At 67.8% G+C, this 230,686-nt stretch carries 143 protein-coding genes, 2 pseudogenes and 1 CRISPR repeat array (1 of these 146 only partly in view); of the genes and pseudogenes, 71 read left to right on the top strand and 74 right to left on the bottom strand.

Features of this window, described 5'->3' with window-relative positions; all coding sequences use genetic code 11:
* The 6 genes from CMC5_RS27970 to CMC5_RS27995 all read left to right on the top strand — a co-directional run.
* Window positions 1-518: the 3' portion of a hypothetical protein gene (locus tag CMC5_RS27970; protein WP_156338903.1), read on the top strand. The gene continues 199 nt to the left of window position 1, outside the view; only the last 518 of its 717 coding nucleotides appear in the window; its start codon lies off the left edge, out of view; the stop codon is at window positions 516-518.
* Window positions 519-784: 266 nt separating this feature from the next.
* Window positions 785-1,675 (top strand): hypothetical protein, encoded by an 891-nt coding sequence (locus tag CMC5_RS27975; protein WP_050436169.1) that lies wholly within the window; start codon window positions 785-787, stop codon window positions 1,673-1,675.
* Window positions 1,676-2,050: 375 nt separating this feature from the next.
* On the top strand, window positions 2,051-2,941 hold the full coding sequence (locus CMC5_RS27980; protein ID WP_050433266.1) for a hypothetical protein: 891 nt from the start codon (window positions 2,051-2,053) through the stop codon (window positions 2,939-2,941).
* Between the two features lie 13 nt (window positions 2,942-2,954).
* Window positions 2,955-4,208 (top strand): hypothetical protein, encoded by a 1,254-nt coding sequence (locus CMC5_RS27985; RefSeq protein WP_050433267.1) that lies wholly within the window; start codon window positions 2,955-2,957, stop codon window positions 4,206-4,208.
* A gap of 178 nt (window positions 4,209-4,386) precedes the next feature.
* Entirely contained in the window at window positions 4,387-5,160 is a 774-nt protein-coding gene (locus CMC5_RS27990; protein ID WP_050433268.1) for a chlorite dismutase family protein, read from the top strand.
* A gap of 123 nt (window positions 5,161-5,283) precedes the next feature.
* On the top strand, window positions 5,284-5,697 hold the full coding sequence (locus CMC5_RS27995) for a PilZ domain-containing protein (RefSeq protein WP_050433269.1): 414 nt from the start codon (window positions 5,284-5,286) through the stop codon (window positions 5,695-5,697).
* Between the two features lie 42 nt (window positions 5,698-5,739).
* Here CMC5_RS27995 and CMC5_RS28000 read toward each other — a convergent pair whose 3' ends face one another.
* The 3 genes from CMC5_RS28000 to CMC5_RS28010 form a co-directional block, all read right to left on the bottom strand.
* Window positions 5,740-6,876 (bottom strand): hypothetical protein, encoded by a 1,137-nt coding sequence (locus CMC5_RS28000; protein ID WP_156338904.1) that lies wholly within the window; start codon window positions 6,874-6,876, stop codon window positions 5,740-5,742.
* On the bottom strand, window positions 6,873-7,793 hold the full coding sequence (locus CMC5_RS28005) for a GGDEF domain-containing protein (protein ID WP_050433271.1): 921 nt from the start codon (window positions 7,791-7,793) through the stop codon (window positions 6,873-6,875). The genes CMC5_RS28000 and CMC5_RS28005 overlap by 4 nt, the downstream gene beginning before the upstream one ends.
* Before the next feature lie 83 nt (window positions 7,794-7,876).
* Window positions 7,877-8,785 carry a dienelactone hydrolase family protein gene (locus CMC5_RS28010; RefSeq protein WP_050433272.1) on the bottom strand — a complete coding sequence of 303 codons (909 nt, stop codon included), beginning with the start codon at window positions 8,783-8,785 and terminating at the stop codon, window positions 7,877-7,879.
* A gap of 96 nt (window positions 8,786-8,881) precedes the next feature.
* On the opposite strand from CMC5_RS28010, the gene CMC5_RS28015 reads away from it, so the two are divergent.
* Window positions 8,882-9,973, top strand: a complete 1,092-nt coding sequence (locus CMC5_RS28015; protein ID WP_050433273.1) for an aminopeptidase — start codon at window positions 8,882-8,884, stop codon at window positions 9,971-9,973.
* A gap of 69 nt (window positions 9,974-10,042) precedes the next feature.
* Here the strand turns inward: CMC5_RS28015 and CMC5_RS28020 are convergent, their stop codons facing one another.
* A complete protein-coding gene (locus tag CMC5_RS28020) occupies window positions 10,043-11,386 on the bottom strand; it encodes a serine/threonine-protein kinase (RefSeq protein ID WP_050433274.1) in 1,344 nt (447 codons plus the stop codon).
* A 191-nt stretch (window positions 11,387-11,577) separates the two neighbouring features.
* Between CMC5_RS28020 and CMC5_RS28025 the strand changes: the two genes are divergently transcribed.
* The 3 genes from CMC5_RS28025 (at window position 11,578) to CMC5_RS28035 (ending at window position 13,497) form a co-directional block, all read left to right on the top strand.
* Window positions 11,578-11,982, top strand: a complete 405-nt coding sequence (locus CMC5_RS28025; protein ID WP_169796681.1) for a PDZ domain-containing protein — start codon at window positions 11,578-11,580, stop codon at window positions 11,980-11,982.
* An 88-nt stretch (window positions 11,983-12,070) separates the two neighbouring features.
* Window positions 12,071-12,715, top strand: coding sequence for a LemA family protein (locus CMC5_RS28030; protein ID WP_082362857.1), 645 nt, complete (start codon window positions 12,071-12,073; stop codon window positions 12,713-12,715).
* Window positions 12,715-13,497, top strand: coding sequence for a TPM domain-containing protein (locus CMC5_RS28035; protein ID WP_050433276.1), 783 nt, complete (start codon window positions 12,715-12,717; stop codon window positions 13,495-13,497). The genes CMC5_RS28030 and CMC5_RS28035 overlap by 1 nt, the downstream gene beginning before the upstream one ends.
* 6 nt (window positions 13,498-13,503) lie before the next feature.
* Here the strand turns inward: CMC5_RS28035 and CMC5_RS28040 are convergent, their stop codons facing one another.
* A complete protein-coding gene (locus tag CMC5_RS28040) occupies window positions 13,504-15,006 on the bottom strand; it encodes a condensation domain-containing protein (protein ID WP_082362858.1) in 1,503 nt (500 codons plus the stop codon).
* 269 nt (window positions 15,007-15,275) lie between these two features.
* Window positions 15,276-16,160 carry a LysR family transcriptional regulator gene (locus CMC5_RS28045; protein ID WP_063796359.1) on the bottom strand — a complete coding sequence of 295 codons (885 nt, stop codon included), beginning with the start codon at window positions 16,158-16,160 and terminating at the stop codon, window positions 15,276-15,278.
* 130 nt (window positions 16,161-16,290) lie between these two features.
* Here CMC5_RS28045 and CMC5_RS28050 point away from each other — a divergent pair, with 130 nt between their 5' ends.
* Window positions 16,291-17,208 carry an NAD-dependent epimerase/dehydratase family protein gene (locus CMC5_RS28050; RefSeq protein WP_050436171.1) on the top strand — a complete coding sequence of 306 codons (918 nt, stop codon included), beginning with the start codon at window positions 16,291-16,293 and terminating at the stop codon, window positions 17,206-17,208.
* Between the two features lie 103 nt (window positions 17,209-17,311).
* Here CMC5_RS28050 and CMC5_RS28055 read toward each other — a convergent pair whose 3' ends face one another.
* From CMC5_RS28055 to CMC5_RS28070, 4 genes are all read right to left on the bottom strand, one after another.
* Complete coding sequence (locus CMC5_RS28055; RefSeq protein ID WP_050433278.1) at window positions 17,312-18,331, bottom strand: NAD-dependent epimerase/dehydratase family protein; 1,020 nt, start codon at window positions 18,329-18,331, stop codon at window positions 17,312-17,314.
* A 200-nt stretch (window positions 18,332-18,531) separates the two neighbouring features.
* Entirely contained in the window at window positions 18,532-19,536 is a 1,005-nt protein-coding gene (locus CMC5_RS28060) for a phosphotransferase (protein ID WP_082362860.1), read from the bottom strand.
* A 565-nt stretch (window positions 19,537-20,101) separates the two neighbouring features.
* A complete protein-coding gene (locus CMC5_RS43190) occupies window positions 20,102-21,571 on the bottom strand; it encodes a metallophosphoesterase (protein WP_050433279.1) in 1,470 nt (489 codons plus the stop codon).
* Between the two features lie 217 nt (window positions 21,572-21,788).
* Window positions 21,789-22,937: a glycoside hydrolase family 5 protein gene (locus tag CMC5_RS28070; RefSeq protein ID WP_245677785.1), complete on the bottom strand. Its 1,149-nt coding sequence runs from the start codon at window positions 22,935-22,937 to the stop codon at window positions 21,789-21,791.
* A 249-nt stretch (window positions 22,938-23,186) separates the two neighbouring features.
* Here CMC5_RS28070 and CMC5_RS28075 point away from each other — a divergent pair, with 249 nt between their 5' ends.
* The 7 genes from CMC5_RS28075 to CMC5_RS49000 all read left to right on the top strand — a co-directional run bounded on the left by CMC5_RS28075 (window position 23,187) and on the right by CMC5_RS49000 (window position 36,440).
* On the top strand, window positions 23,187-25,553 hold the full coding sequence (locus tag CMC5_RS28075) for a PEP/pyruvate-binding domain-containing protein (RefSeq protein WP_050433281.1): 2,367 nt from the start codon (window positions 23,187-23,189) through the stop codon (window positions 25,551-25,553).
* 133 nt (window positions 25,554-25,686) lie between these two features.
* The gene (locus tag CMC5_RS28080; protein WP_050433282.1) at window positions 25,687-26,457 is read left to right on the top strand and encodes a DUF6209 family protein; all 771 of its coding nucleotides are present in this window, start codon (window positions 25,687-25,689) and stop codon (window positions 26,455-26,457) included.
* A 408-nt stretch (window positions 26,458-26,865) separates the two neighbouring features.
* The gene (gene ycaC, locus CMC5_RS28090; RefSeq protein WP_050433284.1) at window positions 26,866-27,483 is read left to right on the top strand and encodes an isochorismate family cysteine hydrolase YcaC; all 618 of its coding nucleotides are present in this window, start codon (window positions 26,866-26,868) and stop codon (window positions 27,481-27,483) included.
* A gap of 299 nt (window positions 27,484-27,782) precedes the next feature.
* Window positions 27,783-34,466, top strand: a complete 6,684-nt coding sequence (locus CMC5_RS28095; protein ID WP_082362861.1) for an FG-GAP-like repeat-containing protein — start codon at window positions 27,783-27,785, stop codon at window positions 34,464-34,466.
* Entirely contained in the window at window positions 34,429-34,863 is a 435-nt protein-coding gene (locus CMC5_RS49230) for an Imm1 family immunity protein (protein WP_425394814.1), read from the top strand. The genes CMC5_RS28095 and CMC5_RS49230 overlap by 38 nt, the downstream gene beginning before the upstream one ends.
* Window positions 34,864-35,254: 391 nt before the next feature.
* The gene (locus CMC5_RS28105; RefSeq protein ID WP_082363531.1) at window positions 35,255-35,932 is read left to right on the top strand and encodes an HNH endonuclease; all 678 of its coding nucleotides are present in this window, start codon (window positions 35,255-35,257) and stop codon (window positions 35,930-35,932) included.
* A 49-nt stretch (window positions 35,933-35,981) separates the two neighbouring features.
* Window positions 35,982-36,440, top strand: coding sequence for an SMI1/KNR4 family protein (locus CMC5_RS49000; protein ID WP_050436173.1), 459 nt, complete (start codon window positions 35,982-35,984; stop codon window positions 36,438-36,440).
* A 187-nt stretch (window positions 36,441-36,627) separates the two neighbouring features.
* Here CMC5_RS49000 and CMC5_RS45055 read toward each other — a convergent pair whose 3' ends face one another.
* On the bottom strand, window positions 36,628-37,455 hold the full coding sequence (locus CMC5_RS45055; protein WP_156338905.1) for a hypothetical protein: 828 nt from the start codon (window positions 37,453-37,455) through the stop codon (window positions 36,628-36,630).
* Between the two features lie 1,364 nt (window positions 37,456-38,819).
* Window positions 38,820-39,427: direct repeats of the CRISPR family, unit length 37 nt; unit sequence GTCGCCCTCCTCGCCTGAGGGGGGCGTGGGTTGAAAC.
* A 420-nt stretch (window positions 39,428-39,847) separates the two neighbouring features.
* On the opposite strand from CMC5_RS45055, the gene CMC5_RS45060 reads away from it, so the two are divergent.
* From CMC5_RS45060 to cas5c (CMC5_RS28160), 6 genes are all read left to right on the top strand, one after another.
* On the top strand, window positions 39,848-40,048 hold the full coding sequence (locus CMC5_RS45060; RefSeq protein ID WP_156338906.1) for a hypothetical protein: 201 nt from the start codon (window positions 39,848-39,850) through the stop codon (window positions 40,046-40,048).
* An 8,012-nt stretch (window positions 40,049-48,060) separates the two neighbouring features.
* Window positions 48,061-50,316, top strand: a complete 2,256-nt coding sequence (locus CMC5_RS48680; protein ID WP_050433293.1) for a CRISPR-associated endonuclease Cas3'' — start codon at window positions 48,061-48,063, stop codon at window positions 50,314-50,316.
* A gap of 131 nt (window positions 50,317-50,447) precedes the next feature.
* A complete protein-coding gene (gene cas5c / locus CMC5_RS28145; RefSeq protein WP_082362865.1) occupies window positions 50,448-51,107 on the top strand; it encodes a type I-C CRISPR-associated protein Cas5c in 660 nt (219 codons plus the stop codon).
* On the top strand, window positions 51,107-53,095 hold the full coding sequence (cas8c, locus tag CMC5_RS28150) for a type I-C CRISPR-associated protein Cas8c/Csd1 (RefSeq protein WP_063796360.1): 1,989 nt from the start codon (window positions 51,107-51,109) through the stop codon (window positions 53,093-53,095). The genes cas5c (CMC5_RS28145) and cas8c overlap by 1 nt, the downstream gene beginning before the upstream one ends.
* Before the next feature lie 43 nt (window positions 53,096-53,138).
* Window positions 53,139-54,095: a type I-C CRISPR-associated protein Cas7/Csd2 gene (gene cas7c / locus CMC5_RS28155; RefSeq protein WP_050433294.1), complete on the top strand. Its 957-nt coding sequence runs from the start codon at window positions 53,139-53,141 to the stop codon at window positions 54,093-54,095.
* A 676-nt stretch (window positions 54,096-54,771) separates the two neighbouring features.
* Window positions 54,772-55,428 carry a type I-C CRISPR-associated protein Cas5c gene (cas5c, locus tag CMC5_RS28160; protein WP_050433295.1) on the top strand — a complete coding sequence of 219 codons (657 nt, stop codon included), beginning with the start codon at window positions 54,772-54,774 and terminating at the stop codon, window positions 55,426-55,428.
* 147 nt (window positions 55,429-55,575) lie between these two features.
* On the opposite strand, the gene CMC5_RS28165 is transcribed toward cas5c (CMC5_RS28160), so the two are convergent.
* Window positions 55,576-55,998, bottom strand: a complete 423-nt coding sequence (locus CMC5_RS28165) for a GFA family protein (RefSeq protein WP_082363532.1) — start codon at window positions 55,996-55,998, stop codon at window positions 55,576-55,578.
* Window positions 55,999-56,288: 290 nt separating this feature from the next.
* On the opposite strand from CMC5_RS28165, the gene CMC5_RS28170 reads away from it, so the two are divergent.
* Both CMC5_RS28170 and CMC5_RS28175 read left to right on the top strand, forming a co-directional pair.
* Window positions 56,289-56,522, top strand: a complete 234-nt coding sequence (locus CMC5_RS28170; RefSeq protein ID WP_050433296.1) for a hypothetical protein — start codon at window positions 56,289-56,291, stop codon at window positions 56,520-56,522.
* 707 nt (window positions 56,523-57,229) lie between these two features.
* Window positions 57,230-58,858 (top strand): DUF6119 family protein, encoded by a 1,629-nt coding sequence (locus tag CMC5_RS28175; RefSeq protein WP_156338907.1) that lies wholly within the window; start codon window positions 57,230-57,232, stop codon window positions 58,856-58,858.
* 54 nt (window positions 58,859-58,912) lie between these two features.
* Here the strand turns inward: CMC5_RS28175 and CMC5_RS28180 are convergent, their stop codons facing one another.
* From CMC5_RS28180 to CMC5_RS28190, 3 genes are all read right to left on the bottom strand, one after another.
* On the bottom strand, window positions 58,913-59,704 hold the full coding sequence (locus tag CMC5_RS28180) for a hypothetical protein (protein WP_156338908.1): 792 nt from the start codon (window positions 59,702-59,704) through the stop codon (window positions 58,913-58,915).
* Window positions 59,705-59,867: 163 nt separating this feature from the next.
* Window positions 59,868-60,473 carry a Uma2 family endonuclease gene (locus CMC5_RS28185; RefSeq protein WP_050433299.1) on the bottom strand — a complete coding sequence of 202 codons (606 nt, stop codon included), beginning with the start codon at window positions 60,471-60,473 and terminating at the stop codon, window positions 59,868-59,870.
* Window positions 60,474-60,679: 206 nt separating this feature from the next.
* Window positions 60,680-62,038, bottom strand: a complete 1,359-nt coding sequence (locus tag CMC5_RS28190) for a putative sensor domain DACNV-containing protein (RefSeq protein WP_050433300.1) — start codon at window positions 62,036-62,038, stop codon at window positions 60,680-60,682.
* 288 nt (window positions 62,039-62,326) lie between these two features.
* On the opposite strand from CMC5_RS28190, the gene CMC5_RS28195 reads away from it, so the two are divergent.
* On the top strand, window positions 62,327-63,250 hold the full coding sequence (locus tag CMC5_RS28195) for a pirin family protein (RefSeq protein WP_050433301.1): 924 nt from the start codon (window positions 62,327-62,329) through the stop codon (window positions 63,248-63,250).
* A gap of 33 nt (window positions 63,251-63,283) precedes the next feature.
* Here CMC5_RS28195 and CMC5_RS28200 read toward each other — a convergent pair whose 3' ends face one another.
* Window positions 63,284-63,823 (bottom strand): carboxymuconolactone decarboxylase family protein, encoded by a 540-nt coding sequence (locus CMC5_RS28200; protein WP_050433302.1) that lies wholly within the window; start codon window positions 63,821-63,823, stop codon window positions 63,284-63,286.
* Window positions 63,824-64,070: 247 nt separating this feature from the next.
* Entirely contained in the window at window positions 64,071-67,880 is a 3,810-nt protein-coding gene (locus tag CMC5_RS28205; RefSeq protein WP_156338909.1) for a non-ribosomal peptide synthetase, read from the bottom strand.
* Between the two features lie 798 nt (window positions 67,881-68,678).
* On the opposite strand from CMC5_RS28205, the gene CMC5_RS28210 reads away from it, so the two are divergent.
* Both CMC5_RS28210 and CMC5_RS28215 read left to right on the top strand, forming a co-directional pair.
* Window positions 68,679-70,388: a carboxylesterase/lipase family protein gene (locus CMC5_RS28210; protein ID WP_169796685.1), complete on the top strand. Its 1,710-nt coding sequence runs from the start codon at window positions 68,679-68,681 to the stop codon at window positions 70,386-70,388.
* Window positions 70,389-70,836: 448 nt separating this feature from the next.
* Window positions 70,837-72,300, top strand: coding sequence for a hypothetical protein (locus CMC5_RS28215; protein ID WP_156338910.1), 1,464 nt, complete (start codon window positions 70,837-70,839; stop codon window positions 72,298-72,300).
* A gap of 52 nt (window positions 72,301-72,352) precedes the next feature.
* Here the strand turns inward: CMC5_RS28215 and CMC5_RS28220 are convergent, their stop codons facing one another.
* The 6 genes and pseudogenes from CMC5_RS28220 to CMC5_RS28240 all read right to left on the bottom strand — a co-directional run bounded on the left by CMC5_RS28220 (window position 72,353) and on the right by CMC5_RS28240 (window position 76,908).
* Window positions 72,353-72,682: a hypothetical protein gene (locus CMC5_RS28220; RefSeq protein WP_050433305.1), complete on the bottom strand. Its 330-nt coding sequence runs from the start codon at window positions 72,680-72,682 to the stop codon at window positions 72,353-72,355.
* Window positions 72,683-72,803: 121 nt separating this feature from the next.
* Window positions 72,804-73,385, bottom strand: a complete 582-nt coding sequence (locus tag CMC5_RS28225) for a DNA-3-methyladenine glycosylase I (RefSeq protein WP_050433306.1) — start codon at window positions 73,383-73,385, stop codon at window positions 72,804-72,806.
* A gap of 62 nt (window positions 73,386-73,447) precedes the next feature.
* Window positions 73,448-74,506, bottom strand: coding sequence for an aldo/keto reductase (locus CMC5_RS47910; protein WP_050433307.1), 1,059 nt, complete (start codon window positions 74,504-74,506; stop codon window positions 73,448-73,450).
* Window positions 74,507-74,697: 191 nt separating this feature from the next.
* Window positions 74,698-75,300, bottom strand: a pseudogene (locus CMC5_RS47915) (helix-turn-helix transcriptional regulator); the annotation flags it as partial.
* A gap of 99 nt (window positions 75,301-75,399) precedes the next feature.
* Complete coding sequence (locus CMC5_RS28235; protein ID WP_050433308.1) at window positions 75,400-76,095, bottom strand: alpha/beta fold hydrolase; 696 nt, start codon at window positions 76,093-76,095, stop codon at window positions 75,400-75,402.
* 396 nt (window positions 76,096-76,491) lie between these two features.
* A complete protein-coding gene (locus CMC5_RS28240) occupies window positions 76,492-76,908 on the bottom strand; it encodes a DUF4259 domain-containing protein (RefSeq protein ID WP_169796687.1) in 417 nt (138 codons plus the stop codon).
* 131 nt (window positions 76,909-77,039) lie between these two features.
* Here CMC5_RS28240 and CMC5_RS28245 point away from each other — a divergent pair, with 131 nt between their 5' ends.
* From CMC5_RS28245 to CMC5_RS28255, 3 genes are all read left to right on the top strand, one after another.
* Window positions 77,040-77,726, top strand: coding sequence for a histidine phosphatase family protein (locus CMC5_RS28245; RefSeq protein ID WP_050433310.1), 687 nt, complete (start codon window positions 77,040-77,042; stop codon window positions 77,724-77,726).
* Window positions 77,727-77,776: 50 nt separating this feature from the next.
* A complete protein-coding gene (locus CMC5_RS28250; protein ID WP_050433311.1) occupies window positions 77,777-78,736 on the top strand; it encodes a hypothetical protein in 960 nt (319 codons plus the stop codon).
* A gap of 148 nt (window positions 78,737-78,884) precedes the next feature.
* Window positions 78,885-79,502, top strand: coding sequence for an RraA family protein (locus tag CMC5_RS28255; protein WP_050436177.1), 618 nt, complete (start codon window positions 78,885-78,887; stop codon window positions 79,500-79,502).
* Here the strand turns inward: CMC5_RS28255 and CMC5_RS28260 are convergent.
* Window positions 79,499-80,605 carry an isopenicillin N synthase family dioxygenase gene (locus CMC5_RS28260; protein WP_050433312.1) on the bottom strand — a complete coding sequence of 369 codons (1,107 nt, stop codon included), beginning with the start codon at window positions 80,603-80,605 and terminating at the stop codon, window positions 79,499-79,501. The two genes, CMC5_RS28255 and CMC5_RS28260, sit on opposite strands and share 4 nt — an antisense overlap.
* Before the next feature lie 446 nt (window positions 80,606-81,051).
* Between CMC5_RS28260 and CMC5_RS28265 the strand changes: the two genes are divergently transcribed.
* The 3 genes from CMC5_RS28265 (at window position 81,052) to CMC5_RS28275 (ending at window position 84,559) form a co-directional block, all read left to right on the top strand.
* On the top strand, window positions 81,052-82,719 hold the full coding sequence (locus tag CMC5_RS28265) for an amidase (protein WP_050433313.1): 1,668 nt from the start codon (window positions 81,052-81,054) through the stop codon (window positions 82,717-82,719).
* A 128-nt stretch (window positions 82,720-82,847) separates the two neighbouring features.
* The gene (locus CMC5_RS28270) at window positions 82,848-83,645 is read left to right on the top strand and encodes a hypothetical protein (protein ID WP_050433314.1); all 798 of its coding nucleotides are present in this window, start codon (window positions 82,848-82,850) and stop codon (window positions 83,643-83,645) included.
* A 2-nt stretch (window positions 83,646-83,647) separates the two neighbouring features.
* Complete coding sequence (locus CMC5_RS28275) at window positions 83,648-84,559, top strand: hypothetical protein (protein ID WP_050433315.1); 912 nt, start codon at window positions 83,648-83,650, stop codon at window positions 84,557-84,559.
* Window positions 84,560-85,108: 549 nt separating this feature from the next.
* Here CMC5_RS28275 and ftsH read toward each other — a convergent pair.
* Window positions 85,109-86,929, bottom strand: a complete 1,821-nt coding sequence (gene ftsH, locus CMC5_RS28280) for an ATP-dependent zinc metalloprotease FtsH (RefSeq protein ID WP_050433316.1) — start codon at window positions 86,927-86,929, stop codon at window positions 85,109-85,111.
* A 527-nt stretch (window positions 86,930-87,456) separates the two neighbouring features.
* On the opposite strand from ftsH, the gene CMC5_RS28285 reads away from it, so the two are divergent.
* Genes CMC5_RS28285 through CMC5_RS28305 form a run of 5 tightly spaced genes read left to right on the top strand, consistent with a single transcriptional unit; the run spans window position 87,457 to window position 97,576 of the window.
* A complete protein-coding gene (locus CMC5_RS28285) occupies window positions 87,457-92,004 on the top strand; it encodes a serine/threonine-protein kinase (protein WP_050433317.1) in 4,548 nt (1,515 codons plus the stop codon).
* The gene (locus CMC5_RS28290) at window positions 92,001-93,281 is read left to right on the top strand and encodes a patatin-like phospholipase family protein (RefSeq protein WP_050436178.1); all 1,281 of its coding nucleotides are present in this window, start codon (window positions 92,001-92,003) and stop codon (window positions 93,279-93,281) included. Before CMC5_RS28285 ends, CMC5_RS28290 begins: the two co-directional genes overlap by 4 nt.
* 20 nt (window positions 93,282-93,301) lie before the next feature.
* Complete coding sequence (locus tag CMC5_RS28295) at window positions 93,302-94,891, top strand: serine/threonine-protein kinase (RefSeq protein WP_169796688.1); 1,590 nt, start codon at window positions 93,302-93,304, stop codon at window positions 94,889-94,891.
* A 7-nt stretch (window positions 94,892-94,898) separates the two neighbouring features.
* Complete coding sequence (locus tag CMC5_RS45070; RefSeq protein WP_050433319.1) at window positions 94,899-95,966, top strand: hypothetical protein; 1,068 nt, start codon at window positions 94,899-94,901, stop codon at window positions 95,964-95,966.
* Entirely contained in the window at window positions 95,966-97,576 is a 1,611-nt protein-coding gene (locus tag CMC5_RS28305; protein ID WP_050433320.1) for a hypothetical protein, read from the top strand. Before CMC5_RS45070 ends, CMC5_RS28305 begins: the two co-directional genes overlap by 1 nt.
* A gap of 52 nt (window positions 97,577-97,628) precedes the next feature.
* On the opposite strand, the gene CMC5_RS28310 is transcribed toward CMC5_RS28305, so the two are convergent.
* The 3 genes from CMC5_RS28310 to CMC5_RS28320 form a co-directional block, all read right to left on the bottom strand.
* Window positions 97,629-98,222, bottom strand: coding sequence for an alpha-ketoglutarate-dependent dioxygenase AlkB family protein (locus tag CMC5_RS28310; protein WP_050433321.1), 594 nt, complete (start codon window positions 98,220-98,222; stop codon window positions 97,629-97,631).
* Window positions 98,223-98,260: 38 nt separating this feature from the next.
* Window positions 98,261-99,310 (bottom strand): glycosyltransferase family 2 protein, encoded by a 1,050-nt coding sequence (locus CMC5_RS28315; protein WP_050433322.1) that lies wholly within the window; start codon window positions 99,308-99,310, stop codon window positions 98,261-98,263.
* 243 nt (window positions 99,311-99,553) lie between these two features.
* On the bottom strand, window positions 99,554-101,740 hold the full coding sequence (locus tag CMC5_RS28320) for a PilZ domain-containing protein (protein ID WP_169796689.1): 2,187 nt from the start codon (window positions 101,738-101,740) through the stop codon (window positions 99,554-99,556).
* Window positions 101,741-101,920: 180 nt separating this feature from the next.
* Here CMC5_RS28320 and CMC5_RS45075 point away from each other — a divergent pair, with 180 nt between their 5' ends.
* The 7 genes from CMC5_RS45075 to speE all read left to right on the top strand — a co-directional run bounded on the left by CMC5_RS45075 (window position 101,921) and on the right by speE (window position 108,144).
* Window positions 101,921-102,409, top strand: a complete 489-nt coding sequence (locus CMC5_RS45075) for a hypothetical protein (RefSeq protein ID WP_156338913.1) — start codon at window positions 101,921-101,923, stop codon at window positions 102,407-102,409.
* Window positions 102,410-102,619: 210 nt separating this feature from the next.
* Window positions 102,620-103,405 carry a hypothetical protein gene (locus CMC5_RS28330; RefSeq protein WP_156338914.1) on the top strand — a complete coding sequence of 262 codons (786 nt, stop codon included), beginning with the start codon at window positions 102,620-102,622 and terminating at the stop codon, window positions 103,403-103,405.
* Window positions 103,402-104,196 (top strand): hypothetical protein, encoded by a 795-nt coding sequence (locus tag CMC5_RS28335; protein ID WP_050433325.1) that lies wholly within the window; start codon window positions 103,402-103,404, stop codon window positions 104,194-104,196. Before CMC5_RS28330 ends, CMC5_RS28335 begins: the two co-directional genes overlap by 4 nt.
* Window positions 104,193-105,026, top strand: coding sequence for a hypothetical protein (locus CMC5_RS28340; protein WP_050433326.1), 834 nt, complete (start codon window positions 104,193-104,195; stop codon window positions 105,024-105,026). The genes CMC5_RS28335 and CMC5_RS28340 overlap by 4 nt, the downstream gene beginning before the upstream one ends.
* A 293-nt stretch (window positions 105,027-105,319) precedes the next feature.
* A complete protein-coding gene (locus tag CMC5_RS28345; protein WP_156338915.1) occupies window positions 105,320-105,850 on the top strand; it encodes a chitin-binding domain-containing protein in 531 nt (176 codons plus the stop codon).
* A gap of 208 nt (window positions 105,851-106,058) precedes the next feature.
* Window positions 106,059-106,748 carry a response regulator transcription factor gene (locus tag CMC5_RS28350; RefSeq protein WP_050436180.1) on the top strand — a complete coding sequence of 230 codons (690 nt, stop codon included), beginning with the start codon at window positions 106,059-106,061 and terminating at the stop codon, window positions 106,746-106,748.
* A gap of 22 nt (window positions 106,749-106,770) precedes the next feature.
* Complete coding sequence (gene speE / locus CMC5_RS28355; protein WP_063796361.1) at window positions 106,771-108,144, top strand: polyamine aminopropyltransferase; 1,374 nt, start codon at window positions 106,771-106,773, stop codon at window positions 108,142-108,144.
* A gap of 31 nt (window positions 108,145-108,175) precedes the next feature.
* On the opposite strand, the gene ypfJ is transcribed toward speE, so the two are convergent.
* On the bottom strand, window positions 108,176-109,060 hold the full coding sequence (gene ypfJ, locus CMC5_RS28360) for a KPN_02809 family neutral zinc metallopeptidase (protein WP_050433328.1): 885 nt from the start codon (window positions 109,058-109,060) through the stop codon (window positions 108,176-108,178).
* 97 nt (window positions 109,061-109,157) lie between these two features.
* On the opposite strand from ypfJ, the gene CMC5_RS28365 reads away from it, so the two are divergent.
* Window positions 109,158-110,771 (top strand): right-handed parallel beta-helix repeat-containing protein, encoded by a 1,614-nt coding sequence (locus CMC5_RS28365; protein WP_169796690.1) that lies wholly within the window; start codon window positions 109,158-109,160, stop codon window positions 110,769-110,771.
* Between the two features lie 24 nt (window positions 110,772-110,795).
* Here the strand turns inward: CMC5_RS28365 and CMC5_RS28370 are convergent, their stop codons facing one another.
* Both CMC5_RS28370 and CMC5_RS28375 read right to left on the bottom strand, forming a co-directional pair.
* Window positions 110,796-115,478 carry an AAA family ATPase gene (locus CMC5_RS28370; RefSeq protein ID WP_169796691.1) on the bottom strand — a complete coding sequence of 1,561 codons (4,683 nt, stop codon included), beginning with the start codon at window positions 115,476-115,478 and terminating at the stop codon, window positions 110,796-110,798.
* 428 nt (window positions 115,479-115,906) lie between these two features.
* Entirely contained in the window at window positions 115,907-118,615 is a 2,709-nt protein-coding gene (locus CMC5_RS28375) for a YncE family protein (RefSeq protein WP_245677786.1), read from the bottom strand.
* Between the two features lie 517 nt (window positions 118,616-119,132).
* Between CMC5_RS28375 and CMC5_RS28380 the strand changes: the two genes are divergently transcribed.
* Window positions 119,133-119,783, top strand: coding sequence for a hypothetical protein (locus CMC5_RS28380; protein WP_050433332.1), 651 nt, complete (start codon window positions 119,133-119,135; stop codon window positions 119,781-119,783).
* 461 nt (window positions 119,784-120,244) lie between these two features.
* Entirely contained in the window at window positions 120,245-121,534 is a 1,290-nt protein-coding gene (locus tag CMC5_RS28385) for a serine hydrolase domain-containing protein (protein ID WP_050433333.1), read from the top strand.
* A 52-nt stretch (window positions 121,535-121,586) separates the two neighbouring features.
* On the opposite strand, the gene CMC5_RS28390 is transcribed toward CMC5_RS28385, so the two are convergent.
* From CMC5_RS28390 to CMC5_RS28400, 3 genes are all read right to left on the bottom strand, one after another.
* On the bottom strand, window positions 121,587-123,095 hold the full coding sequence (locus tag CMC5_RS28390; RefSeq protein WP_050433334.1) for a S28 family serine protease: 1,509 nt from the start codon (window positions 123,093-123,095) through the stop codon (window positions 121,587-121,589).
* A gap of 92 nt (window positions 123,096-123,187) precedes the next feature.
* A complete protein-coding gene (locus CMC5_RS28395; RefSeq protein ID WP_050436181.1) occupies window positions 123,188-124,747 on the bottom strand; it encodes an SDR family NAD(P)-dependent oxidoreductase in 1,560 nt (519 codons plus the stop codon).
* A gap of 196 nt (window positions 124,748-124,943) precedes the next feature.
* Window positions 124,944-125,801, bottom strand: a complete 858-nt coding sequence (locus CMC5_RS28400; protein WP_050433335.1) for a hypothetical protein — start codon at window positions 125,799-125,801, stop codon at window positions 124,944-124,946.
* 209 nt (window positions 125,802-126,010) lie between these two features.
* Between CMC5_RS28400 and CMC5_RS28405 the strand changes: the two genes are divergently transcribed.
* Window positions 126,011-127,528 carry an ATP-binding protein gene (locus CMC5_RS28405; protein WP_245678595.1) on the top strand — a complete coding sequence of 506 codons (1,518 nt, stop codon included), beginning with the start codon at window positions 126,011-126,013 and terminating at the stop codon, window positions 127,526-127,528.
* A gap of 536 nt (window positions 127,529-128,064) precedes the next feature.
* Window positions 128,065-128,499: a DUF1036 domain-containing protein gene (locus CMC5_RS28410; protein WP_156338917.1), complete on the top strand. Its 435-nt coding sequence runs from the start codon at window positions 128,065-128,067 to the stop codon at window positions 128,497-128,499.
* Window positions 128,500-128,541: 42 nt separating this feature from the next.
* Here CMC5_RS28410 and CMC5_RS28415 read toward each other — a convergent pair whose 3' ends face one another.
* The 3 genes from CMC5_RS28415 to CMC5_RS28430 form a co-directional block, all read right to left on the bottom strand.
* Window positions 128,542-129,768: an AgmX/PglI C-terminal domain-containing protein gene (locus CMC5_RS28415; protein ID WP_050433338.1), complete on the bottom strand. Its 1,227-nt coding sequence runs from the start codon at window positions 129,766-129,768 to the stop codon at window positions 128,542-128,544.
* Between the two features lie 475 nt (window positions 129,769-130,243).
* Window positions 130,244-130,807 (bottom strand): hypothetical protein, encoded by a 564-nt coding sequence (locus CMC5_RS28425; RefSeq protein ID WP_050433340.1) that lies wholly within the window; start codon window positions 130,805-130,807, stop codon window positions 130,244-130,246.
* 1,105 nt (window positions 130,808-131,912) lie between these two features.
* A complete protein-coding gene (locus CMC5_RS28430) occupies window positions 131,913-133,094 on the bottom strand; it encodes a CapA family protein (protein ID WP_050433341.1) in 1,182 nt (393 codons plus the stop codon).
* A 673-nt stretch (window positions 133,095-133,767) separates the two neighbouring features.
* Between CMC5_RS28430 and CMC5_RS28435 the strand changes: the two genes are divergently transcribed.
* Window positions 133,768-135,915, top strand: a complete 2,148-nt coding sequence (locus CMC5_RS28435) for an NHL repeat-containing protein (RefSeq protein WP_156338919.1) — start codon at window positions 133,768-133,770, stop codon at window positions 135,913-135,915.
* Window positions 135,916-136,030: 115 nt separating this feature from the next.
* On the opposite strand, the gene CMC5_RS28440 is transcribed toward CMC5_RS28435, so the two are convergent.
* The 5 genes from CMC5_RS28440 to CMC5_RS28460 form a co-directional block, all read right to left on the bottom strand.
* Window positions 136,031-136,660: an ImmA/IrrE family metallo-endopeptidase gene (locus tag CMC5_RS28440; RefSeq protein WP_050433343.1), complete on the bottom strand. Its 630-nt coding sequence runs from the start codon at window positions 136,658-136,660 to the stop codon at window positions 136,031-136,033.
* 42 nt (window positions 136,661-136,702) lie between these two features.
* Window positions 136,703-138,178 carry a vWA domain-containing protein gene (locus CMC5_RS28445; protein ID WP_050433344.1) on the bottom strand — a complete coding sequence of 492 codons (1,476 nt, stop codon included), beginning with the start codon at window positions 138,176-138,178 and terminating at the stop codon, window positions 136,703-136,705.
* A gap of 352 nt (window positions 138,179-138,530) precedes the next feature.
* Window positions 138,531-139,670: an STAS-like domain-containing protein gene (locus CMC5_RS28450; protein WP_218920082.1), complete on the bottom strand. Its 1,140-nt coding sequence runs from the start codon at window positions 139,668-139,670 to the stop codon at window positions 138,531-138,533.
* 108 nt (window positions 139,671-139,778) lie between these two features.
* Window positions 139,779-141,179 carry an FHA and sigma-54 interaction domain-containing protein gene (locus tag CMC5_RS28455; protein ID WP_050433346.1) on the bottom strand — a complete coding sequence of 467 codons (1,401 nt, stop codon included), beginning with the start codon at window positions 141,177-141,179 and terminating at the stop codon, window positions 139,779-139,781.
* A complete protein-coding gene (locus CMC5_RS28460) occupies window positions 141,176-145,906 on the bottom strand; it encodes an nSTAND1 domain-containing NTPase (RefSeq protein ID WP_169796692.1) in 4,731 nt (1,576 codons plus the stop codon). Before CMC5_RS28460 ends, CMC5_RS28455 begins: the two co-directional genes overlap by 4 nt.
* A 715-nt stretch (window positions 145,907-146,621) precedes the next feature.
* Between CMC5_RS28460 and CMC5_RS28465 the strand changes: the two genes are divergently transcribed.
* Window positions 146,622-147,329, top strand: coding sequence for a hypothetical protein (locus tag CMC5_RS28465; RefSeq protein WP_156338920.1), 708 nt, complete (start codon window positions 146,622-146,624; stop codon window positions 147,327-147,329).
* Window positions 147,326-148,090, top strand: a complete 765-nt coding sequence (locus CMC5_RS28470; RefSeq protein ID WP_050433348.1) for an N-acetylmuramoyl-L-alanine amidase family protein — start codon at window positions 147,326-147,328, stop codon at window positions 148,088-148,090. The genes CMC5_RS28465 and CMC5_RS28470 overlap by 4 nt, the downstream gene beginning before the upstream one ends.
* 29 nt (window positions 148,091-148,119) lie before the next feature.
* Here CMC5_RS28470 and CMC5_RS28475 read toward each other — a convergent pair whose 3' ends face one another.
* The 7 genes from CMC5_RS28475 to CMC5_RS46110 all read right to left on the bottom strand — a co-directional run bounded on the left by CMC5_RS28475 (window position 148,120) and on the right by CMC5_RS46110 (window position 158,182).
* A complete protein-coding gene (locus CMC5_RS28475; RefSeq protein ID WP_063796363.1) occupies window positions 148,120-152,142 on the bottom strand; it encodes a serine/threonine-protein kinase in 4,023 nt (1,340 codons plus the stop codon).
* A 93-nt stretch (window positions 152,143-152,235) separates the two neighbouring features.
* Complete coding sequence (locus CMC5_RS28480) at window positions 152,236-153,027, bottom strand: class I SAM-dependent methyltransferase (RefSeq protein ID WP_050433349.1); 792 nt, start codon at window positions 153,025-153,027, stop codon at window positions 152,236-152,238.
* 41 nt (window positions 153,028-153,068) lie between these two features.
* Window positions 153,069-153,887 (bottom strand): hypothetical protein, encoded by an 819-nt coding sequence (locus CMC5_RS28485; protein WP_050433350.1) that lies wholly within the window; start codon window positions 153,885-153,887, stop codon window positions 153,069-153,071.
* A 78-nt stretch (window positions 153,888-153,965) separates the two neighbouring features.
* The gene (locus CMC5_RS28490) at window positions 153,966-154,661 is read right to left on the bottom strand and encodes a protein-L-isoaspartate(D-aspartate) O-methyltransferase (protein WP_050436184.1); all 696 of its coding nucleotides are present in this window, start codon (window positions 154,659-154,661) and stop codon (window positions 153,966-153,968) included.
* Window positions 154,662-154,707: 46 nt separating this feature from the next.
* Window positions 154,708-156,489, bottom strand: coding sequence for a L,D-transpeptidase (locus tag CMC5_RS28495; RefSeq protein WP_425394815.1), 1,782 nt, complete (start codon window positions 156,487-156,489; stop codon window positions 154,708-154,710).
* Between the two features lie 369 nt (window positions 156,490-156,858).
* Complete coding sequence (locus CMC5_RS28500; protein ID WP_050433351.1) at window positions 156,859-157,599, bottom strand: hypothetical protein; 741 nt, start codon at window positions 157,597-157,599, stop codon at window positions 156,859-156,861.
* Window positions 157,600-157,606: 7 nt separating this feature from the next.
* Complete coding sequence (locus CMC5_RS46110) at window positions 157,607-158,182, bottom strand: globin family protein (protein ID WP_050433352.1); 576 nt, start codon at window positions 158,180-158,182, stop codon at window positions 157,607-157,609.
* A 626-nt stretch (window positions 158,183-158,808) separates the two neighbouring features.
* Here CMC5_RS46110 and CMC5_RS28510 point away from each other — a divergent pair.
* Complete coding sequence (locus CMC5_RS28510; protein ID WP_050433353.1) at window positions 158,809-160,230, top strand: multiheme c-type cytochrome; 1,422 nt, start codon at window positions 158,809-158,811, stop codon at window positions 160,228-160,230.
* Window positions 160,231-160,317: 87 nt separating this feature from the next.
* On the opposite strand, the gene CMC5_RS28515 is transcribed toward CMC5_RS28510, so the two are convergent.
* Genes CMC5_RS28515 through CMC5_RS28525 form a run of 3 tightly spaced genes read right to left on the bottom strand, consistent with a single transcriptional unit; the run spans window position 160,318 to window position 163,813 of the window.
* Window positions 160,318-160,821, bottom strand: coding sequence for a FixH family protein (locus CMC5_RS28515; protein ID WP_050433354.1), 504 nt, complete (start codon window positions 160,819-160,821; stop codon window positions 160,318-160,320).
* Window positions 160,822-160,871: 50 nt separating this feature from the next.
* A complete protein-coding gene (locus CMC5_RS28520) occupies window positions 160,872-162,218 on the bottom strand; it encodes a DUF1552 domain-containing protein (protein WP_050433355.1) in 1,347 nt (448 codons plus the stop codon).
* Complete coding sequence (locus tag CMC5_RS28525; protein WP_245677788.1) at window positions 162,215-163,813, bottom strand: DUF1592 domain-containing protein; 1,599 nt, start codon at window positions 163,811-163,813, stop codon at window positions 162,215-162,217. Before CMC5_RS28525 ends, CMC5_RS28520 begins: the two co-directional genes overlap by 4 nt.
* 341 nt (window positions 163,814-164,154) lie before the next feature.
* Here CMC5_RS28525 and CMC5_RS28530 point away from each other — a divergent pair, with 341 nt between their 5' ends.
* Both CMC5_RS28530 and CMC5_RS28535 read left to right on the top strand, forming a co-directional pair.
* A complete protein-coding gene (locus CMC5_RS28530; protein ID WP_156338925.1) occupies window positions 164,155-165,594 on the top strand; it encodes a hypothetical protein in 1,440 nt (479 codons plus the stop codon).
* 121 nt (window positions 165,595-165,715) lie between these two features.
* Window positions 165,716-165,940 carry a hypothetical protein gene (locus CMC5_RS28535; protein WP_050433358.1) on the top strand — a complete coding sequence of 75 codons (225 nt, stop codon included), beginning with the start codon at window positions 165,716-165,718 and terminating at the stop codon, window positions 165,938-165,940.
* A gap of 69 nt (window positions 165,941-166,009) precedes the next feature.
* Here the strand turns inward: CMC5_RS28535 and CMC5_RS28540 are convergent, their stop codons facing one another.
* A complete protein-coding gene (locus tag CMC5_RS28540; protein WP_050433359.1) occupies window positions 166,010-166,351 on the bottom strand; it encodes an SPW repeat domain-containing protein in 342 nt (113 codons plus the stop codon).
* Between the two features lie 198 nt (window positions 166,352-166,549).
* Here CMC5_RS28540 and CMC5_RS28545 point away from each other — a divergent pair, with 198 nt between their 5' ends.
* The gene (locus tag CMC5_RS28545; protein ID WP_050433360.1) at window positions 166,550-168,991 is read left to right on the top strand and encodes an AAA-type ATPase lid domain-containing protein; all 2,442 of its coding nucleotides are present in this window, start codon (window positions 166,550-166,552) and stop codon (window positions 168,989-168,991) included.
* Window positions 168,992-169,033: 42 nt separating this feature from the next.
* Here CMC5_RS28545 and CMC5_RS28550 read toward each other — a convergent pair whose 3' ends face one another.
* The 5 genes from CMC5_RS28550 to CMC5_RS28570 all read right to left on the bottom strand — a co-directional run bounded on the left by CMC5_RS28550 (window position 169,034) and on the right by CMC5_RS28570 (window position 175,980).
* Window positions 169,034-169,390: a four-helix bundle copper-binding protein gene (locus CMC5_RS28550; RefSeq protein WP_050433361.1), complete on the bottom strand. Its 357-nt coding sequence runs from the start codon at window positions 169,388-169,390 to the stop codon at window positions 169,034-169,036.
* A gap of 130 nt (window positions 169,391-169,520) precedes the next feature.
* Window positions 169,521-170,177 carry a DUF6304 family protein gene (locus CMC5_RS28555; protein ID WP_050433362.1) on the bottom strand — a complete coding sequence of 219 codons (657 nt, stop codon included), beginning with the start codon at window positions 170,175-170,177 and terminating at the stop codon, window positions 169,521-169,523.
* 43 nt (window positions 170,178-170,220) lie between these two features.
* Window positions 170,221-173,475: an efflux RND transporter permease subunit gene (locus CMC5_RS28560; protein ID WP_050433363.1), complete on the bottom strand. Its 3,255-nt coding sequence runs from the start codon at window positions 173,473-173,475 to the stop codon at window positions 170,221-170,223.
* 10 nt (window positions 173,476-173,485) lie between these two features.
* A complete protein-coding gene (locus tag CMC5_RS28565; RefSeq protein ID WP_050433364.1) occupies window positions 173,486-174,769 on the bottom strand; it encodes an efflux RND transporter periplasmic adaptor subunit in 1,284 nt (427 codons plus the stop codon).
* Window positions 174,766-175,980 (bottom strand): TolC family protein, encoded by a 1,215-nt coding sequence (locus CMC5_RS28570; protein WP_050433365.1) that lies wholly within the window; start codon window positions 175,978-175,980, stop codon window positions 174,766-174,768. Before CMC5_RS28570 ends, CMC5_RS28565 begins: the two co-directional genes overlap by 4 nt.
* Window positions 175,981-176,229: 249 nt before the next feature.
* Between CMC5_RS28570 and CMC5_RS28575 the strand changes: the two genes are divergently transcribed.
* The 3 genes from CMC5_RS28575 to CMC5_RS28585 all read left to right on the top strand — a co-directional run bounded on the left by CMC5_RS28575 (window position 176,230) and on the right by CMC5_RS28585 (window position 179,492).
* Window positions 176,230-176,928, top strand: a complete 699-nt coding sequence (locus tag CMC5_RS28575; RefSeq protein ID WP_245677790.1) for a methyltransferase family protein — start codon at window positions 176,230-176,232, stop codon at window positions 176,926-176,928.
* 138 nt (window positions 176,929-177,066) lie between these two features.
* Complete coding sequence (locus CMC5_RS28580) at window positions 177,067-177,930, top strand: phosphate/phosphite/phosphonate ABC transporter substrate-binding protein (protein ID WP_050433366.1); 864 nt, start codon at window positions 177,067-177,069, stop codon at window positions 177,928-177,930.
* Between the two features lie 143 nt (window positions 177,931-178,073).
* Complete coding sequence (locus CMC5_RS28585; RefSeq protein ID WP_050433367.1) at window positions 178,074-179,492, top strand: flavin monoamine oxidase family protein; 1,419 nt, start codon at window positions 178,074-178,076, stop codon at window positions 179,490-179,492.
* Window positions 179,493-179,509: 17 nt separating this feature from the next.
* Here the strand turns inward: CMC5_RS28585 and CMC5_RS28590 are convergent, their stop codons facing one another.
* Both CMC5_RS28590 and CMC5_RS28595 read right to left on the bottom strand, forming a co-directional pair.
* Window positions 179,510-180,631 carry a hypothetical protein gene (locus CMC5_RS28590; RefSeq protein ID WP_063796364.1) on the bottom strand — a complete coding sequence of 374 codons (1,122 nt, stop codon included), beginning with the start codon at window positions 180,629-180,631 and terminating at the stop codon, window positions 179,510-179,512.
* 24 nt (window positions 180,632-180,655) lie between these two features.
* On the bottom strand, window positions 180,656-181,894 hold the full coding sequence (locus tag CMC5_RS28595; RefSeq protein ID WP_050433368.1) for an acetyltransferase domain-containing protein: 1,239 nt from the start codon (window positions 181,892-181,894) through the stop codon (window positions 180,656-180,658).
* Between the two features lie 238 nt (window positions 181,895-182,132).
* Between CMC5_RS28595 and CMC5_RS28600 the strand changes: the two genes are divergently transcribed.
* Window positions 182,133-182,555, top strand: a complete 423-nt coding sequence (locus tag CMC5_RS28600; RefSeq protein ID WP_050433369.1) for a hypothetical protein — start codon at window positions 182,133-182,135, stop codon at window positions 182,553-182,555.
* A gap of 45 nt (window positions 182,556-182,600) precedes the next feature.
* Here the strand turns inward: CMC5_RS28600 and CMC5_RS28605 are convergent, their stop codons facing one another.
* The gene (locus tag CMC5_RS28605; protein ID WP_050433370.1) at window positions 182,601-183,365 is read right to left on the bottom strand and encodes a TetR/AcrR family transcriptional regulator; all 765 of its coding nucleotides are present in this window, start codon (window positions 183,363-183,365) and stop codon (window positions 182,601-182,603) included.
* An 83-nt stretch (window positions 183,366-183,448) separates the two neighbouring features.
* On the opposite strand from CMC5_RS28605, the gene CMC5_RS28610 reads away from it, so the two are divergent.
* The 3 genes from CMC5_RS28610 (at window position 183,449) to CMC5_RS28625 (ending at window position 188,056) form a co-directional block, all read left to right on the top strand.
* Entirely contained in the window at window positions 183,449-184,324 is an 876-nt protein-coding gene (locus CMC5_RS28610) for an NAD(P)H-binding protein (protein ID WP_050433371.1), read from the top strand.
* A gap of 1,539 nt (window positions 184,325-185,863) precedes the next feature.
* The gene (locus CMC5_RS28620) at window positions 185,864-187,012 is read left to right on the top strand and encodes a hypothetical protein (RefSeq protein WP_050433374.1); all 1,149 of its coding nucleotides are present in this window, start codon (window positions 185,864-185,866) and stop codon (window positions 187,010-187,012) included.
* Between the two features lie 24 nt (window positions 187,013-187,036).
* The gene (locus CMC5_RS28625; RefSeq protein WP_050433375.1) at window positions 187,037-188,056 is read left to right on the top strand and encodes a hypothetical protein; all 1,020 of its coding nucleotides are present in this window, start codon (window positions 187,037-187,039) and stop codon (window positions 188,054-188,056) included.
* 144 nt (window positions 188,057-188,200) lie between these two features.
* Here CMC5_RS28625 and CMC5_RS28630 read toward each other — a convergent pair whose 3' ends face one another.
* Complete coding sequence (locus CMC5_RS28630; RefSeq protein ID WP_063796365.1) at window positions 188,201-190,246, bottom strand: alkyl/aryl-sulfatase; 2,046 nt, start codon at window positions 190,244-190,246, stop codon at window positions 188,201-188,203.
* 542 nt (window positions 190,247-190,788) lie between these two features.
* Here CMC5_RS28630 and CMC5_RS28635 point away from each other — a divergent pair.
* Window positions 190,789-193,383: a TIM-barrel domain-containing protein gene (locus CMC5_RS28635; protein WP_082362886.1), complete on the top strand. Its 2,595-nt coding sequence runs from the start codon at window positions 190,789-190,791 to the stop codon at window positions 193,381-193,383.
* Between the two features lie 36 nt (window positions 193,384-193,419).
* On the opposite strand, the gene CMC5_RS28640 is transcribed toward CMC5_RS28635, so the two are convergent.
* Together CMC5_RS28640 and CMC5_RS28645 are read right to left on the bottom strand one after the other, a co-directional pair.
* Window positions 193,420-195,159 (bottom strand): proline--tRNA ligase, encoded by a 1,740-nt coding sequence (locus CMC5_RS28640; protein ID WP_050433377.1) that lies wholly within the window; start codon window positions 195,157-195,159, stop codon window positions 193,420-193,422.
* A 177-nt stretch (window positions 195,160-195,336) separates the two neighbouring features.
* A complete protein-coding gene (locus tag CMC5_RS28645) occupies window positions 195,337-196,869 on the bottom strand; it encodes a hypothetical protein (protein ID WP_050433378.1) in 1,533 nt (510 codons plus the stop codon).
* Window positions 196,870-197,069: 200 nt separating this feature from the next.
* On the opposite strand from CMC5_RS28645, the gene CMC5_RS28650 reads away from it, so the two are divergent.
* Complete coding sequence (locus tag CMC5_RS28650; RefSeq protein ID WP_245677791.1) at window positions 197,070-201,017, top strand: serine/threonine-protein kinase; 3,948 nt, start codon at window positions 197,070-197,072, stop codon at window positions 201,015-201,017.
* A 17-nt stretch (window positions 201,018-201,034) separates the two neighbouring features.
* Here CMC5_RS28650 and CMC5_RS28655 read toward each other — a convergent pair whose 3' ends face one another.
* The 5 genes from CMC5_RS28655 to CMC5_RS28685 all read right to left on the bottom strand — a co-directional run bounded on the left by CMC5_RS28655 (window position 201,035) and on the right by CMC5_RS28685 (window position 217,894).
* Window positions 201,035-202,405 (bottom strand): BMP family ABC transporter substrate-binding protein, encoded by a 1,371-nt coding sequence (locus CMC5_RS28655; protein ID WP_050433380.1) that lies wholly within the window; start codon window positions 202,403-202,405, stop codon window positions 201,035-201,037.
* Between the two features lie 10 nt (window positions 202,406-202,415).
* On the bottom strand, window positions 202,416-203,414 hold the full coding sequence (locus CMC5_RS28660; protein WP_050433381.1) for a PEGA domain-containing protein: 999 nt from the start codon (window positions 203,412-203,414) through the stop codon (window positions 202,416-202,418).
* On the bottom strand, window positions 203,414-205,243 hold the full coding sequence (locus CMC5_RS28665; protein ID WP_245677792.1) for a serine/threonine-protein kinase: 1,830 nt from the start codon (window positions 205,241-205,243) through the stop codon (window positions 203,414-203,416). Before CMC5_RS28665 ends, CMC5_RS28660 begins: the two co-directional genes overlap by 1 nt.
* 203 nt (window positions 205,244-205,446) lie before the next feature.
* The gene (locus CMC5_RS28670; protein ID WP_082362887.1) at window positions 205,447-216,909 is read right to left on the bottom strand and encodes a tetratricopeptide repeat protein; all 11,463 of its coding nucleotides are present in this window, start codon (window positions 216,907-216,909) and stop codon (window positions 205,447-205,449) included.
* Window positions 216,910-216,976: 67 nt separating this feature from the next.
* On the bottom strand, window positions 216,977-217,894 hold the full coding sequence (locus CMC5_RS28685; RefSeq protein WP_245677793.1) for a tetratricopeptide repeat protein: 918 nt from the start codon (window positions 217,892-217,894) through the stop codon (window positions 216,977-216,979).
* A gap of 930 nt (window positions 217,895-218,824) precedes the next feature.
* Here CMC5_RS28685 and CMC5_RS28690 point away from each other — a divergent pair.
* Window positions 218,825-219,271: a helix-turn-helix domain-containing protein gene (locus tag CMC5_RS28690; RefSeq protein WP_050433385.1), complete on the top strand. Its 447-nt coding sequence runs from the start codon at window positions 218,825-218,827 to the stop codon at window positions 219,269-219,271.
* Between the two features lie 20 nt (window positions 219,272-219,291).
* Window positions 219,292-219,807: a transposase gene (locus CMC5_RS28695; RefSeq protein WP_169796694.1), complete on the top strand. Its 516-nt coding sequence runs from the start codon at window positions 219,292-219,294 to the stop codon at window positions 219,805-219,807.
* A 235-nt stretch (window positions 219,808-220,042) separates the two neighbouring features.
* Here CMC5_RS28695 and CMC5_RS43230 read toward each other — a convergent pair.
* Window positions 220,043-221,336: pseudogene (locus CMC5_RS43230) on the bottom strand (IS701 family transposase).
* A gap of 198 nt (window positions 221,337-221,534) precedes the next feature.
* Here CMC5_RS43230 and CMC5_RS28705 point away from each other — a divergent pair.
* Window positions 221,535-222,647, top strand: a complete 1,113-nt coding sequence (locus CMC5_RS28705; RefSeq protein ID WP_156338926.1) for an IS701 family transposase — start codon at window positions 221,535-221,537, stop codon at window positions 222,645-222,647.
* Here the strand turns inward: CMC5_RS28705 and CMC5_RS49235 are convergent.
* From CMC5_RS49235 to CMC5_RS28720, 4 genes are all read right to left on the bottom strand, one after another.
* Window positions 222,549-222,773 (bottom strand): helix-turn-helix domain-containing protein, encoded by a 225-nt coding sequence (locus CMC5_RS49235; RefSeq protein ID WP_082362889.1) that lies wholly within the window; start codon window positions 222,771-222,773, stop codon window positions 222,549-222,551. The two genes, CMC5_RS28705 and CMC5_RS49235, sit on opposite strands and share 99 nt — an antisense overlap.
* A 465-nt stretch (window positions 222,774-223,238) precedes the next feature.
* The gene (locus tag CMC5_RS28710; protein WP_050433389.1) at window positions 223,239-224,678 is read right to left on the bottom strand and encodes a tetratricopeptide repeat protein; all 1,440 of its coding nucleotides are present in this window, start codon (window positions 224,676-224,678) and stop codon (window positions 223,239-223,241) included.
* Between the two features lie 10 nt (window positions 224,679-224,688).
* Window positions 224,689-228,477: a tetratricopeptide repeat protein gene (locus CMC5_RS28715; protein WP_245677794.1), complete on the bottom strand. Its 3,789-nt coding sequence runs from the start codon at window positions 228,475-228,477 to the stop codon at window positions 224,689-224,691.
* A gap of 92 nt (window positions 228,478-228,569) precedes the next feature.
* A complete protein-coding gene (locus CMC5_RS28720; RefSeq protein ID WP_050433390.1) occupies window positions 228,570-230,285 on the bottom strand; it encodes a tetratricopeptide repeat protein in 1,716 nt (571 codons plus the stop codon).
* Window positions 230,286-230,686 lie beyond the last annotated feature (401 nt).

Consider the following 230,686-nt stretch of genomic DNA (forward strand, 5'->3'; position numbering starts at 1 on the left):
CGGAGCCCACCGGCGAGGAAGAGATCCCGCCGACGCCGGGCTACTTCACGACCGTGCTGCCCCGCGGCCCCAAGGGCATCCACATCTTCGCCGAGGGCTACCAGGTGGCGTCGAGCGAGTTCATGCTCGCGCCGAAGGAGACCGAGGTCGAAGAGGTGGAGGTCCGGGCGACGCCGATGCCCGAAGGCGCAGCGAGGCCCGCCACGGAGAACGCCGTCTTCTCTCCGTCGAGCGTGACCCCCGGCAACACGACGACGCTGACCGTCGATGTGACCGCCGCCGAGGAGGATCCCATCTCGGCGCAGGTGCTGGCGATCCAGCCAGGCGAGGGACTCGCCGCAGCGTTCGGCCCGCCCGTGCCCGAGGAAGAGGGCGCCGAGGCGGTCCCCGCGAACGGTACCTGGTCCGCGACGCTGTCAGCGCCGGTCGAGCGGGGCTCGTACGTGTACTACGTGGTCGCAGCGAGCGAGAATCGGATGCTCGCGCCCATCATCACCGCCACGCTCATCGTCGAGTGAGCGATCGCCGCGAGCGAGGATCCTCTGCTCGCGCCCCTTCTCATCGCCACGCGCTCCCTCATCGCCACGCGCTCCCTCATCGCTGCACGCATCACCGCGTGATTCGCTGATGATCACGTGCAGCGTCAGGCCCCCCACCGTGAGGTAGTGCCGAGGCGCACGTTTTCCTGCTGGTTTTCACGGAAAATTGATCGCTGCGCGGAAACGACGCAGCCGCGGCACGGTTCGTTTGACTCCGAACGATGTTGCAGGATCCATCTGCGATCATGCGACACCACATCCTCGCCGCAACGGCGATGGTCGGCGCCCTCCTCGCGCCCGCCATCGCTTCCGCCGCCAACTACACCCTGTGGATCCACGGGCGCAGCACAGGCGGTAACACGCAGCCTGGCAGCCACTCGTACTTCGGGCACTTCGGCTCCGCGAACACCGCCGCCGGCGTCAACAAGAGGGCCGTGAACTGGGACGGTCGGAGCCGCATTGCGGACCAGAACGTCCACATCCGCAACGCGCTCGACTGCTACTGCACGGGGCCAAACTTCTGCTACATCGCCGCGCACAGCGCCGGTGACGCGCAGATCGGCTACGCGCTCGCGCAGTTCGGCACGTCGAGCCGCAGCAACAAGAACGCGACGCCGAACGCGAGCGGCGTGTGCGGGAACAGCGGCGGGACCCAGACCGGCTGGAACATCAAGTGGATCGACATCGCCTCCGGTGCAGGCGGCGGCAGCGAGCTGGCGAACCTCGGGCACTGGGCCGTGTCCGATCCGCTCACGGGCGACCTGCGGACGGCGACGATGCGCTCGCTGTACAACCACAACGCGACGCAAGGAAAGTGGTTCTACATGTTCGCCGGCGCCAAGGGGACACTCTACTCGGGCGTTCTCCCGGGCCAGGACGACGAGGCCGTGGCCTACCACTCGACCGGCGGCGTGTCGCAGACCGGTAGCTTCTGCAACCCGGGCGACTGGTTCTGTGACGGGACGCTGCAGACCGGCACCGGCGGCGCGAACAAGGGCTCGACGCGCATCTCGCTGTGGAGCAACCACACGGTGGAGCTGCGCGACGACTCCGAGCAGTACGGCCACGGCGCGGGTGGCAGCTGGGGTGGCATCGTGGGACCGGTGCGCCAGGACATGGTGAGGTACGCGCTGTGATGTGACAGGAGGGGCACCGCGTGCGTCCCCTCCCCTCCCCTCTTTTCATTCCTCACACCTTGGCTCCGTTGCCGTCGAGGCGACGTCGAGGCGATGTCGAGGCGATGTCGAGCGTCGAGGCGACCGCTCATGAGACGTCGTCGCGGCAGCGCGCGCGAGCGCGACAGGTTCACACAGCGATCTCATGGCGCTCTTCAGCGCACTGCGGCAATGACGCGCTTCTACGCGCAATTGCAGGGAAAATTGCCATAGCGGTGTCTCGCGTGCGAGTCAGCGCACCGTCGCATCACGAGAAAAGTCGTCGAGGCTTGGAATCGACGTGCGCAAATCAGGCCGCATTGACTCCGCACGCGCGCATTGGATCCATCCGCTTTCATGCGCCATCATCTGCTCGCTGCCACCGTGGTGTCCGCTGCGCTCCTCGCGCCGGGCATCGCATCTGCCGCCAACTACAGCCTGTGGGTCCACGGGCGGAACCCCGGGGGAGGCACCCAGCCGGGAAATCACAGCTACTTCGGGTACTGGGGCTCGGCGAGCACCGCCGCCGGGGTGAACAAGAAGGCCGTGAACTGGGACGGTGTGGGCCGCATCGCGGACCAGAACTACCGCATCCGCGACGCCTTCGACTGCTACTGCACCGGGGACAACTGGTGCTACATCGCCGGGCACAGCGCCGGGAACGCGCAGATCGGATACGCGCTCGCGCAGTTCGGGACGTCGAGCCGCAGCAAGAAGGACGCGAAGCCGAACGCGAGCGGCGTATGCGGGAACGCCGGTGGCACGCAGAACGGCTGGAACATCAAGTGGGTGGACATCGCCTCGGGCGCGGCCGGCGGCAGCGAGCTGGCGAACCTCGGGCACTGGGCCGTGTCGGACGCGCTCACGGGCGATCTGCGGACGGCGACGATGCGCGCGCTGTACAACCACAACTTGACTCGGTCGATCTGGTTCTACATGTTCGCGGGTGCCAAGGGGACGGCGTACTCGGGCGTGCTGCCGGGCCAGGACGACGAGGCCGTGGCCTACCACTCGACGGGTGGCGTGTCGGCAACGGGCAGCTTCTGCAATCCGGGCGACTGGTTCTGCGACGGTGATCTGCTGACCGGCACCGGCGGCGCGTACAAGGGCTCGACGCTGGTCAAGCTCTACACGAACCACTCGGTGTCGCTGCGCGACAGCAACGAGCAGTACAACCACTACGCCAACGGGGCGTGGGGTGGCATCGTGGGCCCGGTCCGTCAGGACATGGTAAACTACGCTCGGTGAGCCAGGAAGGTCGATGACACGAAAGCAGCGGCACAAGGGGGAGCTGTCGAACGAGAGGTCCCCCGGCCGCTCCTGGTGGAAGGTCCCCGCGCTCGGTGCGGGGGCCTTTCTTCTTCTCTTCCTGGTGATCAAGGCGGTCCATCGCCCGGCCGCCGCCGAGCCGGAGCCCGCGGCCACGCCCGCGCAGCGCCAGCCCCGTGAGACAGGCGATCGGCCTTCTCCACGCGCACCGCGGGAGCTGCCGGCGGAGGCGCCGCCGCCCCGCAAGGAGTCGGCGGGCGACGTGGTGAACGATCCGCGGATCCTGTGGGAGCTGCGGCTCGAGCGCGCGCGGCACACGCTCGACTCGTACCTGGAGTCGACGCGCTATCCGCCGCAGTCGCGGCCCGCGAGCGAGAACAGCGATCAGATGGCGCCGCACCACGTGGACACGGTGAAGCTGCCGCTGTCGCGTGACGACAAGAAGGTGACGAAGGCGAAGGTCACCCTGCGGCAGGATCGCTTCTTCGTGGTCGGCGACGAGCAGGTGCGGATGACCCTCGCCTGCGAGAACGACAACCGGCCGGCAGCATGCTCGGTGGCGTCGTCGGTCGCGGGCGTGCCGCCCGAAGACCGGGATCGCGCGCCCGGTGGGCCGCAGGACGTGCCCGTGCCGTTCTCGAACGCGGGGCAGGAGGGCTTGCTGACGGCCGTCTTCCAGCCGTCGGCGCAGGGGTTTGGTGGCTACCACGGCAGCATCCGCATCACGGTGCAGGTGCAGGTGGGGTCGGAGAGCGGAGCGACGTCGTTCGACGTGCAGTACACGCCAGCCGCGCCGGCCATGTTCACGGGGGCGATCCGCGAGGTGCTGCAGAATGGATCGCTGGATCTGTTCGTGGGGATGAAGGTCGACAAGCCGGGGCGCTACGTGCTCACGGCGCGCGCCGACGACGCCAAGGGGCGCTCGTTTGCGTACCTGAGCTACAACGATCTGCTCGGGCAGGGGCCGCAGGAGGCGCGGCTCCAGCTCTTCGGGAAGCTCGTGCGCGACGAAGGGGCCGAGCCGCCCTTCGTGATCCGTGACGTGGAAGGCTACCTGCTCAAGGAGTCGTATCCCGACCGCGAGCTGATGCCGCTGATGGCAGGGCCGGTCCACACGACGCGGCGCTATGCACCGAGCGATTTCTCCGAGTCGGCGTGGGAGAGCGAGGAAAAGACGCGGCACGTCGAGGAGTTCACCCGAGACGTGGAGAACGCGGAGCGCGAGGTCGAGGCCCATACGCCGTGAGCGAGGGTCGCGCCGCGAAACGGCGGCCCACGAGCGTCGATGGCCGGGCGGCTCCCGGCGTCGCGCGGCGGGCTCGACAGACGGTGTGACCTCCGAGCCCGCCCGGCCAGGTGATCCTGGCACCTCGGCGCTGGTGGTAGAGGTTGCCGCCGATGGTCGGGGCCAGTAGCCCTATGCCATGAGCGAGCCCACACCTCCCCGCCCCCCTGGCCACGGCGAGCACGAGCTGCCTCGCGTCGACGTCAACGAGCGCGGCGCTCCCCGGGATGGACAGCCGCAGGAGATGAACCGGCGGCTGTTCATGCAGCTCCTCGTCTTCCGCTGCCCGGCGCAGACGGCGCCCGCCGGAGTCGCGCTCAGCGTGGGCCGCGCCGTCCAGGAAGCGGGCGTGAGCGTGGTGGTGTACGAGGACGTCAACGATCCGCGCGGGATCGGGCTGCTCACCTGGTCGGAGGATCCGGCGGTATTCGTGGATCGTGTGCGACCGGCGGTGAACAGCCTGGAGGCGGGCGTGCTCGATCTCCGGAGCGACCTCACGATGTTCGGGCGGAGCTACTCGACCGGGTACGAGAACGATCTGGCGTTCTGGCTCCTCGATCGTCCGGCGCAGACGGTGCTGAACCCCGCCTGGCCCTGGGCGGTGTGGTACCCGCTGCGGCGCAGTGGCGCGTTTGCGCGGCTCGAAGGCCGCGAGCAGGGAGCCATCCTGCGCGAGCACGGGACGATCGGTCGCGCTTACGGTGCGCAGGATCTGGCGCACGACATCCGGCTCGCTTGCCATGGCCTGGACACGAACGACAACGAGTTCGTGATCGGCCTCGTGGGCAAGGAGCTCCACCCGCTGTCGCACGTGGTGCAGACGATGCGCAAGACGCGGCAGACGTCGGAGTACATCAGCCAGATGGGCCCGTTCTTCGTGGGGCGTGCGGCGTTCAGGGCCGCTGCGCGCTGAGGGAGGTGGGCGCTCATTTCACGCGCCTCGCGTCCCCAGCGCATGGCGTCTCGCCCGGATCGCGCTTTTTGGCCCCCCCTGGGGACCGTCGGTACGCTTCGCGGCGAGGAGGCCTCCCCATTCATGGATATGTTGCTAGCTAGCGAGCGCGGCGCCACCCGTCGCGCCGTCCGCGTGGATTGCCAGGTCGTGCGCGCGCACGACTTCACCTTGCTCGGTGAGACGGGGCTGGATCTGTCGAGCGATGGCATGTTCCTGCTCTCGACGGTGCCAGTGTTCACCGGGGAAGAGGTGCTCGTTTCGTTCCGCGTCCCCGGGACGGACCGCATCATCGATACGTCGGCGACCGTCGCCCGGGTGGTGCACGGTCGCAGGCAGTGGGATCGAGCCCGCGGGATGGGCCTGCGCTTTGCGCCGCTCGATCCCGAGGATGAGCGGTACTTGCGCTGGGTGCTCCGGCGCATGCCTCCCCCCTTGCCGACCCGCGCGATCCGGGTCGATTACGCAGCGACCGCCAGCATGATCGCGCTGAGCTGACGAGCACGCGAGGCGAAGGTCGCTGGCCCCGAGGAGCGCGGGTCAGCGTCCAGCGCGGCGACAGCGGATCAGGTCGGACGTGCGCGCGAGGAGTCGGGCGCCCTCGCTGAGCCACACGCCGCCCTCCACGAGAAGGACGTCGGCATACCCTCCGCTTCGAGCGAGCAGTTCCAGCCTGAAGCCGGCGCGGGCGGTCCCCACGGTCGCTCGCTCCCCCATCACCTCCGCAATCAACGGGACGTCACGGGGACAGGTCATGACCTCACCACGCTCTCTGGTGGCCGAGAGGACGGAACCGTAAGCCGAGAGCGTGCCGAGTGCACCGGAGGCGGGAGGGGCTTGCCGCAGCTTCGCCGCCGGAATCCACCCCATGATCAAGGCCTCGTCGCGCCACCAGAGCACCCGCTCGTGGGCTCCCGCGCTGCCCACCACCGTGACCTTGGCGTCATCATCGTCCTCTGCGCGCAGCTCGGCCACGGCCGGGCCTCCTGGATCGAGGGAGAGCGGGACGGCTTTCCCCACGGACAGCAAGGCTTCGCGCTCCGAGTCGGGCGGGCCGGCCGCCGATGAGGCGTCGAATTCCCTGATGCCGAGCGTGACATCGCTGCAGGTGACCTGCTCCACCAGAGGCGCACCGAGGACCTTCACCCCGCTCACGTCAGACCAGCCGAGCGTGATCTTGCCAGGAGCCACCGCCTCCAGATGGAACAGCGTGAAGGCGAGCGGCACAGCGAACCCCCTGAAAGGGAGCGCGCGGGCGGGCCGCAAGGGGATGGCCTCGCCATTCACACGCCCCCGGAGCAACAGACCGTCGGCGTCGACCTCCATCACGGCCTGCAGCGGCCGACCCGCCGCCAGGTGGACGCGCGCGTCCACGCTGCTGCGCACCTCGGCGAACGGAGGTCCACCTTCCTGCAAGCGAAGCAGCACGGCGTCGCCGTCGGGAAAGACCGGGCCATCCAGAACACACGCGACGCTGCTCGGGAGCTCGATCCGCGGGGGTGAGGTCTCGTCGCTCTCGACGGCGGCTGCCCCTTCGCTGCCGGACGTGGCGCCTTCGGCCGAGGGGAGCTGCAGCACCACCGGCGCGACCGGAGACGACACCGGCCCGCCGCAAGCGCCGAGCCCGAGTGCCAGAAACGTCAGCGACCACGCTGCTCCTGGCCCGATCCGGCTCACCACATCACCCGGTTGCGTCCCGCCCGCTTCGCCGCGTAGAGCCGCTCGTCGGCCCGCCGGATCAGCTCCTGCGTATCGACGGGTGGCGACGCCCAGGGCTCCAGCGCCGTCACCCCCAGGCTGATCGTCACGGGGATGCCGACCCCCTCGTACTCGACGGGGGTCGCCTGCATGAGGTGCCGCAGAGATTCTGCGATCGCGATGGCGCCTTGCTGATCGGTGGAGGGCAGCACCACCGCGAACTCCTCCCCGCCGTAGCGCCCGAGGAGATCCGTCTGGCGGATGCGCTGAGCGAGCCTCCGGACCAGCTCCTTGAGCACGGCGTCCCCGGCGAGGTGGCCGTAGTTGTCGTTCACTCGCTTGAAGTGATCGACATCGAACATCACGAGGCCGAGCGGCAAGGTGTACCGGATCGAGCGCGCCAGCTCTCGCTCCATCAGATCGAGCAGGTAGCGCTTGTTGAAGGCGCCGGTGAGCCCATCCTGGATGGAGACCCGGTAGATCTCCTCGTGGTAGGCGGCCTCGATGTCCGAGCCGAAGAGGAACTTGACGATGACCTCGCCGAAGCGGATCAGGTCGTTGCTCTGCAGCGCGCTCGACTGCACCCGCTTCTCGTTCACGAAGGTGCCGTTCGTCGATCCCAGATCCTCGAGCACCCAGTTGCCGAGCACGTTGATGATGCGCGCCTGACGTCGTGAGACCGAGGCGTACTCCAGGCGCACGTCGACCTCGCCCTCGCGGCCGACCAGAATCTCCTGCTTTTCGAGAGGGTACCGGCGCCCCAGGTTCACCCCGGAGGGGTGGAGATGCACCAGCGCCGCCACATTGGTCGTGCCAGGCCCGGACGACGGCCCGGGTGCCTGATTCAGGACGACAGTACGCTCCTTGTCGGCCATTCGCCGGATCTCCTCGCTCATGCTACCCGCATCCCGCCGCGCGGATAGCGGGATTCTGCCCGCAAATCGTCCATCGCATCCCGGGAAGCGCGCAGCCTGCTGGTTCAGCCGTCCTTCAGGTGCATCGCGAGGAAGGCGCGCACGTGCTTCCAGGCGTCCTCGGCGGCCTTCTCGTCGTACCGCTTGCCCGAGGGATTCGCGAAGGCGTGATCGGCGTCGTAGCGCAGGATGGAGTGCATCACCCCGGCCTCGTGCAGCGCCTTGTCGAACTCGTCGACCGCCTTCGGGGGAATCCCGCCGTCCTTGTTCCCGAAGACGCCGAGCACGGGGGCGCGGATCGCCTGAAGCGCGGCCACGTCCGTGACCAGGCGCCCGTAGTAGATCACGGCCGCGTCGAGCGCGGGCTCGTGCATGGCGAGCTGCAGGGACCAGGCGCCTCCGAAGCACCAGCCGATGGATCCGGTGCGCGGTGAGCGGGTCCTCGGATCCGTCTCGAGGAAGCGGTTGGCACCGCGCAGGATCTTCAGCGCGCCCTCGTCGTTCACCGCCTTCATCGCTGCCATGGCGTCGTCGGCATTGGCCGCCACCTTGCCCCCGTACAGGTCCACGGCGAGCGCCGCGTAGCCATCCTCCGCGAGGCGATCGGTCCAGTGACGGATGTGCTCGTTGAGCCCCCACCACTCGTGGATCACCACCACCCCGGGCAGCGGGGCCTTCGCGTCGAGTGGGAGGCTCAGGTAGGCGGTGGACCCCTCGACCTGCACCTCCTGGCCACGCGGCGCCGGCGCGCGATCGGCCTTCAGCTCGTGGATCGCCTTGAAGGCCTCCTCGGAGAGCAGACCCGTGTACGACGTGCCCGTCGTGGGCGAAGCCGAGCCGACCGCGGCGGGCGTGGTGTCCGCGGAGGCAGCCGGTTCGCGCGGTTCGCCCGTGCCGGCGCCGCATGCGACGACGGCTGCAGCGATCGTGATGGCAGACCACCGGACGAAGCGGGATGGGGACGCACGGCGCATGGTGACGGACCCTAGCATCACGCCGTGCCACCGCGCGAGATCACGGTGGTCTGCTGGAGCGACGCGCAGAAGGTGCGCTAACGTGGCGCTCGCCGCATGGCTTCTCGCTCCACACCTCTCCCGCCATGCCGCCCCTGGCGGTCCCTTTCAGGCATCTGCGCGCTCGCCCTCACCCTCGCGCTCTGCGCGGCGTCGACCGGGTGCACGTCGGTGGGATACCTCGCCCAGGCCGGCATGGGGCAACTCTCGCTCGGCCTCGGCGCGCAGCCCATCCGCGAGGTGGTCAAGGATCCCAGCACTCCCCCGCGTCTCCGCCACCTCCTGTGGCGCGTGAGCGACATCAAGCGCTTCGGTGAGCAGCACGGGCTACAGGCCACGGACAGCTACGAGACCTACACCGCCCTCGATCGTCCCGTCGCGGTGTACGTGGTGAGCGCTTGCGCACCGCTCGAGTTCAAGGCGAAGACGTGGAGCTTTCCCATCGTGGGGAGCGTTCCCTACCTGGGGTGGTTCGATCGCGACCGGGCACGCAGCTTCGGCGCCGAACTCGTGAGGGAGGGGTGGGACGTCGACGTGCGCGGCGCGAGCGCCTACTCCACGCTGGGCTGGTTCAGCGATCCGGTGCTGTCGTCGATGATTCATGAAGGCGACGAGGCGCTCGGCGAGTTCGCCAACACGCTGCTGCACGAGTCCGCGCACGCCACGTTTTACGTCGCCGGGCAGAGCATCCTGAACGAGAGCGTGGCGACCTTCATCGGAGACAAGCTGGCTGACCGCTGGCTCGCGGAAGAGTCCGGCGCCTCGGCGGAGGAGCGGCGCGCGTACCTGGAAGAGCAGCGCGCGTCGACAGCGCGCAGGCGCGTGCTGCACGAGACCTACGTCGCCCTCGATCAGCTCTACCGCTCGGCCCGACCGGACGCGGAGAAGCGCCTGGAGAAGCGGAAGCTGCTCGCCGCCGTGGAGCGCCAGCTCGAGGCCAAGCGGCCCCTCACGAACGCCACGCTCATCCAGTACCGCACCTACAACGCAGGCATCCGCGAGCTGGAGAATCTGCTCACGGCCTGTGGAGGGAGCTTCCCCAGGCTCATCTCCGCACTCAAGCGCCTCGACCGCGCCAGCTTCTCGAAGCCTCAGCAGGAGGATCTGGGCCCTGCGCTGTCCCCGCTGGTGCGCGCGGGCTGTCCCTAGCGCCGCGTCGCTGCATTGCGGCATCCGCCCATCGACGACACATCGACGACGCTCGACGAGCGCTCCAGCTCAGAGAACCGACTTCAGCAGCTCGATGGCGTTCCGGACCTGCTCCCGGGCGAGCGCGAAGACGAGCAGCACGGCGATCATCGCGATGAGGAGCACCGTCACCGAGGACTGCCGGTTCGATGCTGGCGTGGAGATCACGTAGATCGGCCCGCTCGGAACATCGCGCAGGGGGAGATTGCCGGAGGGGATGCCGGACAGGCCTTGCAAGCTCGATGATCCCGGCACGCTGCTGCTCGGTGGTGGCCGGTCGTGGACGTCTCCACCGGCCGCCGGGTAGCGCGAGTTCGAGGGCACGCTCTGGTATCCGGCGAATCCCTGGTGGCTCGATGCGCCCGGTGGCAACGCGACGCCTGCGTACGCCTCGGCCCTGGGAGCCACAGCGGGACCAGCGTGGCTCGCGACGCCGTGGAGCACCGCCAGGAACATGTTCGCCAGCTCGGCGGCGGACTGGAACCGCTCGCTGGGATCACGCGCACAGGCGCGCGCAAAGAAGAGATCCACGGTCGGAGAGAGCTCGGGCACGAGCCGCGAAGGCAGCTCGGGAGGCGCGGAGCAGATCCGCAGGATGACCTCCCCGAGCGACGCCCCCTGGAACGGCTTCCGACCCGTCAGCGCGTAGTAAAGGATCACCCCCAGCGACCAGAGGTCCGAGCGGTGATCGACCGTCTTGCTGGCGCGCACCTGCTCCGGGCTCATGTAGTCCGGCGTCCCCAGGAGCATGCCGGTGGCGGTGGCCTCCGTCGTCGCGTGCGCGACGGGCGACGCGAGCTTCGCCACGCCGAAATCGAGCAGCTTGATCACCTCTCTCCCACGGACGCGCGCGACGAAGATGTTGCTCGGCTTGAGATCGCGGTGGACGACGCCGACCGCGTGCGCCGCCTCGAGGGCCCTCCCCGCTTCCACGGCCACCATGGCCACTTGCTCCGGCGGAAGACGCCCGCTTCGCTTGATGCGGACGCCGAGATCCTCCCCTTCGAGCCGCTCCATCACGATGTACGGCACCCCGTCGTCGACACCGTGATCGAGCACCTGCACGACGTGCGGCGATCGAATGCGCGCTGCCGCCTCGGCCTCGCGACCGAAGCGTGCCTGCGCGATGGTGTCGTGTGTGAGCGCCTTGCTCATGAACTTCAAGGCGACGGGGGTGCGGAGCCCGAGGTGCAGCGCTCCCCAGACGGAGCCCATGGCGCCACGCCCGATGCACTGCTCCAGCCGGAACTTCCCCGCGATGACCTGTCCCGCTGTGAAATCCACCCTGCGGTGGAGGCTAGCAGGCAACCACCGCCAGATGCGACGCCCCAGCTCGACCGTCGAGAAGAGGCGCTCCGTTCGACGGGAAGACATGCGGCATCCACATTGCTTCTCCGCCCGTCTGCGCCCATGCACCCAGGCCGGCGCACACTGCGATGCCGCAATTCCCTGCCAGTCTGCTGTGGCTCCTCGCCGTCCTCCTCCTGGGAGGATGTCGCGAAGATGCGGGCCAGGCGCGGGCGCAAACCCTCGAGGGAGACCGGCGCCCTCCCACGGCTCGGCTGGTGCCGGAACCTTCGGACCTGCCCCCACCGGACGACCAGGACCACAGCCCCCCCGAAGAGCCGAGCGCGCAGGCCGCGCCCACCCCCGCGGTGGACGCCCCGGCCCTCGCCCCTCCCGATGCACTGCATCTCTGGGACATCGGAGAGCCCTGGAGCTTCAGCGTGGCCGACAGCGACCACCAGGGCGCGTTGATCCGGCAGATCGAGATCCAGAGCTTTGCGCTCGCCGTCCTGGAGATCGGTGATGTGGTGACGCACGTGAACGATCAACCCGTCGATGGTTCGGATCGTCTCGCGCGCTGCCTTCGTCGCATCGAGCCAGGATCGCAGGCGGTCTTCACCGTGCGGCGGGGCGAAATGACCCAGCATCTCCTGCTCGACGTTCCACGAGCGCGAATTCGTTGAGGTTCGCTCGGCTCGCGGGGCCCGATGGTGGGACATCGTGGGCCAGGACCTTGCACGACGTCGTGGGCGCGTTATTGGAAGAAGCATCATGAGCCTGATTGCCCGACCTCTGTTCTCCAGGTTCGCCCTCGTGAGCCGCCCTCTGCGGCCGCTCTGGGCAGCGCTCTGTCTGCTCGCCCTCGCCTTCGCCGTGACGGGGTGCTCTCGCTACAACGAGCTGGTCGAGAAGGATCAGATCGCCGCCCAGAAGTGGTCCGATCTCGAGGCTGCACTCCAGCGTCGCTACGATCTCATCCCCAACCTCGTCGAGGTGGTGAAGGGTTCTGCGAAGCACGAGCAGGCGACGCTCTCGCAGGTGGCCGAGGCCCGCGCCGCAGCTGGCAAGATCCAGCTCACCGCGGACGACCTCACCGATCCCGAGAAGATGGCCGCCTTCCAGAAGGCCCAGGCCGACCTCAAGGGCTCGCTGTCCCGCCTGATGGTGATCCAGGAGCAATACCCGGATCTCAAGGCCAACAAGGGCTTCCACGACCTGCAAGTGCAGCTCGAGGGGACCGAGAACCGCATCCAGCGCTCGCGCGAGGAGTACAACCTGGCCGTGCGTGAGTACAACGCCGAGCTGCTCAAGGTCGGTGGTCAGGTCGTCAACAAGGTCACCGGCGCGCCGTTCAAGCCTCGCGTGTTCTTCACCGCGACGACCGAGGCGCAGACGGCTCCGAAGGTAACGTTCTGATGGTCGCCTGGGCCCGTGGCTCTCGGACGGCGGGCGCGGGGCGCCTCCGCGCTCTGGTCGCCGCGGCGCTCGCGCTCGTCGTCATCGCGTTCAGCTCGGCCTTCCCGAGAACGGCGCTCGCCGCCTTCACCCCGCCGCCCCTCCGCGGGCACGTGGTGGACACGGCGGGCAAGCTCTCGCAGGCCGAGATGCTGCGCCTCGACCGGAAGCTCGACGCCATCCGGCAGAAGACAGGCTTCGAGATCGTGGCGTTCGTCGCCGGGAACCTCGAAGGCGAGCCCATCGAAGACATCGCCTACAAAGCCTTCAACACCTGGAAGATCGGGCAGGAGCGCGCCGACAATGGCGTGCTCCTCGTGATCGCGCCCGCCGAGCGGCGCGTCCGGATCGAGACAGGCAAGGGCGTGGGCGCAGAGCTCACCGACCTCCAGTCCAACGACATCATCCGGGAGGTCATCGCGCCGCTGCTCCAGCAGGATCGCTTCTACGAGGCGGTCGATCGGGGCACCATCGCCATCGCCGACACCCTGCTCAAGGGCGCCGATGGCAAGGCGCCAGCGCAGAAGGTCGCCAAGCCGCCGGACATGGTCCGGACGGCGTTGACGGCGGGCGGCATCCTTCTGGTCATCATCCTGTCGATCGTGTCGCCCACGTTCCGCTCGCTCCTGTGGTTCATCATCCAGCTCTTCCTGCTGTCTGGTGGACGGGGTGGCGGCGGTGGCTCGGGCTACGGTGGCGGCGGAGGTCGCTCCGGCGGCGGCGGGTCGAGCGACAGCTACTGAACCGAGCTACACCTCGAGCGGCCGCGCGTGCGCGATCTGCTCGTCGACCGCCGGGCCGCGCTCGGCATCCCGCCCAGCTTCCCCCACACAGAGCCCGAGCTGACGACGCTCCGCCATCGTCAGGAGCTGCAGATCGCGCAGTGCCCGATCGGGTGAGCGCATCACCTCGAGCAGCAAGCTCTCCAGCCGCCCCGGCAGCTTCTCGATCTCCGTCTTCGTGAGGTTCTCGGAGCACCCGTCGAACCGCAGCCTCGCTCCACCTTGCTCGTGCAGCTTCTCCACGTGGATCCGCAGGCCCTTCTGCTCGCAGCCCGCCGTCATGAAGCGGAACGACGCGGGGGCGTCCCCGAAGCGCACGTCGCACCCACCTCCCGAGCAGGACAGCGTGACGTCGAACGGCCGATCGCCACGCACGCCCGCCAGCCGGTTCACCTCGCTCAGCGGGAACCGCCGGTGGGGTGCCCCGCGCCGCGCTTCCTGACCGAGCGCCAGGAGCAGCTCCCGAAAGCTCAGCCCCGTGCCGAGCTGATACCAGGCCGGAACCGTGCTGGTGAACTTGCCGACCGTCTGTCGGAAGTCCTCGGTGCTCCGGTTCAGCGCAACCAACCCGAAGGCCACATCGTCTCGCTGGGTCACCCGCGCGAAGTAGCTGTACAGCGCGCCCAGGATCACCTGGAACGGCGTCGTCCCCTGCTCCGCTGCGAACACCTGCATCTCCACGAAGCGCGCGCGGTCCAGGATCAGATCCGATCGCCACCGGCGGGATGGCTGCCCCGCCGACCTGCCGAAGGACCGTGAAGGCAAGAGCGGCTCGGGGATCGTCGCAAGCTTCTCGCGCCAGTACGCCTCGTCGCGCTGGAACTGCTCCGACGCCATGTAGGCCTGATCGTGAGCGATGAAGTCAGCGTAGGAGTGTCGGATCGCCTCGTCGATCGGCTGCCCCGAGAGCAAGGCGTTGTAGGTCGCTGCCGCGCGCTGCGTGACCAGCGACATCGCGTAGCCATCGGCCACCAGCGGGTGCACCCGCGTGAGCCAGTAGTGGCGATCCTCTGCGACCCGCACCAGCTCGAACTGAAACAGGGGCCCCTCGCCACCCGGGGCGGGCCTCTCCAGCTCGTGCTGGAGCCACTCGTGCGCCCGCTCCTCGGCGTCCTCCCCTCCGGACAGGTCACGCCGCTCCAGCGTCACCGGGACCCGGTCGACGATGCGCTGCACGGGGGCCGCGTCCTGCTGCACGAGCGCTAGCCGGAGGGCGTCGTTCTGCTCCACGACGTGCTCCAGCGCGCGCTCCAGGGTGGCGACGTCGATGGGACCGTCGATACGGGCATACCCACCCTGACTGGAGGGCGGAGCGTCCGCGCACATCGACTGCTCAATCCAACCCTCTCTCTGGGGTGAAGAGAGGGGATATGCCGTTGTCGTCAGGGTTATCGGCGTCGTCATGTTAGTCATATTGATTATCCGCGCGCAAGACAGGAGCGCACGAAGATTCACGACCTCACCAGACATTCGACAAAGGACGCATACCCGGGATCACATGGGCAATGGTCTACGTCCCTGGCGACGTGATCGCATTGCAATCAGCACATTCTCGCTACACCGAATGGCGCGCGCACCCGTCGACCTCGCCACGCAGATACGATGCCCCAGACATCGGATTGCGTCGCCGCAGCGCCCCCCACCCGCGCAAGGCAGACATTCGCGAAATGGGCGCGCCGCGGCGTGACGTTGCGAACACGACGGACCGTGCCCCAGGCATCTCGAAACTGCTCCAGGCGTCAGACCAGCAGCGTGGACCTGGCCGCCTCCGAGAAGAAGTCGACGAACGCGCGCACCCGAGGCGGCAGCAAGCGCCCTTGCGGGAAGGCGATGTGGATGGGCAGCCCCTCCTCGCGGAACTCCGAGAGCAAGCAGACCAAGCGCCCTCGCCTCACGTCCTCCTCCGCCACGATCTCCGGCAGGTGGGCGATGCCGAGCCCGTCGAGCGCCGCGGCCCGCAGGGTCTCGTTGCTGTCGGCCGCGATCGGCCCGCGCGGAAGCAGACGTCCGCCCGAGGGCAGCTCCCAGGGCACCCGCAGCCCGTTGCGCACGTAGGCGAGCCCCGTGTGTCCTGCCAGGGCCTCGGGCGTCTGCGGCGTCCCGCGCGCCTCCAGGTAGGAGGGCGCCGCGTAGAACTGCCGCCTCAGTCGACCGATGCGCCGGAGCACCAGCCGCCCATCGTCCACGTGGCCCACCCGCACCACCACGTCGACCTGCTCCGACAGCGGGTCCACGTACCGGTCCGTGAGCCCCACCTCCAGCTCCAGCTCCGGGTATGCCCCCGCGAACGCCGAGAGCCGAGGCAGCACCCACGCCCGACCGAGATCCAGCGGCACGCTCGCCCGGAGCAGCCCCCGCGGCGTCGTCGCCTGCGTCACCCGCACCATCGCCTCGTCCAGGTCGTCGAACGCCCGCCGCACCCGCTCGTAGAGCTCCTGGCCCTCGCTGGTCAGCGCAAGCCCCTGCCCTCCCCGCACCACCAGCCGCACCCCGAGCTGCGCCTCCAGCTTACTGACCAGCTTACTGAAGGCCGACGGGGTCATCCCCGCCTCGCGGGCCGCAGCGCTGAAGCTGCCAGCGCGCACGCTGCGCACGAAAGCACGAAGGTTCGGCCAGGGATCCATGGGCTTTGCCTCCCAGGCACATCGCCTTTGCCCGCGATACGCCTCCCACGCCGCTCAGGCAAGCGCCATGGTGGTGGCACCCACGGCGCGCCCCCGAAGCCACGGCGGCCTGGCCGAAAGAGAGAGCACCATGACACGCGCACTGATCACGGGAGCAACGGGATACATCGGCGGCTCCGTCGCCCAGCGGCTGGTCCAGGATGGCTTCGAGGTCGTGGCCCTCGTCCGGCGCAGCGAAGACGTCGCCCGGCTCGAAGCCCGCGGCCTGAAACCCCAGGTGGGCAGCCTCGACGACGGCGCCCTCCTCGCGCGCCTGGCCAGCGAGGCCGATCTGGTGGTGAACACCGCCGACTCCGATCACCGCAGCACCCTCGAAGCCCTCCTCGGCGCCCTCCGCGGCACCGGCAAGCGGCTCGTCCACACCAGCGGCTCGTCCATCGTCGCCGATCACGCCGACGGCGAGGCCTCCGACCGCATCTACGACGAGGACACGCCCTTCACCCCCATCCCCGAGAAGGCTGCTCGCGTCGCCATCGACACCCTGGTGCGTGACGCCGCGCGCGACGGTGTGCACAGCATCGTCATCTGCCCGACCATGATCTATGGCCGCGGCACCGGCGTGAAGCGCGACTCCATCCAGGTCCCCCTTCTCGCGCGCGTCGCTCGCGAGCGCGGTGCCGGCGTCCACATCGGCGCCGGCCTCAACGCCTGGTCGAACGTCCACATCGAGGACCTCGTCGACCTCTACGCCCTCGCCATCGAGCGCGCCGCCCCCGGCTCGTTTTTCTTCGCGGAGAACGGCGAGAACTCCCTCCGCGACATCGCCACCGCCCTCAGCCACGCCCTCGGCTTCGGCGGCAAGACGGTGAGCTGGCCCATCGCCGAGGCCATCGAGCAATACGGCGCGGAAGCCGCCCGCTTCGGCCTCGCCTCGAACAGCCGCGTCCGTGGCGTGCGCTCCCGCGCCGACCTCGGCTGGAAGCCGCACCGCACGGCCCTCCTCGACGAGATCGAGCGCGGCTCCTACCGCGACGACTTCGGGCGCTGAGCCAGGGCAGCCCGCTCGCGGGCCCCGACGATCCGTGCGCGAGCGACGACGGTCCGCGCACGAGTGCCGACGACCCGCGCGCGAGCGCCGACGACCCGCCGCGCTAGATCCACTTCTCCTGGCGGTACCAGTCGAACGCCGCCCGGATCCCGCGCTCCAGCCCGAACTCGTGGTTCCACCCCAGCACCGAGCGCAGCGCGTCGCTCCGGCACGTCCACGCCTCCTGGGCCCCCATCTTCGCCTTCTGCCGGTTGAACAGCCGCGGCTTCCCGTCGAACCGCGTCGCCAGCTCACCGCCCACCGCGGCCAGGCTCACCAGCGCCTCCGGCAGGTTCAGCGTGCGCACCCGTCGCCCGCTCGCGTCCACGATCGCCTGCTGGAAACGCTCCCAGGTCAGCGGCTCGTTGTCGCACACGAAGAACCCCTGCTGCACCGCGCCCGGGTGCGACGCGGCCGCCAGCATCGCCGACACCATGTCGTCCACGTACACCGCCGAGAACCACCGGTTCCGGTTCCCGAAGAACACGTTCCGCCCCTGCGACGCCTCGCGGAACAGGTTGAAGTAGTCCACGTCCCCCGGACCGTAGACCCCACCGGGCCGCAGGATGGTCCACGGCAGCTCCTTCGCCGCCTCGACCACGTACTCCGCCTCCAGCTTGGTGTCCCCGTAGTGCTCCAGCGGACGCCGCGGGCTCGACTCCACGTGGGGTTTCGCCGCGCTCGAGGGCCCGTAAGCGGCCAGTGTCGACACGTGCACGAACCGCTTCACCTCCGGGTGCGCCCGCTTCAGCGCCTCCAGCAGGTTGCGGGTGGGCATCACGTTCGCCCGCGAGAAGTCGTCGCGCGTCACGCCCTTCGTCGCCCCGGCCAGGTGGAACACCACATCGGGCTTCTCTTCGGCCATGAGCCGCTCCAGCCCGGCCACGTCCTCGTACTCCACCTCGGCCGAGCGCCCCTTCTTCGCCACGGGGGAGCCCCGGCGGCGCACCGCCACCACGTCGAGCCCGCGGGCGAGCAGCGCATCGCGCAGGCGGCCCCCGATGAAGCCGCTGGCTCCGGTCAGCAGGGCCTTGCCCTGGAGTGCTTGGGGTTCTGCGGAGGGAGTCGTCGTCTCGGTTGTCACGGCGAGCGGATCTGCCGCGTGTCGCGGGGCGCTGCAAGCCGAGCGGGGCGCGAAAACGCCTTCGCGCAGCCCTGCGGCGGCGGCCGGGTCCCCCCGACCGCGCCGCCGCAGACCGGATCACGTGTCAGGCGACACGCCGCTCAGCACCGCGGAGCACCGCTCAGCGCCGCTCCGTGCAGCGTCATGCAGCGCAGCGCCGCTCACTCGAGCGCCCGGAGCTGACCGAGCAGCATCGGCACGTACTCGAACCACGCCGGCAGCTCCCGGCCGCACGAGGCCGCCCAGAGGGTGCCTTGCAACAGCCGCAGGTTCCGGAACAGGGTCACCCGTGACGGCGCTGGCGCCCCCGGATAGGCCGCGTGCGCCACCATCTCGTCACCGGCCTCGAGGCCGCACAGATCCCAGCCCACGGGGCCCAGGCACGTGTCCTCGAAGTCGTTCCAGAGCCAGCCGCCCGTGACCGGGATCAGGTTCCCCACGTGCGCATCCCCGTGGATCGGCTGCACCGGCCCCAGCCCCACCGCGCGCAGCTCTCCGAGGATCCTGTCGGCCATGCGCTGCATGAACGCCAGGTCCTCCACCGACACCAGCGTCGTCTCTCCAGCGAGGCGGTCGAGCCCGCGCTGGATGTCACCGAGCGGCACCAGCTCGGGCAGCTCCCCCGGGTAGTCCCGCAGCGCCGCGTGCAGCTCGCCCAGCATCTGCGCAGCGACGACCGTCTCCGGCGGCTTGTCCCCCGCGGGCTGGACGTACCGCCAGAACGACATGTGCAGCCCATCGTGCTCGAACGGCGTCGCGGGCAGCTCGTCGCTCGGTGGCACCACGGGCGCCCCCTGCGCCGCAAGGAATGCGGACACGTCGAGCTCCCGCTGCAGCCAGGGCTCGATCGGCGCGCGCAGGACAGCGGTCACCGTGCTCACCCGGGCCACCACGGGCGCGGGCGAGAGGAGCACCCGCACCGCGCACGCCTCCGCCAGCACCTTGGGCTCCTTCACGGTCAGCCCGTGGGCCTTGGCAACGGCCACCGCCGACGCGACGGCGCGTGCGTTCCGCGCGAGGTGGCGTGCCGTCGCCTCGTCGAGGATGCGGCGCACCTCGTCCTTCGACGCGGCCCCACCAGCCTTCGAGGAATCCCCGCCGACGCCTCCTGGCGGCGCTTCGGGCGATGACGGCGGGGAAACCGGGGAAGCCGAGGCGCCCCGCATGGGGTCCTCGGACAGCGCCTCGGGCGAGGACGTGGAAGCAGCGGGATGGGAAGAAGAAGCATTTCCTGATCGGGTCGACATCTGAACGTCTCCAGTGCTCGTGTGGCCATGTGGCCGTAGGGACGAGCCACGGAGAGCCCGCGCGCGCTTCGCTCACGCCTCGGCGTCCCGCGGCGCTGCGCCGAGGAGGGGCCGGACGCGACGCATCGCACGTCGCCCGACCCATGCCTCGAAGACAGCATCCGGCCCGAACACCAGGGTGCAAACGACGCCGTTCAAGCTCTCCGCAGCGCGAAAAGCGGACACGGCGCGCAGCAGCGAGCGACCGGCGCGCCGTGAACGGCACGCCTCACGACCTCAGCGACACGGCGCGACCCGACGGGTCACGCCCATGGCGAGGTTCAGCTCGCTGCTGCCGTGCCGCGCTCTCGGATGAAAGCGAACGGCCCGAAACAAATACAGGCACCCATGCGCCCAACCGTAGTGCGCTCACGACGCTGCCGTCAAGCGACCGAGGACGCCCCGCTTGCCAGGCTTCCGGGGTCGGTCCGGGCCGGCGCTGGCTTCACAGCCAGTTCATGTTGCTCAGCGTGTGCTTCCCGTCGCTGCGCTCCGTGTTCGTCGCTGGCGCGTAGACCCGCGTGGAGAGCGTGTTCGCCGCCGTGTCGATCTCGACGAGCCGCGTGGGGTTCGTCGACCCGTCGTGGAAGCAGTTCAGGAACTGGTGGATCTGGTTCCCGTGCACCCCCGTGTCCAACCGGTACGCCGCGTTGCCCACGTGCCCGGAGAACACCAGCCGCACGTTCGCGTACTGCTTGATCAGGTTGTCGAACACGTACTGCGGGCTGTTGTTTCCGTAGCCGCCATTCGTCTGCATGATCGTGCCATTGCTGTTCAGGTGAGAATGGGTGATGACGATGACGTTATCGTTCGGGTGCTGCGCGAGCACCGTTTTCGCCCAGTCCACCGCGCCCGTCCTCGCCCACAGCTCCAGGCTGAGCACCATCCAGCTCGACCCGCCGGCCGTGAACCGATGGTAGGAGTTGTCGATCTTCCCCGCCTCGTAGACCCCGCTCAGCGCCGAGAACCGTGACGTCGGGAAGTAGGTGTTGAACGTCGTCGTGTTCCGCAGGTTCGCGTTCACGTTCCCGGGGCACGCGCTCCCTCCCTGGCACACCGCCGCGGTGTCGTGGTTCCCGATGGCGATGGCGTACGGGATCTGCGCCGTGTCCAGCTTCACCAGCGCATCACTCGCCCGCACATAATGGATGTGGTCGGGCGTGTCCCAGTCGACCATGTCACCGCTATGGGCCACGAAGCGGACATCGAGGCTCGCCCGGTTCGCCACGATCCAGTCCAGCCGGTGCGTGAACCGGGTCGGCGCATAGACGATCTCCTGCTGCGTGTCGGGAATCACCACGAACGTGAACTTCGTGTCGTCGTCGGGTGGCGTGACCGTGGCCTCTGGCGCCGCGTAGAACTTCACCCCCTCATCGAGCCAGCCCGAGGCCGACAGGCTCGCCCGGTCTGCCGCGCTCGTGGCGAAGCGGTGCTTGTTCAGCGTCGGACTCCGGTAGCGGTAGACCGGGATCAGGCATGGCCTGCTGGTCTTCGACGCATAGAACCGGATCCCCTCGTCCGACGTGTACCCGTACTGCGTCTTCGCCTTGTCCCGCTCGTTCTCGTCGATGGTCCAGAGGAAGTTCCCCAGCGTCGGATTGTAGAGCCGGTACACCGGCGACAACCCCGTCCCGGTGCTGGCCGCGCCGTAGAATGCGATCCCTCGATCATCGGTGAAACCATGGTTGGTCGCCGCATTGGCCGCCTCGTTCGCGTTCAGCGTGTACAGGCTCGCCCCGCCGTTCGGCTTCACCCGGTGATGGACCGGCGCAGGCATCTCCGCGCACGCCGAGACGGCCTCCGAAGCCACCTCCACGGCCTCTTCGATGACCCCCTCCTGCTCGACCTCACCCCCCACACAAGCGGCGAGCGCGAACGACCCGGCCAGCAACGCCACGAATTTGAAGATCTTCACTCTGCCAAACCTCGGTTTCTCTGGAACTGCAAAAGTCCCCTGGGCGCACCACGACCGCTCCCGGGCTGCACAGCGCCCGTGGTCGTAGCACTTCTGAAACCATTCGAGGTCGAGCTGGCGGGCCGTCACTCACCGGGGTTCATGCGTGCAAAGACGACCCGGCATTGCAATCATCCAACCGGAGCAGGCCCCTCGGACCGCCCCGCAGGCAGCCACCTCAGGGCGCGTTGCTCGCCCCGGCGCGGATCTTCTCCCGCACCCACTTCCCCGCGTCCGTCAGCGCCGACTCTTCCCAGCCCCCCGTGGGGCTCGCTCCCGGGCGCAGCGCCGACGCCGCCTCTTCCTTGTCGAACAGCGACCAGTTCGCCCAGCTCAGCTTGTGGGTGTCCATGAAGTCGAGCCAGCGCTGCGACTCCTCCAGATCGATCCCACCATTGCCGGACGCCTCGCATGTCCCCCACTCGGTCACGAACAGCGCGAGGCCCTTGTTCATCGCCGTCGTCGCCTTGTCCCGCAGGAACTGCCGGTGCGTCCCCGCATAGAAGTGGAGCGTGTAGGCCACGTTGTCGAAACCGACGACGGGATTGTCCGCCGCCACGTCCACGTCCTGCGACCACGTCGGCGTCCCGACCACCACCACGTTCCGCGCGCCCGTCTGACGGATGGCGCCGAGCACATCCTCCGCGTACGCCTTCACCTCGCTCCAGGGCTCACCGTCGGGCTCGTTGAAGATCTCGAAGATCACGTTTGGCGTCTGCCCGTACGTCTCCGCCATCTCGGTGAAGAAGCTCCGCGCCTGCGCCGTGTGCTGCGACGCGCTGTGATCGTGCCAGTCGATGATCACGTACACCCCGCGCGCGATCGCCGCGTCCACCACCACCTTCACCCGCGCCTTCTCCGCGTCGGGGTTCACCAGATACCCGTCCGGCTCCACCCCCAGCGCCGCGCGCACCACCGTCGCCTTCCAGTCGTCCACCAGCGTGTCCACGATCGACGCATTGTAGAAATTCTGCGCCCACTGGCTCCAGAACAGGCTCATCCCCCGGAGCTGCACCGCTTCCCCGTGCTCGTCTTCCAGCCGGTTTCCAGCGACCGACAGCCACCCGTGCCGGCCCACCACCGAGCCCTCCGGCTGCACCGGCGGATCGACCGGCGTCTCCGGATCGGGATCCGTGCTGCTCGTCGACGTGCCCGACGTGCTCGTCGTCCCCGTCGTCATGTTCCCGTGCGGCGCGGTCCCATCGTCCTCGGCCCCACCGCACCCCGTGACCAGCGCCGCCAGCGCCCCGAGCAGCGCCATCGACCGCTTCCATCCCGCCCCGTGCGACCTCGACGACCCCAGCGACTTCCCTGCAACGTGGACCATACCCGACCCTAACCCAGCGCACGCACCCACCGCTCACCGAAATCACCAAGCCGCATCGATTTCGAGCCGTGTTTGCCAGGCCGCGGGAAAAATCGCGCTGCATTCGCGGCGCGCCCATGACCATTTCGATCGCATCCACCGCGATCGAATCGATCACCCCCTCTCCGTGCTGGATCGAACCGATCATCCTCCCGCGGAAACACCACCTCCACGGCCGCTCGACCTTCCCTCGGGTGATAACGTCGCTCCATGGCGCCCCCGATCTGCTTCTTCCGCGATCTCACCACCGCGCTTTCCCCCCTCGCTGGCGGCAAGGGCAGCACCCTCGCCCGCCTCTCCCGGGCCGGATACCCCATCCCTGACGGCTTCATCGTCCTCACCCGCGCCTTCGACGGCGACGCCCTCACCCCCACTGCCCGCAGCCGCCTACGCCCTGCCCTCGCCTTCCTCCGCGCCAACCAGCGCGACTGCGCCTTCGCCGTCCGCTCCTCCGCCGTGAACGAGGACTCCGCGCAGGCCTCCTTCGCCGGCGCCCTCGACACCGTGCTCGACGTCCGCGACGACGACGCTGTCGCCGACGCCATCGAGACCGTCCGCCGCTCACGCCACCACGAACGCGTCGCCGCCTACAGCCAGGCCCAGGGCCTCCCCGCCCAGCAAGACGTCGCCGTCGTCGTCCAGCGCCTCGTCCGCCCCCAGATCGCGGGCGTCCTCTTCACCGCCGACCCCGTCACCGGCAGCCGCGACACCCTCGTCGGCAACTACGTCCACGGCTTCGGCGAGCCGCTCGTCGCCGGCGAAGCCACCGCCCTCGCGTTCACCCTCACCCGCCCTCACGGCGACTACACCGGCCCCGAAGCCCTTCGCCCCCACGCGCGCGAACTCCACCGCCTCGGCACCCGCCTCGAAGACGAACTCGCCGCTCCCCAGGACATCGAGTGGGCCCTCGTCGACGACCAGCTCACCCTCCTGCAAGCCCGCCCCATCACCACCTTGCGCGCCCACGACCCCATCACCGGCGTCTGGAACGACAGCCTCACCGGCGACTACCTCTGGACCAGCACCAACCTCGGCGAAGCCGTGCCCGACGTCATGACCCCGTGCACCTGGTCCCTCCTCCAGATCTTCCTCGCCGACACCTTGCCCATCCTGCACTTCCGCGGCCTCACCCCTGCCGGCAACATCGGCGGTCGCCCCTACCTGAACCTCTCCGTCGCCGCGACCCTCAGCCACGCCTTCGGCATCAGCCCCCGGCGCTTCAGCGCCCTCGCCTCCCTCGTCTTCGGCCGCCTCCCCCCGGGCGTCGAGATCCCCCTGCTCCCCATCCCCCGCTGGCCCATCCTCCGCGCCTTGCTCCCCGAGGTCGTGCGCCTCCAGCGCCGCGTCCGCGAGCACCACCGCCTCCTCCCCGCCTTCGTCGCCGAAGGCCCCGCCCGCTGCGACGACCTGCGCGCCCGCATCCAGGACACCACCCGCCCCGCCGACCTCCTCACCCTCTGGAGCGACGACCTCCTCCCCTATTTCCGCCTGTGCTCCCGCATGCTGGAGGCCGGCGCCCGCCACGAAAGCAAGCAGAGCATGGCCTTGCGCCTCGCCCTCCGCGCCCTCGTCGGCGAAGCCGACACCAACGCCCTCCTCTCCAACCTCGGCGCCCACGACAGCCCCCTGGAGAGCCTCGGCCCCCTCGTCAGCCTCACCCAGCTCACCCGCGGCACCATCGACCGCGCCCGGTACGCCCGCCGCCACGGCCACCGCGGCCCCCACGAGTTCGAGGTCTCCCTCCCTCGCCCTGCCGAGGACCCCCGGTTCATCGACCGCCAGCTCGACGCCCTCCGCGACGCCCCCCTCGACGTCGACGTCCTTCTCGCCCGCCAGGCCCAGGCCCACGCCGACGCCTGGACACGCCTCGAGCAGCGCCACCCCCACCTCGCCGCCCCCCTTCGCCACCGCCTCGATCGCGCGGCCCGAGGCGCCCGCGATCGCGAACTCGCCCGCTCCGAAGCCGTCCGCGTCTTCTGGCCCCTGCGCACCTTCGTCCTCCGCGCTGGCGAACTCACCGCCCACGGCGACGACCTCTTCTTCCTCAGCATCGACGAGATCCTCGCCCTCCTCCGCGGCGACCTCACCCCCCTCGCCCGCATCCCCCCCCGCCGCGACGCCCACGCCCGCCAGAGCGCCCTCCCCCCCTATCCCCCCCTCGTCCGCGGCCGCTTCGACCCCTTCCAGTGGGCCGCCGACCCCCGCCGCCGCAACGACCTCTTCGACGCCCGCGGCGACCTCACCCCGCCCCCGCACGCCATCACCGGCTTCCCTGGCGCCGCAGGCATCGTCGAAGGCCACGCCCGCGTCCTCACCACCCACGACGACGCCCACCTCCTCCAGCGCGGCGAGATCCTCGTCACCCCCGTCACCAACATCGGCTGGACCCCCCTCTTCCCCCGCGCCGCCGCCATCGTCACCGACGTCGGCGCCCCCCTCTCCCACGCCGCCATCGTCGCCCGCGAGCTGGGCATCCCCGCCGTCGTCGGCTGCGGCAACGCCACCACGCGCCTCCGCACCGGCGACCGCATCCGCGTCAACGGCGCCCAGGGCACCGTCGAACGCCTCGACCCCTGATCCCACACCCGTCTGCCACCAATCCCTTCCCCATCTGCTGCTGACCTCTCACCCGTCTGCCTCCCGCTCGCTGGCCCTCTGCGTTAGGGTCCCGCCACATCCCCGAGCCTTCCTCGACCTTCAAGGAGCCCCCATGAAACGCCTGCTCTCCACCACCTTCGCCCTGCTCTGCCTCGGCACCGCCGCCACCGCCGCCGCGCAGACCAGCACCCAGCCCACGCTCACCTTCCACGACGACTGGACCGTCGAGCAGGAAGGACAGCCCAGCACCGACACCCCGCTGCGCATCCGCTACGACCTCGACCGCCTCGCTCAGTGCCGCGGCCCCTCGTGGACGATCACCGGCTACATGATGAGCAACCGAGGCCCCGTCAGCAGCTTCACCGTCGCCAGCCCCTGGACCACCGGCCCCACCGCCGAACTCAACCTCGCCGTGAGCCGAGGCGGCAACCTCGAACTCTGGTTCCAGGTCACCGACGCCAACGGCTGCAGCGCCTGGGACTCGGACCACAACTGGAACTTCCACACCTGGGTCACCCACGACCCGACCGTCACCTTCAGCGCCGACTGGAGCGAGACGCTCACCGGCACCCTCCAGGCCGGCAGCACCCTCATGGTCGATTACGACATCGGCCGCCTCCCCCTGTGCCGCGCCTATTACCTGAACTACGTCGCCTGGAGCGTCAGCTTGAACTACCGCTTCGACGGCGGCGAGATCTTCACCGCACCGCTGACCACCACCTGGGGCGAGTGGAACCTCCAGTACTGGCGGCAGATCCCGGCCTTCATCAACATCCCCCCGGGCGTCAGCCAGGTCGAGATGTGGTTCTCGAACACCGACCGCAAAGCCTGCCAGGAATACGACTCCGACTACGGCCAGAACTACATCTACCAGGTGCAATGACCTCGGCACCGGGGTCCTCTCCGAGCACGATGTTGCGCGGCCAGATGCGTGCAAACCCTTCCTTCAGACCCTGAATGCAGGCGCAATCATCCTGACCCAGCAAACGAAGCCTCATAGGTAGGAACGAAGCCTCCTCACGCGACGCCACCCCGGCCTTCCCGCCGAGCGCCTCGGACGCTCGACGCTCACACCATTTCGTCGAGCCCGAACGCGCGCTCATCGACGTCCTCGCGCGAACCGCACACCCACGCGAGAACCCGCCCTTCATCACACCGCTCCGTGATGCGTCGTCGCACAAGGGGATGGCGTCGGCCCCCATCGCTCCAGTACAAGACCGCGGCGCCCTGACGCGTGCGGAGCGCACGCTGCGCCGCCTTGCGCCAGGTGCCTTTCGGAAAGGAATTTCCCATGGCTGATCTCTACGCTCGCCTCCGCAAAGAAGACGCCGCCGTACTGCTCGTGGATCACCAGGCCGGCCTCATGTCGCTGGTCCGCGACTTCCACCCCGACGAGTTCAAGAACAACGTCCTCGCCCTCGCCGATCTCTCGAAGTACTTCGGCCTGCCCACGATCCTCACCACCAGCTTCGAGACGGGCCCCAACGGCCCCCTCTTCCCCGAGCTCATCGAGATGTTCCCCGACGCGCCCTACATCGCGCGCCCCGGCCAGATCAACGCCTGGGACAACGAAGACTTCGTCAAGGCCGTGAAGGCGACCGGCAAGAAGCAGCTCATCATCGCCGGCATCGTGACCGACGTCTGCGTCGCCTTCCCCGCCCTGTCCGCCATCAAGGAGGGCTTCGAAGTCTTCGCCGTCGTCGACGCCTCCGGCACCTTCAACCCCACCGTGCGCGAAGCCGCCCACCAGCGCATGGCCGCCGCCGGCGTGCAGCTCATGAACTGGTTCTCCGTCGCCTGCGAGCTGCATCGCGACTGGCGTAACGACATCGAGGGCCTCGCCGGCGTGTTCTCGCGGCACATCCCCGACTACCGGAACCTCATCACGAGCTACTCCGCCAAGAAGTAGCCGACCTCGGCTCGCCCCCCGCGCTCCAGGTCGCCCTCCTCGCTCGAGGGGGTGCGGCATGCAACAGCTTCGACTTCCAGAACAGGTACAACGAAGCGCCGTCGCCCTCCTCGCTCGAGGAGCGAATGAGCCGACCAGCAACGCGGAGCAATCGCCGCTGCGACCACGACCCCCGCTACGCGCACAGCGCAGCCTGATGCGCGAAACTCTCGGTGACGTGACGGCGCAGCTGGTTGTAAGCGAACTGGGATGCAGGGCACGTCTCCTTCTGCAACCTGTCCTTTGGAGATCGCTCGCCCATGTCCATGTCGGCCTCACGGAGTCAGCCCGCATTCCCCTTCGTGTCGGCCTCCTCTCCGCGTCCGCGCCGGCGCCCTCCCTTTCCCCGAGCGCTGCTCCTCCTCATCGCCGTGCTCCTCGTCGGCGCATGCGGCGACGCTGGCGGCCCGCTTCTCTGGTCGAGCAGCTCCCAGGCCCTCTGGGAACCCTCCCCGATCCCGCCGCTCCCCCCGCTCCTGTGCCTCGGCCCCGGCGACGGTCCCTCCCCCTTTCCGCCTGACCTTACGCAGGGGACCACCACCGCGGCGGGGACCCTGCCAGGGAGCTTTTCGGTCACGAGCACGGGCGAGGCGACGTACACGATCCCGGTCCCCACGCTGCCTGGCCGTGCCGGCATCGAGCCCTCGCTGGCGATCACCTACGACAGTGCGCAGGGTGAAGGGCTGCTCGGGATCGGCTTCCACTTGCAGGGCCTCTCGTCGGTCGATCGCTGCCCCCGGAACGTCGCGCAGGATGGTCACATCGCGCCGGTCCGGGATGCCGAGGACGACGCCTTGTGCCTCGATGGGCAGCGGCTCGTCCCCGTGGACCCGCAGCCAGGGCGTGCGCCGCGGGAATACCGCACGTTCCCGGACAGCTTCACGCGCGTCGAGGCCGACTTCGCGGAGAGCGAGGGGTGGCCGGCGGAGCGTGGGCCGAAGCGGCTGCGGGCGCATGGCAAAGCGGGGCTGATCTACGAATACGGTGGAGAATCATCGGGCCGGGTGCTCGCGCAAGGGGAGGCGGTGCGGTCCTGGTTGCTGACGCGGCTCAGCGACCGGGATGGCAACACGATGGCGGTGGTCTACCGGAATGACCTCCACGCGAAGGGCTACACCGTCGAGCACGCGCCGCAGCGGATCACCTACACCAGGCACCCGACTGTGCCGGCCTCGCGCATGGTGGAGTTCACGTACGGGCCGCTGGAGGCGGCGGACGTGCGCGTACACTATGCCCGCGGGATGGAGCTGCGCCGCTCGCTGAGCTTGCGCTCGATCCAGATGTTCGGGCCGGGACACGTGCTCGCGAGGGAGCTGCGCTTCGGTTACGGGCATGGGCCGGCGACGGGTCGCTTGCGACTGGAGGCGGTTCGGGAGTGCGCAGGTGACGGGACGTGCAAGCCGCCGACACGCTTCACCTGGCACACGGCCGGAGCGGCTGGATACACGCAGCAGCAGACACTGGTGGAGGTGCCGCTGTCGGAGCGCGGCACGTTGATGACGATGGACGTCAGCGGCGATGGCCTCGACGACCTGGTGACGTCCGACATGGTGGTGGAGGCCGGCACGGAAGAGCCGATCACCCGCTGGTCGGTCGCGCTCAACCGGAGCCAGGAGCTGACGCCGGGGTTCTTCGAGGCGGCCGTCACTGGGCAGGAGCAGCCGCATTTCATCGACGCAGAGCCGCCGTACCAGCCGGAGCTGGGGACGCCGCTCGACTACGACCACGATGGCCGGATGGACCTGTTTCTGCACGATGTGCACGGGCAGTCGATGACGTGGGAGGTGCTGCTGTCGAATGGAGATGGGCGGTTCACGCGGCGGGATACGGGGGTGCCGCGGCCGTTCACGATGGGCATGACGCCGGCGGGATTGCGCAGCCCGGATGCGTCGACCCATCTGGTGGATGTTGACGGTGACGGGATGGTGGACCTGCTGCAGTGCTACCTGAGCGCGCACGAGCAGCTCTGGTACTTGCACCGCTGGACGGCAGCGGCGGGGGGCTTCGCGCCGCACGGCGATCGGGTGCATGCGCTGAGCTCCTACCCGTGCCACGCCGAGCTGCACGCGGTCGATGTCGACGCGGATGGGCGGGTGGACCTGGTGATGCAGGAGCTGATCCTCGTCGGGAGCCAGGTGCGGGCGGGGTGGCAGTACGTGGCGTTCTCGTACGAGCTGTCCGATGGATCGTGGACGCGCGCGCTGACGGGGCTGCGGCTCACGCCGCCTGGGGACCGGGTGTTCTTCCTCGACGTCAACGGCGATGGGCTGCCCGATGCGGTGCAGAGCAGCCGGGACGATGAGCAGCTGTACACGTCGATGAATATCGGCGCGGGATTCGCGGCGCCGGTACCGAGCCTGGCGACGCCGACGCTCGGGGCTGCGAGGTTCGTTCGGTTTGCGTCGGTGCTCGATCACAACGCGGATGGGCGACAAGACCTGCTGCTGGCCATGAGCGATGGGGGATCGGAGTCGCTGCCCGCGTGGAAGGTGCTCCAGGCGACGGGGGAGGTCGGTCCGGGGACGTTCGAGATCGTCCATCCCGGGCTGCCGATGGGCATCGTGCTCCAGCAGGACGAGCTGCCCACGCCCGACCATCCGCTCACGCCGCGGGTCACTGACGTGAATGGGGATGGGGCGCAGGATCTGCTCTATGCGTTCAACAACCAGGTCCATGTGTTCGAGAACGTGCTCGGCCAGGAGGACCTGCTCGCGGCCGTGACCGACGGCATGAATGCGCACGCTCCGGAGGACGCCGAGTACCTGCCCAACGTGCAGATCCGGTACGACCACCTGATCGATCGTGCGCGGACGACGGAGGGCTTCGAGGATGCTCCAGGGATCCCGTCACCCGAGCAGCGCACCTACCGGCCTCTGGAGCAAAGCGATGAGGAGCCCTGCCGCTATCCGGTGCGGTGCGTGGTCGGGCATCGGCGGGTGGTGAGCGGCTATGTGCTCAACAATGGCGCGGATCGGCCGCGCACCTTCCAGGTGGCCTACCGCAATGGCCGTCACCATCGCCTGGGCCGAGGGTTTCTGGGGTTCGGGACGCGGATCGTGCGTGACCTCGATACCGGCGCGGGGACGGCCGAGTTCTACGACAACGTCACGTTTGATGGCGCCTTCCAGGCCTTCCCTTTCCGAGGGCAGGTACAGCGCTCGTGGCGCTGGAGTCCGAGCTTGCCGCTGGACGCGCATAGCGCGGAGCCGGCGTCCCTCGAGCTGCTGACGACGCGGAGCTACGCGGTGGTGATCCCCACGCAAGCGGGGACGTACTTCACCCTCTCGCTGCTGGAGGGCAAGAGCCGTCATCAGGGCACGTTCTCACCGGGGAGTGGGAAAACGCTCGAAGAAGCCGTGCGCGCTCTGGAAGGAGATCTCGCCTCGCGAATGAGCGACACGCTCCGCACCGTCAGCGACTTCGACCTCTACGGGAACATCCTCGCCGAGCAAACGCAGACGGAGGGCGTCGACCTCGACCTCTCGGTGACGCGCAGCTTCGACAACGACCCGCTCTCCTGGCGCCTTGGCGAGCTGACGCGAGAGACGACGTGCAGCAAAGCGGGCGGTGAGACGCAGTGCCGGGTGATGCACCGGAGCTATGACGGGCGCGGCCACGTTCGCCTGGAGCGCGTCGGGGGAGAGCCCTTCGACCCGGAGATGCAGCTCGATGTCTGGTTCTCGCGGGACGCGCTGGGCAACATCCACAGCACCCGGTCACGTGATGGGACGGGGCAGGTGCGCGCGAGCTGCACCAGCTACGACGCGCTGGGCTTGATGCCTTATGCCCACCGCAACCTGGAGGGCCACCAGAGCTATACGCGCTACGACCCGGCCGTGGGCGTGCTGCGGGCGTCGGTGGATCCCAACGGCCTGGTGAGCCGCTGGGCCTACGATGGCTTCGGGCGGGTGACGCTGGAGAGCCTCCCCGGGCGCATGCCCACCGTCATCCGGCGGACCTGGACGAAGGACGGCGGAGCGGCTGGCAACGCCTGGAACCTGAAGATCCGCACCGCCTCGGTGGGGGGCCAGGACGAGACCGTGCAGCTCGATGGTCTCGGGCGGGAGGTGCGCTGGTGGTGGCAAGCGCTCGACGTGGGGGAAGAGCAAGCGCCGCGGATGATGCAGGAGGTCGCCTTCGATGCGCGGGGCGAGCACCTCGCGTGGCGCTCGCTGCCGATCGTGGATCCCGCGCCACCAGGCTCGGTGCAGGTGCGAGAGACGTGGCAATACGACGGGATGGGGCGGGTGCTCCGGCACGTCACGCCGTGGGGGGCGGCGACGACGCACGAGTACATCGGGCGGGACGAGGTCATCACCGCGCCTGGGCAGGCCGTCACCCGAATCGCCAGCGATCCGCTCGGGAGGCCCACGGCAGTGGGTGATCCCGAAGGTGGCGTCAGCCGGTACACCTACGGTCCCTTCGGGGGGCTGCGCGAGGTGACCACGCCCGCTGGTGCCGTGACGCTGACCGAGCGGGATGCGTTTGGCCGCGTGCGACGGCAGGTGAGCCCGGACCGGGGAGTCTCTACTGCGCACTACGACGGTTACGGGCAGAAGATCTCATCGCTCGACGCGGCAGGACGCGCGGTCACGACCCGCTACGACACGCTGGGTCGGATTTTCAGGCAGGTCGACGAAGACGGCGTCACCGAGTTCCGTTGGGATGACGCGCAGCATGGAGTGGGTCAGCTCGCGCTGGTGGTCAGCCCCGATGGGCATCGGCTGCGCTACGGCTTCGACCACCTCGGGCGACCAGCGACGACGACGCTGGAGATCGGAGGGGAAAGCTTCACCAGCCGGCTGTCTTATGATCTGAGCGGCCGGCTCGAGCGGATCGAGTACCCGAGCGCGCCGGGGATTGGCAGCTTCGCCATCGAGCGGGAGTACGATCCTCACGGGCGGCTGCGGGCGCTGAAGGATGCGGGGTCGGGGGCGGAGTTCTGGCGAGCCACCGCGATCGATGCGGGGAATCGCATCACGGGGGAGCGCTTCGGTGGGGGGACCGCCACCACGCTCCGCACGTTCGACGCGGCACGGGAGCGGGTGAGTCGGATCGAGACGCAGACGGCAGGTGGGCCCGTCCAGCAGCTCTCCTACCTCTGGAACGATCGCCGCAAGCTCGTCGAGCGCTCCGATGGCCTCCACGCCAACGTCGAGCGCTTTCGTTACGACCTGCTGGACCGGCTGACGTGCGCGCAGTTCGGGCTGATCAATGCTGCCCTCTGCGAGCGACCGTTCACCTACGGACCCGACGGCAACCTGCTCCAGAAGCCCGGCGTCGGTGCCTACGAGTACGACCCCGCGCAGCCCCACGCCGTCGTCCGAGCTGGTAGCGCGTTCTACGGCTACGACGCCGTCGGCAACCAGACCTCACGACCCGGCGCGACCATCGCCTACACCGCGTTCGACCTACCGAAGCGAATCGCGCTCACCAGCGGCGACACCGTCGACTTCGCGTACGACGGCCTCCAGCAGCGGGTGCGCAAGACCACGGCGACGCAGGAGATCGCCTCCTTCGGCGAGGTGTACGAGCGCGTGACCGATGTCGTCACGGGAGCCGTCGAGCATCGCTACCACGTGCGCAACGACGAGCGCGTCGTCACGCTGGTGCGGCGCTCGGTCGCGCAAGGCACGCGCACGCTGCATGTCCATGTCGACCACCTCGGGTCGATCGATGTGCTCACCGACGGTGTGACCGGCAGCGTCGCCGAGCGCCGCAGCTACGATGCCTTCGGCGCACCGCGCCATCCCGACTGGGGTTCGGGTCAGCCTCCGTCACCCCACGAGCTGTCGTCGCTTGGCTTCACCGGGCACGAGGCCGACCTCGACCTCGGCCTCGTGAACATGAAGGGGCGCATCTACGACCCCAAGCTCGGACGGTTCCTCACGCCCGATCCGCTCGTGCCGCGGCCTCTCTTCGGGCAGAGCTGGAATAGCTATTCGTACGTGCTAAACAGCCCGCTGTCGCTGGTCGATCCCAGTGGGTTTCAAGAGCAGCCACCTGCGACAGAGGACGGATGCTCGCAGGGCTGCACCATCTGGGTGTTCGGTCCTCCCCGCGAGCCGAAGCCACCTGCGCCGCCCAAGGTCGTCGAGGGCAACCTGGAGGACGCCGCTGGCACTGGTTCGACCCAGGCGCCGGTCGATGTCGGGACCTCCGGGGTCCGTAGCGGATGGAGTCCGCAGCTCCCGGCCACGTTGCAGACCTTGGGCCGTGGTGACGCCATCGCCAGGCGCATCATGGACGGCGTCCGCATCGGGATGGCCAGGATGCTGCTGGAGTCCGCAAAGCTCGGCATCCTGGGCGGCACCAGCCGCGTCTACGTCGCCTACACCAACCTCACCGCCGCCTGGAATGGCTACAAAGAGAGCGGGCTCCCCGGCGCTCTCGACGCCGTCAATCCCGCCAGCCAGATGGTCCAAGCCGGCGTGGAGGCCTACGAGGCTGCCGCCGCAGAGGACTGGGAGGCCGCCGGCGCCAGCTTGTTCAAGGCCGGGTCGATCGGGATGTCGATCCTGGCGACGGCTGTTGGCGTCGGGGGAGCGATCACTGCGACAGTGGGCTCGACGGCAGGAGCGGCGGGGAGGGCAGCCGCAAGAGCCCCCTCACTCCCTGCATATGCTGGCGGAAAAACGTCGGGAGTACTACGGACCACCGCAGGCGATACAGCACTGCTGAGCGGCTACAAGGGGCCGTCCGCATCGATGCCTCGAGGAACGCCAGGCATGAACGGACGCATCAAGTCGCATGTAGAAGCTCATGCGGCTGCCGTGATGCGAGAGCAAGGGATGAAGGAAGGAACCCTGTACATCAATCGAGTCCCCTGCTCTGGCGCCACCGGATGCGACGCGATGCTCCCAAGAATGCTCCCACCAGATGCACACCTTCGCGTGGTCGGTCCGAATGGTTACGATCAAGTTTTTGTCGGGCTGCCCGACTGAAAGGTTCAACGTGTTTACGATTGAGATCAATCAACATCGACAACATGCCGCGTCGCTTGATGATGTTGACCGGATCCTGGACGAACTCCATGCCGCGAGCGCTAGCCTGGGACCTCAGCTCGTATCGGTCGAGATATGTGAGTCAGGTGATTCTCTAGCGATCGGTTTGGGTTTGGCTCGAAGTGTTCTTAATTATATGAGCGGTAGCAAGGAGCCACCGTACTTCACCAGCACGGGCGAGCTTGACGTGGATGAGCCCATCGCCTTCCGATTCGGCGGAGAATGGTCGGAGTTTCCGCTCCGGAATAGTATCCCGACATCGATTGCCCGACAGGTGATGAGAGACTTCTGCGTAACGGGCAAGCTCAGTCGGAACATTCAGTGGGAGCAGGATTAGTTTCAGACCTCCTGAGGCGCCATCACGCAATGCGTGGGTTGCAGTCGAAGACAGGGCCGCGGCCCTCTTCGGGCAAAGCTGGAACGGCTATTCCTACGTAACCAACAGCCCGCTGTCGCTGGTCGATTCCAGTGGGTTTCAAGAGCAGCCACCTGCGACAGAGGACGGATGCTCGCAGGGCTGCACCATCTGGGTGTTCGGTCCTCCCCGCGAGCCGAAGCCACCTGCGCCGCCCAAGGTCGTCGAGGGCAACCTGGAGGACGCCGCTGGCACTGGTTCGACCCAGGCGCCGGTCGACGTCGGGACCTCCGGGGTCCGCGGAGGGTGGAGCCCCCAGCTCCCAGCCACGTTGCAGACCTTGGGCCGTGGTGACGCCATCGCCAGGCGCATCATGGACGGCGTCCGCATCGGGATGGCCAGGATGCTGCTGGAGTCCGCAAAGCTCGGGATCCTGGGCGGCACCAGCCGCGTCTACGTCGCCTACACCACGATCACCGCCGCCTGGAATGGCTACAAGGAGAGCGGGCTGCCCGGCGCCCTTGACGCCGTCAATCCCGCCAGCCACATGGTGGAAGCCGGCGTGGAGGCCTCTGAGGCTGCCGCCGCAGAGGACTGGGAGGCCGCGGGCGCCAGCTTGTTCAAGGCCGGCAGCATCGGGATGTCCATCCTCGCCACCGCTGTCGGGGTGGGGGGAGCGATCACCGCCACCGTCGGGTCGACAGCGGGGTCAGCAGGGAGAGCTGCAGCTGCGGCAGGGAGGCGAAGTGGTGCGACTCCAGTCCGAAATGCCCATCTTGCGAATCAAGCGCATCCGAAGACAGGTGTTCCATTTGACAGAAATGGCTACCCCGATTTTTCTGCATTCCGCCATCCGACAATCGGTGACGTGCGAATAGAACTCTCAGGTTCGCGTTCCACAGACTTCGCCCGTGCGAACACAGCTGCTGGTGTGACAGAGACGCCCGCAGGCTACACATGGCACCACCATCAAGACAGGGGGTTGATGCAGCTTGTCGAGACGAACGTTCACAAGTACACCGGGCATAGCGGTGGATTCAGCACTCGATGATTGCCGCCTGGGAGAACCTGTGGATTTCTTCAGTAAAGAAACGACAACGATGTCCGGGCCAGTCGTCACCACCGAACTGCTTCGACAGGCGGAAGCTCGTCTTGGACTTCGACTCCCGAGAGCATACGTCGAGATACTACGCCAGAAAAACGGAGGAGTGCCCGCGCGCCGCTGCTTCCATACGGACACTCCGACGTCCTGGGCGAGCAACCACATAGCGATTTCATCGCTACTTGGCATTGGATTCGAGCAGGGAGTGGACGGGGAATTTGGCAGTGCCTACTTGGTGCAAGAATGGGGCTATCCAGACATCGGTCTGGTCATATGCGATACCCCCTCTGGTGGACATGACACCGTCATGCTCGACTATCGCAAGTGTGGCGCGGAGGGAGAGCCTCAAGTTGCATACATCGACGAAGATCGGAGCATCTTGACCATTGCCGCCGACTTCGCGTCGTTCGTCCAGTGCTTGGTGGACTGTTCAACGCTGCTGCCGCCTTCCTCATAATTCGACATGCGAGGATTCACTTCATCACGTACCAGCTGCGGAAGCCGCGGCCCATCTTGGGACCGCGCGGGCACGAGCTCGACCTCGGCCGCCAACCGGCACCGGCGACAAACAGCGCGCCCGTCCTCCCGAAACACGCGAGGACGGGCGCCTTCCTTCCCACGAGTGGCCTACGGGCCCTCGCGCATCACCCCGCGGCCGGCGTCGCTCCCCCCGTCATCGACGGCGGCTCCTCGTCCAGCGCCTCGTCCACCTCGAGCCCCCTCTCCAGCCCCTTGGCTGGAGAGCTTCCCAGCGGCGGCGTCGACGACCCTTGCGCTGCCGCCCGCGCCCTCCGCGCTGCCCTGGCCGCTGCGCGCTGCTGGAGCCGCTGCCCCTCGTAAGGCCCCAGCAGCTCCCGCTGCATCGCCGTGTTCCCCTCGTAGTCGATGACCACCTGCGCCGCGAAGCGCACGAACGCCTCGTGCCACGCCAGGCTCGCCAGCTCCGTCGCGCGACCGGCGCCGCCCGCGTCCTGACCCAGCGAACGCCCGTAGCGCTCCACGTGAGCCAGCACGTGCAGCACCTCGGCCGCGAGCCCCAGCGCGGTGACCGCGGCATCGACCTCCGGCTCCCCGAGCCGCTGTCGCAGATCGGTCAGGTGCTTCAGCTCCATCTCCATCGGCAGCCGGATGAAGCTCGTCCCCTTGGGAAAGAGGCGCGTCCGCAGCAACCGCACCTGACCGAGCGCCTCGCGCTGCGCCGGACCGAGCGGAACGAGCGTATCGAGCAGCATCTCCTCGCGCGCTTCGAGCATCCGGTGAAACGCTGCCACCACCGTGTCGGTCGCCTGATCGGCGGCCCTCGGCGGGACATCCCGCACATTCAAGAGCGCCAGCGTCGAAGCAATGACGGCATCTCCACGGGTCCGGGTCGCGCCTTGGAGCGGAGTGGCTCGGGTCGCTGCCAGGATGGGGCCCAGCGCATTCCCGACGTTGATCTGACGGTCCACTTCCAGACGGGTCGTATTCAGCATGTTGAACAGCCTCATGGTTCTCATTCGGTGAAATTCCGCAAATAAGGAAAGCTCCGGAGGCCCCTAACCTGGATCCTGGAAAGCCTCCGCGCAAGGCGGACAACCACGGCCAGATGAAAAATAGGTGGCACAAGGTGGGTGAACGTCCGCTGGAGCTGCCAGGGCCAAGGCATGGCCCGCGTACCCATCGCATCGCCTGGGCCCCCGGATGCAGCGCGCTCGAAGAAGCGCGACTCCATGGGTCTTTCTTGCTTCCGCCGCGCGGTGGGGGCTCGCGGACGACGGAAGCTCGCAGAGGTTCCCCGCCACGCGTCCGAACCTCCCGGAGCTTCCCTGGCACGCGTCTGAACCTCCCGGAGGTTCCCCGGCACGCGTCTGAACCTCCCGGAGGTTCCCCGACACGCGTCCGAACCTCCCGGAGGTTCCCCGACACGCGTCCGAACCTCCCGGAGGTTCCCCGACACGCGTCCGAACCTCCCGGAGGTTCCCCGGCACGCGTCTGAACCTCCCAGAGGTTCCCCGACACGCGTCCGAACCTCCCAGAGGTTCCCCCGACACGCGTCTGGTGGGTCCAGAGGTTCCCCCGACACGCGTCTGGTGGGTCCAGAGGTTCCCCCGACACGCGTCCGGTGGGTCCAGAGGTTCCCAGCCTCTGCCCGCTTCCAGCTCCACCGTCAGAGAGACGGCCGCCCCAGCGACGTTTCCCCTCGCCCTCGCTCCACGGCCCCAGCCAGAGCCCTCCGGACCGTTCCCACTGCCATCACAGCATCAGCCACGCCCCTCCCGACCATCCTGAGGCGCTCTCTTTATCGTCACAGCCAGACCACCCATCGCCAGCCGAGCAAGGCCCGAGCGAGTCTCGACAGGTCCCCTCCACGGCGGCCGTCGAGAAGGCCGACGCGCGAGGCGGGGACGTTGGCGCCCGACGAAGACGTGGCCCACCGTCCCGCCAGGGCGCTACCATGGCCTCGGTGGGGCATCCGGCAGGCAGTCCATCGGGCGGCGTCCCCGACGCCCCACGGCAAGCGACCTCCCCCCTCACCCCCGGAAAACCCGCCGCAGGTCCCCGCGACCGGGCCGCACGCCCAGCCTCATCCCCAGCCCGAACTCGCCCTCCCCATGCCCAGCGCGCCACCTCCTCGAACCCAGCCCCCGAGGAGCCCCCACCCCTCCCCTCGACACCGCGCGCGAACCTCGCCCGACGCGAAAACCCTGGGAGGTTCGCGCTACCCCCGCTCTTTGACATTCCGCAGGGTTACGGGCGCGCACTGGGCCAGGCACGGCGAAGTCGGGTATGCTGGGACGAGGTTCGCGAAAACAGCGCGAATTTCCCTGGATATTCCGCCACTTGGGGATGCCAGGGGGTCGCCCTCCTCGCCTGAGGGGGGCGTGGGTTGAAACCAAGTGACGCCGTAGTCGTCGTCGTGTCGCGTCAGTCGCCCTCCTCGCCTGAGGGGGGCGTGGGTTGAAACGGCGCCGGCGCTCTGGCGTCCGCGAGAGGTAGGTGTCGCCCTCCTCGCCTGAGGGGGGCGTGGGTTGAAACAACACCGTCTGGTCGACGATGGCGTCGTACAAGGGGTCGCCCTCCTCGCCTGAGGGGGGCGTGGGTTGAAACCACTCACCCGTGTGGATCGTGGTCACGATGGCGGGTCGCCCTCCTCGCCTGAGGGGGGCGTGGGTTGAAACATCAATTGTCAGCGCACGGGACGAGAGGTGACCGTGTCGCCCTCCTCGCCTGAGGGGGGCGTGGGTTGAAACATATCCTCGTACAGCGGCGCATTGGTGAGCGGGACGTCGCCCTCCTCGCCTGAGGGGGGCGTGGGTTGAAACGATGACAAGCCCAGCGACCCCTGGTTTATCCGTGTCGCCCTCCTCGCCTGAGGGGGGCGTGGGTTGAAACGTTTACGACGAGCTAGACCCAGGGGGACACGATGGGTCGCCCTCCTCGCCTGAGGGGGGCGTGGGTTGAAACGTCGACATGTTGGTGTGCAACTGCGACGCCACCCGTCGCCCTCCTCGCCTGAGGGGGGAGTGCAGCGCCTTGCCTGGCTGGAAACCATGCAGATCGTTCTTTCGTGAGAGAACGCAGCTCGGACGTCACTCACCGTGCGCGCAACAGAACGTGGTGGTCTGGGTCGGCTCGAAGCCGCCCAGGAATTCGCCGCCCTGAGGCGTGCATGTCCCCGGGTCGAGGCGCCTGAACTCTGCGTTCATGCTTGCGAACTGGAGTGGGATTGAGGTGAGGAGACAGCCTCCGTGATTGTAGCCCACGGTCGTCGCGAGGCTGCGTAGGTTGCATTCGCTTTGCTCATTCAGCCGGAAAAAGACGTGGCAACCGCTCGTCTCTGGGGGCGAACAGCGACATGGACTGCACGACGAACGATCCTCGGCCATGCCGTGGAAGCGATGCATTTCTGGATGGTCGGGTGGGCAACTCGTGACCTCCGCGGCGCTGAACATGCAGCGCTCGAATCCGGGCGGCGGAAGTGGGTTGCAGTCTTCTGCGTGGTCGCTGCATTCCTCGCGCTTCTCGAAGGTCGAACAGGCCATGGCAAACCTGTCCCAGGAGAAGGTGGCTTGCTTTTTCACCTGAGGAACGAGCGGCTGGCACTCGGTGCGAGACGAGCCCCAGAAGATGGCGCCTTCAGGATCTTTGATGGGTGGGAAAGACCAGCAGGAACCATCCCACCCAGGAGGAGCGAGCACGTCGAGCAAGGGTCCCCCGCAAGTGCCTGTGGTGATGGTGACCCCGGCAGGCAGCAAGCATTCCACATCGCTACACGCACAAGCTTCGCATGTTCCGTGGGTCTGGAGTCCTGTGTGCCCCTCGTACACCAGCGCGGGGGCGGCGTCCGGACAGGCAGGCGCAAGGGTCTGCTCCCCAGTCCATAGCCACACTGGACCTTCCCAGCCGAGAAGCGGTTGAGCATCACATTCCGCTTCCTGGCAATGCGGGGTCACCGTGCCAGTAACTTGCTGGACGGTTGAGTCCATGCCGCAGCCAACCACTCCGGTCAGGCCTAGCTGAACAAGGAACAGACCTATCCTTCGGGTAGTTTGCACGGCAAACACCATTCACATCATGTGAGAATGAGCTGAAGACTACCGGCAGCAAAAAGTGGCTGGTTCGAGAGGGTTTGCCACATTCCGGCGACTCGCAGCGCCTTGCACTCTCTCGTCTTCGTCAATCCTCGCTGGGCCGGGACCCATGCAGATGGTTCTCTTGTAGAAGACCGTCGCTCGGACGTCACCCTCCGTGCTCGCAACAGAAGGTGGCGGTCTGGGTCGGTTCGAAGCCGCCCAGGAATTCGCCTCCCTGAGGCGTGCATGTCCCCGGGTCGAGGCGCCGGACCTCCGCGTACATGCTTGCGAACTGGCGTGGTGCCGCTGTGGGGAGACAGCTTCCCTGATTGTAGCCGACGGTGGTCCCGATGATGCGGCGGCTGCATTCGTTTCCTTCACTCAGATCGACAAAGAAATGGCAACCAGTCGTTTCTGGGGGCAAGCAATCACACGGACTGCACGATGAACGGTCTTCGACCATGCTGTGGAAGCGACGCATCTCCGGATAGTCCACTGGGCAGCTCATCGCCTCCGAGGCGCTGAAAACACAGCGCTCAAATCCTGGCGGCATGAGCGGGGAGCAGTCTCCTGCAAGATCGCTGCATTCATCGCCTTTCTCGGCGGTTGAACAGGCCATGGCAAACGTGTCCCAGGTGAAAGAGGCTTGCTTCTTCACCTTCGCAACGGCCGGCTGACACTCGGTTCTCGAGGAGCCCCAGAAAATGGCACCTTTCGAGTCGTTGATGGGCGGGAAAGACCAGCAAGAACCATCCCATCCAGGAGGAGTGAGCACATCGATCAAGGGTCCGCCACAATCGCCTTTGCTGACGCTGACCCCGGCAGGCAACAAGCATTCGAGATCATTGCAAGCACAGGTGTCGCACGTTCCGTGGGTCTGGAGTCCTGCGTGCCCCTCGTACACCAGCGAGGGGGCGGCGTCTGGACAGGGAGGCGCAAGAGTCTGCTCTCCAGTCCAGAGCCACACCGGGCCTTCCCAGCCGACAGGCGGCTGATCGTCACACTCACCCGGTTGGCAAGATGGGCTCACCGTGTCAGTGAATTGCTGGACATTCGAGTCCTTGCCGCACCCAACCACTCCAGTCAGGCCTAGCTGAACAAGGAACAGGCTTGTCCTTCGGGAGGTTTGCACCGCAAACACCATTCGCAACGTGTGAGAATGACCCGAAACTACCGGCAGCATAAAATCGCGAATTCGAGGAGAATTCTACTATTGAACAGTGAGTGTCGAGGCTGGTGGGAGTGCCTCTGGATTCAACGGCAGCAAAATGTCGTGGGTTCGGCGGGGACGACATCCCCGATGATCTCTCCCCCCAGCGGCTCCGAACGCCGCGCCCCCCTTTCTCCTTCGTTAGACCTTGCTTGACTGGAACCCATGCGGATGGTTCTCTCGTGAATGAACGCAGATCGGACGTCACCCACCATGCTCACAACAGAAGGTGGTGGTCTGGGTCGGCTCGAAACCGCCCAGGAATTCGCCTCCCTGAGGCGTGCATATCCCCGGGTCGAGTTGCCTCACTTCTGCCGTCATGCTGGCGAACTGGCTCGGAACGGAGTTGAGGATACAGCCCCTCTGCTGGTAGCCCACCATCGTTCCGAGCATGCGAATGGTGCATTCGCTATCCACGCTCAGACCGAAAAATACGCGGCAGGTGCTCGTCTCCGGGGGCGAACAGCGACATGGACTGCAGGAGGAACGATCCTCGGCCATGCCATGGAAGCGATGCATCTCCGGATAGTTCGGTGGACAGGCGTTCGCTTCCGAGGTGCTGAAGACACAGCGCACAAACCCTGGAGCGGGTGACGGGGAGCAGTCGTCCGTTCCGTCGCGGCATTCGTCGCGATCGCTGGAGCGCGAACAGGCTCTGGCGAATGTCGCCCAGGTGGATGTCGCGGACTTCTCTGGTTGTGGAACGAGGGGCTGGCACTCGGTGCGCGAAGTTCCCCAGAAGACGGCGCCTTCAGGATCCTTGATGGGTGGGAAAGGCCAGCAGGAGCCATCCCATCCAGGAGGAGCGAGAACATCGAGCAAGGGTCCACCACAGGTTCCTTTGGTGATGGTCACCCCCGTGGGCAGCAAGCATTCCAGATCGCTGCAAGCACAGGTGCCGCACGTTCCGTGGGTCTGAAGCCCTGCGTGGCCTTCGTACACCAGCGTCGGAGCAGCATCCGGACAGGAAGGTGCGAGTGTCTCCTCGCCAGACCATAGCAACACTGGCCCCTCCCAACCGAATGGGAGTTCGACATCACATTCTCCTGCATGGCACGATGAAGAGACGGTGCCGGAGGACTCGGTGACGTCCGAATCCATGCCGCAGCAAATCAGGCTGGTCAGCATCAGTAGAACGAAGAGTGAACCTAACCGTCGGGCAGTTCGCACAGCGAGCACCGTTCACTTCGTTTGATGAGCTGGCTGCTCTGACAGCCTGACCCCTCGTGCGACATCATCCATTTCCATCGAAACGATGGTCTCTGCACGTGTCGTCACCTGGCCCTTGCTCAGTTGGAACGCATGTCGATGCTTCCCTCATGAAAGAAAGCCGATCTGACATCACTCTGCGTGCGCGCAACAGAACGTGGTGGTCTGGGTTGGCTCGAAGCCGCCCAGGAATTCGCCGCCCTGAGGCGTGCATGTTCCCGGGTCGAGGCGCCTGAACTCTGCGTTCATGCTTGCGAACTGGAGTGGGATTGAGGTGAGGAGACAGCCTCCCTGGTTGTAGCCCACGGTCGTCGCGAGGCTGCGTAGGTTGCATTCGCTCTCCTCATTCAGCTCGAAAAAGACATGGCAACTGCTCGTCGCTGGGGGCACACAGTGACACGGACTGCACGATGAACGGTCCTCGACCATGCCGTGGAAGCGACGCATCTCCGGGTAGTCGAATGGGCAACTCGTGACCTCCGAGGCGCTGAAGATGCAGCGCTCGAATCCTGTCGGCGCGAGCAGGTCGCAGTCTTCTGCGTGGTTGATGCATTCCTCGCGCTTCTCGAAGGTCGAACAGGCCATGGCAAACCTGTCCCAGGCGAAGGTGGCTTGCTTGTTCACCTGAGGAGCGAGCGGCTGGCACTCGGTGCGAGATGACCCCCAGAAGATGGCGCCTTCAGGATCTTTGATGGCTGGGAAAGACCAGCAGGAACCATCCCAGCCAGGAGGAGCGAGCACGTCGAGCAAGGGTCCACCACAAGTGCCTTTGGTGATGGTGACCCCGGCGGGCAGCAAGCACTCCACATCGCTACACGCACAAGCGTCGCACGTTCCGTGGGTCTGGAGGCCTGCGTGCCCCTCGTACACCAGCGAGGGGGCGGCGTCTGGACAGGGAGGCGCAAGAGTCTGCTCTCCAGTCCATAGCCACACCGGGCCTTCCCAGCCGACAGGCGGCTGATCGTCACACTCACCCGGTTGGCAAGATGGCCTCACCGTTTCAGTGAATTGCTGGACATTCGAGTCCGTGCCGCACCCAACCACTCCAGTCAGGCCTAGCTGAACAAGGAACAGGCTTGTCCTTCGGGAGGTTTGCCCCGCAAACACCATTCGCAACGTGTGAGAATGACAAAAAACTACCGGCAGCATAAAATCGCGAATTCGAGGGAAATTCTACTATTGAACAGTGAGTGTCGAGGCTGGTGGGAGTGCCTCTGGATTCAACGGCAGCAAAATGTCGTGGGTTCGGCGGGGACGACATCCCCGATGAGCTCTCCCCCCAGCGGAGTGCATTGGCCCGGCTCGGAGCTCCGGACTTCTGCCACGATACCCCGAAAGTCTCTCGGAGAAGGAATCATCTGGCAGGCGCCATCGTCGTGGCCGACGGTCGTACCCAGTATCCGCTCGTGGCACGCAGAATCCGAGCTGAGAGCGACGAACACGCCGCAATCAGATCTCTCCGGAGCTGCGCAGTGACATGGACTGCAGGAAGTCCCATCCACGATCCCTCGGTAGAATCGGTGCATCTCGGGGTATGCCGACGGACAATGGGTTGCCTCGACCTCACTGAAAACGCACAGCTGAAAGCCGCCTTCGGGACTGCATCTCTCGATTTCGGTGGAACAGGAGATCGACGCTGGTGCCGCAGGTCTCGCACAAGCTCTGGCAAAGATATCCCACGAGATGCTCGATGACTTCTCCGGGGTCGGGAGGACTGGCAGGCACTCACTCCGCGATGATCCCCAGAAATCTACCCCTGTCGCCTTCTTGACTGACGGAATCGGCAAACACGAGCCATCCCAGTCCAGTGGTGGAAGCACCTCGATGAACGTTCCAGAACAGTCGGTCTGGGTGATTCCCACACCCGAGGGGAGCTTGCACTCGGGTTGTGTGCAAGCACATGTGCCGCAATCACCGCGCGCTTGCAGGCCCGCGTGCCCTTCGAAGACCAAGTCGGGGACATCGGTCGGGCACGGGGGCGCTTCTGCCTCTGGGCCCGACCACAGCCATACAGGGCCTTCCCATCCAAGAGGAGACATCTGAAGCAGGTCTCGCTGCGACAGGGCGCCCTCGATCCATCCGTGAAAGGCTGGGCATTGCATGAACTCAGTTGAATGATTCCCCCCCAAACGAGGAGTGCCCCTGCCCGCCAAGCGTTTTGCATGCGGATTTCTTTTGCGATATCCATTCGTGCGCAAGCCATCGCTACCACGCACAGCTCGAAGCCGTCCCGCGCCGCCTTCTGACGCGGCGCGCACCGCTCATACCGCTGTTCGCAGATGCCAGCGGCTCTGAACGACTTACCCCCTTCTACTTCGTTAGACCTTGCTTGGCTGGAACCAATGCGGATGGTTCTTTCGTGAAAGGACGTGGCTCGAACGTCACCCACCGTGCTCACAACAGAAGGTGGTCGTCTGCGCCGGCTCGAAGCCGCCCAGGAATTCGCCTCCCTGAGGCGTGCATGTCCCTGGGTCGAGGCGCCGGACCTCCGCGTACATGCTTGCGAACTGGCGTGGGGCCGCAGTGAGGAGACAGCCTCCCAGGTTGTAGCCAACGGTTGTCCCGATGGTGCGGCGGCTACAATCGTTACCTTCACTCATATCAACAAAAAAGTGGCAACCGGTCGTCTCCGGGGGCAGGCAATCACACGGACTGCACAATGAACGATCCTCGACCATGCTGTGAAAGCGACGCATCTCCGGATAGTCGGCTGGGCAGCTCATCGCCTCCGAGGCGCTGAAAACACAGCGCTCAAACCCAGGCGGCACGAGCGGGAAGCAGTCTCCTGCGAGAGCGCTGCATTCATCGTGTTCCCCTGCCGTCGAACAGGCCATGGCAAACGTGTCCCAGGAGAAAGAGGCTTGCTTCTTCACCTGCGCAACGGCCGGCTGACACTCGGTTCTCGAGGATCCCCAGAAAATGGCACCTTTCGAGTCGTTGATGGGCGGGAAAGACCAGCAAGAACCATCCCATCCAGGAGGAGTGAGCACATCGATCAGGGGTCCGCCACAATCGCCTTTGCTGACGCTGACCCCGGCAGGCAACAAGCATTCGAGATCATTGCAAGTACAGGTGCCGCACGTTCCGTGGGTCTGGAGTCCTGCGTGCCCCTCGTACACCAGCGAGGGGGCGGCGTCTGGACAGGGAGGCGCGAGAGTCTGCTCTCCAGTCCAGAGCCACACCGGGCCTTCCCAGCCGACAGGTGGCTGATCCGCACACTCACCCGGTTGGCAAGATGGGCTCACCGTGCCGATGACCTGCAGGATGTTCGAGTCCACGCCGCAGGCAACCAGAACGCTCAACCCCAGCCACACGAAGGACAGACCCGTCCATTGGGTAGTTTGTACCGAGCGCATCATTCACGTCATGTGAGAATGAGTTGGAACTACCGGCAACAGAAGCTGGCTGGTTCGAGGAGAGTTCCGCCATTCACCAGCTCTCCACCCGCCGGTTTGCAACTGCCTGGCTGGTCCCGCAACAGCTCCAATTCCACGCTGCTTATGGTCTGGATGGTGTTCGGGGGGGCACCACAAGAATTGCCATCGAGCGCGGTTTCCAATCCTAGGTTACCGCCCTGACAATCCGAACCTTCATGGAAGGTCATTCGGCCCTCGCACGTCCCCCCCTCCGGAGCGCCGCAGCTGCAGGGCATGCACGACGAGTCATCCGCCACCCCGCCGTAGAACACCCGCACCTGCGGGTAGCCCAGCGGACATGACGGCCCCCAGCCCGGCTTCGGGCTCTCGGGTCTCCCGTCACCGCCCTGGAAGATGCACAGCTCGAAGCCGTCCCGCGCCGTCTCCTGACGGGGTGCGCACTCCTCGTGCCGCTCTTCGCAGCTGCCGATGGGTCGCATCGCCTTGCACGCTTTCGCCTTCGTCTCCCATCCGAACGAGGCCTTCTGCACGGAGATCGTCACCGGCTCACACGCGCTCTGGCCCGTGGCCCCCACCCGCAGCGACAGTGGGTCCACGAACGGGGTGATGGCGAGACACGACCCGTCCCAGTCTTCGGGCAAGTCCCGCGTCATCAGCGGGACCCCGCACATGCCGTCCGCGGCGCTGGCGCTCACTCGCTGGGGGAGCTCACAGTGCGGCGGGGCGCACTCGCATCGGGCGCACTCGGGGATGGTCTTCAGGCCTCGGTAGCCTTCGTACACGGGCGCTGGAGCGCGCTCGGGACAGTTCGGTTCGTCGGCAGGTTGGCCATGCCAGAGCAGCACCGGTCCCTCCCAGCCGAGCGGTGCCGGGGGGACGCACGTGCCTTCGGGGCAGGAGCAAGGGTCTGCGCATTCGCGGCAGGGGTCGGGACACGTGTAGATGTCGACCCGGCCAGTCGTGCAGGCCACCAGCGCAGCCACCAGGAGGAGCGGGGGCAGGAGCAGCGCCGAGAGGACACGGAGCCGTGGTCGCCCTGCGCGAAGGGAGGGCGAGAGGCTCGGCGTGTGGAGTGGCTTGGCGGCGGTCACATGGGCCTCGGTCGACGCTGGCGTACGCTTGGGCGCAAGGGTCTGGTGAGGGAGCCGTCACCACGAGCGTATGCGACCTCCACGAGCATCCCGTGAGGGGCTCGTGTACCGCCGCTCTAACACGAATCACGCGCTCGCCCATGCCGTCGATGCATGCGCTGGCCGCTCTGCAGACGAAAGATGAGCCTTACGCCAAGCGGTCGGGAATTGCCTCTTTGAGTCAGATTCGCGAGCGGAGCGTACAGGGGCAGGCGGGAGAGGCACAGGCGTTCGCTGTCCCACGTCACTCCTCGCTGCCCACGCCACGTCGGGCTCCGGCGCGGCGTCCTCACCCGCGCCTGCCGGGTCCCCGCCCCGTCGTCCGCGCGGGGGCCTGGCCGTGCAGCGCCTTGGACGAAGATGGCCAGCCTCGCCCAGGCGGGTCACGCCAGACCTGACCCAATGTGGCCACCTCGCGACGACGCACGACACGAAACGCATCGCCACGGTGGGTACGCAGGAAGAAGCGACGATGCGCCGCGATGGTGGCCGCTTTCTTGCTCCTCGTTCCTTCGCCTCGATGGCGTCGGCAACGGGCGTCTCCAGAACGCTGCACTGGCGCCGCGCGGCTCCTTGTTCCCATGCTCCGAGCGTATCCATGATCCCTCATCCCGAGACCGATCCCCCTGCACCGCCCGCGGCCCTCACCCGAGCGCCGCTCGCGCACCTGGACGAAACGGGGCGTCCTCATCTCCTCGTGGAGCATCTGGAGGCCGTGGGCGCGCTGGCGGCCGAGTTCGCGGCGCGCTTCGGGACGGCAGACATCGCGCGGTGCGCTGGGCAGTGGCACGATCTCGGGAAGTACGCGGCCGACTTCCAGGGGATGATTCGCGCGGCGAATGGCTTCGAGGCGCACCTGGAGGGGACCCCGGGCGGGCGGATCGATCATTCGTCGGCGGGCGCGGTTCACGCGGTGAAGGTGCTGGGGTCCGTGGGGCAAGCGATCGCGTTTGCCATTGCGGGGCATCACGCGGGATTACCGAATGCCGCGGCGCTGAAGGAGCGGTTGCAGACGAAGATGCCGCGGTACGAGGCCGCGAAGTCAGGGGGGATCGACGAGCGCTTGCTGAGCGCCGCACTGCTGGATTTCCCGGCCTGGCTGAAGGAGGGGCGACCGTCGGACCGGATGCGGCGGCTGGAGCTCTGGATCCGGATGGTCTTCTCCACGCTGTGCGACGCGGACTTCCTGGACACGGAGGCGTTCTTCCGCGCGGACCGGGCGGCGCTGCGGGGGGATGCGCCGGCGATCGAGGTGCTCAATGGGCGGCTGCGGGACCACCTGGGGGGCTTGCAGGCGGGGGCGCGCAGCTCGGAGGTGAACCGGGTCCGGGCGGAGGTGCTCGCGGCGTGTGTGGCGGCGGCGGGGCGGAAGCCGGGGGCGTTCAGCCTCACGGTGCCCACGGGGGGTGGCAAGACGCTGGCGTCGATGGCGTTCGCGCTGGAGCATGCGGCGCGGCACGGGCTCGATCGGGTGGTGGTGGCGATCCCGTTCACCTCGATCATCGAGCAGACGGCGAAGGTGCTGCGGGATGCGCTCGGGGACGAGGCGGTGATCGAGCACCACAGCGCGCTGGATCCGGAGGAGGAGACGCCGAAGGGGCGGGTGGCCTGCGAGAACTGGGATGCGCCGGTGGTGGTGACGACGACGGTGCAGCTCTTCGAGAGCCTGTTCGCGGCGCGGCCGTCGGCATGCCGCAAGCTGCATCGGCTGGCCCGGAGCGTGATCGTGCTCGACGAGGCGCAGACGATGCCGGTGGGGATGCTGGCGCCGATCCTGGATGGGCTGCGGTCGCTGGTCGGGGAGTACGGGGCGTCGGTGGTGGTCAGCACGGCGACGCAGCCGGCGCTGGGGCGCGCGCAGGGGCTGTCGGTGGGGTTCGAGGCGGTCGAGGAGATCGTGCCGGCTTCGGTGAGGGCGTTCGAGCGGCTGCGGCGGGTGGAGGTGCGCTGGCCGGAGGAGGAGGCGCCGACGTCGTACGCGGCGCTGGCGCAGGCGGTGGCCAGCGAGCGGGATGTGATGGCGATCGTGCATCTGCGCCGGGATGCGCGGGTGCTGTGCGAGGCGCTGGATGCGGTGCTGGGGCACGAGGAGACGCTGCACCTGTCGGCGTTGATGTGCCCGGCGCACCGGAGCGAGGTGCTGGCGGAGATCAAGACGCGGAAGGGGCGCGGGGAGCCGGTGCGGCTCGTGGCGACGCAGCTCGTGGAGGCGGGGGTGGACCTGGATTTCGCGGTGGTCTACCGGGCGCTCGGGGGGGTCGACGCGCTGGCGCAGGCGGCAGGGCGGTGCAACCGGGAGGGGCTGCTGGAAGGGCGGGGAGAGCTGCGGGTGTTCCACGCGCCCACGGCGCCGCCGAAGGGCGTGCCGCAGGCGGCGCTGGCGATCACGCGGGGGCTGCTGCGCGAGGACCCGGGGCTGGATCTGTTCGCGCCGGCCACGCAGCAGGCGTACTTCCAGCAGCTTTACGGGTCGCGGAACCTGGACGCGAAGGAGATCCAGGCGGCGCGTGAGGGGCTTCGGTTCAAGGACGTGGCGGAAGGGTTCCAGATCATCGAGGACGAGTGGTCGGCCCCGGTGGTGGTTCCGTACGACGGGCGCGCGCAGGCTTGTCTGCGGGAGCTGGAGGCGCTGGGTCCGAGCCGGAAGCGGCTGCGGGTGCTGCAGCGGTACACGGTGACGGTGCCGCGGAAGGCCCGCGAGCGATGGGAACGGCTCGGGCTGGCGCGCGAGGTGGCCGGGGCGGTGGTGGTGCTCGAAGGGGCGTTCGCCGCAGCCTATGACCCGCGTCGCTTCGGGCTGGTGCCGGAGCGGGTGGGGGCGGCGGATGCTGGGGCGCTGGTGATCGAGGGGTGAGGGCTGGCGGCGCTGAGCGTCGAACCGGAGGGGAAGCGCTGACGGCGTGAGCCCCAGCGGGATGGTGAGTGCAGGGCGCAGGACGCAGGACGCAGGACGCAGGGCGCAGCGACGGCGGACGAAGGAGAGGTATGCAGAGCAAGCGGTTCAAGATCCGGGCGTTCGGGCCGATGGCTTGCTTCACCCGGCCCGAGATGAAGGTGGAGCGGGTGAGCTACGAGGTGATGACGCCCTCGGCCGCGCGGGGGCTCGTGGAGGCGATCCTGTGGAAGCCGGCGATCCGGTGGCACATCCACGAGATCGCGGTGCTCAATCCGGTGAAGTGGGTGAGCTTCCGGCGCAATGAGGTGACGGATCGGGCGTCGCCGCGGGTGCTCGACTACTGCGCGGACGAGCCGTCGCGCCGGGCGCAGCGGAACACGGTGGCGCTGCGTGACGTGGACTATGTGATCACGGCGTCGTTCGCGATGACGGAGCGGGCCGGGCCGGACGACAATGTCGTCAAGTTCGAGCAGATGTTCGCGCGGCGGCTGGAGAAGGGGCAGTGCTTCCACGCGCCGAGCCTGGGGTGCCGGGAGCTTGCGGCGTCGGTGGAGCCGGCGCCCGAGGCGGTGACGCCGATCGATGCGGCGGTGGACCGGCCGCTGGGGATGATGTTCTACGATTTCGATTACCGGGGCGGTCGGGCAGCGAGGCCGCTGTTCTTCGAGGCGCGGTTGTCGGGCGGGGTGCTGCATGTGCCCGGCTGGGAGCAGGTGCTCCGGGAGAATGCGGCGGGAGGTGCAGCGTGATGCTGCGCTCGCTGTACGCGCTGGCCCAGCGGGTGGAGGGGTTGATCGAGGATCCGCATTACGAGAAGAAGCGGATCGATTTTTTCCTCCACGTGAATGACCAGGGGGACTTCGTGAGCTTGATCCCGACCGAGGAGGGAGGGCGGGCGCTGGAGCGGATGGTCCCGCGGATGCCCAAGCGCACGGTGAACGTGGCGCCGGGCTTCCTGTTCGACAACGCGAAGTACGTGCTCGGGCTCGGCGGGAACGAGAAAGACCCCCTCAAGGCGAAGCGTAACGCGGAGCGCAACGAGGAGTGCGCGGAGGCGTTCCAGCAGGTGGTGGACGAGGTGGCGTCGGCGCTGCGCGAGCCTGGCTTGCTGGCGGTGTCGCACTTCCTTGCGCGGCGTCGGGAGCAGCTCCCGAAGGTGCTGAAGGAGCGGCCGGCGTCGACGTGGACGGGGAGCGAGCAGATCGCGTTCGTGCGCGCGGCGAATGGTGAGGTCGTGCACGATTTGCCCGCCGTACGCGCCTTGTGGGCGGCGCGCCGGGAGCGAGAGGCGAGCGAGGGGGCGGTCGAGGTGCGGTGCCTGGTGACGGGCGCGATGGCGCCGCCAGCGCGCATGCACGGCAGCGTGAAGCGGGTGCCCGGGGCGCAGACCTCGGGGGCGGCGCTGGTCTCGTTCAACGCGGAGGCGTTCACCTCGCAAGGGTTGGTGCAGGGGGAGAATGCGCCGGTGAGCCGCGCCGCGGCCGATGGGTACGTGACGGCGCTGAACTACCTGCTGGAGGGGACGCCCGAGCGGCGCTTCCGGTACGGGGTGCCCGTCGGCGCCGACGCGGTGACCGTGTTCTGGACGCGGGAGCAGCACGAGGTCGTCGACGTGTTCGCCGACCTGTTCGCGCCCACCACGGAGAGCGCGGTCCGGCTGGCGGAGGCGCCACTGCGAGGCCTCTCGCCCGCCGAGCTGGACGCCACCCCGTTCTACGCGGCCACGCTCAGCGGCAATGCCGCGCGGGTGGTGGTGCGCGACTGGATGGAGACGACGGTCGCCGAGGTGAAACGCAACGTCGGCCAGTACTTCGACGACCTGCACCTGGGGAACGCGGAGCCTGTGCCGGTCGGGATCAAGGCCCTGTGTGACTGCATCGAGGCGCCCGGGGGCCGCGGGCTCCGGCCCGACCTCGCAGCCCGCCTGTTCCGGGCCGCGCTGCGCGGGGAGCCGTTCCCGCGTGAGCTTCTCTCCGCTGCGCTGCACCGTCTTCGCCTCCCGCCCGACAAGCAGTGGGAGGCCCGGCTCCTGCGACTTCGCTGCGCTCTGATCAAAGCCACGCTGCTGCGCCTGCCGCGCAGCGGTCTGCCTGCTCTGGAGGTCTCCGTGTCTCTCGACGAACGTTCGACGCAAGTTCCTTATCTGCTCGGCCGTCTCTTTGCCGTCCTGGAGCGTCTCCAGGGCGCCGCGCTCGGCGACATCAACGCGACCATCCGCGATCGGTACTTCGGGGCGGCATCGGCGACGCCAGCGCTGGTGTTCCCGCGCTTGCTCAAGCTGTCGGTGCACCACAGCGCCAAGGCAGAAGGGAATGGGGGCTGGCTGGAGCGTCTGAAGTCCAGGATCATGGACGGGCTGCCGGCCGAGAGATTCCCGCGCACGATGCTCCTCGAAGATCAGGGGCTCTTCGCCGTCGGCTACTACCATCAGCGGGAGCGCTTCTTCACCCCTCGCCAGCCGACCGAGGCGCAGCTTCCGGCAGAGGCGACGGGTGATCACGGCGCGGCCAGCGCGACCAGCACGGAGAGCGCAGAGCGCGCGGCCAGCGCGACCAGCACGGAGAGCGCAGAGCGCGCGGCCAGCGCAGAGCGCGCGGAGACGCCAGCCACCATGGCCAGCAGCGCGGCCCCGAACAGCACAGCGACCTCTGGTAGCGCACTGACGAATAGCGCACTGACGAAAGCCAGCACCACGGCCCCGGCGGCAGAGCGGCCCTCCCGAAAACGCACGACCTGAATCGCCCCGACCGACCCCACGGCTTCCCACCAGGAGAATTCTCATGACCCAGCTTCGCCATCGTTATGACTTCGTGCTGCTCTTCGACGTGAAGGACGGTAACCCCAACGGCGACCCCGATGCGGGGAACCTGCCGCGCGTGGACCCCGAGACGGGTCAAGGCCTGGTGAGCGACGTGTGCCTCAAGCGCAAGGTGCGCAACTACATCTCGCTCAGCCGCGCAGGCGCCTCGGGTTACGACATCTACGTGAAGGAGAAGGCCGTGCTCTCGGCGCAGCAGGGCCTCGCCTACGCGGCGTTGAACCTCAAGAGCGCCTCCACATCCGAGGGCGACGAGGCGGCCGAAGCCGAGGAGCCGTCCGCGAAGGGGGGCAAGAAGGGCAAGGCGAAGCCGGAGTCGACGAGCAAAGCGTCCGATCGCGAGGCAGTCGACCGCGCGCGTGACTGGATGTGTCGTCACTTCTTCGACATCCGCACGTTCGGCGCGGTGATGGGGCTGAAGGAGAACAACTGCGGGCAGGTGCGCGGGCCGGTGCAGATCACGTTCGCCCGCTCCATCGATCCCATCCTGACGCAGGAGCACTCCATCACCCGCATGGCGGTCGCCACGCAGCGCGAGGCCGACGCGCAAGGCGGCGACAACCGGACCATGGGCCGCAAGAACACGGTGCCTTACGGGCTGTACCGTGCCCACGGGTTCATCTCGCCGCAGCTCGCGCGCCAGACGCGCTTCGAGGAGCCCGACCTCGACGTGCTCTGGGAGTCGTTCCGGCAGATGTTCGAGCACGATCGGAGCGCCGCGCGCGGGATGATGTCGCTGCGGGATCTGATCGTGTTCCGCCACGAGAGCGAGCTGGGTAACGCGCCTGCGCATCGCCTCTTCGACCGGGTGCTGGTGGAGCGGCGCGACAAGAACCTGCCCGCGCGCGACTTCGCCGACTACGCCGTCCGGGTCGAGGAAGCCCCGAGCGGGGTGACCGTGCTGCGCCCCGCGGCCTGATGGTGAGACGCGGCGTCAGGAAGGGGTCGGGAGGGCCCGCCACGGTGGGCCCAGGGGACGACGCCACCGAGCCACGAGGCAGCGAGGCCACCGAAGGCGTGGCCCCGGGAGGCCCGGGAGGCTCCACGTCGGCTCACCAGGGCGCCCAGCCGGCCCATGGCGCCCCCTCCGGCCCTCCTGGCCACCTCCCCCCTACCCTGAGCGAGGCAGACGCGCTGGTGCCGCTGTCCGGCCTCCAGCACGTGGTGTTCTGCGAGCGGCAGGCGGCCTTGATCCATGGGGAGCAGCGCTGGCGGGAGGACGCCGCCACCGCGGCCGGGCGGGTGCTGCACGAGCGCGCCGACCTGCCCGGGGGTGAGCGGCGCCGGGGGGTGTGGATTGAAACTCGTTCAGCGAGGCATCTCCTCGAGCGATCCCGAGGTCGCCCTCCTCGCCTGAGGGGGTGTGGATTGACATGGCGACAAGGACGTCGTGTTCAGCGGCAAGAACGATCGACATTCACACCTGACGAGGAGACCAGGCCGGAGCGGGTGGCGCTGGCGGGGCTGGGAACGCTGGTGCGCGAAGGGCGCGCGCAGGGAGGCGGTGCGCGTCACACCGGAGGGCGAACGCAGATGGCGCGAACCCCGGCGGAAGGGGGAGCGCAGGGCGCAGGGAACGGTGTACGACGCGAGGGATGCAGAGCAAGCCGTTCAAGATCCGGGCGTTCGGGCCCCTGGCCTGCTTCACGCGGCCCGAGACGTCGGTCGACCGCGAGAGCTACGAGGTGATGACGCCCTCCGCGGCGCGCAAGCTCTTCGAGGCGATCTTGTGGAAGCCGGCGATCCGGTGGCACGTCCACGAGATCGCGGTGCTCAAACCCGTGACGTGGGTGAGCTTCCGGAACGATGAGATGCCGGGTCAGGCGGCGCCGCGGGGGGGCGGCGACTTCGACGGGGAGGCTTCGCGGAGGGCTCAGGGGAACACGGTGGCGCTGCGCGATGTGGACTATGTGATCACGGCGTCGTTCGTGATGACGGATCAGGCCAAGCCGACCGACAAGGTCGCCAAGTTCGAGCGGATGTTCGCGCAGCGGATGGCGAAGGGGCAGCGGCACTACGCGCCGAGCCTGGGTGAGCGGGAGTTCCTGGCGTCGGTGCAGGCGGCACCCGAGGAGGTGACGCCGATCGAGGCGGGGGTGGACCGGGCGCTGGGGAGGATGTTCTACGACGTCGAGCACCGGACGGGTCACCGGGTGAGGCCGTTCTTCTTCGAGGCGCGGTTGACGGGTGGGGTGCTGCACGTCCCGAGCTGGGAGGAGGTGCTGCGCGAGCATGCAGCGGCTGGGGGCTGAGGCTCGCAGCGCGCGCGGGGGATGGGCGGTGTGGATGGCGCCCGCCGCGCGTGCGGGGGTGGGAGTTCGGTGCTGGGCTGGGGGGACGAGAGGGGGTGCGAGCGAGGCCTTGGGAGGGACGGGCTCACGCCGCAGAGAGGCACGGGCTCACGCCGCAGAGCTGGAAGTCGGGTCGCTCGGAGGTCCTTCGTCGAACCGGGGGGCGTCGCCACCGATGTGATCCCACGGTGCTTTCGAGCCGACGAAGATGTGCATCTCGAGCTGGACGCCTGGGTCGCCGTCGACGCTGCCGAGCGTCACGCCGTGGACCGACTCCCCGGCCATGCCACACAGGGTCGAGCCACAGACGCTGCAGAAGGCCAGGCCCCAGCCGTCGCCTGTGCCGTGCTTCGTCAGCCTGTCTGCTCCCGTGAGCCATGTGAAGTTGCTGCCCGGGGCGACCTCGGCATAGGCCGAGGAAGCTCCGCTGAAGATCTTGCGGCAGCGAGAGCAGTGGCACGCGCGCGCATGCTGGAGTGACCCGTCGATTCGGTAGCGGATTGCTCCGCAAGAACAGCCACCTTCAATCACGATGCATTGCTCCTGAGGGGAGGGTTGGGCGCCGAGATATGCGGCCATCCGGTGGTTCCGTGTCAAGTCGAGGAGAGGACCGTGCCAAAGGGAGGAGGGGCCGTCGCCAGACGAGCAGGGGCCGTCGCCAGACGAGCAGGGGTCGTCGCCATGAAGGGCCACGAGGACCTCGGTGGTCGTATCGACCGTGCGTCCCGTGCGCATCACGACGGACAAACGCGACGAGAGCGGTCTCCCTTGACCTCGGAGGGCGGGTGCATGCCGGCCCGGCTCTTGCTCTTCGAGGGGGCATGAAGAACCAGAAGAGCACCAGGAAGGCGCGACCGAGCAGGCCTCCGGAACCGCCGCAGACCAAGGATGACCAGGCGCCCGAGAAGGCCCGTCAGGAAGAGAGTGAGCTTGGCGGTGCGGCGCGTGGCGCTGCCATCGGGGGCTGGGTCGGTGGTGCCGGCGGGGCGGTGGTGGGGGGCGCCTTCGGACTGATCCAGGGGGCGCTCGGCGATGAGAAGGACTCCATCTTGTAGGGGGTCCTGGGCTTCGTAGGGGTCCTTGGCGCGTCTCGAGGCGCCGGTCTTCGTGGGGAGAGGGTGAGGCGTGGCGTTCGGCAGGGCGCGGTCTCGCCACGCTCTCCTCGCCCGAGCGGGCGTGGGTTGAAACCTGCGGATTGTGGTGATGCCTGCGCGCCGGAGGGAGCACGTGTCCGTGTCGTGGTCGTAGCCCTCTCCGTGGAAACGGGCGGTCTGTGGAAACGCGTGGTCCGCGGAAACGCGTGGATTGAAACGTGTCGGCAAATCCCGCGCGGCGATGTCCGCACGGTTCGTCTCGCGAAGCGCGCGGGACGTGGGTCCAGAAGGCGGAGGGGTGTGCCTCTCCAAGGATCACTCCTTCGGCGCTCTCGTTTCGCGCAGTCTCCTGGCCAGAGCTGGCATTGACCCCATGGAGCTGGTCCCGTGATTGGCCAGCACTGGCCATGGTCGACCAGCAGGGCCACGCATGAGGCGACGAGCCGCGAGCGGGCCATCGCGCAGGGCGAGCCCATCGTCCCCCCGAGATCGTCGGATCCCCTGGAAACGGGCCCCACACTGCCAAGCACAGGCGGCTGGCACGCTGGTTGATTGAGGGTGCTCATCGGGACCACGCCGCCAACCAGGTCATTGATCCGCGAGGCTCGACGACCTGGCGGCAGTCCGACCCACGCAACGAGGGAGTGGAGCCTGTGGCCGAGCGAGCCATGCCGACGGGAGGCGTGGCGACCGGGACGCGGGCGTACCTCCCCGGTGAGGCCTTCATGCCCAGGTCCAGCATCAAGACAGCAACGCTTCCGATCTACCTGCTCAAGGAACGGTTCCGGTCCGGTGAAGCGGCCTTGCGGAGAACGGGGATGTCGCGCGACGTCATCCCGGACATCGGCACGCTCTACACGGACAGCCATCACCCCTACCCTCCCGGATGGCTCTCGTTCTTCGAAGGGACCGTCGCGCCGAACCCGAAGCTGCTCAACGCGAGCACGGGCGGCGTCCTGTTCGTGGAGGTGAGGGGCCGGCTCTTCGCAATCACGTTCGGTCGTGGGCGAGGGCTCCTCGCCAAGGACTGCTGGGAAGAGGGCTTCGGTCTCCGGGTGACGCTCAACAGCATCGACGCGGCGAAGATCAAGAGCATCGATCACAAGACGTTCGAAGCGATCACGCGGCACAGCCGGACGCAGACGAGCCGCGAGGGCTCGACGGAGGACTTCGGCCTCGACATCGAGCGGGATCTGGTCCGTGCCGTCACGGGCGAGCCGAAGATCGAGACGCTGGGCCGGCGCCTCACCGGGATGGACTCGCTCGTCGTCACCGGGAAGTTCGGGCTGAAGAGCGTGCCGGCGCTGCTCGAGCACACCCTCGATCGCCATGCACTCGACGATTACAAGGAGAATTTCGGCTGGATCGACAACATCTCGGAGGTCCGCGATGGCCAGCGCAGAGACGAACTCGATGCGAAGCTCGTGGCGCGATTAAAGCGCAAGGACGTCAATCGGCTGTGGCTATCACCTCCGGACATCCTCGACTGGTCTTATGTTGGTGGCTTCAAGTACAAGCCTTCCGAGAAAGAGACACACTCCGATCTGAGCGTGGCGGACTTCCTCGAGAGCGTTCGCGATCCCGGGGCGCTCCACCCCGGGTTCCTGCGGAGTCGTCGCATCCTGGCCGTGGACGCCGACGGAGAGCAATTCATAGAGGAATGGCCGGTCTATCAGTGCATCTATTGCGAGGAGGACATCGGTTCCGACACGTACCTCCTGTCTACCGGCAAGTGGTATCGCATCGAGAAGGACTTCGCGAACGAGGTCAACAGGGACATCAAGGGCCTGGCGTCCACGCGAACGCCCTTGCCTCCTTACAAACGCACGGACACCGATGAGGCGACCTACAACGAGCGTGTCGCACGGCAATCCAGTGGCGCACTGGCGTTGATGGACAGGAAGATCATCCATCACGGTGGCAAGCGCTCGTCCATCGAGTTCTGTGATCTGTTCTCCAGTGCTCGGGAGATCATCTGCGTGAAGCGTTACGAGGGCTCCAGCGCGCCCCTGAGCCACCTGTTCTTCCAGGCGCTGGCCTCGGCGGAGCTATGGCGTCGTGACGCCGAGTTCCGCAAGAAAGTGAATCGCTTGCTCCCCAGGTCCCACAAGATCTCGGATTCGGCGAAGGTGCCGGACGCGACGCAGTATCCCATCGTCTTCGCGATCGTCAGCCATCAAGCTGGCCCCATCCTGGAGACGTTGCCGTTCTTCAGCCGGCTCGCGCTCCGCAACATCGCCAAACGGCTCGCTTTGATGGGGTATCCCGTCTCGGTGCTGAAGATCGACCGGCAATGAGCACGGGACGAATGAAGCAGCCGCGGGGTCGGGCGTCGGCGTGAAGGGCCTCGCTCACGACGGCAGCGTGGGTCCACCGCGCGTGCGCTTCCGCCGCTGCCACAGCATGTAGGCGAGAAAGCCGGCAGGAATCAGCACCATCGCCGCGATGCGGCCCGTGAGCCTGCCCATCTGCCGCGCGCGAGGCAGGCCGAAGCCTTCCTGGTGGAACGGGGGCGTCTTCGCGGTGGCCATGGCCGCCTCGGCGAGGGTGCGCACCTCGGCGCTGTGGACCGGGCTGAACGCGAAGGAGACGGCCGCCAGGCCGGCCTGACCGACGAAGGTGTAGGTGAGCATGCGGCTGGTGCCGTAGTTGGGGTGCTCGGGCGGGAGGTCGACCTCGATGAGGGAGCGGATGACGTCGACGCCGTTGATCTGGAGGAGTTCGTAGCGGCTTCGGACGGGGCCGCCCATGTCCCGAGCTCCCTCGGCGAAGCCGCTCACGTAGCCGTCGAGGTCTTCGGCGGAGCGGGGCTTCACGCCGACCTGGGCGGCGACGGTGACGATGCAGAGGAAGCTGCTGGTGCGGACGATGCCGAAGTAGCTGGGGACCTGGACCTGGGCCTTGGTGCTGGCCGCGATGGCGGCGACGTCGATGCCTTCGCAGGCGGCCGGGTCGCGGTCACGCTCGGGGAGGATGTTGCACACGGAGCCGCCCGGGGGGTCGAGCTGGAAGGTGAGGTCGACGAGGGGGTCGTACGCGGTGGCTGCGGTGGCAGGGCGGGGAGCGCCGAGGAGGAGGGCGAAGGGGAGCAGGAGGGCGAGGAGGAGAGGAGCGGGACGGCGAGAGGGGGGTGCGAGAGGCACGGAGCGAGCGTCGTTCACGTCAGGAGGGTGGCACGGGGCAGGTCGGACATCGAGACCCGTGACTTCAAGGGCCGCTGCGCCGAAGAGGTGGATGCGCAGAGGCTGTGGCGGATCGAAGCGTGCGAGGAAGGCGTGACGCGGGGGTGGCGCTCGCCCGTCATGGCTATCCCGGCGGAGTCTCGCCCTGGGCACTTCCGCGGGGCGTCCACAGGGCTGCCAGCTCGAGTTCGACGGCGTCGAAGGGGGCCGCGCGCACCAGGTCGTCCCCGGAGAACACCTGCTCCAGCTCCCAGAGCTTGCGGGGGCCGAGGTGGAAGACTTCGAGCGACTGGCCCAGGGGGTCGAGGAGCCAGAGCCAGGTGACCCCTGCTGCGGCGTACACGGGCATCTTGCGCTTGCGGTCGTGGGTCGCGGTCGAGGGAGAGAGGACCTCGCAGCACCAGTCGGGCGGCAGGGTGAAGAACGGGACGTCGGGCACTTCGGGCATCCGCTCGCGGCGCCAGCCGGCAAGGTCGGGGACGAGGACGTCCGGGCCGAGATGGAGTTCGGGCTCGAAGAGGATCCACCACCCCCCTGGCCCTCCTCGGCCTCGGCTGAATGGCCCGACCAGGTCCGCGCTGAGGAGGGTGGACGCCTTGGAGTGCGGGCCCGCGGGGCGGGGGAAGGTGTGCAACACCCCGCGAACGATCTCGGCGACCTGGTGCTCCGGCACGGCTTCGAGGTCCGCGTAGGTGGCATGCTCGGGCCTTTTCTCCGCCGGGTCACCCATCGCCCGGAGGGTAGCGCAGCTCGTGAGCAGGGCCTACGGGCAAGCCGGTCGCGAGTTCCTCGCTACGCCGCACGAGAGACCGCATGCGTCGTGAGCATCCCTTCGCCGTATTGCGTTCATCGTCAGGCGCGCCCTGCGAGGAGCAATGGCTACGACAGAGTTCCCCCACCGCATCCTCAGCTCCGCGTAGACCTTCGCAGTACGTCCTACCGCTCCCGCGAGCTCCTCGGCACGTGGTCCCAGTACATCACCGCGTCATCCTTCCAGGCCACGAACCGGATCCCTCCATCGTGGGACACCACGATGGCCACGGCGTCGTGGATCGCGTGGCACAGCCGGTAGGCGGAGCGGTGTCGCGTGCCCACCCAGTCCACGGGCTCCAGGGCGTAGCGGGTCCCTTCCAGGTCCAGGGCGCGGCGCACGGTCGCGATCTCCACGTCGCCGTTCAGGATCTCGCCGCCGAAGCCCAGCAGCTCGAAGCGCTTGGTCATCACCACGGCGCCGTCCACGTTGGCCAGGTCGGCGATGAGGTGGGCGGTCTCGAAGATGGCCTCGTCGAGGAGGGCGACTTCAGGGCAGGTCGAGCGCTCGTAGGTCGCCCAGTCGACGGGGCCCTCTTCGGGGGGCGTCGTCTGCGCCAGGGTGCTCATCAGGCCGAGGATGAGCTTCCGGTAGCGTCGGCGGGGCTCGGCGTCGGTGAAGCGGTACTTCACCTTCACGAAGCGCTCGTCCTGCATCACCAGAGGCTCCAGGGACGGCGGCAGCAGGAGCAGCGTCCCGCCGTGGTGGGCCACCTGCATGGTGGCGAGGATGCGCTTCACCATCTGCTGCGCGATCTGCCGGAAGATCTCGGGCTGGAGGGGGGTCCACGGGATGGGCGCGTGCCGCTCGGCCTCGGTGTGCAGGGCGATCAGCTCGCCTCGGGCCTCGGTGAAGCAGGCGGGGAACCAGCGGGAGGTGAACACGTCCATGCTCGCGGGGGAGGCCAGCGCGCCGCCGCGGATCTCGCCGAGCACCTCGAACTCGCGGTCGACGGCGAGGAGTCCAGGGCCAGGGCCGCGCACGACGAGGGCGCCTTCCGGGAACGCGGGGGAGGCGCCGCGCCCGCCGATGGCGCTGCGGAGCCAGAGGGGGCCGGACTGGATGATGCCCCAGATCATCAGCTCTCCCTCGTCCGTGAGGTACACGCCGATCAGGGCGCGCGCGTAGGGCGCAGCCGGGGCGATGCGCCGCAGGGCGTGCTCGGTGTAGGGGCGCTGTCGGACGAACTCCAGCCGCTGCATGCCGCGGGGAGGACCCGACGCTTCCGGGAAGGCTTCGGGGGGGCAGAAGACGAGCCGGAAGGTGACGGGGCGCTCTTCTTCGCGGAGCAGCGTCGCCTGGTAGGCCACCGACAGGAGCCGTTCGAGGGTGGCGCGGGAGGGCTTGCCGTAGCGGGGCGGCGGCTCGACCTCGTGGGGTGGCTGGGTCTGGCCTGCAGACGCTCCCTCGGCGCAGCAACGCTCCAGGATGAAGCGGGCGAGATCGGCGGGGTAGGCGTGAAATGGCTCGTTCGGCGTGGCCATGGACGCGGCGCAGCCTAGCAAAGATCGTGAGGGCGCCTGGTCGTCGGGTGATTGGGGCCATCTCTCCGGGCCAGGACAGGCGACTCGCTGGGCTTTGGAGCGCGGGTTGAGGTCGCCGAGATGGCATGGCGTGCGCCGAAGCGGCATGGCGTGCGCCGAGGCGAGCGGGCGGCGATCGTTCCCGCTGTGGAACGCGACGTTCGGATCTGGACCTCTGGTCCATGAGCGCCCGAGCGAGCATCCTCCCTCTTCAGCGGGCCTGCAGCACGACCCCGCGAGGAGGCGATCATGAGCTGGGACGTGAACGAGACGAGGCGGCACCCTTCGCTGGAGACTGTGATCGTGACGCGGACGCGCGAGCTCTCGGAAGGGTTCGACGTCCGCCGCGCCCTGCCGTCGGTCCAGCGCAGGATGGTCGGTCCGTTCATCTTCCTGGATCAGATGGGGCCCGCGGTGTTCCGGTCGGGTCAGGGGCTCGATGTGCGGCCTCACCCGCACATCGGGCTGTCCACGCTCACGTACCTGATCGAGGGCGAGATCATGCACCGGGATGGCCTGGGCACCGTGGAGGCCATCCGCCCGGGGGAGGTCAACTGGATGACGGCTGGGCGCGGGATCGCGCACTCGGAGCGCACGAGGACCGAGCTGCGGGAGACGGGCGGGCGTCTGTTCGGGCTCCAGGCGTGGGTGGCGCTGCCGAAGCGGTTCGAGGAGACGGAGCCTTCGTTCACCCACCACGAGGCGAGCGAGATCCCTTTCATCGAAGGGGAGGGCGCGCAGATGCACCTGATCGCGGGGGCTCTGTTCGGCAAGCGCTCGCCGGTGCAGACGTTCTCGGAGCTGTTCTATGTCGACCTGGCGCTGAAGGAGGGGGCCCGGTTCGCGGTCCCCGCGGAGCACGAGGAGCGGGGCATCTACCTCACGGAAGGTTCGCTGGAGGTCGACGGGATGGTGTTCGGCCCGGGGGAGCTTCTGGTCCTGCGGCCGAAGAGCGACCTGGTGCTGAAGGCGCTGGCGCCCACGCGCGGGGTGCTGCTCGGTGGGGAGCCCATGGACGGGCCGCGGCACATCTTCTGGAACTTCGTCTCCAGCTCCAAAGAGCGGCTGGAGCAGGCGAAAGAGGACTGGAGGGAGGGGCGGTTCGCGCCGGTGCCGCAGGAGACGGAGTTCATCCCGCTGCCCGAGGAGCCGGCGCCCGTGCGCTATCCGTGAGCGGGGTGTCGGGGGGTCCGCAGCGCACGACGGTCAGGGGGTGAGATCGGGGGCGAGAGGGAAGTCCACGGGGACCTCCGTCGTGTTGTGGAGGTAGTTGGTCACGGTGATGACGCCGATCACCATGATGGCGTCCACGAGGTGGCCCTCGCCGTAGCCCGCCGCGAAGAAGGCTTCCAGGAGGGCTGGTTCTGCGCGTCCTCGCTCGGTGACCAGGCTCTTCACGAGCTTCGCCAGGGCGTCGAGCTTGTCGTCGAACGGGGCCCGGCCGCGGCGGATCTCCAGCACCTCGTCGTCGGAGAAACCGTACTTCTTGGCGATCCCGGTGTGCGCGGCGAGGCAGTAGCGGCAGCCGTTGATCTGGCTCACGACCAGGTTGACGATCTCGCGCTCCTTGGGCTTGAGGGAGCGCTTGGCGTTCTGGAACGCGAGGTAATGACCCAGGGCGCCGTCGGCGTGCGTCATCGTGGCGTACAGGTTGGGCACGAAGCCCACGCCCTTCTCGAGGGTGTCGAACAGCGCTTGATCCGCGGGCGACACGTCGTCACGGGTGGGGACGGAGATGGTCTTCATGGGGGCTCCTTCGGGTGGATGGGCGCGACCGCCTTCGCACGCTACACGGGAATGCAAGCGCCGTGCAGCCACGGGCGCCACGCCGTCCGGCACGGGCTCGGCGGCCGTCGGGGCACAGGCTCGGCGGCCATCGAGGCGCGGGCTCGGCGGCCATCGAGGGACAGGCCGCCCTCGACCGTCAGGGGATGGGTCGGCTCGCAGGCGACCGGCGCGAGGCGATGGCGTCTGGGCAGCGGATGAGAGGCGATCAGGGTGCAGGTGCTGCGCCTGCGTGTCCTCCGGCATCCGGTGAGGGCTCGCCGAGGCGACGCTCGTGGAGCACGATCTGCGTCGCATCCTTCGGAACGTGGGCGAAGGGTCGGGCTCCCTGCAGCATGAATGCGCGCGCGTCCATGCGCGCCTCCTCGCGGTAGCCCAGCTCTTCGCAGAGGTGCTGCGTCACCACGCTGGTGTTGACGGTGAGCAGCCCCTCGTAGTCCCGCACGCGCGCAGCCTCGACGACGGCGGCTTCGAGCAGGTGGGTCACCGGCCCGGCGAAGGCGGTCGAGGTCACGCCGAGCAGCAGCACGGAGACCCACCGCCCTGGGGCAGAGACGGGGACGCGCTGGTGCCAGGGCGCCTCGAGGGCGTCGAACATCGCGAAGATGGGACCGAACACGGGCGGGGGGGTGAAGCGCCCAGCCTTCACGTCGGCGCGGAGACGCCACAGATCGACGGCGAGCACGCACCCAGCAGGCGTGCCGGCTCCGTCCACGGCGAGGAACGACAGCCCGCTCGACGCCGTCGCGTCGAACGCAGCGCTGGACAGCGCCAGGAAGTCCGCGGGGGTCGCCCCGAGCGCGAGGGCCATCACGTCGGCACGACCGAAGCTGTCGGCGAGGACGCGCACGGCAGCCTCGCGCGCCTCGGGACAGGTAGCCTCCAGGGGCCGGACCGCCCAGGCGCCTACCGCCCCCTCGGGCATTCCTCCAGACCACGCAGGTGCATGCGCCGTTCGACTCGACGTGCCGAGGCCTCGCAGGTCACCCGCGCATCGCCCCGGCTCGCGCTCGTCGCCCGCGCCTCGCCCCGCTTCGCGCTCGTCGCCTCGCCGCGTTTCGCGCAGCCGCCGCAGCGCGCCTGGCGTCCGCGCCGCGTAGAGCTGCTCCAGCGAGACGGGCACCCCGGCGTCGCGCAGCCGCCGCACCATCGCCACCGCCTGGATCGACGTGCCCCCGGAAAGGAAGAAGTCGACCTCCTCGCCAGCGGGTCCCTCGCCGAGGACCTCGCGCCATACCCTCGCGATCACGCTTCGATCCGCCGCGCTCCGGGCCCGACTCGCCGCGCTCTTCGACGCCGGTCCGCTGGCGGACTGCGCCAGCAAGGCTCGCCGATCGAGCTTCCCGTTCGGCAAGAGGGGCAGCGCCTCGACGAGCACCAGCGTCGGCTGTGCGACCGGCGGCAACGCGCGCTGGCACGCGACGCGGAGCGCCTCCAGCGTCACCGACCCGGGCGCGCTCGGTTGCACGAACCCGAGCAGCTCGACCCCCGCCGGGTCCTCGCGGAGCAGCGCCACGGCGCGCGCGACCCCCTCGACCGAGGCCAGTGCGCCCTCCAGCTCGGCGAGATCGAAGCGGTTGCCCAGCAGCTTGACCTGCCGGTCCCGGCGCCCCTCGTAGACCAGGGTCCAGCCGCCATCGTGGGACGCTCGCACCCAGCGCCCCAGGTCCCCCGTGGTGTAGCGCTGCCCATCACCGAGCGGCGCCACACGCCCCTCCCCCGGCACCAGGTGGCCCCGCGCGAGCGTCGCCCCACGCACGTGGACCGCGCCGATCGCACCAGGCGCCACGGGCCGCCCGGCGTCGTCCAGCAGCTCGATCGTGGTGTTGGCGATGGGCCGACCGACGGGCACCGGGGCGTCGCCGACGCGGACCTCGTGCCACGTCACGTCCCCCATGACCTCGGTGCTGCCGTACAGGTTGAGGAGCACATCGCCCGGTCTCTGCATGAGAAAGGCCGCAGCGAGATCCGCTGGCAGGGCCTCACCGCTGCACGTCCAGATCCGCGGTCCCACGGGGCGAGGTGCCGGAGCGACGAAGTGCGCCACGGAGGCCACCGGATGCATGCCGGCTGCTGAAGGGGCGATACCTGCGCGCGACCGGGCCGGGAGCCCGTCCGGCGCGGCCGCGAGGTCCGCCAGGCGCGGCACGAGGAGCCGCAGCAGGCTGGGCACGACGATCAGGCGGCTCACCCCGTGCCGCACGACGAAGGCGAGGAGGCCGTGCGGGTCCTTCTCCAGGTCGTCGGGCGCGACGGCCACGGTGACGCCTTGAAGGAGCGCGCCGAACAGCTCCCAGACGGCATCGACGAAGCCGAGCGGCGTCTTGAAGCAGCACACTTCGCCAGGTGCGAATGGCCTCGCCTGCCACATCCAGCGAAAGCGGTTCTGCGCCGCCCGGTGCGACAGGCACACGCCCCTGGGGTGCCCGGTGCTCCCCGACGTGTACAGCACGGCGAAGAGCCCTTCCCCATCCACCATCGCGCCCCCGTCCGCCACCACGCTCCCCTCCACCGCCACGCCACCATCCACCGCCACGCCTCGCTCTGCCCCCAGGCACGGCGCCGCCGTCTCAACCCCCAGCGACAGCTCCGGCTCCAGCACCCAGCAAGGCTTGCTCGAAGCGATCTCCTGCACGCACGCCGCATGCCGAGGCTCGGTCACGATGAGCGCCGGATCCGCGTCCGAGGCGATGTAGGCCAGCCGGTCGCGCGGATACTGTGGGTCGAGCGGCACGTAGGCGCCCCCCACCTGGAGCACGGCGAGCAGCACCGCGACGAGCGCTGGGCTCCGCGACATGCAGACGCCCACGAGGGGACTCCCCTCCACGCTCGGAGCGCCTCGCAGCCGCGCGCGCAGGCCGCGTGCGATGGCCGTGACGCGCTCGCTCAGCGCGCGGAAGCTCATCGACCCCGCGTCCGTGACGAGCGCTGGGCGATCCAGGTGAGCTGGAGAGGTGGCCAGGAAGCTCGCCAGCGCACCGTGGATCGTCCAGGTCCCGGAGAGTGCCAGCGCCTCACCGCGCAGTCCATCCGGCCCATCCGCCACGTCCAGCGCCCGGCCCGCAACCAGGTCCGACGCAGGTTCCCCCCCCTCCGCCACGCACGCCAGGCCGAGGTCGGGAAGCATCGACGCGGGCTCTCGCTCCCCTCCCCCATCCGCCCCCGCCTCCACGGGCCGGTTCAAGCCTGCCTCGCGCAGATAGCGCGCCAGATAGCCCTTCAGGTCTTCAGGGGCCGTGGAGGCCGCGCTCCCCGCGAGCTGGTCCATTCGCAGGCTCGCGTGGCTCCCCACGTGGTGCGCGCACACGTGGATGTGCGCCCCGTAGGCTGCGCCGACCGCGAGCCGGTAAGCTCGCAGCGGCGCTCGCAGGGCGTGTGGCGGGTCGTCCGTGCACCGCTTCAGCCCCCGCACGAGCTTCATGAGCGCCGCGTGATCCGCGGACATCAGCCCCGAGAACCCCTCGGGCATCGCGGGCCTGACGACGTCGGCGTAGGCCTCGGGCGTCATGTCGCCGGCCAGCTTCATCGCGACGCCCGACGCACGTAGAAGCAAGCTCGACAGCCAGAGCGCCTCCGAGGCCCGCGCCAGCTCGTTCTCCTGCAGGGACTCGAGGACCAGGGCGTGCGTGACGAGCAGCGCCTGGATGAGTGGAAAGAAGACGTGGTGTCCATGAATCCAGCGCGCGAGGGCGGGATCTTCGACGGTGACCAGGGTCGTGAGCGATGGCCGCGTGGATCCGCTCCCCCCCTCCTTCCAGCACGCGTCCGCGGACGCTTTCCCCTCGCCCGCCTCACCCACCTCCCCTGCCTCGCTCGCCTCGCCCGCCTCGCCCGGAACCCGCGCACCTCTCGCTGCTCCCTGCCCACACCCCGACGCCTTCCGCCCCCGCTCGGACGCCACCCGCGCGCTGACGCCAAGTCCGCTCAGCAGCAGGCACCGCTCGCCGACAGACAAGGTGCTCCCCCGCTCCAGCTCGGTGAAGCAAGCCCGTGCCGCTTGCACGAGGCCGACCGCCATGGCGTCGACCGGCTGGGCACAGCGGACGACCTGGAAGAACCGATCATAACTACGGCTCTTCTCCGGCAGACCTCTGCCGTCATCCACCGGCGTGAGCCGTTCGATCAACGCCGCCGTGGCCTCGTCGAGCTGCGCGAGTTCACGCCCCGTGAGATCGGGAGACCCTGAGGCGAACCGATCTGCAAACGCCGACAGCAGTGCGAGCGCCTCCTCGGTCGCGCTCGCTTCCAGAAGGAGCATCCGCGGCAGAGGGCTCAGCAGCGGACCGACGCGGAACGCACCGCTGGGGCGTGCCTTCTCCCCCCCATCGACCACGCCACGTCCCTCGTCGCGCACCCTGGTGGACTCGTGGGACACTGCTGTTGCTCCTGGTGGGCTGGAGATCACACCGGAATCCGGCCGTGTACCGATCGCTCGGACAGCCAGTCGACATCGATTCTTCGCTCTACCTCCTCGAGGTTCGCTCGCGCAATGCCTGATGGTCAAACGGCACGACAGACGACCGCAATGAGACGGGATCTGTCGTCGACGACGACGCATCGACAGCGCCCCACGGCGACCTCGCATCGAAGGATCGATCGATCGATCATTCGAGCGGCAACCGCAGCAAAACCAGGCTCCCACCCATTGACAGATGTAATGACAGGCACGTCGGGACGCCTGGGTCTGACGAACCCCGCTCGGCGCGCCGACTGCACTGCGTCACGTCACGGGGGAGGGTGTCACCGCGATGCTCACCCGCGTCTCCAGGCGCTCATGCGCCCGTCCCGAGTCCCACGCTCACCCAGGAGCCCCAGGATGCGCACGCGCCTTTGCACCGCCCACGCCTCACGGCGACCGACCGCATGCCCCGCACACACACCGCTCCGCACGCCGACGCGCGGGCTGCGCGCACTGCGCTTCGCGACACTGCTCCCCCTCGCCGCACTCGGCGCCGTGGCCTGCGGCTCGGAGCCTCCTGTCACCGAGGATCCCCTGCGCGTCACGACCGACCTCGGCGAGGTGCGCGGGCGCCTGAAGGGCGAGGTGGTGGTCTTCGACGGCATTCCGTACGCCGCACCGCCGGTCGGCGAGCTCCGCTTCCGCTCACCACGACCCGCCGAGCCCTGGGCTGGGCTCCGTGACGCAACCCGCCCCGGCAGCGCCTGTCCGCAAGCCCCCCACGCCTTCACGGGTTTCCCGGGGAGCGCGGAAGAAGACTGCCTCTACCTCAATGTGACCATGCCACGCGACGCCCGCCCCGGCGCGTCACGGCCGGTGATGGTGTGGATCCACGGCGGCGCCTTCGTGGAGGGCTTCGGCCACGGCTACGACGCCACAGACCTCGCCACGGCTGGCGACGTGGTGGTCGTGACACTCAACTACCGCCTCGGCAGCCTCGCGTTCCTGAGCCACCCGGCGCTCCACGAAGGCAGCGAGCACGGCACCTCGGGGAACCTCGCCATCGAGGACCAGCAGGCCGCCCTCCGCTGGGTGCAGCGGAACGCCGAAGCCTTCGGCGGCGACCCGGCGCGGGTCACCCTCTTCGGCGAGTCCGCGGGCGCGACGAGCGTTTCCCTCCAGCTCCTCTCCCCCGACGCGCGCGGCCTGTTCGCGCAGGCCATCGCCCAGAGCGGCTCCGCCATGGTCTCCTGGCCCGAGGACACGCTCCCCCCGAGTGCCTTCGGGCAGCAGCGACCGCTCTCCCCTGGGGCGCTCGAAGCCGCCTGGCAGCCCCTCGTCTCGGCGCTCGGCTGCGACGACCCCGCCACCGTCGCGAGCTGCCTGCGCGCCCTGCCCGTCTCCGCGTTCCTCGAAGCGCAGGCCGCGGGCAACCACGGGGCGCCTCTGCTCCCCGCCTTCGAGAGTGCCTTGCTCCCGCGCACGCCCCGCGAAGCCTTCTCCAGCGGCGCGTACCTCCAGGTGCCGATGATCTCGGGGCAGACCCGCGACGAGGCGAGCTGGGCGATTGCCTTGCTCTACGACCTCGCGGGCAAACCGATCACCCCCGAACAGTACGTCGCGCTCGTCGAGGAACACTTCAAGGGACACGCCACCGAGGTGCTCACGCACTACCCGCTCACCGCGTACGCATCCCCGAGCAAGGCCTGGAGCGCCATCCAGAGCGATCTCGTCTCGTCTTGCCACACCCTGGCCGTCAACCGCTTCCTCGCGGCGAACGCCCCGACCTACACCTACGACTTCGCCGATCCCGACGCGCCGCCCTTCATCCCCATCCCGGGCGTGCCGCGCGGTCCCGCCCATGGCGCCGACCTCCCCTTCCTCTTCCCCGCCTCGTTCGATCCCTCGTTCACGCCGGCGCAGGAGAAGCTCTCCGAGCAGATGCTCCGCTACTGGGTCACCTTCGCCGAGACCGGCCACCCGGACGCCGAAGGCGCGCCTCCCTGGCCCCGCTTCGCGCCCGCTGCGGAAGCCACGCTGACCCTCGTGCCCGCGCCCCAGGGCCCCCATCCCGAGGATTTCGAGCAAGTGCACCATTGCGACTTCTGGCGATCGATTTCACCGTGAGCCATTGCGAAGGGCGCTCCGGCTCCTGCCCATCGGCCCGCGTCCTCTGCTGGGTGGCGTGAGGCCATCACCCCCAGGTGAACACCGTGATGGCGCAGCGACGCCAGGGTCGGCTGCCCACATGCCTCTGCGAAGGCGAGCGCGCCTTCGTTGCTCCCGCATGCATCGACGGCCCCCGTGCCTGAACGCTCCACCCTGCGCGTCACAGGAGAAAGCGCTCAACATCATTCTGGACTTGACGCCAGTGAGAGGCGAGGATGACGCAACTGGATAAAGATGCGGGTCGTCACACCCTCCTCTCGATCTGGACCGAACGCAGGACGAGCCGTTCGCAACCTGGCACCTGGAGAGACACATCGTGGGATGGCGGAAGGCTGATCAGATGGGCATGGACGCCGCGAGAATGAAGTCCGAATCGATCGAACCGCCTCACCCGAACGCACGCACGATGAGCACGCACACACGGCCTGGGACGCACGGTCTGCTGATTGTCGCCCTCGCGTCTGCATTGCAAGCCACAGCGTGCAAGAAAGAGAAAGACGATACCCCGCTCAACGTGCCCCCGGCGCGCGGGACCGCGTCGTCGGACGAGCTCTCCACGGCGATAGGCCAGGCTCGCGCGCTCAGCGCCGATCAGGCCCCCACGTCGACGAAGTGGAAGCAGGTGGTGGTGCTCGACGACAAGCGCGCCGTGCTCATCGGCGAGCTGGTCACCGAGACGATCGCCTTGACCACCGACAATGCAGGGCGGACCTGGCGCACCTTGCGTCTGCCGCGGGAAGGATGGTCCACCTGGGCGGTCGGCATGGATGGCACCACGGCAGCGCTCCTCGGCCCACGCGTTGCCGCAAAGGCGGCCAACGACCCGCGCGCGGGAGCGCCGCCTCCGCAGCAAGCTGGTGTCGTGGAGGAGGCGATCCGGGTCACCTTCGCAGCCCCCGATGCGCCGCAGTTGACCGCCCTGAACCCGCTCGTCCTTCCCCCCCGCAAGACGGGCAATCCGCTCGGCGAGAGCCTCTTTGCCGGCGTCTTCGGGCCGGAGCGACTCGGCGTCCTGTTCCAGCAGGCGCCCCGCAACTGGGTGGTGCTGTTCGGTGGGATCGCCGGCTCGGAGGACCTCGCCCCGGTGAAACTGCCCCCTGCAGAGACACCGCTTCCATCCCCGTACGGCAGGCCGCCCATGCTGCTGAGCAGCCAGGGGCGATCGCTCCTCATGCGGCCGTTCCCGGAGCCCGACAAGCCGCTCGAGCCGCCCCGGAAGATCGAGCAGATCGCGGCGACGCCCCAGCTCTTGAAGCAACTCGCGACGCCTCCCTCCTGCGAGATGAGCGAGTGGTCCCTCAAGCTCATCGATCAACCTCGACCCGCCGTGCTGGCCGTCTCGCCCAGCAAGACCGGCGTCGTCGCCTTGCCCTCGAAGACCCCGCCGAACGCGACCATCGGCTGCGCCAGCCAGCGGATGGTCGTCGAGGTCGAAGACCCGACACCGCTCGATCCCGGAGATCCCACCGCAAAGAAAGGACCGCCTCCGCGCACGCTCGCCCTGTGCAACGTGGAAGGCGAGCCGTGCGTCGTCCCCAAGCAGCGACCGTTCCGCCCCTGGGTCGAACCTCATGAGTACGTCACCGTCAGTGCACCGACGGCGCAAGGGGCCGTGGCGGTCATGACCGCACGAGCGCCCGCGCGGTGGGGCCTCTACATGGCGCAGTCGCTCGATGGCGGTCACGTCTACGAGCTGCCGCGCGTGATCGGTGAGGGCAACAGCGACCGAGGAAAGATCGACATCGGGGCGGTCGTCTCCTTCGGCTCGCGCGTGCTGCTGCTGCTCGAGGCCGAGGTGGCCGGCACCTCACGCCGGAGCTGGTATGTCACTGCGTCGAACGACGGCGGCGTGAGCTGGGGCATCCCCTGAGCTGAGTCCTGGTCGCCGGGGGGGACCAGCATCGGCTCGCCGAGATCCAACATCAGTGTTGCGAGACGCCGAAACCGAGCCGACGCAGCTGCTCGGCGAGACGGGCCTCGATGTCCTCAGCCTTGGCCCGAGAGAACGCGTATTTCCCCTGCGCAAGATCGTGGCGAAGTCTCTTTGCGCCGTGCTTCCGGACAGCGCGTGCCTGCGTCCAGGTACCATTGAGGTGATCGGCGTACCGCTCCTCGATCGTCTTTCCCGTGCTACCGACGTAGAGGCAGGGTTTTCGTGGATCGCGAAGCTCATGCTCGAATGCAGGGTCGAGCCGCGCGGATGATCCTAACTCGATGACATAGATCCAGAACTTCGGCGGGCTGTCTGTCATGGGCCTGGCAGTGGGCGACGACGAGAAGCCTCGATCTCGACGCTGGTTCGCCCCTCCATCGCCGGGATCGTTCCGGAGGGAGCTTAGCCGTTCTCGATCGGAGCGAGAAGTCGGACCCCACTCACCGCGCCTTCCCCTTCGGGGGGCTGCGGCGGAAGCAATCGACGAGGTGGTCGTCGACGATGCCCACGGCCTGCATCCAGGCGTACACGATGACCGGGCCGGCGAACTTGAAGCCCCGCTTCTTCAAGGCCGCGGACATCTCTTCGGAGATGGGCGTTTTTGCAGGCACCTCGCGGATGGTGGTCCAGGCGTTGCGGATCGTCTTGCCCCCCGTGAAGCGCCAGACGAAGGCCGAGAAGTCGTCTCCAGCGGCCTGCATGGACTCGTAGACCCGGGCGTTGCTGATGACGGCCTCGATCTTGGCGCGGGAGCGAACGATCCCGGGATCGACGAGCAACCGGTTCACGTCGTCGGGGCCGTAGCGGGCCACGACGGCCGGGTCGAAGCCCTCGAAGGCGCGGCGGAAGGCGTCGCGTTTGCGGAGGATGGTGATCCAGGCAAGGCCGGCCTGGAAGCCGTCGAGCATCAGTTTCTCCCAGAGGGCTCGGCCGTCGCGCTCGGGGAAACCCCACTCTTCGTCGTGGTAGGCGCGGAGAAGAGGGTCGCCTTCGCACCAGGCGCAGCGGGTCAGTGTTTTCATGATCGCGTGGGTGCAGCGTAGCGGGGAAGGAGGGGGTACGGGTCGTCCGGGCGTCGTCGCCTTCAAGCGATCGCGCGACCAGGGAAGTCGATCTGGTCCCAGCGGCCGCCGGTCATGATGGCGCGGGACTGCGGAGCAGCGAGCAGCTCGTGGGGGTAGCCGAGCGGGACGGCGCTCACCTCGTCCAGACGGCGCACCTGCTCCGAGGTCAAGGTGAGGGTGGCGGCGGCGAGGTTGTCGTCGAGCTGGGCACGGGTGCGCGGGCCAAGCACAGGGAGGACGCCCTTGGCCCGGACCCAGGCGATCGCGACCTGGCCCGGGCTCACACCGAGCTCTTCACCGATGGCGAGGAGGGCGTCGAGCACGGGGACCTGCTGCGGGGCGCTCTCGTGGAAGAGGATGTCCTTGAAGGCGGTGTCCTTGAAGCCGGTGGCACGGCCCGTCTCGCCCCGGCGGGACTTGCCCGTGAGCAAGCCGCCGGCGAGAGGGGACCAACCCATCACCCCGAGACCGAACGCCTCGGCCATGGGAAGGATCTCTCGCTCGGTGGTGCGCTGGAGCAGGCTGTACTCGACCTGAATGGCTGCGATGGGGGTCCAGCCGCGCAGGTCCGCGGTGCGCACGGCGGTGGCGGTCCGCCAGGCGGCGAAGTTGGAGAGGCCGGCGTAGACGATCTTGCCAGCGCTGACGAGATCGTCGAAACCGCGGACGATCTCGTCGAGCGGGGTCACGCCGTCGTCCATGTGGACGAAGTAGAGGTCGATCCGGTCCGTCTTCAGGCGCTTCAAGCTGTCCTCGACCGACTGCACCATGACCTTGCGGCTGTTGCCGAGAACGCCGAGCGAGGGCTCGCGGACGGCGCTGCTGCTGAACTTCGAGGCGAGGACGACGTCGTTGCGCCGAGGCCCGACGATCTCACCGATCAAGGTCTCGGACTGGCCGAGCTGGTAGTTGTCGGCGGTGTCGATGAAGTTACCGCCTGCGTCGAGGTAGCCTTCCAGAATGCGGCGGGCTTCGTCCGGCTCGGCGCCGTAGCCGTGCGCGGTACCGAACATGCCGCCGCCGAGGGCCAGCTCCGAGACCTTGAGGCCAGTGCGCTGGCCGAGCATTCTGTATCGCATGAGAACCTCCGGGTGCGGATTCGCTCCTCGCCGACCACGCCGAGCCACCATTCGCGCTTGGCGCGCTCGGCCGCGAGGGGGGCGAACTTCACGCGCGCCCGGGTGGGCGTGTCGGGCATCTTGCTGCGCACGAACGCCTCGATGTGGAAACCTTCCCGCGGGGCGAAGGTCTCGTCGAGCACGGTGACCTGACGCATCCGGTCGGTCCTGAAGTCGTGGTAGTCACCCTGCGTGCGGCACCACGCGATCAAGTGCCAGCGAGCGAAGCAGTAGACGAGGCCGAGCGGCTCCACGGTCCGCCCCGTAGGCTCGGATTTCCCGCCGTCCCGGTAGTGAAGCCGCACCACCTGACGGTGAGCGAGGGCTTGCTGGAGAGGACCGAGATCGGCCTGCGACGGCGGCGTCTCACCCATGTACGCGCCGAGGTTGCGCTCCAGGGTGGCGACACGCTCCTGGTGGTCGCGAGACAAGGTGGCGCGGATCTTCAGGAGCGCCGCGTCCATCCCGGCTCGGAGCGAGGCGTCCGTGAAGTGCGCGACCAGCACGCCACCGGTCACGAGGGCGCTCGCCTCCTCGACGGTGAAGCTCACCGGGGGCAGGTGGTAGCCCTTCATGAGCGTGTACCCGACGCCGGCCTCGGCGGCGATGGGGACGCCGGCCTCTCCCAGGGCGGCGAGATCGCGGTAGATGGTGCGGACGCTCAGGCCGAAGTGACGCGCCATCTCCTCCGCGGTCGTGAACCGCCGCGACTGGAGGAAGACGATGAGCGCCAGCAGGCGATCGACGCGGTTCACGAGGGCCCGGTTAGACCGTCGACGCGCGCGGAGCAACGCGGCCGTACCACAGACCCCAGAGGCCGGACGCCGCCCACCGAGGAGCGGCTTGGCCGGGCTCTACCGCGCGACCGCGTTCGCCGCTTCGAGGATCACCGCCGCCACCTCCGCCGGCTTCGAGCGCTGCGGGACATGGCTCGTCGGCAGCTCCACCGTCCGGGCGTTCATGCGCTGGGCAAGAGCGCGCAGCAAGTCCGGCGGGAGCGCGCGGTCCTCGGAGGCCACGATGTACCAGGAGGGCTTCACCGCCCAGGCGGTCCGGGTCACGCGCGCTTCGAAGCACCCGCCGTGGATGGGGCACTGCGTCGCCGCCATGATCCTGACCTCCTCGGCCGAGACGTCTTGCGCGTAGTCCTCGGCCATGCCCTTCAGCGGAAGGTAGAGAAACCCGTGCGTGTCCTGGGTGGCTTTCATGATGCACGGGCTGAGCGGATAGCCCTGCATCACGTCGGCACAGGACTGACCCGCCGCTGGCGCGAGCGCGGCCACGAAGACGAGCGCCGCGACCTTGTCGTGCTCCCCGGCCTCGGTGATCACCGCACCACCATAGGAGTGCCCCACCAGGATCACCTTCCCTTCCGCGAGCGCGATGGCGCGGTTCACGGCGGCGACATCCTCCGCCAGCGAGAGCAGCGGGTTCTGCACCGAGACGACCTGCAGCCCCTTCGCGTGAAGATGGGGGATGACCTTGTTCCACGCAGAACCGTCCGAGAACGCGCCATGAACGAGGATGATCGTGGGATCCGAAGTCGCCATGCTGCCCTCCTGCTCGACTGAACCATGCCCTTGCCGCTCACCGCCCTGCCTCGGCCACGCGGTCCCGGCAGGTCGGCGGTGGCCCTGCGGCTCGGGCGCTCGCACCCGCGAAGCAGGACCTCGATCTGCACGGAGACGAGACGATCGAAGGATCGAGGGACTGGCAGCGCTGGACCGCTGCCCTGACGTGGCGCCTTGTGCGCCCGAGCCGTGTCCGACGCCCCTCTTCCCCCCATCGGCGTGCCCCGAGGCAGGGCCGCTCGCGATCGAGTCTATGCGCCCCCTCGGCACCTTGAACAGGCCGGATCGCTACGCGCGTCGCAGCGCATCGAGCAGGTCCGCCGGGACGCACCGGTGCTCCGGCGACGGACGGATCGGGACGCGGGACGCAGGAGGTCAGTCGTCGTCTTCGCTGGGAGCGAGGCGGGCGAGCAGCTCGCCGAGGTTCGCGCGCCAGGGGTTGTCCTGCGGCTCCTGGCCCGGTTCCCGCAGCGACTTCAGCTCGGACGAGGTGAGGACGCGCGTGACGGCGCGGTGCGCCAAGGGGACGAGATCCTGAGCGAGCGCGCGCGGATAGGAGGCGAGCCAGGCCCGCGCGTCGTTGTTCAGGCGCTCGAGGCCCTTGCCATATCCGGCCGCGACGATCTCCGCCGCCGCGAGCGCCGTCGAGGCGTCATCGACATCGATGTACTCGTTCGCGTCGGCCTCGGCGACGGCCTCCAGGGCGGCTCGAAGGTCGGACTCGCTCCCGAGATCCAGCAGCCAGTCGAGCGCCGAATCGTTCTCGAAACTCCTGTGACCCCACGCTCCCATGGGAGAGCATGTGTACACGAACGGCGACCCCATGACAATCGACCGGCAGGCCGTGCAGCGGCCCGATCGCGCGCTCCTTCTCGCAACCGCGCGACACGACGTCGACTGGGTGAAGCTACGGAGGAGCTGCGATGACGACGAGGATCTTTCTGGTCCGTCACGGGGCGACGGTCCTCACGGCGGAGGATCGTTTCGCGGGAGAGACGAACGTCGCGCTGTCGGACGAAGGTCGCGCCCAGGCGCGCAAGCTGGGGGCACGGCTCGCGGCGGAGCCACTCCGCGCAGCGTATGCGAGCCCCCTCGATCGGTGCCTGGACACGGCGCGCGCCGTGGCGTCTCTGCACGGGCTCGACGTCCAGGCGCGCGACGCACTGCGCGAGATCTCGCACGGGCGGTGGGAGCAGCAGACGCGGCGCGAGGTGGAGCAGCGCTACCCGGAGGAGTACGCGCGGTGGGAGGAGGATCCGTACACGTTCGCGCCCGAGGGTGGTGAGACCGGCCTCTGCGTGACGGCGCGCGCGCTGCCCGCGCTGCTGGCCATCGTCGAGGCCCACCCGGGGGAGCAGGTGCTGGTGGTCTCCCACAAGGCGACCATCCGGCTGCTGCTCAGCGCGGTGCTCGGGATCGATCCGAGGGCTTACCGCGATCGGCTGGACCAGGGTCCAGCGGCGCTGAACATCGTCGACTTCAAGGGACCGACGCGGGCCCGGCTCACGCTGTTCAACGACACGTCGCACTGCGCGACGGAGGCCTCGGAGCTCCCCGCGCTGCCCTCCGGGCGGCTGTCCCGGTGGTGGGATCCGCCGGCGTCGGGGTAGCGCTCACCCCCCACGACAGACGGGGCGCGGGGAATGCTACTTTGGAGCGCATGCTCTGCTCCGCTCGATCCAGCGCACACGCTGGCCTCGTCGCGCTCGCGATCTTCGGGCTCCTCGCAGGCTGTGCGTCCACGCCCGCCTCCACGCCGGCGGCCGACTCGGCGACGGTGGACCTTCGACAGACGCTCCCGAAGGTCGGCGTGCTCGACGAGCCCAGAGAGCCAGAGCTGTTGCTCTGGGGTCACGAGGAAGGCGGTCCGTTCGCCACCTACCGCGTGTCGGCGGACGGGGCGATGCTGGGCGTGGAGAATGGCATCTTCATCGCGACGGCGCGTGGTGAGTGGGGCTGGACGGTCGAGGAGAAGCCGGCGCGTACCCTGTCCTGCCATCAGAACGTCGAGAAGTTCGACGAGGAGGGCGGGAAGGTGTTGCGGGCGGTCGCAGCGCTCCGGGACGGGAGCCACCCGCAGGTGGTGGTGAGCGAGGCGATCCCCCCCTCCGACGACGCCGGCCCCTTCGAGCAATCGGTGAGCTTGCTGGGGAGTCTCGGGCCGTACCTGTTCGTTCAGGAGCGGGTCACCCTGTTCGGGTGCGGGAAGAACCTTCGAGAAACGGTCGCATTCCGCGTGTGGGATCTCGAAGGCGCCGTGTGGAACGGATGGCGCACCGAGCTGACCGGCGTTCCCGCTCTCCAGCAGGAGGTCCGGTCCAAGCTGGACGAGCGGCTCGATGACCTGCGGGACGACGACCCACGTTCGATCGTTCCTGAGCTGACGCAGTTCAGGCCCAGCTACGGCGCTTCCGGACGCCTCGGCTTCCAGTTGCTGTTCACGCGCCCGACGCTGGAGTCGTACCACGACACCCAGTGGTCCTTTCCGTCGGAGTCGATGGAACTCGCGTCCGAGGGGCTCCCCGAACGCTTCGCGGCGTGGTCGCAGCTCCCCGCGGGGATCACACGATTCCTCGCGGCGCACCCCCGCATTTTCCTCGACGGCTGGTCCACCCGCTGAGTCGGGCGACGCGGACCGCCGGCGAACAACCCAGAGAGGAGCAGCCCACCCGACCCGGCGCGACGCTGCTGTGGACGAAGACGGCCAGGTGTTCCTGGCGCCGCGCCCGGGGGATCGGTCACGCTCTCCAGCGGAGGAGGGAGCCCCCATGGACGTGAGTGTCTTCGCCAAGCTGAGCCCGACGACGTTCGCCGACGTGCTGTCGCGGGATCGGGTCATGGATCATGGCATCCGCCCGCTCTGGCAGCCCATGCCGCGCCTGGTGGGCGTCGCCTATCCCGTCGGTTGCCCCGCGGGAGACAACCTCATGCTCCACGTGGCGCTGCACCGCGCGCCGCCCGGGAGCGTGCTCGTGGTCCAGGCCGGGGACTGCAACTGGGCGATGGCGGGCGGGAACGTCTGCGCCTACGCGCAAGAGCGAGGGATCGCGGGGCTCGTGGTGGATGGTGTGGTCCGCGATCTGGCCGAGATCCGGGAGAACCGGTTCCCCGTGTTCGCGCGCGGCGTGCTCCCCATCCCGGCCCCACGGCGGAAGCTCGGGACGCTGGACGCACCGATCGACTGCGGCAGTGTACGCGTCGAGCCCGGCGACATCGTGGTCGCCGACGAGGAAGGCGTGGTCGTGGTGCGGCGCGCGGAGGCGGAGGAGGTGCTGCGAAAGGCCGAGGCGAGGGCCGCCAGTGAGGCGGCGCTGACCCTGGATGCGTGGGCGTCGGAGCACCAGGCCAAGATCGACGCGGTGCTGAAGTCGCTCGGGGTGAGCTAGCTCGTCGCGACGCTCGCGTCGTCGGTGCGCATGCGGTTCAGCCGGTCGTAGTGGCGGTAGCCGAGCTGATCGAGGGCGCTCGATGGGGCCAGGCCGATGTCGACCAGGGTCTTGATGTCGTAGGTGCCCGCGAGGACCGGGGGGGCGTAGCTCTGGATGGCCGCCGGCGTACGGAGCTTCGGGAGCGGGAAGAGGACGGAGCTGGTGTGGACGTGCATGAAGTGCGCGGCCGACTGGCGCTGCCACCCGGGGACCCCCGGCGCCGTGATCACGTGCGGCGTCGCGAGGAAGGTGCCGCCCGTGAGGATCTCCAGCTGCTGTCCGACCTGCGCGACGATGCAGCCCGGAGGCGCAGACCCACGCACCAGGCGGCCATTGGGCTCGTCGGGAGTGGCGCGGGTGCGGAGATAGAGGCCGCTCTTGCTGTCCGGCTGGGACGCGGGGCGCCCCTCGGGATCGAGGAAGCGCCCTCCCGGCAGGAGCGTGAGCAGGTTGAAGTCCGTGTGCTCCTCACCCCACAGGATCCCCGTGTTCACCTGCGAGGCGTCGAGGGGGAGGTACTGGAGCGCGCGGGTGACATGGGGCGCGCGCTCGCACAGCGACGTGAACGCCGCCTTGTCGAGGCCGAGGGCGATGGCCGCAGCAGACAGGAGCGCGAGGCCCGCGTCGTGGAGCGCGCGGCCCATCGTCAGCAGACCTTCCTTGAAGTACGGCGGCGCGTCTTCCGGCCAGAGGTTCTCCGGGTAGAGCTGGGGAAACTCGAGGGGAGACAGGTCGTCGGTCGGCAAGGGCGCGGCGAAGTAGCACTCCTTGAAGTCGGGCTGACCGTTGCCCGCGACGGCGACCTCGGTGTTCGGCGGCGTCCAGCCGCGCTGGTACCAGAGGTCGGCGCGTCCATAGGGGCGCTTTTGCTCGACGGGCCGCGCGACGAAGTCGCCGAACGCGTCGTAGAAGCGGCTGAGTGCCTGCGCATCGACCCCGTGGTTCTGCACGTACACGAGGCCGAAGGTGCCGAACGCCTGGCGGAGCGCCTCGGCCCCCTGCGCCACGCGGGAGGGGTCGCTGGAGGAGAGATCGTTGAGATCGACGGTAGGGATGTTCATGGGCTCGGAGCTGGGCGGCCGTGTAGCGCGGCTCGCCCTCGGATCGCAACGGCGTGCGCGCCGCGACGCAGCAAGGGCGTGGGCAACCCCACGGTCGAGCGCACGCGCTCCCGCTCAGGTCGTCGGGTCGAGGTGTAGCTCCGCCGAATTTCTCCCGGTAGCGTGGTGATCCACGGTGTGGAGACCTCCGGCTCCCCGTCCTCGGGGCAGCCGGTACGAGCGCCACGAGATGGACATCGACGCTTCCCACGAGGTCTTCTCTGGCAGCGGGGTGCATGGCGGGTGCAAGGCGCCGTTGCGACGCGTTCGCGGCGCGCACGAACCGGACGATGCGTGGGCCCGGCGATGCGCAAGGACGGCTTGATGTCTCGACGTTCCAGAGGGCCCGCGAGGAGGGCGTGATGCCCTGACGTTCCAGGGGACGATCGCGCTACCCTCCCCGTCCCATGCCAGGTTCGATCCCCCGTATTTCCGGTCGTGCTCTCACCGCCGCACGGATCGCCGCCGAGTCCCCTGCCACCGCGCTCGCCGTCCGGGAGGTGCTCAAGCAAGGCCTCGGCATCTCCGCGCTCGCCCAGCTCCCGCACGAAGCGCGCGCCGAGATCCTGCCCAGCGATCATCGGCCGCTCCAGGCGAGACCGGCTCGCGCGCTGCCGGAAGAGATGGTGCCGCTGCCGGCCCCCCAGGGGTTCCGCTCCTCGGCCGAGATCCAGGCGGCGCTGCGTGAAGGTCGCGTCTCGGTCCCGGAGGTGACGGAGCGCGCCCTCTCCGCCCTCGACGCGATGCGCGCACGGCGACCGTCGATGAACGTGCTCGCGGCGAGCGATCCGGTGGAGGTGCGAGCGCAGGCAGCGGCCGCTGCGGAGCGCCACGCCCGAGGCGCTGCGCGCGGACCGCTCGATGGGGTGCCCGTGCTCATCAAGGACGAGCTGAACATGGCAGGGTTGCCCACGCGGCAAGGGTCGCGCTGCACGCCGGAAGGGCCCCAGGCGCACGACGCCACGGTGGTGGCCCGGCTGCGAGAGGCAGGCGCGATCCTGCTGGGGAAGACCGTGATGACCGAGTGGGGGATGTCGCCGATCGGAGCGAACGTGAACTCGGTCATGCCGCGGAACCCTCACCACGGGGAGCGCGCCGCGGGAGGCTCGTCCACGGGCTCCGCGGTCGGCGTGGCGCTCGGCGTGGCGCCGCTCGCGGTGGGGACCGACGCGGGGGGATCGATCCGCCTGCCAGCTTCGCTGTGCGGGGTCTTCGGGCTGAAGCCGACCTACGGGCGTGTCAGCCGCTCGGGGGGTCTGATCGGCGGGTCGGTGACGCACGTGGGCCCGATCGCGGCGAGCGTCACGGATCTGGCGACGCTGCTCGATGTGGTGGCGTCGGCGCCGGATCCCACCGACGTGACGACGGCCTGGGCACCACCACCGCCAGCGCGAGGCTTCGCGGCCGGGTTCGGGCGAGGGGCGCGAGGGCTGCGGATCGGGGTGCTCGAGTCGGAGTGGCGCGACGCGAACGACGACGTGACCTCGGCCTGCTGGGAGGCGCTCCGCGCGCTGGAGCGTGAGGGCGCGGAACTCGTGGACGTCAGCGTCCCGCTCTCGCGCTCGGCGGCAGCGATCGGCTACGTGACCGTGGTGCCGGAGGTGCTGGCCGAGCGGCGAGAGGACTGGCTGGTGCGGCGCCACGTGCTCACCGACGATCTGCGGCTCTCGCTGGCAGTCGCCGCGGGGCTGAGCGCGCTGGAGCACCTCGACGGTCAGAAGCTCCGGGCGCGGCTCCGGGAGCAGGTGGCGGCAACGCTCCGCGACGTGGATCTGCTGGTGTTGCCCACGGCGGGAGGTGGGGCGCCACGGTACACGGACGCGGACGCGCGGGAGAGCTTCGGCGATCCAGGGGCGATCGATGCGCTCTGTCGGTTCGCGTTCCTCGCCAACCTGACGGGGCTCCCCGCGGGGACGGCGCCCGTGGGGGTGGACCGCGAGGGGATCCCCATCGGGCTCCAGGTCATGGGCGATGCCTGGGACGAGGTCGGGGTGCTCGGGCTCCTCGCGCACCTCGCGCGCGTCGGGATAGCGACGCCGATCCGCTCGCCGTTTGCGGTCGATCTGCTGGGCTGACGCGACCTGCCGAGAGAGCATGCCGCGACGGGACCGTGCTCCGCACGAGTGCGCGTCGTGCTCGCTCCATGTGCAGCACCCGAAGACCGTCTATCAGAATGAACCCACCTCGCTCACGAAGGGTCAGCTTGTTCTTCTTCACTCCCCCATCGCTCCCACGAACGCTCGCCGCGCTCGTGGCCCTCGCGCTCCTGTCGGTGACGGGCGCGGCGTCCGCGCAGCTCCCGTGCATTCCTGGCTTCTGTCCGCAGACGGTGGCAGCCCCCCAGCGACCTCCACCTCACACGCCCCAGCTCGAGCAAGCGACCCGCGCCCGGTACGAAGCCGAGGCCCGCGTCAAGCTGGAGGCGGAGGCACGGCAGGAGGCAGAGAGCGAGGTCCACGAGGAGCGCCGCCGCGCCTGGATCGCGCGGGGGGTGGTGCCACCGCCGCTCCCCCCGCCGATCAAGCTGCCCATGGTGGAGGTCTTCGTCGGCGCACGCCAGCTCATCGGGACGCTGAAGCCGTCGCTGTTCCAGATCGGCGTGACGGCGGGAGCGCGGCTGCGCCTCCGTGAGCCACTGGCGTTCGAGCTGTCCACCTCCTACGGCGTCTTCGATTTCCGAGACGACACGATCCGGGTGACGGCCATCCAGCCTTCGGTGCTGCTGATGTGGCGAAATCCAGGGCTCGATGGCTACCTGCGCTCGGGCTTCGAGGTGACGATCCCGATCCGGGACATGCCCGACGTGCCCGATGTCTTTCTCGGCGCACACCTCGGCGGTGGGTTCCAGTTCCACGCCGTGCGGATCGGCCGAGGCGGGTTCGTGGGCGGGTTCCTCGAGGCTCGCCTGCACCTGCGGGGGGACGTCGGTGGGGAGCTGGTGAACCTGCCGACGCCGCATGGCGCCATCGAGATGGTGTTCGGCCCGAGCATGGGGTTCTGACGATGATAAGACGCGCACATCTCTCGGGTCTCGCCACCCTCCTCGCCCTCTGCAGCGCGACGGCCGCGGCCTCGGCGCAAAAGCAGCCCTGCATCCCTCCGTTCTGCTTCGAAGGCGGGGTCGTGATCAGGCCGCCGCCGGTCCACGTGCCGACGCCGCAGATCGATCTGGAGGCGCAGGCGCGCGCTGCTGCCGAAGCCCGCGCGCGCGCCGAAGCCGAGGCGCGTGCGCGCGCCGAAGCGGCGCTGAGGGCCGAGTGGGAAGCCCACTTCGAGTGGGAGGCACGGATACGCCTCGAGGCCGAGGTGCGCATCCGCGCCGATCTCAAGGCGCGCCTCGCGATCGAGGCGCGTGGGAGGCCCGATCCCTACCACGGCGTCCCGTCCCCGGTGAGCGGCTGGTCCGGGCCCCCTTCCGTGAGGTATCCGCGGGTCGAGCTGGGCATCCTCGCCTTCTGCGCGGGCGTGTGGAGCGGCTCCGGAAAACCGTTCCACATCGGCTACTGCCCGTCCTACCGGATCCGTGTCAACAAGCGGTGGGGCTTCGCCCTCGACCCCACGGTCCTGCTCATGAAGCACGAGCGCCTCCAGTTCAACACACTCGGCTTGCATCCAGGCGCGTTCGTCTCGCTGGTGCACGGGAAAAACGAGATCGTCGCCTCGCACCTCTTCGCTTTGGCGGGCCTCGACGCGTGGTTCCCGGCGAACGTGCAGGAGAGGATGCCGGACGCCTTCCTGGGCGGGCACACCGGCCTGGGCGTGCACCTCGCCGACGGAAACCTCCAGATCGGCGCCGAAGCGCGCTTGCAGATGCGGGGCGGCGTGGGAGACAACCCGGAGCGACCCGCCTCCAACATGAACCAGTTCCGCATCGGGGGAGAGGTGCGCTTTCAGCTCGCGATGATCGGGTTTTGACCCCTGCGCCTCCCGGCTTCGGGAGGTGTATTCCCTCGGAGCAACGCGCCTCCCGGCTGCGGGAGGTGTACTCCCTCGGAGCAACGCTCCTCCCGAAACGTCGGGGCGCGCGTTCCCCAGCGCAACGCACCCGCCGAAACCTCGGGGCGTGCATTCCCTCGGTGCAACGCACCCGCCGAAACTTCGGGGCGTGCATTCCCTCAGTGCAACGCGCCTGCCGAACCTTCGGGGCGTGCATTCCCTCAGTGCAACGCACCCGCCGAAATTTCGGGGCGTGCATTCCCTCAGTGCAACGCACCCGCCGAAATTTCGGGGGCGTGTGTTTCCTCAGTGCAACGCACCCGCCGAAATTTCGGGGCGCGTGTTTCCTCAGTGCAACGCACCCGCCGACGTCCAGAAAGTGAACTTTCTTACACTATCGAGGCGCGTCGGATGTCCTCGGTGAACGGCGAGTGGGCGGAAAGGAGAACCGCCCCCTCCCGTGGTGTCGCGCCCCCGAAGGGATGACGACGGCGACGGGCGGAGGCGGTCGGGTGAGCGCTCAGGCGATCAGGCAGCGCGGGACACGGCCGGCGCGGACGCGGGCGCGGGCGCGGGCGAGCGCCGGTCCGCCGGGAAGCAGGCGTAGATCTCGTCGGCGTCCAGCGTCTCTTGCTCCAGCAGCCCCTTGACCAGGGCATCGATCTCGGCGCGCCGCACCTCGACCATCTGCACGGCGCGGGCGAGCTGGGCTTCCACGATGGTGCGCGCCGTCTCTTCCACGCGATCGAGGAGCGCCTGGCTCCGGCCGTGGGTATCTCCACCGAGGCCGATGGGCCCGAGGTCGCTCATCCCGAACTCCGCGACCATGCGCCGCGCGAGCGACGCCGCCCGCTGGATGTCGTCGGAGGCGCCGGCGGTCATGGTGCCGAGGACGACGATCTCCGCGGCGCGGCCGCCCATGAGCAGGCAGATCTGGTCCTCCAGGAACTCCTTCCGGACCATGAGCCGGTCCTTCTCGGGCAGCGCTTGCGTCACGCCCAAGGCGCGGCCACGCGGCAGGATGGAGACCTTGTGGATCGGGTCGGTGCCGGGAGCCAGCAGGGCGACGGTGACGTGGCCAGCCTCGTGGACCGCGGTGGCGTAGCGCTCCTCCTCGTCGACGAGCACGTTCTTGCGTTCGAGGCCCATCAGCACCCGGTCGCGGGCGCGATCGATGTGCTCATGCCGCACCGACTCGGCGCCCTCGCGGGTGGCCATGATGGCCGCCTCGTTGAGCAGGTTGGCCAGCTCCGCGCCCGAGAACCCCGGCGTGCAGCGCGCGATCCGGGCGAGGTCGACCTCCTGCCCGAGGGCGATGGGGCGCGAGTGCACGTGGAGGATCTCCTCGCGTCCACGCACGTCCGGGAGGGGCACCACCACCTGGCGATCGAAGCGGCCAGGGCGCAGGAGGGCGGGGTCGAGCACGTCGACCCGGTTGGTCGAGGCGATCACCACGATGCCCACCGTGTGATCGAAGCCGTCCATCTCGACGAGGAGCTGGTTCAGCGTCTGGTCGTGATCGGCGGCGGCCGAGTCGCCGTTGCGACCGCGCGCACGCCCCACGGCGTCGATCTCGTCGATGAACACGATGCAGGGAGCGACCTTGCGCGCCTCGGCGAAGAGAGCCCTGACGCGCGAAGCGCCCACGCCGACGAACATCTCCTGGAAGCTCGAACCGGAGGCGGAGAGGAACGGGACGCCCGCCTCGGTGGCCACGGCGCGGGCGAGGAGCGTCTTGCCCGTCCCCGGGTCGCCCGTCATGAGCACGCCCCGGGGAGCACGTCCGCCGAGCCGCGCGAACTTCTCCGGGTCCTTGAGGAACTCGACGGTCTCGTTGAGCGACTCTTTCACTTCATCCATGCCAGCGACGTCATCGAAGCGCACCGCCATGCGCTGGAGGCCCTGGCTCAGCTCCGTGAAGTGCCCCTTCTGCCGCTTTCGCTGCACCACGAAGAGGCCGGCGCCCACCATGGCGAGCACCGCGAACGGCCCGAGCATGCCCGCGGCGCGCTCGCCCGAGCTCACGGCCGGCGCGAACTCCACGGCGACGCCCGCTTCGGCGAAGCGGCTGGCGAGTTCCTTGCGCAAGGACTCGTCCGCGACGAGGCCCACGGCCCGCTGTCCGTCAGCCTGCTCGATGAGGAATCGATCACCGTGGATGTCGACCCGTGACGCCCCCGAGCCGGCCGCGATCTGGAGCAGCTCGGTGTAGGTCACGGTCTTCTCACCATTGCCCTGCACGAGCAGGGTCATCATGGCGACGAGAAGAAGGGCGAGGGATCCAATCAGGACGCGCATCCCCGTCCGTCCCGTCACGCGCTTACCGAATCTCGACAGCCAGCTGTTCATGCTCTGCTCCACCCCGCTCTCTGCTCCGGTCACAACCGGCGCAGGCGTCAGGGTAGCGCGCAGGAACCATTCAGGTAGCTCCGCAGGGCACATTTTTTACGGCTCAGGTGGCATAACATTCACACCAAGAAGGGAATGGCCGGAGTTCTGGAGATTCAATCATCCACGGCGGGAAGATCCTGGAATCGTGAGAAGCCAGGCGTGCGCAACCGGTGCACGCCCGGCATGCGGTGACGACACACCTTCCACGGACGTGACGACACCTCCGCGGACGTGACGATACGGCAAGCAGGCTGTGGCGACGCGCGCGGCCAGGCCGTCGACGACCTGCCGCCCAGGGTGTGGCGCTCACCGCAGAAGGTGGGAGGAACAGCCGAGCGAGCCCTCAAGGGACGACACAAAAACGCCGTCTTCTGGCATCCTCATCTCGCAGAACATGATGGCAGGGCGCTACCATGCGCGGGATCGTCCGTCCGACCTGGTGTGGCGCCAGTCACGGCCCGGGCTGCCCGCGTAGAACCGCCCTGATGGCAAAACACCCTTCGCAGCTCGCAGACCTCGAGATCATCCGGCGCATCGGCGCCGGCGGCATGGCCGAGGTCTTCCTCTCCAAGAAGCGCGGCGCCGAGGGGACGTACAAGCTGCTCGTCGCCAAGCGCATCCTGCCAGCGCACGGCGCCTCCAGGCGTTTTCGGGCGATGTTCGTGGAAGAAGCCCACCTCGCCACACGCCTGAACCACCCGAACATCGTCCAGGTCTACGAGTTTTCGGACCACGGCGACGACGGCCTGCTCCTCCTGATGGAGTACGTGGAGGGGTTCGATCTCGGCAAGCTGATGTCCTCGGCCAAGCAGAAGGGGACGAAGGTTCCGCCCTATGTGGCGGCCTTTCTCGTCGCCGAGGCCGCCAAGGGCCTGCACTACGCGCACGAACGGAAGGACGAGGGAGGTGTCCCGCTCGCGATCGTGCATCGGGACGTGTCTCCCCAGAACATCCTGATCTCGTTCGAGGGCGTGGTGAAGATCGCGGACTTCGGGATCGCCAGCGCGAACCTGTTCCGCGAGGAGCCCGGCGTGCTCAAGGGGAAGTTCGGCTACATGTCCCCCGAGCAGGCGCGCGGAGACAAGGTCGATCGCCGCAGCGACATCTACGCGCTGGGCGTGGTGCTCTACGAGCTGCTGACCCTGCGCTCGCCCTACGGCAAGATCGACGACGAGGCGCTCCTGGAAGCCGTCAAGGAAGGGACCTTCGATCCTCCCCAGCTGCACGCGCCCGACGCGCCCCCGGAGCTGGCGGCCATCGTCCAGAAGGCCATGGCACACGACCGGGAGGGTCGGTACCAGACGGCGCGCGATCTGGCGGGTGCGATCGCGCGGGTGCTGCTCGCGAAGCAGGAGCTGGTGGACAGCGCGGCGGTGGAGCAGACGGTGGCCCACCTCCTCGGCCGTGATCTACCGGAAGGCGCGGTGATGCGCGGGGCGCTCACGCACGCGGAGGGGCCACCGGACCAGCCACGCACGATGGCGGCCGTGCCGGCAGCTCGCACCGCCGGGACCGCGGGGACCGAGGGCACGGGGGCGCAGCGCGCGGTGCGCGAGGTGCGGCACGTGGCCGTGGTGACGCTCCGTCTGGACGGCCTCCAGGCGCTGGAGTCGGCCCTGGGGCCAGCCGCGGCGCAGCGCACGGAGCAGTCGATCCGGGCGCTGCTCGACGACATCGGGTTCCGGCGCGGGGCGGTGTGGTCGTGGCAGAGCGCGGCCACGGCGCGGGCGGTGGTGGGGCTGATGGACAACCCGTCGCGCGCGGCGTTCGACGCGGCGTCGCTGGCGATCGATGTCCACGAGGCGCTCGCGGGTGCGTCGGACGATCTGCCCGCGGAGCTGCGCGCGGCGATGGGGATCGTGCGCGGGATCGCCGCAGGTGAGCGCGACAAGGAGGGGCGCCTCATCCACCACGCGCTGCAGGAGCCGGCGAACTTCCTCGCGGAGCGGCTCGGTGAGCGGACGCCCTTCGGTCGCACGTGGGTGGCGGGCGGCGTGTACCGGCTGGTGCGCCGCGACTTCCGCTGGAGTGACGCGCCAGCGCTCGACCTGGAGAACGCGCGCGACTACCCCGTGCCGCAGCAGATGCGCCTGTACGGGCTGGAGCGTCCGCTCACCCGGGAGGAGCGCATCGCGGAGATCGCGCTCGCGCCGACCGATCTCGTGGGGCGCGATGCGGAGCGGGCCGATCTGCACGCGGCTTACCACCGCGCGGTGTCCCCCCCCATCATGGCGCCGACCGAGCTCGCGTCCATCCACGACACCGAGGATCGTCGCTCGCTCCCGCCGCCTCCAGGCTCGGCGCTGCGCGGCGAGTTCGTGGCGAGGGCGCTCGTCGGCGAGATGGGGATCGGCAAGACCGCGCTCACGGCAGCGTTCCTCGCGGAGCTGCCGAGCGACGCGCGGATCCTGCACGTGGAGTGCTCGCCGGTGAAGCAGGAGCTGCCGCTGGCCACGCTCTCCGACGTGCTGCGGGACATCACGGGGATGGGGCTCGAGCACACGCTCGAGGACGCCTCCAGCGTGCTGCGGGGTCTCCTCGGGCCGGCGGCGAGGACGCCGGCCGGTACGCGGATCGTCTCGCGGCTTTCCGAGCTGGTCACTGGCAAGCAGGGGGATCAGCCGGACGAGGATGCGCCGAGCTACGGCCGGGATCTGCTGCTCCGGGGGGTGCGCTACCTGCTCGGCGCGCTGGCGCGACACCAGCCGCTGGTGATCGTGATCGACGGGCTCCAGTGGAGCGATCGTCAGAGTCTGGATCTGATCCAGGAGCTGGTGCGCCGTACGGACGCGCTGCCGATCCTCGCGCTGCTGCTCACGCGGCCCGAGGATCGGGTGAACCCTTTTCTCGAGGGGCTCGTCCGGATCGAGCTGCGAGGGCTGTCTCCCGAGGAGCAGACGCGCCTCGTGGAGGCCCGGCTCGGGGTGCGCGAGGGGGTGGCCGCGGTGTGCGGGGAGCTCTTGCCCCGGGCGTCGGGGAATCCGTTCTTTCTGCTGGAGATGGTCGACGCCCTGCTCGAACGCGGGACGCTCGAGATCGTGGAGCGTGAGAGTGGCGTCCAGGAGCTACGGCGCCACGAGCGGGCAGGCGATCGGGCAGAGAAGCTGCCGTCGACGCTGGAGCAGCTCATCGGCGACAGGCTGCGGGAGCTGCCCCCGGAAGAGCAGGAGGTGGTCCGCTGGCTGGCGGTCGCCGGAGGGCCGCTGCTCGCCGAGGATCTGCTGAACCTGATGCGGCTGGCCAACGACGAGGCCATCGTCCGCCTCTGCGCGCGGGGGCTGTGCGATCGGCGGGCGGGGACGGTGGACTTCCGGCACCCGCTGACGCGGGACGTGGCGTACCTGTCGCTCGATGGCTCGACGCGCGCGCGGATGCACCGGCGCCTGGGCGAGCACCTGTCGACGACGCCGCTCGCGCAGGGGATCTCGGCGGCGATCGTGGCGCAGCACCTCGCCCGCGGGGAGTCTCCCGGGCCCGCGGCGCAGCTCTACCTGGAGGCAGCGTCGGGGGCGAGGATGGGGCACCAGGCGCAGCTCGCCCTGCGTTACTACCAGCGCGCGCTGAAGCTCCTGCCCACCGGCGACAGCCGCCGGATGGTGGCGCACGAGGCGCTGGAGGCCATCTTCCGGCACCTCGGCAAGCGGCGCGAGCGCAAGACGCACCTGACCGCGTTGCGGAAGCTCGCGCGGGAGAGCGGGCAGGCGCGGTGGGTCGCGCTGGCGATGGTGCGCACCGCCCGGCTCGATCTCGACGATGGCCACCTCTCGCGGGGCGCGCCGGTCGCCCAGCGCGCCGCCGAGATCGCGCGCCTCGCGCGGCGTCCGGCGCTCGAGGTCGAGGCGCTCACGAGCCTGTCGGAGATCCTGCGAGAGCTGGGGGACATCCCCGGGGCCTTGAGCGCGAGCGATCGCGCCATCCGGGTCGCCCACAGCGGTGAGCTGACCCCGAGGGCGCGCGCCGAGGTGCTGCGCGCGAAGGGGGTGCTGCTCCGCCGCGTCGGGCGTGTCCACGAGGCGGTCGAGGCCTACGCCGAGGCGATCGCCGTCTTCCGCGCCGTCGGCGCGCGCAGGAGCGAGGCGCGGGCGAAGAACGCGCTGGCCGTGGCGATGCTGGTGCTGGAGCGGTTCGAGGACTCGATCGCCGTCGGGCTGTCGTCGATCTCCATCGATCTCGCCATCGGCGGCCGCTTCCAGATCGCGAAGACGCTGAGCAACATCGGGCAGTCCTACCTGCGGCTCGGTGACATGAACCGGGCGCTCGGCTACCTCAAGCGGGCCCGTGAGGCCCACGAGCGCTACGACGATCAGGACGCCAGGGCGGACACGCTGCTCTGCTCGGCGTGGGTGCTGCTCGAGGGCGGGGATCTGGACGCGGCCCACACGCTCGTCGCCGACGCGGGGGCACTCATCGCCGTGACCGGCAACGTCTACGACATGGTGCACCAGCGCATCCTGCGGTCCTTGCTCGCGCGGGCGCGGGGGGATCTGCGCGCCGCGCTCGCCACCTCCGCCGAGGCCAGGGCGCTCGCGGAGGCGCAGGGGTTCATGAGCTACCACGCCTACGCGACCGCCATCGAGGCGGCCACACGCGCCGACACGAACGATCTCCACGCCGCCGTGCTCCTCGCCCGGACCGCGCTCGGCGCCGTCGAGGCAGGCAGCTCCGAGTACGGCATCGAGATCCGCGATCTCGCCTGCAGCGTGCTCGCGCGGGGAGCGCCGGCCAGCGCCCCCGACGCGTACCACCGCGCCGCGCTGCACATCCGCAAGGTAGCGAGCTACGTGCGCGATCAGCGCCACCGAGAGCTGTTCACCGCGCGCCCGGTGGTGCGCAGGATCCTGGACGCCGATCGGGAGAGCGCCGAGGAGAGCCACGTGGTCGCGCCCGCGCGTGGACGATCCTCGGGGGCGCCCGGTGGCGAGTGGATCCCGGGGGCGAGCGCCGCGGTGTCGAGCAGCGCCCCGGAGCGCGCGCTGTCGTCGGGCGGAGGCGATCCGCGGCGTGGGGTCACGGGCCGAGGAGCCGCGGAGTGAGCGCTTCGCAGGCAGGGGCGCCGTCCCGACGCAAGCTGGCGGTCATCCTGTCCGGTGGGGGCGCGCGCGGGGCTTACGAGGTGGGCGTCCTGTCCTACCTGCTCGACGCGTTCGTCCGCGTGCGGGGCCGTCCCCCGCGCATCGACGTGCTGTGCGGCACCTCGGTCGGGGCCATCAACGCCTGCTTCCTCGCAGCCCACCTGAGCGATCCGACCCTGGGAATCCGGCGGTTGGTCGACCTGTGGAACGACCTCCACCTGGAGGCCGTCCTCGGCTTCGGGGTCCGTCAGGCGCTCTCCTTGCCCAGGCTGTTCTTCGGCGGCGGCGAGGGCGGCGCCGGCATGTTCGACGTCGCGCCCATGGCGCGGCTCATCGAGAAAGAGATCCCCTGGCGCGCCATCGCCCGCACCCTGCGCCACGGGCACCTGTCGGCCCTCAGCGTCTCCGCCACCGAGGTCTCCACGGGGCGTACCGTGATCTTCATGCAGACGGGTCCCGACGGCGCCCTCCCGTCACAGGCCCCGCCGCGCACCGTGATCCGCGGCGCGCACATCGGGCCGCTTCACGCGCTCGCCTCGGCCTCCATCCCCCTGCTCTTCCCGCCCGTGCGCATCGGCAACGAGCTGTTCATGGATGGCGGGATCCGGCAGAACACCCCCATCGCCCCGGCCTTGCGGTTCGGCGCGACCCACGTGCTCGCCATCGGCCTCTCCAGAGAGATCCGCGACATCCACTCCCTGGAGCGAAAGCGCGTCCCCAGGGCGTCCCTGGTCCTGGGCAAGGTGCTGAACGCCTTCCTCCTCGATCACATCCAGTCCGACTTCGAGGTTCTCTCCCGGGTGAACCACATGATCGACGACGGCGAGAAGGCGTTCGGCCCGTCGTTCCTGCCCACGATCAACGCGGCGGCGGTCCAGCGAGGGATGATGCCCTACCGCCGCGTGCAGAGCCTGGTGATCCGCCCTTCGATCGATCTGGGCCGGCTGGCCGCAGCCCACATCCGATCCAGCAAGCTCCGCCATGGGCCGATGGTGACGCGCCAGCTCCTGTCGCTCATGGATGTCGGAGAGGACACCGAGGCGGATCTGGCCAGCTACCTGCTCTTCGATGGCCCCTTCACGCAGAAGCTCATCGCCCTCGGCCGCGCCGACGCGGAGGCGCGCAAGAGCGAGCTGCTGACGTTCTTCGGGAGCGCGCACGAGGACGTGGATCCGCTCCCCTCGGAGCGGGAAGAATGGTCCATCCCGCCGCCCGTGGGGCCCGCGCGGCTCACCTAGAGTCCTGGAAGGCCAGCGGGATGCCTGTGCTATCCTCGGCGCCGATGCTCCCGCCGCCGCGCGGTCCCCGCGCCTCCACCCCGGACCCGACCCTCGGGTTCACGGCCGTGGAGCAACCAGGAGCGGTGCTGGCAGGCAAATTCCAGATCCTCGATCTGCTCGGGCGCGGTGGGATGGGCTCGGTCTGGCGCGCCCAGGATCTCATGCTGGGGCGCCAGGTCGCGATCAAGTTCATCCGGCTGGTGCAGGAACTCGACGAAGACGTCGCCGCCGAGGCGCGGATGCGCTTCGAGCGCGAGGCGCGCGCCGCAGCCCAGCTCCGCACGCGGCACGTCGTGCAGATCTACGAGTACGGGTTTCACGAGGACATCCCGTACATCGTCATGGAAATGCTCGCCGGCGAGACGCTCGCCCAGCGGCTCGAAGACGCCGGGCGCCTCACGCCGATGCAGTCCGCGCGCATCCTCGATCAGGCGGCGCGTGCGCTCGAACTCGCGCACCACGCCGGGATCGTCCACCGCGATCTCAAACCCGCGAACATCTTCCTCGCGCGCGAGGACAACGACGAGATCATCAAGATCCTCGACTTCGGCGTGGCCCAGGCGAGCGGCACCGGGCTCGATGGGAGCCAGACGGCCACGGGGAGGCTGGTCGGCTCACCGTTCTACATGAGCCCCGAGCAAGCGCGCGGGATCAGACCCCTCGATGGGCGCAGCGATCTCTGGAGCCTGGCGGTGATCCTGTTCCGCATGGTCACCGGAGAGAGGGCGTTCTCGGGGGACTCGCTGGGCGCGGTGATGGTGCAGATCCTGAGGGAGCCCATCCCCCTGCCCTCCCGCGTCTTGCCGGAGCTGCCGCCGTCGATGGACGCCTTCTTCGAGCGCGCGTTCTCGCGGGATCGGGATCGCCGGTTCCAGACCGCTGGCGAGATGGCCCAGGCGTTCTCGGCGATCGCCGTCCCCCTCGCCGGGGAGCGCTGGGAGACGACCGGCGCGAGCGGGCTGCACGCGACGACGATGGGCACCCCCCTTTCGCTCTCGCTCCCCAGCGCGGTGAGCACGGCGCCGGCTTCGGGTCCCCTGGCAGGCGCGCCCGTCGTGATGCCAGCGAGCGCCCCGCCTTCGTTCACGGAGCGACCGTCACTGAGCCAGGGCGGAATGACGGGCACGCTCACCCAGGTCCCCTGGTCACCGAGCGTGCGGCGTGCCCTGTGGGCCGCGGCAGGAGCAGGCGTCACGCTGACCGTGACGGGACTCGTGCTGGTCGCCCGGGTGGCGTTCTCGGATCCGCCGCCCGCCGCAACGCAGCAAGGTGCGACGGACTCCGGCGAGCACGGCGCGGCACCGGCGCGATCGGCTTCTCCGACCGCTGACGCGACGACCACGCGATCGACACCGCCCGCACCACCGGTCGACGAAGAGGCCGAACCGGTCGATCCGCACATCCAGGCCGCACCGTCGGCAGAATCGGCCAGTACCGCCACCCCTGCCACGAACACGGCAGTGAAAATCGACGATCTCCCCCCGGTCTCGACCGCAACCGCCGCCTCGACGCCAGCCTCGCAACCCGTGCGGCCCTCCCCCCCGAAGCGCAAGCCGAAATGGTATTGAACAGGGCATGCGCACGCGAGCCCTGGCCCGCCTCCTGAGCAGCAGCACGCGGGGTGCGCCTGCGTCTGCAAGGTGGGACGGCGGTCGCCATCGCCTCGGGCCGTGGCTGCTCTCGGCGGTTGCCGCCGCGGCCACGACGCTCTCTTCGTACGCCGCCCTGTCGGCGCCTGGCCCCTGCCCTGCGAGGCAGCTCCAGGCCGCAGGCACCCTCGCGGACAAGGCGTACGAGCAGTTCGAGGCGGCCGACTACGCTGCGGCCATCGAGACGTTCCGTCAGGCCGAGGAGACGTGCCATTCCCCTCGCCTCCTGGTGTTCATCGCACGCGCGCACGTGCGCCTCGAGCAACTCCTGCGGGCACGGGAGCTGCTCCAGCAGGCCGCGAACGAGCCGCTGTCGCCGCGCTCCCCGGCGTCGTTCCGCGAAGCGCAGGCCGAGGCGCGCAAGGATCTCGACGAGCTGACGCCGCGGATTCCAGTCCTGCACGTGAAGCTCAGCGGTGCTTCCGCGTCCGAAGCGACGGCGCTGCTGGACGGGGAAGCCGTCGCCATCGAGCGGCTGCAGCAGGGCCTGGAGGTGGACCCTGGAGAGCACACGCTCCGGGTGGAGGCGCCTGGCATCGAGGCGGTGGAGCGGCGCCTGAAGCTCGTGGCATCGCGGGCCGAGCGGCTCGAGATCGTGCTCCAGGAGCCGGAGCCGGTCGCGCCCCCCCCCACGGCGTCGACCTCTGGCTCTCTGGCTCCTTCGATCGCAGCGTTCGGCGTCGGCGCTGTCGGCTTCGGCGTCGGGATCGTCACCGGCATCCTGTCGACGAGCACCGTCAGCGACATCAAGAGCCGCTGCCTGGGTACGGAGTGCCTGAAGAGCGACGCCGAGGCGGCAGATCGAGCCGCACTGCTCGGGAACGTGTCCACGGTCGGCTTCATCGTCGGGGGGCTCGGAGTCGCGACGGGCGCCGTGTTTCTGCTCCTGCGATCGGGAAACGACAGCTCCGTGGACGCGAACGGTGCCGCCTCGGCACCACGACTCACGGTGGGTATCGGGCCGGGTTCGATCCGGCTGGATGGGAGGTTCTGATGCGCATCCATGCCATCCCGTGGCTCCTGCTCGGAATCGCCGCCTTCGCGGGCTGCAATGCCATCACGGGCCTGGGCGATCTCGACTTCAACCGAGAGCCTGCCGGGGTGGGCGGCGACGACAGCACCAGCAGCGCCGGCGGTAGCACCAGCAGCGCCGGCGGCAGCGGCGGTGAGGGGGGTGGCACGGTGGTCGAGGAGCCCGACCCGGACCTGCTCTGGGCCAAGCACTTCGGCGATGAGGCCGAGGACTACCCCGTGGGGGTCGCGTACGCACCGAACGGCGACATCGTCCTGGGTGGCACCTTCAGCGGCACGATGGATCTCGGAGGCGGGCCGCTCCAGAGCGCTGGCTTGCAAAACGACGCCTTCATCGCCCGCTTCAGCCCCGAAGGCGCGCCGCGCTTCGTTCGCGTGATCCACGATGACGACCTGGGCCAGGACTGCGTGGTCGACCTCGCCGTCTCCGCGACCGGGCAGACCGTCGCGCTCGTCGGAACGGGCGCGAGCGCCCGCTGCATGGCCGCGAATCGGCGGAACGAGATCGACATGTCGAGAGGGTTCCTCTTCTCGGGGCTCACGCGTTTCAGGCTGCTGGTGCTCGACGAAGCGGGCACCGTCACGCAGACCATCCCGATCTGCAACAGCTGCTCGGCCGACACGGTCGGACCGTTCAGCGTGGCCGTCGATCCACAAGGCAACCTGTACGTCGGCGGTGGCTTCACGGGGAACCTCTCCGTGGGCTCCGCCAGTGTGAATGCGAGCGGCGAGGAGGACGCCTTCGTGGCGAAGTTCACCAGCGCGGGGAATCCCGTCTGGCTCCGACGCTTCGGTGGCAACGGCAACAGCTTCGCCGTGATGACGGATCTCGTCGTCGATGGCTCTGGCGGTCTGGTGATCACCGGGATCTGGGGAGGGCTCATCCGGATCGGCCAGAACCAGTACAACTCGAATTTCCCTGCCTCCTTCATCGCGCGCCTCAACGACAACGGCGCTCCGTCGTGGAATCGCGTGTTTCAGAAGACCTGGATGGGCGCGACGCCACGCCTCGCGCTCGCCAGCGATGGAGTGCTCATGGGAGGAGACTTCGTCGACAGCGTCGATTTCGGCGGCGGTCCTCTGCAAACCCTGGCTCAGGACGGGGACGACTCCGACCTGTATCTCGCCAAGTTTTCCATGGGGGGAGCTCACGTCTGGAGCCGGCGCTATGGCGACGCCCCTGCTCCCCTCCAGCGCGAACAAGGTGCAACCTCCATCGCCGTGGAAGCTGACGGCAACATCCTGCTCGGAGGCGTCTTCGGTGGGACGATCGATGTCGGAGGCACCGTCCTCAGGGCGGCAGGCAGGAGGGATGCCTTCGTGGCGCGCCTCGACGCCACCGGCGCTTATGTCTCGCACCGTCAGATCCGCGGCACGACGACGGAGACCCTTCAGGGAGATGTGGTCGTCGCCGCGAACGGCCAGGGGAACGTCGCCGTCACGGGCGCCTTCATCGGCGACGTCGACTACGGTCACGGCCAGCCGTTCCGAAGCCAGGCGCAGAACGACGGCCGCAACGACGGCATCCTGGTCCTGTACAAGCAGCCGTTTTACAACGAGCCCGCCGAGTAGCCTCGCATCACCTGGCGCGAGGCGCACGCCCGTCGCGCCCGTTGCCTCGACGTCAGCTGGCCACGATGCGCCGGAACGTCAGGTTGATCCGAGGTCCTGCGCCTGCCTGGCGCGGGACGCCGTGCCGCCAGAAATGCTGCGTGGTCCCGGACATCACCAGCAAGGATCCGCCACCGAGCGAGAGCGTGACGGGCGCCTCGTCGGGCAAGTCGCGGGTGGGTTTGAGAACGAACCGTCGGTGTCCGCCGAGGGAGACGGAGGCGATCACCGGGTTCTGGCCGAGCTCGGGCTCCGCGTCGGCATGGAACCCCATCGCGTCGTCGCCGCTCCGGTAGTAGTTCAGGAGCACGCTGTTGAACGGGACGCCGCTCGTCGCCTCGACGCGCTCACGGAGGCCGGCGAGGGCGGGTGTCCATGGCGCGGGCTGCAACGTGAGCCCGGAGTACCTGTAGATCGTCCCAGGATCGCCCATCCAGGCCGAGAGCCGGGGCTGGAAGTGCTCGCGCCCGAAGAGGCGGATCTTCTCCTGCTTCCACACGACGGTGTCCTGCAAGGTGGACAGGAGCGCCTCGGCTTCGGCGGAGGGGAGCCACGGGTCGTGGAGCGTCAGCAATCCGCCCCCCGCAAGCTGCTCGACACGGACCATGAGGTTCCAGAGGCTGCCGTGACGTGACGACGAGGCGGCTACGCTTCCAGCGGCTCGTTGGCGACGATGGGCACCGAGATGGGGTCGAGCCGCTCGGGCTCACGGGTCCAGTCCGGGTCGAGCCCGTACCGGAGCAACCCGGAGGCGAAACCGAGCCCGTGAGAGACATGAAGGACAGGGAAGATGCCCCACACGATGGGGATGGCGCGGAGCCCTTCGCGGCGCCCCACCCGGACGGCTTCGACCCCGGTCGCGGCGGCGTAGAGCGCGAACGCTGGCAAGGTCAGGCGATGCCAGCGTGACGTGGCGAGGAGGCCCACCCCGGTGACCACCATCGCGAAGGGGATCGCCGGGCGTGGTGAAGGGAACGTCCCCCGCTTGAGCAGGGTGCGCGCGCGCCCCTGTCCGTACTTGTAATACTGCTTCGCGAGCGCCTTGTACGAGGTGCGCGGGTAGTAGTGCACCACGATGTCGCGGCTGAGGAAGACCTTGCCCCCAGCCTCGTGGATGCGCTGGTTCAGCTCGGCATCCTCGTTGGTGATCGCCTTCGGGTCGTACATCCCGGCGGTCTCGAAGACCCGCCTGCGGAACGCGCCGAGGAACACCGTGTCGACGAAGCCCTCGTTGTCGGCAGAGCGGTAGCTGGCCCCACCCACCCCAGCGGGGCTGGTCAAGGCGGCACACAGGGCGCGCTGGAACCACGTCTTTGCGCGAGGTCGCTGGGCTCCGCCGACGTTGTCCGCGCCGGTGCGTTCGAGCACCTCGATGCAGCGGCGTACGTAGTCCTGCGCGTACTCGCAGTGCACGTCCATCCGGACCATGACGTCTCCGCGGGCCTGGCGGATGATCTGGTTCATGCCCGCCGCCTGGATGCGATCGGGATTGTCGATCATGCGGATGCGCGGGTCCTGCTCCGAGAGGTTCGCCAGGATCTCGCGGGTGCGATCGGTGCTCCCTCCATCCGCGACGAGGATCTCGATGCGGTCGCGCGGGTAGTCCTGCGCGGCCACGCTTCGGAGGCACGCCTCGATGTAGCCCTCCTCGTTGAGGCAAGGCATCGCGATGGTGACGAAGGGGGCGGCGGTCATGAGGGGGGGATTATACGCAGGCAGGGCTCGGAGCGCCCCGGGGTCGATGGGCCGACCGCCGGGAGACCTCGTGAGCAGAACGGAAACCCGGCGGATCTCGGGAAGAGTGCCCCTGCCGAGGGGCCGAGACGGTGGGGGTGGGAGGAGAAGCGCGTCGGGAGGCGGACGCGAAGGAGGCGGGCGGAGAGACCAGGACAGAGAGGGGGGTGAGGGCGAGGGGCCCGTCATCCCCCGGGGCAGGCGTCAGTTGGACTTGCCCTTGGTGCTCTTCTTCTTGGTGTCGCTCTTGGCCTTCTTGGACTTCGCCTTGGACTTCGCGGCGACCTTCTTCGGCGCGCTCTCGTTCCCGAGCGAGATCTCGAGGCGATCCCCGCTGGCCTTGGCGACGTAGGGCGGGACGCCGTCCTTGAAGCGCAGCGACACCTCGGCGCCCTGGGGCGTGTTCACCACGAGCAGGGACGCGATGCGCTTGTCCTTGCGGGCGAGACCGTTCCCCGACGACAGGGCGCGTCGATCCGGGAGCGAGACCGTGAAGCCCATGGGACCCGCGGCGCCGCTCAGGCGATCGATGGATCCATCCATCTTCAGCTTGAGGACGATGGGGTTCCGGACCTCACCCTGACCCCAGGCCTTGCCGCCATCGGCAAGAGAGGGTTCCTCCTCGTCGCCCTGGTCACCCGTCACGCCCTCTTCCGCCTCGCCTGCAGCGGCGAGCGCATCCGGGGCGCCACGGCCCTGCTCTGCCGTCGGAGGTGCCGAGGGGAGCACGGGCTCGGTCGTCGACAGCGGCGTGGCGCCGAACAGGGGGACGTTGGCCGTCAGGGTGCCGCCTCCAGCAGGCGGCGGGAGCGCGCCGAGGCCTGCCTGGCTGGCGGTCTCCGTCGCAGCGGGCGGCAGCGCGGCCGTCGTCTGGGGGGCCTCACCGCCACGCAGGCCGATCAGGCGAGCGACGCCGAACACCACCAGCACCGCCGCCAGCCCAAGGAAACTCCCGAGCGCGGCAGCCTTCTTGTTCACCCGCGGGCGTGCCTCGGCCTCGGCCGAAGCGGCGCCCTCGCCGGCGCCCTCCGCCCCTTCATCGCGCACCAGCCGACGTCCGTCGGCACGCAGGGCGCCCGCCGGAGGAGGGGCCGTCATGCGGCGCGCGGTGGGCGCCTTCCCCTGCCCTGCTTCGCGCTCGCTGCGGCGCTCGCGGATGCGCGTGAGGATCCCGCTCATCGCGCCACGGGCGCGCTCGCTGGCGCCAGAGAGCGCCGGCCCCACACGTCCGGCCACCGCGCGTCCGACGGCAGCGGCCTTCTCGCCGACGCCACGCAGACCAGCGCCCCGGTCACTCGCGGCGCCCGCTTCGGCCTCGCCGGGCGGAGGGGAGTTGGTCTCCACACCGTCCTGCGCAGCAGCTTCCGCCGCGGGAGACGCTTCGCTGTCCAGCGCCGGCTCCTCGCCCTTCTCCTCCTCGGCCTCTGACTGGCGGCTCGCGCGCGCTTCTGCAGCAGGGCTCGACGTCGCCTCATCTTCTCGATCAGAGACGGGGCCAGCAGAGGCAGGGCCAGGCTGAGACGAGGCAGTCTCCTCGGGAGCAGGCTGAGGAGCGACGTTCACCTTGGTAGCGCGGGGCTGCCGGGCGGGAGCCACGGCAACAGGCTCCGCCGCGACCGCCGCAGCGGTGGCCGCAGCTGCGGAAGCCGCGCGCGCAGCCGCCGGAGCGCTGCCCTTGGTGGCCTGCGCGGGGCGCGCTGCCTGAGCAGGCGGGTCGTACCGCAAGGTCACGACGAGCTGCGGCACGCTGCTCCCGGCATCGACCTCGACGCGCACGTCATCGACGAATGCTTCACGGCGTGCGCCGTGCTCCATGTCTTCCAGATCGAGCGTCCGGCCGACCTTGAGGAACTCGAGGTTCGAGCCCACCTCGACCTCGCCCGCGCGGCCCTCTCGCACACGCGCTTTCATGGGCGATCCCAGGCCCTCGATGTGGAGACGGACCCGGGTCCCGCGGGCCGGATCCGCAGGCTGGCTCGGCTCGGGCGTGCACGGCACCGTGCTCCGCGTGGCCTCGCTCGCGCGACCCATCGTCGTCCCGCCGAGTCCCTTCACCAGGGCACGCACAGCGTCGCTCGAGGCCGGATCCAGGCCGGCAAAGCGAAGGCCGAACTCACCCCCGCGCGCCTCGTCACGGCGCCAGCACACCTCGGCCTCCACGGCGATCTCTCCCTGGGGACCGTCGAAGCGGCACAGCAGACGCTCTCCGACCTCGGGCAGGTACGCTGCGCGCAGGCGCATTCCATCCGGGGAAACATCGACCGACTCGGCCTCGAAGCCAGCACCACCGGCCGCTTCACCGACCGCGACGAGCGCCTCGAAATGGACCCGCCGCCCGGCGCCACCGCGTCGCTCGCCTGCATCTCCCAAACGTTCGCCTCGACCGCTCATGATCTCTTCCTCCCGCGGTGCCGTCAGGCTGCACGCGCGACACGAGGGCTCTGGTCCCGACACGATCCAGGTCCGCCGCGCGAGTGCGCGGGGCTCCGACCTCGGGAGAGCCATGGGCGGGAGTACGGTGGGTGGGGCTGTAGGGCCAAGTTTTACAGTACGGCATCTGGCGCGGCTGGGGTGGAACGTGGGAAGCTCCAGGGAATGGGCAAGGCCGAGCAACCCAAGGCGACGGGTACCCCAGCGTCCGGGGCTCCAGCGGAACGCACGTCGACCGCCATCACCGGAGGGGCGTCCCCTGCGACCACGCCCACGACGACCGCGCCGTTGACGCCCATGACCGACGAGAAGGCCGCTCCCAAGGACCTGCTCTTCGTCCACAGCCCCAGCGACGACGGCCAGGGGCTGCGGGTCATCCGCAAGCGGGAGGACCGCCTCGAGCTCGGTGAGATCCGCGCACTCCAGGAGGGGCGCCCGGTGCATGGAGAGGTCGTGCGTCTCCGGCAGCGCGACGAACACGAGCGGCTGTTCGACGTGGAGGTGATGGTGGACGCTCCCGGTACCCAGGGTCGCTCGGGTCCCGCTCAGGTCGCCACCGACGCCTACCGCTCGAACTGGGACGCCATCTTCGGTCGTCCTGGTCACGGCGGGTCGAGCGCCCCCAACTGAGACAGCGCTCGGGGCGTCACCGGGACGGCCAGGTCACCCCTGGGCAGCTGGGCCGAGACGGCCCCCTCCCTCACTGCTCCACCGCCCGCCACATCTCCGCCACAACTTCTCCCCGGATCCTCCGAGGCCTGGCGACCGTCCTGCCTTTTCGGGGGGCTACTCCAGAAAGCGCGACGCCCTCCTCGCGTCGCTGCTTGCCCCGGAGAAGCCATGCACGCGCACGCCTCGCTGGACCCGACCCATTTTCCCGCCGTCCCCCCCCCTGCCGAGCGCCCCCACACGCTCTCCCCCGATGCCCCGTCCTCTCCAGAGACCGATGCGACGCCCCTGACGAGCCAGGCGTCCGCTTCCCGGGCGCCCCGGCCCCCCAGCGCCACGGACATCCCCTCGGCCGGGACGTCCAACGCGCCCGAGATGCCTTCTCTTCAGGGCTGGGCCGCGACCTTTCTCGCCCCGGATCTCACCGGGCCCGTCGTTCTCCGCACGGAGGCCATCCGCTTCTGCACCGGCGCGGGCCTCGCATCCCTCTACGGTCTGGCGCTGGGGACACGACAGGGAGGCACCGCCCTCCTCCACCACGCTCTCGGCGTCCCCGCGGCTCACCTCGCCGTGGCCGGGCTCGCCGTCCCCGCCTTGTTCATCGCGCTCGCCCTGTTCGACGCGCCCCTCGACCCACCGCGGGTCGTCGCCTCGGCGGCGCGCGCCGCGGCCAGCTCCGGCCTGGTCCTCGCCGGCCTCGCGCCCGCTGCAGCCTTGTACGTCGTCACGAGCGAGAGCCCCATGGCTGCCCTGGTCGCCGGCGTGCTCGGCCTGATGGTCGGCGGCTTCGCCGGGGTGACCCGGCTCCTGCATGAGCTGAGACGCGGCTTCGATCGTCAGAGCGAGACGAGCCGGATCGCCACGAGCCTCGTGTTTGCGATGTTCGCCCTCTTCGCGACCGTCCTCGCCGGGCGCGTCTGGTTGTCCAGCCTGCCCATCCTCGGAGGTGCCCTGTGAACATCCTCACCCCCACCACGGCTGCCCCTTCGCTGGCGATCCTCTCTCGCCTCCTCCGTGACCCGACCGGCGTCGCCCAGAGCTGCCGGAGCGACCGTGATCTCGGCCCACTCGCCACCACCTCGCTGCTCGCCATCACCCTCGGCGCGATGGCCTTCGGCGGCGTCATCGGCAGCTTCCGGGGCGGCATCCAGATCGGCTACGCGGCGCTCAAGATCCCGCTCACCCTCCTCGTCTCGCTCGCCCTGTGCGCGCCTGGCTTCCATGCTCTCGCCGCCGTCATGGGCAGGACGTTCCCCATGCGCGCCGTGATCTCGCTGTCGCTCGCTGCCGCGGCACGCGCGGCACTCGTCCTGCTCGCCTGCGCTCCCGTCCTGTGGCTGCTGTTCGATCTCGGCCTCCACTACCATGACGCGGCCATGGCGTCGGCCATGGCCTATGGGCTGGCTGGCCTGGCCTCGCTCGGAGTGCTCCTGCGCGGCCTGGGGAAGGAGCGCGGCCGCGCGCTGACGGCATTCGCGTTCATCGCCCTGTTCTTCGCCGTCAGCGGCCAGACCTCGTGGATCCTGCGTCCCTACCTGGTGCGTCCTCGCACCGAGACGCCACCCTTCCTGCGCGCACGGGAGGGGAGCTTCGGCGACGCGCTCTGGACCAGCAGCCGCTCCGCGAGAGGCATCTATCAGCGACAGCCGTCCGACCGGCGCTGGCAAGACGACACCGACACGCGCCGCATCGCCCCTGAGGTTCCCCGGAGTTCCACGACGTCCCACGCGGACGAGGAGGAGCCGTGAGCCTCCTCGACCTCGCGATCCTCTACGTGCTGCTCGGCGTCGCCAGCGCCGTCGCCATCTACCGGGCGGAGCGGAAGAGCCAGCGTGAACGCTCACCGAGCCAGCGGTTCCACGCGCTCGGCCTCGCGCTCCTCGCCGTCCCGCTGTGGCCTCTGTGGGCTCCCATCGCCCTCGGACGACACGCCTCGACGCCTCCCCCGTGGCCGCAGGCCTCGTCCCCGGCCCCCCAGGGTTCGGGGATCGCCAGCCCGTCTCCCCGCACCGGCGATTCCGGTGGAGTCTTCGGGCCCGCTCACATGGCAGTCCGCATCGAGGAGGCCTTGCACGAGTGCGTGCGCGCCAGCGCCGGGACGCCCATCGAGCCCTTGATGCCGCCCGAGGCAGCCGCGCGCATTTCCACCGAGGTCGCGCGCGCCGCGACCCGGCATGCCGAGATCGACGCCCTCATCCGGCGCGAGGGGTTCGACATCGACAGCGCAGAACGCCGCCTCGCCGCGCTCGAAGCAGCCCACGCCGCCTCGCGTGTCCTGGCGACCGCCAGGATCCATCTGGACAACGTCCGTCGCCTCGTGGCGCTACGCGACCGGGACGCCGCTGCGCTGGAGGAGCTTCTGGACCTCGTTCATGCACTTCGTACTCAGCTCCACCTCGCACGCTATGCCGAGAGCGAGCTGAATGCGCACGCCTCCGTGTCCGAGGGTGCCACGTTCGCCGGGACGTCGGGCATCGTCTCCGAGGTATGGGCTCGCGTCGAAGGGCTCAGCGCCGTCCTCGTTCCCGCCGAATTCTTCCTACCGAACTCTCAGAGGGGCACGTCATCGACCGCATGAGCAGGGTCATGGATCGGGTCCCGACGGCAGTCCTCCAGCGGCGCCGGGAGACCTCCCGTTTTCCAGGTCCGCACAGTGCGCCGTGGTCCTGGCGGAATACGACGGAGATTCATCTTCCGAGACGGATTCGAGCCCTTCTTCATTCGCAGGAGCGGATTCTGTCGGCATCTCATTGCAGCGTCAGTGACTGCGCGTGTTGCAGCACCGGGCAATTCACATCACATTCTCTCGGACCAGGCGCCCCGCACTGCGGGGCTCCGGGGTTCACAGTCATTCTTTAGAGGGGGTTTCCTGTGTACACCAACCGGCGCTCATTGCTTTCACTCGCGGCATTCGGAACGATGCTCTTCGGCCTGGTCGGCACGGCGACGCCTGCCGCGGCCGACACTGGATTCGTGTGCCCCGGCCCATTCGGCTTCTACGCGGACCCCAACGATTGCGCCACGTTTTACTTCTGCATGATGAACAACCCGTTCCCTGTGACCTGCCCGGAGGGAACGTTCTATGACGGCAGCGCTCAGCGCTGCATGCAGGACGAGGCGGGCACCTGCGGCGGGCCCGTGGAGGAGGCGCCCGTGGAAGCGCCGCCTGCGGAGGGGCCGCCCGTCGCGGAGCCCCCCGTCGAGGAGCCCCCGGCGGCACCCCTGTTCGAATGTCCTCAGCCCAATGGCGTCTTCAGCAACCCGGACGACTGCGTGACCTTTTACACGTGCAATGGTGGAGTCGCCGATCTCCGCGGATGTCCCTCCGACCTCCACTGGAACCAGACCGCGAAGCGGTGCGATCTCCCGGAGAACTCCGGGTGCTCGATGTCGGCTCCCTGACCCCTCGCCGCAGTCCGGTCCACCAGCCCACCATCATGGCAGCGGAGCCGCCCAGCGCTCCGCTGCCGATCCCTCGAACCTCCCTGACGCGACCCGGGCAAGGTCACCCGCGAGCGGGATGACGGCAGGCGCGGCAGCGCACGCCCAGCATCCAGCCGACCGAGCCACGGCGCTTTACTTCCCCGGCCACCTGGCAAGGATCTCCCCCGTGACCAAGCACATCCTGATCGTCGACGACGAGACGCGCATTCGCGATGTGGTCAGCTATGCCCTTCAGAAGGAGGGTTATCGGGTCACCGCCGCCAGCGATGGCCGGGCTGCCCTCGACGCCCTGGAGGGGGGTGGGGTGGACCTGGTGGTCCTCGACGTGATGCTCCCGGAGATCGATGGCCTCGAGGTGTGCCGTCGAATCCGCGCTCGCTCCAGGATCCCCATCCTGTTCCTGTCGGCGCGGGGCGAGGAGATCGATCGCATCCTCGGCCTCGAGCTGGGCGGCGACGACTACCTCACCAAACCCTTCTCTCCGCGCGAGCTGATCGCCCGCGCCAGAGCCATCTTCCGCCGCACCGACGAGCCGGACCGCGCCCCCGAAGAGCGCGCTGCCGTCCTGCGCTTCCGCGGCATCGAGATCAACCCCGAGCGCCACGAGGTCCGCTACGAGGGCCGCGTGGTACCACTCACCCCGACCGAGCTGGGCATCCTCGGCGCCCTGATCGAGCGACCCGGCGTCGTGCTCAGCCGGGCTCAGCTCATGCAGCGCGCCTACCGCTACGACAACCTCATCACCGAGCGCACCATCGACACCCACATCCGCCGTATCCGCGCCAAGTTCCGCGAGGCAGGCCTCGATCCGATCGCCACCGTGCACGGTGTGGGCTACAAAGCCGCCGAGGGGTGAGCCCCTCGCGGAGTCGGATCCGGTGGATGTCCTCGGTCGCAACATCGTCGCCGAACTCTTCGGCTGCCCCGCTGAGCTGCTCAACGACGTCAGCCTGATCGAGACGCGCATGCTCGAAGCCGCCGAGGCGGCGCACGCGACGGTCATCAGCTCCACCTTCCATCACTTCTCTCCGTTCGGCGTCTCCGGCGTGGTCGTCATCCAGGAGAGCCACCTCGCCATCCACACCTGGCCGGAGTACGGCTACGCGGCGCTCGACATCTTCACGTGCGGCCGAGAGGTCGACCCGTGGGTCTGCTACCAGCATCTGCTCACCGCGCTGAACGCCGAGCGCGGCTCCGCCATCGAGCAGGGCCGTGGCCTCCGGAGCCAGCTCGCGACCCAGCTCACCCCGGGAGCCCTCGACGACGCAGAAGCGCCCCCTCAGCACCTCCGCCCCCCGCCGACCCCCCGCGAACCCATGCGCAACGTGTGGTTCACCGAGCGCGATCCCGAGATTGCCCTGTCGCTCCGGCACAGCGGAGACGTCCTCCACCGCGCCCGCTCGCAGCACCAGAAGATCGAGGTCTACGAGACCTACGCCTACGGACGCATGCTGACGCTCGACGGTCGGGTCATGACCACCGAAGGCGACGAGTACGTCTTCAACGAGATGATGGCCCACGTGCCGCTCCTCAGCCATCCCGACGCCCGACACGCACTCGTCATCGGAGGCGGAGACGGCGGTGTCGCGCGCGAGCTGCTCCGGCACGAACAGCTCGATCGGGTCGAACTCGTGGAGATCGACGCCCAGGTCATCGACACCAGCCGGCGGTATCTCGGCAAGCTCTCGAGCGCGCTCGATCATCCCAAGCTCGACCTCCGCGTGGGCGACGGGGTCGCCTACGTCCGCGCATGTGCACCGGCCACCTTCGACGTGGTCTGCATCGACGTCATGGACCCCCTCGGCCCTTCGCACGGCCCCTTCGACGCGGACTTCTACCGCGACGTCGCGCGGATTCTCCGACCCGGCGGGGTCCTGGTGACCCAGAGCGCATCACCGCGCTTCGACATCGGGGTGTTCCAGCAGATACATGCTTGCCTGCGCGGCCTCTTCGGCCCCGACCGAACCTTCCCCTACCTCATCGCGACGCCCACCTACCCCTCGGGCACCTGGAGCCTCACCTATTGCGCCCTCGGCCCGCGCGATCCGCGCCGCGACTTCGATCGAGCGCGCGCGCGCCGCTTCACCGAGGCGCATGATCTCCAGTACTACAGCGACGAGGTCCACACCGCCGCGTTCGCGCTACCCGGGTACGTCAAGCGCCTGCTCGCCGGCGCGAGGAGACCTTCGGCTCCCCGGTCCGACATGGCCAGCAGCCTCGATCGAGAGCCTGGCAGCGAGCGGAAGGCGTGATCTCCGCAGGTCGCGCAGCCGGCCGACACCATCACAGCGAACTCGCCCCGAAAGTGTCGCATGCCGCCAGCGTCCCCTCCTCGTAACCCCGCTTGAACCAGCGCGATCGCTGGGCCGAAGAGCCGTGGGTCCAGCTCTCCGGCTGCACCGCACCCCCACTCTCACGCTGCAACCGATCGTCTCCGATCGCTGCTGCTGCGCCGAGCGCTTCGTCGACATCCCCAGCTTCGAGCAGATCGCGCTGGCCCGTCGAGTGCGCCCACACCCCGGCGTAGCAGTCCGCTTGCAGCTCGAGGCGGACCGCCAGGCCGGAGGCCCCCTCCTGCTGCCCGCGGGCTGCCGAGCGCACCCGATCGTTCGTACCCATCAGGTGCTGCACGTGGTGACCGATCTCGTGCGCAATCACGTAAGCCTGTGCGAAGTCGCCCCGCGCCCCGAAGCGCTTCGACAGCTCCTGGTAGAAGCCGAGATCGATGTATACCCGCTCGTCGAGGGGACAGTAGAACGGCCCCGTCGCCGCGCGACCTCGCCCGCACCCCGTCTGCGTGGCGCCCGTGAACAGCACCAGCTTGGCGTTCTGGTACGGCCGTCCGCTCTCCGCGAACACCTTGCGCCAGGTGTTCTGCGCGTCATCGAGCACGAACGAGACGAACTGGACCATCGCCTCCTCGCGCTGTCCCCCGGGCGCACCCGAGCGGGCCTCTCCGTGCACCCGCTGCTCGCCTCCCCCGAAGAAGCCCCTCAGGCCGCCGAACACCCCCACCAGCACCAGAAGGAGCACGCCCACCCACCCGAAGCGCGACCGCATGAGCAGCGGCAGGATCGCGACGAGCCCCCCCATGCTCGACCCCCCGCCATCGCCCTCGCCGCGTCGATCAATGACATCCGGACTTTTATGCCCTGGGTCCCATCGCATGGTTCGCTCCGTCTGGACACACCACTGCAAACCCCTTGCCAGCGCGGCTGTGCATCTCGCCCCCAACGGAAGCGTCACTTTCATTACTCTCCCGTCCATGACTCGCTTGCCCTCGCGCCTGGGAACCGGCCTCTGTGCCGCGCTCGCGTCCCTCTTCACATGGCTCCACGCGGATCCCGCCATCGCGGGGAACTGCGGCTGCGACCACCAGATCACCCCGGGGACCACGGCGGTGAACGGCACGGCCCTCGGCATCCAGCCAGGCCACGTGGTCTGCGTCATGGCGGGCGATTACGAGTTCATTCGCTTCCGCGAGATCCGGGGCACCGCCGCGTCACCCGTCATCATCAAGAACTGCGGCGGCATCGTGCAGGTCCGCAACACGGACCGCGCCTACGCCATCGACTTCCAGGGCAGCTCGCGTCACTTCCACCTCACGGGCACTGGCGACGCCTTCGCCCCCTACGGGTTCCGGGTCAGCGCCCCGGTGCGCAATCCCTACCCCGGGGTCGGTTTGTGGTTCCTCGACAAGAGCACCGATTACGAGGTCGATCACATCGAGGTGTACGAGACCGGCTTCGCTGGCGTGATGTCGAAGACCGACCCCCTCTGCGACGGCAGCGCCGATCAAGGCACCTTCGTGCAGAAGAACGTTCACCTGCACCACCTCTGGGTCCACGACACGGGCGGCGAGGGCCTGTACATCGGCTCCACCCAGTCGAACGGCCACACCATCACCTGCAACGGCCAGCAACAGACCCGCCAGCCGCACTACCTCGAAGGCATCGAGGTCGATCACCTCCTCGTCGAGGACACCGAGTGGGACGGCATGCAGATCGGCATGGCCCGTGAAGGGTGCAGCGTCCACGACAACATCATCCGCCGGGTCGGCTCCGCCGGCGTGCAGTACCAGCAGCAAGGCCTCCAGATCGGAGGCTACTCGGCCTGCGACATCCGCCGGAACATCCTCTCCGACGGCCCCGCGATCGGCGTCATCGTGCTCGGCGCCTACAGCACCACCGTCGCCGACAACGTCATCGCTCGGTTCAACGAAGCCGCGATCTACGCCAACATGAACATCACGGCGGACGGGATCCGCTACCGCTTCGTTCACAACACCATCCTCGACCACCCGGGGACGGCCCTGCGCGTCTTCGGCGCCGCGCTCGAACAGGCAGTCGCCTGGAACAACCTCATCGTGGGCGCCCCCGGGTCCGTCACCGCGAGCAACGACGTCGCCTGGAGCGCAGAGGGGAACCTGTTCGTGGACACGACGGCCGAAGCTGGGTTCGTCGACGCGGCGCGCGACGACTACCACCTCGTCGGCACATCATCCGCACGGGGAGCAGGGATCGATCGCAGCAGCGAGGGCTTCACCCTCGATCTCGACGGCTTGCTCCGCGCCACCCCGCCCGCCGTCGGCGCCTACGAGTTCGCGGAGGACTCCCCCACGAGCGGCGCAGGCGGGGACGGCGGCGCGAACGGGAACAGTGGTGGGGCCGGAGGCGCGGGTGGAGCGGGTGGAGGACCGTCGGGCAGCGGAGGCCAGGGCTCTCCAGGAGAGGTCACCGACGAGGGCGGGTGCGGCTGCCGTACCGCTGGCACGCCGGGGTCGACGACCTCCCTCTCCTCCCTGGGGCTCGCGGCAGGTGCGCTCCTGCTCCACCGCATCCAGCGCCGCCGCTCGGCCCGCCGCCGCTCGGCCCACTGAGCCTCTGCGCGAGCCCTGGGTGATTCAGCGCCGGGCCGAGAGGCTCGCGAAGCCGTGGGGCTCCCGGGCGGTCACCTTCTTCTCCTGCCGTGTCATGCACCGGAGCAACGCCTGCCGCAGGTTCGCCAGCGTCGTCATCGAGGCCAGGTCGATCCCCATCAGCACCATCGTCTGAGCCACCTCTGGCCGCAGCCCCACCACGATCCCTTCGGAGCCCAGCAGGTGGACGGCCCGCACCAGCCGGATCAGCTGGTCGGCCATGTTGCTGTCGAGGGAATGCACGGCCGTCAGATCCACGATGACGTACCGCGCCTGCTGCCGCACCACGGCGTCGAGCATGACCTCCATCATGTGCGCGGCCGTCCCGCTGTCGAGCGCGCCCAGGATCGGCATGGTCAGCACGCCCTCCCACACCTCGATGATCGGCGTCGACAGCGCCCGGATCGCCTGCTGCTGCTGCTCGATGATCTGGAGCTTCTCCCGCAGCGTCGACTCGGACGCGGCCCGCTCCTCGACCAGCCTGCGCAGCCGCTCCTCGCTCTCGCGCAGGGAGTTCTCCGTCTGACTCCGCTCCGCGTTCTCCTGCTGCAGGGCCTGGTACAGCGCGGCGTTCTCCATCGAGATCGACGACTGCGCGGTGATGAACTCGAGCAGCGCCAGCTTCCGGCCGCTGAAGGCCCCCAGGGTGAGGTTGTTCTCCAGGTACAGGATCCCCATCAGCGTCCCTTGCCGCATGACCGGACAGCACAGGACGCTCTTCGGCCGCACCCGCTCGATGTAGCCGTCCGACGAGAAGAGCGACTGCGAGGCAGGATCGTCGAGGATGATCTGCTCTCGCGTCCGCTTCACGTAATGGATCATCGACTCGGGCATCGGCTGCTCGCTCACCGGCCTGCACGGCGCGAAGACCTCGACGTCGATGCTGCTCTCACCGACCACCGCGGTCGCGTTGACGCCCATCTCTTCGCCCGTGGGGACGAGGAAGTGACACGTCTGTGCGCCCGCGTGCTCGACGATGATCCCGAGCAGCGTCGAGAGCAGCTTCTTCTGATCGATCTCGGAGGAGATGGCCTGACAGGTCTTCACCACCGTGAGCACGTCGATCTGCTCGAGCTGGGTGCTGGTGACCTTCCCCATCGGCGCTGACGCCGCCGAGAAGAGCTGCGCATAACGACGGTCGATCTGGCTGACCTTCCCGTCGGCACCCCACTTCACGTAGCAAGAGCGCGCCTCCCGCAGCAGCGCCCCCGCGAGCGTCGTGAGCCCTTGCGTGAGGCAGAACTGGCCTCCCAGCTCCTTCGCCAGCGCCTCGAAGTGAACGAAATCGTACTCGCTGGCGACTTGCGCTGCCTGATCGTAGAGCCGGAGCGCGTCCTCCACGCGGTGATCCACCCGGGCCTGCTCTGCCTCCACGAGCAGCTTCATCGCGAGGAAGTTGGGCGGGTAGTTCTCCGCCCACAGATCGAGGAGTTCCTTGTTCGTGGCGATGTCCGCCGTGTACTCCTTCCGGGTCGCCTCATCGGCGCTCTCGAAATCCGAGAGCATGACCAGGGTCATGTAGAGCGTGCCCTCGGCGACGAAGAACTGACACGCTGCACTCCAGAGCACCGGCTTCAAGCACCGCGCCGAACGCAGCGCGTCCTTGATCTCCCCCGCGAAGTAGCGCGCCTGCAGCCGACGCGCGTGGTAGTAGTAGTAGGCGAGCAGCGTGCTCGGCGGGTTCGCCGCCTCGAATGCCTCCTCCTCGAAGCCGCCGCCGTTCAGCGTCGAGATGTTCGCGGTGAGGCCGCGCAAGCACTGGACCCCGCGCTGGATGGCCAGCAGGACGGGCGCCCCCATCCCGCGCTCCACGCTCCGCACCATCTCCAGGAGCCGCTCGCTCTCGCGGAACACCTCGTCCAGGCGCCGACCGGTGCTCATCAGCATCGACAACCGGTGGAGCGCGCCCAGCGTGATCCAGGTGACGTTGCCGGATCGCTGCGCTGCATCCAGGCCCTCCACCGGGTACTCCGCACATCGACGCAGCGGCTCGAACCAGACGGCAGAAAACGCGCCGAAGGTCGAGCGGATCATGCTCAGCCAGTAGAGCGCTCCCTCCCGGTGCGCGAGGTCGTAGCCGACCTTCCCGAACTGATACGAGCGACGGTAGTCGCGGAACCGCGGGATGAGGACCATCCCGGCGGTGACGTAGTTCATCGCCGCAGGGCCCGTGTTCCCGTGGCGGATGCAGAGGTTCAGCGTCCGCCCCATCATCATGTGGGACAGCCGCTCGTCCAGGTACCACGCCGGCACGAAGGTGATGGTGAGCACGGCCACCGCCGCCTCCAGCTCCGGATCGGTCATGGGAGGCAGATCCATCAGCGCTTCCATGGGGCGGTCGCCCAGCGCTTCCCAGACCTGCTCGAACTCTCCCTCCACATCGGCGTCGGAGACCTTCGTCGGGAACTCGACCCCGAGGATCCGCAAGCAGTCGAGGCAGGCCTGCACGGCCCTGTCGATCGCCATCTCGGCCATGTTCCGCTCGATCAGCAGGCGATAGGCGAGCTGCTTGTCGAGCTTGCGCTGCCCACGCTCCAGGAGCAGCGCGCACAGGCGCCGCGTCTCCTCGGCGTTCCCGGACAGGTGCTCGCACTCCGCGAGCTCGCTGTAGAGATCGTAGATGAGCTTGTAGTCGGACTTCCAGCACGACTCGTCGAGCAGCGCGGTCCCGGCGGAGAGGTAGCCTGCCGCAACGGGATACGCCGCCGACGCCTTCGCCTTCCTTCCAGCCAGCAGGCAGAGACCAGAGACGTCTTTCCTCTCGTCCACCTGCGAGAGGCTGCTCACCCCCAGGGTGTACTGATTGACGATGGCGAAGACCTTCTCGCCCAGCTGCTCGTCCGACACGCGCGCCTTCAAGGAGCGCGCGATTCGCAGGTGCACCTCGGCCCGCTCTGCCTCCGGGATCAGGAGGTACGCCGCCTGCTGGACGCGATCGTGCAAGAAGCCGTAGCTCTCGCCGAAGCGCAGCAGCAGCCCACTCTGCACCGCAGGCCTCAGGCGCTCATGGAGACCCGTGCGCGGCATGTCGTACGCCGACGCCAGCGTGTCGATCTCGAACTCGCTTCCCACGCAAGCCGCGAAGCGCAGCGCGATGGTCGTGGTCTCCGGAAGGCGCCGGAGCTTCTGCACCATCATCTCGATGACGTCGTCGGTCAGGCGGGCGGCCTGGATCTTCCCCAGGTCCCAGCACCACGCCAGGCGATCCTTGTCGAAGACGACCAGCCCGTCCTGCTCCAGCGTCGAGAGGAACTGGGTCGCGAAGAAGGGGTTCCCGTCCGTCTTCTCGTGGAGCAGCGCGCCGAGCGCCGCGCTCTGCTCGGGTGGGCAGCGGAAGGTGTCGCCGACCAGCTCCTTCAGGTCGTCGCGCGTCAGCGTCCCCAGCAGGATCCGCATCGTGCGCACGGACGCCTTGTGGATCTCGTCGAGCGCCGCGTTCAGCGGGTGCCCTGCGCCGACCTCGTTGTCCCGGAACGCGCCGATCACCAGGAGGTGGCCGATGTCCCCCTGGGTCAGCAAGCTGGTCAGCAGCGAGAGGCTCGCCGGATCGGACCACTGGAGATCGTCGAGGAAGAGCACCACCGGGTGCTCCCGGCTCGCCAGCACGCCGAAGAGCTGACGGAAGACGCTCTCGAAGCGGTGCCTCGCCTCGTTGCCGGGCAAAGGCTGCACCGGCGGCTGCGGCCCCAGCACCAGCTCCATGCGCGGGAGGATGTCGAGGACCACCTGCCCGTTCGGCGCGACGGCCTCGAGGATCTGCTGCCGCCACTGGGCGAGGCGCGCCTTGCTCTCCATGAGCAGCCGCTGCACCACCCGATCGAGCGCCTGGACGATGCCCGCATACGGGACACCCCGCTCGTACTGATCGGCCTTGCTCGAGATGAGCATGCCCCTCCGCCGCACGACGGGGCGGTACAGCTCATCCACCAGCACGGACTTGCCGATCCCCGGATGCCCGGTCACCAGCACCAGCTCCGGCTTCCCCTCCTCGCAGACGCGCTCGAACGCGGAAGACAGCGCGTTGATCTCCGCATCACGCCCGTAGAGCTTGTGCGGGATCCGGAGCTGCTCCGAGATGTCGTCGGCCCCCAGCTCGAACGTCGTCAGCACCGTCCCCGCCTCGATCAGGTCCAGGCAGTGCGTGAGATCTCGACCGAGCGCCGCCGACGTCTGGTATCGGTCCTCCGGCATCTTCGCCAGGAGCTTCATCACGACACGATCGATCGGGGAGGGCGTCTGCGGCGCCTGCTCCTGGACGGACCGAGGACGACGCGCGATGTGGCAGTGCACCCACTCGATGACACCGTCGGCCTCGAACGGCGGAGCCCCCGTCAGCAGCTCGTAGAGCACGACACCGAGCGCATACAGATCGCTGCGCTGATCGGACGCGCGGCTGATCCTCCCGGTCTGCTCTGGCGCCAGGTAAGGCAATGCCTCTGCGGGGACCGACGCGCGGCTCCCCGAGCGACCCCCACCGAGATAGAGATCGGACGCGCGCTGGACACTCGCCACCCGTCGCGTCTCGTCGATGAGGAGCGTGTCGGAGCGAATCCCTCCATCCGCGCCTGCGCGATGAGCCGACGAGAGCGCCCCCGAGAGGGCGATCGCGATCTTCAGGAACCGCGCTGGCTCCATGGGGGATCCGATGAGTTGTTTGAGCGGTAGCATGGCGGACTCCTGCAAAAGGGCAGCGGGAGGGGGCGCAGCCAAGCAGACCGCGAGACCGCGCACAGGCGCACGCTCGTCCAGAAGTCCAGCGCGCTGGACCCCCTCCCCACCTTGAGCGTGGATCACACGAGGAACGCTTTCAATGGATCCTCGTTGCTCCAACTTCCAACGCGCACGATGACCAGCACGAAGTCGATTCGACGCCGACGGCATCGGCGAAGCCCCCGCGCTCCCTCCCTGCGACCGGGGACTTCACCTGCGCCTCGACACGACGAGGGCAGGCTCGAAGCGACGAATCGAGCGAGTTCTCACGAGGGAATGGTGGGTGGCAGGCCCCGACGAGCGCGGCTCGGAGCAGGGGGGCGCGTGCCCCTGCCGTGGGAATCAGGAGCGCGAGCGGGAGCGCGAAGCGAGCGCCTCGGGCGTGTTCAAGGCGTGCTGGACGGGTCGGCGGGGTTGCTGAAGGCGTCCAGCTCGTCCCCGTCGCGGAAGCCATCCTCGTCTCGATCGAGGGCGGCGCGTACCCCCGAACCAGGTGGCACGCAGGTGTAGGTGAGCTCGCGGCCCGCGAGCTTGGCGAGGAGCTTCAACGCCGCGTGACCGATCGGCGGCAGCGCCACGCGGTTCTGCGCGAACTGCCCCGAGCCGATGTACAGGTAGCCGAGCTCTCTCAGAAGGAACTGGGTCTTGACGATCAGGTCGCACTCGCCCAGATCGGCCCGCGCCACGAGCAGATCGATCCTCGGCCCGGCCACCAGGTCATTGCTGCTCGTCAGCGTGATCTGCTGACCGACGATCGGGGCCAGGTCGGTGTCGAAGGCCAGCATGTACTGCTCGATCTGCCGGCGCTCTGCGTCGCCTGCCGGCGAGCTGGCGAAGCCGTTCGGCACCGGCGCGAACCCGAAGTCCACCGAGAACCCCAGCCCCAGCATGAAGCGGTAGACGGTGTCGATCGCCCCATCGTGCAGGAACCCCGTCCCCCGGACCTGATCCCCCATGTGCCCATTGTTTTGCGAGATCAGTCCTGGCGCCTCTGGCATCCCGAACATCCCGACCTTCTGGTAGACGTTCCGCAGGTGGGGCACCTTGAACATCTGCGTCTGGAAGTCGAACGTCGACGCGCCCGTCCCTCCGAAGAACCCGGATCCAGGGTCCAGCGTGTGGCACGTCTCGCAGCCGGCGACGGCGCACTCTCGAATGTCGAACAGCCCGCTGCCGGCCTGCTGCGCGACGGTCAACGTATTGTTCAGCGGTCGGATGGGGTTCGGCGGGTATTTCACCTGGAGGATGAAGTCCGCAAAGCTCTCCATCTCTCCCACGGTGATCGGGCTGGCCCGCCCGAGGAGATCCACGTAGGCCTCCCGGAACTTCATGAACGACGCATGCTCGTCGAACGAGCCCCCGTTGGGCTGCACGGAGAGCGCATCATTGCCTCCCGTCTTGTCACCCCGCCAGTGCATCGCCCCGTGGTTCGCCATGCCCCGCAGGCTCTGGGTCACCATCGGGCCCTTCATCGGGTGGAACTCCTCGGGCGTGGGAAGACCCGTGAACAGGTTGGTGGTGTCACCGATGAACGGCCCCGGGTGGTTGAACACCTCGGCGTCGGGGTTGCCGAGATCCCACGCCAGGCTGTCGAAATCACCGTACACGTGGCAGCTCGCGCACGAGGAGTCGCCGTGGCTGGACGAGGTCGACGCCTCGTAGAGGAAAGGGCGCCCCACCGTGACGCTCGACGGCTCCGGGTTGTACATCGGCACGTGCGCGATCTCGCTCTTGGTCGAGGTGTTGACCACCGAGATGGCGTTGTCGAACCGCGTCAGCACGTAGAGCCGCTGGCTTCCCTGGTCCAGCGCGAGCCCGGTCGGTCCGCCTCCGCTCACCTGGATCTGATTCGTCGTGCTGGGGACGAAGGTGTCCCCCTCGAGCTGGCTGGTGGAGAACACCCCGACCTTGCTCGAGCCGAGCGCCGCGACGTAGAGCGTGCTGCCATCGGGCGAGATCACCATGCTCTGGGGCAACGCGAGGCTCTTTGCGTTCTCGCCGTTCGGCAGTGGCGCGCAGCACGTGTCGTAATCGATGTGCTTGTTCAGGTGGCGAGGCGTGACGCTCCCCGCCCCCGGCGTGAGCACGGAGATCCGGCTCTCGTGCAGGTGACCCCGCAGCGTCTCCCCGGCGTAGATGCCCGGCCCCTCGAAGCGATCCAGGTTGAGCGCCTCGGTGTTGGAGACGTACACCTTCCCGCTCACCGGATTCACGGCCATGTTGTAGAGAATCGTCCCGACGCCCGTGAAGAAGCCTCCCGCCCCTGCGACCTGCGCCGGCGGGTTGGCCATTGCGTCGATGACGAAGACGTCCTTGTCCGGCAGGTTGAATTTCACCAGGTCGTCCCAGGTCCGCCCCAGCGTGTCCACCCAGTTCGAGCCGTCGAACTGGAGGATCAGCCCGACCTCGGGCGCCGGTAGCCCTTCGACGTTCGTCGCCGGCCCGGGGACGCCGTCGATCCCGAACCCGTCCGGGATCAAGGGCTCGAAGACCGTCGTCGTCCTGTTGCCCGAGTGGAACCCCGCCGCATAGACCCGTTGCCCGTTCGGGCTGACCGCCAGCGCGCGGGGCGTATCGGTGAACAGCGTGACGATGGACAGCGGCGTGCCACCCAGCGACGCCCCCAGGTTGTCCGCGTCGAAGACCCACACATCGGCCCTGCCCACGCCCGGCGTGGTGAGCTGCGGGTCATTCGGGTTGTTCTGACCTCGGTGCGCGGTGGTGATGAACGCCCTCCGTCGACTCGGCCCGGCGAAGACGATGTCACGCGGCTCGTCGCCGACGAGGAGCGTCCTGGTCACGCGGCCCCCCAGCCGGGTCGCCGAGAGCTGGACCACGCTCACGCTGTCCGACAGGTGATTCACGACCCACAGCTCGCGCTCGTCGCGCAGCGCCAGCGCGACGGGCTCCATGCCGACCGGGATCGACGTCAGGTGCGTCAGGCCCAGGGGTCCCACGTGGAACACCTCGACGCGACCGTCGGGTGTATTCGCCGCGAACAGACGCTTTCCGTCCGCCGATAACACCAGAGGCCGCACCTGACCACTCTCGAAGAGCGTGTACGACGATGCACTCGATTCGACGCTGACGGCCATCCCCGCGAGGCACACAGCCGCAATCGTACCGGCGCACCGCGCCGGATTCGACGATGACATAGCCTAACCTCCCATTCGTCGGGGTGTATTCGGATACGCCCCCCCCGAAGCGATTGAATACCACACGCACGTGGTCACGCAGGCGAATTCGGACTCATGGATTGGCGTCGCGGAGCAATGCGCATGCGTCGCGCCCCGAGCACGCAAGCCGGCCCCCCCTGGCTCCCGTACGCCGAGGGGCCCCATACGAACGTCCATTGCATGCGGCGGCCGTCCCTCCAGGGCGCGATCAGCGCCACAGGTCGAGATGGAGAGCCACCACACGAGACGAGACGCGGCTCATGGAGACGTGGCACACCATTGCGAGCACGTTATGGCCGTGTCGGGAAGTGAGCTGCGACACGGGTGTGATGCGCTCCCGCTGCGACGTGACACAGGCAACAGTCTCCACCTGTTTCTTGCGATGCAGCGCTGGCGCTTCAGCGCGGATCACGGCGTTGTGTCAAAATCACCGACGATGTCGCGACCGGTTCGTGCACGTAACCTCGCTCGCGCACTCGGAATCGAGGAGGACGATCTCCTCCTGTGGCTGGAGGAGAGCGCACCGATCCCCACGGGGTGGCACCCGGCGAGCTTCGTCCCCGTCGACATCGCGACCCGCGCGCAGCACCGCTTCGCCCCTCCCCCATCGCCCCCTCCCCTCCCCCTCGAGCCACGCTGCGCTGCATGCCTCGACGCGCCCACCACCCCGGGAACCCGACCCGTCCTCGCCGTGGCGGGTACCGCCTGCGCCGTCTGTGACGGCTCGGTCAACAAGCGCGCCGCGCTCGCCTTGATCGCCGCCTTCAACGACCACCACGTCGTCCGGCTCCTCGTGGTCGGCGGCGGCCCAGGGACGGCCGAGGAGCTGCGCGCCCTCCTCTCGGGTCACATCGAGATCCGCATCGTCGATGGCGAGAGCTACCGCAACACCACGCAGGCAGAGGCAGAGCTGCGGTGGGCCGACGTGGTGGCCGTCTGGAGTTCCACCATCCTCCCCCACAAGATCTCGAAGCTCTACACGGACACCCGAGAGTTCCGCGACAAGCTGGTCACCGTCCCGCGCCGCGGCGTCGCCGCCCTCTGCCACCTGGTCACCGACCGCGTGAACACCTGGCCACGCCCCTGATCCCCGGGAGCAGGCGTCGCGCTCGCACGGGAACCCAGCTCATCCCGCATCACACGCCCACGCACCTCTCCCGCGCGCCTCGCCCCGCGACCGCACGGACCGCACGGACCGCACGGACCGCACGGACCGCAGGCCCATCTCCGCATCTCCCGCGCCCCGCGCCTCGCCGCGCATCTCACCCGACAGCGGACGAACCCGAAAACAGGGGCAACGGTGAGGCATCACGGGTGCGCGCCACGCAGAACACGCCTCGACCGCGCACCACGTTTCGCATCCCAGCGCGCTCCTCACGCCCTGCGCGCAGGATGCGCGCTCCGGCATCCGAGACTCAGCAGCGCGGGTGAGTGCGAACGTTCAGCATCCTGTGGGTACGTCGTTGTCGACTCGGCATGGGGCCGAACGAGCCAGACGTCACTGCTGTGGTAGTGTAATTGGTTTCCAGTCAGGAAAGGAGCAACAGCATGAGAACCGAGCGAACCGTGAGGCGAAGAGACCTTCTTCGCTGGGCAGGTCCGGCGGCAGCGGCACTGGCGGTAACCCCCGCGATCCTCGCGCTGCCGGGTCAGCAGGGCGGCCATCCCGCGCCGACGCTCGCCCCGGGGCTGCCGGAGTACGTGGGTATGTCGGCAGCGCGCCTCGAAGATGTGTTCGCGAGGATCGCGCGCCGGGTCGAGGACGGGCTGTTCCCGGGCGCGACGGCGCTCATCGCCCGCAAAGGCATGATCGTCGGCCATCGCGCGTTCGGCACGAAGGTCCGCGATCACGAGACGGAGCCCGTGACGCTCGACACGATCTTCGACGTCCAGTCGATGACCAAGGTCCTGGCGACGGCGATTGCAGCGCTGGTACTGGTGGACGACGGAGATCTCTCGCTCCACGAGCCCGCGTCCACCTGGCTCCCCGAGATGGCCGTGAACGGGAAGGCCGATCTCACCATCCACGATATGCTGCGCTATTCGGCAGGCCTTCCGGTCGACAATCAGCACCTCGACGAAACGAATCTCGCGCTGGTATGGCAGCGCATGGCCGAGACGCCGCTCGACTATGCTCCCGGCACGCAGGTGCTCTACAGCGACGTCACCTACCGGCTTCTCGGCAAGGTCATCGAAGCTGCGGCCGGGATGCCCCTCGACGCCTTCGTCCGCATGGCGGTGTGGGGCCCACTCGGCATGACCAACACGATGTTCCGACCCGCCCCCGCGCTCCGCCATCGCATTGCAGCGACCGGCTACTCCGAGCGCCGCGGCTATCTGGTCCGGGGCGAGGTGCAGGACGAGCAGGACTTCGCGCTGGGAGGCGTCGTCGGCTGTGACGGCGCGTTCAGCACGGCGCTCGATCTGGCCGTCTTCTGCCAGATGCTCCTGAACAAGGGCGTCTACGGGGATACCCGCATCCTCTCGCGCCACCTGGCCCGCGCCATGGTGAAAGACCAGACCCCGCAGGTCGACGAGGCGGTCGCCAATCAATCTCCCCTGAATGACTTGCTGGTCGGACCGAAATCCTATGGCTGGGAGATCTGGTCTCCCCGCTTCTCGACCGGCGGCATGCGCCTCTCGCCCAAGTCCTACGGCAAGGTCGGTGGCGCCGGCACGTTCATGTGGGTGGACCCTGCACGCGAGATCATCGGCGTGCTTCTGACGAACCACGGCCTTCCCAACCCCTTCAGCGGGAAGAACTGGAACCTGCTCCTCGACGCCGTGGGATGCACCGAGTTCTACGACGGCATCATCGCCGCCGTCGACGTCGAATGAACGCAACGCCGACCGGAGGACGGCAGCCGTGAGCCTCCGGTCGGCGCAGACCTCAGCGAGACAGGGCGCGTCGGAAGAGCCGCAGCGTCGTCGGTGACGGCGACACCAACCGAGGCGCGCCGTGCACGAGAGGCTGGGGGGTGGAGACCCCTGCCCACGCCGCGAGCCGCGTCAGCGCGACCCCGCGATCGGCGTCTTCGAGCGACGAGATGCTGGCGTAGTGGTTCGCGCCCCGCGCCGTGAACAGGTACGAATCCTCGGCTCCACCCAGCGCGAACGCGCCAGCCGTCCACGGGTCGGTCTCGCCATAGATGAACAGGATCCGCTGCCCTTGCCCCTTCACCCACGTATCGATGTCCTGCATCGCCGCGGGATTGAAGACTGGCGCCGCGTCGATGCTGGGCAGGCTGTCGATGGCATCCAGGTCGATGGTCAACAGATCCGCGATGTGGCTCTCGTCCGTTCCCGGCGCGCCGAGCTCGGTGAATGCTTGCCAGTAGTAGGGCTCGAAGCTCAGCACCGAGGAGTCGTCGTAGAACGCGACCATGCCCACGGCCTCCAGGTACTGCCAGATCTCGTCGTCACTCGCCGCCGCGGTCGGGATGTCACCACAATCGCTGGCCCCGCTGTACTGCCAGAAGGCGAAGGGCAGGTCGATCACGGCCGCTTCCACGGCGGCTTCGATCCCCATGGTGTCGAACGAGTACCCCTGCACCACCAGATCGGCCATCCGATCGAGCATCACGCTCCGTCGAAGCAGAACCTCTCGCTGGAAGTCCTTCAGGCGCTGGCGACACGCCGGATCGTCACCCACCTGCGCCAGGAACTCCCCGTAGCGCGCATCGCTCAAGCCGAAGCTCAGCGGCGCCACATAGGCCACGGTTCCATCCACGTCGTCCGGGTAGAAGCGGCGGTGATACACCGACGTCATCCCGCCCTTGCTCGCGCCGGTCGAGATCCAGGCACCGGAGTAGAGCGGTCGGATCAGCTCCACGATCCGGTGATGATCCGCCGCGGCTTGCTCGATGTTCAGCAACGACCAGTCCGCCGGGCTGGGACGTGAAGGATCGAAGTAGCGATGCTCCACGTAAAGCTGGTTCGCTTCGAGCAGGGCCGTCGGCTCTTCCAGGTACTGCCCGCCGAACAGCATGTATCCCGTCGTCGCCAGCACCGTCGGCGCGGCGTCGTCCCGGTGATGCAGCTGGATGCGCTGCTGGAACGCCTGCCCATTCGGATTTCCGTGGTCCATGGGCTGGAGGATCGAGAGTTCGAAGTAGCGGTATCCATCCACACTGGAGGTGGCTTCGACCACCTCCACACCGTGGAGACCCGAGAGCCGCTCCAGGATGTCGGCCTGCGGTCCAGCGCCCCCGCCACCGTTGCCACCGTCGCCACCGTCACCCCCCGCGCCACCCGCGCCACCCGCGTTGCAGTCCGTCCCGCAGCTCCCCCCTCCCCCCTCGTTCGATTTGTTCGGGTTCCCGTCGTCGTCTCCGCCGCAAGCGACGAGGGCCAGGGAAGACAGGACAAGTGTGAAGATCGTGCGTCCGTAGATTCGCATGGGCCGATGCTACCCCGGCGACCCCACCGAAATCTTCCGGCACGACGCGGCACGATCTCCCCGCCCCGGAGATCCCGTCGCGCGCGACGCCGCTACCAGTCCGTGGGTGCGTAGTCCTTCAAGAACTGCCCCCACAGATGCTGACCGGTGAGCAATCCCGAGAAGATGGGATCGCAGATTCGTGCTGCCCCATCGACAATGTCGAGCGGCGGATGGAACCCGTGCTCCTCCACCTTGCGCGCCGCGATCGCGGCGGGATCCTCGTCCGTGACCCAGCCCGTATCCACGCTGTTCATGTGGATCCCGTCTTTCACGTAATCGGGCGCCGAGGTGCGGGTCATCATGTTGAGCGCGGCCTTGGCCATGTTCGTGTGCGGGTGCTTGTCGGTCTTGAAGGCCCGGTAGAACTGCCCCTCCATCGCCGACACGTTCACGATGTGCTTGTCGCCCGTCCGGTGCCGCAGCATCAGCGGCTTGAGCCGCGCGTTGAGGATGAACGGCGCCACGGCGTTGACGAGCTGCACCTCCAGCATCTCCACCGTCGTCACCTCTCCCAGCGTGAGCCGCCAGCTGTTCACACCGCGCAGATCGATCTGCTGCTGATCCGCGTCGTAGCGCCCGCGCGGGAACAGCGCGTCGGGCGGCGGCGCCTCCGTGTCCGAGGACAGCGCCCAGGCCAGCGGCCCATCCGCCGCCGTACGGATCTGCGAGAGCGCTGCGGGCTCGAGCAGCCCCGCGGCGCGGCGCGCGGGCGCACCGCCCGACCCTCCCTGGCTCCGGAGCGCGTCGTACGCCGCGACCAGCGGCCGTGCCCCCTCGGGCAACGCCTCCAGCGCAGCCTGCTCCAGCGACACCAGGTGCTCGTAGTAGGCCGGCGGCCGCCGCACCGTCTGGCAGGCGTTGTTCAGCACGAAGTCCAGCCGATCCAGCGACTGATCCAGGTGCCGCGCGAACAGCTCCACGCTCGGCGCGTGGCGCAGATCCAGCCCGTAGATGTGGAGACGCCCGGACCACGCCTCGAAATCGGCCTCCTCCGCGTACCGGCGCGCCGCGTCGTGAGGAAAGCGCGTCGACACGATCACCCTCGCCCCTGCCCGGAGCAGCTTGATCGCCGCCTGGTAGCCGATCTTGACCCGCGCCCCCGTGACCAGTGCCACGCGCCCATCGAGGGGTGCCGACTGGTTCCGCTTCTCGAAGTTCAGGTCACCACAGCGCCCGCACATCGCGTCATAGAAGAAGTGGACGGCCCGGAACGGCGCCTTGCAGACGTAGCACTTCCGCTCGTTCTGCAGCGCCTCCTCCGGCGCTTCCGGCGGGCTCGCCGCCGGCTCGACCCGAGGTGGCGCCGTCATCTGGAGCGGCGTGACGAACACCGGCTCCCGCCGCGCCGCGCGGATGCCCGTCGCGTCGAGCAGCGCGGCGTCCGCCGCTTTCCGCTGCCCGTGCTCTCGGCGTCGGAACGCCTTGGCCAGCTCCCGCTGCTCCGCCCGCTCTGGCCTGGAGAGCTTGCCTGCCGCCATGAGCAAGCGCCGCCGGAACGTGAGATCCAGCTCTGCCAGCAGCGCCCGCTGGGCCCCGAGCGACTCCAGGACCCGGACGCACGTCTCCACCTCGTGAGGCGTCGGCGGCGCTGGCAGCGCCTCCGACGTCATCTCCGACGTCATCTCCGACGTCAGCGGCGCCGACGGTGGACTTTCCGGGATCTCGGGGAGAGAGGGAGCCTCGACAGCTTCCGGGCTCAGGGCGGGACGGTCGTCCATCGGCGCTCCCATAGCATGAGCGCGTGACGACCGTGGGCCTACGGAGAGCGGTGCCCGCTGGCGCCCGCTCCCCCTCGGCGTGCGACGGTCACTCGACGACGATCCGGCCGCGGATCGACTCGCCGTTGGCGATGCCGTGCATGTAGAAGTTGTAGGTCCCCGCGACGTTCACCGGCCGCGTCCTGGCGTCGTAGGCCCCCGGCTGGATGGCCGCTCCCGTGTGCGCGAAGCCCTGGTTGGGGTTGTCCGCGTGGATCTCGCGGGGCACACCATCCTGGTTGTAGAAGCGCACGTTGATCGGGTTGTCGGCGGACAGGTTCGACAGTGCCTTGATCCGGGTCGGGTACGCACCGAACGAGTCGGTCGTGTTCACCCGCGACGCCACGTTCGGCGGGATGACGATCGTGATCTGCGGCAGGATCTCGATCGTCAGATCCGCGTCGTTCACGCCCACGTCCGACGTCGCGGTGACCTTCCCCAGGGAGGTGCCCACCGTGCTGTTGCTGAACGTGTTGAGCGTCAGCGTCACCTCCACCTCGGTGGAGCCGTCGAGCGTCACCGTCGCGTTGCTCCAGGTCGTCCCCACGTCGCCGCCCGCGAGGCCCGTCACGCCCAGCGTCACCGAGCCCACGAAGCCGTTCGGCGTGACGATCACCGTCGTGTCCGTCTCGGCCTGCAGCTCCACCTCGTGGACGGGCGTCCCGAGCCGCACGCTGTAGGTCGCCTCGCGCACCGCCTCGCTACCGCCCTCGCCCCCGGTCCCACCGCCGGTGGTCGTCGTGGTCGTCGTGGTCGTCGTCGGCGAACCACCGCCGCCCTCTTCCGGGTCCTCGTCGGTCAGACCGGCCGGAAGATCACCGGCGCAAGCCGCGAGCAACGCGCCGAACGACAGGGCGGCCACGAACTGCTTTGCGAAGGACCTGGGGAGGATGGTGCGAAGGGTCATCGGTGTACCTCATCAGGACCGTTAGCAAGGAAGAAGCCAACAGCCCATCAGACGATATACCCTGCATGCACCGCGATTTCCCAGCAGCGATCCCACGCCGCCGGGAAGAAACATGGACCACGCAGACCTCACCTGGGTAACCGATGCCCCAGGGAGCTTGCCCAGCAGCAACGAAGGCACATTTGTTCGAGGGTGGTGCATTGCGCAGCGTGTTCCGCGAGCTGGGTCGCATCCGGGTGCGGCTCCTCGTCGTCAACGTCGTCGTGCTCCTCGTTCCCGTCGTCGGGCTGGAGTTCGCCCGCATCCACGAGCGGCAGCTCCTCGAAGCCCTGGAGCGCGACATGCGCAACCAGGCTTCCCTCGTCCGCGCCTTCGTCGAGCGCGACCTCACCGACCAGGTGGACCTCGGCGATCCACGCCACGCCAACATCCTCACCACCGCCGCGGCCCGCACCCGCACCCGCATCCGCCTGATCGACGCGACCGGCGCCGTGCTCGCCGACTCCCACGAGCACGGTCCCCCCGAGGGCCCCGAGCCTCCGCCCCCCTCGCTCGTGCCCCGCTCCATCCGCGAGAACAGCGGCTTCACCCGCGACTACAACCTCTCCCGTGGCCCGAAGACCTGGCCCGAGATCCCCGACCGACCCGAGGTCCGCAAGGCGCTCGAAGGCCACCCTGCCTCCATGACCCGGATCCGGGACCGCCACCCCGACGTCCTGCTCTTCATCACCGAACCCATCCGCAACCGCGGCCGCGTCGTCGGCGCTGCCTACCTCGTACGCTCCACCCAGCCCGTCCTCGTCGAGCTGCACCGCATCCGCACCGGCCTCGTGCGCGTCCTTGCCGTCGCCCTCTTGATCACCGGCACCGCCACCCTCTTGCTCGCCTGGTCCATCTCCCGCCCCCTCGGACGCCTCTCCCGCGCCGCCCGCCGCGTCGCCGAGGGCGAGCCCGACGTGAGCATCCCCGTCTCCGGCGGCGGTGAGATCGAAGAGCTGGGCGCCTCCTTCGCCCGCATGAAGGACCAGCTCGACGCGCGCCTCCGCTTCATCCAGGACTTCGCCGCCGACGTCGCCCACGAGTTCAAGTCCCCCCTCACCTCGCTCCGCGGCGCCGCCGAGCTGCTCGAAGAGGGCGCCGACGACGACCCCGAAGCCCGCCGCCGTTTCCTCCGCAACATCACCCTCGACGTCGAGCGCCTCGACCGCCTCGTCTCTCGCCTCCTCGAGCTCAGCCGCATCGAGGCCTCCCGCGAGCCCATGACCGACATCGATCTCCCCGCCCTGCTCCAACGCGTCGTCGACCGCGCCAGCACCCCGGACCAACCCGTCGTGCTGCACCCCGCGCGCATCTCCCGACGCCTTCTCGCCCGCGCCACCGACCTCGAAGCCGCCCTGCTCAACCTCGCCGAGAACGCCGTCCGCTTCTCGCCCACGGGACAGCCCGTCGAGATCACCGTGCGCGACCACGACCCGACCGCCTCGATCCACATCGTCGTCGAGGACCACGGCCCAGGCATCCCGCCCACGAACCTCGCGCGCATCTTCGACCGCTTCTTCACCACCGACGAAGCCCGCGACGGCACGGGCCTCGGCCTCGCCATCGTGCAGAGCGTCGCGCAAGCCCATGGCGGCCGCGTGCACGTCGAGAGCCGCTGGACCGGCGACGTCCCGGAGGGCGCCCCCACCGGCGCCACGTTCACCCTGGAGCTGCCCACCCAGCGCTGACCCGCAGACCCACGCGCCACACCGCTGACGCAGCTCGACGGCCTCATCGCGACCTCGCTGGACTGGCTGATCACCAAGCGCCGCTCTTGAACTGGCTCGCCTCGCCAACAGCCCTCCGTGCCGGCACTCCAGTTCCTCCCGTCTCATCCCGAAGACGCGACACACCAGGCAACTCGCCGCGTACCTCGACGCCATGCCGACCGACGGCGAGGCCCCCCTTGCGCTCCTCGCATCGACCCCTTCAACGCATGACCTTCTTCGTGGCCATCGACGCCCGACCTGCGCCCCCACGGCGCCTCACCACCGCAAGGGGTCTTCCCGCGCCACGCCGGCCCCTTCCCGTGCCACTGAACCCATTCCTCCAGCGACACCGCGATCCTCCTCGTGCCATTCGGCCATTCCCCTTCAGCACCGCAGGACTCCTCCCTCACGTCCCTGCGGCGCCCCCTCCACTGACGCAGAGCACCACGCGCACTAGATCCTCATTCACTGAACCCTGGAGTCACGCGTGAACCCCACGACGGAACGAGGACAACGTGAAACACGCAATGCTGGGAATCGCTTCCGCGCTCATGCTGCTGGCATGGTCTGCGGCGGCCCACGCCGACATCCGCATCTGTAACCACGCCGGAGAGAAGATCTGGGTGGCCATGGCGGCCTACCAGAGCGGCCGCTGGATCAGCTCCGGCTGGTACGGCCATGAAAACGGCACCTGCCGCACCCTCGTCAAGGGAAGGCCGACGAACACGCGGTACTACTTCCACGTGCAAGGAGAGTCCGGAAAGCGATGGGGAGGTCCCAACCGCTTCTGCGTCGAACCCAACGACGCTTTCACGATCGAGCGCGCCGAGGAGATCTCGTGGTGCGAGCCGCGCCCCTTCTTCTGCCGCTGGACGGCCGACGGCCCCCGAGAAGAGATCGTGGTGACCCCCGGGTATGCAGGCCTCCACGAGAGCCGCTGCGACATCTGAGCCTGCGTTTCACGCGCAGGAAGAACGCGCCGAAGCCTCACCTCACGGCGACGTCGCTTCGGGCGAGAACACGATGGGATAGACCACGGTGACGAGCCCGAAATCCTGCTCGGGGAACGAGAGCTTCTCGAACTCCGCGAGGACGCACGACACCACCTCCTGGTCCTTGTCCTTCATCGCAGGTGCCGCCGCCTGTCCTGGAATTGCCGGCACGGGCTCATCACTCGCCTCGACCACGTGGCCCCCCTCATCGATCCTGAACAGGACGGTCACGCGGCCCGTCAGCGTCGCATCGCGCAGCAGCCCCGCCTCGTAGCAAGCCCGGAAGCGCTCGAAGTGTCCCCGGACCACCCCCTGGATCACCTCCGGGCGGAGCCGACGCGCCGTCCGCGTGCGCAGAACGGGCCCCAGCCGCTCGCTGAAGCTCACCACGATCTCCGGCACGCCCCCCGGCGTCCCCTGCACACCGCCCACGATCGACAGCACGCTCGCCATGTCGCCGAAGCGCAGCCCCCTGTCCTCCGTGAACCTCATCCCGGAAAGGCAAGGACGCGAGAGCCCCTGACAGGCCTCGGCCAGCGCCGTGCCGAGGACTTCCCCTTCGGATGGCGTCCCCGAGGGCGAGCGCGTCACCGAGCGGTCCAGCACCGAGGCGAGCTGCCAGTGCATCGATCCCGCCTTCGGAGGCGAGACATCCCCGAACTGGATTCCGAGCCGGTCCCGCCCGGCATGCAGCACGAGCTGCCGCCGCGACGGCGCCCCCAGCATCTCCTTCGGGTCCGTCGGGTCGGAAGGGTTTCCGATCACCGGCGTGCGCACCTGGATCCAGCCCGGACCGACGTGCAGCAAGGCCTCGGGATGGCCCGCCATGCCGCACGTCTGAAGGACGCTGGTCACCGACTGGAACGGCACCTCGGCGGCCACCTCGACCACGCAGGGCTCCGTCCCACCGCCGGCTACGGTGCTCCGAGGCCGCGCGCGCAGCGGGCCGAGCAGCTCCTCGATGGGCTCGAACTCGTCGCTCTGCAACGCCGTGACGGGTGCCACGACCACCCCGTCGAGGCGGAGTGACTGCCCATCGAGCTGGAGCCGAGGCCCGTCCTTGGGCGGCCTCGCCGCCTGCTGGGGCGCACCAGCGGCGAGCGGTGGAGACGTGGCGCCCCCCTGGGGCTGCGGCATCGTCGAGGCAGGCAAAGGCCCCTCCGACCCCCCACACGCCGCGAGCAACGCCCCTGCGAGAAGCGCGTTGATGCCCCGCATCACCGCCATGGCTCCGAACCGTCGTGGGCTCCCCCGAAGGCGCATGACCGGGTCTTCCGCCATCTCGGGATGGAAGGGAAGCGAAACACTCGCTCTCACGGTGCTCTCGATTCCAGACGCACCCAGGGTGGTCTTCGTTCGATGCACACGGTCGTGACGATGCCGGCCAATCGATGGCTGAGAATCGTCACCCCCATCCTTTGCAGCCTTGCCGCGAGATCCGACGCCTTCGTGTAGAACGCAGATTCCTCGATGAGCGAGGAATCGCCGCACGGCTCTTCTCGGCTCGATGTCACGTGCATTCGCGCAACGACGACACCGGCGAACGCCTCGTGGCGAACGCCGGTGGTCCTTTCGTCCCGGAGGACGGGTCAATCCGTCGCAAGGACGGCCATGGCGCGAGCATGAAGCGGCCCGCCGCGCCCGCGGGCATCCATTCCTTCAGCCATTCAGCGCGTGCTCATTACAGGGAGCACGACGCCCTTCAGCTCGCCACGGATGCAGGCCCTGCCTCCTCCTGCTCCGCGACCTCTTCCGCCCTGACGGCAGCCTTCGCGATCGGCGCGACCACGGCGGCCTGACCGGCCCCCTGCTCGCTGCTCTTCTTCGCCTTGGCCTTGGTCGCGAGGCCCTTCTTCGCTGGCGCGACCTGGTAATCGATCAGGTGCGTCAGCGCGTTGAGGATCTCGCCCCGTGCCGGGGAGACCCGCGCTCGTCGCCGCGCTTGCGAGGAGATCTCCCCGATCTGCGCCGCGATCTCGTGGCCGAGACAGAAGGACGTCTGTTGCAGGTTCTCGGCCATCTGCCGGGCTGCCGCGAGGAACATCGATACCTTGCGGTAATCGCTGATGTTCGCTCGGAGGCGGTCCATGTCGTCCACGTTGAGCCCGGCCTGCGCGATCTGTGCCGGGGTGAGGACCAGGATGTTATCCATGGCCTTGTCGACTTTGTCTCGGAGCTTGAGCATTCTCGGCAGATCGGCGTCGTCCACGAACTTCAAGACCACGCTGCTCGCGTCGATGTGCATCTCGCCCGGATCGGGTTGCATGGGTCCAGCCACTGTCCATTCCTCCTTGTTCAGGGGATTGGCGCCCTCGGGCGATTGCCCGGGTCATCCAATCGGTTCGCAATCTGATCTGCGCACGTCGATTTGTAAATAGGTCCAATGCAGATTTTCAAAATAGTCCAGCCCTGCCGTCATCGAGACCTCTCTGCATCGAGACCCCTCTGAACGAAGATCGTGTGATTGGAGGTGCGAGTTCACACCTCGCGCGACGATCATGCAGTCGTCACCCGAAACGAGGCTGGGAGCTCATGTCGTTCCAATGAGACTGTGACGACGCCTGACCGGCGAGGGGTGTCGAATTTTCGACACCTGCCAGGACCGACGCTGGAACGCTGATTGCGCCTCCACGAATTCATTACGTTTTCAGATCGCGACAACACTGGAATGGCAATTGCGTCGAGGCACAATCGCTTCCCGCCACGACCATGATCGCCCTCCCATCAAGGGCGTCAGGCGCAGGGCCGACACGGGGCCATCGTGACCGAACTCCGTCCCTGGTGGCCGCGGTTGTCGTCCCGAGGACGACACGCCGACACCCCCGGCCATCGCGACCGACACCCCCGGCCATCGCGACCGACACCCCCGGCCATCGCAACCGACACCCTCGGCCATCGCGACCGACACCTTTGAGGGTCGTCGCCAACACCCGGAGGGCTCGGGGCCAAGACGGCCGGGGGTCGTCGCCGACACCCCACGAACTCGGGGCTGACACCCTGACGGGTCGGGGCCGAGCCCTCCGAGGGTCGTGCGCGTGGAGGTCGAGGCTCGTCGCCAACGCCCCGTGGGCTCGCGGCCGATGGCCTCGGTCCTGGCGGCCGACGCCCTTGGTCCTCGGGGCCGACCCCCTCGACGCTCGAGGCCACAGGGGCAGAGAGGCGGCGGCGAGCGCAGGAGGTTGCAGCACCGACACCTCGGGGGCTCGGGGCCGACACCTGAGGGGCTCGGGGCCGATGGCCTCGGTCCTCGGGGCCGACACCTCACCGACTCGAAGCCGACAGGGAGGAGGCCATCGCGCGTGGGCTCAGGGGCATGCCCACTTGGTGCCCCGGATCACACAATCTGCGGCGGGTGGACGGTGCTCGCCCCGTCAGGGCGACGGATCTCGGCCCCGCCCCTGGCCCAGCTTCCCGACCCCTGCCGCGGCCCTCGCGCTCACGGTCTTGCCTCCAGCCCTCTCCCCCTCCTGTGCGACGGGCGCTCGACCGCTCGGAGGTCGCGCCGTCTCGTCGAGGGCCCCCGAGGTCGGCTCGGGGATCAGGGGCGCACAGCCTTCGGGCGTGAAGGCGCCCAGCGCGGCGGCAGGCTTGTTGTTTCCGGAGATGCGCTGGAACCGCTCGGTGAAAGCGGCCTCGGTCGCGGCGCGCTGCGGGTCCACGGCGAGCGGGTACGCTTTGAGGTCGGCGTTGCGCACGGGGCAGACCTCGGCGGTCGGGGCCTCGCCACGCCGGAGCGCGAGGCGCGCGACCATCCCGAGCGGGGCGTCGGGGTGCTCGCGGCTCACCCGCATCACGAAGCTGCCGAGGCTGTAGAAGATGGGCTTTCCCTTGCGCATCTCGACGCCGTGGAACACGTGCGGATGGTGCCCGAGGAAGGCGTCGGCGCCCGCGTCGATCGCCGCGCGCGCGAACTTGCGGGTGAACGGCAAGGGGGTGTCGAGGTACTCGCCACCGCCGTGCTGGCTGACCACGACCAGGTCGATGTCGGAACGCTTCTTCAGCGCGCGCACGGTGACGCCGATGGCGTTCAGATCGGCCGCGGCGACCCGGTCCCGGGCAGCATGGGACCAGATCACGCCCTGGTTCCAGATGTCGGTGACCGCGACGATGGCGACCCGGACGCCGTTCCGCTCCAGGATCACCGGGCCATACGCGCTGGTGAAGTTGCGCCCTGCGCCGACGTAGGCGACCCCCACGCGATCGAGGTGATCGAGCGTGTCGTAGAAGGCGCGCTCGCCGTAGTCCCACATGTGGTTGTTCGCGAGGGACACCAGGTCGAAGCCCGCGCGCCCGAGGGCGTCGGCGCCGATCGGAGGGCCGACGAAGACGAGGGGGTTCTTCGGGTGCTGGGTCTCGCCCTTCTGATCACTGATCTGGCTCTCCAGGTTGGCGAAGCGCACGTCGGCAGTCGCGAGGAGGCCCGTGAGGTGCTCGAAGGGATCGAAGGTCGGGTCGTCGAGGAGGGTCTTGCCGAGCCCCTTGCCGAGGCAGATGTCCCCCCCCGCGAGGAGGGTGAAGGTGCCTGGTCGAGGGGCGGGGCGCGGAGAGGGCATGGATGGATCCGGAGATGGTGCAGAGAACGAAGCCTCCGCCATGCCAGCAAGGGAGGCCGGGAGGCCCTTCCGGGTCGAGCCGGGAGCATCCGGCGCGACGGCGGTGTCCCCGGTGCCGCGATCACGGCCGCAGCCGGACAGCGCTGCAGTCGCGCAAAGCACCAGAGCAACCCCGCATCTCCTCATGAACCTGCTCCTTTGGCCCCCCAGTATCTGTCAGCAGGGGCCCGAGGAGGAGTTTGTTGCGAGCCCTCCCCGCGCGCACGTGCAGACGTGCGCGCACCTGCGGATCGGCACGTAGGGTCACTCCTCGACAGCCGGACCATCGCATGCTCGCTCACGCAATTGCTTTGCGATACGCAGTCGCGCATTCCCATAATGGGAAGTACCGGGCGCACCTTCGGGGGGAGGAATCGGTAGCCCGGGGGTCGATGCCGTGACGACGGCCATGACCTTTCCACAGGGGTTCGCCGCTGGCCAACGGGCCGCGGTTCATCACGCGGCGGCGAGATGCGGCCACGTCACAAGTGAATGCTGCTCGACGACGTCACCAGCACGGCGCCACAAGCGCCCGAGCGAAAGGAGAGCACCTTCTCTCGGCTCCGCATCGCACCCATTGCATGCAGAGGCCTTCGGTTGCGCATTTCATGGTTCGAACATGGGGGGATGGATCATGTCCTACGAAGCCAGACCGTATTATCTGAACAATGTCCGAGGGATGCACTACAGCCGCACGTCGGAATTCCTTTACTTCATCAACACGTGCGGCAACGGGAGAGCGGGCGTCGTCTCCAGGATGCCGTTGAACGAGCCCGCGCTCCTGACGCAAGGCAATGCGCTGCTCGGCACAAAGCACGACCTGAACGACGATGGAGAGACCGACCTGCAGATCATGAGCGGCGGACAGCAGCACAGGGCGCTGCATGGTGCACGAATCCACGATCTGCCAGCGATCAACTCCCTGGCAGGCATCACCAAGGAGGTCCTGGCAGGCATCAACTGGAATCAGCCGCACGGCGACGTCCTTCACGTGGCCAGCCTCCCGCCGGAGGGCAAGTGCTTCGCCATGAGAATCCTGGCGAGCGACGCCCCCGAGATCGTCGCTGGGCGCGTTTACCACGCGGATGACGGCACGCGCATCGAGTGGGCCACGTACCTGCTCGGCGGGAAGCCCGTGGAGGTGACGCCTGCGTATGGAGACATGCGCGATCTGATGCTGTCCGAGGACGAGAACGAGATCTTCCTGTCCGGCCTCATCGAATCGAACAATGACGACAGCTTCGAGGCCTGCGTCTGCGTCGTGAGGCGGGCGAACGACCACGCAACTCCGGTGTACGGCCTGAAGCCGAAGACGCTCATCACCAGCCTCATGGATCCGCAACAACTGAGCGGGGACAGCGAGACGCTCTACGTCGTCGACGAGACGTCGGTCTGGCGGCTCGATCGCACGAGCAACACCAAGACGGAGATCGTGAGGGAGCTCAGCGTCGGGGTCGGACTGCTCGTCGAAGCACAAGGCGGCGGCGTGACGGTGTATGTGGCCGACCGGAGCGGCGCGCTCCACGTCTTAGAGGTGCCCGACGGGTCGAGCGAGCCCGTCACCGTCTCGACGGAGGCCACGTACCAGCTCGGAGGTGTCCCTGGGTTCATGAGCTGGGCCAACGAGGAGCACACGGCCATCTACATCGCCAACCGAGACGCGAACTCGGTGATGCGCCTGGACCTGCCGACGGGTGTGCTCAGTACCGAGCTGCCCCAGTGCCCGACGGCTCCCTGGGGCGTGGAGATGGTCTCGTCTCAGGAGGCGTTCGTCTCCTGCGACACGGAGATCGGCATTCTCGCCAGGAAGATTCGCGTGTTCGACGAGCTGTGCCTCGGCATCGGGCTGGTCCCGTTCCAGCACATCACCGCCTCGGCAGTGAACCCAGCAGTACCCGGTCCGAACGACGGCAAGGCGAACACCCCGGCCGGCTACTATTTCGGTGAATACGACGATCTCCCCTTCGGTGGCACCCTGAGCTTGATGCTCAACCACAGAAAAGCCTGGGAAGCAGGCATCCGCTATTACAGGATCTCGGCGACGCCTCTCGGCACCGAGAAAACGCGCATCATCACCAACCGATTCACGGATCTGCGCTGGAGCGACGCGCTGCTTCCGCCCTGCTTCGAGACGGTGGACACGACGTCGAACCAGAAGCTGTTCGCCATCCGACCCCCCGAGGAGACCTGGTACAATCCCCATCTCGCTGCGCAGATCGCCACTACGACGGCGGACAATGGGCACCTGGTCTTGAAGATCGAGTTCTTCGACGCCGAGGGCAAGCCGTCCGTGCACGGGCCGTTCGAGCGGCTCTTGCTCATCGACAACACGCGGTACAGCAGCCGCCTGTTCTTGCCGCGAATCGGCGTGGACGCGACCACACCACCCCCGAACGTCCATCCGGCACTGAATTGCGGTTGCCTTTCCTACACCTCGAAGGATCAGCTCGTTGAAATCGACTACGGCGCGTGGCAACCCCAGGCATCGGGTCAGTACACACTGACCGTCAAGCGCGGAAATCTGCTGATTTCAGAACTCACGCAGTACGGCCAGGTGACGGCCGGCGAGGTACTGCACACGAAAAAACTCACGAGCGCGAATGTGCCGATGCGCGTGGGACACCTGGTCGGGAACTGCGACATCGCGAACATCGTCATTACGCTGAGCGTCCCTTCGCGCGTTATTGATGGCTTCGGCTTCATCAACCTCTCGGCGCAGCAGTCGAGCAGCTTCACGCTGGTGAATGGCCCGGTCGGCCATTCGAACTGGCCGTCTCCCTGAGCCGGCCATCCCTTCGAGCGGAGCGCGTCCCCTGGGCGGTCTTGACCCAGGGAGGGCTCGACGCCACCGAACGCATCGAACGCCGGCGCCGCCTCGGCAAGCCCGTCATGAGGCGTCAACGGCCTTCGCAGCGTCGCCGGTAGCCCTCTCCGAGTGCGTCCACGCCCTCACCGCCGCCCGGATGCGCCACCAGCCAGGTCAGGATCGTCTGCTGGTGGGCCTCCGGGGTCACGCGCCAGACATCCGCCTCGAAAGCGTACCGGGTCGAGGTCACCCCCAGTGCCCGACGCAGGCGAAGCTCCAGGGCAAAGGCACGGGCCTCGGCGGTGAGGGCACGGTGGACGGCAGCGTCACAGTCCGGCTCTCCAGCGCGAGGCGCCGGGGAGCCCTCGACGCGATGGAGGAGCAGATGTCCGAGGCGCGCAGCTGCCTCGGCATCAGGCAAGCGGTCGTCGAGCAGGAGGGTGCCCGTGTCGTCGATCGCGGAGACGGGCACCTGGCCGAAGCAGAGCGACGGCGTGGTGACAGGAAGACGCTGGAGGAGAGTTTTTCCTTCGTCGGTCGTCGAGAGCTGCGTGAGGAGCGCCCGAGCACGGGGGGGATCGTGCGCGACCCCCGAGGGGCAGGTGCTCGAGGCTCGTTCGCACGCGGACAGGCCGAGAAGAAGGGCCCCGACACAGGCGGCGCTGGCCAGCGCACGACGTCCTCGCGCGCGCCACCTCGCCGTCTCGTCGACCCCTGTCATCCAGGGCCGGCTTTACCATGGCCGCGCGGCATCGCGCTCGGCTCAGTAGCCCATCTGCTGCATGCCTGCGCCGTTCATCTCCAGCACGGTGGCGCGGCGCGCAGGGGCTGGCGCAGCGGCGGCGGCGCGCGTCGTCGTGCGCTGCTTGGAGACCGAAGCGGCGGCGGCCAGGGCGCGCTCTTGCTCGTTCTTCGAGGTGGCCTTGGCCGCGGTGTCCTTGAGCTTCTTCTCGGCGACGGCGAGCACCTTGTCGGCGGCCTCGAAGTCGCCGGTGTTCAGCTGCTGCGCGGCGTCCACGGCGGCCTGGCCGGCGTCCATCATCGCGGCGATGGTCTGCGTGCGCGCGTTCTGGTGGGCCGCGACGAGCCGCGTGTCCGGCGTCACCTGGTAGCGCGCCACGATCTCCTGCACGCGCTCCAGGTTGCCCTCGCCGGGGTCGCGGAAGTGGAGCCGCACGCTGGCCAGCGCGTGCGCGCCCTCCGACGGCGCCTGGAGGCGTGCGCGCACGAGCATCTCCCGGTGCTGCCCGGCGAACATGGTGCCGAGACGGACGCGGATGGCGCCATCCGAAGCCCGCTCGACACGCGCGCCCTGGACGCCGAGCAGCTCCACGCCTGGCGCAGGGACGATCTCGACGAAGGCGTCGGTGGCTGCCGTGCCCTGGAGCAGCGCCAGCTCCTTGGACAGGATCTCGGGCATCTCGTCGGAGCGGGTCATGTGGTAGAGGCGGCCGCTCGAGTGGATGGCGAGGGCGTTGAGGGTGCTCTCGTCGTAGTCGACGCCGACGCCGAGCGAGGTGACCTGCACGCCGCGCTCCGCGCCTTGCTGGGCCAGCGCTCCGAGGACCTCCGGCGACGAGGGGCCGACGTTGGCCTGGCCGTCCGAGATGAGGACGACGCGGCGTACGGCGTGGGTGCTGGGTGCGCTCGCAGCGCGGCCACCACCGAGGCGGAGGCCGTCGAACATGTTGGTGCCGCCGAGGGGGGTGAGCTCGGCGACGGTGGAGAGCACGCGCCGCCGGGTGGTGGCGTCGAGGATCACCGGGGCGACGAGCTCGCGGGCGGTGTCGGAGAAGGCGATGAGGGAGACCTGGTCACCGTCGGCGAGGCCGCTGATGAAGGAGCGGGCTGCCTCGCGGGCGTGCTCGATCTTCTCGCCGCCCATGGATCCGGAGACGTCGACGACGAGGGCGACGGAGGCCGGGACGCGGGCCTTCCGGAGGGCCTCGGGGACGTCGATCCACACGCCGAGCTGGGTCTCCTGGCGGCCCGGGAGGACGAAGTCGCTGGCGCCAGCCGCGCCGATCCAGGGGCCGGTGTGCGCCTTGCGCCCGGGTTCGCCGGTGGCGACGACGGCCACGGGATCGGTCGATGCGGCGACGGGCTGGGCGGCGGCATCGGTGCCCGCACCGGGCTTTTCGGCGCCGGCGGGTGACGAGGCGCCCGGGGTCGTGGAGGAGCCGGCCGCACAGCCAGCGAGCAGAGCGACCATCCACAGAGCTGAGAGACGAGAGCGCATGGCGGAGTCCTTCCGACCCTGAGGGCCAGCCGTGAAACGTGGCGCGTGGTGGTGTCCTCTGAAGACGCTAGGTTCCCGGGACACCGCGAGATCGTTCCGGCGGGGATGCTGCGCCTCCCCGCGGAGGCGTCACGAGGTCCCTGATCCGGAGTTGGCGGGTTCTACGAGCGGGCCGGAAGAAGGATCTGAGCCAGGCAGCAAATCCTGAGAGAGGGGATATTTGCGCCACGATGCTCCCGTTCCGGCTGGGCACCGCGACGGTTTTGCTCCGGCTGGGCGCCACGACGCGTCGAGGAAGCGGCGTTGCGGGAGATGGCGGTGCTCGACGCCGAGGAGGTCCCCCGATCGACGTTCAGCTTTCGCCCCGCGCCGCGATGGCCCGGCGAATCATTTTTTCGACCTGAGATGTCGCGTTGAGCCAGGAGAGCCGCACACCTGGATGGTCCAACGGGAAGACACGAAAGATCTCGTCAGCAAAGGCCTGTCCGACGGTCTCCACGCCGCTGAAATCGAGGACGACTTCCTTGAAGCGCTCGAATCTCACCAGCAAGCGCTTCGCTTGAGAGCGAGACACCAGGTTTTCTTCTCCGAAGCGCGCGAGTGAGACCGGAACCTGAGTCCTGACGAAGCCATAATCTTCTTCGAGTGAATCGGAGAATCGATCGAAGACCGATTCCATCGTCCTTTCGCTCTGGGTGCTGATGTCCAGCAAGACATCGGTCCCTTCTCTAGGATCGAGCGCAAGCAAGTCCTGAACCGGCAACCATGGCTCACGCGCGTCGAGAAGCATGCTTTTCGAACCTCGACACAAGAGCCGAATGGGACCGGATGCGAGATAAAACGTATCGAACATCCGGGAGGTGAAGAATATCCCCTCTCCGCTATGTCTTCTGGGGTCGGTCGTGAGCTTGCCCTTGGATAGCTCCAGCACGGCGAGACGCTCGTCGGAGAGGTCGAGTGCCTTGGTGATCTTGCGGAAAATGCCGACACCATCGTCGCGAATCAGGATGACGACCGAGGCGGCAGTACGCCGCACGGCGATCGTCACCGAACGCCCCTCGGAGTGATCGACGACGTTGTTGAGCATCTCGGTGAAGCCATAGTGGCATATGGCCTCCACATTTTTCGGAAGCCCACGGAGCAACGAGCTGACACGAGCTCGCCAGACCTCATGCTCATCGAGCGCAGGGCTGACGTCGAGCGAGAACGCGTCCTCGCTGAGAATCGCGAGGTCGTATGTGCGACTGCGCGTGGCGCCGGAAGCCTGAAGTTTCCCCTCCTCTACCAATCGCTTCAGGTGTCGGCTGACGGCTTGGCGCGTGATCCCGAAATGCTCGGCGGTAATACGCGCAATATCATCCGGATGCTCGAGCACCTGCTGAAGGATGAAGGTCTCGAGTTCGCCAGCAGGCGGAGAAGTTGCTTTGCGACGTGTCGAGCCAGTCATCACCCATGGATGTAGTGAGGGGCGGCGCTGATTGTCAACGTCCACTGAGTTCTTTGTCAACCAGTCCGTACGGTGCGCTGCGCGTCGCTCGATTCACCTCCCCGCCATGGCCCGGCGGCGGCGCGAGGCCCTCGCGCGACAGGTCCGCGTCAATCACGGACGGTAGTCTTCGATGTCGATCGAGAGCTTCTGCATCCAGCGATAGATCTGCACCCGCGATTTGCCCAGGTCACGCGCCACGTCGCTCACGTTTCCGCGGTTCTTCTCGAGGAGCGCCATGATGCGCCCGCGGAGGGGATCGTCGGGCGTCATGCGGTTCATTTCCGCGTCGGGCTCGGGCTCCTCCTGGCCACGGTCGCTCAGGTGCGCGCGCTGGATGAGGCGCTCCTCGGCGAGCGCAGCCGCGACGCCGAGGGCCTGCGACAGCTCCCGGATGTTGAGCGGCCAGGGGTGCGACAGCAGCCACTTGGCGGCATCCACGGTGAAGCCGCTTTCGCTCGCACCCCGGACCTTCGAGCGTTGCAGGAGCGCGCCCACCAGGAGGCCCATGTCCTCGATGCGCTGCCGCAGCGGCTTCAGCGTGTGCCGGTGGCCGGAGAGCCGCGCCAGCAGGTCGACCCGGAACTCACCTTGGATGGCCATCTTGTCGAGGGGTCTGTGCGTCGCGGCGACGACGCGCAGGTCGACCTTGATCGGGGTCGTGCCGCCGATGGGCACGACTTCGCCCTCTTCGAGTACGCGCAGGAGCGTGGCCTGCGCAGGGAGCGGGAGATCGCCCACCTCGTCGAGGAAGAGGGTGCCGCCGTTCGCCCTGCGCACGTACCCGGGCTCGTCCCGGATCGCGCCAGTGAACGCGCCCTTGAGATGCCCGAAGAGCTGGCTTTCGAGCAGCGACGCGGTGAGGGCCCCGCAGTTCACGGCGACGAGTGGCCCGGGACGCCCCGCGTGCGCATGGAGGCCCGCCGCGAGGACCTCCTTGCCCGTGCCGGACTCGCCGAGGAGGAGCACCGGGACAGGCGCTCGGGCGATGCGCGTCAGTGCGTCGAGGTCGTCGGCGAGCTGAGGGACGAGCGTGGAGAAGCCGCCGATCTCGGCGCCCTGAAGGTCGAGGTCCGAGGCGGAGGAGGGCGACGCCGGGAGGCCCGCGCGGTAGCGCAGGACGACGTTGCCGAGTTCGATGAAATCACCGTCTTGCAGCGTGGTGTTTCCGACGCGCCGGCCATTGATGAAGGAGCCATTCTTGGAGCCGGCGTCCTCGAAGGCCCAGCCGCCACCACGCCGGATCAGGCGCGCCTGGGTCTTCGAGATCGCCGCGTCGGGCAAGCGCACCTCGAGCCGCCGGGTGCCCCCTTCGTGGACGCGCGAGGCGGCGCGCTCGGGGCCACGGCCGATGGCGACGAGATCCGTCTCCCAGAGGGAGTACCGCGCACCGCCGAGGGTCGGCCGATCGCCATGCAGCACCACGAACAGGAAGGGACGCTCGAGGTGTCGGGCGCTCCGTTCCTCGCGCGCAGGCTCTTGCGTCGTCCCGAGCGGGACGGGCTTCCGCGTCATGGCCGCGCCGCCCTCTCACGAGCCGACACGCCGCCAGCACTTCCCTCTGCGGCGCGAGCTTCCAGGACGCGGCGCACGCACGCATCCTGGTCCCTCTGGGCCTCGTCCTCGGTGACCTGGAGCAGCTCTCTGCGGATCGGCACGGGGATACAGTACGAGGTCGCTCGCCAGAGTCGAACGTCGTCAGGGCCACGGAATGGCTCCACGGCGGGCCAGAGCCGGGCAAAGGGCTCCTCGGCATGCTGCGCGATCGTCTTGCCGTCAGGACTCCAGGCGACGTGTCTGATGGCGAATGCAGAGCCTCCGAGCACGAAGGGTTGCCCGGACCCATCAGCACGGAAGATGCGTGTCGTCGTGTCTTCGGAGGCGGTGGCGATCCGCTCGCCATCCGGGCTCATGCTCGCCCAGGAGACGACGTCCCCGTGGCCATGAAGGACCACCGGCTGGGCAGCGCCGTCCGCGGCCCAGAGGCGCGCCGTTCTGTCCTTGGACGTCGTGAGGATCCGCCTGCCGTCGGGCGACCAGGAAGCGAAGGTGACCTTCGCTTCGTGACCTCGGAGCGTGATCGGAGGCGCCGCGTCGCGCACATCCCAGATCCGTGCGGTACTGCCACCGAACGAGGCGAGAATGCGCGCGCCGTCCGGGCTCCAGTGGGCGCCCGTCCAGTACCTGGACTCGAACTCGGCGTCCCGGGTGAGGACGGTGCGTTCTCCTGCCTGGCCCACGTTCCAGAGATAGAGGGTCCCGACGCCGTCCGCCACGACGACCCGGTCGCCTGCGGGCTCGAACCACGCTCCCACCATGGCGTCGGGTTCGGTCGGGACCCTCGTCTCTGCCTGCAGGCCGGCGCCATCGCTCGCCCAGACGCGCACCCATCCATCCGTGGACGCGGTGACGATCCGGTCTCCTGACGGGCTCCAATCGACGCGCCAGAGGCTCTGGTCGTCATGACCGATGGAGATGGGTGAGGAGAGATCGTCGAGGCTCCAGACCTGCGCCTTGCCGACCGAAGAGATCGTGACGATGCGCGCGCCGTCGGGACTCCATGTCGCCGCCGACGTGTGCCTGGTGGGGCCGCGCAAGACGACCGGGCTGCCTCCCCCATCCGCACGCCAGACGCGCGCCGTCCCATCCGACGCCGCTGTGGCGATGCGCGCGCCGTCCGGGCTCCACGCGATGTCGTTGATGTTGTCGGTGTGTCCCGCGAGCACGATCGGCGTGACGATCTCGTCGAGGCCCCAGAGCCGGATCGTCGTGTCGAGCGATGCCGTGAGGAGGTTGCGGCCATCGGGGGTGAAATCTGCCGTGTAGACCCAGTGCTTGTGGCCACGCAAGACGACCGGCGGCACCGCGCCTTCGGTGTCCCAGATGCGCGCGGTCTTGTCCTTGGACACCGAGGCGATGCGCTTGCCGTCGCGGCTCCACACGACGTTCATGACCTTGTCCTCGTGGCCGCGCAGCGTGAGGCGCTCGGTGCCCGCGAAGGCATCCCAGACGCGCACCGTGGTGTCCTTGCCTGCCGTGGCGAGGTGCGCGCCGTCCGGGCTCCAGGCAGCCCCGACGATCTCGCCGATGTGCCCGCGCAGGAGCCGCGGCGCGCGCTTGCCGTCCGCGTCCCACACGCGCACGATCCCGTCCAGCGACGTCGTCACGATGTGCAGGCCATCGGGGCTGAACCGGGCCACCGTGACGGGCGCTCCGTGCGCGAGCAGGGCGATCTGTTCCCCGTCCGCAGCGCGGTACACCCTCGCGGTCCTGTCTCCGGAGGCCGTGACCACGCGCTGCCCATCCGGGCTCATCAGCGCCGAGTTGACGTGTTCCTCGTGACCTCGCAGCACGAGCGGCTCCCCGGTGCCATCCGCGTTCCAGATCCGCGCCGTGCTGTCCCCCGACGCCGTGAGGATGCGCGTGCCATCCGGACTCCAGGCGGCAAACCAGAGGTAGGCATCGTGACCGCGCAGCGTGGCGAGATGCTGGTGGTCGCCGGCAGCCAGGATGCGCGCCGTCTTGTCGTGCGATGCCGTGAGGATGCGCGTGCCATCCGGGCTGATGGCCGCCGCGTAGATGGCCGAATCACCATGGACGCCCGCGATCTCGTGGCGCGTGACGCCCGAGGAGAGCGCCTCGCTCACGATCTCGGCCCACTCCTTCGGAATGGCGTCGGGCTCGACCTCCCGCGCGAGCGCGAGCACGAGCGTGGGATCGTCCTTGTGCTTGCGCGCCGCGAGGATCCGCGTGGCGTTGCGGCCACGCAGGGCCTGGAGCGAGAGTTCGATGTTCCTCTCTTTGACACGCGCGGCCTCGGCGTCCGCGCGCCGTGCCTCGTTCTGGGCGCTCAGGGCCAGGAGGAGCACGAGGATCGACACGGCGCCGAGGACCGCGAACGCTCCAACGATCGCGCGCCGTCGTCTCCGGCGCGCCTGATCCTGGAGTTCGATCATGGCGAGGAGGTAACGCTCCTCCGAGCGGCCGAGGAGCAAGCCGCGCTCGACCTCGGGGTCCACGCGCCTTCGCTCGTACCACGCCCGTGCCTCCTCGGCGGCGCGGTCGCGCCAGAGCAAGCCGGGCGCCTCTCCGCCCACCTGCCACTGCGACGTGGCGGCGCGCAGCCGGGCCACGAGCTGGGCGTCCGCTGCGCTCTCGTCGAGCCACCGTGCGAGCCTCGGCCAGCGCTCGATGAGCGCCTCGTGCACGAGTTCCACCAGGACGGCGCCCGGATGGCCGCCGACCTCGAGGAGCACGAGCCTCGCGGTGCAGAGATGCTGGACCAGCGTCTCCACCGCGTCGGGATCGTCGTCGAGGGAGGCGAGTTCCGACAGGCTCACGATCGCGCGCGTTCGTTCGGGCGTGACCAGGCGCGTGAAGACCGCCCGACAGAGGCGCTGGTCGGGCAGCGACAGCGTCGAGAAGACGGTGTCGGCGTGGGTGGAGAGCGATCCGACCACGCCGCCGAGCCGCTCGTAGCTGGCCCGCTTCAAGCATTTCGATTCCGGATCCCGCGCTTCCCAGAGTTCGACGGCCGAGAATTGCAGGAGCGGAAGGGGGGTCCTGGCGAGCGACAGCTCGTCCAGGATGCCCGTGAGCATCGCCTCGTCCTCGAAGTGATGGCCCGCTGCCTCCACCGGACGCAGCAAGGCCTCGCGCAGGGCCTCGGGCCCCATGGGAGGCAGGAGGAAGAAGCCCTGGGTGACCTCGCCCAGGAAACGCGGATCCTCGGCCATGCGGTCGAGGAAATCCGAGCGGATGGCCACGACGACCCGCAGCGGCGACGAGGCGTCGTCCGCCACGCCGAGGAGGCATTGAAGGAAGGCCGACCGTTCGCTCGGCGCGGTGCCCTGTGTGTAGAGTTCCTCGAACTGGTCGACGAAGACGAGCGCATGGCTCCCGGGCCCCCGCGCGCGGCAGTGGGCGCGCAGGCGGGCGCCGAGCAGGCCCGGCTCGACGCGCAGCTCGTCCGAGACCGGGGGGCCGTCCTCCCCGCCCTCGGCGCGCGCCTCCACCCCCGCGAGCGCCTCGCCGAGCGCCAGCAGGGGGGCGCGTCCTGGGCGCAGGACGAGCACGTCCCAGTCCTCTCCGGAGTGCTTCAAGGCAGGGATCACGCCGGCACGCAGAAACGACGATTTGCCAGCGCCGGAGGGCCCCACCACCGTGATGAGTCGCTGGCGACGGAGCCGCCTCGTGAGGGCCGCGATGTCCCGCTCGCGGCCGAAGAAGCGGTCCGCATCCGCCTCCTGGAATGCCGAGAGCCCCGCGAACGGCAGCTCGCCCTCGGCGAGCGACGTCGCCCGGCCCCGCAACGGCGTGAGTTCCGTGAGCAGTTCGTCCGCCGACGCGAAGCGCGCTTCTCGTCGCTTGTTCGAGCAGCGCTCCACGATGGCCGAGAGCGCCGAAAGCTCGGGGAAGGCGTCGCGGAGCCTGGGCATGGGGGCATCCAGATCGGCGACCTGCTCGAGTCGCTCCCGGGTGAGCGGCGACAGCGGATGCTCACCTGCCAGCAGCTCGTGGAGCAGGACGCCGACCGCCCAGAGATCGGTGCGCGCGTCGATCGGTTCGCCGCGCCACTGCTCGGGCGCCATGTAGGCGAGCGTCCCGCCGTCGCTCGGATCGAGGCCGTCGCCGCACCGGGCCAGCCCGAAATCCAGCACTTTGATCCCGCCGGCGTCGAGGATCATGATGTTCTCCGGCTTGAGATCACGGTGGACGACGCCACGCGCGTGCGCGGCGGCGAGCGCGCGGAGGACCGAGGTCACGATGTCGATCGCGAGGCCTCGGGGGAGCGCGCGCCGCGGTCCGCGGTCCTCGGAGGAAAGCACGTCCCGCAGCGTGCGGCCTTCGAGGTACTCGAGGACCATGTACGGCCCGCCGTCGGCCTCGTCGACGTCGTGGATGACCACGATGTTCTCGTGTCTGCAGAGGGCCGTTGCCCTCGCCTCGGCCAGCAGGCGCGTGGTCGACCTTCCGCGGTTCTGGAGGAGCTTGATGGCGACGAGCCGCCCGAGCCTGGTGTCGCGCGCGAGCAGCACGACCCCCATGCCACCTTCGCCGAGCTTGCGGATGATCTCGTAGTGTTCGAGGAAGCCACCGGCGAGCAAGGAGGCCACGGTGCGCTCGAAGGCCACGGACGAGGAGGTCCCGCTCTGGCGCGGGGGAAAGGTCGCCTCGACGCGCGCGACGTCCGCCGTGACGCTCGCTGCGGTCGGGGGAGGAGAGCTGGATTCTTCTCGCAACGAACATCCTTGGGCGAGGTGAGCGTGATCGTGGTCCGCGACAGGCACTCGACCCATCGTGTCTGCGTCGACGCGTGGTGCCTACGGGGCGCGCACGTGGCCCAGCGCGACCGAACCCCGTGCATGACGATCCGTCGCAGCAAACTAGCAGCTGGCGTGCCGGACAGGGGCGCGCGCGTCGTCTCGCCCGACGCATCAGGCCGTCGTGATCCACGACACAGGGGAGCTGACCGAGGTCGCTTCGGGTCAGGGGTTTTCACCGACCGCGAGAGGGGCGCGACGATGCCTCGAGTCCCGCATGCCTCGCCCTCCATGGCACGACGCGATCCCGCTTCCCCGGGAGACGCAGTGCTTGCGGCGGAGACGCAGCGCTTGCGGCGGAGACGCAGCGCTTGCGGCGGAGACGCAGCGGTCAGCGCCTCTTCGGGTGGGGTCGGTCTTTTGACCAGATGCCAGCACGCGCTCCCGATGGCGGTCGCCGACGCCCGGAATCGAGGTCGAAAGCGCGACGTCGAAAGGAGGCGCGCCTGCGCTCTTTGTCGACTGGCCCTTCTCCGGCGGATGGCATGAACGTCACGCTCGGTCGGCGACGACATCTTCGCTTATGCTGGTCCCCGAGCGGTTCCAGTGTGGAGGGGGGGTGCCGGTGTTACGCGTCAGAGATACACAGGTCAGGGCATTCGAACAGGTCGCGCGCGCGGCGTTCGAGGACGAGATGGTCCTCCTGGGCAGAGCGTCCGCGCCTCATCGGTGCCGCCTGCTCACCGAGGTGGCGCTACGGCACGTGATCCAGCACGCCATCACGAGGGCGTCGACGCATCGATTCACCCAGCGCGGTCCGGTGCGGCTCCATGTCGAGCTCGCGCTCCTTCTGGGCAGCGGCTTCGACGGCGATCCGCAGCTTCCCTGGGCCGCAGCGGCGCTCGGTGTACCGGATCTCGATCAAAGCTACCGGGCGGAAGCGCTCCACCGCGGGGCCTGTGCGTATTTCGAAGCGCTCGGCCGAGAGACGCCCGGGCGCACGGGGGGGATGCTGGAGCGGCTCGCCGCCTTCGCCGAGGGAGCGAGGGTCGCCGGGCCAGGCAGGGTCGAGGACGAAGCGTTGCGGGTGATGGCGGCGCTCGACGCGGAGAAGGCGACGTACGTCGGGGAGGCCTCGCTTCGGCAGCTGGTCGCGCGGGCCAGCGGGACGTGCGGAGGGCTCCCGGAGGCGAGCCGGTCGGCGTCGGTGGTCATGCTGGCCGGGTTGATGTTCGTGTTCGGCCACCAGTGCGACGAGGATGCGATGCATCCGTGGATCGCGGCCTCGCTCGGTGCAGAGGAGGCATCGCGGGGAGAGGTGCTGGTTGGCGCGATCCGCCGATGGGCTGCGCGATGGCGCGACGAGGAGGCGGGCTTCGAGCCACCAGGAGGGAACCCATGAGCGACACGAGGTTCGTGCCCGCGAGCCCGACGTCCGGGGAGGGGGCCACGGAGCACGTGCATGCGACGACGCAAGCGTGCCCGGACCGGCGGGTCATCGTCATCGATCCCGGGCACGGGGGGACCGTGGACGAGGACGGCAGCAAAGCAAACAACGCCACGTCGGTGTCGAAGGTGCGCGAGAAGGTCCTGACCCTCCAGTATGCGCAGAGCCTGAAGCAGCAGCTCGCGAGCGCGGAGGTGCAAGCGATCTTCCGCTCCAAGAACTACTGCGAGGTGAAGACGATTCTGACGAGGGAGACGGATGTCAACCCGTCGGGCGCCGACCGCGTCGCCGTCGCGACGAGCAACAAAGCGGACATCTTGCTCAGCATTCACTTCAACGGCTTCGACGACCCGAGAGCGCGAGGAACGGAGACGTTCTACAAAGCGAAGCAGAACGGGCACCAGACGAACGAGGCGGAGGACCTCGCGCTCGCGGAGGCCGTGCTCGAGGCAGCCGTCGCCGCCATCAAGGTCTTCGACAGCAAGGGCCGCAGCCGGGAGGCGAAGGCGGACAAGGACACGCAGCACAAATCGATCTGGGTGCTGCGCGATCCGGGGATCGGCCTGAGCGGGAAGATGTGTCGGTCGGCGATGCTCGAGGTGGAGTTCGTCACGAACGCGGTGGCGGACCACCACCTGGTGAGCGGGCCGAAGGCGACGCAGAACCGGGACGCGGTGATGCTCGCGGTGGCGAAGGCGCTGGCGAAGGCGCTGTGACGGTGAGCGGAGAGGCGCGGTGAGGGTGCTCAGCCGCCGCGCAGGGTGGGGCCGGCGTCGCTGGCTTCGAGGTACTCGATGAGGGCGCGGGCGGCTTCGGCTTCGCCGCCGGAGCCGCTCTGGCTGGCGCGCTCGCGGGCGCGCTGGGCGAGGTCGAGGGACTCCTGCACGGCACCGCGGGCCTGGCAGACGAGGGCCATGCGCAGGTCGATGCGGGACTCCCAGCGGTGGGGCTCGCGGGCGTCCATGGCGGGCGCGAGGCGGCGCTCGACGCGGAGGATGCGGGCGCGGGCTTCGTCGTAGGTGCGGGCGGCGCCTTCGAGGTCGCCGGTCTGGCGGAGGAGGTCGCCGAGTTCCAGGCGGAGGCGGACGCGGTCGCGCCAGGGGGCGACGCGGCGGTCGGCGCCTTCCCAGGAGGGGGAGCGCTGGGTGCCGTCGAGGTGGGCGGGGCTGTTGCCCGCGAGCGAAGGGAAGCGGCGGACCGAGGGGAGGTGGTCGTCGCTCTCGGTGGCGGCGTCGTGGATCTCGCGGACGCGGAGGAGGAGGGTGCGGGCCTCGGCGATGTCGCCGACGGTGAGGGCGTGCGAGGCGGCGCGGGCGTAGGCGGCGGCAGCGTCGCGGAGGGAGCCGCCGCGGTCGTGGTGGAGGGCGAGCAGGGCGGCGCTGGCGTCGCCGACGACCTGCTGTTCGAGCCACTCGGCGACGAGGAGGTGGATGCGGCGGCGCACCTTCACGCTGAGCATCTCGTAGGCGACGTCGCAGACGAGGCCTTCGGTGAAGGTGTACTCGCGCTCGCCAGGGAAGGTGGCGGAGGGGCGCGCGCGGACGAGGTTGCGCTCGCAAAGAAGGGCAAGGAGCTCTGCGGTGGGGGTGGGGCCTTCGTCGCGCGCGCGGGCGGCGAGATCGCTGGGGGCCGCAGAGAAAGGGGGGTCGAGGTCGTCGAGCTGGACGGGGGGCTCGCTGGTGCGCGGGGAGCTTCCGGAGGGGGTGGCCTTGCGCAGGCGGTCGATGGCGCCTTCCCAGAAGGTGCGGCCGACGACGGCGGCGAGGGCGATGACGCCGCGGGGCTCGGGGTCGAGGCGGTCGAGGCGGGCCTGGACGAGGCCCTGGACGGTGGGGGGGAGGCTCAAGGCGCCCAGCTCGGCTTCGCGGACGTGCCAGGGGTCGGCGGAGGTATCGATGGCGCCAGCGTCGATGAGCAGCTCGAGGGTCTCTTCGAGGGTGCGGGGGTTGCCCTCGGCGCGGTCGGCGAGCATGGAGACCAGCTCGGGGGATGGAGAAGGGACGCGCTGGAGGCGGTCGAGGATCATCTCCTCGACGTCGCGGCGGCCGAGGGGGGCAAGGGCGAGGGCGTCGTGGAAAGGGCTGGCTTCGCGGAAGCGGGGGCGGCGATCGAACAGCTCGGGGCGGGCGGCACACACCACGGCGAGCGGGAAGCCGTCGGCGCGCGCGGTGAGGGCTTCGAGGAGGTCGAGGCTGGCGTCGTCGGCCCACTGGAGGTCGTCGACGACGACCACCACGGGGACGCGATCGAGCACGAAGGCCGCGAGGCGGAACATCGCTTCGAGGATGCGGCGCTTGGCGTCGGTGGTGTCGCCGGCGAGCTGGTCTCTGCGCGCCAGGGCGTCCCGCTCGGAGGAAGGCGCGGCGCCGAGGACGGCGGCGACGCGACCGAGGACGTCGCTCACCTCGCGCAGGCCGAGCGCTTCGCTTGGGGGGCCGGAGGCGGTCGCAGCGCGGCTCCTCGCGGCGGCGAGCGTGGTGGCCCGCACGGTGCTGCGCAGCTCCAGGGGGGAGAGGGTGTGGGGCGGCTCGGAGGGGTTCCTGGCGCGGAGGGCCTTGCGGAAGGTGCGGAGGCGGAGCCAGCGGACGCCGCGCTCGAGCTTGTGCCGGACGGTGGTCGCCGGATCGGTGGGGTGGATGCCGAAGCGCATGCGGAGGAGCGACGCGGTGAGGGCGTGGCTGGTCTCGCGGTCGAGCGGGGAACAGCGGGCTTCGAGGAGGCACAGCTCTCCCCGGGCGACGAGGGAGGCAGACAGCTCGGCGAGGAGGCGGGAGCGGCCCACACCCGGGGGGCCGTGGAGGGTCGTGAGGCGCGGCTCGCGGCGGGCGATGACCTCGTCGACGGTCATGAGGAGGCGGTTCAGCTGGGCGCCGCGGCCGATGAGGCGGGTCTCGTGGCCATGGAAGACGGCGCCGGCGATGTCCGGCAGGAAGGCACTGCTCCCGAGCACGCGGTGGGCTTCGAGGTCCGGCTCGGCGGCGAAGGGCTCCAGGGCGAAGCGGTGGCGCACGAGGCGCTGGGTGTCGCGGTCGATGACGATGGCGCCGCGCGGTGCCGCCTGCTGCATGCGCGCGGCGGCGGTGACGGCCTCGCCGATGACGGTGAGGTCGGGGCGGCTGCTGCTGGTGGAGGTCTGCGCGCGCGCGCCATTGAGGGTGCCCGGGTCGCCGCTCGCGGTACCGCTCGGGCCGACGAAGACGCGGCCCGTGGCGAGGCCGATGCGCGCCGAGAGGCGGCCTCCCCGTGCAGAGCGTGGCTCTTGCCACCGGGGCGCAGGGCTGCCACCCACCGCCGCCGCGCCAGCGCCTGCGCCGCGGAGGTGCGCGAGGGCGGCCTGGAAGCCGAGGGCGGCGGCCACGGCGCGCTCGGCGTCGTGCTCGGTGGAGCGAGGTACGCCGAAGATGGCCATCGCGCGGCCGGCGACGGGCTTCTCGACGACGCCGTCCATGCGCTCGACCTGTTCGGCGAAGAGGCGAAAGCCGCGGTCGAGCAGGTCCTTCACTTCCTCGGGATCGAGTCGCGCGGAGAGCGCGCCAGCGTCGGACAGCTCGACGAACATCATGGTACAGACACGGTTCTCGCCCGCCTCCGGGCCCACCAAGGGGCTCTCGGAGACATGCCGCGCCTCGCCGGAGCGCGCGCCGAGGGCCCCCAGGGCGGCCGCAGGGACGAGCGGTGGTGGCGGGGCGATGGGCGTCGTGCCGCGCCCGGAGGAGATGACCTCGCGCGTGCCCGGCGGTCGTGAGCTGATGCTGGGCAGCGGCGCCGGGACGCGCAGGGTGTCACGCCGCGCGCCCAGGGGAGGCAAAGGCTGCGCGGCGTCGCGGAGGGGGCGCGCCGAGGCGCGGTGCGCCGACATGAGGGCGGCCCACATGTCACCGAGGTTGGTGTAGCGAGCGGCTGGATTCACCGCGAGCGCGCGCGAGAGCACGGCTTCGAGGTTGGGGCTGCTCTCCACGCCGAGGGCGCGGAGGGTGGGCCGGTGCGCCTCGTCGCTGGAGGCGACGAAGAGCTGGATCACGTCGCTGCCAGCGAGGGCCGGCTTGCCCGCGGCCAGCTCGACGAGGATGAGCGCGAGTGCGTAGACGTCGGTCCACGGGCCGGTGGCACCGTAGCGCGGGCTGAACTGCTCGGGCGCGCCGTACTGGGGCGTGAAGGCGCGGAAGGCGCGCCCCGTCTGGGCGAGGGCCTCGGTCACCGTCGGGGTCTCGGCGAAGACCTTGGCGAGGCCGAAGTCGAGGACCTTGATGAGATCGCCGTCGCGTCCGCCAGCGAGGAACAGGTTCGCCGGCTTCACGTCGCGGTGGGTGACGTTCTCTTCGTGCGCGATGGAGAGCGCAGCAGCGACGGGGGCGAGAAGCTGGATCGCTTCGTCCAGGCCACGCGCACCTCGGCCTTCGGCGCGGCGTCGCTTCAGGTCCTGCTCGAGGGTCTCGCCGTCGAGCCACTCCATCACGATGTACGGTGCCCACTGGCCGTTCGGCGCCGCCGCCGCGCCGATGTCGATTGCTTGCACGATGCCCATCGTGCGCCGCGACAGACGGTGCAAGAGCCTGGCCTCTTCGCGGAATCTGGCCAGGAACTCGTCGCGCTGTCCCGACCCCAGGTCGGCCGGGATCTTCAGGCATTTGATGGCCACCGGCACGTCGAAGCCGAGGTGCCTGCCTCGGTACACGATGCCGAACGCCCCTTCTCCTGCTGGCGCTTCGACCGCGAACTGGCCGTCAATGGTCGACCCCACCCAGCCGAACGGGTCGCCTGTCTGCACGGTTTGGGAGGTTAGCTGCTGCCGCCAACCGAGAGCAAGTCGCCTTCCGCGCGCGATGCGTCCTCGTGCGCTCGTGACCGAGCGCCCTCCAGATCAACGATGCGGCACGCCATAGAAATAAACTCCCTTTCCGAGAGGCGCGTAGCGGAAGACACCATGACGCCAGCGGAAACCTTCACCGAACGGCGCGACCATCGCGTGAAGTTCGTCGGCGGTGTAGACGCGCAGCGTGCTGACGAAGCCATCCCATGCGCTCGCGGCGAACACGATCGGCGTGAGGTAAGTGAGCGCTGCTTTCTGGAGTCGGTGGCGGCGGCTGAGCCACGGGTTGAGCAGCAACGCCGGGAGTCCAGCGGGCCACATGGTGGGAAAGCGAAGCGGGTTCCGACCGAAGCCTTCGGCGATGAAGATGCCAGCACGAGAACGGACGGCGTCGGCGAAGACCGCCTGCGCGATCTCGGGTCGGAAGTGGTGAAGCGCGTTGATGATGATCCGTGCGCGTCCTTCCCCCAGCGCGGGCGGGATGGCCGTCGCATCGACCGGGTTCGGTTCGAAGTCGATGATCCCCGGGTACGCCGCACGCGCTTCTTCCCAGGCCTCGATCCGGGGTGCCAGGTCCGTGAGGATGAAGCGTGGCGGCGCGACGCCTGCACGCTGGAGTTCTTCCGCCAGGACCCTCGCCGGACCTGCGGCGCCCGCGCCGAGGTCGAGGACGTCGCTCGCCCCCGTCTCCTCCAGGAAGGCGCGGAACGGGGTGACGAGCTCACGGAGGACGCCACCCCACCGCAACGTGTTGCTGAGGGACTCGATGACCGTCTCGCGCAGCACCTCGGGGGCACCGTCGAGGTCGTTCCATTCGAAGAGGTGAACGCGAGGAAGCGGCATGAATCTCCTGGAAGGCCGGCTCCGCGCGAGCCAGCCGTGTCTCACGAGGTAGGCGCGCGCTGTCGATCCGGGTTCGGGACGCCGTAGAAGTAATAGCCTTTGCCGAACGGCGGGTAGCGGAAGACGCCATGGCGCCAGCGGAACGCATCACCGAAGGGGGCGACCATCGCCTGGAGATCCTCGACCGTGTGGATCCGCAGCGTGCTGATGAAGCAGTCCCATGCGTTCGTCATGAGCGCGATCGGCGTCAGGTAGGTGAGCAGGATCTTCTGCCATCGGTTGCGGGGACTGAGCAGCGGGTTGATCATCACCGAGGGGATGAAGGTGCAGCCCAGCGCGACACCGCCGAGCGGGTTCCGCTCGAAGGGCTCGAGGATGAAGATGCCCACGTTGGAGCGGACGGCATCGGCGAGGATGGCCTTCGCCAGATCGGGCTGGAAGTGATGGAACACGCAGCTCAGGAGCCGGGCGCGCCCCTTCCCGAGCTCGGCGGGAATGGCGGTCGCGTCGACCGGGTTCGGCTCGAAATCGATGAAGCCGGGGTGCGCGGCACGCGCCTCTTCCCAGGCTCCGATGCGAGGAGCGAGGTCGGTGAGGATGAAGCGGGGCGGCGTGACGCCCGCGCGCTGGAGCTCTTCCACCAGGGTCATGGCGGGGCCTGCTGCCCCAGCGCCGACGTCGAGGATCTCGCTGGCGCCGGTCTCCTTCAGGAAGGTGGTCAAGGGCGTGACGAGCTCACGGAGGACCCCCCAGCGCAGGGTCCGGCTCAGAGATTCGACGACGGTTTCGCGTATCGGCTCGGGAATGCCATCGAGATCGTTCCACTCGAAGAGGTGAACGCGGGGTAACGCTAATGACATGGGGCTCTCCGGTGTCAGGGGGGTTGGCGAGGCGCTGGTGGCGCTCTCGCGGCGGCGATCGACGCCGCCACCAAGATCCTAACGACGTGAAAGCGCTCCAGCCAGCATGGGAACGAAGCGGACGGCACCGAGCGATTCCTGTCGCAACCGTCCTTGCTGCTTGTGGATGCGCACGAGCTCCTGGGCTGTCGCGGCGCCGACGGGAGCAACCAGAACTCCTCCGTCGACGAGCTGGTCGAGGAGGGCCGTCGGGAGCATGGGGGGCGCGGCGGTGAGCAGGATGCGGTCGAAGGGAGCCCGCTCGGGCCAGCCGGCGTACCCGTCGCCGAAGCGCACCTCGATCCCGGCATAGCCGAGACGGCGCAGGCGCTCCGAGGCCTCCCGAGCGAAGCGGGGGATGCGCTCGATGGAGTACACCTCCTGGGCGATGAGCGAGAGCACCGCCGCCTGGTACGCGGAGCCCGTCCCGATCTCGAGGACGCGCGAGCGCGGGGTGAGCGCGAGGGCCTCGGTCATCACCGCGACGATGGTGGGCTGGGAGATGGTCTGCTCGTCGCCGATGTGCAGCGGGACGTTGTCGTAGGCGTACGCGGCTTCGGCCTCAGGAATGAAGAGGTGCCGAGGGACGCGCCGCAGGGCTTCGATGACAGGGGCGGTCTGCGCGTCTCCGAGGGCGATCAGCTCCTCGACCAGGCGGAGCCGGCGTTGCTGGGCCTCGGGAGGGTCGAGAGCGATGCGGTCCAGAGGTGGTTCACGCGCGTCCCTTTCGCTCATTCCCGACAGCATACGGGGTGAGCGGGGGTTGGGTACGCGCGCAGGTTCACTCGTGGACGATGATGGTGGTCCCCTCACCCATCTCTTCCCCGGAGATGATCGTGTGCCAGCCGTCAGGGACGGCGGGCTCGGTCCACAGGAAGACGCGGTGCCCGTCGATGGGCGACATGTTGATGCAGCCGTGGCTGCGGGGAGTGCCGAAGACGTCGTGCCAGTACGCGGTATGGAGCGCGTACCCGCTGGCGAAGTACTGGATGTACGGGACGTCCCGGAGCTTGTAGAGCCCCTCGCCTCGCCGCTTGGTGACGCCGTACTCTCCGTCGCCTCGGCGAGGGACCACGGCGGGCGCCGCCGCCGCTGCGGCAGGAGCGCTCTTGCTCGAGGCCTTGGCAGCCCCTGCGTCCTTCTTGCCGCCGCTGTCTTTCTTGTTCTTCGCGGACGCTTTGCCGCCGTCCTTCGCCGCCTTGCCGCCGTCCTTCGCGGCAGGGCGCTCCTTCGCAGGGCCGCTCTGGCTGACGTTCGCGTTGATGACCCGCTCCGGCTGGCCGCCCTCGGAGGTCGACTCGTTGGAGTCCATCGTCGCGGAGATGTGCTTGTTGCGGATCTGGAAGATGCCGCGGATCGTCGCGGTCGTGGACTTGGGATCCCCCATCCCCGCCTGCCCCGTGGAGACCAGCGTGGCGTAGACCGGGCGCTTGCCCTCCCAGAGGACCAGGGTCTGGTGCTTGATGCTGACCTCGATCCATTTCTGGCCCTTCTCGGCGACGACCGGCCAGATCTCCGGCGCGATGGCGAGGCCCACGTCGAGCTCGTTCAGGAACTGTTTGTCCTTGGTGCGGTAGTACTTCACCCCCTCGGCCTTGCGCAGGCGGCCCGTGAGGGGAACCACGCCGCGCCACTCCAGCTCACCGCCCGGGGTCGCCTTGTTGCCGGTGACGTCGTACGACTTTGCGCCGCGGTTGCGCACGAAGGCCAGGGGCAGCGTGAAGTCGTCGGTCAGCTCCACGCCGTGAAAGGCCGAGCCGGTGTCCGGCTTGATCTTGGTGTTGGGGGCGAGCCGCAGGTCGGTGGTGATGGCGAAGCGCCGGTTGTGGGACTCGGGACCGGTCGGGAAGGAGCCGATCAGCGAGAGGCCGGTGAAGCGGCGGGCACGGTCGGCGAAGACGGCGTAGTCGGGGACGTGGAACTCGCTGATGTTCGGGATCTGGCGCTTGCCCCCTTCGAGCCAGAAGGGGATGGGATCGTTCTCGGTCTGAGCCCCCAGCAGCACGCCTTCGCCGAGCTCCAGGGAGTTCTTCGCGAGGCCAAGCTCCCCAGCCTTCTTGCCGGGGATGGGGACGCCGCGCTCGTCGAGCGGGACGTCGCGCGCGCCCAGGGTGACCTTCTGGACCGTGGCCTTGTTCTGGTCCCACCACTCGAGGTGCTCCTTGAGCTTGAACTCGGACTTCTCCTGCTCGGCGGCGGTGGGGACGCGGAGGTAGAGGGGCAGCACGGCGCGGACGAAGGCGTAGCTGTACGGCAGCGCGCTCTTGAGGTCCGGCCCCGGGCCTGCGGCCTTGAGCAAGGGGTCGTCGAGATCGAGCGTGGCTTCCTTGCCGACGCAGACGTAGCCCTTGGGGTGGATCTGATACCAGCCACCCGGGCAGCCCGCCTTGCCGGCTGGCTCGTCGGAGCGTGCCACCTTGGTGCCGACGCGGAGGTAGCCGAGCTTTTTCGAGGTGTCCCGCGGCTCGCTGTAGACGTTGGTCACGAACGCGGTGATGCCGAGCATCGGGCGATCCGGTGGCGGCGGGGGCACAGGCTCTGCGTTGAGCCCCTGTGTGGCCACGGGAGGTACGCTGGCGTCTGTGCCGGCATCGGCACCCTCCGCGGTGGCGGCAGGTTGACGACAGGCGGACGCGACGAGCGCGACGCCACCAGCCAGAAGCGCCATCACCGTCGCAGATCGCGACCGTGAGGAAGCCGGGCATAGCTCGGTGGTCAGGACACCCATCGCCCCGTCTTGCCAAAAATAGTTGCCGACGCAAAGGGTCTTGCGGCGGGTGGAGGCGGGGATCGCTGGGTAGCAAGCGGGCTGGCCGGTACGCACCCCCTGCAACAGAAGCCTGCTGGCCCCTGCGCGCCCGAGGGTCGCCACCCCTGCTTTCTTCGCAGTTCGCTCGACCAGAGACCCGAGACGAACCTGGGGAATGTTCCGCTAGTTCGGGATGGACTGATACTGCTCGCGAACGACGACTTTCTGGCCCAGGTTCGTCGCGCTCAGCTGGACGCGGTAGTCGGAGAACCGAAACTCTGACGAGACGCGCCGCAGGGCGCCTCCCTTCAGGTAGTCCGCATCCGCGACACCACTCTCCAGAGCGGGGGGGCCCACCATGGCCGAAAGCGACGCTCGCCGTGCTTCGACGAGATCGGTGGCCGCCTCGGCCGAGAGCTGGCTGCGCGAAGCGTCGACGGCGATGAGCCGAGCGTGACCATCGAAGAAGAGCATCAAGCCATCGACAGCGCCGGGATGTGCGGGCGATGCGGCAGCATCCCCCTCGACGACGAGCGCAGCCGCGGGGACGTCAGCGCAGCGCAGCGCAGCTCCCCGCTTGGCTGGCTCGCAGCGGATGCCGTGATCCGCTGCCCATCGCGCGACATCGTCACGCGTGGTCGCATCGAGCAAGAAGCCGAGCGCCGGACGAGACGACGCCCGTTCCGCAGTTCGCACGGAAGCGAGCACCTGGGCGCGAAGCTGCTCCTGCTCGGCAGGGGAAAGCTTCAAGTCCATCCCGACCGGACAGCCCGGTGCGCCTCGCAGGAATGCGAGGAGCGGACGGCCGTGCTTCGTGTGGGCGAAACCGATGAGAGCGACGGCCAGCAAGGTGAAGCCGAGCACTCCGGCGAACACCCAGCGCGCCTGCCGCAATGTCGAGACGACGCGACCCGTGGCGCTCATCTCCTGCTCACTGCCCGATGATGGTGTTGGCGAAAGCGGGATCCACGAGAGGCGGAGCGAAGCACTCGTTGATGTGCTCCTCGGGCACACCATTGTCCTGCAAGACCCCGGCGATCAGGGCGATGAAGGCGTCGTACTCCTCCTGGGTGATGTTCATCCCGGCGTGCGCAGCCTGCATCGTGGGACCTGTGTAGGCGTCCGCCGTGCAGCCATAGGCATCCGAGATGAAGTTGGCGAGGCTCTCCTTGAAGGCGTCCACCGCGTCCGCTCCCATCGCAACGAGGGGCTGGAAATCGGCCTCGAACATCGGATCGGTCGCAGCTCTATCGGTGATCTGCGATGCCACCGCCGGCACTGCAGCGCCATAGGTCGTGCAGACGTCGACCGGACACCCTTCCTCCGTATCGGTCGTCGTGGTGGTCGTGGTGGTCGTCGTGGTGGTCGTGGTGGTCGTCGTGGTGGTCGTCGTGGTGGTCGTCGTTCCACCATCGCCACCATCATCCCCGCCACAGCCGGGTGCCGCTGCACAGACGACAGCGAACGAGAACAGGCTCACCAGCGCCGCAAGGTGATTGCGCATCATCTCCGGAAACCTCCAGTATCGTTATCTTGATCAAGAAATCACGTCCCCCGAAGGAAACGCGCTTCAACCTATAGGTCACCTATCAATCCCCCGACAGATCTCGCCGAGTCATTTCTCGATGAACTCCCTGTTTCACCACCGCTCTACCCTTGATGTATTTCTGAAGAGACCAGGCCCCGAATCAGTTGCCTGCTGATATCGACTATCATCAACACTCCCAGCAAAGCCCCACGCTGGATAACTTGAACCTGGCAACCATTTGCCCCCCTCAATAGAAAACGATTATCATCAACCCATGCTCGAAGGTTCATCCACGAAATCAGCTCACCTCGTGGGGCATGCAAAAGAAGCCGCTGCGGTCCATTGCGTCGTAATGTGACACCACGCGCTCATTGCACCTCTTGTGCTCGGCACGTGGTGAAAGGGCTCCATCACCGTGCAAAACTCGCACAGCGGCCCAGCGTGGCTCCCGCAGCAGGGCGACCGATGCCTCCAGGTGCGCTACACAACGCCTCCTGATGCATCGCGTAATGCTTCGGTGATGATCGGCCGGGGTCAGAGGCCCGGCGATGAGGTCCCTGCCTCGCCACGAGACGCCACGCTTTCACGATCACGCAAGGGTAGGGATGTCGGAAACCGAGCAGACGCTGGGCGTTACCGTCATCTTGGACTACGGTGGCAACGAAAGCACCGGGAGATCGATGGGAAGGCGATGGACTGCAGCGCTCCTGCTGTTCAGCAGCGCATGTGACGGTGGTGACCAACCAGCCCCGGAGTACCTCGACGCAGAGGCCCTTCTGGACCCGCAGTCGTGTGCGTCATGTCACCCGGCTCAGATGCGCGAGTGGTCGGGCAGCATGCACGCCTATGCGAGCGACGATCCGGTCTTCCTCGCGCTGAACGCCCGAGGGCAGCGCGAGACGGGTGGCGAGCTCGGCAACTTCTGCGTTCAGTGTCACGCCCCCATGGCGGTGCTGTCGGGCGCGACGACCGACGGGCTCAACCTGCAGGAGCTGCCCCAGCACCAGAAGGGAATCACCTGCTATTTCTGCCACAGCGTCGACGCGGTGCTGGGCACCCACAACAACCCGCTCCGCCTCGCGAACGATGGGGTGATGCGGGGTGGCATCCCTGATCCGATCGCGGCCGCGCCGCACCGCTCGGCCTACTCGCCACTGCACGATCGGAAGAATCCCGCGTCGGCGGACCTCTGTGGATCCTGCCACGATGTGGTGACGCCTGCTGGCGTGTTCCTGGAGCGGACCTATGCGGAATGGCAGGCGTCCCTCTTCGCCAAGCCAGGGCGCACGACCCAGCTCACGTGCGGCCAGTGCCACATGGAAGGGCGGGAGGGCCCGGCCTCGACGGTCGCGGGTTCGCCGATGCGCTTGCTGCACGATCACGCGGCCCCTGCAGTCGACGTGGCGATGATCCCCTTCCCCGAGCGAGAGACCCAGCGCGCGCTGGTCCAGAACGCGCTCGACAAGTCGCTGCTCGCCTCGCTCTGCGTCCGTCCCCTGGCCGGCGGCGTGGAAGCGGTGCTCTCCCTCGACAATGCGTTCGGCGGGCACGCTTTCACGAGCGGCGCCGCGCACAACCGGCGTGCCTGGGCCGAGGTGGTCGCCTACGCCGGCGGGCAGGTGATCTACGAGAGCGGCGTGATCCCGCAAGGCCAGCCGGTTGCGGCGAGCACGGACCCCGATCTGTGGCGGATCCAGGAAGACGCCGTCGATGCCCAGGGTAACAAGACCTACATGTTCTGGGACATCGCCCGGACGACGAACACGCTGCTGCCTCCAGCGGTCACCAACGACCCGACGGATCCAGCGTTCTACCACCAGGTGGAGAAGACCTACCGCATCCCCAACGTGATCCCGGACCGGATCACGGTGCGCGTCCACATCCGGCCGATGGACTTCGATCTGATCGACACGCTGGTGGAGAGCGGCGATCTCGACCCCGCGATCCGAAGTGAGCTCCCGACGTTCACCCTGCGCAACACGGAGGTCACGTGGACCCCGGACCGCGGGTTCGTCTGCGTGCCCTGATTCACACGGCAGGGGCACGCGCCCCCCGCCGCCCCGGGGAGACGCTCGAAGGAGCCCGGCGGAGATGCCAGGCCTCTGCGTGAGGGATCAGCCCTCGACGCAGAAACCGAGGACGAAGCTCTCGGTCTCGCCGGTGGCGAGGGCGGCGGCGATGGTCACCTCCCAGTAGCCCGCCATGCTGAAGTCGATCGCCGACGCCTGGAACTCCCCGGCCTCGCCGGTCTCGCTCACCGTCGGAGGTTGCGGGCTGCCGTGGCCATGGTCGGGCATCCGGGGGGTGACGGTCACGGTCGCACCCGTCACGCCTGCCCCCGTGTCGTCGGTGATCACGAAGGTCCAGGTGTTCTCCCCCTTCACGGGCGGTGCAGGTGAGGCCTGCTGCAGGCGGAGGGTGTGGGCGCCCGACGTCGACGGCACCTCCATCCCGGCGCTGTAGTGATCGCCGCGCGTCTCTCCTTCGCACACGCCCTCGTGGCCGTGCGTGGTGGTCGTGGTCGCGCCATCCTCGTCACCACCGTCACACCCGGACCCGAACGCCATCAGCGCCGCGACCAGCACCATCACGCCGCGCCGCGAGACGCTCCCGAACATCCCCGCATGCTCCATCGGGCCAGCATAGCGCACGACCCGGACGGGGGGGATCACACGCCGAGGCCGGGCAGCTTTCCGGTGCAGTAGTCGGGGTTGCCGAACGTCGTCACATCGACGTCCATCGCGTTGCAGAGCGCGACGAGCAGGTCGTTGTGGAAGTTTCCCTGGTAGCGCAGGTAGCGCCCCATCTCCAGCGCGCCGCCTGCGCCTCCGGCGAGCACATAAGGCATGTCGCGCCGGCTGTGGGTCTGGCCGACGGCGATGTCGGTGCACCAGAGGATGAGGGTGTTGTCGAGCAGGGTTCCGGCGCCCTCGGGCACGCTGGCGAGCTTGTCGAGGAGGTACGCGAGCTGCTCGGCGTGCCACTTTCCGATGTTGATCAGGTGCTGGGCCCTGGTCGCGTCGTTCAAGCCGGAGTGGGAGAGCTGGTGGTGGGTCTCGTTCTGGCCCAGCCAGGTGAACACCTTCCCTGCCTGGGTCGAGGCCCACTGCAAGCTGGCGATGCGGGTGAGGTCGCAGGCCAGCGCCATGACGAGCAGATCGATCTGGAGCCGCGCAAGCTCCGGGTAGTTGTCGTTGACGTAGGTCTCCGGGACGTCGCCCAGGGTGGGGACGGCACAGCTCCCTCCGACGGTCCCCGTGGCGTCGAGGCGCTTCTCGATCTCGGCGAGGGCGCCCAGGTGGTTGTGGAGCTTCTCGCGATCGCCGCTGCCCAGGCGGCTCTGGAGCGCGTGGTAGTCGCCCATCACGGTGTCGAGGACGCGCCGCCGGTGGGCACGCTTCCGGGCGAGGCTCTCGGGGTCGGCGGCGAGATCGGCGAAGAGCCGGTCGAAGGTGACCCGCGGGTCGTCTTCGGGGGGGACTGGCTGGCCGGGGCCCAGGTACGAGACGCGCGAGGAGACGTTGGCGTTCTGCACCTGCACGCCGAGTTCGAGCGAGCCGAGCTTGGTGGTCTGGCCGAGCTCTTTGGCAAGGAACTGGTCGAGCGAGATGCCGCCACCCCAGCCAACCTTCGCGTTCGGGTTGCAGGCGTAGGGGAACAGGTCGCCCACCTGGAGTTCCGTGCCCGTGAGGGCGTGACCGATGCCCTGCTGATGGGGATCGCCAGGGCCGTGGTGCGCCGACTCCATGTCGATGCCTTCGAGGACGAGGAGTCGATCCTTGAAGGAGGTGAGCGGGTCGAGGATCTCACCCAGCGCGAAGCTCGTCTCGTTGCCACGAGGGGCCCAGGCGTTCTTGACCGTTCCGAGCCCCGTGAAGAAGACGATGAAGCGCTTCGGAAAGGACGCCGCCGAGGCGGACCGGGACATCGCGTCGAGGAACGGTAGCCCCAGCGCGACGCCACCGGCCCCCCGGAGGAGCGCGCGGCGGCTCAGCACGCGGCGGGTGGCGCTCACGGCTCACCCCCTTGCCTTCGGTAGCGGAAGGCGTCCGTCTGCGTCAGGCCCACGAGCAAGGCCTGGATGCTGTGGCCCGAGCGCCTGAAGGTGTCCCCGAGCTGGTCGAGGCTACACTGGTCTTCTTCTTTCTCCGCGCGTCCGTACCCGTACCGAAACCACTGGCTCACGACGCACGCGCGGACCTGCGCGCTCCGGGCGAGGTGGGTCGAGAGTTCGATGGCGCCGTCGAAGCTCCCGTTCGCCTCGGTCCGGCTGATGTTCCCCGTGGCGTCCACCGGGAGCCCTTGATCCAGATCACGCCACTGGCCGATGCCGTCGTAGTGCTCGAACGTGTACCCGATGGGGTCCATCAGCGCGTGGCAGCCAGAGCACACCGTGTCTTCCCGGTGCTGGGCGAAGCGCTCCCGGGTGGTGACGCCGAGTTGCACCTCGGGGACGGTGATGGGGAGGTTCGCGGGGGGCGGAGGGATGAGGTCGCAGAGCAGGCGCTCACGAACGAACTTGCCCCGATGGATGGGCGACGACTGGTTGGGCTTGGACTGGGTCGCGAGCACGCTGGCGTGCGTCAAGACGCCCGCACGGTGGGCGGGATCGAGCTCGACCCGCTCGAACGCCGTCCCCGTGGGGCCGGACACGCCGTAGAACGCGGCGAGCTCCGCATTCATGAAGCTGAAAGGCGCCGTGAGCAGGGTGGTGAGGCTCCCGCCGGGCTCGTCGAACACCACGTGCTCGACGAACGCCTCGGTCTCGGCCATCCAGAGAGGCCTCAGCGCGCTGTCGTACGCAGGGTACGTCTTCTGATCCTTGGTCATCAGGTCGACGTGCTTCAGCTCGAGCCACTGCCGGTGAAACTCCAGGACGGCCTCACGAGCGCGCGGATCGTGCAGCATGCGCTCGGCCGCGACCCGGATCTCTTCCGGGGTGCCGAGCCGTCCCGCTTCGGCGTCGTCGAGCAGCGCGTCGTCGGGCATCGACGACCAGAGCAGGTACGACAGGCGCGACGCGATCTCGTAGTGCGAGAGCTGAACGACGCCCTGCGCGACCGGGTCGGGCATCCCCAGCTCGACGCGGTAAAGGAAGTGGGGCGACTGCAGCATCGCCTGGATGATCAGCTCGACACCGATGACACCGCCGTAGTCGTCTCGCCCCCAGTCGAACAGCGTGGCGAAGCGTTTCACCTCGTCCGCATCGAGCGGGCGACGGAACGCGCGGCGTCCGAAGTCACGGATCCACCGCTCCACGCAAGCGTCGGCTTCCGGGCGCGTCGGGTCGCACCCTGGCATCAGCCGGGTCAGGTGCTGGGCCGCCTGGGCTGCAAGCTTCTCGGCAGCCTTCATGTACTGCTCGGCCAGGCTCTGGGTGACCCCCAGGGCTGCAGCTTGGTTGTTGAAGCCGAGCACTTCTTCTTCGGGTGCAAACGACCGCGCTGGTTGCGTCTCGTCCCCGAGGAGATCGTGGACGGTGCGGTCGTACTCGAAGCGGGTCATCCGGCGGATGGGCGCCGTGCCTGGAGAGAGGCTGACGCATGCGGTGTCCACCGGAGGGGACGGCTCCGGGCTGCACGCGGTCGGCCCCAGGGCGACGGCGCTCACCGCAACGAGCCAGGATCCGAGCCTACCGCGGCCGTCTGGCCCCCTCCCTCGCCTCTCCGACAGCTCCATCTGCCTCGCCTCCCGCGACCGACGGGCTGCGTCGACGCTCCCGCGAGCGGGTCACCGGCGAAGCACACGTCCGTCCTCTGGGTGACGCCAAGGACTGCACGTCACGCCAGCGCGGACCGGAGCCTAACAGGACACCTGCCGGTGGTCGATCCCTGCATCGCGAAGGTTCCCGGGGCATGAACCGAGACGTGCGACACGCGCCACCACGGTCCCACGGTCTCCACCATCAAGACGCTGGATTGTCGGCTGGCAGGGCTTGTAGGCTCACGCCGGTGCTACAGTCTGACGACCTCGCTTCCCCCCTGGGCACGCGCGTCTTGGCGCAGGTAGGACAGGGGCCTTCCGTCGTTCGTGGGCTTTGCAGTGACGGGTCGAGCCGCCTCCTCGTCGCGCGCCTCTGCGCTCACTTGCTGCTCGGTGTCGCGGGCGCTGCAGCCACGTTCACCTTCTCACCGCCCATCCTGGCGCAGTCGGAGGAAGCCAAGTCGATCGCCGTCCACATCGAGGGGCCTGACGGCGACTCGATGAACGCGGCCATCCAGGCCATCGTGCCCGAGACGCTGCAAGTCGTCGATCCTGACACCTTCACGAGCGCGCTCAAGAAGGCCGGCGTCCGGCCGCCGCTGGGCAAGGCCATCTCGGATGAGAGGCAACGCAAGCGCGTGCTGCCAAAGATCCGCAAGGCGCTCGACGCGGCCGGCATCGAGGCCGTGGTCCTGGGGCTCATGCGCAAGGTGGGAGCGCGCAAGGAGCTGTACCTGGTCTACGTCGATCGAGGGTCGGACGAGCTGCCCATCGACGAGCCGATCGCCCTTCGAGGGAACGAGGCGGATCACCTCCGGTCGATCGACGCCACCCTCGGGCCCGTCCTCCGCGATCTCGCGCCGGCCGCCACCATGCCGGAGAAGATCGAGCCCGAAGAGAAGCCGAAGGAGGAGCCCGACGAAAAGAAGGACGAGAAGAAGGACGAGCCGGTCGGCGCGCGCCCGAAGAACCAGGTGGGCACCGCGCTCTTCGTCATCGATGGTGGCCTCGAGCTGGGTGGTCGCTGGTTCAACTACTCGGAGCCGCTGACGGAGAACATCCGGCCCTACAGCGTCTTCGGCGCGCCGCTCATCAACCTGGGAGGCGAGCTGTATCCGTTCGCCGGCACGGGTGTCCCGTTCATCAAGGATCTCGGTCTCACCGTGAGTTTCGCGCGCGCGCTCGGGCTCAGCTCGGCGGAGGAGGGAGGCGAGTCGGTGGGAACGACCTACCAGCGCTTCGACATCGGGCTGCGCGAGCGCATCCGCCTCGGGAGCAACGATCAGTCGGCCATCCTCGGGATCGGCGCCGGGCTGCGGCTCCAGACGTTCGGCTACGAGAACACGGACATCGACGGGCTGCTCCCCGACGTTTCCTACACGCTCGTTCGCCTCGGGCTCGATCTGAGGGCGCCTGTAGGCCCAGTGGCTCTCCTCGCCGGCTTCGACTTCTTCATCCCCATGTCATCGGGTCTCGTTTACGAGCAGTTCACGGATCCGAGCGTGCTCGGGATTGCCCTCGGTGGCGGCGTGGCGATCCCGATCTCGAGCGGCCTCGAGGCGCGTGTCCGCCTCGACTACTCGAGGTTCTTCTCGTCCTTCACGCCCGCGCGAGGTGACAGGTTCATCGCGGGAGGTGCCGTGGACGAGTACCTCGGGATCCGCCTCGGCGCCGCCTACGCCTACTAGCGCCGCGGGGCGCACTACTAGCGCCGCGAGGCGCACGGACCGCGCCGCGAGGCGCACGGACCGCGCCGTGAGGCGCACAGAGCCCAGCGCCGGAAGGCGCACGGACCGGGAGATCGGTGCGATGGTGCGTGGAGCCGGCTTGCTGCGTCGACGGGTCGTCCCTGTGCTCTGTACGGGGACGCTGCTGCTGTGCGGTTGCCCCGGGACGCTGCCTCTGGAGAAGGAAGAGTACCTGACCGGAGGGGCCGGCGGTGGTGGCGAGGGCGGCGCTGGTGGCGCAGGCGGCTCGCAAGGGGAAGGTGGCGCTGGGGCGACGGGGGAAGGTGGCGCTGGGGGAGCCAGCTGACTCCCCAGCGCTCGTCGAGACCTCCGCGAGAGAGCCAGGCGGAGATGCTCGTTCCCCAGTTTCGCAGCACTAGCCGCGAGGCGCGTTCGTGGGGGTGGTCGTCACGTCCACCGCAGGAAGCAGCGACACGGCGAAGATGGCGATCCCGGTGATCACGCTGTTCCACACCGACAAGGTCGAAGTCGACGGCAGCACCCAGGCGCTCAGCACGACCCAGATCCCGAGCGCGGTGTTCAGATGCCGCGCCGCCGACACCCACAAGGCCATCACCGCAAAGGCCGTGCAGAGCACGCCGCAGACCCAGGCGTTCGTGAACTGAGCGTAGGCGTGTTGCCACGCGAAGGCCGAGACGAACAACCACACTCCCAGCGCCACATTGATCGCACGAACGGCCGTGATCTGATCTCGCATGGCCCCTCTCTCCTGTCGGTCCGGCTGGTGGGCACCAGACGGTCTCACTGCTGCACTTGGTTGCTCTCGTCGTTGCGAACCTGGTGCCACGACTGGACCGACGTCGATGCGCGCGCTCCCTCGGCACCTGCCTTCGCAGCCCGCACCGGAGGCCAGAACCGAAGACGCGGGCCGGCGGCAATCGAGTAGGCTGCGCCCATGCCGTGGCGGGCGCGCTCATTCTGGATCGCAGCGATCGTGGTCGCCTATGCGGCCTTCGCCGCGCTCCGCGCGTCCGGAGGACGTGGACCGGCATGGTTCGCCCTCGTCGGCTTGCCCGTCCTGCTCGCGTTTGGCTGGCGGTTCACGGCGTCCCTGCTCGACCGTGGCCGCGCGGGCCGGATGGGCCCGACGAGCGGCAGTGAAGATCACATCGATCCCTCTGCGCGCAGCGCGGCCCGCGCCGCCTTCACCGGCGTGGCGTTGCTCGTCGCGGCGCGCACGGGTCCCGCCACCGACGCGCTGATCGCACTGGGCAACGTCGGCGCAGCCATTGCCTCTCTCTGCGCCCTCGGCGCGCTCGCGCGCGTGTCGGGGCTCGGAGGGCTCCTCGAGCCGCCGCCCACCGCGCGCAGGCTCGACGCCGTGGCGTTCGCCTCCGTGTTCTGGACGGTGGCCGTCGCCCTGCCCATCGCGTCGACGGCCTCCCCCGAGCGCGTCGCCGGCCTCGACCCTGCCATCATCGCGTACGCCACGACCACCGCCTCGCTGGGCTCCCTCGCCATCACCGTGATCGCCCTCGCTCGAACACGCTCGGAGCGCAGGCTGGAGCTGGGGGTCGCCGACCGGACCGAAGCCGCGCTCCTGCTCACCCTCACCACCCTGACGATCGGCGTGCTCGCCGCGCTCACCGGCGTGGCCAGCCCCGAGGCGCTGCTGCCGGTGACGAGCACCATTGCGGCCTTCTGCGTGGCCATCAGTGTCGTGACCGCAGATCCTGCGGCGCTCTCCCGCGCGCTCCGCCTCACCCTGGCGCTGGCCCTGCTGGCCACGCCGGTGGCGCTGCTCGCCGTGTACGTCGTGCACGAGAGCCCGATGCGCCTCGAAGCCGCCGAGCGCACGTGGATCGGCTTGCGCCGCACCCCCGTGGGCGCGGTGGTGTTCGTGGCGTGCGCCGGGTGCGCCGCGGCAGGTCTCTTCGCTCCCTGGCTCAGCAGGAAGTTCGCCCCCGAGGGAGCGCGGTGGCTGCGCGGTCTCGACGCGGCCACCCGGGCGGCCCTGCACCCCGATCCCGACACGGCGCTGGAGACTGCTCTCTTCTCCCTGCGGGAGCTGTGGGGAAGCCGGAACAAGGCCCCCCAGCGACCCTTGGCCGAAGGGTTCGAGAAACCCAGCAACCCGATCGGCCCGGCGCTGTACCGCCTCGCTCCGCCCGAGCGCATCACCGTGGATCTCGCGGGCTATGCGCACACCGAGCGCGCCGAGATCCCTCAGCGCCTCATCGCGCTGACCGACGGCGAGCCCGAAGGCGTGCTCCGCATCGAGGTCCTCGAAGCAACTCAGGTGCGCCGGCCCGAGGTGCGGCCACTCATCACCTGGCTCACCGAGCGTGGCATCGGTTGCGCTGCGGTGATCCGTGACACCACGGGCGCCGCCGGAGCGATCGTCCTCCCACGCGACGGGCGCGACACGCCCATGTCGCTGGAAGAGGTCGAGGGGCTGCGCGCCCTCGCCGATCGGCTCGGGGCCGTGATCAGCGCCGCAGGCATGCTCGCCCGCTCGCGGGAGCGGGAGATGGAGATACGGAGTCAGCTCGCCCAGGAGAAAGGCGAGTCCGCTCGCCTCGCGCAGGAGCTCGCCCATGGCGAAGCGAGGCGCCGCGGGATCGCCGAGCGCCTCGCCCGCCCCGCCCGCATCGGCGCTTACAGCCCGGCCGCGCGCTCGGCAGTCGACCAGATCGAACGACTCGCCGAGAACGATCGCCCGATCACCCTGCTCTCTGCACCAGGGATCGACGCCGTCGCGTGGGCCGCGCTCGCGCACCTCGGCTCGCCCCGCTCGGGTGGCGCCTTCACCCTCATCGACGCCGCCACGGGCGCCGAGCACGCGCTCGCTCACTGGCGTGACCGCACCACCTCACCCATGGAGACGGCGCGCAGCGGGACCCTCGTCGTGCTCGACGCCCACGCCTTGCCCATGGACGTGCAAGACGAACTCGGCACCACGCTGCCGCCCGATGTCGGGCTCGTCGTGTCCGTCCCCCAGACCGTCGACGTGCTCGTCGCCGCAGGTCACCTGAGCGAACGCCTCGCCGATCGTCTGGGTGATCGCGCCGTCGCGCTCCCCACCCTCGCCGACCGCGGCGAGGACTTGCGTGCTCTCTCCCTGGAACACCTGGCCCGCCTCGGCACCCGCTTGCGAGGCCGCCCCCTCGGTCTCGATCTGCACGCCCTCTCGATGATCCTCGAGTACACCTGGCCAGGCAACGACGCGGAACTCGGCGCCGTGCTCCTGCGTGCGGTCCTCGTCACCGAAGGGGACGTCGTCGGTGTCCGTGAACTCGCAGCCATCGGCTTCCAGGCGGCCACGACGGCTCCTGACCTCGATCTGCCCGATGTCACGAGCGCCCCACCCCGCCGGCGGCGCTCCAGCAGACGCTGAGCGACGACGCGCCCGGTCGCGGCAAAGCGCAGGTGCGACCTCTCAAGCCGCCAGCGGCGTCGCCATGAGCCGACAGCTCGCTGCACACCGACGGCAAACCGACGCACACCCCTGCATCTGCGCGTCCCCCTCGAAGCGTGCACATTCCCGCGCGCAACGCTCGCACGCCTCCGCGCAAGCCGCGCAGGTGAGCCCGTGGATCTCCGAACCCCGCAACAGGAAATTCGAGCACGTTTCGCACATTTCAGCGCAGTCCAGCATCGCCCGGATGTGCCGCTCCTCCGCGTGCTCCCCTCCCTGCTCCAGACAGTACTGGATGGTCTGGAGACACAGCCGATGGCAGTCGAGGCAGTTCAGGTAACAGTCGTCATCCACGAGTATTTTCTTCGCACCCACCATGGGTCTCCTCCATCCGGCCCGCACGCCCACGGGCCGAAGGCGAGACGGTACAAAGGGCGTGCCTCGCCGCGCCCCTCCCCTCCGGGCCGGACACGCGCGGCACATCACCCTCGATTCCGTCGAAGCGCAGTCATCCGCGGTAGCCCGCTCCAGGCGTGCGCCTCTCGAACTCCGGGCAGAGATGCGTCTCCTGCACGAACGCCGTCATCGTGTCCCAGATCCGAAACAGCTCGTCTTTCGTTCTCACGGATCGGTACCCGAGCTTGTTGTCCCGGAAGCAGGCGAGGCCCCCGAAGAGCCCATGACCCACAGGTGAATAGTCCGACAGGCCGCACCCGAAGCACGTCTTGAGAAACCAGTGGCTCGGAAGCCTGCGTTGAAGGTCCAGAAGCTCGTCCTCGAACCAACCAGACCGCCCCTCTGATTCGAGGCGCAGGTCTCCGACCACGAGGACGAGGTGCAGGCTTTCCTCATCGATACCGCCGGTGGCATGCGCGCTACCGAGACGAAGTCGCGCTTCGAGCGTGCCCCGCAGCTCGCCGGCGTCGACGGCAACGATCACCGGAATCTCGAACTCGAACAGACACGAACAGAGGGTCCCACCAGCGAAACTGAACCGCGACAGGTCTGCCGGCGCCGTGGAGGACACGACCTCGAACGAATCGAAGTCGTTGCCTTCGAAATCCACGCCGCAAAGCGACATTCGAAGTGTCGCGCCATCGTTCTCGATGGTCGTCTCGATGTCGCCTTGCAGATCGCGGTACCTGGTTCGGTAGACGCTCCTCATCGATCGACTCGCGAGCCCTGGAGGCACGGCCCGACATTCCGCGTCACGCCGGGTCTCTCACGCCCTCTTCCGTCACCTCGTCCCGGTGGAACACCCGGTACAGCACCGGCAGCACCAGCAAGGTCAGCGTCGTCGAGGAGACGATCCCTCCGATCACCACCGTCGCCAGCGGCCGCTGCACCTCGGATCCGGTGCCCGTGGCCAGCGCCATGGGGACGAAGCCCAGCGCAGCGACCAGCGCCGTCATCAGGACCGCCCGGAGCCGCGCCACCGATCCTCGATGCACTGCGTCGTCCAGCATCACCCCACGCCGACGGGTATTCTCGATGAACGTCACCATCACCAGCCCGTTGAGCACCGCCACCCCCGACAGGGCGATGAACCCGATCGCCGCCGCGATCGAGATCGGGAGCCCACGGATCCACAGCGCCAGCACCCCACCGGTGAGCGCGAGCGGCACCCCCGTGAAGATCAAGAGCGCGTTCTTCACCGTTCCGAACGACAGGTAGAGCAACCCGAAGATCAATCCGAGCGCCGCCGGGACCACCAGCAAGAGCCGTGCGCGCGCCGTGAGCAGGTGCTCGAACTGCCCTCCCCATGCGATCCAGTAGCCGGGCGGCAGCTTCACCTCCGCCTCCAGCCGCTCCTGCGCCTCGGCCACGAAGCCGCCCAGATCGCGCCCTCGCACGTTGCACTGCACGACCACCCGCCGCTTGCCGTTCTCGTGGCTGACCTGATTCGGCCCCTCCTCCAGCTTGATCGTCGCCAACGCCCCCAGCGGCACGAAGGCAGGCCGGTTCGCGCGTCGCTCCGGTGCCAGTGCGCTGGCCGTCCCCCCTGCTGCGCTCGCCAGGCCTCCCCCGCTCGCCATGCTCGCCGCGCCCTCGTCGCGCCCACGCGCGGGCAAGGGCACGGGCAGGTTCTCCAGGGCGCCGAGATCTCGCCGGATGGCATCGGGGAGGCGCAGCACCAGCTCGAACCGCCGGTCGCCTTCGAACACCTCCCCCGCGCTCACCCCGCCCACCGCGGCCTCCACGATCTCTTGCACGTCGGCCACGTTGATCCCGTAACGAGCCACCGCCCGCCGGTTGACGTCGATCGTGAGCACCGGCAGCCCCGTCACCTGCTCCACCTTCAGATCAGCCACCCCGGGCACCGTCGCCAGCACCGCACTCACCCGCTGCGCCTCGCGGACGAGCACGTCCAGATCCTCGCCGAAGACCTTCACCGCCACATCGCCACGGACCCCGCTGGTCAGCTCGTTGAACCGCAGCTCGATGGGCTGGCTCAGCTCGTAGTTCTGACCAGGCAGCCCTGCGAGCACGCCCTCCATCGCCTCGGCCAGCTCCGCTTGCGTCGTCGCGCGTTTCCATCCCTCCCGGGGCTTGAGCATCACGTACGTATCGGACACGTTGGGTCCCATCGGGTCCGTCGCGACTTCGGCCGTGCCGGTGCGCGCGAACACGGAGGACACCTCGTCGGGGAACTGCTCCAGCAGCGTGCGCTCGAGCTGCATCTGCATCGACAAGCTCTGGGTCAGGCTGATCGACGGGATCCGCGCCGGCTGGATGGCCAGCGCTCCCTCGCTCAGCTTCGGAGCGAACTCACTCCCGAGCCGCGTCGAGAGGAGCCCCGCAGCGGCCAGCAGCACCACCGCGCTCCCGACCACGAGCCGCGGACACCCTACCAGCCGATCGAGCACCCGCCCGTATGCCTTCGTCAACCAGCGCAGCCCGGGCCCCTCCCGTTCGGTGATCTTCCCCCGGAGCACGATCGCCACCAGCGCCGGGATGAACGTCATCGACAGGATCGTCGCCCCCCCGAGTGCCAGCACCACCGTCGCGGCCATCGGGCGGAACATCTTCCCCTCGATCCCGGTGAGCGTCAGGATCGGCAGGTACACCACGGCGATGATCAGCTCGCCGAACAGCGTCGCCCGCCGCACCTCCCGCGACGCATCGTATGCGAGCCGCAGCCGCTCCTCGCGCGTGAGCACCCGGCCCAGCCGGTGCTGCTCCTCGGCGAACCGCCGCACGCAGTTCTCGACGATGATCACCGACCCGTCCACGATCAGCCCGAAGTCGAGCGCCCCCAGGCTCATCAGGTTGCCGCTGACGCCCCCCGCCACCATCCCGCTCACCGCAATGAGCATCGCGAACGGGATGACCATCGCCGCAATCACCGCGGCGCGGACGTTCCCGAGCAGGAGCACCAGCACCAGGATCACCAGGCCTGCGCCCTCCAGCAGGCTCCGCGTCACCGTGCCCAGCGTTGCCTCGACCAGGTAGGTCCGGTCGTAGAGGGTCTTCACGAACACCCCCTCCGGCAACGACCTGTTCACCTCGGCCACCCGCGCGTCGACCCGCTTCGACACCACGCGGCTGTTCTCGCCGAGGAGCATGATCGCCGTCCCGATCACCGCCTCCCGGCCGTTCTCGGTCGCGGCGCCCGTGCGGAGATCCTGGCCGACCCCCACCTCGGCCACGTCCAGGATCCGGATCGGCACACCGTCCTTGTGCCCGACCACGATCTCGCGGATGTCGTCCTCCCCTTCGACCAGCCCCGTCGCGCGGATCAGGTACTGCTCGCCCTTGTGCTCGATGTACCCGCCGCCCGCGTTCGCGTTGTTCGCGGCGAGCGCCTCCAGCACGTCCCGGAACGACAGCCCGTACGACAGGAGCTTCGCGGGATCCGGCGCCACCTGGAACAGCCGCTCGTATCCGCCGATGGCGTTGATCTCCGTCACCCCCGGCACCGTCCGGAGCTGCGGCCGCACCACCCAGTCCTGGAGCGTGCGCAGATCCGTCAGCGTGTAGGGTTCCCCGTCGGGCCGGAGCGCCCCCTCCTTCGCCTCGACGGACCACATGTAGATCTCGCCGAGCCCCGTCGCGATCGGCCCGATCTGAGGCTCGATGCGCCCTGGGGGCAGCGCCGCCTTCGCCGCCGCGAGGCGCTCGCTCACGAGCTGACGCGCCCAGTACACGTCGGTCCCGTCCTCGAAGACCACCGTCACCTGCGACAGCCCGTACCGCGACAGGGAGCGCACCTGCTCCACCTTCGGCAGCCCGCCCATCGCCCACTCGATCGGGAACGTGATCCGCCGCTCGACCTCCACCGGCGACAGCGCCTCGACCGGCGTGTTGATCTGCACCTGGACGCTGGTGATGTCCGGCACCGCGTCGATCGGCAGCCGCCGGAAGTTGTAGACGCCGAAGGCGCCCACCGCGAGCGTCAGGATGAGCACCGCCCAGCGCTGGCGGACCGAGAACTCCAGCAGCTTGCCCAGCAGGGTGAACACCGCGCCTCCGTCAGTGCTCGTGCGCGGCCCCGGACTTCCCGAGATCGGCCTTGAGAACGAAGCTGTTCTTGCTCGCGTAGCGTTCCCCCGCCGCGATCCCGGAGCGCACCTCGACCACCGCGTTCCCCTCGACCGTCCCGCGCCTCCCGAGGCGCACCGGGCGCACCTGGAACGCCTCGCCTTCTTGCACGAACACCACGTCCTTGCCCTCCAGCCGCTGCACGGCGTCGTCCAGCACCGTCACCGCGACCTCTGCCTCGCTCACCACGATGTCCGCCGTCGCGAACAACCCGGGCCGCCACGCTGGCCCCGGGTTCATCAGCACCACCCGCGCGATCGACGAACGCGTCTGCTCGTCGGCCACCTGGCTCAGGTAGGTGATCTTCCCCTCCGCCCGCTGCTCGATCCCCTCCGCGCGCACCCGCGCCACCTGCCCCGGATGCACCTGCGCGAGATCCTTCGCGTACACCGTCACGTTCACCCAGATCGTCGACAGATCGGCCACCGTGAACGCCCGCGTCTCGCCCCCGAGCACCTCGCCCACCGTCGCGTGCCGCTCGATGATCGTCCCGTCGAGCGGCGCCACCAGCGCGTAGCCCCCCTCCTTCGAGCCGCCCCCTGATCCCACCGCGAGCTTCTGCGTCGCGCTCCGGTGCTCGATCCGCGCCTCGGCGAGGGCCTGCTTCGCCGAGAGGTACTCCTTCTCCGACGTCACCTTCTCCTGCCAGAGCGCCTCCTGCCGCCGGAAGCTCGTCTCTGCCAGCTCCAGCCGCTCCCGCGCCGTCAGCGCCTCGCGCTGCAGATCGGCCAGCTCCCGGCTGTCGAGCACCGCCAGCACCTCGCCCTTCTTCACCCGGTCGCCCAGGTTCCGCTTCACCTCGCGCACCACCCCGCCCACGCGCGGCGTCACGTGCGCCACCGTGTCCGCATTCAGCGCCACCTCACCTGGCAGCGTGGCCGTCACTTCCACCTGCCCGGGCCCGGCCGCCGCCACCTCGATCCCGGCAGCAGCGAGCGCCTCGGCCGAGAGCACCACCCGCCCCTCGCCGTGCCCTTCCTCCTTGTCGCCGTGATCGTGGTCCTCGTGGCCGCGCCCCTCGCCGTGCCGGTGCTCGCCCTTGTCGTGATCGTGATCCCCGTGCCCGAAGAGGTCACCCCAGTGCGACGACTCCCCGTGCACCGCGTGCTCCACCAGCACGGTGATCCCCGCCGTCGCGCAGGCCAGCCCCAGCGCGCCTGCCACCAGCACGGCGATCCGACCTCGCGTCAGCTCGACCTTGTGTGTCGCGCTCATCGCGGCACCCTCCCCGACAGCACGAAGAGCTCGATCTTCGCGTTTGCGTGCGCATGCTCGGCCTGGAGCAACGCAAGCTGCGCGTCGAGCGCCTCGCGACGCACCAGCAGCGCGCTGTACGTATCGCTCTCGCCCAGCTCGAAGGAGCGCTGCGCCAGTGCCGCGGCCCGCTTCGCCAGCTCTGCCACCTCGGCCAGCGCCTCGAGCGCCGCCCGCGTCGACGTGTACCGCGCGTGGAGCTGCCGGATCTGCCCCGTGGCCTCGGCGCGTGTCGCCCCGAGCTGCGCGTCGGCCACCCCGACCTCGGCCGCGGCAGCCGCGGCTGCCGAGCGGTTCGCGTTCAACATCGGCAGCGGCGCCGCGATCCCGAGCATCCCGATGTGCGCCCCCTCGTCCAGCTCGTACTGCGCCGACACGCTCAGCGTCGGCCACCGTGCCGCCCGCTCACGCACCACCTTCGCCTTCGCCGACGCGAGCTGCGCCACGGCCGCCCGCACGTCCGTCCGCTCCCCGGCTTCCTGCAGCAGCGTCGCCAGCGACGGCGCCTCGCCACCGGGCACGAGCGGCCCTTCCACCCCGGGAGGCAGCGCCTCCAGACCGAGCAGCGCCACGAGCACCGCCAGATCCGCGTCACGCGCCCCCTCCACCGTCACCGCCGCCGCCGCCTCACGGGCCGCTTGAAGCGTCGCCAGCGCCGCATCCGTCTCCCGGATCTCGCCCGCCGCCCGCCGCCGCTCCACCGTCGTCAACAGCCCCCGCGCCAGATCACGGCGCGCCCTCGCCAGCACCAGCTCCTGCTCGTCCCGCACCACCTGTGCGTGCTGCAGCAGCGCTGCCAGCAGCACCCGCCGCCCCGTGTCCGCGCCCATCGCCTCCGCCGCTCGGAGCGCCTCTTCGGCCGCGTCGATGCGCGCGCTCTGCTGCCCCCCGAGATCGAACGGAAACGCGAAGCTCGCCTGCGCCGCCGGCGGCGGACGCCCGTCCCGGTTCACCCGCAGCCCCCCGGCCACGGCCACCACCGGATTGCTCAGCGAGAACACCCCTGCGGCCCCCCGCTCCGCACGCGCCACCCCCACCTCGGCCCCTGCCCTCCGGGCCGTTGGCGCCACGCGCGCGAGTTCCACCACCCGGGCCCGCGTCAACGGCTCTGCCGCCTCCACGGAAGCCGGCGTCCCCACCAGCCAGAGGACGCCCAGCACCAGCGACGCCACGGCCCACCGCGTCACACGACGAAGGCGACCAGACGGAAAGCCCCCCGAGGGGTGGCCAGCGGAACGGCAGATGCGACCGGACATACGAACAGAACCCCAGCGCTCGAGCGCCTGCACCTCGGCCCGCTCCCCTGGGAGCCTGGCCAACCCTTCCCGGATGCTCCCTGCCTCGACCCGCGAACGGCGGAAAACCCGGGAGATTTCAACCACTGGCCATGGAGCGGGAGCCACCCGGCCCCGAGGAGGGGGATGACCGTTGTGCCCTCGCCCCATGCGACCACCTCATTGATACAACAGTTTCACAAGTGTTACATCGTCTTCGACATCATGTCCATCGAAGCGCGCAACCGTGCCCTCCTGGTCCTCCTCCTCGTCGTCCTCTCCCTTCTGCTCACCTTCGGCGTGCGCACCTGGCTGCACCTCCGCGACACCGGGTCCACCGGCTTCCGCGGCATCTCCGGCCGACCGGGCTCGCTCCCCTGGATCGGCGGCGTGAGCTTCGCCCTCGCGCTCGCCTGCACCGTGCTCGCTCCGCTCCTGGTCTGGCTCGGCGTCGATCGCTGGCTCTTCCTGCCGCAGGCAGCGCTCGACATCGTCGGCACGATCGCCGCCTTGCTCGGCGTCGCTGGCATCGCCTGGTCTCAGAACGCCATGGGGCGCTCCTGGCGCGTCGGCGTGGACGGCGCCGAGCGCACCACGCTCGTCCTCGAAGGCCCGTTCCGCGCCGTGAGGAACCCCGTCTTCAGCTTCCTCGTCCTCGGCTCGCTCGGCCTTTTGCTCGTCCTGCCGACCTTCACCTCGCTCGCTGCGCTCGCGCTGCTCGTGCTGGCGATCGAGCTGCAGGTCCGCATCATCGAGGAGCCGTACCTCCGCACGACACACGGCGACACCTACACCGACTACAGTCGCCGCACGGGTCGTTTCGTACCGTGGATCGGCCGCGATTGACGCCACGACGCGCACGTCACGCACCGCATCGCTCCAACACACGAAGACGGCGCATCACACACACCGTCACCCTCCACGCGCCCACCCGTCACCAAAGAGTCTTACCCGCACGCGCCTCCGTCCGTTACGATCGGGACGATGCTCTTCAACCGCAGGTCCTCGCCGCCGGGGATGCCGAAGCTCACCTTCGGCCTCGTCCCTGCCACCGATGACGCCTGCACCCGACTGCACCTCGCCGACTTCTGTGCGCTGCTCGGTGAGCTGGTCGGAGGCGTCATTTCCCCGCACCGCGCTCCGTCGCCTGGAGCGCTCGCCTCGGCCGTCGCCTCGGGCCGGGTCAACGTCGCCTGGCTCTCGCCGACCCTCATGGTGAAGAGCCCTGGCCTCGCCCCGGTCGTGCCGCTGGTCAGCTCCGTCCGCGCCGGCTCGCCGCTCTATCACGCCGCCCTCTTCGTCGACGAGGCTTCGCCCATCACCGCCGTCGAGCAGCTCACCGGCGCGCGCGCTGCGTGGGTCGCCCCGAGCAGCGCCAGCGGCTACCTCTTCCCGCGCGCAGCCCTGCGCCGACGCGGCTTCGATCCGCGCAGCTTGTTCTCGACCGAGACCTTCCACAACACCCACGGCAAGGTCGCCGAAGCCGTGCTCCACGGCCACGCCGACGTCGGCGCCACCTTCGCCGTCTACGAGGACGGAGAGTCCTCGCACGGCATGCTCCGCGCGGGCTTCCTCGACGTCGTCCCCGGCCGGAGGGGCCGCGTGCTCGACGTCGCCGGCCCCATCCCCGCCGATCTCATCGCCAGCCTGCCCGACGTCCCGATCTTCGCCCGCTCGGCGCTCACCGTCTCGCTCCAGCGCATCGCCGATCACCCGGAAGCCCGCGAGCCACTCCGCTCGCTGTTCGGCGTCGAGCGCTTCGCTCCGTTCGCAGCGGCCGGCGCACGCGCCTTGCGCACCCTCGTCGACTTCGGCCGCGAACCTGCGACCGCCGCCTCCTACGGCTGAGACCAGCACCATCGGCCAGGGGCCTGTCGGCCCCTGCGCTCCCACGGCTCGCACTCTTTGCGCACCTCGACGGCGCCGCGTGTCGCGTCGCACGCCGTCATCGCGACCCGAGCTGGTACCCTGCGACCAGGGAGGTCGACACCATGGTCTCGGAGCAGTGCGATGTCGTCGTCGTCGGCGCGGGCCTATCGGGCATGTGCGCCGCCCGCAAGCTCACCCGGCGTGGCCGCCAGGTGGTCGTGCTCGAAGCCCAGGACCGCACCGGCGGCCGCGTCTGCCACGAAGAGGTCGAGATCGACGGCCACCACCACAGCTTCGATCTCGGCGCCGCCTACCTCGGCACCAACCAGACCGCCCTCATCCAGCTCTGCACCGAGCTTGGTCTCTGCATGGACTTCGACGACCCCAGCGCCGACGTCATCCCCGTCCGCGCCGAGGGCGAAGCCGTCTACTACCTCAACGGCAAGCGCGTCCTCGAAGACCCCGAGGCCACCCTCCCCTGGGCCGCCTTCAACCCCATCTCCCTCTTCGGCATCTGGCGGATGCAGCTCCGCCTCGACCGCTTCATCCAGGTGATGAAGAACCACATCCACGACCCGTGGAACGCGCCCAATGCCGAGCGCTGGGACGACTGGTCGGTCGAGGACTTCCTGAAGAGCGACGTCTTCTTCACCCGCATCGACGAAGACATGCTCCGCATCGGCGTCCGCGCCGTCTGGTCCGTCGAGCCCTCGGAGATCTCGTTCCTCTACTTCCTCTGGTACGCCGCCAGCGCCGGCGGCATCGACACCTTGCTCGACAACCAGGGCAAGGACGCCGCCCAGGGCTTCTACTTCCGCCACGGCGCCCACGACGTCTGTGACCGGCTCACCCGCGAGCTCGGACCCGCCGTGCGCCTGGGCCACCCCGTCCGCCGCATCGAGCAGGACCTCGAAGGCGTCACCATCACCACCCGGACCAACGACCGCCTCCGCGCCCGCCACGCCATCGTCGCCGTGAGCCCCTCCGTCTCGTCGCGCATCGAGTACGACCCGCCCCTCCGGCCCGATCGCACCCACCTCGTGCAGCGCAACCCCCTCGGCCGCACCGTCAAATGTTACGCCGTCTACGACGAGCCCTTCTGGCACGAGCGCTACTCCGGCCTGTCCATCGGCAACACCACCCCGCTCATCTGGACCATGGACTACACCGTCCCTCCCGGTCCTCCTGCGATCATGGCCTTCGTCGTCGCCGATCACGCCGACGCCCTCAGTGGCCGCCCCGCGCACGACATCGAGCGCACCGTCTGCACCGCGCTCGCCGAGACCTTCCAGGACGAGCGCTTCCGCTCCCCGCGCCGGTTCATCTACAAGGACTGGAGCGCCGACCCCTGGGCCTGGGGCGGCCCCACGGGGGTCTCCCCTCCTGGCGCCCTCACCGCCTTCGGCCGCGCCCTTCGCCGCCCCTTCGGCCGCATCCACTGGGCAGGCGCCGAGGCCGCCACCGTCTGGATGGGCTACCTCGACGGCGCCGTGAATGCCGGCCACGCCGCCGCCGATGGCATCCTCACGGCTGGCCCCTGACCCCGCTGGCCACGAACTCAGCCCCTTCCCAGCGCCTCCTGTCCAGCGCGCGCATCTTCCCCACGCGCGCCCTCACCGCGCCCCTCCTCACCGCGCCCCTCCTCGCCGCGCCCCGCTGGCTCCCTGCGCACGTCCTCCTCGCACACCGCCGCCTCATCGCTCCCCTCGGCGTCACCAGGCTCACTCCCGCGCCCCATGGCCTCCGCGCCCGTCCCCTCCCCGCGCGCCGCCGCCTCTGCATCCGTCTCCTCACCGTGTGCCGCGAACCCCGCGCGCACCTCCTGCTCGAACGCAGCGCACAGCGCCCGCGCCTCCGCGTGACGCGCCGGGATCTCCTTCCTCGCCCGCCTCAGCGCGTCGAGCGTCTGCGCCTTCCCGGCGCGCGCCAGCAGCCGGTACGCCAGCGACCGGCCCGGCCCCGTCGCGATCACCGACAGCGTCGACGCCGACCACCCGAACGTCGGCCGCCGCCGCCCCAGCGTCGCCAGATCGGTCAGCGGCGTGCGCGTCAGCCACAGCGAAACGGCGAACAGGTACTCGTCGACCGTCACCCCCGTCACCCCATCGAGCATCTCGGTGAGCGCCACCCGCCGCGCGTCCACGTTCACATTCCGCGCTTTCGGCCATGCCAGGAGACGCTTCGGCGCCGGCTGACCGCGGAAGCTCGCGCGGCCCGTCCACCACGACACCGTCGTGTCGGTGCGCACGCACTCCAGCACCCGCGCGAACGTCGCTTGCCGCGACAGCGCCGACTCCACCGTGCGCGGCGGCGGGATCCGCTCGCACAGCGCGATCACGCTCCCGAGGAGCGTGCGATACCGCCCTCGCGTCAGCGCCCCGCCCAGCTCGTGGTTCGTTAGCTGGAGCAGATCGTTCAGCGCCGCCGCCAGCGCCCAGTCATACGTCGACAGCTCCGGCAAGGTGTCCACCGGCGCGATCAACCGCGCCACCCGCACCCGCGCCACATCCATCTGCGAGCGCAGATCCTGGTCGAGCACGGTGCGCGCCCCGCCCACCTGCATCCCCAGCTCCACCCCGAAGGGCCTCACCGGCCGGATCGGCCCGCCCAGCACCAGCGGCGCGAGCACCTGGGCCGAGAGTTCCTGGAACCGCTCGGCGACGTAGCTGGGGTTCGCCATCTCGATCCTGCCGAGGATAGCCCTTCACAGGTAGCGCGCCCACCCCTCCGGGTGCGCCGCCTTGTAGCGCCCGTACGCCACGCACAGCGGGTACAGCAAGAGGAGGAGCCCCAGCGACGCGAGGTACGACGCCCCCAGGCCCGCCTTGCGCGACATCCCGAGCGCCCACGCCGCGAACTGCAGCAGGTGGACGTGGAGCACGTAGAAGAACAGCGCCGTCTGCCCCAGCACGAGGAGCGGCCGCATCCACCGCGCCGACCCCGCCCGCCGCGCGAGCGCGAAGAACCCCGCGAGGAGGAGCGCCATGATCCCCAGCTCCAGCGCCAGGTACGACAGCGACGGCGGGTACTTGCTCACGTGCAGCCAGTGCGCGAGCGACCCGTTCTCCCGCAGGAGGCGCATGTTCCCGTACCCGTTCAGCCCCCGCACCACCGCGAACACCGAGAGCGCCCCCAGCCCACCGAGCGCGAGCCAGCGCGCCGGCCGCACCGCCTCCCCCTTCGCCAGCAGCCGCCCGAAACCCCACCCCAGCATCATCACCGACAGCCAGGGCACGAGCGCGTAGGCGATCATCAGCGGCGGGAACCTCCCCCCCGTGAACAGCAGCGCCACCGGCAAGATCGGCTTCTCCCCCGTGGCCCACAAGAGAAGCCCCGTGAGCGCCTCCCCCCCGAGCATCAGCGCCGCCGCGCCCCCGACGAGCCACGCCGTCGGCAGCCGGCGCAGCAGGGCCATGCACATCATGCTCGCCCCGATCGCGTAGAGCACCTGGAACAGCACCGCGCCAGGCCGCACGAAGGCCCACGACATCCACAGGGCGTCGAGCAGCACGATGATCAGCCCCCGGGTGAGGATGAAGCGGTCCACCTTCCCGGGCGCCTCCCCCTTCGCCAGCCGCCGCTCCACGCTGAGCGCCAGCACCGCCCCCGCGAGGAAGATGAAGGTCGGAGCACACAGGTGCGTGATCCACCGCGTGAGGAACTGATCGAGCGGCAGCGCCGACCCCACCTTCCACGAGGCGGAGCTGTCCGAGCTGATGCGGTTCGCGTTGAACGCGCCCGAGGCGTGGTCGATCGTCATCAGCACCATCACCAGCCCGCGCATCCAGTCGAGCGGCACGAGGCGTGACGCGCCTGCGGCGGCAATCCCCTGGGCAGGGCGAACGACCATCGAGACTGCGTCCGCCGGGCGCGGGAGTTCGGACTGCGGAGGCGGCGCGTCGGCCTGCTGCGGGGTCTTGGCGAGCGGGGAGGCAGTGGCCATGGCGGGGCCACGCTACACGCCACTGGACCGGGGTGTCATGCCGGAGCAGCAAGCTTCATCGGCTGCCATCTCCTCCGGCACTGGCTCACGGCCCTGCGCCCCGGAGCCAGCACCTCGCGGGTGCTTGGAACGACGACGAGATCTCGATTCGCCTGTTCCAGCACCTCGACGAGCCGTTGAATGCGATTGCCCAGGCGCTACGAGAACCGCTGGCGTGAGAATCCATGAGGAGGAAGTGATGACGCGCGAGGACATCGAGGCCGAACTTGCTCTGGCACGCGCACGAGCCAGGGAACGACCAGAGGATCTGGAGGCCGAGAAGGCGCTCCTCCTCCAGCTGGACCGGCTCGCGGCCCATGAGCTGGACCGAGGCGCGCTGGAACGGGCATTGAACGCCGCCGAGGAGCACCTCGCGCGGACACGAGCGCACCACGAGACGCATCCAACCGGCGCCGCATCGAAGAGCACCGTCCTCAGCCTCCTCCGCGTCGGCGATGTTCACATGGCGCGCGGCGACCTCGACCAAGCCCTTGCCGCCTACGGCGAGAGCTTCGGCCTCGCCTCGGATGCATACGGGCCATCAACTCCTTTCTCGTCGCCCTGCGATGCTGCCACCGAGCGGAGCGCGCCGTCACGGAAGTTGGCACCCGTGCAACGATGAGGAAGGGCGCATCCCCGATGGCCAACCGCCTGGTTTGCCTTGCCCTCATCGACCCCCGCCGGCGCCGGCGCCCGCCAACCTCACCAGCCACTCCTCCAGGAGCACCCGCTCCCCCTTCGAGAGCACCTCTTCGCCATCCGCCAGTGCCGCTTGCAACGCGATCGCCCTCGCCGCGATCCCCTCGCCCCGAGGCGACGGTGACGCCTCCCCCTCCACGAGGATCGCGCCGAGCACCGACTCCCGCATCACCTCGGACAGGCGCAGATCCCGCTCCTTCGCTGGCGTCTCGATGAGCGCCAGCGTCACCCCGCTCCCGCCCGCGTGGATCAACTGGACCGCGAACGGCACGCTCACCCGGAGACGCCCCGCCTTCGCCACCCGCTCGACGAGCGCACGCAGCACAGCGAGCCCATCCCGCATGGCCGACGCCGCGCCTTCCCCTTCCCTGTCCTCCTCCCCTTCGCCCTCTCCCCTCTCCTCCCCCGCGTCGAGACCGTAGAGCAGCGTGTAGGCCGCTGGGTTCGCCAGACCGAACGCCACGTGCATATCCCAGCCACGGCGGAGATCCTCGACCGCATCGGCCCCGGGCGCCCGCGCCGCCTTCTGGGCCACGTACCGCGCCAGCACCTCGCGCGCTGCCGCCAGGCGGAGCGCGTGCATGTCGCCGAAGTGCCGGTAGATCGTCGGGGCCTGGACGTTCGCGGCCGCGCTCACCGCGCGCGTCGACACCGCCTCACGCCCGCCCTCACGCAGGAGTTCGGCTGCCGCGCGCACGATCTTCCGCCGCACATCCGTCGTTCGATCGCTCATGTTATCAACGATAACAAAACATGGTTACCACCGATACCACGAAGGTGCTAGCGTCACGCCGTTCGCCGAGAAGGAGGCAGTTCATGATCATCGTGACGGGAGCGACAGGGAAACTCGGGCGCCAGATCGTCGAGAAACTCATCGAGCGCGTACCGCCGAGCCACGTCGGCGCGAGCGTCCGCGATCCCGCACAGGCCAGCGACCTCCTCGCGCGCGGCGTCCGCGTCCGGCGTGGCGACTTCGCCGAGCCGAGCAGCCTCGCCCACGCCTTCGAGGGCGTGACGCAGCTCCTCCTCGTCTCCTCGAACGCACGCGCCCAGGGCGGTGACACCCTCGCGCAGCACCGCGCAGCGATCGAGGCCGCGCGCACGGCCGGCGCGCGACGCATCCTCTACACCAGCCACATGGGCGTGAGCGCGACGTCCGAGTTTCCCCCGATGCACGATCACGCCGCGACCGAGGCCCTGCTCGCGGAGAGCGGCCTCGCCTGGACGTCTCTTCGCAACGGCTTCTACGCCGCGAGCGGGCTCGCGCTCCTCTCCGACGCGTTCACGAAGGCCTCGTTCGAAGCCCCGCGTGACGGCAAAGTCTCCTGGACGGCCCACGCCGATCTCGCCGAGGCCGCCGCCATCGTGCTCACCGAGGAAGGCCGCCACGACGGCCCCACCCCTCCGCTCACGGCCGCTCAGGCGCTCGATCTCGCCGACCTCGCCGACATCGCTTCGAGCCTCCTCGGCCGCCCCGTGCAGCGCGACGTCATCGAAGACGACACGCTACGCGCGACGCTCGCGGCTCGAAGCGCCCCCGCGAACCTCGCCGACATCGCGCTCGGCCTCTACCGCGCGAGCCGCCGCGGCGAGTTCGCCACGGTGGATCCCACCCTTGAGCGCTGGCTCGGCCGTCCCCCGATGACGATGCGGGACGTGCTCACGCAGGAGCTGGCCGCGCGGAAAGCGTAGCCGAGCGCTTCACGACCCCACCCGCCAGCGCGGCCGCCAGGCCCAGCGCTTCGAGGTCCTGAAGGGCATCACGCTCTCGACGGACGTCGACGGCTGCACCGACGACGAACGCCACCGCCTTCGACCCTCCGCCATCCAGGACCGAACCGAGCGACGTCACCGACCACGGTGTCCCGGCATCCTGGCGATGTCCGACCTTCCACCACGTTACCCTGCATGGGGCGGTTCCAGCTCCGTGTCCTGACCCACGACATCCACCCGCCGTCTCTCGAAAGGCCTCTCCGAATTCGGTCGAGGACGGTGAGATCAGGGTTCCTGCACGTCACGGTCGGCATCCATCGGGCCCGATCCAGGGGTCCAGCACACCAAGTTCGGCCTTTCTGACGATCAACGTAGAGGTCCGGGGACCTCTCGGTAGAGGTCCGAGAACCTCTCGCAGGAGCTTCGAGACCCTCCTGCAGGAACCTCCACACCCTCCTGCAGGAGCTTCGAGACCCTCCTGCAGGAGCTTCGACACCCTCCTGCAGGAACCCCGACACCCTCCTGCAGGAACCCCGACCCCCTCCTGCAGGAACCCCGACACCCTCCTGCAGGAACCCCGACACCCTCCTGCAGGAACCCCGACACCCTCCTGCAAGAGCTTCGAGACCCTCCTGCAGGAACCTCCACACCCTCCTGCAGGAGCTTCGAGACCCTCCTGCAGGAACCTCCACACCCTCCTGCAGGAGCTTCCACCCCCTCCTGCAGGAGCTTCGAGACCCTCCTGCAGGAACCTCCACACCCTCCTGCAGGAACCTCCACACCCTCCTGCAGGAGCTTCCACACCCTCCTGCAGGAACCTCCACACCCTCCTGCAGGAGCTTCCACACCCTCCTGCAGGAGCTTCGAGACCTTCCTGCAGGAACCTCCACAGCCTCCTGCAGGAGCTTCCACACCCTCTCCCAGTCGCTTCGGAACCTTCCTGATAGCGGCTCCGGGACCTCTTCATGGAGACCTTGGGTCCTCTCGCTCGACAGGCTCGGGCCCCACGCTCAGCAACACTGGCCCCCCTCGGGAGAGGCTCCGGGAGCTCTTCATCGAAGCTCCAGAGACGCTCGCTCGAACGTCGACCCGCCTCTCCGAAGGCGCGATACCTCGCCCGGCAGCATCCGGACGTCCTCGCCCCCGACGCGCGGAAATCCAGCGCGCAGACAGCGTTCTACTGGCAGGCGTTCACACGCACCACCTCGATCTCGTCCTGCGTCTCCCAGGCCCAGCCCACCGAGCCGTCCGGGAATGTCTTCAGGTCCTGTATCCGCTGCATCTGCGCATCGCTTGGCGTTGGCCCCTCGTGGACGGTCCCCATGCCGAGGTACCACAGGAGCGGGTGACGCCACGCGACGCCATTCCCCCCAGACGGGCCAGATTTCCTTCACCAGCATCACTTCATCGAAAAAGAAGCTCGTGCGTTCGGCCTCGCGCATTGCACGCACATTCCATGGGCAATGCGTCGTCAATCGCCTTGACGTGGCGTGACGTAGATCGCTCCGATATGCGGAAGTGAGATCCTTCTGGCTCCTGGTCGTCCTCGGGTGGCTCGTCGCCCTGGGGAGCTGCGGCCGTGCTGACGAGAAAAGAAAAGGCTGTCCCGGTCCGTGCTGCGACGAAGCGTGCGCGCCCTGCACCGGGGACGCTTGTCCTTCCGGGCCCGCGCTCGGCTGGAGGGCGCCGCTGTGGCTCTGGTGGGGCGACACGAGCGAGTCTGCGCCCGAGTGCCCCGACGAGGCTCCTGCGGTGGTCTTCGAGGGCTTCGACGGCCTCTCCTCGGAGCAGCGCTGCCCGTCGTGCAGCTGCACGAGACCCACGTGCGTGATGTCGCCGGGCGTGCTCGCGTGGGAGGACTTCGCGTGCACGCCGGTCGAAGGGGCGGAACCTCGGGTCATCCCGTACCTGCCCCCCGCCGGATGGGATGGAGCGTGCATCTCGATGCCGACGATCCCGAAGGAACGGATCGAGTGGGTCGAGTTCCTCAGCACCACCGTCACCCCGTGTCAGCCCGTCACCGGATCCATGCCCGTGCTCGCCGAGACCCGCTGGGCGACCCACGCCCGCGCGTGCAGCCCGCACACGCAGGACGGGTCGAGCGAGCAGGGCTCGCAGCGGGAGCAGGGCGCAGAAGGCGCGGAGCCGCGGTCTTTGCGTGAGCCGGCGCCGCAAGGCCCAGAGCAACCCGCGCAGAGCGGGCAAGGCGCGCGGTACGAGCAGGGGATGCCAGGCGCGAAGCAGGACCCCCTCGGCGTGGATCCTGCGGCCGCTGGGTTCACCGCGTGCGTGTGGCGTGAGGGTGAGCAGCCCGCGTGCCCCGAGGCGTATCCGGAGCGCAAGCTGTTCTACCAGGGTGTCGACAGCTCGCTCGACTGCGCACCGTGCGCCTGTGGCGATCCCGTCGGGAGCAACTGCGTCGCGTACGTGGCCGCGTTCCCCAAGCCGAACTGCCAGCTTCCGGAGGACGACACGGGCTGCGCCGTGGACCTCGATCACTCGCCTTGCTCGAGCTGGTGGCGGCACCTGGCCCTCGGCAGCTTGCGCGGCGACTGGCGCGAGCGAGAGCCAGGGACCTGTCCGGCCTCGGGGGGCGAGCCGGTGGGACGGGCCGCCGCGGTCGACCCGATCACGTTCTGCTGTGCGCGATCGGAGGTCGGGCCATGAAATCGGGTAAGGTGACCGGGTCCCATGACCCCTTCCGCCCCCAGGCTCCTGCGAGGCGCGACCGCCACCGCGCTGCTCTCCACCCTGTTCTTCGCGGCCTGTCGTCTGGGGCGAGTGGACGTCTACACCTGCGACGACCCGTGCACGACATGCGAGGATCCCTGCGATCCGTGCTCGCGCGGGGAGTGCGTGCCGGAGCCTTCGCTGGGCTGGGAGGGGCCGGTCTTGCTGTGGACGGGGACCCACGAAGCGGACGCGCCCGCGTGTCCCTCGCAGGCGCCGGCGAAGGTGTACGAGGGGCACGATGGCTTCCGCACCACGAGCGGGTGCGCTCCGTGTCAGTGCGAGCCAGCCCGCTGCGAGGCGCCGGCCGAGGTGGCGGTGAGCTCCGAGGCGGCCTGCGGGGCGGGTGGGATCCTGGAGGGGGCGCAGCCCGTGTCCCTGCCCGACGGCTGGAGCGGTGCCTGTCTGGGGGTGCCGGCGATCCCGCAGGAGACGTTCGACACCTTCGGGAGCACGTCGTCCCGCGTCGGCGCGTGCATGCCGACCACGATCCCCACCCCGAAATCGGGCTCCTTCGCCTGGGACTTCTTCGCCCGCGCTTGCGCCCGGGTGGAGGCGCCGGTGGCGTGCCTCGATCCGAGCTTGCACTGCGCGCCACGCTCGGAGGGGGACTTCCGGCAGTGCGTGTTCACGCGCGGGGACGAGACGACGTGCCCCGAGGGCTACCCGAAGCGGCGGGTGTTCTTCGGCGGCGTCGAAGGCGATCTCGGCTGCACGCCCTGCACGTGCAGCGCCCCCGAGGGCGGCACCTGCGTGGCCCGCGTGTCGGCCTTCCGCGACGCGAGCTGCACGCAGGCCATCGCCCAGGCCGTGGTCGACGTCGATCAGCCGGGGTGTACCGACGACGTGTTACCTGGCGATCTGCGAGGCGTCGCGGTGTCCTGGCCGGTGCACGAGCCGGCGCACTGCACGCCCGACGGCGGCAAGCCGACCGGGAGAGTCACCCCCGCCAGCCCGTCGACGTTCTGCTGCACGCAGTGAGCGGTGGGCGGGGTTGGCTGGCCCGAGCGAGCGCAACAGAAGTGGTGGGGGCTGCCGACGGGCGGCTCGCGGGGATGAAGGATGAGGGCTCGCGCCGCAACCACGGCGACGGGCACGCTGCCTCGCCAGGGGCGAGGAATGCCTTCAGCAGCCCCGTGGCAAGGGACCGAAATGACGCCGCGGCCTGGCGATCTTGTCGTGCTGGAGCAACTGCTCGACGGCGGCGAGCAGAACCTCCGCGTGGTCCTTGCCGCTCCAGGCGGCCCGGGCATCCGATCGCGGGGTGACGATCGGGAAGGCAGGGTCGCTCCCGTCGAGGAGGCAGAAGAAGAGAAGGAGTTTGTGCAGGTTGCCGGTGACGGTGACCCCCTTCAGGTCGACGAGGTCCCTGGGCGATAGCTGCCCGATCATCAGCTGGTCGAGCGTGTCCCGAGGGAGCGAGATGGTGACGTCACGGCTGGCGTCCTGCTTGCCAGAGACATAGCTCAGGGCGCCGTTCGAGAGCCGGACGACATAGGTCTCCCCCGTATCGCTGATGATCCAGTTCATGACGATGGACGTCTTGCCTGCGGCAGGCCCGATGACGAGCGTCCCGATCGCGTCGAAGATCATGTCGACCGTCATCGCCTCGACGAGGGACGCCGAGGTCTGCGCAGCCCCGACGTCCAGGATGCCATTGCGAAGCTCCTGGGCGCCCATCAGGAAGAAATTCCGCCAGGTCGCGTTCTCGGCCTGGTAGCCCATCTGTTCGAGCATGTCGGCCTGCAGGTTCTTGGCCGCGGTATTCGACGGGTCGGCGTACACCACATGCCGCAAGAGCTCGGCGCCCCACCGGTAGTCCCCTTCCTTGCCGGCTTTCTCGGCCGCCCGGATCACGGCGTCGGCGCCGCCCATCAGCTCGACATACCTGGGCGCTGCGCTCTCGGGGGTCAGCCGGTGCAGGTTCGAGGGATCGCCATCGAACCAGCCGAGGTACTTGTCGTAGACGGCCTTGGTGTTGTGGCTCGTCGAACCGTAATAGCCGCGGCACGACCAGTCGGTTGCCAGGTCGGTGGGCATCTCGAACACCTCGGCGATCTCGATCCCGGTGTAGCCCTTGTTCAACATCCGCAGGGTCTGGTCGTTGAGGTAGCGGTACATGTCCCGCTGCCGTCCGAGGAAGCTCGCGATGTTCTCCTGTCCCCAGATGGGCCAGTGGTGGGAGGCGAACATGACCTGCGCTCTTTTTCCGAACAGCTCGAGCGCCTCGCCCAGGTATTTCGACCAGGCCAGGGCGTCGCGCACGTTCGCCCCGCGCAAGGTCTGGATGTTGTGCATGTTGTGGGTGGCGTTCTCGGCTGCGCAGAAGGCCTTGTACTTCTCGAAGAAGAAGTCCATCTCCGCGGGCGCCTCGGAGCCCGGCGTCATGTGGAAGGTGACGATCAGCCCCGCGATGGTTTCCTGCTGACCCGTGGAGGTGATCAGGACATCCGGTGCCCGCAGGGACACCTGGCCGGTGCTCTGCCCTTTGCCCAGGCCCGTGTCCACCTGCCCCTGGTCGTCCTGCTGCAGAAACGGGCCGTACATGTACTGCGCCCGGCGCCCCATCGCACAGCCGGCATAGACGTTCTCACTGACGGCATGCTCCAGAAACCCCTCGGGCGCATAGATGGTGACGGCTTTCTTCTTCGCCTCGTCCTCCGGCATGATCCCATCCACGCCACCGAAATGATCGACGTGGCTATGGGTGTAGATGACGGCCGTCACATCCAGTTTGGCCGTCTCGGGACGATTGTCCCGGTAGAGTTGCAACGCACTCCTCGCGCACTCGACCGAGATCAAGGGATCGATGATGATGAGCCCCGTCGTGCCTTCGACGATCGTCATGTTCGACATGTCGAAGGCGCGCGCCTGATAGATGCCATCACAGACCTTGAAGAGGCCGTTGATGGTATTGAGCTTGGCCTGGCGCCACAGGCTCGGATTGACGGTGGGCGGCGCCGCCGCATTCGCGTTTTCCTGCCCTGAATAGGGCACCAGGGACCACACGGTGCGGCCCTGCTCGTTCTTGATGGTGAGATCCTGCCAGGTGGCCACGAATCCCTTCTGAGCGTCGTCGAACGACTGCGTGTCTTCGAAATTCAGGCCCGCCGCCATTTGCAGGTTGGCGTCGATCGTGAAGCTGGAGGCGTCTTTGCGTTCAGTCCCCATGGGTTTCACCTGTTCCTCGTCCGTGGCGTGGGGGTGACAGCGAAAGAGAGCAGGCGCCATCCACACGTAACGTCCGTGAATTCTGCCCTGCCGCCACGACCTGATGATGCCCTGCGCACCTCTGGCGCGGAGCTCCCGGCCAGTCTCCTGGAGACACGGCTGGACGCGGTTGCAGGCCCTCTTCCGCTCACCTCGATCAGCGCTGCCCTGGGCAAACCCGATGCCAGGCCCGATCCCTTCCCGGGAGGTGCCTCGACGACACCATCCAGTCGATTGGTGGCGATTTCGGGCCAATCCCACGAGCGGAATGGCCATGACGGCGCCCGCTCGGGTTGGGTCGGGGTGTACCTGTACCGGTACCTGTAACTGTACGTGTTCCACACCTCGTCGCCGCAGCGCGCCCGCGCGAGCCCTCTCCCCTGGAGGTTTCCGAGGGCTGGCTGTTGCTGATGAGATGACGCAGGCAGGCATCCGCATCGCGTCTCCCATGGCAGGACGGTCGGCTTTGACACGGCGAGGGCCGACGAGGGTATCGTCGGGGGATGCGCCGTTGCTCTCTGTTGCGTACAGGTTCCGGGCTCTCCGTCGCTGCATGGGCCGCGCTCGGGGTCCTCACGGGCTGCGGCGGGGACGAGACGACGGATCCCGTCGGGCAGGTGGCCGAGCTGTCGGCGGGCGAGGTCACGGTGCGGGTGGAGACGGGGACGCGCACGATCACGCTGTCACGCGGCGACGTGACGTTGATGCAATTTCCCGCCGATGGGCTGGAGCTGGGGACGGTGGCCACCGTCGACGACGCGACGAACTACGACCCGTACCGGATGTACGTGCCCAGCGGGCTGTACATGCCGCTCGACGTGGCGTGGCACGCAGTGCACGCGGTCTCGGTGGAGGGCGAGGAGGCCGGCGCGCTGCGGCTGGGGCTGGACTACGGCGCGGGGCTGCGCGCCGGGCTCTCGGTGGAGGCGGCGGATGCCGGTCGGTTCCAGGTGCGGTGGACGCCCGTGGAAGGGTCGCAGGTGGCGTACTTCCGGCTGCGGCCTCGGGTGGATGCAGAGGAAGGGTTCTACGGGCTGGGAGAGACCTTCGACGAGGTGAACCACCGGGGCAAGGTGCGCGCGATGCAGCTCGAACTGCAGGCAGAGCTGGAGAGCGGCTACAACGAGGCGCACGTGCCGGTGCCGCTCTTGATCGGGACGCGGGGGTGGGGGCTGTTCGTGGAATCGCCATTGCCCGGGGTGTTCGCGGTGGCGACGGAGGCGGCGGACCGGGTGGATGCCGCGTTCGGGACCGGGGTGTTTTCAGGGGAAGGGCTCGCATTCCACCTGTTCGGAGAGGCGCATCCGCTGGACGTGACACGCCATTACTACGAGGTGACGGGCTATCCGCGGCTGCCGGCGCGCTGGGCGCTGGGGCCCTGGATCTGGCGGAACGAGAACGACGACCAGGCCCAGGTGATGGACGATCTGGAGACGATCCGGGACCTGGATCTGGCCACGACCGGATACTGGATCGACCGGCCCTATGCGACGGCGGTGAACACGTTCGATTTCGAGGCGGCGCAGTTTCCGGATCCGGAGACGATGATCGCGCGGGCGCACGCGCTGGGAATGCGGATGGCGCTCTGGCACACGCCGTACCTCGACGAGAAGAGCGATGCGACGCGGCTGCTGCGCGAGGAGGCCAGTGCGGGCGGCTTCTGGCCCGAGGTGTCAGGGCTGGTACTGAATGACTGGGGGACGGTCGTGGATCTGACGAATCCCGAGGCGATGGCGTGGTGGCAATCGCTGATCCGTCGGTACACGGACCTGGGCATCGAGGGGTTCAAGCTCGATTACGGGGAAGACATCGTGCCAGGGCTGAATACGGCACGGAATGAGTGGCGCTTCGCCGATGGGAGCGACGAGCGCTCGATGAAGAACCTGTACCAGCGGTTCTATCACCAGGCCTACGCAGAGATGCTGCCGAGCGACGGGGGGTTCTTGCTGTGCCGCGCGGGGATGTACGGCGATCAGGTGAATGGCCCGATCATCTGGCCGGGGGATCTCGATGCCGACTTCAGTCAGCACGAGGATCCGATCGGAGACAAGGGGCGGCTGGCGGTGGGCGGGCTGCCCGCGTCGGTGGTGGCCGGGCTGTCGCTGGGGCCGTCGGGATTCCCGTTCTACGGGGCGGACACGGGGGGTTACCGGCACGGCCCGCCCGACAAGGAGACGTTCACGCGGTGGTTCGAGCAGACGGCCCTGTCGACGGTGATGCAGATCGGGACGGCCACGAGCAATGTGGCCTGGGAGTTCAGCGCGGCGACGGGGTTCGACGAGGAGATGCTGGGCTGGTACCGGACGTACACGCGGCTGCACCTGCGGCTGTTCCCGTACCTGTGGTCGTATGCGACGCGCCTCCTGGAAGACGGGCGGCCGATCCAGCGGGCGCTGGGGCTGGCGCATCCAGAGCTGGGGGTGCATCCGCGCGATACGTACCTGCTGGGGGACGAGCTGCTGGTGGCGCCGGTGGTGACGCGTGGGGCGCGGTCCCGGGAGGTGACGCTGCCCGCAGGGCGGTGGTTCGGCTGGTGGGACGGGGCAGTCCACGAGGGGGGGAAGACGATCACGGTGGAGGCGCCGCTGGGGACGCTGCCGCTGTTCCTGCGCGAGGGGGGGATCGTGCCGCTCTTGCGGCCGACGATCGACACGCTGGCACCGACGAGCGAGCCAGGGCGGGTCGACAGCTACGCGACGTCGGCAGGGCTGCTGTACGCGCGGATGGCGGTCGTACGTGGAAGCGGGCGGGGAACCGAAGGCACGAGCGATGAGGCGGGAGGAGCGGACGGGAGCAGCGCGACGCGGAGCTTCCGGGTGTTCGACGGGGCGGAGCTGGGGCAGGCGCGCGACGAGGAGGGGCTGAAGCTGCGGTGGTCCCCTGGGGCGGAGCTGAAGGAGGGGGCGGTGCTGGAGGTGATGGGGGTCGGCGCGAAGCCGGAGGGGGTGACGCGCGGAGGGGTCGCGGTGGGCGAGGTGGCCGACGAGGCAGCGCTGGAGGGGGTGAGCGAGGGATGGACGTTCGTGGGCCGGGCAGGAGGGACGCTGGTGGTGAAGATGGGCCCGCAGGCGACGGAGATGCGGGTCACGGGGCGGTGACACGCAGGCGCCCCCCGGAGGCTCTCGCGCGGACCGTCAGCTCGCGGGCTCGATGGCCTTCGGGGTGAGATCGCGGATGAGGTCCTTCACGTACTGCACGGCCTCGGCGAGAGGGACGAGCTGGACCTCCTTCGAGGTGCGGAGCTTGACCTCGACCTGCTGGTTGGCGAGGCCCTTGGTGCCGATGGCGAGGCGGATCGGGAGGCCGATGAGGTCGGCGTCCTTGAACTTCACGCCAGGGCGCTCTTCGCGATCGTCGTAGAGGACCTCGATGCCCGCGCTCTCCAGGGCGGCGTAGAGGTCGTCGGCGGCCTTCACGACGGCCGCGTCGGTGGTCTGCAAGGAGAGCAGGGCGACGTGGAAGGGGGCGATGGACATCGGCCAGCAGATGCCGTCGGCGTCGTGGTGCAGCTCGATCGCGGCGGCCATGACGCGCTCGACGCCGATGCCATAGGAGCCCATGACGACAGGGACGACCTCACCGGCAGCGTTGAGCACGGTGGCCTTCATGGCGACGGCGTATCTGGTGCCGAGCTTGAAGATGTGGCCGACCTCGAGGCCCTTGTAGACGGAGAGGACGCCGTCACAGCGGGGGCAGCCTTCGCCGTCGTTCACGGTGCGGAGATCGATGGGCTGGGCGTGGGCGAGGTCGCGCGCGACGTCGACGCCGCGGAGGTGATGGTCGTCCTGGTTGGCGCCGGTGACCATGTCACGACGGCCGACGAGGGAGGGATCGAGGAAGAGAGGGGCGCGGCCAGCGGTGCCGACGCCACCGAGGGAGCCAGGCAGCGCGCCGAGCAAGGTGCGGATCTCTTCCGGGTGCGCGGGGCGAAGATCATCGGCCGCGGTGGCGCTCTGGAGCTTGGCTTCGTTGAGCTGCTGGTCGCCACGGACCACGGCGATGACGGGCTTGCCATCGGCGATGTAGACGAGGGTCTTGAGCTGCCGGTCGGCGGTCACGCCGTAGGGAGGTTTGCCGAGATCCTCGATGGTGCGCACGCCAGGGGTCGGGAACTTCTCGGGGGCGGCGAGGCCAGGGCCGTCGTCGGCAGAGGCGATGCGGCTCGTGGCCTTCTCGGTGTTGGCGGCGTAGCCACATGCAGCGCAGGAGGCGATGTTGTCTTCGCCGGCGTTGGTGCGGACCATGAACTCGGTGGAGGCAGAGCCGCCCATGGATCCCGAGTGCGCTTCGACGGCGACGAACGAGAGGCCGCACCGGGAGAAGATGCGGTGGTAAGCGCGCCGCTGGTCGTCGAAGGAGCGGTCGAGGCCCGCGGCGTCGATGTCGAAGGAGTAGGCGTCCTTCATGGTGAACTGACGGACGCGGAGGAGGCCGGACTTGGGACGGGCTTCGTCGCGGAACTTGGTCTGGATCTGGTACCAGACCTGGGGGAGGTTCCTGTACGAGCGCAGCTCGGCGCGGGCGATCGTGGTGAAGATCTCCTCGTGGGTCATGCCGAGGCAGTAGTCGCCGCCCTTCCGGTCCTTGAGCCGGAACATGTTCGGTCCCATGACCTCCCAGCGGCCTGACTCCTGCCACGGCTCGGCGGGGTGCAACGCCGGGAAGTAGAACTCCTGGGCGCCGATCGCGGCCATCTCCTCGCGGATCACCTGCTCGACCTTGCGGAGCGCACGGAGCGTGAGCGGGAGGTACGAGTAGATGCCGGCGCCGAGCTGACGCACGAAGCCGGCGCGGAGAAGGAGCTGGTGCGACGCGACCTGCGCGTCGGCGGGGACCTCTTTGAGGGTGGGGATGAACGCTTTGCTGCGGCGCATGTCGCCTCCTGATCCCGGCACGCGGCCGGGACGCGTGACGTAAGGCAGCGAGGTGCGCGCGGCAATCGCTCGCTCGGACGAGGAGATGCGCCGAGGGCAGGCGCTGATGCCGACGACGCGCTGGCCTTCGACGAACCGCCGTCTCTGCCACTGACGACCTGGAGTCTCTGGGCTCTGCTACCGAGATCCCTGCCCGTCCCTGGCTGCAGCAGGTGCAGGGAGCATGGCAGGAGCAGGCACGTCGGAGAGATCCCGGAGCGGTCGGATGCCGATCGAGCCCAGGATGACCTCCGGGAGATCGGTGGCGAGGGCGGTGGTGAGGCCGGCAGAGTGCGCGGCGACCGGCGTCCAGGACTGCGCTTCGAGGAGAGCCGACTCCAGAGGCACGAACGCGTCCTGGGTCACGCCGAGGGCGCGGCCGTCGCGGGCGATGAACAGCACCTGGCCCGAGGGAGAGCCGAGCGCGCGGTGGAGGACGGCAGGGGCGACCGCCGGGACGGCGTCGTAGCCGGCAGGGAGGTACAAGCCAGGGTGGATCTCGCGGAAGAACTCGCCGACGGGGATGTCTTCGATGCCGGTGGGGTGGCGCAGGAAGGCGCCGGCGGCGGTGAAGGCGACGCGCGTCTTGCGCAAGGTCTCGGGGCCGAGGGCGTAGGCGATGCGGCGCAAGAGGGGGATCTCCTCGGGCCGGATCCAGGAGGCGGTGACGGAGCGCCAGGGCTCGGCGCTGGGGAGCAGGCGCAAGGAGAGAGAGACGGGGTCGGGGCGCAGCGCTGCAGACGCGGGCGCGGCGCGGACGTCTTCGTGGCGCACGTCGATGCGCGCGAAGGCGCCGACGTCGCCGAAGGCCGGGAGGCGCGCGATCTCGAGAGGCTCTTCACGGCCGCGAAAGAGGACGAGGCCGGCTTCGTCGAAGACGGGGCAGGCGCGGAGGTTCACGGGGTGGCGGTGGCCGACTTCCACGGCAGCACCAGGCGCGGTCGGGACGAAGTACCCGAGGCCCGGGGTGGTGGAGAGGAGCGGGATCATTCGCTCCGGGATGGCGGGCAGCCGGAAGAGGTAGCGGCGGATGGGGGCGTCCTCGAAGCTGGAGGCAGGAGGCCACTCGGCGACGCCGACCTCGGCGTCCACGGCGCTGCGGACGAGGTACTGGATGAGCGCCGGGCCGAGGCCCGCCTCGGCGAGGATCCAGCGCACGCCGGGCTCGCGGCCCGCTGCAGGATCGACGTGGGGCTGCAGGCGGAGGAGGAGCGAGCGGAGGTCGACCTTCCGCTCCACGTCGTACGTCTGCGAGAAGGTGTTGTGGTAGAGGGCGAGCGAGGCGTCGCCCGGGATGATCTGGGCGATGTCGTAGCCAAAGGGGGCGCCGGCGTCGCGGTACTGGACGAAATGGCGGCCGGTCCCGGTGAAGGTATAGCCGCCAGCGAGGCGCGCGACCTCCGCGATGCGATCGAGGCGGTCGCTGCTCTCGGCAGCACAGGTGAAGGTGACCTCGCGGGCGCCGAGCTTCGATCGGACGACCTCCACGACGAGCGAGCGGAGAATGTCGGCCAGGGAACCTTGCCGCGTGTAGAGGGCGAGGAAGGCGACGAGGCGATCGAGGGAAGGTAGGAGGACGAGGCCCTTGGCGCCCAGCGCGACGCCCTTGGCGTCGAGACCGAGGCCAGGGGTGCGCAGTCGGGTCTGATGAACGGCGACGCGATCCAGCATCGAGGGTGGCGAGCCTAGCATCCCAGCATCGAAGAGCGGCGGTCGGCGGGAGACGGTGACCGGCGGTGAGGAAGATCGGGGGTGGGAGGGCCGTGTCACAGGAAGGTCACCGAATTCTGGTGTGGGCCTGGGGAGAAGGGCTAACCTCTCCGCCCCATGCGCCCGGTCCGATCGCAGCCGTCACCGCCGGTCTGATGTCGATGGAGGACCCGGGCGAGCTCGTCGCAGGTAGGTTCCGGCTGGAGCGCGAGGTGGGGCGCGGCGGCGTGGGGACGGTGTACCGCGCGCAGGACGTGGTCACGAGGCGGCCCGTCGCGTTCAAGATCATCACGGTGACGGGGGTCGACGCGGGAGAGCAGCAGCGGCTGTCGCGCGAGGGGCAGATCCTCTCGGAGCTGGATCATCCGAGCATCGTGCGGGTGGTCGCGTTCGGGACGCTGGAGAAGAGCGCGCACGATCCGGAAGGGCGGAAGCTGGAGGAAGGGGCCGCGTTCGTGGCCATGGAGTGGCTGGAGGGGGAAGATCTCCAGGCGCGTCAGCGGCGCGAGCAGCTCAGCCTGCACGAGGCACTGAAGGTGGGTCGGCAGGTGGCCGGCGCGCTGGCGGCGGCGCACGAGGCGGGGGTGGTGCACCGGGACATCAAGCCGTCGAACATCATCGTGCAGCAGGGGCCGGAGGGGGCACCCCTGCGGGTGAAGCTGGTCGATTTCGGGGTGGCGGTGGCGTCGAAGGACGTGCTGCTCACGTCGGACAACGGTGGGGTGGTGGGCACGCCGGCGTACATGGCGCCAGAGCAGGCGCGTGGCGACGCGACGGCCGATGCGCGGAGCGATCTGTACTCGCTGGGGGCGACGCTGTTCGAGCTGATCGCGGGTCGGCCACCCCACATGGGGCCGACGTCGATCGCGACGCTGGTGCGTCTGGCGACGACACCCGCGCCGCGGCTGTCGGAGCTGTTCCTCGATGTGCCGTCGCGCCTCGATGATCTGATCCACTCCCTGCTGCTGGCCGATCGGGAGCTGCGGCCGAGTTCGGCACGGGAGGTGATGCGGGCGCTGGAGGAGATCGGGCGGGATCCGAACCTGCCGAGCCTGTCGCCCGCGCACACGACGGAGCCTCCCGGGACGGTGCTGGGGACGCGGCTGGTGACGACGATCGTGGCGCTGCACGTGGCGACCGGAGACGCGCGGCAGGCGGAGCTGGACGCGCTGCGCGCGGTGGGGGCCGATGCGCTGCCGCTGGGCGCGGACTCGGTGGTGGCCCACCTGGGGGTGCGCCGGGCCTACGGGCAGGAGGCGGTGCAGGCGCTGGATCTGGCGATGCTGCTGGCGGCGCGCGGTGGGAAGGTGGGGGTGGCGTCGGGTCGGATGCGGGTGGAGCGGACGCGCTCCGCCGGCGAGGTGGTGGACCGGGCGGTGGCGCTGGCGCGAGGTGCGGCGCAAGGGCGGACCGTGGCCGACGCGACGACGGTGGAGCTCACGCGCGGGCGGTTCCTGTTCGAGCCGCGCTTGCCGGCGCGAGGGGGCGAGGTGCTGCATCCCCTGCCCCGCGGGGCGATGGTGGTGGTGGGGCACAGCTCGCGGCCGCGCGAGGGACAGACGCCGTTCGTGGGGCGCGAGGCGGAGATCATCACGGCGACGACGGCGTTCGAGCGGTGTGTGGAGGACCGGACGCCGCTGGTGGTGACGGTGTCGGGTCCGCCAGGGATCGGGAAGAGCCGGCTCGCGCGGGAGCTGGTGCTGCGGGTGGTGGAGCGGGCAGAGCGTCCGCGGGTGGTTCAGCTCCGCTGCGAGGCGTTCGGTCGGGCGCAGGTGCTGGGTGTCGCCGCCGATCTGCTGCGCGCGCTGATGGGGTTGCCGAAGGGGGCGACGGTCGAGGCCGTGGAGAAGGCGGTGCGGGCGCGGAAGCTGCGCCACGACGATCAGGGGATGTTGCCACTGCTGCTGGCGAACCAGCCGTTCCCGGAGGGGATGGATGTGCGGGGTGCGCGCGAGGCGCTGTACCTGTCGATGACGGAGCTGTCGCTGGTCGAAACGACGTCGCCGCGGGTGCTGCTCGTGGAAGACGCGCAGTGGGCGGATCCGGAGAGCGTGGCGTGGCTGGACCACCTGCTCGGGCGCGCGGCGGGCTTGCCGCTGTTCCTGATGCTGATGGTGCGGCCGGCGTTCTGGCGGGACGAGGGGCAGCGGTTCGTGGGGCGCGATCACGTGCGGATCGAGCTGCGGCCGATGGCGAAGCGGGCGACGCGGGAGATCGCCCGGGCGGTGATCGGCGCGGCGTCGCGGTCGAGCAGCGTGCCGGTGTCGGTCGCGGTGGAGGCGATGGCGCCCCAGGACGACGCGCTGCTCGATCAGATCGCGCAGCAAGCCGCAGGTTCGCCGCTGTTCGCGGAGGAGCTGGCGCGGGTGATCGCCGCCGGGAAGGACGCGGCGACGGCGCCGACGATCGAGGCAGCCATCCAGGTGAGCCTGGACGCGCTCGACGACGTGACGCGCGAGGCGGTGGTGCGGATGAGCGTGTTCGGGCTCTCCGTGTGGGACAAGGGGCTGAACGCGGTGGGGGTGCGGGATCCTGCGGCGGGGCTGCGCCGCTCGGTGGCGTCCGAGCTGCTGGTGGAGCAGGGCGGGTCGCGCTTCCCGGGAACGCGGGAGTACCTGTTCAAGCACGCGCTGGTCCGCGATGTGGCGTATGCGTCGCTGGGGGACGAGCTGCAGAAGGAGCTGCACCGGCGTGCGGCGCGGTGGCTGTACGCGATGGGCGAGGACAGCGCGACGGTGGCGCAGCACCTCGATCTCGGAGGGGAGCACGAGGAGGCGGCGAGTCACTGGGAGTCGGCCGCACGGCGCGCGCTCGCGACGAACGCGCTGAAGGACGCGGCGATGATGGCGGAGCGGGCTTACGTGTTCGCGACCGACAAGGTGCTGGCGTTCGGGCGCGCGGTGCTGATGGAGCAGGCGCACAGTCGGCTGGACGGACGCTCCAGCGAACGTGAGGCCGGTATCCGGGCGATGAGCGAGAACGTGTACGATGAGGCGAGCGAACTGCTCACCCAGGGGGCGAGGGCGCGCTACGAGCAAGCATGCGGCGCAGGGGGCGACGTGGAGGCGCGGCTCGTGGCGGTGCGCGACCGGTCGAGGGAACTCGGTCTGGTGGACGAGGTGGCGCAGTGTTCCGCGGTGCTGGCGCACTGTCGGGCATTCGCAGGGCAGTTCCAGCTCGCGGAGCAGGAGGCAGAGCACCTGCTGAAGCTCGCGGAGCAAGAGGACTTCGTCTGGGCGGCGGTGGATGCGTGGCAGACGCGCGCGGTGGTGCATCAAGCGCGGGGCGAGGTGGCCGCGGCACTCGAGGCGCGGCGGAACGCGGCACGGGCAGCGCGGGCGGCGGGGTTGCAGGAGCGGGAGGCGGTGCTGACGATGAACGTCGGCTTCGCGCTGACGACGATGGGCGCCCGGAGGGAAGCGCTTCAGGAAGTGGAGAGCGGCATCGCGCGGGCGCAGGAGATCGGGAGCGCAGGGGCGGTGCGGAACGGGCAGATGATCCTGCTCTGCTGGACGTCGACGTTCGGGCCCGACCCGGCATTCGATGTGCTGCTCGCCGAACCACGCTCGACAGCCGACGAGGCCGCGGGCGGGATGTGGGTGGTGCGGGATCGGGTGACGCTCGGGGTGCTGTTCTACCGCGGGGTGGAGCTGCTGCGCGGGGACCCGGCGGGGCTGACGCGCGCGCGCTCGCTGCTGAAGCTGACGGCCGAGGCATATCGGTCGACGGACAACCGGGATGTGCTGCCCGTGGCGCTGGGTTTCTGGGCCGAGGCGGAGCGGCGCTTCGGCAAGTCGGAACTCGCAGCGGAGCTGGCGCGCGAGGCCGCGGCGCTGGTCGAGGCAGGAGAGCCGAGCTTGCTCAACGAGGCGCCCATCTATCTGGCGCTGCATGACGCTTGTGTGGATCTGGGGGATCTGCCGGGCGCGCGGGCAGCCGTCGAGCGGGCGATGCAGCCGCTGCTGCGGCGGGTGGCCGGGCTGGAGGGGACGCCGTATGCACGCTCGTTCCTGTTCAGCTTGCCGCAGAACGCCGCGCTGCTGACGCTGGCAGAGACCTATGGCTGCACGCCGCACGAGATCGAGGCGATGGTGACGCGCGACGTGTGAGTGGCCAGCGCCGGGGTTCAGCGAGCGCAGTCGCCGGTGGTCGGCACGAGCGCTGGGCGATCCTCGGACGTGGGATCGGCAGGGTCCTGCTTCTCGACGAGGCCCTCGACGAACCAGCACATGCGCTGGAGTTCCTGAGGGTCGGGTGCCTGGCCCGGGTCGAGGCAGTCGGGAGTTCCATCGGCATCGAGATCGCGCTGGCCGGTGGAGCAGAGGGGGCCGAGGAAGGGGACGGTTTCGCCGCCTTCGGCTGCGAGTTCCTGGAGGAGGTTGCTGATCTCGATGGCCAGCTCGCTCGATCCGGAGCCCGCGTTGAGGGTGAAGTTGACGGTGCTGTGCGCCGGGTTGAGGGTCATGCCCAGCTCGACGAGGGTCGCCGCTGGCCAGCGCGAGCGGTGGATGCCGTCGAGGAGCTGGGTGTAGAGGGGACCCCAGCGAAAGTAGGTGGCGCCCAGGCAGGAGGTGGCGTCGTCGCGGCAGGCGTCCTCCACGTTGTTGCCGATGGCCTTCGCGGTGAGGCTGGCGGCAGCGACGGTGGCGACGGGAATGCCGTTGTCCGCCTGGTGGGCGATGACGTCACAGCCGCTCGCGAGCAGGGCTTCGGTGAGGACGCGCTCGCGGGTCTTGCCCTGGGCGTCGGGCGGCAAGGTGTCGTGCCAGAAGCCGATCCACCGGACCTCCACGAGTGCAGCAGGAGATGCTCTGCGGGCGCCGGTGGTGAAGGCGTTGATGTACCTGACGACGGAGGGGGTGGGGAGGGAGGCGACCATGCCGAGGCGATCGGTGGCCGAGCGGCGGGCTGCTGCGAAGCCTGCGAGGTAGGCTGCCTGGTACATGCGGCCGCTGTAGGCGATGTTGTTGCTCGTCGCGCTGGAGCGTGCGCCACAGGTGAGGAACTTGACGCCAGGGTGCTCGGCGGACTTCAAGGCGGCAACGTCGCGGAGGGTCGGCGAGGTGGCGATGATCACGGGGAAGCCGCGCGCGACGAAGTCATCGATGGCGCTCGCAGCGTCGCTGGCGAGGAGCTTGTTCGTGGCGATCTCGGTCTGGAGGTACGGGAGGGCTTCGTGTGCAGCCTGTCGGCCGATCTCGTGGGCTTGCGTCCACTGCTCGGTGGCGGGGTCGCCGACGTGGACGAAGGCAGCGCGGAGAGGGAGCTGACAGAGGCCTGCCATGGTGCAGGTGGCAGGGGCGGGACACTCGGCCGAGGTGCTGCAGGGCGAGGCGCACACCTCGTCGATGCACTGGGCGGCCTGGCACTGGCTGTCCTGTTCGCAGGGGGCGCCGATGCCCGCGGCGGGTTCTCCGTCGAGCAGGAGGTGGCACCCGGTCGAAGGCCAGAGGGCGAAGACGAGGGCGAGGGTCGGAGGGAGAAGAGGTCTGCGCACGCGGGCTCCGTCAGAAGGTCCCGGTGAGGACGAGGTGACCCGGAGCCACGCCGAGCGAAACGCGGGGCGCTTCGGGAGGAACCGGGGCGCGTGGAGACGGCGCGGTCAGCGAGAGGACGAGGGTGACGCCGAGGCTGGCGGCGGTCGCGGCGAGGAGGATGTCGGTGGTGACCGCCAGGGTGTCGAGGCGAGCGCCGAGCGTGGCAGCGCTGGCGTCCGGGTGAGGTCGGCGGTCGGGCCCCGCATAGGGGGTGTCGGAGAGTTTGACGGCGGTGACGATGCTGGCGATGCCGGTGGCCGTGGCGGCTGCGGCCAGGGTGCCGGTGAGGGCCCAGCCGATCCAGAGGGGGGAGCTGCGCTCGATCGGGGGGGGCTGCGCTGGCGGTGGGGTCGCTGGGCGCGGGCTGGGGCGCTCCAGGGTCACGTCGGTGGTGTGGGCTGCACGGACGTGGAGGGAGCGTTCGATGGGTGGGGCATCGGGCAGCTCGGCGCGGAATCGGTGGGTGCCCGGGTTGAGAACCACGGGGTCGCGCAAGGGAGCCGAGCCGAGCGGGGCGCCGTCGACCGAGAGGGTGGCGCCAGAGGGAGCTTGAAGGCGGACGGTGGCCACCTGGAGACGTAGGGCCGCGACGGCAGCGACGACCTCGGCGTGTCGGTCGCCGTCGATCTTGACGCCTCCTTCGGCGAGGTAGCGCTCGAAGGCGCGGAGGCTGCGAGCCGGGTCACCGATGTGTCGGCTCACCTGGCCGATGTTGTAGAGGATGGGGTACGCCGGCTGGAGGTCGTAGGCGCTCTGGAACGAGTCGAGCGCTTCCTGGAGCTGGCCGGACTCGGCGAACTCGACCCCTCGCTGAAAATGCTCTCGTGCTCGCGCCAGCTCGGACTCGGCGCGTACGACGGGCTCCCGAGGCGGAGAGGAAGGCCGGGGCTGCCCTGCTGCGTGAGCTCCCGTCAGCGCGATCGAGGCGGACAGGAGGAGCGTCGCTGCCGGAGGCTGCCAGCGAGCCATCACGGGCTCTTCCCTCTGGACCAGGGATCGGTGGAGTCCACCTTGAGTCCGGGCGGAGAAGCTGGCGTGCTCTTCGACGAGGAAGCGGAGGTGGGTGTTCGTGAGTCGAGCGGAGGCGCGGGAGGGGTCGTGGTGCGAGCATTTCGGGGCGCCCTGTACGAGGCCTCTGCCACGGGCTGAGACCCCGGCCCGCCCGTGGGTTCAGGCTCGTTCTTGGGCTCGAGGTGAAGCGTGACGTCGACATCATGATCGAAGACGACGAGGCGCGCGTCGGGTCGATGGCCCGCGGCCGAAGCGCGGATGCGGTGGCCCGTTCCGTCACGAGGAAAGCGCGCGACGAACGGATTCGATGGGACAGCGACGTCATCGAGCACGATGGTCGCATCATGGGGTGTGACGTTGATGCGCAGCTCGACGAGCGCCGGCTGCTGGGTGAGAAGGATGGCGGAGGACGGCTCCGAGGGCGGCAAAACGCCTGTGTCGGGCGTCGCAATGCTCGATCGTAGGCTCACCAGCGAGCCGGCCACTGCGGCGCCGACGAGGGCCCCGCCAAGCAGGATGATCGTCCCCCGGAGAGACCGACCTCGCGGAGCGACCGGCAAGCTCGGTGGGTCCGTCGGCGTCGGGAGGGCGAGCGGCGTCTGAGCCTGGTTCGCAGCGTATCCCGGAACCAAGGAGGAGGCCGGCTCGGGACCACGGGGTCCCTCCGACGTCCGCGGCGTCGTGTGCACGCCAAGAACGTCTCGCTGGGATGCGGATCGACCTCTGATCGAGATGGGTCCGGAGCGATCGTCCAGTGTGGGCAAGGCATCGGGGAGATAGCCGTCCAGCTCTTTCAAGCGTGCGATCTGGTCGCCGATGAGGGTGCGGACTTCCACTCTTCGATCGTCAAAGGCGTTCGCAACGACCTTCCCGATTTCCTGAGGAGAGGGTCGTCCTCCCATCGCCTGGAGAACACGCTCGATCTCATCCCGCATGTCACTGGCGGTCGCGGGGCGGTCCTCGGGATTGGGCGAGAGCGCGCGCTCACAGAGCTGGATCAGCGACTCCGGTGCATCCGGGCGGCGTTCGCGAAGCCGCGGGAGGTCACGAAGAGACATTCGCTGCAGAATCTGCATGTCGGAGAGCGAGCCCCAGAAGCGCTCTCCTGCTCCAATCTCGAAGAGAATGACGCCCACGGCGAAGAGGTCGGCACGACGATCGACATTCGGCGAAAAGGCTTGCTCGAGGGACATGTAGGCGATCTTGCCCTTCACGATCCCGGTGTGGGTCTTATCGGCCGTCCGCTGCTGCCATACGGAGATGCCGAAATCGACCACCTTCACGTGCCCGTCGTACGTCACGAAGATGTTGTGAGGGCTGACGTCTCGGTGAACGAACGTCAGCGGTCGCCCGTCGTAATCGCACAGCTCATGCGCGTGATGGAGTCCAGCGAGCGCGTCGGAGAGGATGGCGAGGTAGATGCGGAGGTAATTGTCGTATCCGAGACGATGAAGGATGCGATCGAGGGGCTGGCCCTCGAGGTACTCCATCGCGATGTAATGCTGGTCCTCGGTGCTACCCAGCTCATGGGTCTGAACCAAGTTGGGGTGGTTGAGCCGGGCAGCAATGCGCGCCTCGTCGAGGAACATGATGATGCCATCGGGGTCGGCAGCGATGGCGGCCTTGAGGCGCTTCACGACGACGAGCTTCTCGAATCCGAGCGCATCCCAATGCGCTGCAAGAAACACGTCCGCCATGCCTCCCTGCCCCAGCTTGGCCAGCAGGCGGTATTTGCCAAACACAGACGCGGCGCCCGGGAGGCGAACGAGCGACGAAGAAGACGCCACCACGCGCGATCGTCGATGACCTGAAACCCATCGTCAAGCCGCAGGCGGCCTGCGAGGCACTTCGCAGAGGTCGCCTGTCATGGATGCCACGAGGTTGGCATTCATGAGGCACAGGATGAGAGGGATGGTACAGCGCCGAGAGGGAGGTCGCGGCGCAATCCCGGGAGGCATCCAGAGGCCGGATGACTCCCGGAGAGGGAAACTCACTCGCCGATGGAGATACCCAGCGTGTGCCGTAGCGCGAAGTACTGCTCGCTGGTGGCAAACACGAGCAGTTCCTTCAGCTTGTCCTGAGGCGGCAGATCGCCCGGCTGCTGCGGCTCTGCGGCGAGGATCTTCCGGGCGATCTCCATGTCGGCGCAGAGCAGGAGACCAGCCCGCGCTGCCGTGATGTCGACGCACTGGACCCAGCGCTTGATGTTCGCCTTGGCGCCTTCCGCGAGGAACTTCTTCACCACCATCCGCAGCCCTTCGAGCTGCATCGGCTGCATGAACTGCCGAAGCTGCTGCGCCGTAGCGATGATCTGTTTCTCGATGTCCGGCGGGACCGGCGTCTCCGGCGCAACCAGCTTCATTCCGGCGAAGAGGAGCACGGTCAGCTCCGTCACCGTGGGGAACAGGGTCTTGATGTAGTGCTCACCGCGGTACATCGAGAGATGCTTGCCGCAAATGAACGTCAGCTCCTGCGGAGAGAAGCCGGTGAGCACCGTCTGTCCAGCGACGGACGCAGGTTGCGGGTTCGGCACCGCCACGAGCGCACCGGGCACGTCGCTACGGACATAGAGGAGAGGCGCAGGCAGTCCGAGCACATTGGCAGCCCACCCGAAGGTGCGCGCGAACGTGACCGTCGACGTCGCGGGATCCTGACGGAAACGCGCGTCCAGCACCGGGAGCTGCTTCTGCGCTTCGAGCGTCTTGATCTTCGCCTGCAGGGCAGCGCCAGCAAGCATCTCGAAGATCTTCCCGACATAGAGGTTCTCCTCTTCGTGGAAGAGGTTTCTGATCCACTGCTCGTTGTCGAGCCGGCTCTTCGCCTGGATCAGCCCCTGGGGGCGGTAGTCTTCGTAGTACTGCTGCTCCTCTTGGTCGGCCTTGCGCAGGAAAGCGAGCGCTCCCGCGATGCACCAGGCAGGGTCGTACTGCTTGCTGTCCAGGTACAGGCGGTACAGGCGCTTGTACGGATCCACGCGCATGGGATCGATCTTGACCATGGCCAGGTACTCGGCGATGGCCCCATCGAGTTGCTCTGACTGCTCGTAGATCTCGGCGAGGATCTGGTGCTCCGTCATGTCCTCCGGCTTCAGCCTGGAGGCCATCTTGAACGCTTCGCTCGATGCCGTCCGGTCACCGAGCCGATCACGGTAGATGAGGCCGAGGGCGTGCCACAGCTTGAACTCCAGGTCCGTGTTGCCCTTACCGGCAACGCGGTGGAGCATCTTGCGGTAGGCGCGCTCGAGCTGCTTCCACTCCTTGAGTGTCGTCAGGATCTTGTCGATCCGTTCGAATGCCTCCAGGAACCCGGGGTTCAGGTCCAGCGCCTCGTTGAACAGCTCCACGGCGCGCATCTGATCATCGAGTTTGTCTCGGAAGATCTGCGCCATCGTGAACTGATAACGGCTACGCCGATCGGGCTGAGGCTCGATGTCGGCGATCCGCTGGAGGGTATCCACCATCTGCGACCACTGTCCCGTCTTCTGGTACTGCTGGAGCAGCTTGTGGAGCAGGACGTGGTTCTGCGGCTCTAGATCGAGTGCCTCTTCGAGAGCCTCGACACCCTTGGGGGTGTTGTTCTCTCTCTCTATCCAGATGTCGGCGATGTCGTTGAGCAGCTTGAACCGCTCACCACCATCCATGATGCCGTCGAGGATCTGCCGCTTGTAGTGGCAGACCTGCTTCCAGTCCTTCAGGCCTTCGTAAACGGCGACGGTCGCTTCGAGGGTAGGCACGTGGGAAGGATCGATCCCGAGTGCCTTCTCGAAGTTGTTGATCGCCTGTTTCGCCTGGCCCTGAGCCTGCTTGATGGCACCAAGCTTGAAGTAGATGGTGGTCCGCGTGTCAGTGTCCGCCTCCTCAGTCGCGGCGAGCACCTTCTGGTAGTTCGTCAGCGCGGTGGGCCAGTCCTGCAGCTTGAAGGTCACGTCTGCAAGGCCACGGACAGCTTCCATGTCCGTGACATTGAGCGTGTGAGCGGCTTGATAGGCCTTGAGCGCCTGCTCGTTCTTGCCGAGCTGCTCGAGCACCGATCCGAAGGCCTTGTGGAGATCGAGCTGCTCCGCACGATCTCGCTTTCCGGCCTTGCGGACGAGCATCTCACCGAGCGGCTCCGCCTGGGACCAGCGAGAGGTCGCGACGTACTCCTTGAAGAGGGGCATTGCTGCGTCCTCGTTCTCGGCGTCCGACTGCAAGGCCATCTCGTAGGCCTGCACCGCGAGATCGTGAGCGTCGATGACCTCATCCCGCAGCTTCCCGAGTTCGACGAGGAGCTTCGCCCGAGCACGGGGAGCTTCCGTGTACATCTGCTCCTGCTCGAGGTACCGAGCTGCGGCGTCCCAGTCTGCAGCATCGCTTGCAATGGCCCGGAGGGCCCCCAGCGTGGGTAGATGACGCGGATCGAGATCGAGGGCCATCTCGAAACGCTCTTGCGCTTGCACCCGATCACCAAGCCCGTCGAGCTGCTTGCCGATCCGGTAGTACATCTCGACACGCTGCTTGCCGTCGGGCGTGAGCTCGACGACCCGCGACATGTAGTCGATGGCCTTCGCAATCTCGTCCTGCTTCTCGTAGAGCTTCGCGAGCGCTTCGAGCGCAGGGATGTTCGCGTCGTCGAGATCGACGATGTTCAGGTACGCATCAATCGCTCGATCGATGTCTTGGACCTCCTCGGCGTAGACCTTTGCGGTCTGGCTCCAGAGTTCGACCTTCTTGCCGCGATCGAGCGTGGCCTGGATGTGCCGATCATAAGCGTTGATGAGATCGAGCCACTGTCGGAGCCGTCGGTAGCACCGCTCCAGTGCCTCGAGTGCAAGCTCGTTGTTGGGGTCGATCTCGACGACCTGCTCGAGCCGCTGCGCCGCGAGGTCCGGCTTGAGGAACTGCTCCTCCTGGATCCTCGCGATCTTCATCAGAACGTCGATCCGTTCGCGCTCCGTGGCCACGACGTCGAGCTGCATCTCGAGGACGCGGACCAGCTCCGGCCACTGCTGCGTCGAGCCATAGACGCGCTCGAGACCACGCATTGCGAGCAGATTCGCTCCGTCAATCTCGAGAACCTCTCGATACACGGCGCCTGCACGGTCAATCTGTCCCAGGGTGGTCTCGTACAGACCGCCTGTGCGCAGCTTGACCGCCGCGATCGCCGCAGGCTCCGTGAGCGCCTTCGCCTTCCGCAGCAAAATGTCGACGAGTTCCGTTGGCTGATCACGCTCCGTGTAGATTCGCTCGAGTGCCTCCAGAGCGGGAAGGTGGAGCTGATCAACGTCGAGGGCTCGCTTGTAAAAGCTCATCCCCTGGTCGACGTCGCCCATCTTGCCTTCGAGGACCTCGCCGAGCTCGGTCAGGATCTCTTTACGATCCACGTCGAGAACCGCGACATTCAGCGCGCTGGTGAGCGTCTGTCCCTGTGTTTGCCACTGGCCCGTCTTCTTGAAGAAGTTGGCCATGAGGCGCAGCACAGCGACGTTGTTCGGATCCTTCTCGAGGACCTTCTGGTAGTAAGGCTGAGCGTACTCGGGGTGTCCGAGATCCTCGGCGTACCACTTCGCCAGACGCAGGCAGAGGGTGATGATCTGCCGCGCGTCCTGCTGTTGCTGGAGCCAGCCATTCACGGTCTGGACCAGCTCTGGCCATCGGTTGGTCGCAGCTGCCATTCGCTCGAGATAGCGGACGGTCTCCATGTCTTCGAAGTCGAGTTCGAAGGCCGTTAGCAAGGCGTCGAAGGCTTGCGGCTTGTCGTCGAGTTGCTCCTCGAAGACGCGGGCAACCTTTCGAAGAATGTCTGTCTTCTCGGGAATCTCGTTTCGCGTTTCCAGGCGCGCCAGGAAGAGCTCGATCAGAGGCTCGGCACGGCCGGCTGCGCCATGTAGCTCCTCGAGTGCGAAGTACGCTTGATCGTGGGTGGGCTCGATCTCGAGGATCCGCTCGTAAGCGAGAGTGCCGCGATCCTTGTCGCCAACCTGCACTTCCCAGAGAGAGGAGATCTCCAGGTACTCGCGGACCTGCTCGGCAGGCGCCTCGTAGGCGGCCGCGCGGCCCATCTTGACCTCGATGACCTCCTCCCATCGCTCCTCTGCACGGAGGAGATTCTCGAGGGCGGCCATTGCTTCGAAGTCACGCGGGTCGACCTCAAGCAACTTACGCCAAGCATCGATCGCGTCGTAGGGCTGCTGGAGCGTGTGCTGGTAGATCGTGCCCAGCTCGCGGAACAGAGCGACGACGTTCTCTACAGGCAGCAGCTCGCGGGCGCGATCGACTGTCTGGTGCAGGATGCTCACCAGCTCGTTGGCATCACCTCGCTTGCGCCAGATGGCAGCGATCGCATAGAGGGCCTCGAGATTGGCGTAATCGATGTCGAGAACGCGGTTGTAGTCGTCGAGTGCCGACTCATCGCGTCCAAGGCGCTCATTGAACAACTTGGCGCGACGCAGGAGCACCGCCACCCTGGTTTCATCATCGGCGGCATTGTCGTAATGCCGTTCGAGAACGTCGCAGAGTTCAGCCCACTGCTCCATGCGCTCGTAAAGATCAGCCAGTGCTCCGAGAGCCTCGGGATCTTCACCACGCAGATCCAGAACGCGCTTCCATGTCTCGACCGCGCCAGTGATGTCATTGAGTCTCTCGGCCAGTAGGTGCGCAGTCTTTGCAAGGATGTCACCTTGCTCGCTGTCACCTAGAGCGTTCTCGAGCTCACGTTGGAGCACCACGCGGAGGTTCACCCACGCGCCCGTGTTCGTGTAGATCCTCTCGAGCGCCTGAATCGCTTGGTCGTTCGTCTTATCCAGTTCGTCGAAGACGCGCTTGAAGGCTCGAATCGCGTCGTCGTTCTGGAATAGACGTTCCTCGTAAGTCTGACCGAGTCTCAGGTACAGTTCGACGAGTTCGAGTTCATCCTCTGTGGCTCGTACTCGTTGCTCGAGAACACTCGCGAGCTCCGGGTACTGCTCCATCATCGTGTAGATACGGTCGAGATTCTCCAGCGCCTCCGCTTCCAGCGGCTCGACGCCGAGCACGTACCGGTACGTCTCTTCCGCCTTTGCGGCGTCACCGAGTTCGTGCTCGAAGACCCGCGCCAGTCGCTTGCCGATACTCGTCTGAACTTCATTGTCGCTGGTATGCACACCGAGAACATCGGCATACGCATTCGCAGCCATTTCCCAGCCACCGTCGACAGAGCCAGCTAGACGTTCGACCTCCTCCAAGGTCTTCTCGTCGCGCGGATACTCTTTGAGCGCGCGAATGTAGACGCTGAGAGCACCGTCGAGCGATAGAAGGCGCTCCTCGTGGAGCTCCGCTTGACGGTAGTACATCGCCAGTCGCTCACTCTCCTCCTTCAAGTGAGTCAGCTCGGCTTCAAGGACGCCGGAGAGCTTCTCCCACTCTCCCGCTGACTGGTAGAGCGGCTCCAAGATTTCGCCGATCTCGATCTGCTTTATCCCGGTCGCAAAGAGCCCTTCGAGCGCCTCCAGAGTTGGGATGTGCTCCGGTGCCGCGAGGAGAACATCGCGATAGGCAGCAATCGCTGCGCCCAGATCATTCAAACGGGTCTGATAGACGACGCCCAAGCGATACTTGAACTCAAGAATCTCTTCAGGCGTATCCCCAGTCTCGGCCTCCCGAACCAGAATATCGACAAGATCGGTCCAGCGCTCGGTGGCAGTGAACAGGCGATCCAGAGCGGTAATCGCCGTTCGATTCTCCGGCTCCACCTCGAGAACTCGTCGATAACGCGCGACGGCATTGTCGACATCTTCGAGCTGAGTCTCGAAAATCTGAGCAAGCCGAAGGCCCAGCTCGACGAAGCGATCCGGCTCGTCCCCCAGCCGATTGAGTTCCGTATCGTAGATGGTGGCCACGTTTTGCCACCGGTTCACGATCATCGCGAGCCGCTCGAGGTTCGACAGAGAGTCCTCGTTCGCCACATCGAACGAGACAGCTCGGGCGTAGGTCTCGAATGCGAATGCGTGCTCTCCAAGCATCTCCTCGGCGAGTCGGGCGATGCGGTGTAGAAGATCTACCTTCGCGTAGGAATCATCCGTGCCGGCAACCTGTACCTCGAGCACGCTGACCAGCTTCTGCCATTCTCCCGCGGCATCGTAGATTGGCTCCAGAACCAACGCCGCGCCGAGAGGTTCTTTTGCTCCGCTCTTGAGCGCCTCCAGAGCCAGGAGAGCCGGCTCGTGGTCGGGCATCTGCTGGAGCAAATCGCGGTACAACTCGATTGCCCTGGGAACGTCTTCCAGGCGCTTCTCGTAAAGCTCCGCAATTCTGTACTGATAGCTGGTGCTTTCAGCAGGATCGGAGGCGATCTCGGCTTCGTGCTGAAGCACGCTGAGCAGCTCCGGCCAGTTCTCGGACGTCTGATAGAGAACGTCGAGGCGACCGAGAGCCTGCAGGTCGTCGGGGTCTAGCTCGAGAACGCGGGTGTAGGTGTCGATAGCATTCTGGACATCACCGAGCTCTCGCTCGTACACGGCGCCGATCTGATAGTAAATTCTCTTCTTCTCGTCGGGGTCGATGACGAGGTCCGCCTTGCGCTGATAAACGGAGAGAAGCTCCTGCCAGCGGCTGAGGCCCAGGTAGAGCTTGATCAGCGCATCGATTGCCCTGAGCTCCTCCGAGTCGAGTTCTAGAACCTTGCCGTAAACAGCGATCGCCGGATCATGCCGCTCGAGCACATCTTCCTCGATCGAGGCGGAAGCGAATAGAGCGGCTTTCTTCTCCTCAAGGTCGTCAACGATCTCTGCCTTTTGCTGGAGGATCTGCGACAGTTCCTCATAACGCTCGGCCGCTCGGAAAATTCTTTCGAGTGACTCTGCAGCGTACAGGTTGGAAGCATCAATCTCCAGGACACGTCGATAATGCTTGATCGCATTATCGAGTTCCCCGAGATCCTGCTCATAAACCTGCGCGCTCATCGTATAGAGGGAACTCGCAAGGTCGGCCTCCGCTTGCTCTCCAGCGAGCATCTCGTAGACCGCAGCCAAGTCTGCAAAACGTCCGATCGCCCGCGCAAGACGATCGATCGATTGCTGCGTCGCCTCGGATGCCGGATCTTCCTTCAGCGCTCGGGCGTAGGTATTGAACGCTGAGTTGAGATCACCACCGGCATCTTCGTACAAGACGGCAATCTGATGCAGCAATTCGACGCGCCGAGTGACATCGTCACTCCTGCGAACTTGAACCTCATGAACACCAATCAGCTTGGGATAATCACCCGACTGACGGTAGAGAGGCTCAAGTATCTCGGCAATCGCTAGCTCGTGCTCGATCGATTTGCCCAGGCGTTCGAGCTCCACCAAGGCCTCGGCGTTCGTGGGCTCACGTTCGAGGACCTGGCTGTAGATATCAATGGCCGACTCGACCATCTGCATCTTCGACTCGCGCAATGCAGCAAGGCGAAGCATGAGCCGGATCTGTTGCGACTCTTCGACAGCGAGATTCAGCTGCGCTTCCAGGTTGTCGGCCAGTTCCTCCCACATTCCCTGGCGAAGAAAGAGACTGTCGAGGGAGGTCAATGCGGCCAGGCTTGCCGGATCCTGCGTCAGCACCTCTCGATAAGCCGCGATTGCTTCTTCCGGTTGACCGAGTCTCTGGTCATAAACCTCAGCGAGCTGAGCATAGAGGGACTCACGTTCTTCGGCCTCGTGTGCCAGCTCGATTCGCCTACGGAAAACGCTGATGAGATCACTCCACCGCTCAGTACGTCTGTAAAGAGCATCCATTGCTGCGAGAGCTTCGTCATCCGCCGGGTCGATCGAGAGGACCCGCAGGTACCCATTTGCTGCCTCATCGACCTTTCCGAGGCGTTCATGGATGCCCGCCAACCGCATCCAGTATTCCCGGCTCAGCCTGGCGTCACTGAGTGACTCCGCAACCTCACTGAAGATGCTATCGAGCCGGTCCCATGCACTCGCTTGGGCAGCTAGCGTCTCCAGTTCGGCGCGCGTGTCAGCGTGAGAAGGGTCATCCTTGAGAGCACGGGCCTGCGCATCAAAAGCTCGGTTCAGGTCACCCAGATTCTCGGCTGCAGTCCGTGCAACCTTCCGCAACAGAGTGACCCTAGCCGCCAGCTCGACTTCAGCCGCGGCAAGAATCTCAAGCGCCTGAATGAGCTTCTCCCAGTCGCCTCGCCCTTCGTAGATTCCCTGCAGGATTGCAGCTGCTTCCGCACGCAGGTCTTCATTCTCCAGCAATGCCTCGAGGGAAACACGCGCGGCGTCATTGGAGGAGTCGAGGAACAGAATCTCTCTGTAATTCTCGAGTGCACCGCTGGAATCCTCCAGGTGCTTCTCGAGCGTCGTTCCGAGTCGCAGTTTCAGATCGATGAGGGCAGAGTCCGACTGCTCAAGTTCGATTCGTTTACGCAGAACATCTGCGTAGAATTCCCACTGCTCTTGCTCACGGTAGAGCTTGTCCAAGGCAGCAAGCGCCTGGCCATCCATGGGCTCATCGTCCAACACCTGGCAGTAGGTGATGATGGCTTGGGCGGCGTCGCGAAGCTCCCCTTCGTAGAGTTCCGCAATCGCGTAGAGGATTTGCTTCCGCTCTTCGCGGTCCGTGACCAGATCCAGCTTCTTACGATAGATCTCGAGCAGCTCCTGAAACCGCCCTGTCTCTCGGTACAATCTCTCCAGCGCACCAATTGCGGCAGTATTCTCGCTGTCAACATCGTAGACGGCGCGGAACTGAGCAAGTGCTTCGTCTACACGCTTCACTTCATCCAGAAGGACGCGGCCGAGTCGCAGTCGAAGATCAATCGCCAGCACTGCATCGCCAGCCCCCTCCGCAGCGCTCACCACATCGGAGTAGGCAGAGATCAATGCTTCCCAGCCACTCGTGAGGCGCGCAGAACGTTCGACATCGTCGGTCGAGCGATCTTCCTCAGGGGCCAGCTTGAAGGCCAAGAGATACCGCTCGAACGCCCGTTGAGAGTCTTTCAGCTTCAGCTCGTAGAGCCCGGCGACCTCTCGGTACAGCTCTAGACGGGTGCTGTTTTCTTGGTCGTGCGACAGCTTCACCTCGATTGAATTAGCCAATCCCTTCGAGTTGTTGGCTTGGGTATAAATCGGGATGAGCGCTTCGGCAGCAGCGAGATGATTGGGTTCAATTGAAAGTACCTTCTCATAGGCCCGTGCAGCCCGATCCGCCTTCTGCTTCTGAACCAGATAGAGCTCCGCGACCTTGAGGAGCATTCCTATCTTGGCTTCGTCGTTCGATTCTTTCGCTTCTTGCGCCTCTAGGACTCGAATGAATTCGTCCCACTTGCCGCTTTCTGCGTAAAAAATCTCGATGTCATCCCAGCGACCCAGCTTCAAATAGAGCTTTTTGAGGGCTTCCTGCCCCTTGCGATCCTGAGGATTCAAGGTCAAAAGCTGTCGCCAGGCCTCCACGGCAGCGGCGTCGTCATTCAAACGCTCCCCGTAGAGTGCGCCGAGCTTGGCGAGCAGTTGCTGCTTGGCATTGCTGTCGAAGGTGATATCGACTTGTTGCCGCAAAACGCGCGACAGCGCTTCCCAGTCCTTTGCTCGCTCGTGGAGCGACGACAAAGCGTTCAGGGCCTCGACGTTCTCGGCATCGTTTCGGAGGACCTCGTCCCAGAGATCGATGCAAACCTCCGGCTTTTTGACCCGTTCGGTTGCGAGCTTGGCGATCTCTAGGTACTTGGCGGCACGTTCGCTGCCCTCAGGCAGCTGAGATGCCTCTCGCCTCATCAAGCCGATGAGCTTCTCCCAGTCCCGACGCTTCTCGTAGCTTTGACGAAGGAAGTCTATTGCGGTTTGATGGTCACCATCCAATGCTAGGATTGACTCGTAGCATTTGACTGCCTCGGCGGCGTTCGAGAATTTCGTTGTGTAGAGTTCTGCTGCTTTCTCGTAACTCTCGATCTTCTCGGCCGGCTCGACGACTAGCTCAGCAATCTCGATCAGCGACTTGACGTACTCGTTATAGCGCTTGGCTTGTTCTTGCTTTTGCGCTTTAGCTCGCAACTCCTCCAGCTTGAGTTCAAGAGCCGCAGAATCATCCTGCGTCGGAGCGCTTGGCTCTTCAGCAGGCACCGCCTCCACCTCCGCTGCAGCTTGTACTGAACTAGCAGCGAGTGGCGCTGATGCCCCCTCATCGGACGCGTTGCTATCTACACTTGAGCCAACGAGCGCCGATGCAACTCCGGTTTCGGAGACACCTGCAGCGTCAGTATGCTCCTCCTCGGGGATCGCAGTCGAAGGCAATGAGCGCGACTCTTCCTCGCTCAAAAGGGCGGCTTGCGTGTCATCTGCCAAAACAACCTTACCCTCCGTCGTGGTCTTCACGTCGGAGACGGCGGTGTCTGGCATTGCCGTGCTGCCAGTCAATCGCTCTCCAATCTGAGCCTCGAAAGCCCTCAGAGTCGGATGCTCCGGCGTCTGCGCAGCAAGCCTCTCAAACCACGTACGCGCACGCATCAGATTGCCGAGCTGCCGCCAAGCGATCGACCCGGCCTGGGCGACAACGAAGGGCGAGGCGCTCTGACTCTCGGCCGTCGATTCTGCTAGCTCGAGAACACGCTCCCAGTTGTTTTCCTTTGTTCCCCACAATTCACGCAGGTAAGCGAACGCAGCATCATTGTGAGGATCCAGAACGAGAGATTCTGCCAGCAATTTTGAGCCGACATCGACATTCTGGTGTCGAGTTGCCCAGCGAACACCGAATTTGAACGCAGCGGCAGCGCGCTGCTCCCCAGAGCGCTTCTCGAGTATCCTGCGCTGAAGGTCGATGATCGTCTGGACCCTCTCCTCCTCGACCAACAGTCCCTCGAACAGGGCGGCAACTTGCTTATTGGACGGTTCGGCTTCGTACGACTTGGCGAGCAGTTCTTCCAGTCTGACCTTGTCAAACCGCTTCGCCAAGCGGGCTGCTCGCAGATAGAGATCGCGACGTTCGGGTGCTGAGGGCGCTTCTTGTGCGGCCGCGATCAGCGCCTCAACTCGTGATTCCCATGAGTCATCACCGACCTGAGTATCCTCCAATCGAGTGCGGGCCGCTTCGCTCGTACCGTTCGTCGTGCCCAGAGCTTTGGCGTAGGTCGCCGCTGCACGCTCGAAGTCTCCGGCATCTGACAAGACATCGCCTAGTTCGAGCAGTAGAAGAGCAGCAGCTTCCCCCTCCGGCGTATTGCGAAGCTCGAGTTCAAGCAGCTTCTGCACCATGTTGACCTTGCCGAGATCCCAATAGATCGCGCGGGCATGGGCCAAGGCATCCAGAAGCGCAGGATTGAGCTTGTACGCATCCTGAAAGTGCTTAAGCGCTTTCACGGACTGGAGGAACTTATCCTCAAGCACCTGCCCGAGCTTGAGGTGGTAAGCTGCTTTTATGATCACATCCGTTTCGGATGCGATCCCCTTCTCGAGCTCCTCGACGAGCCCGTGCCACTCATGAACCGTCTCAAGATGACTTAGACGCTGCGCAAGATCCATTGAATATCGACCTCGGGCCCGACCTACGGATGCGTTGTTACAAACTCTTCAGGAACAGCGTGTGCGTTCAAGTTCCCTGACCGCCTAGCTTTGCCAGCAACGAGTTGGAGGTTTCACACTCCGTCTTGTAAACTGCCGCTTTGGAGCCTTTGCAGGCGCGATTGGAGAAGCCTTTCAACATCTGGATTGCCTCTTGCTTACGCGGTGGCTCCAGCTTCGCATATGTGCTTCCGAGGCTCCATAGGATGAGCACAGACTCTGGCCCCTCTGCCGGAGCAACGGATTTCGCGGCTTCCAGCTCTGAAACCATGCCCGCTAGGTCATTGCGTTCCTGTAGAACTTGGGCCAACAGGTTGTGCACCCCGAAGAGATACTTGTCTCCCTGTTTGGCCATTGACTTTGCCTCTTTGAGCACTTGTTCTGCCTCTTGGAGATACCCGAGGCGAATATAGAGGTCGGCAAGCTGCGAATAGTATCGCACCTCACTGGGATTGTGCTCCACGGCTTTCGTGAAGTTTTCCAGCGCCTTCTGCTCATCATCTGTCCAGAGATTGACGTTTCCTAGCTGAGAGTAGCAATCAGCGAAGTTTGGATCGTTCTCAATGCACTTCTGATAGGGCTCTTTAGCCTCTTCGTAGGAAATCGTCTTTTTCTTCGCCTGTTGCTCGAGAGCCCAACCGCGCTCGAACCAATAATTCGCGAATTTGGGTGCGAGCTGGGTAGCACGACTCAGGGTCGATGCTGTCTTGTCCCACTCTTCTCGCTTCTTATAGGCCATCGCCAGCTTGAAGAAGATTCGGTGGTTGGTCGGGTCCAGTTTCGTCGCCTGGTCGTACTTGTTAGCAGCCCCTTCGGGGTTGACGGTCACTTCCTTGTCGGCTGCGTTTGCCAAAATTACCGCTTCCTGACGATGACGACTGCATCCGAGGCCGCCCCAAGCGGTTGCTGCTATCAGACCAGCTATCGCAACTACTCCAACCTTCATCGATCTCACCTTTCCAGCGCCGCGGGCATGGCCGCTCCATACTTCTGGATGTGCACAAATCGCGTGTGCCTGATGCAGCTCTCTTCCTGATGCAGCTCTCTTCTTAGAGACTGGGAAGTCTGCTCCGGCGCGTCTCGGACCCTCTGAGCCTCTTTGAACGGCACAGCGCACTCGCGATGGTGGCTTGCCAGGAGAGCCCACAGATCAACGTCCCGATGTCTGAGAGCCTCCCTCGGGGAAAGGCACTCCCACAGCGAGCCCCCTTCCAGTCGACACCACATGCTGGCTCGCAGTTTCTGACCACGAACCAAAGAACAGCCAGGGGGAAGTCGCTTCGAAGACGTCACGCGGCGTCGCGAGGATAGGCGGAGCCATGCGCAGAAGTCTAGGGGCAGATCCTAGACTCAGACGTGCACTCTCTGTGGACATCGCCAAGTATCGGGCGATAGGGCATCCTGTGGGCGAGTGTCGCGCAGCGTGAGCCCCCGAACCATGAACCAGGCCGCTAATCATGAGCGCACCTGTGGGGCGAGACTCAAGGGGAGTTAAGTTTAGCGACACGAATACACGCGCGATGGCAATCTCTAGGGAGGAGTGCAGGAGACGCATCAAATTTCGTCGAAACGCTCTGTAATCACTGGCCCTGCCCTCGCTGCAGCATCACAGTTGTGCCGACGCGACTCGTGCATTTCATAGGCGTTGATGCTATTGATTAACAATCGCTTGATGGTGTGCCAACGACACCACCGTCATCGCAGTATGGCATCTAGTTCAGAAGGCGTGTTTCAGTGGTGCCCACAGAGCAGACGCCAGACCTCGAAATCTATCAACGGGCTCAGCGGGAGTACCATCGGGCAGTTGAGGCCAACTTGATTCTTTTTAGAGCGGCATCCCGGATGGCCTGGTACGGGTGATGCTTCTGGCCGGAGGATGGGTCCGTATCCGATCGAGCTCCGCCAACGCATTCTGGATGCCTACGACCGCGGCGAGGGCAGCGTGCGCGAGCTTGCCTCCCTGTTCGACGTCGCTCCAAACACGGTCCAGAGCTACATCACGCGGCGGAAACGCACGGGGAATGTCTCCCCGACGCCTCAGACCAAACGAGGCCCAGACCCCAGCATTGGAGAAGACGGCCTGAAGCTCTTGCGCATGCTCGTCTCGGCCCAGAACGACCGAACGATCGACGAGTACATCGCGCTATATGAGGCCGAAACGCACAGCCATGTGAGTCGTTCCGTCATGGTGCGGGCGCTGAAGCGAGCCGGGCTCGTCCGAAAAAAAAGACACTACGTGCCAGCGAACAAGACCGGCCTCCGGTTCAACGAGCGAGGCAAGCGTTTCGGCGCCGCGCGCGTCGGCATGGCCCCACCAAACTGATTTTCATCGACGAGTTTGGGGTGAACCTCGGGCAAACACGACGCTATGGTCGAGCGCAGCAGGGGCAACGGGCTTGCGGACATGCTCCGGCCAAAACCGATCCCAACATCACGCTGACCATCGGATTGTCGCTGCAAGGCATCGTGGCTCCCTTGGCCTTTGAAGGTGCGACGAACGGCGTGACCTTCGAAACGTACGTTCGTACCCAGCTCGCTCCGCAACTGCACCCAGGCGATGTCGTCATCGCCGATGGTCTTGGTTCCCACCGAATGCGCAGCGTGCGCCAAGCCGTTCATGACTGCGGCGCTCACTACTGGATCTTGCCGCCCTACTCACCGGATCTCAGTCCCGTCGAGGAGGCAGGCTCTAAGATCAAACACTTCATCCGAGCGGAAGGTCCTCGTACGACGGCTGATGTCTACGAGGCCCTCGGCCAAGCGCTGGGCAGCATCTCTTCAACGGATGCGGCTGGATGGTTCGGGCATCGCGCGGCGTACGCCTATCCTCGTACCAAACCATCTGGGCCGCCGCTCTAGCGCCCGGTCCGCGCATAGACTTTCGGGGATGCATGGCCCAAAGAGATCGTCGACGCAGCAGCATGGCTATCCTATCCGGTCCAACCGGGTATTTGACAGGCACGGTAGCAACGCTCGCCATTAGTACTACAGTTGTACCTACGCAGACCGTGCTCCTCGGCGTCGATAATGGCAGCGGCGGGCTATCGCTTGATGGTGGCGGCGCCACCACGACCATCGCAGCACGGCGTCTGGTTCAGGAGGCGCGTTCCAATGGAGCCACCAGAGCAGACGTCGGACCTCGGGGACCGTCAACGGGATCAGCGGAGCGTCGTGAGCCGGTGAAGCGGACTTTTTTTCTTCTCGGCGCTTCGGCGTCTGCAGCGGCTCGCTGGACCGTCAGGAAGGTATGGGACCAAAGCGCCAAGGTGACGTGGCGATACCATCCGGTCCAACTGCGCACTTCGTAGTGATCGAGACCGACCTCGCCTTTGGCGCTTTCAAAGCTCTCCTCGATGGTCCAACGGCTGCCGGCCGCACAGGCGAGCGCTTTGAGTGGGATTGGGGCGATTGCTCCTACCACGTAGAAAGCAACATCCGGCGGATCCGTGACGCTGCGACGGAATAGGATGCCGCGTTGCCAAGACTTGGGCTCCGGGCCTTCACAACAAGCGTACGCCCAGTCGTACCATCGTGGTCCCTTAGAACCATTGCCAGCGCTGAGACGGTGCCATTCCCTGGCAGGAAGTTGGTCCACCAGCTCGCTGAGCTTGAGCCGTCGAAAGTCCCTCCAGATGCGATGCTGACTGGACACTGCAAGCACGTACGGTTGCCGGCGCTCTTCCAGCCACCGTCATACCCTTGCTGTCTTGACCGTAGACCTCGTCTCCGACGACCCAGGAAGCGGTTACCCCAGCGTCCAGCGCTCGTTCGAGCATCTGCAAGGCCAGTTGCGGTTTGGTCGCGAAGGTCGCATCCGCAGGGATCCCGGCGCGCTCGCATCGACCGCGGTCGTCGAGCCACGACGCAGGTAGATACAGAGCGCGATCGATGAAGGTATGACCGTGCGGTGTGGCGGAAGCAAGGAAGACACCAACTTGGCAGTTTTCGATACGCCCCGCCGTCCCGCTGTACTGGCGTTGTACGCCCGCCGAGTGCGTGCCCTTCTTGAGGAATCCCGTCTCGTCGATCACGAGCACACCGCTTGGATCGCCGAGATGCTCGACGACGTAGCCACGTAGATCGTCTCGGACCGCATCAGCATCCCAACGCGCTCGACCCAGCACGTGCTGCAATGCATAGGGCGTCTGGTCGCCGACGACCTCCGCGAGCCGCCAGCCATTCTTTCTTTCCACCAGGCTGAGCAAGCCTTTGAGGTAAGCACCAGCGTGAGTCCGCACATCAGAACGCGAGAAATGCACGCCCACGCGCTTGAGCAGCTGTGACCAAGCGCTGTCCCAGACCGTGGTCAAGGCCGCCGGTGCGTGCAGTAGGGTGGCGTCCGGGCAACCCCGCGTGTCATTCGATGCCTTCGAGGGATGGGTGACCATGCATGATCACCGCCAAGAGCCAAGTGCAACTGTAGTACTAGTCTCGACTTGGGCACTTTTGACGCCGCTCTCGTCGATTGCAGAGCGGGCCAGCGAGTCTCTCAGCTTCCTTCGTAGCCCGCTTTTTCTCTAGAAAGATTCGCCTCTTTCGAGGTGCCAAAAGGCTTCCGGCACGGAGGACTCTTCAGCAAAGGAGGGGTGCAACCCAACCACCTTGCACTGGAGGTCCCCGTGCCGGACATGGTGATCGTAGGTAGCTTCCTCGCGCAGCTGCAACCCTTCGCGTCGCTGTTCACCGCCCGCACCTTCCGCACCTTCCAGGTCCTGGCGTGCGGCTGGGTCTTGGCGCTCGGTCGACATACCGTCACCATGGCCGTGCGGGCGGCCAATGCCACGCAGTGGAAGCACATCCGCAGCTTTCACCGCTTCTTCTCCAAGGCCAGATGGGGACTCGACCAGCTTGGCTTGATGCTCGTGCGTCGCATCGACCTGCGGGTGACCAAAGACCTGCCGCTGGTGGTGGCGCTCGACGACACGCTGGGACGACGTACCGGAAAGACCGTCGCCTTCGCGTCGATGCATCGTGATCCACTGCGTTCGACCAAGGTGCGGCCGGTCTTCTCTTGGGGCCACCTGTGGGTCGTGCTCGGTATCACCGTGCGGCTGTTCGACAAGATCTTCTGCTTGCCTGTGTTCTTTCGGCTCTATCGCAGCAAGAAAGTGCGCGCGCGATACAAGACGACCTACCGCACCATGCCCGAGCTTGGAGCCGAGCTCGTCGCGCTCGTTGCCAAAGCGGTGCCCCACCGTGCTCTCGTCGTGCTCGGCGATGGCGCCTACAGCAATCACCTGCTCGTCGAGCATCGACCGGCCAACGTGACCGTCGTGGGTCGGTCGCGCCTGGATGCAGCCATCTATGCAGCCCCGCCACCTCGACAACCGGGCCAGATGGGAAGACCCCGGGTGCGAGGGGTCAAACTGCCAGCGCCAGGGCTGCAAGCCGACGCCAAGGGAGCACCTTGGCAGTCACTCGAGGTGTTCGTCTATGGGAGGACCGTATCCGTCAACGCCGTGGGTCTTCCACAGGTGCTGCGCCAGCTCTGCACTGGTCCAGTTGGCCCGATTCAGGCAACACGCCAGAGGTCCAAGGCGAACCCACTCGATGACCTCTGTCACAAGCGGCCTACGGATCCGCGCGGTCGCTCCGAGCGCTCAGCGGATTCGAAGGCCTTCAAGTCGCTTGTCGCGCCAAGCCGCGAGCCAACGTCGCACCGTACGCTCGTCCACCAGCAGATCGGCCGCGATCTGTAGCCGTGTGCGGCCCCGATGAGTCATCAGGATGGCCTGAACCCGATTGTGGAAGCGGCGGTCGGTTGTGGTCTGGAAGATCTCCTCGAGTTGAGTGCTCTCCCGGCTGCTGAGCTCGAGATGAACCATGGTGAGCTCGACGTAGGGCTCACCCGGGCAACGTTACCGGCCGTCTGAATCAGGTCCTTCTGAGGATGCAGTTGGATGGTGCAGGTCATCCGTCGGCATACAACGACCCTCGAACGAGACCACCCAACCGCCTCCCAAAACGCTCACAAATTCTCAACCGATTTTAGCATTTCGGGGATGAACGTTATGCGAGGCCTGATGAGTGTCGTTCTCACAGGACCCGGTCTCACCCGGATCGTCGCATCGTTCGGACCGAAACCGCCCGCGCTCAAAGGGTCATCCGAAAACTCGTAGCCATAGCCGTCGTCTTTCTTCGCCTGCCCCTGAGCCTCCGCAGCAGATACCAGACTTGTCGATAGGACAGCAAAAGACAACGCAGCGATGAATCGTCGAGAGATCATTTTCAACCCTCTGTCGGTATTCTGTTAAAGGCCTGCTCGACCAAAGCACCACCAAGAACGTTGGTTACTGAGTCTCACCTGTCGCTTCCGCCGCGGCCTCTTGCTCCGCTGCGAGCTGCTTGGCTTCCGCTTCTGCTCGCTTCTGCTCTTCAGCAGTCTGGCGGTTGAACGTGATGATCTGATCGATCTCCTCCATCCGTTCCTTCGCACGCTTCGCAGTATCTGCGAATTCGGCAGCACTGCCTGCTTTCTGGACAAACTGACCGAAAAGCGATTTCGCTTGCAACAAGACCGGCTCGGCCTCTTTACCTCCTGCCTTAGCCTTATACTCTTGAGTCAGAATGGCTTCGTTATAGTAGGCCTCAGCTCGATCAGGAGCGATCTTCTTCGCAGAGTCCAATTCTGCGCTTGCAGCCGCCACCATCTTATCAAAGTTGGCGTCGTCAATCTGTCCCCTCAGTGCCAAGGCCAAGCCGAGATGCGCATCGTAATCGCTCGGGCGGATCTTCAGCGCCCCCCGATACGCATCCTCCGCTTGCTTGTAGCCTCTGAACTGTAGATTCACTGCTGCATAGTTCATCTGTGCTTCAAAGAACGATGGGTCAAGACTCCGTGCGGTGTTAAATGAACCGACCGCATTGTTCAAATTACCCATTTCGACATAGATCATGCCGAAGGTATTGAAAATGGGAGCGTAGCTCGCATTCTTCCGAATGGCTTGCGAGCAAACGAGGTGCGCAAGCTCAAGAGCCTGTGTATCGACCTTCTTCTCCTTGGCCCCCGCAGTCGCGGCCACTCGTTTCCCGGTGGAACGACCCGCCTTCTGTTTCGCACTCTCGAGATAATAGATGGCGAGCTGATTGAAGGCCGGCATGAAACCGTCATCGACGGCCAATGCACTTTGTATGAAGCGCTTCGCCCTCTGGAAATCATTTGGCCCGTCGCCATCAGCGACGCTGTTTCCGCGCCTCATATAAAGGAGCGCGAGATGGACCAAAGCTTCTACGTTTTTGTACTGCGCATCGACTACCGCAGCCTGCCTCATTTCGGCGATCGCACGGTCTACATCTTTCTCGCCGGAGCTCGCAAAGTTGTAGAGCGCCACCTGCACTCTTGCAGGATGGAACTTTGGATCCTTTTGGAGGACCTCTTCGAACGTCTTCTTCGCATCAGCGTCTTTCTTGCACCGCTGATACGCTAGGCCTGCGTTGTATAGCGCTTCCGAGAACGTTCTATCGCCCTGCTCTTTTGCTGCAGTCAGAAAGAGGTCAGCCGTAGACTGGCACGCGCCATCATTCCAATCATTGCTTCTGTCATGCTGCGCAATCGCCTGTAGACCTGCTTTGAACTTATTCGCAGCCTCTACGGAAACGGCGTTCCCCTTGCCATCGATGACTCCCTTGCCAGCAGCGTCTTTGGCAGGCGCCGACGTCGCACCTCCGCCACCGCATCCAATAGCAAACGCCACACCAAGAATCGTGGTGATAGTGGCCAACGTTCTCATAGCAACCTCCTCACTTCTTCTCGGCTGCCTGGTCTGCCGGCTGGCTGCCACCCTTTGGCGCATCAGTTGCCGCGGTAGCCCCCACATCTCGGAAAGGAGAGCCATCGAGGTTCAGCGGTGCAGAGCGTTCGCTCAGTCCGGAACTCATGCGAGACGGTGAACCACGGAATTCATCGACAAGGTGAAACTCGGCAGGGTACGACTTGGATAGCCATACCTCGCATGCACGCGAATACTCATCAAAGTACTGCCACTTCACTGAGTAATTGAGGCAGGTCTTATAAGCCGCCTTCGCTTGCTGCTTCTGGGGCTCGCTCGCCTCGTCAAGGCTATTGTAGTAGGTCAACCGCAGATCGTCCCAGGTCAGGTCGGCAAGCCCCGGAATCGGACCACTCTGTTTCCATTCCTTAGGAATGGGCGCTGCACGAAACTCTGCGACGAACTTGCTCCACATCTGTCCCACACGCGAACCGGAGGCGATGACCCAGCGCGGAGGCGGGGAGGGCTGAAGATTGACTACCTTCAGATATTCTTTCTCCGTCTCTTCAATCGCCGAGCGCTTCTTCTTCACCCAATCGAGCACCTTCGTCTGGACGTGCTTCAGTACGTCCTCTCGCGTCCCAGAACCCTTGTACTCAGGGAATCGCAACTTCTCGACGTCTTTTCGCTTTTGCTCAGCGAAGAAGAAGTATGCCTCTCCTACTGCAAGAAGGACCTTGCCGAGCCGGCGATCCCTCTCCATTTCGTCGCCTCCGATCGCATCCAGTCTCTTGCGACCATCATCTGGATTCTTCCAGTAACCTCGGACCTTATTATACTCATTCACCGCCTGAGACGGATTCTTGATCTGAACATAGACCCGACCCAGCATGGCGTGAGCTTGAACTTGGACGTCAAAAGTTGCGTTTCTGTCAATCTGCGCCATCGCAGACTGCAAACGCTTTCTCGCGTTGTCCCAGTCCTCTTTATCTAGATAGTGAGCACCAATCGCGAATGCAATTTGTGCAGCTTGCGCCGGCTTAGCGCTTCCATAGTTCTTGTTGAAGAGATCTGCGTCTTTGATTGCTTGATCCTCTTGTCCAAGCCCAAGACGCAAGACAACAGAGTCCTGTAGCGCTTCTGCAGCCTTCTCCATCTTCGGATTTTCTCTGGCGAAACGCTCGTACCAGTTCGCCGCTTCGTCGTAGACGGCGATGGCCTGGTAGTTGCCACCAATCTCGTAGATGGACTTTTTGGCGAGTTCCGTGTTGTGAAGGTTGTACTTAGGATCGATGAGAATTCGACGCGCCGCGATCGACTTCATGATGAGCCGGGCCGCTTGGAATGAGCGTGCAGCGTTATAAAGCACCTCCTCCGCGCGTTCGCATGCGGGCTCTTTCGCCTCGCACGCCTTCTCACTGTATTTCTTCCACAGGTCCATGTAAGCGGTTGCAGCCTTCTCGTAGTCCCTCAGGGCCTCTGGGCCGCCCGTCTTATCGGCCTTCTCTACGAGTTTCTCCGCCCGGAGCCTCTCGATATCGCGCTGAATGCGAAGGAGGATTCCACACTGTTCTGAGTTGTTCTTTTCTTTGCCACCAGTGCAATACTTGTCGATGAAGACCGGAACGTCTTGCGCCATGTCCTCGTAGCAAGATGGCCTTGGAGGATCCATGTTGGCACCAAGTATGTTTACCGACTCCAGATAGAGTTGCGCCGCGAAGATCCCCACGTCTTTATCAGAATGGTTTATCGCCACGTCACGGAAGGCAAGCGCAGCCTCCTCCCAGTGCTGAGACTCAAAGTACGTTCGACCACGAGCAAACTTGACCTCAACGTATTGCTCTTGCGCTTCTTTGTCTGTCTCAGGCGGCTTGATGTAACAGATGTAGCGGTTGAAAGCGGTCAACATCCCCTTCTGAGAGTCTGTAAACTCTTTGGGGATGAACTTGGTCTTATCAACGGCCTTCTTGTCTGTCTTGGCGCTGGCCGATGTTGGCAGATTGCCAGTACCTTTACGGTCGGAGCCGTCTTTATGCTTCTCTGTATAGATGTTTTGGTAGCACAGCACCGAAGCATAAGCGGCCTCTGCCGCTTGCGACCCATTTGGATCCTCAGCCACTACGGAATCAAATGCAGGGCCACATTTCTCCCAGTCCTTTTGGAAGTAGAGAAGATCAGCCATCGCATACTTGATTTTAAAGATATTGGGCCAATCCTCCTTAATGATTCGTGGGAATTCGAATCTGGAAAACTGATCCTGCTTGAAGTTCGTGACGACCTTGTCATACAGCTGCGCAGCCAGCTGCATTGTCTTCTTGTCGCCCGTCCCTCGCACCCCTCCTGAACCGACCGCTTCCAGATGCCAGGCCATTGCGGTCTCGGTAATCACTCCTGCAGTGATGTTGGCGCACTTGAGCTTATTATCTGCAGGGTGCCCCTCTTTTTCGAACTGTTGATAGACCTCAAGTTGGCGATTCAGCTCCGCCATGATGTTGTCCTTGTTTCCAGACTTCATCGCGAGCGTCGCCTCGGTAATATGGCCTTGATACACACAGTACTTCGGCCCCTTGTCCCGCTTCATCAGATCTTGATACAGCTCAATCCCTTCGCGGTAGTGGCCGGTGTCGAGATAGTTCTGTCCAAGATCATCCATCATCTTGAATGTCTTGTCCGTGCCACCTCCACTGTCACCACTCAGCGGGCGCAGGAAGTCGAAAGATCGTTTCGGATCGCCAGCTAGAGCGTAAACGGGAATGATATCCCGACGCGCAGCGATAGCCAGTTGGGCTGCATTCGGAAGCTGTGAGTACTGTTGTCCGTACTCAATGGTTTTCTTGAATTCGCTAATTGACCGCGGAAAGTCACCCTGATTCCAGTATACGTATCCCAACTTATAATGCGCATACCCCCATACCTTGTTGTCAGGGGCAGGGTATTTCGTGACCTCGAGGTAAGACTTCTCCGCCAGTGCCCATTTAGACGGGTCACCTTGGGCCTCATTGAAGAAGAGTTCGCCGAATGCGAGGTAAGCATTCGGAATGAACTTCGACTGCGGCCAATTTTGGATCAGCTCAAAGTATACTTTTCGAGCCTGATCGAGCTGTTGTGCCTGTTCATACTCATACGCGAGGTAGTACAGAACCTCGTCCGTGCATCCCGTACTTTTGGCAGGGTCAGCGGCATTGGATGATTGGCACCACTTCGGGTATTGCGACTTTAGCAACGTGTAATATTTGATCGCTGCTTGTCGAGCCGCGACGAGAATCTTATCGGCCTTGTCGGATTCGGTCTTGAAACCCGTCGCAGCCTTGGGATTCTTTCGCTTCGCCTCATCTGCCTTGATGGAGTTCTCAGTCTTGTCCCGGAACGCCGCCGACTCAAGCTCGACGTATCCCTCTGCCAAGCGACGCATCAGCTTGGGTCGATCAGGAGCATTTTTCGGGGTGGAACTAAACAAGCCTTCCAACCCTTGAATCTCTGTAACGAGCAGGCTGCGTACCTTGGGAGCAAGACGACTGCGTCGCTCGTCGCGCTGCGCGGAACTCTGAGAAGCTGACGGGTTCGTAGGTTTCGTCAGATCATCGCGCTTCTTTAGGTTGACGCCCTGGGGAGCCGACTTGAAGCTCACCTGAGGCTTTTTGCCCATCGTGACCTGAAGTTTTCCTCCCGGGCACGATGCCAGGGCATCCTTTGCAGCCTGCGTAACGCAGGTATCAGCTGCACTCGCCGGAGTCGACGCGATTGCACATGTGGCGACCGTGGCAGCCCCCGCCAAGGCACGAAGCGTGCGCAACACACCCTTCTTCGATTGCTTCTTCATCTCCGTCCCTCTGCTACGGATACCCATGGAGATCCGCGCCAATCCGCATGCTCGAAGCTCACCCACAGGGACAGTCCCTGTCGCTCATCATTTCACTTACTACATTTGGAGACTACGACCTGCCTGTAGAAGCCGAGTTCGTCCCGCCAGTATTCGCCATTGAAAGGCCAGAGGACGTGCTCTTCATCAGGCTTCACTACTCCAAAGACCTGTGATTCCTCCTTCGATAGCTGGCCGCTCACCACCTGTTGGTCGAGTTTGTTTCGCTCAGCGGCCGTAATATCGATCAGGATCTTCGATGAATCGCGGAGATGCTCATTGAGCTCGTCCAGATATCGTTGGTATCTATCGCGTGCCAGAGTGCCAGCATTGCGAACGGCCAAATTTCTCGCGAAATCAAGCGCATCCGTCACATCGGCGCCTACAGGCGAGTTTCGGAAGCTTGCCGGCGCCTTCTTGAACCGGCCTTCCTCCTCACTCAGGACGCGAACATACTCGATATTACGAAGCAGCTGCCTATCGGACAGCGCATTCGTAACGATCGGCCTGATCGTGGGAGAGAGATTGGCCTTTCCTTCACGAACATCTTTCAGAAATTGATAGAACTTCTCCTCACTCTCCTCGCCCTTGAAGCGATTGAGAATGCTCTCCAATTCTTTCTTGATCGGCTCGTACTTTTTCTTCATGCGCGCCACGACTGTCGTGGCGTCATCGTACTGGCAAATCGTGAAGGCGATGACCGACTTGAGAATGTCCGCCTCCGGGTAGAACGAGTTGGGGAAGTAAGGAGACTCAATCGTGTGGATGTTTCCAAGAGCCTGCGGATACATTCCCGCCATGAAATAGGCCCACGACTGCTCGAAGAGAGCATCAAGCCAGTACTCGCTGGCAACGTCGACACGATTCCAGTACTTGACCGCAGCAGAGAGTCGCGTTGAATCGATGGTCGGAATGTTATTATCGTCGAGTCTCACCGACGCTGAGTAATAAGTGCGCGCCATGGAGAGGAACGCTAGATCTCGCATGCGTCCCTCCTCTTCTACGCCCTCTACCCCCTCGTCCAGAGCCTGGATGATGCGCTGAAAGGCTTTGACTGCAGGAACCGATTTCCTCAACTGCACATACGATATGCCGCTGAAGAATTGGCTTTGCACATAGTAGGTGCTCTTATTATTAACCTTATCGAACAGGCTTATCGCCTCTTCGTAATTTCTGTTGCGATACTTGTACCTGCCCAGCATGTAGTTGAGCTGCCAGTACAGATCCCGCTGTTGCGGATTATTGAACCGAGCAACCTGTTCGGTTTTATATTTTCCGACTCGCTCGATGATGTCGGCGGGTTCTGGAAGCTGAGTGGCTAGCTTCGACAGCCACAACAGCGTCTCATTGAACTTAAGATGATTCGGCTTATCCGCGACCTGAGAGAAGATCGCATAGCTGGCTTGATAGAACTGAAGACGATACAAGGCGATGGCCAGGTGATACTGGGCTATCTGCTTGTTTCCCTCATCATCTCCGGTGTCACCATCGACGACCCGCTTCAGGATGAGCGCCGCTTCGCTCCATCGCTCAGCGTCGAACAGTCTCTTGGCCTGAGCGGCCTCTTCAGTCATCTGGCCAGCAGTAACTGGTCCCTCTTCCGCCGCCCCCTCATCGAGGTCGATCTCCTGCGGCTTTTCCTCGGCAGCCTTCTTGACATCAGCCTTCTCGGCCGCCGCAGGCTTCTTCTGAGGCTGCGCCTGTCCCTGCGCCGGAGATAGAAGGAGGGCAGAGGCCACAAGGCAGATACTCGCCACCCGGTTCCGCATCGTCAGTTCCTCGCTTTCGGCAGCGTACGCATCCGGACCTCGCATCTGGCTTCGGTAGGTGAGGAGAACGCCCCGTGCGCTCTCTGGAGACATTTTGCATGTGACCGCGTCACATGCGCTTGATCTACCGGCAAGAGACCCAGCTCTGAGCGAAAATACCAACGAGAATCAACGGATACTTACGCGTGGCTGCGGATGGTAGTAACGCCCAGCTCGCCTTGTCAAGGCTGTGCCCTCGGGCCACAGCTGACTCACTGGTGACGATGACACCTGGCGCGAGGCTGTCTTTGGTACGTTCACCGCTTCATCACCTGCGGAGCTCCGCAGCACCGCAGGTCCTGAGAGCGTAAAGTTCCCCGCATCGGGCTGTTGACGGTCCGGCGCCGGTTCGATAGCGTCCG

This window comes from Chondromyces crocatus, assembly GCF_001189295.1.
In the GTDB taxonomy this organism is placed as follows: Bacteria; Myxococcota_A; Polyangia; order Polyangiales; family Polyangiaceae; genus Chondromyces; species Chondromyces crocatus.

What these genes read in the sequence shown, in the direction of transcription:
- CMC5_RS28050 (WP_050436171.1), top strand. Translation starts at nt 16,291, where the DNA reads ATGACACGCGCACTGATCACGGGAGCAACGGGATACATCGGCGGCTCC.
- CMC5_RS28385 (WP_050433333.1), top strand. Translation starts at nt 120,245, where the DNA reads ATGAGAACCGAGCGAACCGTGAGGCGAAGAGACCTTCTTCGCTGGGCA.
- cas8c (WP_063796360.1), top strand. Translation starts at nt 51,107, where the DNA reads ATGCTGCGCTCGCTGTACGCGCTGGCCCAGCGGGTGGAGGGGTTGATC.
- CMC5_RS46110 (WP_050433352.1), bottom strand. Translation starts at nt 158,182, where the DNA reads ATGATGCGCAATCACCTTGCGGCGCTGGTGAGCCTGTTCTCGTTCGCT.
- CMC5_RS28585 (WP_050433367.1), top strand. Translation starts at nt 178,074, where the DNA reads ATGGTCTCGGAGCAGTGCGATGTCGTCGTCGTCGGCGCGGGCCTATCG.
- CMC5_RS28295 (WP_169796688.1), top strand. Translation starts at nt 93,302, where the DNA reads ATGCCTGTGCTATCCTCGGCGCCGATGCTCCCGCCGCCGCGCGGTCCC.
- CMC5_RS28515 (WP_050433354.1), bottom strand. Translation starts at nt 160,821, where the DNA reads ATGTTCGGGAGCGTCTCGCGGCGCGGCGTGATGGTGCTGGTCGCGGCG.
- CMC5_RS49235 (WP_082362889.1), bottom strand. Translation starts at nt 222,773, where the DNA reads ATGGTTCATCTCGAGCTCAGCAGCCGGGAGAGCACTCAACTCGAGGAG.
- CMC5_RS28605 (WP_050433370.1), bottom strand. Translation starts at nt 183,365, where the DNA reads ATGAGCGATCGAACGACGGATGTGCGGCGGAAGATCGTGCGCGCGGCA.
- CMC5_RS28185 (WP_050433299.1), bottom strand. Translation starts at nt 60,473, where the DNA reads ATGGGTGACCCGGCGGAGAAAAGGCCCGAGCATGCCACCTACGCGGAC.
- CMC5_RS28635 (WP_082362886.1), top strand. Translation starts at nt 190,789, where the DNA reads ATGCGCCGTTGCTCTCTGTTGCGTACAGGTTCCGGGCTCTCCGTCGCT.
- CMC5_RS28095 (WP_082362861.1), top strand. Translation starts at nt 27,783, where the DNA reads ATGTCCATGTCGGCCTCACGGAGTCAGCCCGCATTCCCCTTCGTGTCG.
- CMC5_RS28645 (WP_050433378.1), bottom strand. Translation starts at nt 196,869, where the DNA reads ATGCTGGATCGCGTCGCCGTTCATCAGACCCGACTGCGCACCCCTGGC.
- CMC5_RS28600 (WP_050433369.1), top strand. Translation starts at nt 182,133, where the DNA reads ATGACGCGCGAGGACATCGAGGCCGAACTTGCTCTGGCACGCGCACGA.
- CMC5_RS28540 (WP_050433359.1), bottom strand. Translation starts at nt 166,351, where the DNA reads ATGCGAGATCAGATCACGGCCGTTCGTGCGATCAATGTGGCGCTGGGA.
- CMC5_RS28330 (WP_156338914.1), top strand. Translation starts at nt 102,620, where the DNA reads ATGCACGCGCACGCCTCGCTGGACCCGACCCATTTTCCCGCCGTCCCC.
- CMC5_RS45070 (WP_050433319.1), top strand. Translation starts at nt 94,899, where the DNA reads ATGCGCACGCGAGCCCTGGCCCGCCTCCTGAGCAGCAGCACGCGGGGT.
- cas7c (WP_050433294.1), top strand. Translation starts at nt 53,139, where the DNA reads ATGACCCAGCTTCGCCATCGTTATGACTTCGTGCTGCTCTTCGACGTG.
- CMC5_RS49000 (WP_050436173.1), top strand. Translation starts at nt 35,982, where the DNA reads ATGTCCGGGCCAGTCGTCACCACCGAACTGCTTCGACAGGCGGAAGCT.
- CMC5_RS28215 (WP_156338910.1), top strand. Translation starts at nt 70,837, where the DNA reads ATGAGCACGCACACACGGCCTGGGACGCACGGTCTGCTGATTGTCGCC.
- CMC5_RS47910 (WP_050433307.1), bottom strand. Translation starts at nt 74,506, where the DNA reads ATGCGATACAGAATGCTCGGCCAGCGCACTGGCCTCAAGGTCTCGGAG.
- CMC5_RS28595 (WP_050433368.1), bottom strand. Translation starts at nt 181,894, where the DNA reads ATGGCCACTGCCTCCCCGCTCGCCAAGACCCCGCAGCAGGCCGACGCG.
- ycaC (WP_050433284.1), top strand. Translation starts at nt 26,866, where the DNA reads ATGGCTGATCTCTACGCTCGCCTCCGCAAAGAAGACGCCGCCGTACTG.
- CMC5_RS28640 (WP_050433377.1), bottom strand. Translation starts at nt 195,159, where the DNA reads ATGCGCCGCAGCAAAGCGTTCATCCCCACCCTCAAAGAGGTCCCCGCC.
- CMC5_RS28070 (WP_245677785.1), bottom strand. Translation starts at nt 22,937, where the DNA reads ATGGTCCACGTTGCAGGGAAGTCGCTGGGGTCGTCGAGGTCGCACGGG.
- CMC5_RS28660 (WP_050433381.1), bottom strand. Translation starts at nt 203,414, where the DNA reads ATGGCTCGCTGGCAGCCTCCGGCAGCGACGCTCCTCCTGTCCGCCTCG.
- CMC5_RS28190 (WP_050433300.1), bottom strand. Translation starts at nt 62,038, where the DNA reads ATGGCCACGCCGAACGAGCCATTTCACGCCTACCCCGCCGATCTCGCC.
- CMC5_RS28650 (WP_245677791.1), top strand. Translation starts at nt 197,070, where the DNA reads ATGGAGGACCCGGGCGAGCTCGTCGCAGGTAGGTTCCGGCTGGAGCGC.
- CMC5_RS28710 (WP_050433389.1), bottom strand. Translation starts at nt 224,678, where the DNA reads ATGAGAACGTTGGCCACTATCACCACGATTCTTGGTGTGGCGTTTGCT.
- CMC5_RS48680 (WP_050433293.1), top strand. Translation starts at nt 48,061, where the DNA reads ATGATCCCTCATCCCGAGACCGATCCCCCTGCACCGCCCGCGGCCCTC.
- CMC5_RS28195 (WP_050433301.1), top strand. Translation starts at nt 62,327, where the DNA reads ATGAGCTGGGACGTGAACGAGACGAGGCGGCACCCTTCGCTGGAGACT.
- CMC5_RS28455 (WP_050433346.1), bottom strand. Translation starts at nt 141,179, where the DNA reads ATGACGCGGAAGCCCGTCCCGCTCGGGACGACGCAAGAGCCTGCGCGC.
- CMC5_RS28170 (WP_050433296.1), top strand. Translation starts at nt 56,289, where the DNA reads ATGAAGAACCAGAAGAGCACCAGGAAGGCGCGACCGAGCAGGCCTCCG.
- CMC5_RS49230 (WP_425394814.1), top strand. Translation starts at nt 34,429, where the DNA reads ATGGTTACGATCAAGTTTTTGTCGGGCTGCCCGACTGAAAGGTTCAAC.
- CMC5_RS28485 (WP_050433350.1), bottom strand. Translation starts at nt 153,887, where the DNA reads ATGTCATTAGCGTTACCCCGCGTTCACCTCTTCGAGTGGAACGATCTC.
- CMC5_RS28035 (WP_050433276.1), top strand. Translation starts at nt 12,715, where the DNA reads ATGGTCGCCTGGGCCCGTGGCTCTCGGACGGCGGGCGCGGGGCGCCTC.
- CMC5_RS28075 (WP_050433281.1), top strand. Translation starts at nt 23,187, where the DNA reads ATGGCGCCCCCGATCTGCTTCTTCCGCGATCTCACCACCGCGCTTTCC.
- ftsH (WP_050433316.1), bottom strand. Translation starts at nt 86,929, where the DNA reads ATGAACAGCTGGCTGTCGAGATTCGGTAAGCGCGTGACGGGACGGACG.
- CMC5_RS28205 (WP_156338909.1), bottom strand. Translation starts at nt 67,880, where the DNA reads ATGGCGGTCGGCCTCGTGCAAGCGGCACGGGCTTGCTTCACCGAGCTG.
- CMC5_RS28315 (WP_050433322.1), bottom strand. Translation starts at nt 99,310, where the DNA reads ATGACCGCCGCCCCCTTCGTCACCATCGCGATGCCTTGCCTCAACGAG.
- CMC5_RS28275 (WP_050433315.1), top strand. Translation starts at nt 83,648, where the DNA reads ATGATAAGACGCGCACATCTCTCGGGTCTCGCCACCCTCCTCGCCCTC.
- CMC5_RS28200 (WP_050433302.1), bottom strand. Translation starts at nt 63,823, where the DNA reads ATGAAGACCATCTCCGTCCCCACCCGTGACGACGTGTCGCCCGCGGAT.
- CMC5_RS28380 (WP_050433332.1), top strand. Translation starts at nt 119,133, where the DNA reads ATGTCGCGACCGGTTCGTGCACGTAACCTCGCTCGCGCACTCGGAATC.
- CMC5_RS45055 (WP_156338905.1), bottom strand. Translation starts at nt 37,455, where the DNA reads ATGCTGAATACGACCCGTCTGGAAGTGGACCGTCAGATCAACGTCGGG.
- CMC5_RS28580 (WP_050433366.1), top strand. Translation starts at nt 177,067, where the DNA reads ATGCTCTTCAACCGCAGGTCCTCGCCGCCGGGGATGCCGAAGCTCACC.
- CMC5_RS27980 (WP_050433266.1), top strand. Translation starts at nt 2,051, where the DNA reads ATGCGCCATCATCTGCTCGCTGCCACCGTGGTGTCCGCTGCGCTCCTC.
- CMC5_RS28285 (WP_050433317.1), top strand. Translation starts at nt 87,457, where the DNA reads ATGGCAAAACACCCTTCGCAGCTCGCAGACCTCGAGATCATCCGGCGC.
- CMC5_RS27990 (WP_050433268.1), top strand. Translation starts at nt 4,387, where the DNA reads ATGAGCGAGCCCACACCTCCCCGCCCCCCTGGCCACGGCGAGCACGAG.
- CMC5_RS28630 (WP_063796365.1), bottom strand. Translation starts at nt 190,246, where the DNA reads ATGGGGACTGAACGCAAAGACGCCTCCAGCTTCACGATCGACGCCAAC.
- CMC5_RS28395 (WP_050436181.1), bottom strand. Translation starts at nt 124,747, where the DNA reads ATGACGTCGGAGGCGCTGCCAGCGCCGCCGACGCCTCACGAGGTGGAG.
- CMC5_RS28005 (WP_050433271.1), bottom strand. Translation starts at nt 7,793, where the DNA reads ATGAGCGAGGAGATCCGGCGAATGGCCGACAAGGAGCGTACTGTCGTC.
- CMC5_RS28550 (WP_050433361.1), bottom strand. Translation starts at nt 169,390, where the DNA reads ATGGTGGGTGCGAAGAAAATACTCGTGGATGACGACTGTTACCTGAAC.
- CMC5_RS28440 (WP_050433343.1), bottom strand. Translation starts at nt 136,660, where the DNA reads ATGACAGGGGTCGACGAGACGGCGAGGTGGCGCGCGCGAGGACGTCGT.
- CMC5_RS28175 (WP_156338907.1), top strand. Translation starts at nt 57,230, where the DNA reads ATGCCGACGGGAGGCGTGGCGACCGGGACGCGGGCGTACCTCCCCGGT.
- ypfJ (WP_050433328.1), bottom strand. Translation starts at nt 109,060, where the DNA reads ATGCGATGGGACCCAGGGCATAAAAGTCCGGATGTCATTGATCGACGC.
- CMC5_RS28480 (WP_050433349.1), bottom strand. Translation starts at nt 153,027, where the DNA reads ATGCCGCTTCCTCGCGTTCACCTCTTCGAATGGAACGACCTCGACGGT.
- CMC5_RS28365 (WP_169796690.1), top strand. Translation starts at nt 109,158, where the DNA reads ATGACTCGCTTGCCCTCGCGCCTGGGAACCGGCCTCTGTGCCGCGCTC.
- CMC5_RS28260 (WP_050433312.1), bottom strand. Translation starts at nt 80,605, where the DNA reads ATGAACATCCCTACCGTCGATCTCAACGATCTCTCCTCCAGCGACCCC.
- CMC5_RS28545 (WP_050433360.1), top strand. Translation starts at nt 166,550, where the DNA reads ATGCCGTGGCGGGCGCGCTCATTCTGGATCGCAGCGATCGTGGTCGCC.
- CMC5_RS28555 (WP_050433362.1), bottom strand. Translation starts at nt 170,177, where the DNA reads ATGAGGAGCGTCTACCGAACCAGGTACCGCGATCTGCAAGGCGACATC.
- CMC5_RS28220 (WP_050433305.1), bottom strand. Translation starts at nt 72,682, where the DNA reads ATGACAGACAGCCCGCCGAAGTTCTGGATCTATGTCATCGAGTTAGGA.
- CMC5_RS28400 (WP_050433335.1), bottom strand. Translation starts at nt 125,801, where the DNA reads ATGACCCTTCGCACCATCCTCCCCAGGTCCTTCGCAAAGCAGTTCGTG.
- CMC5_RS28310 (WP_050433321.1), bottom strand. Translation starts at nt 98,222, where the DNA reads ATGGTCCGTGTCGAGCAGCTTGCGGGGGGCGGATTGCTGACGCTCCAC.
- CMC5_RS28500 (WP_050433351.1), bottom strand. Translation starts at nt 157,599, where the DNA reads ATGAGCGCCACGGGTCGCGTCGTCTCGACATTGCGGCAGGCGCGCTGG.
- cas5c (WP_082362865.1), top strand. Translation starts at nt 50,448, where the DNA reads ATGCAGAGCAAGCGGTTCAAGATCCGGGCGTTCGGGCCGATGGCTTGC.
- CMC5_RS28105 (WP_082363531.1), top strand. Translation starts at nt 35,255, where the DNA reads ATGGACGGCGTCCGCATCGGGATGGCCAGGATGCTGCTGGAGTCCGCA.
- CMC5_RS28210 (WP_169796685.1), top strand. Translation starts at nt 68,679, where the DNA reads ATGCGCACGCGCCTTTGCACCGCCCACGCCTCACGGCGACCGACCGCA.
- CMC5_RS28370 (WP_169796691.1), bottom strand. Translation starts at nt 115,478, where the DNA reads ATGCTACCGCTCAAACAACTCATCGGATCCCCCATGGAGCCAGCGCGG.
- CMC5_RS28670 (WP_082362887.1), bottom strand. Translation starts at nt 216,909, where the DNA reads ATGGATCTTGCGCAGCGTCTAAGTCATCTTGAGACGGTTCATGAGTGG.
- CMC5_RS28245 (WP_050433310.1), top strand. Translation starts at nt 77,040, where the DNA reads ATGACGACGAGGATCTTTCTGGTCCGTCACGGGGCGACGGTCCTCACG.
- CMC5_RS28470 (WP_050433348.1), top strand. Translation starts at nt 147,326, where the DNA reads ATGAGCGACACGAGGTTCGTGCCCGCGAGCCCGACGTCCGGGGAGGGG.
- CMC5_RS28685 (WP_245677793.1), bottom strand. Translation starts at nt 217,894, where the DNA reads ATGAAGGTTGGAGTAGTTGCGATAGCTGGTCTGATAGCAGCAACCGCT.
- CMC5_RS28225 (WP_050433306.1), bottom strand. Translation starts at nt 73,385, where the DNA reads ATGAAAACACTGACCCGCTGCGCCTGGTGCGAAGGCGACCCTCTTCTC.
- CMC5_RS28430 (WP_050433341.1), bottom strand. Translation starts at nt 133,094, where the DNA reads ATGCCCTCTCCGCGCCCCGCCCCTCGACCAGGCACCTTCACCCTCCTC.
- CMC5_RS28415 (WP_050433338.1), bottom strand. Translation starts at nt 129,768, where the DNA reads ATGGCGGTGATGCGGGGCATCAACGCGCTTCTCGCAGGGGCGTTGCTC.
- CMC5_RS28305 (WP_050433320.1), top strand. Translation starts at nt 95,966, where the DNA reads ATGCGCATCCATGCCATCCCGTGGCTCCTGCTCGGAATCGCCGCCTTC.
- CMC5_RS28390 (WP_050433334.1), bottom strand. Translation starts at nt 123,095, where the DNA reads ATGCGAATCTACGGACGCACGATCTTCACACTTGTCCTGTCTTCCCTG.
- CMC5_RS28535 (WP_050433358.1), top strand. Translation starts at nt 165,716, where the DNA reads ATGGTGCGTGGAGCCGGCTTGCTGCGTCGACGGGTCGTCCCTGTGCTC.
- CMC5_RS28465 (WP_156338920.1), top strand. Translation starts at nt 146,622, where the DNA reads ATGGTCCTCCTGGGCAGAGCGTCCGCGCCTCATCGGTGCCGCCTGCTC.
- CMC5_RS28030 (WP_082362857.1), top strand. Translation starts at nt 12,071, where the DNA reads ATGAGCCTGATTGCCCGACCTCTGTTCTCCAGGTTCGCCCTCGTGAGC.
- CMC5_RS28575 (WP_245677790.1), top strand. Translation starts at nt 176,230, where the DNA reads ATGACCGTTGTGCCCTCGCCCCATGCGACCACCTCATTGATACAACAG.
- CMC5_RS28720 (WP_050433390.1), bottom strand. Translation starts at nt 230,285, where the DNA reads ATGCGGAACCGGGTGGCGAGTATCTGCCTTGTGGCCTCTGCCCTCCTT.
- CMC5_RS28565 (WP_050433364.1), bottom strand. Translation starts at nt 174,769, where the DNA reads ATGAGCGCGACACACAAGGTCGAGCTGACGCGAGGTCGGATCGCCGTG.
- CMC5_RS28040 (WP_082362858.1), bottom strand. Translation starts at nt 15,006, where the DNA reads ATGTCTGGTGAGGTCGTGAATCTTCGTGCGCTCCTGTCTTGCGCGCGG.
- CMC5_RS28015 (WP_050433273.1), top strand. Translation starts at nt 8,882, where the DNA reads ATGGCTTCTCGCTCCACACCTCTCCCGCCATGCCGCCCCTGGCGGTCC.
- CMC5_RS28425 (WP_050433340.1), bottom strand. Translation starts at nt 130,807, where the DNA reads ATGCAACCCGATCCGGGCGAGATGCACATCGACGCGAGCAGCGTGGTC.
- CMC5_RS27975 (WP_050436169.1), top strand. Translation starts at nt 785, where the DNA reads ATGCGACACCACATCCTCGCCGCAACGGCGATGGTCGGCGCCCTCCTC.
- CMC5_RS28590 (WP_063796364.1), bottom strand. Translation starts at nt 180,631, where the DNA reads ATGGCGAACCCCAGCTACGTCGCCGAGCGGTTCCAGGAACTCTCGGCC.
- CMC5_RS28490 (WP_050436184.1), bottom strand. Translation starts at nt 154,661, where the DNA reads ATGAGCGAAAGGGACGCGCGTGAACCACCTCTGGACCGCATCGCTCTC.
- CMC5_RS28320 (WP_169796689.1), bottom strand. Translation starts at nt 101,740, where the DNA reads ATGAGCGGTCGAGGCGAACGTTTGGGAGATGCAGGCGAGCGACGCGGT.
- CMC5_RS28445 (WP_050433344.1), bottom strand. Translation starts at nt 138,178, where the DNA reads ATGCGCTCTCGTCTCTCAGCTCTGTGGATGGTCGCTCTGCTCGCTGGC.
- CMC5_RS28080 (WP_050433282.1), top strand. Translation starts at nt 25,687, where the DNA reads ATGAAACGCCTGCTCTCCACCACCTTCGCCCTGCTCTGCCTCGGCACC.
- CMC5_RS45060 (WP_156338906.1), top strand. Translation starts at nt 39,848, where the DNA reads ATGCCGTGGAAGCGATGCATTTCTGGATGGTCGGGTGGGCAACTCGTG.
- CMC5_RS28255 (WP_050436177.1), top strand. Translation starts at nt 78,885, where the DNA reads ATGGACGTGAGTGTCTTCGCCAAGCTGAGCCCGACGACGTTCGCCGAC.
- CMC5_RS27995 (WP_050433269.1), top strand. Translation starts at nt 5,284, where the DNA reads ATGGATATGTTGCTAGCTAGCGAGCGCGGCGCCACCCGTCGCGCCGTC.
- CMC5_RS28045 (WP_063796359.1), bottom strand. Translation starts at nt 16,160, where the DNA reads ATGGATCCCTGGCCGAACCTTCGTGCTTTCGTGCGCAGCGTGCGCGCT.
- CMC5_RS28060 (WP_082362860.1), bottom strand. Translation starts at nt 19,536, where the DNA reads ATGCGGGGCGCCTCGGCTTCCCCGGTTTCCCCGCCGTCATCGCCCGAA.
- CMC5_RS28715 (WP_245677794.1), bottom strand. Translation starts at nt 228,477, where the DNA reads ATGAAGAAGCAATCGAAGAAGGGTGTGTTGCGCACGCTTCGTGCCTTG.
- CMC5_RS28250 (WP_050433311.1), top strand. Translation starts at nt 77,777, where the DNA reads ATGCTCTGCTCCGCTCGATCCAGCGCACACGCTGGCCTCGTCGCGCTC.
- CMC5_RS28610 (WP_050433371.1), top strand. Translation starts at nt 183,449, where the DNA reads ATGATCATCGTGACGGGAGCGACAGGGAAACTCGGGCGCCAGATCGTC.
- CMC5_RS28625 (WP_050433375.1), top strand. Translation starts at nt 187,037, where the DNA reads ATGACCCCTTCCGCCCCCAGGCTCCTGCGAGGCGCGACCGCCACCGCG.
- CMC5_RS28435 (WP_156338919.1), top strand. Translation starts at nt 133,768, where the DNA reads ATGTCCTACGAAGCCAGACCGTATTATCTGAACAATGTCCGAGGGATG.
- CMC5_RS28690 (WP_050433385.1), top strand. Translation starts at nt 218,825, where the DNA reads ATGGGTCCGTATCCGATCGAGCTCCGCCAACGCATTCTGGATGCCTAC.
- CMC5_RS28010 (WP_050433272.1), bottom strand. Translation starts at nt 8,785, where the DNA reads ATGCGCCGTGCGTCCCCATCCCGCTTCGTCCGGTGGTCTGCCATCACG.
- CMC5_RS28510 (WP_050433353.1), top strand. Translation starts at nt 158,809, where the DNA reads ATGTCGGAAACCGAGCAGACGCTGGGCGTTACCGTCATCTTGGACTAC.
- CMC5_RS28235 (WP_050433308.1), bottom strand. Translation starts at nt 76,095, where the DNA reads ATGGCGACTTCGGATCCCACGATCATCCTCGTTCATGGCGCGTTCTCG.
- cas5c (WP_050433295.1), top strand. Translation starts at nt 54,772, where the DNA reads ATGCAGAGCAAGCCGTTCAAGATCCGGGCGTTCGGGCCCCTGGCCTGC.
- CMC5_RS28020 (WP_050433274.1), bottom strand. Translation starts at nt 11,386, where the DNA reads ATGTCTTCCCGTCGAACGGAGCGCCTCTTCTCGACGGTCGAGCTGGGG.
- CMC5_RS27985 (WP_050433267.1), top strand. Translation starts at nt 2,955, where the DNA reads ATGACACGAAAGCAGCGGCACAAGGGGGAGCTGTCGAACGAGAGGTCC.
- CMC5_RS28375 (WP_245677786.1), bottom strand. Translation starts at nt 118,615, where the DNA reads ATGGCCGTCAGCGTCGAATCGAGTGCATCGTCGTACACGCTCTTCGAG.
- CMC5_RS28240 (WP_169796687.1), bottom strand. Translation starts at nt 76,908, where the DNA reads ATGGGAGCGTGGGGTCACAGGAGTTTCGAGAACGATTCGGCGCTCGAC.
- CMC5_RS28265 (WP_050433313.1), top strand. Translation starts at nt 81,052, where the DNA reads ATGCCAGGTTCGATCCCCCGTATTTCCGGTCGTGCTCTCACCGCCGCA.